The organism is Nocardioides conyzicola (assembly GCF_039543825.1).
Taxonomy (GTDB): domain Bacteria; phylum Actinomycetota; class Actinomycetes; order Propionibacteriales; family Nocardioidaceae; genus Nocardioides; species Nocardioides conyzicola.
The window spans coordinates 2,033,626-2,257,404 of record NZ_BAABKM010000002.1; the positions used below are offsets into that span (position 1 = coordinate 2,033,626).

211 protein-coding genes, 1 tRNA gene and 1 pseudogene (2 of these 213 cut by a window edge) are annotated in these 223,779 nt (G+C 72.1%); 112 read left to right on the forward strand and 101 right to left on the reverse strand.

Annotated elements, in window-relative coordinates; translation table 11 throughout:
* The 3 genes in view from ABEA34_RS12900 to zwf are tightly spaced (at most 27 nt apart) and all read left to right on the forward strand, a layout consistent with a single transcriptional unit that may run on beyond the window.
* Positions 1-948, forward strand: the 3' portion of a protein-coding gene (locus ABEA34_RS12900; protein WP_345521700.1) for an anthranilate synthase component I family protein. Its footprint begins 348 nt before the window's first position; only the last 948 of its 1,296 coding nucleotides appear in the window; the start codon falls outside the window, past its left edge; the stop codon is at positions 946-948.
* On the forward strand, positions 941-2,119 hold the full coding sequence (locus tag ABEA34_RS12905; protein ID WP_345522788.1) for a low temperature requirement protein A: 1,179 nt from the start codon (positions 941-943) through the stop codon (positions 2,117-2,119). Before ABEA34_RS12900 ends, ABEA34_RS12905 begins: the two co-directional genes overlap by 8 nt.
* Positions 2,120-2,146: 27 nt before the next feature.
* Positions 2,147-3,589, forward strand: coding sequence for a glucose-6-phosphate dehydrogenase (gene zwf, locus ABEA34_RS12910; protein WP_345521701.1), 1,443 nt, complete (start codon positions 2,147-2,149; stop codon positions 3,587-3,589).
* 3 nt (positions 3,590-3,592) lie between these two features.
* Here zwf and ABEA34_RS12915 read toward each other — a convergent pair whose 3' ends face one another.
* Genes ABEA34_RS12915 through ABEA34_RS12950 form a run of 8 tightly spaced genes read right to left on the reverse strand, consistent with a single transcriptional unit; the run spans position 3,593 to position 9,681 of the window.
* Positions 3,593-4,441 carry an acyl-CoA thioesterase domain-containing protein gene (locus ABEA34_RS12915; RefSeq protein WP_345521702.1) on the reverse strand — a complete coding sequence of 283 codons (849 nt, stop codon included), beginning with the start codon at positions 4,439-4,441 and terminating at the stop codon, positions 3,593-3,595.
* The gene (locus tag ABEA34_RS12920; RefSeq protein WP_345521703.1) at positions 4,438-5,052 is read right to left on the reverse strand and encodes a DUF3558 family protein; all 615 of its coding nucleotides are present in this window, start codon (positions 5,050-5,052) and stop codon (positions 4,438-4,440) included. The genes ABEA34_RS12915 and ABEA34_RS12920 overlap by 4 nt, the downstream gene beginning before the upstream one ends.
* Entirely contained in the window at positions 5,004-6,419 is a 1,416-nt protein-coding gene (locus ABEA34_RS12925) for a HAMP domain-containing sensor histidine kinase (RefSeq protein ID WP_345521704.1), read from the reverse strand. The genes ABEA34_RS12920 and ABEA34_RS12925 overlap by 49 nt, the downstream gene beginning before the upstream one ends.
* Complete coding sequence (locus tag ABEA34_RS12930; RefSeq protein ID WP_345521705.1) at positions 6,416-7,120, reverse strand: response regulator transcription factor; 705 nt, start codon at positions 7,118-7,120, stop codon at positions 6,416-6,418. Before ABEA34_RS12930 ends, ABEA34_RS12925 begins: the two co-directional genes overlap by 4 nt.
* Positions 7,121-7,166: 46 nt before the next feature.
* A complete protein-coding gene (locus ABEA34_RS12935) occupies positions 7,167-8,045 on the reverse strand; it encodes a fructosamine kinase family protein (protein ID WP_345521706.1) in 879 nt (292 codons plus the stop codon).
* Positions 8,042-8,536 (reverse strand): low molecular weight protein-tyrosine-phosphatase, encoded by a 495-nt coding sequence (locus ABEA34_RS12940; RefSeq protein WP_345521707.1) that lies wholly within the window; start codon positions 8,534-8,536, stop codon positions 8,042-8,044. The genes ABEA34_RS12935 and ABEA34_RS12940 overlap by 4 nt, the downstream gene beginning before the upstream one ends.
* Positions 8,537-8,539: 3 nt before the next feature.
* Positions 8,540-8,944, reverse strand: coding sequence for a phage holin family protein (locus ABEA34_RS12945; protein WP_345521708.1), 405 nt, complete (start codon positions 8,942-8,944; stop codon positions 8,540-8,542).
* 41 nt (positions 8,945-8,985) lie between these two features.
* Positions 8,986-9,681, reverse strand: coding sequence for a GntR family transcriptional regulator (locus ABEA34_RS12950; protein ID WP_345521709.1), 696 nt, complete (start codon positions 9,679-9,681; stop codon positions 8,986-8,988).
* Between the two features lie 78 nt (positions 9,682-9,759).
* Between ABEA34_RS12950 and ABEA34_RS12955 the strand changes: the two genes are divergently transcribed.
* The gene (locus ABEA34_RS12955) at positions 9,760-10,650 is read left to right on the forward strand and encodes a dimethylarginine dimethylaminohydrolase family protein (protein WP_345521710.1); all 891 of its coding nucleotides are present in this window, start codon (positions 9,760-9,762) and stop codon (positions 10,648-10,650) included.
* A 24-nt stretch (positions 10,651-10,674) separates the two neighbouring features.
* Here the strand turns inward: ABEA34_RS12955 and ABEA34_RS12960 are convergent, their stop codons facing one another.
* Positions 10,675-12,009: a carotenoid oxygenase family protein gene (locus ABEA34_RS12960; protein ID WP_345521712.1), complete on the reverse strand. Its 1,335-nt coding sequence runs from the start codon at positions 12,007-12,009 to the stop codon at positions 10,675-10,677.
* 61 nt (positions 12,010-12,070) lie between these two features.
* Here ABEA34_RS12960 and ABEA34_RS12965 point away from each other — a divergent pair, with 61 nt between their 5' ends.
* A complete protein-coding gene (locus ABEA34_RS12965; protein WP_345521713.1) occupies positions 12,071-12,661 on the forward strand; it encodes a TetR/AcrR family transcriptional regulator in 591 nt (196 codons plus the stop codon).
* A gap of 18 nt (positions 12,662-12,679) precedes the next feature.
* Here the strand turns inward: ABEA34_RS12965 and ABEA34_RS12970 are convergent, their stop codons facing one another.
* Entirely contained in the window at positions 12,680-13,114 is a 435-nt protein-coding gene (locus ABEA34_RS12970; RefSeq protein ID WP_345521714.1) for a hypothetical protein, read from the reverse strand.
* A 78-nt stretch (positions 13,115-13,192) separates the two neighbouring features.
* Between ABEA34_RS12970 and ABEA34_RS12975 the strand changes: the two genes are divergently transcribed.
* The gene (locus ABEA34_RS12975) at positions 13,193-13,747 is read left to right on the forward strand and encodes a VanZ family protein (protein WP_345521715.1); all 555 of its coding nucleotides are present in this window, start codon (positions 13,193-13,195) and stop codon (positions 13,745-13,747) included.
* Positions 13,748-13,760: 13 nt separating this feature from the next.
* Positions 13,761-14,828 (forward strand): histidinol-phosphate transaminase, encoded by a 1,068-nt coding sequence (gene hisC / locus ABEA34_RS12980; RefSeq protein ID WP_345521716.1) that lies wholly within the window; start codon positions 13,761-13,763, stop codon positions 14,826-14,828.
* Positions 14,829-14,872: 44 nt separating this feature from the next.
* Here hisC and ABEA34_RS12985 read toward each other — a convergent pair.
* Positions 14,873-16,033: pseudogene (locus ABEA34_RS12985) on the reverse strand (MFS transporter); the annotation flags it as partial.
* A complete protein-coding gene (locus tag ABEA34_RS12990) occupies positions 16,030-16,605 on the reverse strand; it encodes a helix-turn-helix domain-containing protein (protein ID WP_345521717.1) in 576 nt (191 codons plus the stop codon). The pseudogene ABEA34_RS12985 and the gene ABEA34_RS12990, both read right to left, overlap by 4 nt.
* Before the next feature lie 121 nt (positions 16,606-16,726).
* Between ABEA34_RS12990 and ABEA34_RS12995 the strand changes: the two genes are divergently transcribed.
* The 3 genes from ABEA34_RS12995 to ABEA34_RS13005 are packed head-to-tail and all read left to right on the forward strand — an operon-like array spanning position 16,727 to position 23,362.
* Entirely contained in the window at positions 16,727-19,990 is a 3,264-nt protein-coding gene (locus ABEA34_RS12995) for a transglutaminase family protein (protein ID WP_345521718.1), read from the forward strand.
* Positions 19,991-19,997: 7 nt separating this feature from the next.
* Positions 19,998-22,472 (forward strand): circularly permuted type 2 ATP-grasp protein, encoded by a 2,475-nt coding sequence (locus ABEA34_RS13000; protein ID WP_345521719.1) that lies wholly within the window; start codon positions 19,998-20,000, stop codon positions 22,470-22,472.
* A complete protein-coding gene (locus ABEA34_RS13005; protein ID WP_345521720.1) occupies positions 22,469-23,362 on the forward strand; it encodes a transglutaminase family protein in 894 nt (297 codons plus the stop codon). Before ABEA34_RS13000 ends, ABEA34_RS13005 begins: the two co-directional genes overlap by 4 nt.
* A gap of 24 nt (positions 23,363-23,386) precedes the next feature.
* Here ABEA34_RS13005 and ABEA34_RS13010 read toward each other — a convergent pair whose 3' ends face one another.
* Complete coding sequence (locus ABEA34_RS13010; RefSeq protein ID WP_345521721.1) at positions 23,387-23,602, reverse strand: CarD family transcriptional regulator; 216 nt, start codon at positions 23,600-23,602, stop codon at positions 23,387-23,389.
* Positions 23,603-23,734: 132 nt separating this feature from the next.
* Between ABEA34_RS13010 and ABEA34_RS13015 the strand changes: the two genes are divergently transcribed.
* The 4 genes from ABEA34_RS13015 to ABEA34_RS13030 are packed head-to-tail and all read left to right on the forward strand — an operon-like array spanning position 23,735 to position 27,389.
* A complete protein-coding gene (locus ABEA34_RS13015; protein ID WP_345521722.1) occupies positions 23,735-24,730 on the forward strand; it encodes a zinc-binding metallopeptidase family protein in 996 nt (331 codons plus the stop codon).
* 53 nt (positions 24,731-24,783) lie between these two features.
* Entirely contained in the window at positions 24,784-25,449 is a 666-nt protein-coding gene (locus tag ABEA34_RS13020; RefSeq protein WP_345521723.1) for a DUF6518 family protein, read from the forward strand.
* A 52-nt stretch (positions 25,450-25,501) separates the two neighbouring features.
* Positions 25,502-26,455 (forward strand): glutathione S-transferase C-terminal domain-containing protein, encoded by a 954-nt coding sequence (locus ABEA34_RS13025; RefSeq protein ID WP_345521724.1) that lies wholly within the window; start codon positions 25,502-25,504, stop codon positions 26,453-26,455.
* A 19-nt stretch (positions 26,456-26,474) separates the two neighbouring features.
* Positions 26,475-27,389, forward strand: coding sequence for a cation diffusion facilitator family transporter (locus ABEA34_RS13030; protein ID WP_345521725.1), 915 nt, complete (start codon positions 26,475-26,477; stop codon positions 27,387-27,389).
* 1 nt (position 27,390) lies between these two features.
* Here the strand turns inward: ABEA34_RS13030 and ABEA34_RS13035 are convergent, their stop codons facing one another.
* Genes ABEA34_RS13035 through ABEA34_RS13045 form a run of 3 tightly spaced genes read right to left on the reverse strand, consistent with a single transcriptional unit; the run spans position 27,391 to position 31,336 of the window.
* On the reverse strand, positions 27,391-29,139 hold the full coding sequence (locus ABEA34_RS13035; protein WP_345521726.1) for a sugar phosphate isomerase/epimerase and 4-hydroxyphenylpyruvate domain-containing protein: 1,749 nt from the start codon (positions 29,137-29,139) through the stop codon (positions 27,391-27,393).
* Positions 29,136-29,987, reverse strand: a complete 852-nt coding sequence (locus ABEA34_RS13040) for a shikimate dehydrogenase (RefSeq protein WP_345521727.1) — start codon at positions 29,985-29,987, stop codon at positions 29,136-29,138. Before ABEA34_RS13040 ends, ABEA34_RS13035 begins: the two co-directional genes overlap by 4 nt.
* Positions 29,984-31,336 carry an MFS transporter gene (locus ABEA34_RS13045; RefSeq protein WP_345521728.1) on the reverse strand — a complete coding sequence of 451 codons (1,353 nt, stop codon included), beginning with the start codon at positions 31,334-31,336 and terminating at the stop codon, positions 29,984-29,986. Before ABEA34_RS13045 ends, ABEA34_RS13040 begins: the two co-directional genes overlap by 4 nt.
* Positions 31,337-31,403: 67 nt before the next feature.
* Between ABEA34_RS13045 and ABEA34_RS13050 the strand changes: the two genes are divergently transcribed.
* Positions 31,404-32,420, forward strand: a complete 1,017-nt coding sequence (locus ABEA34_RS13050) for a LacI family DNA-binding transcriptional regulator (protein WP_345521729.1) — start codon at positions 31,404-31,406, stop codon at positions 32,418-32,420.
* A gap of 108 nt (positions 32,421-32,528) precedes the next feature.
* Here ABEA34_RS13050 and ABEA34_RS13055 read toward each other — a convergent pair whose 3' ends face one another.
* Both ABEA34_RS13055 and ABEA34_RS13060 read right to left on the reverse strand, forming a co-directional pair.
* Positions 32,529-33,311 carry a helix-turn-helix transcriptional regulator gene (locus ABEA34_RS13055; protein WP_345521730.1) on the reverse strand — a complete coding sequence of 261 codons (783 nt, stop codon included), beginning with the start codon at positions 33,309-33,311 and terminating at the stop codon, positions 32,529-32,531.
* Complete coding sequence (locus ABEA34_RS13060) at positions 33,308-34,114, reverse strand: helix-turn-helix transcriptional regulator (RefSeq protein WP_345521731.1); 807 nt, start codon at positions 34,112-34,114, stop codon at positions 33,308-33,310. Before ABEA34_RS13060 ends, ABEA34_RS13055 begins: the two co-directional genes overlap by 4 nt.
* An 85-nt stretch (positions 34,115-34,199) precedes the next feature.
* On the opposite strand from ABEA34_RS13060, the gene ABEA34_RS13065 reads away from it, so the two are divergent.
* Positions 34,200-35,666 (forward strand): protein adenylyltransferase SelO, encoded by a 1,467-nt coding sequence (locus tag ABEA34_RS13065; RefSeq protein ID WP_345521732.1) that lies wholly within the window; start codon positions 34,200-34,202, stop codon positions 35,664-35,666.
* 4 nt (positions 35,667-35,670) lie between these two features.
* On the opposite strand, the gene ABEA34_RS13070 is transcribed toward ABEA34_RS13065, so the two are convergent.
* The gene (locus ABEA34_RS13070; RefSeq protein WP_345521733.1) at positions 35,671-36,120 is read right to left on the reverse strand and encodes an SRPBCC family protein; all 450 of its coding nucleotides are present in this window, start codon (positions 36,118-36,120) and stop codon (positions 35,671-35,673) included.
* Between the two features lie 262 nt (positions 36,121-36,382).
* On the opposite strand from ABEA34_RS13070, the gene pdhA reads away from it, so the two are divergent.
* The 3 genes from pdhA to ABEA34_RS13085 are packed head-to-tail and all read left to right on the forward strand — an operon-like array spanning position 36,383 to position 39,872.
* Positions 36,383-37,507 carry a pyruvate dehydrogenase (acetyl-transferring) E1 component subunit alpha gene (gene pdhA / locus ABEA34_RS13075; protein WP_345522789.1) on the forward strand — a complete coding sequence of 375 codons (1,125 nt, stop codon included), beginning with the start codon at positions 36,383-36,385 and terminating at the stop codon, positions 37,505-37,507.
* Positions 37,504-38,490: an alpha-ketoacid dehydrogenase subunit beta gene (locus ABEA34_RS13080; protein ID WP_345521734.1), complete on the forward strand. Its 987-nt coding sequence runs from the start codon at positions 37,504-37,506 to the stop codon at positions 38,488-38,490. The genes pdhA and ABEA34_RS13080 overlap by 4 nt, the downstream gene beginning before the upstream one ends.
* A 14-nt stretch (positions 38,491-38,504) precedes the next feature.
* Positions 38,505-39,872, forward strand: coding sequence for a dihydrolipoamide acetyltransferase family protein (locus ABEA34_RS13085; protein ID WP_345521735.1), 1,368 nt, complete (start codon positions 38,505-38,507; stop codon positions 39,870-39,872).
* Positions 39,873-39,875: 3 nt separating this feature from the next.
* Here ABEA34_RS13085 and ABEA34_RS13090 read toward each other — a convergent pair whose 3' ends face one another.
* Positions 39,876-40,757: a patatin-like phospholipase family protein gene (locus ABEA34_RS13090; protein WP_345521736.1), complete on the reverse strand. Its 882-nt coding sequence runs from the start codon at positions 40,755-40,757 to the stop codon at positions 39,876-39,878.
* Between the two features lie 10 nt (positions 40,758-40,767).
* The gene (locus ABEA34_RS13095; protein ID WP_345521737.1) at positions 40,768-41,583 is read right to left on the reverse strand and encodes an SDR family oxidoreductase; all 816 of its coding nucleotides are present in this window, start codon (positions 41,581-41,583) and stop codon (positions 40,768-40,770) included.
* Between the two features lie 69 nt (positions 41,584-41,652).
* On the opposite strand from ABEA34_RS13095, the gene ABEA34_RS13100 reads away from it, so the two are divergent.
* A complete protein-coding gene (locus ABEA34_RS13100; protein ID WP_345521738.1) occupies positions 41,653-41,787 on the forward strand; it encodes a hypothetical protein in 135 nt (44 codons plus the stop codon).
* Positions 41,788-41,790: 3 nt separating this feature from the next.
* Here the strand turns inward: ABEA34_RS13100 and ABEA34_RS13105 are convergent, their stop codons facing one another.
* Positions 41,791-43,281 carry a carboxyl transferase domain-containing protein gene (locus ABEA34_RS13105; protein WP_345521739.1) on the reverse strand — a complete coding sequence of 497 codons (1,491 nt, stop codon included), beginning with the start codon at positions 43,279-43,281 and terminating at the stop codon, positions 41,791-41,793.
* 54 nt (positions 43,282-43,335) lie between these two features.
* On the opposite strand from ABEA34_RS13105, the gene ABEA34_RS13110 reads away from it, so the two are divergent.
* Positions 43,336-43,893 (forward strand): nitroreductase family protein, encoded by a 558-nt coding sequence (locus ABEA34_RS13110; protein WP_345521740.1) that lies wholly within the window; start codon positions 43,336-43,338, stop codon positions 43,891-43,893.
* Here ABEA34_RS13110 and ABEA34_RS13115 read toward each other — a convergent pair.
* On the reverse strand, positions 43,890-44,867 hold the full coding sequence (locus tag ABEA34_RS13115) for an NAD-dependent epimerase/dehydratase family protein (protein ID WP_345521741.1): 978 nt from the start codon (positions 44,865-44,867) through the stop codon (positions 43,890-43,892). The genes ABEA34_RS13110 and ABEA34_RS13115 overlap by 4 nt on opposite strands.
* A 72-nt stretch (positions 44,868-44,939) precedes the next feature.
* Between ABEA34_RS13115 and ABEA34_RS13120 the strand changes: the two genes are divergently transcribed.
* Positions 44,940-45,944, forward strand: coding sequence for an LLM class flavin-dependent oxidoreductase (locus ABEA34_RS13120; protein WP_345521742.1), 1,005 nt, complete (start codon positions 44,940-44,942; stop codon positions 45,942-45,944).
* Here the strand turns inward: ABEA34_RS13120 and ABEA34_RS13125 are convergent.
* The 4 genes from ABEA34_RS13125 to ABEA34_RS13140 all read right to left on the reverse strand — a co-directional run bounded on the left by ABEA34_RS13125 (position 45,941) and on the right by ABEA34_RS13140 (position 49,731).
* On the reverse strand, positions 45,941-47,377 hold the full coding sequence (locus ABEA34_RS13125; RefSeq protein ID WP_345521743.1) for a M1 family metallopeptidase: 1,437 nt from the start codon (positions 47,375-47,377) through the stop codon (positions 45,941-45,943). The genes ABEA34_RS13120 and ABEA34_RS13125 overlap by 4 nt on opposite strands.
* On the reverse strand, positions 47,374-47,940 hold the full coding sequence (locus ABEA34_RS13130; RefSeq protein WP_345521744.1) for an RNA polymerase sigma factor: 567 nt from the start codon (positions 47,938-47,940) through the stop codon (positions 47,374-47,376). Before ABEA34_RS13130 ends, ABEA34_RS13125 begins: the two co-directional genes overlap by 4 nt.
* A 76-nt stretch (positions 47,941-48,016) precedes the next feature.
* Complete coding sequence (locus ABEA34_RS13135) at positions 48,017-48,838, reverse strand: ABC transporter permease (protein ID WP_345521745.1); 822 nt, start codon at positions 48,836-48,838, stop codon at positions 48,017-48,019.
* Positions 48,835-49,731, reverse strand: a complete 897-nt coding sequence (locus ABEA34_RS13140; RefSeq protein WP_345521746.1) for an ABC transporter ATP-binding protein — start codon at positions 49,729-49,731, stop codon at positions 48,835-48,837. The genes ABEA34_RS13135 and ABEA34_RS13140 overlap by 4 nt, the downstream gene beginning before the upstream one ends.
* Before the next feature lie 124 nt (positions 49,732-49,855).
* On the opposite strand from ABEA34_RS13140, the gene ABEA34_RS13145 reads away from it, so the two are divergent.
* Positions 49,856-51,307, forward strand: a complete 1,452-nt coding sequence (locus ABEA34_RS13145) for a serine/threonine-protein kinase (RefSeq protein WP_345522790.1) — start codon at positions 49,856-49,858, stop codon at positions 51,305-51,307.
* Positions 51,308-51,311: 4 nt separating this feature from the next.
* Here the strand turns inward: ABEA34_RS13145 and ABEA34_RS13150 are convergent, their stop codons facing one another.
* Positions 51,312-51,953 carry a hypothetical protein gene (locus ABEA34_RS13150; RefSeq protein WP_345521747.1) on the reverse strand — a complete coding sequence of 214 codons (642 nt, stop codon included), beginning with the start codon at positions 51,951-51,953 and terminating at the stop codon, positions 51,312-51,314.
* 129 nt (positions 51,954-52,082) lie between these two features.
* Here ABEA34_RS13150 and ABEA34_RS13155 point away from each other — a divergent pair, with 129 nt between their 5' ends.
* The 6 genes from ABEA34_RS13155 to ABEA34_RS13180 all read left to right on the forward strand — a co-directional run bounded on the left by ABEA34_RS13155 (position 52,083) and on the right by ABEA34_RS13180 (position 60,426).
* Positions 52,083-53,534 carry a DHA2 family efflux MFS transporter permease subunit gene (locus ABEA34_RS13155; protein ID WP_345521748.1) on the forward strand — a complete coding sequence of 484 codons (1,452 nt, stop codon included), beginning with the start codon at positions 52,083-52,085 and terminating at the stop codon, positions 53,532-53,534.
* Between the two features lie 639 nt (positions 53,535-54,173).
* Positions 54,174-55,457, forward strand: coding sequence for an HNH endonuclease (locus ABEA34_RS13160; RefSeq protein ID WP_345521749.1), 1,284 nt, complete (start codon positions 54,174-54,176; stop codon positions 55,455-55,457).
* Positions 55,458-55,504: 47 nt separating this feature from the next.
* A complete protein-coding gene (locus tag ABEA34_RS13165) occupies positions 55,505-57,019 on the forward strand; it encodes an amidohydrolase (RefSeq protein ID WP_345521750.1) in 1,515 nt (504 codons plus the stop codon).
* 90 nt (positions 57,020-57,109) lie between these two features.
* Positions 57,110-58,609, forward strand: coding sequence for an arylsulfatase (locus ABEA34_RS13170; protein ID WP_345521751.1), 1,500 nt, complete (start codon positions 57,110-57,112; stop codon positions 58,607-58,609).
* Entirely contained in the window at positions 58,610-59,548 is a 939-nt protein-coding gene (locus ABEA34_RS13175) for a formylglycine-generating enzyme family protein (RefSeq protein ID WP_345521752.1), read from the forward strand. It begins immediately after the preceding gene.
* Positions 59,545-60,426: an HAD family hydrolase gene (locus ABEA34_RS13180; protein WP_345521753.1), complete on the forward strand. Its 882-nt coding sequence runs from the start codon at positions 59,545-59,547 to the stop codon at positions 60,424-60,426. The genes ABEA34_RS13175 and ABEA34_RS13180 overlap by 4 nt, the downstream gene beginning before the upstream one ends.
* 3 nt (positions 60,427-60,429) lie before the next feature.
* Here the strand turns inward: ABEA34_RS13180 and ABEA34_RS13185 are convergent, their stop codons facing one another.
* A complete protein-coding gene (locus tag ABEA34_RS13185; protein ID WP_345521754.1) occupies positions 60,430-61,326 on the reverse strand; it encodes an SGNH/GDSL hydrolase family protein in 897 nt (298 codons plus the stop codon).
* Positions 61,327-61,363: 37 nt separating this feature from the next.
* Between ABEA34_RS13185 and ABEA34_RS13190 the strand changes: the two genes are divergently transcribed.
* The 11 genes from ABEA34_RS13190 (at position 61,364) to ABEA34_RS13240 (ending at position 71,896) form a co-directional block, all read left to right on the forward strand.
* Positions 61,364-62,320 (forward strand): cation diffusion facilitator family transporter, encoded by a 957-nt coding sequence (locus tag ABEA34_RS13190; protein WP_345521755.1) that lies wholly within the window; start codon positions 61,364-61,366, stop codon positions 62,318-62,320.
* Between the two features lie 71 nt (positions 62,321-62,391).
* Complete coding sequence (locus tag ABEA34_RS13195) at positions 62,392-63,534, forward strand: ROK family protein (protein WP_345521756.1); 1,143 nt, start codon at positions 62,392-62,394, stop codon at positions 63,532-63,534.
* 65 nt (positions 63,535-63,599) lie between these two features.
* Entirely contained in the window at positions 63,600-64,892 is a 1,293-nt protein-coding gene (locus tag ABEA34_RS13200; protein WP_345521757.1) for an extracellular solute-binding protein, read from the forward strand.
* Positions 64,893-64,983: 91 nt separating this feature from the next.
* Complete coding sequence (locus ABEA34_RS13205; protein WP_345521758.1) at positions 64,984-65,910, forward strand: carbohydrate ABC transporter permease; 927 nt, start codon at positions 64,984-64,986, stop codon at positions 65,908-65,910.
* A gap of 1 nt (position 65,911) precedes the next feature.
* Entirely contained in the window at positions 65,912-66,751 is an 840-nt protein-coding gene (locus tag ABEA34_RS13210; protein WP_345521759.1) for a carbohydrate ABC transporter permease, read from the forward strand.
* A complete protein-coding gene (locus ABEA34_RS13215) occupies positions 66,748-68,127 on the forward strand; it encodes a glycoside hydrolase family 3 protein (RefSeq protein WP_345521760.1) in 1,380 nt (459 codons plus the stop codon). Before ABEA34_RS13210 ends, ABEA34_RS13215 begins: the two co-directional genes overlap by 4 nt.
* The gene (locus tag ABEA34_RS13220; RefSeq protein WP_345521761.1) at positions 68,115-69,026 is read left to right on the forward strand and encodes an ROK family protein; all 912 of its coding nucleotides are present in this window, start codon (positions 68,115-68,117) and stop codon (positions 69,024-69,026) included. The genes ABEA34_RS13215 and ABEA34_RS13220 overlap by 13 nt, the downstream gene beginning before the upstream one ends.
* Positions 69,023-69,958: an N-acetylglucosamine-6-phosphate deacetylase gene (locus ABEA34_RS13225; RefSeq protein WP_345521762.1), complete on the forward strand. Its 936-nt coding sequence runs from the start codon at positions 69,023-69,025 to the stop codon at positions 69,956-69,958. The genes ABEA34_RS13220 and ABEA34_RS13225 overlap by 4 nt, the downstream gene beginning before the upstream one ends.
* Positions 69,946-70,716 carry a glucosamine-6-phosphate deaminase gene (locus tag ABEA34_RS13230; RefSeq protein ID WP_345521763.1) on the forward strand — a complete coding sequence of 257 codons (771 nt, stop codon included), beginning with the start codon at positions 69,946-69,948 and terminating at the stop codon, positions 70,714-70,716. The genes ABEA34_RS13225 and ABEA34_RS13230 overlap by 13 nt, the downstream gene beginning before the upstream one ends.
* 2 nt (positions 70,717-70,718) lie before the next feature.
* Positions 70,719-71,417: an aspartate/glutamate racemase family protein gene (locus ABEA34_RS13235; protein ID WP_345521764.1), complete on the forward strand. Its 699-nt coding sequence runs from the start codon at positions 70,719-70,721 to the stop codon at positions 71,415-71,417.
* Positions 71,414-71,896 carry a diadenosine tetraphosphate hydrolase gene (locus ABEA34_RS13240; protein WP_345521765.1) on the forward strand — a complete coding sequence of 161 codons (483 nt, stop codon included), beginning with the start codon at positions 71,414-71,416 and terminating at the stop codon, positions 71,894-71,896. Before ABEA34_RS13235 ends, ABEA34_RS13240 begins: the two co-directional genes overlap by 4 nt.
* Here the strand turns inward: ABEA34_RS13240 and ABEA34_RS13245 are convergent.
* Positions 71,875-72,801 carry a helix-turn-helix transcriptional regulator gene (locus ABEA34_RS13245; protein ID WP_345521766.1) on the reverse strand — a complete coding sequence of 309 codons (927 nt, stop codon included), beginning with the start codon at positions 72,799-72,801 and terminating at the stop codon, positions 71,875-71,877. The two genes, ABEA34_RS13240 and ABEA34_RS13245, sit on opposite strands and share 22 nt — an antisense overlap.
* A gap of 54 nt (positions 72,802-72,855) precedes the next feature.
* Between ABEA34_RS13245 and ABEA34_RS13250 the strand changes: the two genes are divergently transcribed.
* The gene (locus ABEA34_RS13250) at positions 72,856-73,407 is read left to right on the forward strand and encodes a mycothiol transferase (protein WP_345521767.1); all 552 of its coding nucleotides are present in this window, start codon (positions 72,856-72,858) and stop codon (positions 73,405-73,407) included.
* Positions 73,408-73,468: 61 nt separating this feature from the next.
* On the opposite strand, the gene ABEA34_RS13255 is transcribed toward ABEA34_RS13250, so the two are convergent.
* Together ABEA34_RS13255 and ABEA34_RS13260 are read right to left on the reverse strand one after the other, a co-directional pair.
* Positions 73,469-74,113: a fasciclin domain-containing protein gene (locus ABEA34_RS13255; protein ID WP_345521768.1), complete on the reverse strand. Its 645-nt coding sequence runs from the start codon at positions 74,111-74,113 to the stop codon at positions 73,469-73,471.
* Between the two features lie 102 nt (positions 74,114-74,215).
* A complete protein-coding gene (locus ABEA34_RS13260; protein ID WP_345521769.1) occupies positions 74,216-75,376 on the reverse strand; it encodes a PucR family transcriptional regulator in 1,161 nt (386 codons plus the stop codon).
* A gap of 95 nt (positions 75,377-75,471) precedes the next feature.
* On the opposite strand from ABEA34_RS13260, the gene ABEA34_RS13265 reads away from it, so the two are divergent.
* Positions 75,472-76,587 carry a ferredoxin reductase gene (locus ABEA34_RS13265; RefSeq protein ID WP_345521770.1) on the forward strand — a complete coding sequence of 372 codons (1,116 nt, stop codon included), beginning with the start codon at positions 75,472-75,474 and terminating at the stop codon, positions 76,585-76,587.
* 8 nt (positions 76,588-76,595) lie between these two features.
* A complete protein-coding gene (locus ABEA34_RS13270) occupies positions 76,596-77,831 on the forward strand; it encodes a fatty acid desaturase family protein (RefSeq protein WP_345521771.1) in 1,236 nt (411 codons plus the stop codon).
* Between the two features lie 93 nt (positions 77,832-77,924).
* Here ABEA34_RS13270 and ABEA34_RS13275 read toward each other — a convergent pair whose 3' ends face one another.
* Complete coding sequence (locus ABEA34_RS13275; RefSeq protein ID WP_345521772.1) at positions 77,925-78,797, reverse strand: aldo/keto reductase family oxidoreductase; 873 nt, start codon at positions 78,795-78,797, stop codon at positions 77,925-77,927.
* 102 nt (positions 78,798-78,899) lie between these two features.
* Between ABEA34_RS13275 and ABEA34_RS13280 the strand changes: the two genes are divergently transcribed.
* The gene (locus ABEA34_RS13280) at positions 78,900-79,763 is read left to right on the forward strand and encodes a helix-turn-helix domain-containing protein (RefSeq protein ID WP_345521773.1); all 864 of its coding nucleotides are present in this window, start codon (positions 78,900-78,902) and stop codon (positions 79,761-79,763) included.
* Here the strand turns inward: ABEA34_RS13280 and ABEA34_RS13285 are convergent.
* Positions 79,742-80,248: a pyridoxamine 5'-phosphate oxidase family protein gene (locus ABEA34_RS13285; protein ID WP_345521774.1), complete on the reverse strand. Its 507-nt coding sequence runs from the start codon at positions 80,246-80,248 to the stop codon at positions 79,742-79,744. The genes ABEA34_RS13280 and ABEA34_RS13285 overlap by 22 nt on opposite strands.
* 57 nt (positions 80,249-80,305) lie before the next feature.
* Between ABEA34_RS13285 and ABEA34_RS13290 the strand changes: the two genes are divergently transcribed.
* The gene (locus ABEA34_RS13290; RefSeq protein ID WP_345521775.1) at positions 80,306-80,704 is read left to right on the forward strand and encodes a hypothetical protein; all 399 of its coding nucleotides are present in this window, start codon (positions 80,306-80,308) and stop codon (positions 80,702-80,704) included.
* A 3-nt stretch (positions 80,705-80,707) separates the two neighbouring features.
* Here the strand turns inward: ABEA34_RS13290 and ABEA34_RS13295 are convergent, their stop codons facing one another.
* Positions 80,708-82,732: a phosphocholine-specific phospholipase C gene (locus tag ABEA34_RS13295; RefSeq protein ID WP_345521776.1), complete on the reverse strand. Its 2,025-nt coding sequence runs from the start codon at positions 82,730-82,732 to the stop codon at positions 80,708-80,710.
* 103 nt (positions 82,733-82,835) lie between these two features.
* A complete protein-coding gene (gene pgm / locus ABEA34_RS13300; protein ID WP_345521777.1) occupies positions 82,836-84,476 on the reverse strand; it encodes a phosphoglucomutase (alpha-D-glucose-1,6-bisphosphate-dependent) in 1,641 nt (546 codons plus the stop codon).
* Positions 84,477-84,619: 143 nt separating this feature from the next.
* Between pgm and ABEA34_RS13305 the strand changes: the two genes are divergently transcribed.
* On the forward strand, positions 84,620-85,306 hold the full coding sequence (locus tag ABEA34_RS13305; RefSeq protein WP_345521778.1) for a VC0807 family protein: 687 nt from the start codon (positions 84,620-84,622) through the stop codon (positions 85,304-85,306).
* Here ABEA34_RS13305 and ABEA34_RS13310 read toward each other — a convergent pair.
* Entirely contained in the window at positions 85,303-86,127 is an 825-nt protein-coding gene (locus ABEA34_RS13310; RefSeq protein ID WP_345521779.1) for an oxidoreductase, read from the reverse strand. The two genes, ABEA34_RS13305 and ABEA34_RS13310, sit on opposite strands and share 4 nt — an antisense overlap.
* A 65-nt stretch (positions 86,128-86,192) precedes the next feature.
* Here ABEA34_RS13310 and ABEA34_RS13315 point away from each other — a divergent pair, with 65 nt between their 5' ends.
* A complete protein-coding gene (locus ABEA34_RS13315; RefSeq protein ID WP_345521780.1) occupies positions 86,193-87,596 on the forward strand; it encodes an NHL repeat-containing protein in 1,404 nt (467 codons plus the stop codon).
* Positions 87,597-87,600: 4 nt separating this feature from the next.
* Here ABEA34_RS13315 and ABEA34_RS13320 read toward each other — a convergent pair whose 3' ends face one another.
* The gene (locus tag ABEA34_RS13320; RefSeq protein WP_345521781.1) at positions 87,601-87,951 is read right to left on the reverse strand and encodes a hypothetical protein; all 351 of its coding nucleotides are present in this window, start codon (positions 87,949-87,951) and stop codon (positions 87,601-87,603) included.
* Positions 87,952-88,254: 303 nt separating this feature from the next.
* Between ABEA34_RS13320 and ABEA34_RS13325 the strand changes: the two genes are divergently transcribed.
* Entirely contained in the window at positions 88,255-89,502 is a 1,248-nt protein-coding gene (locus ABEA34_RS13325; RefSeq protein ID WP_345521782.1) for an HNH endonuclease signature motif containing protein, read from the forward strand.
* Positions 89,503-89,823: 321 nt separating this feature from the next.
* Here the strand turns inward: ABEA34_RS13325 and ABEA34_RS13330 are convergent, their stop codons facing one another.
* The 5 genes from ABEA34_RS13330 to ABEA34_RS13350 form a co-directional block, all read right to left on the reverse strand.
* Positions 89,824-90,462, reverse strand: coding sequence for a hypothetical protein (locus tag ABEA34_RS13330; RefSeq protein WP_345521783.1), 639 nt, complete (start codon positions 90,460-90,462; stop codon positions 89,824-89,826).
* Positions 90,463-90,542: 80 nt separating this feature from the next.
* A complete protein-coding gene (locus tag ABEA34_RS13335; RefSeq protein WP_345521784.1) occupies positions 90,543-91,481 on the reverse strand; it encodes an oxidoreductase in 939 nt (312 codons plus the stop codon).
* Complete coding sequence (locus ABEA34_RS13340; RefSeq protein WP_345521785.1) at positions 91,478-92,293, reverse strand: maleylpyruvate isomerase family mycothiol-dependent enzyme; 816 nt, start codon at positions 92,291-92,293, stop codon at positions 91,478-91,480. Before ABEA34_RS13340 ends, ABEA34_RS13335 begins: the two co-directional genes overlap by 4 nt.
* Before the next feature lie 10 nt (positions 92,294-92,303).
* Positions 92,304-94,055, reverse strand: a complete 1,752-nt coding sequence (locus ABEA34_RS13345) for a SpoIIE family protein phosphatase (RefSeq protein ID WP_345521786.1) — start codon at positions 94,053-94,055, stop codon at positions 92,304-92,306.
* Positions 94,056-94,128: 73 nt separating this feature from the next.
* Positions 94,129-94,731 (reverse strand): LysE/ArgO family amino acid transporter, encoded by a 603-nt coding sequence (locus ABEA34_RS13350; protein WP_345521787.1) that lies wholly within the window; start codon positions 94,729-94,731, stop codon positions 94,129-94,131.
* A 70-nt stretch (positions 94,732-94,801) separates the two neighbouring features.
* On the opposite strand from ABEA34_RS13350, the gene ABEA34_RS13355 reads away from it, so the two are divergent.
* Positions 94,802-95,659, forward strand: coding sequence for a LysR family transcriptional regulator ArgP (locus ABEA34_RS13355; protein WP_345521788.1), 858 nt, complete (start codon positions 94,802-94,804; stop codon positions 95,657-95,659).
* A gap of 51 nt (positions 95,660-95,710) precedes the next feature.
* Here the strand turns inward: ABEA34_RS13355 and ABEA34_RS13360 are convergent, their stop codons facing one another.
* Positions 95,711-97,570 (reverse strand): acyl-CoA dehydrogenase, encoded by a 1,860-nt coding sequence (locus ABEA34_RS13360; RefSeq protein WP_345521789.1) that lies wholly within the window; start codon positions 97,568-97,570, stop codon positions 95,711-95,713.
* 182 nt (positions 97,571-97,752) lie between these two features.
* On the opposite strand from ABEA34_RS13360, the gene ABEA34_RS13365 reads away from it, so the two are divergent.
* Positions 97,753-98,211, forward strand: a complete 459-nt coding sequence (locus ABEA34_RS13365; RefSeq protein WP_345521790.1) for an RrF2 family transcriptional regulator — start codon at positions 97,753-97,755, stop codon at positions 98,209-98,211.
* Here ABEA34_RS13365 and ABEA34_RS13370 read toward each other — a convergent pair.
* Positions 98,168-98,749: a hypothetical protein gene (locus tag ABEA34_RS13370; protein ID WP_345521791.1), complete on the reverse strand. Its 582-nt coding sequence runs from the start codon at positions 98,747-98,749 to the stop codon at positions 98,168-98,170. The genes ABEA34_RS13365 and ABEA34_RS13370 overlap by 44 nt on opposite strands.
* Positions 98,750-98,843: 94 nt before the next feature.
* Here ABEA34_RS13370 and ABEA34_RS13375 point away from each other — a divergent pair, with 94 nt between their 5' ends.
* Positions 98,844-99,296, forward strand: coding sequence for a nuclear transport factor 2 family protein (locus tag ABEA34_RS13375; RefSeq protein WP_345521792.1), 453 nt, complete (start codon positions 98,844-98,846; stop codon positions 99,294-99,296).
* Here the strand turns inward: ABEA34_RS13375 and ABEA34_RS13380 are convergent.
* Positions 99,283-99,858, reverse strand: coding sequence for a TetR/AcrR family transcriptional regulator (locus tag ABEA34_RS13380; protein WP_345521793.1), 576 nt, complete (start codon positions 99,856-99,858; stop codon positions 99,283-99,285). The genes ABEA34_RS13375 and ABEA34_RS13380 overlap by 14 nt on opposite strands.
* 60 nt (positions 99,859-99,918) lie before the next feature.
* Between ABEA34_RS13380 and ABEA34_RS13385 the strand changes: the two genes are divergently transcribed.
* Positions 99,919-100,410 carry an FBP domain-containing protein gene (locus ABEA34_RS13385; protein ID WP_345521794.1) on the forward strand — a complete coding sequence of 164 codons (492 nt, stop codon included), beginning with the start codon at positions 99,919-99,921 and terminating at the stop codon, positions 100,408-100,410.
* A 4-nt stretch (positions 100,411-100,414) separates the two neighbouring features.
* Here ABEA34_RS13385 and ABEA34_RS13390 read toward each other — a convergent pair whose 3' ends face one another.
* The 6 genes from ABEA34_RS13390 to ABEA34_RS13415 all read right to left on the reverse strand — a co-directional run bounded on the left by ABEA34_RS13390 (position 100,415) and on the right by ABEA34_RS13415 (position 107,412).
* On the reverse strand, positions 100,415-101,053 hold the full coding sequence (locus ABEA34_RS13390; RefSeq protein ID WP_345521795.1) for a DUF2461 domain-containing protein: 639 nt from the start codon (positions 101,051-101,053) through the stop codon (positions 100,415-100,417).
* A 24-nt stretch (positions 101,054-101,077) separates the two neighbouring features.
* On the reverse strand, positions 101,078-102,229 hold the full coding sequence (locus ABEA34_RS13395; RefSeq protein WP_345521796.1) for a hypothetical protein: 1,152 nt from the start codon (positions 102,227-102,229) through the stop codon (positions 101,078-101,080).
* The gene (locus tag ABEA34_RS13400) at positions 102,229-103,539 is read right to left on the reverse strand and encodes a C39 family peptidase (RefSeq protein ID WP_345521797.1); all 1,311 of its coding nucleotides are present in this window, start codon (positions 103,537-103,539) and stop codon (positions 102,229-102,231) included. The genes ABEA34_RS13395 and ABEA34_RS13400 overlap by 1 nt, the downstream gene beginning before the upstream one ends.
* Before the next feature lie 220 nt (positions 103,540-103,759).
* Positions 103,760-103,835 (reverse strand) — tRNA-Gly (locus ABEA34_RS13405).
* 33 nt (positions 103,836-103,868) lie between these two features.
* Entirely contained in the window at positions 103,869-104,636 is a 768-nt protein-coding gene (locus ABEA34_RS13410) for an SGNH/GDSL hydrolase family protein (RefSeq protein ID WP_345521798.1), read from the reverse strand.
* 34 nt (positions 104,637-104,670) lie between these two features.
* Positions 104,671-107,412 (reverse strand): response regulator, encoded by a 2,742-nt coding sequence (locus ABEA34_RS13415; protein WP_345521799.1) that lies wholly within the window; start codon positions 107,410-107,412, stop codon positions 104,671-104,673.
* Positions 107,413-107,494: 82 nt separating this feature from the next.
* Here ABEA34_RS13415 and dcd point away from each other — a divergent pair, with 82 nt between their 5' ends.
* Both dcd and ABEA34_RS13425 read left to right on the forward strand, forming a co-directional pair.
* Entirely contained in the window at positions 107,495-108,070 is a 576-nt protein-coding gene (gene dcd, locus ABEA34_RS13420) for a dCTP deaminase (RefSeq protein WP_345521800.1), read from the forward strand.
* Between the two features lie 34 nt (positions 108,071-108,104).
* Complete coding sequence (locus tag ABEA34_RS13425; RefSeq protein WP_345521801.1) at positions 108,105-109,055, forward strand: siderophore-interacting protein; 951 nt, start codon at positions 108,105-108,107, stop codon at positions 109,053-109,055.
* Positions 109,056-109,058: 3 nt separating this feature from the next.
* Here the strand turns inward: ABEA34_RS13425 and ABEA34_RS13430 are convergent, their stop codons facing one another.
* From ABEA34_RS13430 to ABEA34_RS13440, 3 genes are all read right to left on the reverse strand, one after another.
* Positions 109,059-109,214: a hypothetical protein gene (locus tag ABEA34_RS13430; RefSeq protein WP_345521803.1), complete on the reverse strand. Its 156-nt coding sequence runs from the start codon at positions 109,212-109,214 to the stop codon at positions 109,059-109,061.
* 47 nt (positions 109,215-109,261) lie between these two features.
* On the reverse strand, positions 109,262-110,083 hold the full coding sequence (locus tag ABEA34_RS13435) for a DUF4097 family beta strand repeat-containing protein (protein WP_345521804.1): 822 nt from the start codon (positions 110,081-110,083) through the stop codon (positions 109,262-109,264).
* An 86-nt stretch (positions 110,084-110,169) separates the two neighbouring features.
* A complete protein-coding gene (locus tag ABEA34_RS13440) occupies positions 110,170-110,727 on the reverse strand; it encodes a pilus assembly protein HicB (RefSeq protein WP_345521805.1) in 558 nt (185 codons plus the stop codon).
* A gap of 192 nt (positions 110,728-110,919) precedes the next feature.
* Here ABEA34_RS13440 and ABEA34_RS13445 point away from each other — a divergent pair, with 192 nt between their 5' ends.
* Together ABEA34_RS13445 and ABEA34_RS13450 are read left to right on the forward strand one after the other, a co-directional pair.
* Entirely contained in the window at positions 110,920-112,665 is a 1,746-nt protein-coding gene (locus tag ABEA34_RS13445) for a sodium:solute symporter family protein (protein WP_345521806.1), read from the forward strand.
* A gap of 10 nt (positions 112,666-112,675) precedes the next feature.
* Positions 112,676-112,936: a hypothetical protein gene (locus ABEA34_RS13450; RefSeq protein WP_345521807.1), complete on the forward strand. Its 261-nt coding sequence runs from the start codon at positions 112,676-112,678 to the stop codon at positions 112,934-112,936.
* Here the strand turns inward: ABEA34_RS13450 and ABEA34_RS13455 are convergent.
* The 8 genes from ABEA34_RS13455 to ABEA34_RS13490 all read right to left on the reverse strand — a co-directional run bounded on the left by ABEA34_RS13455 (position 112,918) and on the right by ABEA34_RS13490 (position 124,738).
* On the reverse strand, positions 112,918-113,877 hold the full coding sequence (locus ABEA34_RS13455; RefSeq protein WP_345521808.1) for a PASTA domain-containing protein: 960 nt from the start codon (positions 113,875-113,877) through the stop codon (positions 112,918-112,920). The genes ABEA34_RS13450 and ABEA34_RS13455 overlap by 19 nt on opposite strands.
* A 133-nt stretch (positions 113,878-114,010) precedes the next feature.
* A complete protein-coding gene (locus ABEA34_RS13460) occupies positions 114,011-117,376 on the reverse strand; it encodes a heterodisulfide reductase-related iron-sulfur binding cluster (protein ID WP_345521809.1) in 3,366 nt (1,121 codons plus the stop codon).
* Positions 117,377-117,521: 145 nt separating this feature from the next.
* Positions 117,522-119,945 carry an amidohydrolase family protein gene (locus ABEA34_RS13465; RefSeq protein ID WP_345521810.1) on the reverse strand — a complete coding sequence of 808 codons (2,424 nt, stop codon included), beginning with the start codon at positions 119,943-119,945 and terminating at the stop codon, positions 117,522-117,524.
* 84 nt (positions 119,946-120,029) lie between these two features.
* Positions 120,030-120,968: a DMT family transporter gene (locus ABEA34_RS13470; RefSeq protein WP_345521811.1), complete on the reverse strand. Its 939-nt coding sequence runs from the start codon at positions 120,966-120,968 to the stop codon at positions 120,030-120,032.
* Positions 120,956-121,717, reverse strand: coding sequence for an IclR family transcriptional regulator (locus ABEA34_RS13475; RefSeq protein ID WP_345521812.1), 762 nt, complete (start codon positions 121,715-121,717; stop codon positions 120,956-120,958). Before ABEA34_RS13475 ends, ABEA34_RS13470 begins: the two co-directional genes overlap by 13 nt.
* Before the next feature lie 29 nt (positions 121,718-121,746).
* Positions 121,747-122,112: a hypothetical protein gene (locus tag ABEA34_RS13480; RefSeq protein WP_345521813.1), complete on the reverse strand. Its 366-nt coding sequence runs from the start codon at positions 122,110-122,112 to the stop codon at positions 121,747-121,749.
* Between the two features lie 36 nt (positions 122,113-122,148).
* A complete protein-coding gene (locus tag ABEA34_RS13485; protein ID WP_345521814.1) occupies positions 122,149-123,354 on the reverse strand; it encodes an MFS transporter in 1,206 nt (401 codons plus the stop codon).
* Between the two features lie 85 nt (positions 123,355-123,439).
* A complete protein-coding gene (locus ABEA34_RS13490; RefSeq protein ID WP_345521815.1) occupies positions 123,440-124,738 on the reverse strand; it encodes a choice-of-anchor P family protein in 1,299 nt (432 codons plus the stop codon).
* Between the two features lie 197 nt (positions 124,739-124,935).
* Between ABEA34_RS13490 and hutH the strand changes: the two genes are divergently transcribed.
* Positions 124,936-126,504: a histidine ammonia-lyase gene (gene hutH, locus ABEA34_RS13495; protein ID WP_345521816.1), complete on the forward strand. Its 1,569-nt coding sequence runs from the start codon at positions 124,936-124,938 to the stop codon at positions 126,502-126,504.
* Here hutH and ABEA34_RS13500 read toward each other — a convergent pair.
* The 3 genes from ABEA34_RS13500 to ABEA34_RS13510 form a co-directional block, all read right to left on the reverse strand.
* Positions 126,501-127,733: a hypothetical protein gene (locus ABEA34_RS13500; RefSeq protein WP_345521817.1), complete on the reverse strand. Its 1,233-nt coding sequence runs from the start codon at positions 127,731-127,733 to the stop codon at positions 126,501-126,503. The genes hutH and ABEA34_RS13500 overlap by 4 nt on opposite strands.
* 74 nt (positions 127,734-127,807) lie before the next feature.
* Positions 127,808-128,464 (reverse strand): HAAS signaling domain-containing protein, encoded by a 657-nt coding sequence (locus tag ABEA34_RS13505; RefSeq protein ID WP_345521818.1) that lies wholly within the window; start codon positions 128,462-128,464, stop codon positions 127,808-127,810.
* A complete protein-coding gene (locus ABEA34_RS13510) occupies positions 128,461-128,799 on the reverse strand; it encodes a PadR family transcriptional regulator (RefSeq protein ID WP_345521819.1) in 339 nt (112 codons plus the stop codon). The genes ABEA34_RS13505 and ABEA34_RS13510 overlap by 4 nt, the downstream gene beginning before the upstream one ends.
* 142 nt (positions 128,800-128,941) lie before the next feature.
* On the opposite strand from ABEA34_RS13510, the gene hutU reads away from it, so the two are divergent.
* The gene (gene hutU / locus ABEA34_RS13515; protein WP_345521820.1) at positions 128,942-130,612 is read left to right on the forward strand and encodes a urocanate hydratase; all 1,671 of its coding nucleotides are present in this window, start codon (positions 128,942-128,944) and stop codon (positions 130,610-130,612) included.
* A 3-nt stretch (positions 130,613-130,615) separates the two neighbouring features.
* Here the strand turns inward: hutU and ABEA34_RS13520 are convergent, their stop codons facing one another.
* Both ABEA34_RS13520 and ABEA34_RS13525 read right to left on the reverse strand, forming a co-directional pair.
* Positions 130,616-131,401 carry a hypothetical protein gene (locus ABEA34_RS13520; protein ID WP_345521821.1) on the reverse strand — a complete coding sequence of 262 codons (786 nt, stop codon included), beginning with the start codon at positions 131,399-131,401 and terminating at the stop codon, positions 130,616-130,618.
* A gap of 73 nt (positions 131,402-131,474) precedes the next feature.
* The gene (locus ABEA34_RS13525) at positions 131,475-132,359 is read right to left on the reverse strand and encodes a MurR/RpiR family transcriptional regulator (protein WP_345521822.1); all 885 of its coding nucleotides are present in this window, start codon (positions 132,357-132,359) and stop codon (positions 131,475-131,477) included.
* A 90-nt stretch (positions 132,360-132,449) separates the two neighbouring features.
* Here ABEA34_RS13525 and ABEA34_RS13530 point away from each other — a divergent pair, with 90 nt between their 5' ends.
* Positions 132,450-133,472, forward strand: a complete 1,023-nt coding sequence (locus ABEA34_RS13530) for an ornithine cyclodeaminase family protein (protein WP_345521823.1) — start codon at positions 132,450-132,452, stop codon at positions 133,470-133,472.
* A complete protein-coding gene (locus tag ABEA34_RS13535; protein ID WP_345521824.1) occupies positions 133,469-134,923 on the forward strand; it encodes an aromatic amino acid lyase in 1,455 nt (484 codons plus the stop codon). Before ABEA34_RS13530 ends, ABEA34_RS13535 begins: the two co-directional genes overlap by 4 nt.
* On the opposite strand, the gene ABEA34_RS13540 is transcribed toward ABEA34_RS13535, so the two are convergent.
* Complete coding sequence (locus ABEA34_RS13540; RefSeq protein ID WP_345521825.1) at positions 134,886-135,899, reverse strand: LacI family DNA-binding transcriptional regulator; 1,014 nt, start codon at positions 135,897-135,899, stop codon at positions 134,886-134,888. The two genes, ABEA34_RS13535 and ABEA34_RS13540, sit on opposite strands and share 38 nt — an antisense overlap.
* A gap of 81 nt (positions 135,900-135,980) precedes the next feature.
* Between ABEA34_RS13540 and ABEA34_RS13545 the strand changes: the two genes are divergently transcribed.
* Positions 135,981-136,943: an amidohydrolase family protein gene (locus tag ABEA34_RS13545; RefSeq protein ID WP_345521826.1), complete on the forward strand. Its 963-nt coding sequence runs from the start codon at positions 135,981-135,983 to the stop codon at positions 136,941-136,943.
* On the forward strand, positions 136,940-137,488 hold the full coding sequence (locus ABEA34_RS13550; protein ID WP_345521828.1) for a cysteine dioxygenase: 549 nt from the start codon (positions 136,940-136,942) through the stop codon (positions 137,486-137,488). The genes ABEA34_RS13545 and ABEA34_RS13550 overlap by 4 nt, the downstream gene beginning before the upstream one ends.
* Here the strand turns inward: ABEA34_RS13550 and ABEA34_RS13555 are convergent, their stop codons facing one another.
* Complete coding sequence (locus ABEA34_RS13555; RefSeq protein WP_345521829.1) at positions 137,489-138,943, reverse strand: aromatic amino acid lyase; 1,455 nt, start codon at positions 138,941-138,943, stop codon at positions 137,489-137,491.
* Between the two features lie 101 nt (positions 138,944-139,044).
* Between ABEA34_RS13555 and ABEA34_RS13560 the strand changes: the two genes are divergently transcribed.
* The 8 genes from ABEA34_RS13560 (at position 139,045) to ABEA34_RS13595 (ending at position 146,263) form a co-directional block, all read left to right on the forward strand.
* Positions 139,045-140,091 (forward strand): ABC transporter ATP-binding protein, encoded by a 1,047-nt coding sequence (locus tag ABEA34_RS13560; RefSeq protein WP_345521830.1) that lies wholly within the window; start codon positions 139,045-139,047, stop codon positions 140,089-140,091.
* Position 140,092: 1 nt separating this feature from the next.
* Positions 140,093-140,761, forward strand: coding sequence for an ABC transporter permease (locus tag ABEA34_RS13565; RefSeq protein WP_345521831.1), 669 nt, complete (start codon positions 140,093-140,095; stop codon positions 140,759-140,761).
* The gene (locus ABEA34_RS13570; RefSeq protein WP_345521832.1) at positions 140,758-141,501 is read left to right on the forward strand and encodes an ABC transporter permease; all 744 of its coding nucleotides are present in this window, start codon (positions 140,758-140,760) and stop codon (positions 141,499-141,501) included. Before ABEA34_RS13565 ends, ABEA34_RS13570 begins: the two co-directional genes overlap by 4 nt.
* Before the next feature lie 46 nt (positions 141,502-141,547).
* A complete protein-coding gene (locus ABEA34_RS13575; protein WP_345521833.1) occupies positions 141,548-142,483 on the forward strand; it encodes an ABC transporter substrate-binding protein in 936 nt (311 codons plus the stop codon).
* Positions 142,484-142,582: 99 nt separating this feature from the next.
* Positions 142,583-143,593 (forward strand): M48 family metallopeptidase, encoded by a 1,011-nt coding sequence (locus ABEA34_RS13580; protein WP_345521834.1) that lies wholly within the window; start codon positions 142,583-142,585, stop codon positions 143,591-143,593.
* Between the two features lie 38 nt (positions 143,594-143,631).
* Positions 143,632-145,107, forward strand: a complete 1,476-nt coding sequence (locus ABEA34_RS13585) for an amino acid permease (RefSeq protein WP_345521835.1) — start codon at positions 143,632-143,634, stop codon at positions 145,105-145,107.
* Positions 145,104-145,979: a universal stress protein gene (locus tag ABEA34_RS13590; RefSeq protein WP_345521836.1), complete on the forward strand. Its 876-nt coding sequence runs from the start codon at positions 145,104-145,106 to the stop codon at positions 145,977-145,979. The genes ABEA34_RS13585 and ABEA34_RS13590 overlap by 4 nt, the downstream gene beginning before the upstream one ends.
* Positions 145,976-146,263 carry a peptide methionine sulfoxide reductase gene (locus ABEA34_RS13595; RefSeq protein WP_345521837.1) on the forward strand — a complete coding sequence of 96 codons (288 nt, stop codon included), beginning with the start codon at positions 145,976-145,978 and terminating at the stop codon, positions 146,261-146,263. The genes ABEA34_RS13590 and ABEA34_RS13595 overlap by 4 nt, the downstream gene beginning before the upstream one ends.
* A gap of 102 nt (positions 146,264-146,365) precedes the next feature.
* On the opposite strand, the gene ABEA34_RS13600 is transcribed toward ABEA34_RS13595, so the two are convergent.
* From ABEA34_RS13600 to ABEA34_RS13640, 9 genes are all read right to left on the reverse strand, one after another.
* Positions 146,366-147,559 carry a hypothetical protein gene (locus ABEA34_RS13600; RefSeq protein ID WP_345521838.1) on the reverse strand — a complete coding sequence of 398 codons (1,194 nt, stop codon included), beginning with the start codon at positions 147,557-147,559 and terminating at the stop codon, positions 146,366-146,368.
* Positions 147,560-147,669: 110 nt separating this feature from the next.
* Complete coding sequence (gene dtd / locus ABEA34_RS13605; protein ID WP_345521839.1) at positions 147,670-148,101, reverse strand: D-aminoacyl-tRNA deacylase; 432 nt, start codon at positions 148,099-148,101, stop codon at positions 147,670-147,672.
* A complete protein-coding gene (locus ABEA34_RS13610; protein ID WP_345521840.1) occupies positions 148,101-148,967 on the reverse strand; it encodes an HpcH/HpaI aldolase/citrate lyase family protein in 867 nt (288 codons plus the stop codon). Before ABEA34_RS13610 ends, dtd begins: the two co-directional genes overlap by 1 nt.
* A complete protein-coding gene (locus tag ABEA34_RS13615) occupies positions 148,964-150,055 on the reverse strand; it encodes an HpcH/HpaI aldolase/citrate lyase family protein (RefSeq protein WP_345521842.1) in 1,092 nt (363 codons plus the stop codon). Before ABEA34_RS13615 ends, ABEA34_RS13610 begins: the two co-directional genes overlap by 4 nt.
* 52 nt (positions 150,056-150,107) lie before the next feature.
* Positions 150,108-150,953, reverse strand: a complete 846-nt coding sequence (locus ABEA34_RS13620; RefSeq protein ID WP_345521843.1) for a 3-hydroxybutyryl-CoA dehydrogenase — start codon at positions 150,951-150,953, stop codon at positions 150,108-150,110.
* Positions 150,950-151,495, reverse strand: a complete 546-nt coding sequence (locus ABEA34_RS13625; protein WP_345521844.1) for a DnaJ family domain-containing protein — start codon at positions 151,493-151,495, stop codon at positions 150,950-150,952. Before ABEA34_RS13625 ends, ABEA34_RS13620 begins: the two co-directional genes overlap by 4 nt.
* A gap of 27 nt (positions 151,496-151,522) precedes the next feature.
* Positions 151,523-152,968, reverse strand: coding sequence for an MFS transporter (locus ABEA34_RS13630; RefSeq protein WP_345521845.1), 1,446 nt, complete (start codon positions 152,966-152,968; stop codon positions 151,523-151,525).
* The gene (locus tag ABEA34_RS13635; RefSeq protein WP_345521846.1) at positions 152,965-154,290 is read right to left on the reverse strand and encodes a M20 family peptidase; all 1,326 of its coding nucleotides are present in this window, start codon (positions 154,288-154,290) and stop codon (positions 152,965-152,967) included. The genes ABEA34_RS13630 and ABEA34_RS13635 overlap by 4 nt, the downstream gene beginning before the upstream one ends.
* 73 nt (positions 154,291-154,363) lie before the next feature.
* Positions 154,364-154,990 carry a nitroreductase family protein gene (locus ABEA34_RS13640; RefSeq protein WP_345521848.1) on the reverse strand — a complete coding sequence of 209 codons (627 nt, stop codon included), beginning with the start codon at positions 154,988-154,990 and terminating at the stop codon, positions 154,364-154,366.
* Positions 154,991-155,000: 10 nt separating this feature from the next.
* Between ABEA34_RS13640 and ABEA34_RS13645 the strand changes: the two genes are divergently transcribed.
* The 11 genes from ABEA34_RS13645 (at position 155,001) to ABEA34_RS13695 (ending at position 167,827) form a co-directional block, all read left to right on the forward strand.
* Complete coding sequence (locus tag ABEA34_RS13645) at positions 155,001-156,185, forward strand: allantoate amidohydrolase (RefSeq protein WP_345521850.1); 1,185 nt, start codon at positions 155,001-155,003, stop codon at positions 156,183-156,185.
* Positions 156,182-157,531 carry a formimidoylglutamate deiminase gene (locus tag ABEA34_RS13650; protein ID WP_345521851.1) on the forward strand — a complete coding sequence of 450 codons (1,350 nt, stop codon included), beginning with the start codon at positions 156,182-156,184 and terminating at the stop codon, positions 157,529-157,531. Before ABEA34_RS13645 ends, ABEA34_RS13650 begins: the two co-directional genes overlap by 4 nt.
* Complete coding sequence (gene hutI / locus ABEA34_RS13655; RefSeq protein ID WP_345521852.1) at positions 157,528-158,694, forward strand: imidazolonepropionase; 1,167 nt, start codon at positions 157,528-157,530, stop codon at positions 158,692-158,694. Before ABEA34_RS13650 ends, hutI begins: the two co-directional genes overlap by 4 nt.
* A 49-nt stretch (positions 158,695-158,743) precedes the next feature.
* Positions 158,744-159,385, forward strand: a complete 642-nt coding sequence (locus ABEA34_RS13660; RefSeq protein ID WP_345521853.1) for a Type 1 glutamine amidotransferase-like domain-containing protein — start codon at positions 158,744-158,746, stop codon at positions 159,383-159,385.
* Positions 159,386-159,491: 106 nt separating this feature from the next.
* Positions 159,492-159,644 carry a hypothetical protein gene (locus ABEA34_RS13665; RefSeq protein ID WP_345521854.1) on the forward strand — a complete coding sequence of 51 codons (153 nt, stop codon included), beginning with the start codon at positions 159,492-159,494 and terminating at the stop codon, positions 159,642-159,644.
* A 55-nt stretch (positions 159,645-159,699) separates the two neighbouring features.
* The gene (locus tag ABEA34_RS13670) at positions 159,700-162,627 is read left to right on the forward strand and encodes a helix-turn-helix transcriptional regulator (protein ID WP_345521855.1); all 2,928 of its coding nucleotides are present in this window, start codon (positions 159,700-159,702) and stop codon (positions 162,625-162,627) included.
* A gap of 122 nt (positions 162,628-162,749) precedes the next feature.
* Positions 162,750-162,995, forward strand: coding sequence for a hypothetical protein (locus ABEA34_RS13675; protein ID WP_345521857.1), 246 nt, complete (start codon positions 162,750-162,752; stop codon positions 162,993-162,995).
* Positions 162,996-164,111 carry a cupin domain-containing protein gene (locus ABEA34_RS13680; protein WP_345521859.1) on the forward strand — a complete coding sequence of 372 codons (1,116 nt, stop codon included), beginning with the start codon at positions 162,996-162,998 and terminating at the stop codon, positions 164,109-164,111.
* Between the two features lie 49 nt (positions 164,112-164,160).
* Entirely contained in the window at positions 164,161-165,066 is a 906-nt protein-coding gene (locus tag ABEA34_RS13685) for a ferredoxin family protein (protein ID WP_345521861.1), read from the forward strand.
* A 32-nt stretch (positions 165,067-165,098) separates the two neighbouring features.
* A complete protein-coding gene (locus ABEA34_RS13690; protein WP_345521863.1) occupies positions 165,099-166,487 on the forward strand; it encodes an FAD-binding oxidoreductase in 1,389 nt (462 codons plus the stop codon).
* 35 nt (positions 166,488-166,522) lie between these two features.
* Positions 166,523-167,827 (forward strand): cation:proton antiporter, encoded by a 1,305-nt coding sequence (locus tag ABEA34_RS13695; RefSeq protein ID WP_345521865.1) that lies wholly within the window; start codon positions 166,523-166,525, stop codon positions 167,825-167,827.
* Here the strand turns inward: ABEA34_RS13695 and ABEA34_RS13700 are convergent.
* A complete protein-coding gene (locus ABEA34_RS13700; protein ID WP_345521867.1) occupies positions 167,808-168,527 on the reverse strand; it encodes an SDR family NAD(P)-dependent oxidoreductase in 720 nt (239 codons plus the stop codon). The two genes, ABEA34_RS13695 and ABEA34_RS13700, sit on opposite strands and share 20 nt — an antisense overlap.
* A gap of 64 nt (positions 168,528-168,591) precedes the next feature.
* Between ABEA34_RS13700 and ABEA34_RS13705 the strand changes: the two genes are divergently transcribed.
* The 3 genes from ABEA34_RS13705 to ABEA34_RS13715 are packed head-to-tail and all read left to right on the forward strand — an operon-like array spanning position 168,592 to position 171,436.
* Positions 168,592-169,938: a flavin-containing monooxygenase gene (locus ABEA34_RS13705; protein ID WP_345521869.1), complete on the forward strand. Its 1,347-nt coding sequence runs from the start codon at positions 168,592-168,594 to the stop codon at positions 169,936-169,938.
* On the forward strand, positions 169,935-170,546 hold the full coding sequence (locus tag ABEA34_RS13710) for a TetR/AcrR family transcriptional regulator (protein WP_345521871.1): 612 nt from the start codon (positions 169,935-169,937) through the stop codon (positions 170,544-170,546). Before ABEA34_RS13705 ends, ABEA34_RS13710 begins: the two co-directional genes overlap by 4 nt.
* Positions 170,543-171,436 (forward strand): alpha/beta hydrolase, encoded by an 894-nt coding sequence (locus ABEA34_RS13715; RefSeq protein ID WP_345521873.1) that lies wholly within the window; start codon positions 170,543-170,545, stop codon positions 171,434-171,436. The genes ABEA34_RS13710 and ABEA34_RS13715 overlap by 4 nt, the downstream gene beginning before the upstream one ends.
* 4 nt (positions 171,437-171,440) lie before the next feature.
* Here ABEA34_RS13715 and ABEA34_RS13720 read toward each other — a convergent pair whose 3' ends face one another.
* Positions 171,441-171,923: a hypothetical protein gene (locus ABEA34_RS13720; protein WP_345521874.1), complete on the reverse strand. Its 483-nt coding sequence runs from the start codon at positions 171,921-171,923 to the stop codon at positions 171,441-171,443.
* The gene (locus ABEA34_RS13725; RefSeq protein ID WP_345521876.1) at positions 171,920-174,196 is read right to left on the reverse strand and encodes an eCIS core domain-containing protein; all 2,277 of its coding nucleotides are present in this window, start codon (positions 174,194-174,196) and stop codon (positions 171,920-171,922) included. The genes ABEA34_RS13720 and ABEA34_RS13725 overlap by 4 nt, the downstream gene beginning before the upstream one ends.
* Positions 174,197-174,321: 125 nt before the next feature.
* On the opposite strand from ABEA34_RS13725, the gene ABEA34_RS13730 reads away from it, so the two are divergent.
* The 3 genes from ABEA34_RS13730 (at position 174,322) to ABEA34_RS13740 (ending at position 179,069) form a co-directional block, all read left to right on the forward strand.
* Positions 174,322-175,695 (forward strand): cytochrome P450, encoded by a 1,374-nt coding sequence (locus ABEA34_RS13730; protein WP_345521878.1) that lies wholly within the window; start codon positions 174,322-174,324, stop codon positions 175,693-175,695.
* A gap of 11 nt (positions 175,696-175,706) precedes the next feature.
* Positions 175,707-176,990: an MFS transporter gene (locus tag ABEA34_RS13735; RefSeq protein ID WP_345521880.1), complete on the forward strand. Its 1,284-nt coding sequence runs from the start codon at positions 175,707-175,709 to the stop codon at positions 176,988-176,990.
* Positions 176,991-177,089: 99 nt separating this feature from the next.
* Entirely contained in the window at positions 177,090-179,069 is a 1,980-nt protein-coding gene (locus ABEA34_RS13740; protein ID WP_345521881.1) for an ice-binding family protein, read from the forward strand.
* A gap of 41 nt (positions 179,070-179,110) precedes the next feature.
* On the opposite strand, the gene ABEA34_RS13745 is transcribed toward ABEA34_RS13740, so the two are convergent.
* Entirely contained in the window at positions 179,111-179,836 is a 726-nt protein-coding gene (locus tag ABEA34_RS13745) for an SDR family oxidoreductase (RefSeq protein WP_345521882.1), read from the reverse strand.
* A gap of 98 nt (positions 179,837-179,934) precedes the next feature.
* Between ABEA34_RS13745 and ABEA34_RS13750 the strand changes: the two genes are divergently transcribed.
* Positions 179,935-180,417 carry an RrF2 family transcriptional regulator gene (locus ABEA34_RS13750; RefSeq protein ID WP_345521883.1) on the forward strand — a complete coding sequence of 161 codons (483 nt, stop codon included), beginning with the start codon at positions 179,935-179,937 and terminating at the stop codon, positions 180,415-180,417.
* Here ABEA34_RS13750 and ABEA34_RS13755 read toward each other — a convergent pair.
* A complete protein-coding gene (locus ABEA34_RS13755; RefSeq protein WP_345521884.1) occupies positions 180,414-180,869 on the reverse strand; it encodes an anthrone oxygenase family protein in 456 nt (151 codons plus the stop codon). The two genes, ABEA34_RS13750 and ABEA34_RS13755, sit on opposite strands and share 4 nt — an antisense overlap.
* A gap of 86 nt (positions 180,870-180,955) precedes the next feature.
* Between ABEA34_RS13755 and ABEA34_RS13760 the strand changes: the two genes are divergently transcribed.
* On the forward strand, positions 180,956-181,891 hold the full coding sequence (locus ABEA34_RS13760) for an AraC family transcriptional regulator (protein WP_345521885.1): 936 nt from the start codon (positions 180,956-180,958) through the stop codon (positions 181,889-181,891).
* On the opposite strand, the gene ABEA34_RS13765 is transcribed toward ABEA34_RS13760, so the two are convergent.
* From ABEA34_RS13765 to ABEA34_RS13775, 3 genes are read right to left on the reverse strand one after another with little or no spacing between them, the layout of a single operon-like run.
* Positions 181,888-182,961 (reverse strand): NAD(P)H-dependent amine dehydrogenase family protein, encoded by a 1,074-nt coding sequence (locus tag ABEA34_RS13765; RefSeq protein WP_345521886.1) that lies wholly within the window; start codon positions 182,959-182,961, stop codon positions 181,888-181,890. The two genes, ABEA34_RS13760 and ABEA34_RS13765, sit on opposite strands and share 4 nt — an antisense overlap.
* A 6-nt stretch (positions 182,962-182,967) precedes the next feature.
* Positions 182,968-184,125: a sulfotransferase family protein gene (locus tag ABEA34_RS13770; RefSeq protein ID WP_345521887.1), complete on the reverse strand. Its 1,158-nt coding sequence runs from the start codon at positions 184,123-184,125 to the stop codon at positions 182,968-182,970.
* Between the two features lie 13 nt (positions 184,126-184,138).
* Positions 184,139-184,981 (reverse strand): SDR family oxidoreductase, encoded by an 843-nt coding sequence (locus tag ABEA34_RS13775; protein ID WP_345521888.1) that lies wholly within the window; start codon positions 184,979-184,981, stop codon positions 184,139-184,141.
* A 137-nt stretch (positions 184,982-185,118) separates the two neighbouring features.
* Here ABEA34_RS13775 and ABEA34_RS13780 point away from each other — a divergent pair, with 137 nt between their 5' ends.
* The 6 genes from ABEA34_RS13780 to ABEA34_RS13805 all read left to right on the forward strand — a co-directional run bounded on the left by ABEA34_RS13780 (position 185,119) and on the right by ABEA34_RS13805 (position 193,683).
* Positions 185,119-186,888, forward strand: a complete 1,770-nt coding sequence (locus ABEA34_RS13780) for a flavin-containing monooxygenase (RefSeq protein ID WP_345521889.1) — start codon at positions 185,119-185,121, stop codon at positions 186,886-186,888.
* A gap of 136 nt (positions 186,889-187,024) precedes the next feature.
* Complete coding sequence (locus ABEA34_RS13785; RefSeq protein ID WP_345521890.1) at positions 187,025-188,179, forward strand: substrate-binding domain-containing protein; 1,155 nt, start codon at positions 187,025-187,027, stop codon at positions 188,177-188,179.
* A gap of 59 nt (positions 188,180-188,238) precedes the next feature.
* Positions 188,239-189,021: an ATP-binding cassette domain-containing protein gene (locus ABEA34_RS13790; RefSeq protein WP_345521892.1), complete on the forward strand. Its 783-nt coding sequence runs from the start codon at positions 188,239-188,241 to the stop codon at positions 189,019-189,021.
* Positions 189,018-190,208 carry a sugar ABC transporter permease gene (locus ABEA34_RS13795; protein WP_345521893.1) on the forward strand — a complete coding sequence of 397 codons (1,191 nt, stop codon included), beginning with the start codon at positions 189,018-189,020 and terminating at the stop codon, positions 190,206-190,208. The genes ABEA34_RS13790 and ABEA34_RS13795 overlap by 4 nt, the downstream gene beginning before the upstream one ends.
* Before the next feature lie 62 nt (positions 190,209-190,270).
* Complete coding sequence (locus tag ABEA34_RS13800) at positions 190,271-192,850, forward strand: acetoacetate--CoA ligase (protein ID WP_345521894.1); 2,580 nt, start codon at positions 190,271-190,273, stop codon at positions 192,848-192,850.
* Positions 192,850-193,683: a mycofactocin-coupled SDR family oxidoreductase gene (locus tag ABEA34_RS13805; protein WP_345521895.1), complete on the forward strand. Its 834-nt coding sequence runs from the start codon at positions 192,850-192,852 to the stop codon at positions 193,681-193,683. The genes ABEA34_RS13800 and ABEA34_RS13805 overlap by 1 nt, the downstream gene beginning before the upstream one ends.
* A 9-nt stretch (positions 193,684-193,692) precedes the next feature.
* Here ABEA34_RS13805 and ABEA34_RS13810 read toward each other — a convergent pair whose 3' ends face one another.
* Both ABEA34_RS13810 and ABEA34_RS13815 read right to left on the reverse strand, forming a co-directional pair.
* The gene (locus tag ABEA34_RS13810) at positions 193,693-194,847 is read right to left on the reverse strand and encodes a DUF1214 domain-containing protein (RefSeq protein ID WP_345521896.1); all 1,155 of its coding nucleotides are present in this window, start codon (positions 194,845-194,847) and stop codon (positions 193,693-193,695) included.
* Entirely contained in the window at positions 194,844-195,722 is an 879-nt protein-coding gene (locus ABEA34_RS13815; RefSeq protein WP_345521897.1) for a TIGR03619 family F420-dependent LLM class oxidoreductase, read from the reverse strand. The genes ABEA34_RS13810 and ABEA34_RS13815 overlap by 4 nt, the downstream gene beginning before the upstream one ends.
* 47 nt (positions 195,723-195,769) lie before the next feature.
* Here ABEA34_RS13815 and ABEA34_RS13820 point away from each other — a divergent pair, with 47 nt between their 5' ends.
* Both ABEA34_RS13820 and ABEA34_RS13825 read left to right on the forward strand, forming a co-directional pair.
* Positions 195,770-196,195, forward strand: a complete 426-nt coding sequence (locus tag ABEA34_RS13820; RefSeq protein WP_345521898.1) for a nuclear transport factor 2 family protein — start codon at positions 195,770-195,772, stop codon at positions 196,193-196,195.
* A gap of 51 nt (positions 196,196-196,246) precedes the next feature.
* On the forward strand, positions 196,247-196,819 hold the full coding sequence (locus tag ABEA34_RS13825; RefSeq protein WP_345521899.1) for a hypothetical protein: 573 nt from the start codon (positions 196,247-196,249) through the stop codon (positions 196,817-196,819).
* Here the strand turns inward: ABEA34_RS13825 and ABEA34_RS13830 are convergent.
* Positions 196,739-197,680, reverse strand: a complete 942-nt coding sequence (locus ABEA34_RS13830; RefSeq protein WP_345521900.1) for an EamA family transporter — start codon at positions 197,678-197,680, stop codon at positions 196,739-196,741. The genes ABEA34_RS13825 and ABEA34_RS13830 overlap by 81 nt on opposite strands.
* Before the next feature lie 30 nt (positions 197,681-197,710).
* On the opposite strand from ABEA34_RS13830, the gene ABEA34_RS13835 reads away from it, so the two are divergent.
* Positions 197,711-198,220 (forward strand): MarR family winged helix-turn-helix transcriptional regulator, encoded by a 510-nt coding sequence (locus ABEA34_RS13835; RefSeq protein WP_345521902.1) that lies wholly within the window; start codon positions 197,711-197,713, stop codon positions 198,218-198,220.
* A gap of 7 nt (positions 198,221-198,227) precedes the next feature.
* On the opposite strand, the gene ABEA34_RS13840 is transcribed toward ABEA34_RS13835, so the two are convergent.
* Positions 198,228-199,073 (reverse strand): aldo/keto reductase, encoded by an 846-nt coding sequence (locus tag ABEA34_RS13840; protein WP_345521903.1) that lies wholly within the window; start codon positions 199,071-199,073, stop codon positions 198,228-198,230.
* Between the two features lie 220 nt (positions 199,074-199,293).
* Here ABEA34_RS13840 and dnaK point away from each other — a divergent pair, with 220 nt between their 5' ends.
* Genes dnaK through ABEA34_RS13870 form a run of 6 tightly spaced genes read left to right on the forward strand, consistent with a single transcriptional unit; the run spans position 199,294 to position 206,931 of the window.
* Positions 199,294-201,144: a molecular chaperone DnaK gene (gene dnaK, locus ABEA34_RS13845; protein WP_345521904.1), complete on the forward strand. Its 1,851-nt coding sequence runs from the start codon at positions 199,294-199,296 to the stop codon at positions 201,142-201,144.
* On the forward strand, positions 201,141-201,716 hold the full coding sequence (gene grpE / locus ABEA34_RS13850; RefSeq protein ID WP_345521905.1) for a nucleotide exchange factor GrpE: 576 nt from the start codon (positions 201,141-201,143) through the stop codon (positions 201,714-201,716). The genes dnaK and grpE overlap by 4 nt, the downstream gene beginning before the upstream one ends.
* A 24-nt stretch (positions 201,717-201,740) precedes the next feature.
* Positions 201,741-202,904 carry a molecular chaperone DnaJ gene (gene dnaJ, locus ABEA34_RS13855; RefSeq protein ID WP_345521906.1) on the forward strand — a complete coding sequence of 388 codons (1,164 nt, stop codon included), beginning with the start codon at positions 201,741-201,743 and terminating at the stop codon, positions 202,902-202,904.
* Positions 202,905-202,908: 4 nt separating this feature from the next.
* Positions 202,909-203,343 (forward strand): heat shock protein transcriptional repressor HspR, encoded by a 435-nt coding sequence (locus ABEA34_RS13860; RefSeq protein WP_345521907.1) that lies wholly within the window; start codon positions 202,909-202,911, stop codon positions 203,341-203,343.
* An 11-nt stretch (positions 203,344-203,354) separates the two neighbouring features.
* Positions 203,355-205,949: an ATP-dependent chaperone ClpB gene (gene clpB, locus ABEA34_RS13865; protein WP_345521908.1), complete on the forward strand. Its 2,595-nt coding sequence runs from the start codon at positions 203,355-203,357 to the stop codon at positions 205,947-205,949.
* Between the two features lie 13 nt (positions 205,950-205,962).
* Positions 205,963-206,931 carry a hypothetical protein gene (locus ABEA34_RS13870; RefSeq protein WP_345521909.1) on the forward strand — a complete coding sequence of 323 codons (969 nt, stop codon included), beginning with the start codon at positions 205,963-205,965 and terminating at the stop codon, positions 206,929-206,931.
* Here ABEA34_RS13870 and ABEA34_RS13875 read toward each other — a convergent pair.
* Both ABEA34_RS13875 and ABEA34_RS13880 read right to left on the reverse strand, forming a co-directional pair.
* Complete coding sequence (locus ABEA34_RS13875; protein ID WP_345521910.1) at positions 206,882-208,036, reverse strand: pyridoxal phosphate-dependent aminotransferase; 1,155 nt, start codon at positions 208,034-208,036, stop codon at positions 206,882-206,884. The two genes, ABEA34_RS13870 and ABEA34_RS13875, sit on opposite strands and share 50 nt — an antisense overlap.
* A 125-nt stretch (positions 208,037-208,161) precedes the next feature.
* A complete protein-coding gene (locus ABEA34_RS13880) occupies positions 208,162-209,421 on the reverse strand; it encodes an HNH endonuclease signature motif containing protein (RefSeq protein WP_345521912.1) in 1,260 nt (419 codons plus the stop codon).
* A gap of 191 nt (positions 209,422-209,612) precedes the next feature.
* Between ABEA34_RS13880 and pyrE the strand changes: the two genes are divergently transcribed.
* Complete coding sequence (gene pyrE / locus ABEA34_RS13885; protein ID WP_345521914.1) at positions 209,613-210,137, forward strand: orotate phosphoribosyltransferase; 525 nt, start codon at positions 209,613-209,615, stop codon at positions 210,135-210,137.
* Here the strand turns inward: pyrE and ABEA34_RS13890 are convergent.
* Positions 210,123-210,878, reverse strand: a complete 756-nt coding sequence (locus tag ABEA34_RS13890; RefSeq protein ID WP_345521916.1) for a DedA family protein — start codon at positions 210,876-210,878, stop codon at positions 210,123-210,125. The genes pyrE and ABEA34_RS13890 overlap by 15 nt on opposite strands.
* A 59-nt stretch (positions 210,879-210,937) precedes the next feature.
* Here ABEA34_RS13890 and ABEA34_RS13895 point away from each other — a divergent pair, with 59 nt between their 5' ends.
* Positions 210,938-211,579: a TrmH family RNA methyltransferase gene (locus ABEA34_RS13895; RefSeq protein WP_345521917.1), complete on the forward strand. Its 642-nt coding sequence runs from the start codon at positions 210,938-210,940 to the stop codon at positions 211,577-211,579.
* A 6-nt stretch (positions 211,580-211,585) separates the two neighbouring features.
* On the opposite strand, the gene ABEA34_RS13900 is transcribed toward ABEA34_RS13895, so the two are convergent.
* The 4 genes from ABEA34_RS13900 to ABEA34_RS13915 all read right to left on the reverse strand — a co-directional run bounded on the left by ABEA34_RS13900 (position 211,586) and on the right by ABEA34_RS13915 (position 214,293).
* The gene (locus ABEA34_RS13900) at positions 211,586-212,344 is read right to left on the reverse strand and encodes a septum formation family protein (RefSeq protein ID WP_345521919.1); all 759 of its coding nucleotides are present in this window, start codon (positions 212,342-212,344) and stop codon (positions 211,586-211,588) included.
* On the reverse strand, positions 212,341-213,078 hold the full coding sequence (locus tag ABEA34_RS13905) for a hypothetical protein (RefSeq protein WP_345521920.1): 738 nt from the start codon (positions 213,076-213,078) through the stop codon (positions 212,341-212,343). Before ABEA34_RS13905 ends, ABEA34_RS13900 begins: the two co-directional genes overlap by 4 nt.
* 82 nt (positions 213,079-213,160) lie before the next feature.
* Complete coding sequence (locus ABEA34_RS13910) at positions 213,161-213,652, reverse strand: SigE family RNA polymerase sigma factor (RefSeq protein WP_345521922.1); 492 nt, start codon at positions 213,650-213,652, stop codon at positions 213,161-213,163.
* A complete protein-coding gene (locus tag ABEA34_RS13915) occupies positions 213,649-214,293 on the reverse strand; it encodes a hypothetical protein (protein ID WP_345521924.1) in 645 nt (214 codons plus the stop codon). The genes ABEA34_RS13910 and ABEA34_RS13915 overlap by 4 nt, the downstream gene beginning before the upstream one ends.
* Positions 214,294-214,413: 120 nt before the next feature.
* Between ABEA34_RS13915 and fbaA the strand changes: the two genes are divergently transcribed.
* The gene (gene fbaA / locus ABEA34_RS13920) at positions 214,414-215,445 is read left to right on the forward strand and encodes a class II fructose-bisphosphate aldolase (RefSeq protein WP_345521926.1); all 1,032 of its coding nucleotides are present in this window, start codon (positions 214,414-214,416) and stop codon (positions 215,443-215,445) included.
* 10 nt (positions 215,446-215,455) lie between these two features.
* Here fbaA and ABEA34_RS13925 read toward each other — a convergent pair whose 3' ends face one another.
* Positions 215,456-216,964, reverse strand: coding sequence for a DHA2 family efflux MFS transporter permease subunit (locus tag ABEA34_RS13925; protein WP_345521927.1), 1,509 nt, complete (start codon positions 216,962-216,964; stop codon positions 215,456-215,458).
* A gap of 36 nt (positions 216,965-217,000) precedes the next feature.
* Between ABEA34_RS13925 and ABEA34_RS13930 the strand changes: the two genes are divergently transcribed.
* Positions 217,001-217,438, forward strand: a complete 438-nt coding sequence (locus ABEA34_RS13930; RefSeq protein ID WP_345521928.1) for a DUF3151 domain-containing protein — start codon at positions 217,001-217,003, stop codon at positions 217,436-217,438.
* Positions 217,439-217,441: 3 nt separating this feature from the next.
* Here ABEA34_RS13930 and lysS read toward each other — a convergent pair whose 3' ends face one another.
* Complete coding sequence (lysS, locus tag ABEA34_RS13935) at positions 217,442-219,178, reverse strand: lysine--tRNA ligase (RefSeq protein ID WP_345521929.1); 1,737 nt, start codon at positions 219,176-219,178, stop codon at positions 217,442-217,444.
* Positions 219,179-219,396: 218 nt separating this feature from the next.
* On the opposite strand from lysS, the gene ABEA34_RS13940 reads away from it, so the two are divergent.
* The gene (locus ABEA34_RS13940; RefSeq protein ID WP_345521930.1) at positions 219,397-220,389 is read left to right on the forward strand and encodes a LuxR C-terminal-related transcriptional regulator; all 993 of its coding nucleotides are present in this window, start codon (positions 219,397-219,399) and stop codon (positions 220,387-220,389) included.
* A gap of 10 nt (positions 220,390-220,399) precedes the next feature.
* On the opposite strand, the gene ABEA34_RS13945 is transcribed toward ABEA34_RS13940, so the two are convergent.
* Complete coding sequence (locus tag ABEA34_RS13945; RefSeq protein WP_345521931.1) at positions 220,400-221,311, reverse strand: diacylglycerol/lipid kinase family protein; 912 nt, start codon at positions 221,309-221,311, stop codon at positions 220,400-220,402.
* Between the two features lie 113 nt (positions 221,312-221,424).
* Here ABEA34_RS13945 and ABEA34_RS13950 point away from each other — a divergent pair, with 113 nt between their 5' ends.
* The 3 genes in view from ABEA34_RS13950 to purD are tightly spaced (at most 21 nt apart) and all read left to right on the forward strand, a layout consistent with a single transcriptional unit that may run on beyond the window.
* Positions 221,425-222,723, forward strand: coding sequence for an adenylosuccinate synthase (locus ABEA34_RS13950; protein ID WP_345521932.1), 1,299 nt, complete (start codon positions 221,425-221,427; stop codon positions 222,721-222,723).
* A gap of 2 nt (positions 222,724-222,725) precedes the next feature.
* Positions 222,726-223,613 carry a catalase gene (locus ABEA34_RS13955; protein WP_345521933.1) on the forward strand — a complete coding sequence of 296 codons (888 nt, stop codon included), beginning with the start codon at positions 222,726-222,728 and terminating at the stop codon, positions 223,611-223,613.
* Positions 223,614-223,634: 21 nt separating this feature from the next.
* Positions 223,635-223,779, forward strand: partial view of a phosphoribosylamine--glycine ligase gene (gene purD, locus ABEA34_RS13960; RefSeq protein WP_345521934.1) — the start only. The gene runs 1,124 nt beyond the window's last position; the window shows 145 of its 1,269 coding nt (coding positions 1-145); its start codon is at positions 223,635-223,637; its stop codon lies off the right edge, out of view.

Below are 223,779 nucleotides of genomic sequence, written 5' to 3' on the forward strand. Positions count from 1 at the left end.
AGCCAGGTACGGCTCTTCGACCACGAGGTTCTCGGGCACTTCACGAGGTTCTCGGGCACTGCAGAGGCCCAGAAGTTCAGGGATACCCGGTCAACCGGGTATCCCTGGGATGCCCCCTCGACCTACGCCACCGCCTTCCAGCAGGTCCAGGAGCAGCTCCACGCCGGCAACAGCTACGAGGTCAACCTGACCTACCGCATGGCGACGCAGAGCGACCTCGACCCGGTGACGGCGTACCTCCGGCTGCGCGAGCTCAACCCCGCGCCGTACGCCGGGTTCGTCCAGCACGACGTGCCGGGCGCACGCGCCTGGCTGCTCAGCTCCAGCCCCGAGCGGTATGCACTGGTCGGGGCCGACCGGACGCTGGAGACCAAGCCGATCAAGGGCACCACGCCCCGCGGCGCCACGGTCGCGGAGGACGAGGAGCTCAGGCGGCAGCTCGCGAGCGACCCGAAGACACGTGCCGAGAACCTGATGATCGTCGACCTGCTCCGCAACGACCTGTCGATGGTGTGCGAGCCCGGCACGGTCGAGGTCCCGACGCTGATGGACGTCGAGTCCTACGAGTCCGTGCACCAGCTGGTCAGCACCGTCCGCGGGCGACTCCGCCCGGAGGTCACCACCGTGCAAGCACTCCGCGCGCTCTTCCCCGCCGGCTCGATGACCGGTGCGCCCAAGCTGCGCACCATGCAGGTGATCGAGGACGTCGAGGAGACGCCGCGCGGCCCGTACGCCGGGGCCTTCGGCTGGATCAGCGCCGACGGTCGGGCCGACCTCGGGGTGGTGATCCGGAGCCTGATGACCGCCGGCGACGGCCGCTACCTGCTCGGCACCGGCGGCGGGATCACGGTCCGCTCCGACGTCGACGGCGAGTGGGCCGAGTCCCACTGGAAGGCCGAGCGGCTCCTCGCCGCGTTGGCATCATGGTCCGGTGACGACGATGGCTGAGCCGGTGCCTGAGGAGCGGCACGCGTCCTGGCTGGAGCTCTTCTTCGACCTGGTCGCGGTCGCCGGGATCGGCGCGCTCGCCCACCTCCTCGAGGCCGACGACTCCAGCACCGGCCTCGCGATCTACGTGATCGCCTTCGCGGCCATCTGGACGATCTGGGCCTGCTTCACGCTCTACTCCAACATCCGGGGCGAGGCCGTGCGGACCTCGACGATGCTGCTCGGGATGGCCGTCCTCGGCGTGATGATCGCGGCCATCCCCGAGATCCGCGCCGAGCACGCCACGGCGTTCGCGATCGCGTACGTCGTCGGCCGGATGATCGCCGCGCGTCCCTGGCAGCGGAGCACGGTGGTCGTGGACCTGCCGGTGGTCCAGGCGACCTTCGGCGTGATCCCGTGGGTGGTGTCCTGGTGGTTCGACGGCACCGTCCAGTACGCCCTGTGGGCGGCGGGGCTGGGCATCGACCTGCTGCTCCAGCTCACCACGACCCGCGACGAGCTGCTCACCAAGACCCAGGCCCGCCTCGACCGGATCCTCGCGGGCCGCAAGAACGCGCCGCCCCAGCGCGGCGGTCCGCGCGGCCCCCGCGAGATCCCCGCGACGATCAGCGCCGCCGACTCCGACGTCCCTCTGCTGGGCGAGCGTCTCGGCCTCTTCGTGCTGATCGTGCTGGGCGAGGGGCTGGTGCAGATCATCGACGCCGCCAGCGAGACCGAGTGGGACCGACCGCTCGCGGTCACGGGTGCCGGTGCGTTCGCCCTGGTCTTCGGGCTCTGGGGCCTCGGCGTCCGCTACGGGTACGCCGGAGTCGCGCTGCTCCCCGAGCGCGGGCTGGCGCCCCGGCTGTCCTGGTCCGCGCACCTGGTCGCGACCATGGCCCTGGCCACCGTCGTCGCGGTGCTCGGTGGCCTGGTCGCCGAGCCGGGCGAGGAGCCCAGCGACCACGTCCGCTGGCTGGTCGTGACGGCGTACGCCGGCTACGCGCTGCTGGCGGTCGCCGTCCACGTCGTACGCCGTGACCTCCCGCGCGCCGCGTGCGTCGGCGTACCGTTCGCGGTCGCCGCCGCGGTCGTGGCCCTCGCGCCGGGGATCGCGGCCGAGGGCGTGGTCTGGACCCTGGCCGCCGGCGTGCTGGTCGCGGTCGTCGCTCACCGCCGCGTCATCCCGTAGTCACACAACGGGTCTACCCTCGGAGGCATGGAGAACCCGCACGTCATCGTGCTCTTCGGTGCCACCGGCGACCTGGCCCGCCGCAAGCTGTTGCCCGGCATGCTGCGCCTGTGGGAGGCCGGCCTGCTCGACGACTCCCGCATCGTCGGCACGTCGCTCGAGGACATCGACACCGAGACCTTCGTCAAGATCGCGCGGAGCTCGTGCGACGAGTTCGGTCACCGACCCGTGACGGACGAGCGCTGGGAGCCGTTCTCGGAGATGCTGACCTACGTGCCGCAGTCCGCCGGCCCCGAGGCGCTGGCCGCCGCGGTGCGCGAGGCCGAGGCCAAGGTGACGCAGCCCGGCCGCGAGACCAACTTCCTGCACTACCTGAGTGTGCCGCCGAAGGCCGCCCTCGACGTGGTCCGCCAGCTCGACGAGGCCCACCTGGTCGAGCGCTCCCGGATCATCATGGAGAAGCCGTTCGGCACCGACCTCAAGAGCGCGAGGAAGCTCAACGCACGGCTCCACCAGGTCTTCGACGAGTCGCAGATCTTCCGGATCGACCACTTCCTCGGCAAGGAGGCGGCGCAGAACATCCTGGCCTTCCGCTTCGCCAACGGCCTCTTCGAGCCGATCTGGAACCGCAACTTCATCGACCACGTGCAGATCGACGTGCCCGAGACCCTCGGCCTCGAGGACCGTACCAAGTTCTACGAGTCGACCGGCGCCTACCGCGACATGGTGGTCACCCACCTGATGCAGGTGCTCGCCTTCATGGCGATGGAGCCGCCCACCTCGCTGGCGCCGGGACCGATCAGCGACGAGAAGAACAAGGTCTTCCGCTCGATGCGGCCGCTCGAGCCGCACAACGTCGTCCGCGGGCAGTACAGCGGCTACCGCCAGCACCACGACACCGCCGACGACTCCGACACCGAGACGTTCGTGGCGCTCAAGGTCGAGATCGACAACTGGCGCTGGGCGGGCGTGCCGTTCTTCCTGCGCACCGGCAAGAAGATGGCGGAGGGCGCGCGGATCATCTCGATCGCGTTCAAGGAGCCCCCGCTGACGATGTTCCCGTCCGGCTCCAACGCCGGGACGCAGGGCCCCGACCACCTCACCTTCGACCTGGCCGACCAGTCGAAGATGTCGCTGTCGTTCTACGGCAAGCGGCCCGGTCCGGGCATGAAGCTCGAGAAGCTCTCGATGCAGTTCGCGACCCACGACACGAGCTCCGCCGGTGCCGTGCTGGAGGCCTACGAACGGCTGATCCACGACGCGATCCGGGGCGACCACACGCTGTTCACCACCGCCGACGGCATCGAGACGCTGTGGGAGAAGTCCGCGCCGCTGATCGAGAACCCCGCGCCGGTGCGTGCGTACTCGCCCGGCAGCTGGGGGCCCAACGCGATCCACCAGCTGATCGCGCCGCACGCCTGGCGACTGCCGTTCGAGCGCTCCTGGCGCGACCCCAACGCGACCGGCTAGGGACTAGACCCGCGTCGCGCGCCGCTGGCCGTCGTCGGAGTACTCGACGCCGCCCATGTCCACCGTGCGCTGCGCGTTGGCGAGCGCGGCGACCGTGACGGTGCCGAGCGGTCCGACCCGGTCGAAGACGGCGGTGGTGCCGGACGCGATGCCGTCGTGCTCGACCCGGTCGGTCGCGAGCAGGCCGATCTCCACCCCGACCGGCGTCCGCGCGAGCGTCAGCGCGATGTCGGTGTTGATGTACTCGACGCCGTTCGAGCCCCAGTTGGTCACCATGCTGGCGCCGTCGGCGGCGGCCGCGACGGCCTGGAACGGCGTGAGCGGCTCGTCCGGCACCACGGGGATCGCGCTGCTCCAGGAGGCCTTGCGGTCGGCGTTCTGGTGCTCGGTGAAGTTCTGCGACCACGGCGACGAGGACCGCAGGTAGGGCACCCGCGGCTCGTCGGTCTCCGGTGCCACGTCGAGCGGCGGCGGGGAGGGCCGGTCGTCCGGCTGCCAGACCTCGCCCGGCGCGGTGGCCGACGGCTTCAGGAACGTCGCCGACGCCCGTGCCACCCGTACGTCGCCCTGCGTCAGCGTCACGTCGACCAGGCAGATCCGCGACCCCTCGCGGACCACCGACGTCTCGAACGTGCAGGGCCGCATCCGCGCCGCCTTGAAGAGGTCCACCACCCACCGCGCCGGCCGCAGGTCGGTGCGGCCGGTCGCCTCCAGGCACTGCTCGGCGGCCCGCGCGAGGGCGCCGCTCACGGCCACCCCGTGCAGCTGGTCGTCGCTCCACATGCTGCAGGCGAGCGCGGTCGGGACGAGGTCGTCCCCGTCGTGGGTGAAGAAGGAGATCTCGTCGGTCACGGGGACATTGTGGGGGACTGCCCCGGCGTCGACGTCGGCGCGGCCTCGGCGAGGGCCGCGAGCAGCGCCTTCGTGCCGGTCACGACCTGCGCGCGGTCGTACGGCGTCGGCTGGGCGGCGTTGACGCTCTGCACCAGGCCGCCGGTCTGGACGAACCCGGTGACCAGCACGCCGGCCTTCTTCGCGCTCACGACCAGGCGGGCGGAGTCGGCACCCGCGACGTCGACGGGCTTCAGCTGCGCGCCGGTCGCGCCCATGGCGTCGAGCGCCGCGTCCAGGCCGCCGTCGAAGTAGAGGTAGCTGACGTCGTACGCCGCGCCGCCCTTGGCCGCCGGGGTGAACGTGCACCGCGGTGCGTCGGCGGTCCCCGCGTTCTCGTCCACGTCCGCGCCGACCAGACGGCTGACGGCCTTGGCCGTGAGCGCGTCGCAGGGGCTCCAGCCGACGCCGGCGATGGCGGAGGCGTCGGGCGAGGACGCGGTGGACGGGTCGGAGCCGTCGGAGGAGCAGCCGGCGAGGACGGTCGCCGCGGCCGTCGCGGCGACCAGCATCAGGGCGCGCATCAGGCCGGGGTCCAGTCCGGGACGGGCGAGGCGGCGCCGGGCAGCCACAGGGTGAGGCGGGCGCCGCCGCTGGGCGCGTCGTCGGCGGTGACGTAGCCGGAGTGGCGCTCGGCGACCTGCCGGACGATCGAGAGCCCGAGCCCGGAGCCGGACATCCCGCGCGACTCCTGCGAGCGGTAGAACCGGTCGAAGACGTGCGGACGGTCGGCGGCGGCGATGCCCGGTCCCTCGTCGTCCACCGTGAGGGTGCCGTCGAGCAGCCGCACCGTGACCCGGCCGTTCTCCGGGCTCCACTTGGCGGCGTTGTCGAGGAGGTTGGTGACCGCCCGCTCGAGCCCGGCGGACTCCCCGATCACGTACCAGGGCGACATCTCGATGTCGAAGGACAGGCCGGGCGCCCGGCGGCGGACCCGTGCGATCACGCGGTCGACCAGCTCCGGGACGTCGACCGGCTCGACCACGTGGGTGAGGGGCTCGTCGCGAGCCAGCTCGACGAGGTCGCCGATCAGCGTGGTGAGCTCCTCGATCTGCGCGTGCACGTCGTCGAGCAGCTCCGCCCGCGCCTCGGGCGGGAGCCCGACGCCGTCGGTCCCGTCCACCTGGCTGAGCAGGTCGAGGTTGGTGCGCAGCGAGGTGAGCGGCGTGCGCAGCTCGTGGCCGGCGTCGGCCACCAGCTGGCGCTGCCGGTCGCGGGAGGCGGCGAGGGCCGCGAGCATCTGGTTGAACGCGAGGGCCAGGCGGGCGATCTCGTCGTCGCCCTCCACGGGCAGCGGACGCAGGTCCTCGGTGCGGGCGATGTGCTCGGCGGCGTCGGTGAGCCGGCGGACCGGACGCAGGCCGTTGCGAGCCACACCCCAGCCCGCAAGGCCTGCGCCGATCACCCCCGCGAGGCCGAAGAGCAGCATCACGGTCCCGAGCTTCGCCAGCAGCGCCTCCTGGGAGTCGAGGGGCTGCATGATCACCATCGTCGAGCCGTCGTCGCGGTGCACCGCCGCCATCCGCCACCGGGTGCCGTTGCTGCTGACCGTCCGGATCGAGGACTTCTTCAGGTCCTTGGCCACGGCTTCCTCGGGGGCGCCCATCAGCCGCTTCATCTCGGCGGTGTCCTGGGCGCGCACCACGCTGCCGCCGACGCTGTCGAGGCAGGCCACCCAGACGTCCGAGGCGCCGAAGTACTCCGCAGGCACCTCCAGCCTGGGGTCGCACACGATGGCGGTCTTGGTGGTCTCGGCGCGGTGCATCAACGAGTCGTCCAGCGTCGCCTGCAGCTGCATCCGCACGGTGATGTAGGCGCCGAGCGCCATCAGCGCGACCGTGGCTCCGGCCGCGAGCGTGGTCAGGATCGTGACCCGGGAGGCGAGCGACCTGCGGTAGTGCCAGCGGCCGTCCGGGTCGGGAGGTGGCAGGACGGTCACGATTCCTTCAGCACGTAGCCGACACCGCGCACGGTGTGGATCAGCCGGGACTCGCCCTCCGCCTCGGTCTTGCGGCGCAGGTAGCCGACGTACACCTCGAGCGAGTTGGCCGTCGTCGGGAAGTCGTAGCCCCACACCTCCTCGAGGATGAAGGACCGCTCCAGCACCCGCCGCGGCCGGCGCAGGAACATCTCGAGCAGCGTGAACTCCGTGCGCGTCAGCTCGATCGCGCGCTCGCCGCGCCGCACCTCGCGGGTGGCGATCTCCATGGTGAGGTCGGAGAAGCCGAGGACCTCGTCCTCGTCGTCGTCACGGGGTACGGCGCGCCGCAGCAGCGCCCGCAGCCGGGCGAGCAGCTCCTGGAGGGCGAACGGCTTCGTCAGGTAGTCGTCGGCACCGGCGTCGAGGCCCTCGACGCGGTCGCCGACGGCGTCGCGCGCCGTGAGGACGATGATCGGCAGGTCGTTGCCGGCCTTGCGCAGCGCCTTGGTCGCCTCGAGCCCGTCGAGCCGCGGCATCATCACGTCCATCACGACGACGTCGGGGTCGGTGGCGGCGATGCGGGCGAGGGCCTCGGCGCCGTCGCCGGCGAGCGAGACGTCGTACCCGTTGAACTCGAGGGAGCGTCGCAGCGACTCACGGACCGCCTTGTCGTCGTCGACGACGAGGACCCGGGGGCGGGGAAGGGGCGTGCTGCTCACGGCTCCACTCTGCCAGCCCCGCCTGAGTCGGTACTGAGAACAGATCTCAGAGGTACGTCGCGGCTGCCTGCGCGGCGCGGGCGGCGTACCCGCCGCCGAAGTGGCAGGCGTGCACCAGCAGCGGGAAGATCTGGTGCAGCGCCGCGCGGTCCTGCCAGCCGTCGGCCAGCGGCCGGGTGTCGGAGCAGGCCTCGGCGTAGGCGTCGAGCACGCGCGGCAGGTGGGGCAGGCCGAAGAGCGTGAGCATCGCCAGGTCGGCCTCGCGGTGCCCGCCGTACGCCGCCGGGTCGATCATCCAGACCCGGCCGTCGAGGCCCCAGAGCACGTTGCCGTTCCAGAGGTCGCCGTGCAGGCGCGACGGCGGCTCGTCGGGCACCAGGCCGGGCAGCTTGGCGACGAGGGCCTCGATCGTCGCGGCGTCCTGGTCCTCGGCGGCACCGCGGTCCCGGGCCAGCTTGAGGTAGGGCAGCACGCGCCGTACGGCGTAGAACTCGCCCCACGAGTCCGCCGGCCGGTTGGGCAGCGGGAGCTTGCCGATGTAGCCGTCGCTCTCGGCCCCGAACGTGTCGGCGCCGGCGGCGTGGGTGGCGGCCAGCTCGCGGCCGAAGGTGGCCGCCGCGTCGATGGACTGCTTGCCCGGCTCGATCCACCGGATGATCACGCACTCGTGGTCGGCGCCCAGCACCTCGGGCACCGGGGCGCCGCCGGCGGCCGTCGCCTCGCCCAGCCAGCGCAGGCCGGCGGCCTCGTCGGTGAAGAAGTCCTCGGGGGCGTGCGGGAGGGTCTTCATCAGCGCCGTGGTGCCGTCGCTGAGCCGCAGCCGGGTCGCGGTCGCGATGTCGCCGCCGGCGACGGGAGCCGTCGCGATCACCGACGTCCCGAGGAGCTCCTCGGCACGTCGGGCCACCAGCGGCTGCCGGGTCACGTCCGGTCGGCCCAGGGGCGTTCGTGACGCAGCGCGTCGATGATCGCGGACGCCGTCCGTTCGACCATCGTCAGCACCTCCTCGAAACCGTGGTCCCCACCGTAGTACGGGTCCGGCACGTCGCTCCCGGGTTCGCGGGGGTCGAGGTCGCGGAACTTGCGGATGCGGTCGGTGCGCCCGCCCACGTCGGCGAGGTTCGCGTCGTCCATGACGAGGACCAGGTCGACGTCGTCGGCCGGGTCGTGCTGGCGGGCACGGTGCCGCGAGGCGTCGTACCCGGCGGCGGTCAGCGTCGCCGCCGCCCGCCGGTCCATCGGATCCCCGACGTGCCAGTCACCGGTGCCGGAGCTGGACACCTCGACGACGTCGCCGAGCCCGGCATCGGCGAGCCGCTCCTCGAGCACGACGTGGGCCGTCGGGGAGCGGCAGATGTTGCCGAGGCAGACCAGCTCGATGCGGTAGCTGCCGGGCGTCCGAGCTGCGGGGAGCACCGGTCAGTACGCGGGCGGGTGCTCGGTCCGGTCGCCGAAGAGCAGCCCGACCACCCAGGTCACGATCGTGATCACGATGGCGCCGCCGACCGCGGTCCAGAACCCGTTGACGTAGAAGTCGATGTCGAAGAGCCCGGCCAGCCACTCCGTGAAGAGCAGCATCAGCGCGTTGATCAGGAGCAGGAAGAGCCCCAGCGTGATGATGATGAACGGGATCGACAGGAACTTCAGGACCGGGCTCACGAACGAGTTCACGATGCCGAGGATCAGCGCGACGAACAGCAGCGGCCAGAACTTGCCCTGCCAGTCGTCGGACCCGCCGAAGCCGATGCCGTCGAAGATCCAGGCCGCCACCGCGAGCGCGATCGCGTTGGTGGCCAGCCAGCCGAGGAACTTGAGGAGACCCACGGGACCACCCTAGAGGGTCGGCGCCCTGTGCACAGGCGGGTTCAGAGCCCGAGCGCGGCGAGGATGGACGTCTCGGCGTTCTCGAGGTGCTTCTCCAGGAACGTCTCGGCACCGTGTACGTCGCCCCGCTCGAGCAGCATCACCAGCGCCGTGTGGCTGTCGGCCTGGTCGTGGGCGTTGCGCCGGATCCGGTCCACCTGGGCGAGGGCGAGCTTGAGCTCGACCATCAGGCTCTCGGCCATCGCGACGAGCCGGGGCGAACCGGTCAACCCGACGAGGGAGACGTGGAAGGCCAGGTGCCGCTCGTTGAGCTCCTGGTACGTCGCGCCCGCGCGGACCGCGCTCGTGTAGCGGACCAGGGAGGTGCGGACGGCGTCGCGCAGCGTCTCGTCGGCGGTCGGCCAGCGGCGTACGCCGTCGCCCTCGAGCACCAGGCGCGCCCGGCAGATGTCGCGCACCGACTCCGGGTCCGGGGTGCTCACCGAGACGCCGCGGTTGGGCTCCCGCGTGGCCAGCCCCTCGGCGACCAGCACGCCGAGGGCCTCGCGGACGGTCGGCCGGGAGACGCCGAGCGACTCCGCCAGGGCGATCTCGCGCAGCGGCGTCCCCGACTCGAGCTCCCCGTCGAACACCGCGCGGCGCAGCTCGTCGGCCACGCGGTCCACGGTCGAGCTGAGCTCGAGGTGGAGCGTGCTGAACGGTGCCCCAGGGTGGCGCGGCGCTCCGGGTTCGGCCATGCGGGACATTGTGCTCTACACTCGCCATGTCAGATTGTCCGACAATCATGCAATCACGATGTCACCGGGGAGGGATCCATGGAGCTGGCCTGGGGTCGCACGTACGTCATGGTCGAGCCGACGCACTTCCGCGTCGACTACGTCATCAACCCGTTCATGGATCCCGACGACCAGCCCGATCCCGAGCTCGCGATGGCCCAGTGGCGCGCGCTCGTCGCCACCATCGAGCGCTGCGGCGGCACCGTGTCGGTGCTGCCCCAGCGATCCGACGCCCCCGACATGGTCTACGCGATGAACCTCGGCCTCGGCGTGGTCGCCGAGGACGGCACCCCGCAGGTCGTGATGTCGCACATGCGCTACCCGCAGCGACGGATGGAGACCGGGTCGGCCCAGCCGTGGTTCGCCGAGCACGGCTTCGCGACGTCGTACGTCGGCCGCGACGGCGTCGGCGCCCACCTCGAGGCCGGCGACGCGTTCGCGTTCGGCGACGCCCTGGTCGTGGGCTACGGCCCGCGCACCGAGGAGCTGGCGCTCAAGCACCTGGCCGCCGACCTCGGCATCCGGGTCCGCGGGCTGCGGATCACGCACCCGGGGATGTACCACCTCGACCTGGCCTTCTGCCCGCTCGACGAGCGCCGCGCGATCGTCTGCCCATCCGCGCTCGACGAGGAGTCCGCCGCCGCGCTGCTCGCCCTGGTGCCCGAGCCGCTGGTGCTGACCGAGGAGGAGGCGCTGACGACGTTCTGCGCCAACTCGATCGTCATCGGCTCGACCGTGATCATGCCGGCGTGCCCCGACCGGGTGGGCGCCCAGCTCGAGGAGTGGGGCTTCGAGGTCGTCCTCCTCGACCTGTCGGAGTTCCACAAGGGCGGCGGCTCGATCCGCTGCCTGACCAACCCCGTCGACGTCCGCATCGGCCGGGACCTCCCGTCCGTCCCCGGCGGCGAGGTCGTGCTCCCGGCGGTGTGAGGCGGGCGGGTCTGCCCCGAGAGGTCAGGCCGTCGGCGCCCAGTTGCCGTGGAAGCCCGCAGGCACCCGGCCGGGCAGGTGGACCGCCGCGACGTCCTCGAGGGTCTCGGCGTCGAGCAGCACGAGCGAGCTCCGGCCGACCGCCGGGTCGAAGACGTAGCCCATCAGGACGCCCTGGTCCTCGGCCGAGTCGGCGGCGGACGGCACGAAGCAGAACTCGCTGACCTCCCGGCCGGCCCCCAGCCGTCGCTCGACGGTGGTGCCGGCGACCAGGTCGTGCTTGAGCACCGAGTCGCCGGTGCGGACGCCGGCGGCGACCACCCCGGCGGCGTACCCGTAGCGGTGCCGCCGGCCGGTGAGCCGCTCGTCGTGGCGCGGGAACTCCTGGCTGTGCTCGTCGAAGCGGTGCTCGCGCACCTTGCCGGCGGCGGTGTCGATGGTGAAGCGGGTGAGGTACGCCGGGCCCTCGTTGGGGCCGGTGAAGTCGGTGGCGAACATCCGGTCGTGGCGGACCACGTCGATGACGACGTCGGTGCCCTCCTCGTAGGCGTTCAGCGTGTGGAAGACGTAGCAGGGGTCGATCTCGAACCACCGCACGTCGGCGCCGCTGCCGTCGCGGGGGAGCAGCCCGATCCGCGCCGGGTAGTCGGCATCCCACGAGTACGGCAGGGTGCGGGCGGTCCCGCCGCGCAGCGTCTGGTCGATCAGCCGGTCCGTCGCCTGGAGCGGTCGCGGCAGCTCGCCGGCGACCATGCCGAGGTCGAACGTGACGGGCAGGTCGTAGACGACGAAGTAGTGCTCGGTCAGTGCGCAGTCGTGGATCATCGGGCTGCCGGTCACCTCGATCTCGACCTGCTGCCGGACCCGGCCGTCGGTGCCGACGACGGAGTAGTCGACGAGGTTGCCGCGGGTCCAGCTGTACGAGAGCGCGTGGAGCTCGCCGGTGTCCGGGTCCGCGTGCGGGTGGGCGGTGTAGCCGCCGGTCACGGTGCCGAGGTCGCACGGCCCGACGGTGTCGAGCTCGTGCGTCAGCTCGTACGGCGTCGCGCCGGCCTCGACGACCGCGAGCGTGCGGCCGGCGTGCTCGAAGACGTTGGTGTTGGGCGCGAAGTCGTCGCCCTGCGGGCGCACGTAGCGGTTGCGGTACCACCGCGCGCGCCCGTCCTCGAGCCGTACGCCGTGCACCATCCCCTCGCCGAGGAACCAGTGGTAGCCCTCCCCGGGGTCGGTCGCGGGGTTGGGCCCGATCCGCAGGTAGCGGCCGTCGAGGTGGTCGGGGACCACCCCGGTCACCTCGAGGTCGAAGGCGGTGAGCTCCTCGTGGACGGGAGCGAAGCTGTCCTGCAGGTAGCGGTTCATCCGGGCCTCCATAACGACGTTATGAGCAAGCACGATAACGCCGTTATGGCAGGCTGGCAACGTGTCCGAGGAGCCGAGCCCCACCGACGTACGCCGTCGCCTGATCGAGGTCGCCGCCGACGTGCTCAGCGAGGAGGGCCCGGGTGCGCTGTCTGCCCGCCGCCTGGCCCGGGACGCCGCGACCTCGACGATGGCGGTCTACACCCACTTCGGCGGGATGCCGGGACTCGTGCGCGCGGTCGTGACGGAGGGCTTCGCCCGGCTCTACGACCGGGTGGCCGAGGTCGAGCCGACCGACGACCCGCTGGCCGACCTGGTCGCGTCGGGCATCGCCTACCGCGCCCACGCGCTGGCCGACCCGCACCTCTACCTGGTCATGTTCGGCTCCGCCTCCCTCGGCCGGTACCGCCTCACCGAGGCCGAGCTCGAGATCGGCCTCGCCGCCTTCAACCAGCTGGTCGCGGCGGTGCAGCGGGTGATGGACGCCGGCGTGATCCGGTCGGACGACCCCGGCGCCGTGGCCGGCCAGTTCTGGGCGGCGCTGCACGGCTACGTGATGATCGAGCTCAGCGGGCTGAGCCACGTGGTCGACGACCCCGAGGGGCAGATCCTGCAGCCGTTGCTGGGCAACCTGCTGAAGGCGCTCGCCTGATCGCCCCGATGGCGGCACTCAGGGGCAGCCGGCGAAGAGCTTCCACCGCGTGGACGTCTCACCCTCGTCCGGCTTGCTGACGACGGCGATCGCCCGGCGGTAGGTGCGCAGCGTCGGGTCCTGGTCGCACCGGACGAACCCGGTCAGCCGGATCGTCACCTTGCGACGGGCCGGGGGCGAGCACGAGGCGCAGTCGCTGACGAGGATGCCGCGGCCCACCGCCTTGCGGGTGCCCCAGTGCTTCCACTTCAGCTTGTCGAGGTACGCCGCGGAGCTGTACGCCGTGAAGATCCGCTTCGGCCGCACCTCCGGGGTGCCGAGGTTGTAGTAGACCGCCTGGCCGGCCTTCGGCGCGTCGGGCGCGGGCAGGGCGGTGGCCGAGTGGGGGGCGAGCACTGCACCGAGCAGGGCGAGGACGAGGAGCACGGCTGATCCGGTGCGGCGCAAGGACATGGCCGGAGCGTAGGACGGCGGGGGCGGTTCGGGGCACGGAACGGCAGGTGATCCAGACCGCCCAGTAACGTCGGGGGCGTGTTCCCGGTGGGTGGCGTGGGCGTGATGCTGCTGCTGGTCGCCGTGTCGGGACTGCTCTGCGGGCTGCTCGCCGTGCTGCTCCAGCGGCGGGTCGGCTGGCTGTCGGCGCTGTCGATCGGGGGGTTCGTCTGGTCCATCGCGGTGATCGGCTCGATCACGCTGATCCCGGCGAACGGCGCCCCGGGCATCGTGTCCGCCGAGGGCCGGATGACGACCTGCTCGTGGGACATCGGCGGCCCCGCGCCCGACGGATTCTGGATCTTCTCCGGCGGCCAACGGCTGCTCAACATGGTGGTGTTCGTGCCCGCCGGCGTCCTGCTGGTCCTCGCCTGCGCGCGCTGGCGGGCCGCGTGGGTGCTGGTGCCGCTCGGCCTGGTCGCGCTCGCGGGCTACTCCGTCGGCATCGAGGCCACCCAGCTCGCGCTGGCCCGGATCGACCGGGCGTGCGACGTCACCGACGTGATCGACAACGTCACCGGTGCCGCGCTCGGCGTCGCCGTCGGCATCGTGCTCGCCCTGCTGCTCCGGCCGTGGCGAGCGCGACGCACCTGACTAGCCTGAACCCATGAGCACCCCGCAGCCCCGCGCGAACGTCGCCGAGATCCCGCCGTACGTCGCCGGTAGGCCGCCGACGGTCCGACCGGGCATGACGTCGTACAAGCTCTCGTCCAACGAGAACCCCTACCCGCCCCTGCCCGGCGTGGTCGAGGCCGTGCAGGCCGGCGTGGGCGCGATGAACCGCTACCCCGACATGGGCAGCACGGCCCTCTACGCCGCGCTGGGCGAGAGCTTCGGCGTCCCCGTCGACCACCTGTCGGTCGCGACCGGGTCGGTGGGGCTGATCTACCAGCTGGTGCAGGCCTTCTGCGACCCCGGTGACGAGGTCGTCTACGCCTGGCGCTCGTTCGAGGCCTACCCGATCGCGGTCACGGCCGCGGCAGCGACGTCGGTGCAGGTGCCGGTCCTGGCCGACGGCCGCCACGACCTCGACGCGATGGCGGCGGCGGTCACCGACCGCACCAAGATCGTGCTGGTCTGCACCCCCAACAACCCGACCGGGCCGGCCGTCACGCAGACCGAGCTGGACGCCTTCCTGGCGAAGGTCCCCGGGCACGTGCTCGTGGTGGTCGACGAGGCGTACGTCGAGTTCGTGCGGATGGACGACGCGGTCGACGGGATCGCGACGTACCGGCGCCACGACAACGTCGTGCTCACGCGCACCTTCTCGAAGGCCTACGGCCTTGCCGGCTTCCGGGTCGGGTACGCCGTCGCGCCGGCCCCGATCGCCGGTGCCCTGCGGGCCGTGTCGCTGCCGTTCGGCGTCTCGACGATCGCCCAGGCCGCGGCGATCGCGTCGCTCGAGCGGTCGGCCGAGCTCTTCGAGCGGGTCGACGAGCTGGTGGCCGAGCGCGCCCGCGTGGTCGCCGGCCTGCGCGAGGTCGGCTGGGACGTGCCCGAGCCTCAGGGCAACTTCGTCTGGTTCGGGCTCGGCGACCGGACGGCCGAGTTCGCGGCCGCCGCCGACGAGGCCGGCATCGTCGTCCGCCCGTTCGCGGGCGAGGGCGCCCGGGTCTCCATCGGCGAGGACGAGGCCAACGACCGGCTGATCTCGGTGGCCGCCGCCTTCCGCTGATCGAGCTCGCGCCAGCGCGGGTCGACCGCCGGCAGCATCGTCACCAGGAAGTACGCCGCGCCGACGACCAGCAGGGCCGGTGCGAGCCCGACACCCGCGACGAGCAGGCCGCCGAGCACGCCGCCGAAGGGGATCAGCGCGAAGCACATCGCCGTGGTCAGCGCGGAGACCCGGCCGGTCAGGTCGGCCGGGATCCGTTCGAAGATGACGGCGCCGAGGATCGGGTTGATGAAGCCGGCTGCGAAGCCGGCGACCGCGCAGGTGCCGACCACGAGCCACAGCGGCGCCTCGAGCGCCATCACCACGAAGCGCGGGGCGCCGGCCAGGAGGAACGTCACCAGGTACGTCTTCCGCCGCGGCATCCGGGCGGCCCACGCCGACGCGCAGAGCGCGCCGATCGCCGCGGAGCCGCCGAAGCACGCGAAGAGGAGGGCGACGCCGTTGGCGCTGCCGACGACCTCCCGGGACCACACCGGCACCAGCACCGTGATGTAGGCGGCGTCGAGGAGGTTGGTGAGCGCGACCATGACCGTGATCCCGAGCAGCACCCGGTCGCCCCGGAGGAAGTCCCACCCCGCGCGGAGCCGCGCGCCGTACGACGCCGGATCGTCGGCCTCCGTGCTCCGCACCGTGCGGAGCGCCCGCGTCGTCGCACCCAGGACCAGCGCCGAGGCGCCGAACGAGAGCGCGTCGACCACCAGCGCGTCGGCGGCCCCGAGGACCGCGACCAGGCCGGCGGCGCCGGCCGCACCCAGCAGGCCGGCGGTGCGCTCGACCGTGGAGTGGAGGCCGGTCACCCGCTCCATCGGCACGCCCGCCTCGGCGGCGACGACCGGCGTCAGCGCTGCCTTGGCCGCGTCTCCCGGTCCCCGCAGGGCTCCGGAGAGGACGACCAGCACCAGCAGCCCGGAGAACGACAGACGACCCGCCTCGTGCAGCAGCGGGATCGCGCCGACGACCAGCACCGACAGCAGGTCGCAGGTGATCGCGACCCGGCGCGCGCCGACCCGGTCGATCACCGGCCCCGCGAGCACCTTGAGCACGACCAGCGGCAGCATCTCGGCCAGCGCGACCAGCCCGGTCTTCGTCGCGCTGCCCGTCGTCGTCAGCACGAACCACGGCAGCGCGACCATGGACACCCGGGTGCCGGTGAGCGAGATCGCCTCGGCGGTGAGCCAGCCGTAGAGCGGACGTCGTCGGCTCACGGCTCCTGGCTCCCGACCTTGCCGGGGTAGGGGAACGCGTTGAGCTGCAGCACGTACGGCGCCGCCTCGTCGTCGTCCTCCTCGTCCCCGATCTCCTTGATCGCCTCGATCAGCTGCTCGATCACGGCCCGGGCCTTGCGGGGCGTCAGCTGCACCACCCAGTCGCTGTACGTCGTGGCGTCGCGCCACTCCTCGGGCAGCAGGGGCAGCTCCTCGACGGAGCGCTGGAGCCGCTCGGTCGTCACGACGACGACCGACTGCAGGTAGGCGTCCAGCGTGGCCCGTGCCTCCGGCTCGGCCGGACCCGCGGTGTCCGTGGTCGTCACCCGGTGCGCGGCCTGCCACCACCGGTCGCGGGCGTTGCCGAGCTCGGTGGCCTCGGCGACGAAGCCGGCCTGGGCCAGCTGCCGCAGGTGGTACGACGTCGCGCCGGTGTTGAGGCCCAGCCGGCTCGCCAGCGTGGTGGCGGTGGCCGGCCCGTCGATGCGCAGCAGGCCGAGGATCCGCACCCGGACCGGGTGGGTCAGCGCCTTCATCTGGTGCGGCGTCGGGGTGATCGAGGTGAGGTCCACCCCGTCACCGTACGACTGCAAACAAATCTTTGCAAATAGTTCTTTGCAGAATTGTCGGGGGAGGCACCTCAACCCCCGGACGGGTTACCTTCCCGCAACGGAAGCCGGGCAGGCTGGGCACATGTCGGTGAAGGTCGCGCTGGAGCATCGGACCACCTACACGTTCGCCCACCCCGTGAACGTCGCACCGCACGTCGTCCGCCTGCGGCCCGCGCCGCACGCGCGGACGCCGATCGAGGCGTACTCCCTGACGGTCAGCCCCAGGAACCACTTCCTCAACTGGCAGCAGGACCCGTTCGGCAACTGGCTGGCCCGGATCGTCTTCCCCGAGAAGGTGAGCGAGCTCGACATCACCGTCGGCCTGGTCGCCGACCTGATGGTGATCAACCCGCTCGACTTCTTCGTCGAGGAGTACGCCGAGCGGTTCCCCTTCGCCTACGAGCCGGCCCTCGCCGCCGACCTGGCGCCGTACCTCCGGCCCGTCGACGAGAGCGACGCGGCCGCGTCCTGGCGTCAGGCGCTGCCGGCGCTGCCGGCGGACGGGATGCCCATCGTGTCGTTCCTCGCCGGGCTCAACTCCGCCGTTCACCGCGACGTCGCCTACTCGGTGCGGATGGAGGCCGGCGTGCAGGCGCCCGACGAGACCCTGCGCCTCGGCATCGGCTCCTGCCGCGACAGCGCGTGGCTGCTGGTCAGCCTGCTGCGGCAGTACGGCCTGGCCGCGCGCTTCGTCTCCGGCTACCTGGTCCAGCTCGCCGCCGACCCCGACAGCATGGTCGGCCTGGACGGCCCGACCGGGACGGCCCAGGACTTCACCGACCTGCACGCGTGGGCGGAGGTGTTCGTCCCCGGCGCCGGCTGGGTGGGGCTCGACCCGACCTCCGCGCTCTTCGCCGGCGAGGGCCACATCCCGCTGTCCGCGACCCCCCACCCGAGCGCCGCCGCACCGATCGAGGGTGCGACCGACCCGGTCGAGGTGAGCTTCGCGTTCCACAACGAGGTGCGCCGCGTCCACGAGGACCCACGGGTCACGAAGCCCTACACCGATGCCCAGTGGGCCCGCATCGACGCGCTCGGCGAGGCCGTGGACGCGCGGCTCCGCGCCGGCGACGTCCGGCTGACGATGGGCGGCGAGCCGACGTTCGTCTCGCGCGACGACGCCACGACCCCGCAGTGGAACACCGACGCCGACGGTCCCGAGAAGCGCGAGCTCGCCAACCAGCTCGCCGACCGGCTGCGCCAGGTCTACGCCGTCGGCGGGGTGGTGCACCGCGGCCAGGGCAAGTGGTACCCCGGCGAGCCGCTGCCGCGCTGGAACATCGCGCTCCAGTGGCGCACCGACGGCGTCCCGCTCTGGGAGGATCCGGACCTCTTCGCCGACCCGTGGAGCGAGAAGGCCGACCCCGAGGCGGAGGCGAACGCCGAGGCGCTCGCCCGGCGGGTCACCGAGAGCCTGGGGCTGCCGCCCGAGCAGCTGCGCCCGGCGTACGACGACCCGCTCGTCGCGCTCGTCGCCGAGGTGCGCAAGCCGCTCGGTGAGCCGGTGGGCGAGGACGCGGACGTCCAGGAGCTCGACGCCGAGGTGTCCGAGGTCCGCGGCTGGGTGCTCCCGATCGCGACCGGCGAGGACGACTGGACGAGCCCGGTCTGGCGGTTCCGCCGCGGCCGGCTGGTGCTCACCCCCGGCACGTCGCCGGTCGGGCTGCGGCTGCCGCTCGACGCGATCTCGTGGACCGATCCCGAGCACCCCGGCGAGCCGTCCTACCTCGAGTCCGGGCCACCGCTGCGCCCGATCGTGCGCGGTGTCCGGCTCGCCGAGCCCGAGGGTGCGCCGACGACCGCGCTGACCTTCGAGGCGCGCGACGGGCACGTGCACGTCTTCCTCCCGCCGACCGAGCGGCTCGAGGACTACACCGACCTGCTCCGGCTGGTCGAGGTCGCCACCCGGCGGATCGGCTGCCCGGTCGTGCTGGAGGGCTACGGCCCGCCGCCGGACCCGCGCCTGACCCAGCTCGTCGTCACCCCGGACCCCGGCGTCATCGAGGTCAACGTGCAGCCGACCGCGAGCTGGGCGGCGCAGCGCGACCTCACCACGACGCTGTACGACGCGGCGCGGCACTGCGCCCTCACCACCGAGAAGTTCGACGTCGACGGCCTGCACACCGGCACCGGCGGCGGCAACCACATCACCCTCGGCGGCACCGAGCCGATCGACTCGCCCCTGCTGCGCCGGCCCGACCTGCTGGTCAGCCTGATCACCTACTGGCAGCGGCACCCGGCGCTGTCGTACCTCTTCTCCGGCCGCTTCATCGGCCCGACCAGCCAGGCGCCGCGCTTCGACGAGGGCCGGCCGGAGGCGACGTACGAGATGGAGATCGCGTTCGCCGAGATCGCCCGCCTGGTCGCGGAGCAGGACGGCGGCGAGGTCCGCCCCTGGCTCGTCGACCGCGCGCTGCGGCACCTGCTGACCGACCTGACCGGCAACACCCACCGGGCGGAGTTCTGCGTCGACAAGATGTACAGCCCGGACTCGTCGCGCGGGCGGCTCGGCCTGCTCGAGCTGCGCGGCTTCGAGATGCCGCCGCACCCGCAGATGGCGCTGGTCCAGGCGCTGCTGGTGCGCAGCCTGGTCGCGATGTTCTGGGAGCAGCCGCTCACCGCGCCGCTGGTGCGGTGGGGCACCCGGCTGCACGAGGACTTCCTGCTGCCCGAGGGCGCGATCAACGACATCGCCGAGGTGGCGGCCGACCTGCGCGCGTTCGGCATCCCGTTCGAGGAGTCCTGGCTGGACCCGTTCACCGAGTTCCGCTTCCCGCGCATCGGGCTCGCCACGCTCGGCGACGGCATCGAGCTCGAGCTGCGGTCCGCGATCGAGCCCTGGCACGTGCTGGGCGAGGAGGCGACCGCCGGCGGCACCGCGCGGTACGTCGACTCCTCGGTCGAGCGGCTCCAGGTGCTGGTCCGCGGGATCGACCCCGCGCGCCACCTCGTCACGTGTCAGGGTGTCCACGTGCCCCTGACCGCGACCGCCGGTGGACCGGCGTCGGGCTCCTACGCCGGCGTCCGCTACCGGGCCTGGCAGCCGTGGTCCGCCCTGCACCCGTCGATCCCGGTGCACGCACCGCTGCGCTTCGACGTGGTGGACACGGTCTCCGAGACCGCGCTCGGCGGCGCGACGTACCACGTCGTGCACCCGGGAGGCCGCTCCTACGACCACCCGCCGGTCAACGCCCAGGAGGCGGAGGCCCGGCGCCTCGGCCGGTTCGAGCCGCGCGGTCACACCGCCGGCCGGATCGACGTCGCCGCGGCCGTCGACGCCGGCCGCCTGGCCGCGACCGAGGACTACCCGCGCCTGCTCGACCTCCGACGGGTCCCGCCCCGGTGACCCAGCGATGACGGTGCTGCGCGACTACGCCGCCCAGGTCACCCAGCCGGCGCTCGGCGACAGCGCCCGCTACGACGAGATGGTCGCCCCCGACGGGTCGCTGCGACCGCCCTGGAAGGGCCTGGCCGAGGTCGCCGTCGGGCTGACCGACGCCGACCTGCGCCGGGTCCAGGGCGAGATCGGCCGCTTCCTCTCCGACGACGGCGTCACCTACGCCCCGGCCGGTCGCGGCCACGGCCGGTGGCGGCTCGACCCGATCCCGCTGGTCATCGACGCCGCGGCGTGGGCGCCGGTCGAGATCGGCCTGGCCCAGCGGGCCGAGCTGCTCAACGCGATCCTCGTCGACCTGTACGGCGACCAGCGCCTGCTCTCCGAGGGCATCCTGCCGGCGCCCCTGGTCTTCGGCCACAGCGGCTACACCCGCGTGGTCGCGCGACCCGAGGCCATCGACCCGCGCCCGTTGGTGCTGGCCGCGACCGACCTCGGCCGCGACGCCGACGGGACCTGGCGGGTGATCGGAGACCGGGCCCAGGCGCCGTCGGGCATCGGCTACGCGATGGAGAACCGGCGCGTCATCTCCCGGGTGATGCCCGAGCTCTACCGCGAGGCCGGGCTGCACCGGATGGAGCCCTACTTCTGGGCGCTGCGCTCCGCGCTGATCCAGTCGGCGCAGGGCGACCTCGCCGACCCGCGGGTCGTCGTGCTGTCACCGGGCAGCCAGTCCGAGACGGCGTACGACCAGGCCTTCGTCGCGTCCGCGCTCGGCTTCCCCCTCGTCGAGGGCAGCGACCTCGTCGTCCGCGACGGGTGGGTCTACCTGCGTGCGCCGGGGCGGCTGGAGCGGGTCGACGTGATCCTGCGTCGGGTCGACGCGGCCTGGAGCGACCCGCTGGAGCTGCGCGGCGACTCGCAGCTCGGCGTCGCCGGTCTGGTCGAGGCCGTACGCCGTGGCCGGGTGCGGGTCGTCAACGGGCTCGGTGCCGGCGTGCTCGAGAACCCCGGGCTCCTGCCCTACCTGCCCGCCGCCTGCGAGGCGCTGCTGGGCGAGCCCCTGCGGCTCGCCTCGGTCCCGACCTGGTGGTGCGGTGAGCCCGACGGGCTCGACCAGGTGCTCGACCGGATCGACGAGCTCGCGGTCACCGAGATCGACGACCGCTCCGACCTGACCGGGTTGTCGACCGACGAGCTCCGTGCCCGGGTGCTGGCGGCGCCGTACCGGTTCGTCGGCCAGGAGCCGCTGCAGCTCTCCCAGTCGCCGACCTGGTCGGGCGGCGTCACCCGGCCGGTGCCGGTCACCCTGCGCACCTTCACGCTGCGCTACGGCTCGGCGTACCGCCCGCTCGTCGGCGGGATGGCCAGCGGCTGGCTGGACGCCACCACGCCGACCAGCAAGGACGTGTGGGTGCTCAAGGCCAGCGCCGGCGACGCCGACCAGGGCCTGTCCGGCGTGCTGCCGATGACGTCGACGCGGTCGGTGCCGATGACGGTGCCGCGCGTGCTGGAGGACATGTTCTGGTTCGGCCGGTACGCCGAGCGGGTCGAGGACCTGCTCCGGCTGGTGCTCGCCGCGCACACGCTCGCGGAGGACTTCCGGACCCGCCCGCGGTCCACCGGCGGCGCGAGCCTCGCGGTGCTGATGGACGCCGTGCACCGGCTGGCCGGCGGCTCGCCGTACGGTCCCGACGGGCTCGACGACGACTTCCGCTCGCTGCTGCTCGACGGCGGCCGGGTGGGGAGCGTCGCCTACGGGCTCGACGGGCTGCGCGACGTCCTGCGCGGCGTCCGCGACCAGCTGTCCCCGGACACGTGGCGTGCCTTCGGCACCACCGACCGGGCGATCGAGGCGCTCGAGGGCAACCGGCACAGCCACCAGGTCGCGGAGAGCGCGGGCCGGATGCTGAGCGGGATCCTGTCGCTGCAGGGGGTCACCGCGAGCATGATCCGCGACCCCGGCTGGCACGCGATCGGGCTCGGGCGCTCGCTCGAGCGCGCCCTCCAGGTCTGCCACCTGCTGGCCGAGACCACCATCGAGCGACGGGGAATCGACGTCGACCGCGAGGTGCTCAACGCGGTACTGGTGTCGACGGAGAGCGCGGTCACCCATCGGCGCCGCTACCGCGGCTACGTGCGTCCGGCCGGGGTGCTCGACCTGCTGCTGATGGATCCCGAGAACCCCCGCTCCATCGCGTTCTCCCTCACCGCCGCCCGCGAGCACCTCGCGGGGCTGCCCGGCTCGACCGGGTCCTCGCGGCCCGAGCGGCTGCTGGCCGACCTGCTCGACGAGCTCGCCGCCGCCGACGTCGCCGAGCTCGTCACCATCGGCGGCGTCGGCCGGCCCAACCTGGTGCGCTTCCTCGCCGCCTTCCAGGGCACCCTCGAACGGGTGACCGACGCGGTCGCCGAGGTGCACTTCGCCAGCGGACCCCCGCCGCGCCCGCTCGGCTCGCTCGGGCTGTCGCTCGTCTCGGAGGCGGGGTCGTGAGATACCGGGTCACCCACGCCACGACCTACTCCTACGACGACGACGTCACCGACAGCCTCGGCGTCGCCCACCTGGTGCCGCGCACGCTGGCCGCGCAGCGGGTGACGTCGGCGGACGTCGAGGTGTCGCCCGCGCCGGTGGACCTCTCCCACGACACCGACTGCTACGGCAACACCGCGACGTACTTCCAGGTGACCACCGGCCACCAGCAGCTGGTGGTCGCGGGCCGCAGCGAGGTCGAGGTGACGATGCCGTCGTACGACGATGCGGCGCTGGCCACCCCGTGGGAGCGGGCCCGGCCGCTGCTCGACCCGACGCTGCCGGGGGCGTGGCTGGCCACCGACTTCGCGCTGCCCTCCGCGGCCGTCGAGCAGACGGCCGAGGCGGCGGCGTACGGCGCGGAGTCGTTGCTGCCGGGCCGGCCGATCGGGGACGCGGTCACCGACCTGATGCACCGGATCCACGCCGACTTCACCTACGACGCGAAGGCGACGACCGTGACGTCGACGGTGGCCGAGACGATCCGCAAGCGGGCCGGGGTCTGCCAGGACTTCGCCCACCTGACCATCGCGTGCCTGCGCGCGCACGGCCTGGCGGCGCGCTACGTGAGCGGCTACCTCGCGACCCAGCCCCCGCCGGGTCGGGACCGGATCGTCGGCGCCGACGCCTCGCACGCCTGGGTGGCGGTGTGGGTCCCGGCGACGGGCGCGGGACCGAAGGCGGGCGAGTGGCTCGCCGTCGACCCGACCAACGACCAGTGGGCCAACGACCGCTACGTCACGGTCGCCTGGGGTCGCGACTACGGAGACGTCCCGCCGGTCAAGGGCGTCATCTTCACCGAGGCGACGAAGTCGACCCTGAAGGTGTCGGTCGACGTCGCGCCGGTCTGAGGGCGAGCTGCCAGCCCGGTGTGCTCAGAGCTTCGTCATCTTCCGGTACGGGCTGGAGACGCGGACGGTCTGGTCGCGGAAGTCGACCGACACCGCATCCGACTCGACGCCCACCACGCGGCCGACCCCGTAGGAGTCGTGCGACACCAGGTCGCCCGACTCGAAGTCTTCGATCGGGAGCTCGACCTTGGGCTTGAAGGGGCTGCTGGCGAGGTGCCGTCGCCCGGATGAGGTAGCCATTACCCCGAGTATGCGCCTCCGAGACGACTCGTGGGTAACCGACGGCGAATCTGGTGTCGAAGGATCGTCCCGAATGGCGTGGAACCGGCGCGACGGGGAACCTTAGGTCCTGTGAAGGCCTATCGCTGTCGCGTGTGCGACAACCCGCTCTACTTCGAGAACTCCGTCTGCGTCTCCTGCGGCACGGCCCTCGGGTTCTCGCGCGGCGAGCGCGCGATCGTGCCCGTCGACGAGACGGGCCGGTACGTCGACGCCTCCGGCCTGGTCTGGTGGGTCTGCCGCAACCTCAACCTCTCCGGCTGCACCTGGCTCACGAAGGAGAAGGGCGCGCAGTGCGACGCCTGCGACCTGACCCGGACCCGGCCGGCCGACGACGACCTCCAGGGACTCGAGCAGTTCCGGCTCGCCGAGCAGGCGAAGCGGCACCTGGTCGTCGAGCTCGACACCCTGGGCTTCCCGGTGGTCGCCAAGACCACCGACCCCGAGAACGGCCTGGCCTTCGACCTGCTCAGCACCACCGAGCAGTCGAGCGCGGACAACGTGGTGATCGGTCACGAGGACGGGGTCATCACCATCGACCTCGCCGAGAGCGACGACGCCTACCGCGAGAAGGTCCGGGCCCAGCTGGCCGAGCCCTACCGCACGATGCTCGGGCACTTCCGGCACGAGGTCGGGCACTACTTCGAGTGGCAGCTCGTGCGAGGCGACGACCGGATGGCCCGCTGCCGCGAGCTCTTCGGCGACGAGTCGAAGGACTACCAGGAGGAGATCAAGCGGCACTACGCCGAGGGACCGCCCGACGGGTGGGAGCGGTCGTACATCTCGACGTACGCCACCATGCACCCCTTCGAGGACTTCGCCGAGACCTGGGCGCACTACCTGCACATCAGCGACACCATCGAGACCGCCGGCGAGTTCGGGCTGACCGCGGTCGCGCCGGTCACGGCGTTCTCCAGCTTCGCCGACGTCGTCCGAGGCGTCTGGGTCCCGCTCGCCGTCGCGCTCAACATGGTCAACCGCAGCATGGGCAAGGACGACCTCTACCCGTTCGTCATCCCGCCGCCGGTCCTGGAGAAGCTCGACTTCGTGGCAGCGCTGGCCAACCCGGGCGGTACCTCCGGCCACTAGTCCGGTACCTGCGGGCGAGGTCCAGGGGGCCGCGGGTGACCAGGCTGGTCGGCATGAGCACCGACCACGCCCTCCAGCCCGTCCTGACCGAGCGGACGACGCCGTACGCCGGCCCGGCGACGCCGGTCGTCCTGACGGCGGCGGTCGCCGCGGGCGTGGTGCTCGGGGTCGTCGACCTGTGGTGGTCGACCTACCACCCGTCCGCCTGGTCGTCGGTCGCCAACTCGTGCGCGGGCTGGGCCGCGTGCGCGTTCGCCCTGGGTGCGGCCCTGCGGGTCGACGCCCTGCGGGCCGCGGTCGCCGCGGTCGTGATGCTGGCGGTCGCCGTCGAGGCGTACTACCTCGCCGAGGTCGTGCTGCAGGCCGGTGACCGCTGGATCCTGACCTCACCGGTCGCGATGGAGTGGCTGGTCCTCGCGGGCGTGGCCGGGGCGCTGTACGGGCCGGCCGGCGCGTGGGCGGCCGGACGCTCGCCCTGGCGCGCCGCCGTCGGCCTCGCCGTCGGCGGCTCGCTCCTGCTCGGCGACGCCCTCCAGCTCGCGGGCCGCGACCTCGCCCTGGCCGGCAGCGGGGAGCCCCGGGTGCTGGTGCTGCTGGCGCTGGCGATGCTGGCCTGCTCCGTGCGCCGGCCCTGGGTCGCCGTCGCCGCGCTCGTGCTCAGCCTGCCGCTCAGCCTCGTCGTGGCCGCGGCGTTCGTCTCGACGGGCGTCTACATGTGAGGCGGCACGCCCAGAAGCCGTGATTGGTTGAGCGTTCACCTAGGCTGGGCGCATGAGTGACTCGGGCGGCTACGTCTCCACAGGTGAGTTCAAGCGGGACGCGAGCTACATCCCCGACCGGATCACGAAGGACGGACGGCGACCCGAGCACGGTCCCGTCGAGGGTGACCTGTGGCCGGTCGAGCCCGGCCGCTACCGCCTGGTCGCAGCGAAGGCCTGCCCCTGGGCGACCCGGGCGATCATCGTGCGCCAGCTCCTCGGCCTCGAGGACGTGATCTCGCTCGGCACTCCCGGGCCGACGCACGACGAGCGCAGCTGGACCTTCGACCTCGACCCCGGCGGGGTCGACCCGGTCCTCGGCATCGAGCGGATCCAGCAGGCCTACCTCGCGCGGTTCCCCGACTATCCCAAGGGCATCACGGTCCCGGTGGTCGTGGACGTGCCGACCGGACAGGTCGTCACCAACGACTTCCCGTGGATCACCCACGACCTCTTCTTCGAGTGGCGCGAGCACCAGCGCGCCGACGCTCCCGACCTGTGGCCGGCCGACCTCCGCGAGGAGATGGAGGAGGTCATGCAGCGCGTCTACACCGAGGTCAACAACGGCGTCTACCGCTGCGGCTTCGCCGGCTCGCAGGAGGCGTACGACGCGGCGTACGACCGGCTCTGGACCGCCCTCGACTGGCTGGAGGACCGGCTCTCGACCCGGCGCTACCTGATGGGCGACGCGATCACGGAGGCCGACGTACGCCTCTGGACCACGCTGGCCCGCTTCGACGCGGTCTACCACGGCCACTTCAAGTGCAACCGGCAGAAGCTCACCGAGCTGCCGAACCTCTGGGGCTACGCCCGCGAGCTCTACGCGATCCCGGCCTTCGGCGACAACACGGACTTCGAGCAGATCAAGAAGCACTACTACGTCGTCCACAAGGATCTGAACCCCACGCAGATCGTGCCCGACGGTCCCGATCCCGCGGTCTGGCTGGAGCCGCACGGTCGCAGCTGAGACTCCCTAGGCTGGCGGTATGGGACACGACCACGGGCACGCCGCCGGGCGGGCGGAGGACCGCGCCCGCCTGCGCTGGGTGCTGGGCGTGACCATCGTCGTGCTGGCGTTCGAGGTCGTCGGCGCGTTCGTCACCGGGTCGCTCGCGCTGCTCGCCGACGCGGGCCACATGGCCACCGACGCCGCCGCCGTGGTGCTCGCGCTCGGGGCGTCGTACGTCGCCTCGCGGCCGGCCGGTCCGCGCTCGACCTTCGGCCTGCACCGCGCCGAGATCCTCGCCGCCCTGGTCAACGCCGTGGTGCTGCTGGTGGTCTGCGGCTACCTCGCGTACGCCGGCATCACGCGGCTGGCGGACCCGACGTCGGTCGACGCCGGGCCGATGATCGCGTTCGCGGCGGTCGGCCTGGTCGCCAACGCGGTCTCGATGATGATCCTCAACCGCTCCGACACCGGTTCACTCAACCTCCGGGGCGCGGCCAACGAGGTGCTCGCCGACCTGGTCGGCTCGATCCTCGCCGTGCTCGCGGGCGTGGTGATCCTGCTGTGGGGCTGGGAGCGCGCGGACTCGATCGCCTCGCTGCTGATCGCCGTGCTGATCCTCCCGCGGTCGCTGATCCTGCTGAAGGAGTCGGCCTCGATCCTGCTCGAGGTCGCCCCGGCCGGGATGGACCTCGCCGACGTGCAGCGGCACCTGCTCGAGATGCCCGGCGTCGTCGACGTGCACGACCTGCACGCCTGGACGATCACCAGCGGGATGCCCAGCCTGTCCGCCCACGTGACCGTCACCCAGGAGGCGATGGACGCGCACGGCGTCGGCGGCATCCTCGACCGGCTGGCCGACTGCACGGCCGCGCACTTCGACGTGCGCCACTCGACCTTCCAGGTCGAGCCCGAGACCCACCGCGACCACGAGGACCTCGGCGAGGTCCACTGACCTACCCGGCCCGCTGCATCGCCAGTCGCACGTGCGTGCCGGCCGAGCCGTAGCCGTCGTACCCGCCCCGTCGCTCCAGCAGCTCGACGTGGAAGCCCGTGCCCAGCGGGAGGGTGAAGGCGTGCAGGAGCTCGCCGTCGCCGGCACGGTCGTAGAGCAGGCCGTGCGCGCGCAGGTCGTCGAGCACCTCCGGCGGCAGCCCGAAGCGGGCGTCCAGGTCGGTGTAGTAGTTGTCCGGCACCGGCATCAGGGGTACGCCGGCGGCGCGCAGCGCCCCCACCGACGCGCGGACGTCAGGTGTCGCGAACGCGACCTGGGTGATGCCGGAGGCCGGCGACTGGACGGACTCCTCGACGTTGAGGATGACCCGCAACGAGCCGCGCGACGAGCGGAAGGCGCGGCTGCGCAGCCGGCCCTGGGGCTCCATGAACTCCTCGACGGCGCCCGGCTCCATCGCCAGGAGGGTGCGCAGGAAGGACACCTCCTCGTTGAGCCGCAGGGAGGGCACGGCGACGACGAGGTGGTCGATCCCGAGCAGGTCGCCGGTGGGCTCGGCGGGCTCCACGAAGTCGCCCTGCCAGTGGTCGTCCTCGCCCGCGCGGTCGCTGACCAGGACGTGCAGCCCGGACGGCGAGGTGATCCCCGGCAGCAGCGCCTCGCCCGAGCCGCGGGTCCGGTCGACGGCCGGCCACAGCAGCGCCTTGGCCCGCTCGGCGACGCCGGACACCGACGAGGTGAGGATCCCGATCGCCGGGTCGGCGGCGGTGCCGTCGTTGACCACGACGTGCGCGTCGCCGTTGCGCCACCAGGTGACCGGCTTGGTGCGGTGCCGGCCGGCGGGGGCGAAGCCCAGGGACCCGAGGAGGGGAGGTACGGCGGGCGAGCCGGGCAGCTCGAGGAACGCCGGGTCGATCCCGGCCGGCGGCGGAGGCGCTCCCGCCCGGCCGAGCTGGTCCTCCAGGAAGACCAGGGAGCGCATCGCGTCGCGGGCCGTCACCGCGGGGTCGGCGACCCGGACCACGTCGCTGAAGACCTCGAGCGACACCGGGCCGGCGTACCCCGTCGCGAGCGTCGCCGCCACGACCCCGGCGACGTCGAGGGTGCCCTCCCCGGGGAAGCACCGGAAGTGCCGGCTCCACTCGAGCACGTCCATGTCGAGCAGCGGTGCGTCCGCGACCTGCAGGAAGCCGATGCGGTCTCCGGGGATCCCGGCGAGCGCGGCGCCGTCGTCGCCCCGCGACAGGAGGTGGAAGGTGTCCACCGCCAGCGTGACGGCCGGGTGGTCGGCCCGGCGTACGACGTCCCAGGCCTGGCCGACCCGGTTGACGTGCCGGCCCCAGGCGAGGGCCTCGTAGGCGATCGTGACGCCCTGGTCGGCCGCGAGGTCGCCGAGCAGGCTCAGCTGGGCGGCGCTGAGGTCGGGGTCGTCGACGGCGTCGGCGCCCACGTGGGAGCAGCAGAGCACCGTCGTCGCGCCGAGGTCGGCCATCACGGCGAGCTTGGTGCGAAATCGATGGAGCACCGGGTCGAACTGTTCGGGCGGCACCCCCTCGACGTCACGCACCGGCTGGAAGAGGTCGATGGTGAGGCCCAGCTCGGCGCACCGGCGCGCGACCTCCCGTGGCGTCAGCGGCGAGGCGATCAGGTCGTTGTCGAAGATCTCGAGCCCGTCGAAGCCGGCCGCCGCGATCGCCGTCAGCTTGTCGTCGAGCACCCCACTCAGCGACACGGTCGCGATGCCCCGCCTCATGCCGTCAGCTCTGCGAAGTGGCGGGTCATCCGGGCGGCGTCGGGCACGCGGCCGGTGAAGAGCTCGAACGCGCCGACGGCCTGGTGCACGGCCATCCCGCCGCCGGTCACCACCCGGCACCCCCGAGCCCGGGCCGCGCGGACCAGCTCGGTGTCGAGCGGGAAGTAGACGACGTCGGAGACCCAGAGGTCGGGCCGCAGCAGTCCCTCCGGCACCGACGAGCCGGGGTGCCCGTTCATCCCGACCGGGGTGGCGTTGACGACGCCTCCCGCCTCGTCGAGCGCGCGGCCGAGGTCGGTGACGGGGGTGACCCGGTGGTCGCCGTACCTCTTGGCGAGGCGGATGGCGCACGCCTCCGCCCGCTCGGGGTCGCTGTCGAGGACGGCGACGTGCTCCGCGCCCTGGTCGAGGAGGCCGTACCCGACGGCGACGCCGGCACCCCCGGCGCCGACCACGACGGCGCGGTCGCGGACGGCGTCGGGCAGCGCCGCGCGGAACGCCGCTCCGTAGCCCGACCAGTCGGTGTTGCGGCCCAGCCGTCGGCCGTCGCGGAAGACCACGGTGTTGACCGCCCCCAGGTCGGCGGCGTCGTCGGAGAGCTCGTCGAGCAGCGGCAGCACCGCCTGCTTGAACGGGTGCGTGACGTTGAGGCCGTCGAAGCCCAGCCGCTGCGCCCAGTCGAGCAGGTCGGCCAGGTCGTCGGCGCCGAAGCCGCGTCGCTCGGCGTCGATGATCCGGTAGCTCACCTGCAGGCCGCTCTCCCGGCCCTCGCGCTCCTGCATGGCCGGGGTGAGCGAGGCCGAGATGCCCTCGCCCACCAGGCCCAGGACGTACGACGGCCGGCTCATGCGTGCACGGCCACGGGCGCGGTGGGGGAGGCCGCCGGGGTGCGCGCACCGATCTCGCGGGTCGGGATCCTGTGGGTGCCGCTCGGACCGGTGAGGACGGCGATGGCGGAGACCACGCAGGCGCCGGCCGCGAACAGCGCGACCTTGTACCAGTTGTCGGCGTCGCCGCCCATCAGGGCGCCGGCGATGGTGGGCGTGAAGCCCGCGAGGGCGAACCCGAACTGGGTGCCGACCGCCATGCCGGACAGGCGGACGCTGGTCGGGAAGTACTCGGCGTACGTCGCGGGCCACACGGCGTTGGGCATCGAGTAGACGACGCCCGCGAGGGCGACGCCGAGCACGAACATCAGGACCACCTGACCGTGGGCGATGGCGCCGAGGAAGGCGACCACGAGCACCGCGCTCCCGAGCAGACCGGTCACGAAGACGGGCTTGCGGCCGATCCGGTCGGACAGCGTCGCCCACAAGGGGATCACCGCGATCGCGACCAGGTTGGCGACGATCGCCAGCCAGAGCATGGTGTCCTTGCTGATCCCGATCCCGTAGTCGTCGGACGTCGCGAAGTTGAGCGCGAAGACGGCGAACATCGTGTTGACGGTGGCGATGAAGGCCGCGAAGAACACCCGCAGCACCCCGCGCCAGTGGTCCTGGAGGAGGCAGGCCAGCGGCGCGCGCGGCGTCTCGTCGCTCTGGCTCTCGGCCCGGAATTCGGGGGTCTCGTCGAGCCGGCGCCGGATGACCAGCCCGGCCACGACGACGACCGCGCTGATCCAGAACGGGATCCGCCAGCCCCACGACTGCAGCTGGTCGTCCGAGAGCACGGCCGCGAGCGGCAGGAAGACGGCCGGCGCTAGGATCTGGCCGCCCTGGGTGCCGCTCAGCGTGAAGCTGGTGAAGAACCCGCGCCGGTCGTCGGGGGCGTGCTCGAACGACATCGAGTTCGCGCCCGCCTGCTCCCCGGCGGCGGACAGGCCCTGGAGGATGCGGAGCAGCACGAGCAGGATCGGCGCGAGGATGCCGACGGTGCCGTACGTCGGCAGGCAGCCGACCAGGAACGTCGAGACGCCCATCAGCAGGATGGTGCCGATCATGACCTTCTTGCGACCGAGCTTGTCGCCGACGTGACCGAGGAAGAACGAGCCGACCGGGCGGGCGACGTACGCGACGCCGAAGGTCGCGAACGCGGCGACGGTCGCGGCCGTGCGGTTGCCCTCCGGGAAGAAGATGTCGGGGAAGACCAGCGCGGCGGCGGTGCCGTAGATCGCGAAGTCGTAGTACTCGAGCGCGCTGCCGAACCAGGCGGCGAGCGCCGCCTTGCCGGGGGTGCGGGTGGACTCGTGGGTGCTCATGCCGTCGAGTGTCGAAGTGGCCGGCGTCACATGGCAAGCGTTTGCCATTCTTTGCCACACTGGGTCCATGCCACGGGCGAGGAGTCGGGACGGCGCGCGTCGCCGGGCCACGATCACCGATGTCGCCGCGGCGGCGGGCGTCGCGGCGTCGACCGTCTCGCGTGCCTTCACCCGGCCGGACCGGGTCAACCACCGCACCCGGGAGCACGTCCTGGCGGTGGCTGCGGAGCTCGGCTACGCGCCCAACCCGGCGGCGCGGGCACTGGAGTCGGGACGGACGAACACCCTTGCCCTGCTGGTGCCTGACATCACCAACCCCTACTTCTCCGGGGTGATCAAGGGCGCCGAACGGGCGGCCGCCGCGGCCGGGCTGACACTGGTGCTCGGCGACACCCAGGAGAACCCCGCGACCGAGGAGCAGCTGATCCGCCGCCTCGGACCGGCGGTCGACGGGTTCGTGCTCAGCGCCTCGCGCCTGCCGGACGACGAGCTGCGCCGGGCCGCCGAGCTCAACCCGATCGCCCTGGTCAACCGCGCCACGCCCGGTCTGGCGTGCGTGGTGGCCGACTTCGACACCGGCACCCGCCAGATCGTCGACCACCTCGCGTCCCTGGGGCACGAGTCGCTGGTGTTCCTGGGCGGCCCCCCGGAGTCCTGGTCGGGTGCGCGCCGGTGGGCGGGCCTGCGGGTGGCCGCCGAGGCGCGCGGGCTGGCGGCGACCCGGTTCGGGCCCTACACGCCGACGCTCGGCGGCGGTCCCGCGGCGGCCGACGCGGTGCTGGCGGCGGGGGCGACGGCGGTCGTCGCGCACAACGACATGCTCGCGATCGGCGTGATGCTGCGGCTGGCCGAGCGCGGCGTCGCGGTGCCCGATGACGTCAGCGTCGTCGGCTTCGACAACATCGTCGGGTCCGACTTCTGCAGCCCCACGCTCACCACGCTGGCCGAGCGCACCGAGGACGCCGGTGCCCGGGCGGTCGAGGCGGTGGCCGCCCAGGTGCTGTCCCGCGTCGACGACCCGCCGACGCGGGTGCTGCCGACGCAGCTCGTCGTACGCCGGTCGACGGGAGTGCGCGGCGGCTGAGCGAGAAGGGAGCCGACCAGCTCCCCCGCAACCGGTCGGCTCCACCCGCGCTCAGCAGACACCACGGTGGCCGTGGCTGTCCCGGCCGTTGCAGGTTCCTGCAAACCGTCAGGAGTGGCCCCACATCTGGACCCGGACCCCGGCGGCGAAGCGGGACTTCACGCCGAGGGCGGCCAGGACCGCGGCGACCTCGGAGCGCACGGTGCGGACGCTGACGCCGAGGGACGCGGCGATCGCCTCGTCGCCGAGGTCGGACGCCATGAGTGCGACCACCTGGCGCTGCCGCTTCGAGAGGACGCCCAGGTCGGAGATGCCGGCGTCCTCCACCGGGACCGCCGAGGCGACGACGGCGTCCCAGTAGCGCCACGCCGCCTCGAGGCAGGGGCCGGCGTGGATCGCCATCACGCTCACCGAGCCGTCGAAGATCGGGCCGTCCAGCAGCACGAGGGCCCGGTCGATGATCTTCATCTGCACCGGTGCCCGGGCGAAGAGGTAGTCGCCGACCCGCTCGTTGGCGAGGAGGAGCCGAGCGTCGGTGTCCAGCCCGTAGTAGTCGAAGACGCTCACCATCCGGGCGCCGGACTCGACGAACGCCCGGTTGGCCGGCAGGCCCGCGCGCAGCTGGGTGGTGGACGCGGATGGCCGTACGGACAGGTTCTCGCGCCAGGCAGCGCTCGTCGTGTGCAGCCACTCGTGGATGCCGGCGACGCCCCGGGCCACCACCTGACCCTCGGTGAGTCGCTCTCCGGCGGCCAGCGCCGCGGCCTCGCTGCGGCGCACCTGCAGCACCGCGGCCGCGTCCAGGACGCGCTGGACGGCCGCCGCGTCGAGGCGGGTCGACGGCCCGAGGCCGACGCCGACCGGCAGGTCCTCGCTCCGCGGGAGGCTCACGACTCGACCTCCAGGCGCGCGAGGCGGGTCGCGGCGGCGAAGCGCGACTTCACGCCCAGCGCGGCCAGGATGGCGGCGACCTCGGAGCGCACGGTGCGGACGCTGACGCCGAGCGACGCCGCGACGGCCTCGTCGCCGAGGTCGGAGGCGAGCAGGGCGACGATCTGGCGCTGCCGCTTCGAGAGGACCTCCAGGTCGGAGATGCCGGCGTCCTCGACGGGGATCGCCGACTCGACGACCGCCTCCCAGTAGCGCCAGGCGGCCTCCATGCAGGCGCTGGAGTGGATGACCATCAGGCTCATCGTGCCGTCGACGCTCGGGCCGTCCAGGAGGACGCGGCGGCGGTCGAAGATCTTCATCTGGACGGGGGCGCGACCGAAGAGGTAGTCGCCGATCGGCTCGTTCGCCAGCAGGAGCCGCGCGTCGGTCTCGAGCCCGAAGTAGTCGAAGACACTGACCATCCGGGCGCCGGACTCGATGAACCTCCGGTTGTGCGGCAGGCTCGCGCGCAGCTGGGAGAGGGAACCCGTCGGTCGCACGGACAGGTTCTCGTGGCAGGTGGTCAGCTCGGACTGGATCCACTCCTGGATCGCGCCCATCCCCACGGCGACGACCTCACCGCCCGTCAGCTCGCCGCGGGCCGCCTGCGCAGCGGCCTCGCTGCGACGTACCTGCAGGGCGGCCGCGGCGTCCAGCACCGCCTGGATCGCGTCCATGCTCATCAGGGTCATCGGACCCATGCCCACCCCGGTCGGTAGGTCGTGCCGCTCCACCTGTGCCTCCGTCTGCCCGAGCTCCGTCAACGTGGCCAGTGTTCGGGTGCTCGCCGCCACTGGCAACCGCTGTCTCACCTGCGTCCGGTGAGGGCGCGGCCCGTAGCCTCGGTCCGTGAGATCCGCACCCGACCTGACCATCGCCTTGGACGACCGGTTCGCGCGTACGGTTCCCGAGCTCGCGGTGCCCTGGCAGGCCGTGCCCGCGCCCGCACCGAACCTGCTCGCGCTGAACGAGCCGCTGGCCGCCGAGCTGGGCCTCGCCGGCGACGCGCTCCGCACCGCCGACGGCCTGGGTCTGCTGACCGGGACGGTCCTGCCGCCCGGGGCGCACCCGGTGGCGCAGGCGTACGCCGGGCACCAGTTCGGCGGCTTCAACCCCGGGCTCGGCGACGGCCGCGCGCTCCTGCTCGGCGAGCTCGTGGACCGCGACGGACGGGTCCGCGACCTGCACCTCAAGGGATCCGGGCGCACCCCGTTCGCGCGCGGGGGCGACGGCCTGGCGGCCGTCGGACCGATGCTGCGCGAGTACGTCGTCAGCGAGGCCATGCACGCCCTCGGCATCCCGACCACCCGCGCGCTCGCCGTCGTGGCGACCGGCCGCGACGTGCACCGGGAGACCGTGCTGCCCGGCGCGGTGCTGGCCCGGGTCGCGAGCTCGCACCTGCGGGTCGGCAGCTTCCAGCTCGCTGCCAGCAAGGGCGACGTGGCGCTCACCCGTCGCCTCGCCGACCTCGCGATCGACCGGCACCACCCCGCCCTCGCGGCCGCGGACGCGCCGTACCTCGCGCTCTTCGACGCGGTGGTCGCCGCCCAGGCGCAGCTGGTCGCACGGTGGATGCTCGTCGGCTTCGTGCACGGGGTGCTCAACACCGACAACGTGACGATCTCCGGCGAGACGATCGACTACGGTCCGTGCGCCTTCATGGAGGCCTACGACCCGGCCACCGTCTACAGCTCGATCGACGAGGGCGGCCGCTACGCCTACGGCAACCAGCCCGGGATCACCCAGTGGAACCTCGCCCGGCTCGCCGAGGCGCTCCTGCCGCTCCTGGCGGACGACCAGGACCGCGCGGTCGAGATCGCGACGGCCTCGCTGAGCGGGTTCGGGCGGCAGTACAACGCGGCGTGGTCGAGCGGGATGCGCGCCAAGCTGGGACTGCCCGCCGACGTCGACGACGCGGTCGCGGCCCCGCTCGTCGACGACCTGCTCGTCCTGATGCAGGCCGGCCACGTCGACCTGACGACGTTCTTCCGGGCGCTCGGCCGCGCCGCCCGGGGCGACACCGAGCCCGCCCGCAGCCTGGTCCTCGACCTCGCGGGCTTCGACGCCTGGACCGACCGGTGGCTGGCGACCGGCCCCGACGGCGACGCGATGGACCGGGTCAACCCGGTCTACGTCCCCCGCAACCACCTGGTCGAGGAGGCGCTCGCCGCCGCGACCGGCGGTGATCTCGTGCCGCTGGAGCGGCTGGTCGACGCCGTGCGCTCGCCGTACGACGAGCGCGCGGGTCTGGAGGCCTACGCCGCCCCGGCGCCGGCTGACTTCGGCGCGGCGTACCAGACCTTCTGCGGGACCTGACCGGTCAGGAGACGGCGTCGGCCTCGGCGGCCGCCTTGAGCTTCACCAGGGTCTGCTCGATGCCCTTCTGGTGCCGCTTGGGGTAGCCCATCGCGCCCAGCGCCCACTTGGTGACGCCGTTGCAGTGGCTCAGGTCCCAGGTCTCGGTGACCTTGGTGCCACCGTCGACCGGCTCCAGCTCGTAGCGCCAGCGGTGGGTCCCGATGTGCCGCCACGAGATCAGCCGGTCGGGCTCGTACTCCACGACCTTGTTCTTCGTGCGGTACGGCGCCCCGATCTTCATCTTCATGCCGAAGGTCGACCCGAGCTCCAGCCTCTCCGGGCCGTCCACGGCACCCTGGACGGTGCCCGAGCCGTCGATCCGCGCGTGCTGCCGGGGGTCGGCGACGATCGCGAAGATGGTGGCGGCGGGCGCGGCGATCGTGGTGCTGGCGGAGACGTCGGAGGCACTCATGCCCCGAAGCGTAGAGGTCGGGGCGCAGCCGCGATGGGCCGATCCGACCATCCGGCCCCCACCTGATTGGCGACGCGGACGATGTGCCAGATAGGTTGGCGGGGCACGATTGTGTTCCGGGTCACAGGGGTCGCACCACCCCCGCGTCCCGATGTCCCGGATCCTCATGACCTCGGCACGCGGAGACCCCGCCGACGCCGGTGACCTCGAAGGAGTGCGCGTGACCCAGCAGCCAGCAGGAGACGGCTTCGGCCCGGACCTCGTGGAGGTCTTCGGTCCCTCCCAGCAGGACGGCGGGCCCGAGCTCGTCCAGCTCCTGACCCCGGAGGGTGAGCGGGTCCACCACCCCGAGTTCGACCTCGACTTCTCCGCCGAGCAGGTCCGCGGCTTCTACCGCGACATGGTGCTGACCCGCCGGATCGACGTCGAGGCCACCGCGCTCCAGCGGCACGGCGAGCTCGGCATCTGGGCCCAGCTGCTCGGGCAGGAGGCCGCGCAGATCGGCGCCGGCCGGGCGCTGCGCCCGCAGGACTTCGTCTTCCCGACCTACCGCGAGCACGGCGTCGCGTGGTGCAAGGGCGTCGACCCGCTCGACCTGCTCGGTCTCTTCCGCGGCGTCGACCAGGGCCGGTGGGACCCGGCCGAGAACAACTTCGGTCTCTACACGATCGTGATCGGCGCGCAGACGCTGCACGCGACCGGCTACGCCATGGGCATGCAGCGCGACGGCGTCGTCGGCACCGGCGACCCGGACCGCGACGCGGCCGTCATCGCCCACTTCGGTGACGGAGCGTCCTCGCAGGGCGACGTCAACGAGGCCTTCATCTTCGCGGCGTCCTACAACGCCCCGGTGGTCTTCTTCTGCCAGAACAACCAGTGGGCCATCTCCGAGCCCATCGAGCGCCAGACCCGGATCCCGCTCTACCAGAGGGCGCTGGGCTTCGGCTTCCCCGGCGTACGCGTCGACGGCAACGACGTGCTCGCGACGTACGCCGTCACGCAGGCCGCTCTCCAGCGGGCTCGCGACGGCCAGGGCCCGACCTTCGTCGAGGCGTACACCTACCGGATGGGCGCGCACACCACGACCGACGACCCGACCCGCTACCGGCTCTCCGACGACCTCGAGCGCTGGAAGCTCAAGGACCCGATCGCCCGGGTCGAGGTCTACCTGCGGCGCAACGGCCTGGCCGACGACGAGTTCATCGCCTCGGTGCAGGCCGAGGCCGACGACCTCGGTGCCCGGCTGCGCGACGGCTGCAAGGCCCTGCCGGACCCGTCGCCGCTGTCGATCTTCGACCACGTCTACACCGAGATGACCGAGGAGCTCGAGCAGCAACGAGCCGGCTTCGAGGCCTACCTCGAGAGCTTCGAGGGGGCACGGGCATGAGTGACACGCAGAAGATCACGCTCGCGAAGGGCCTCAACATGGGCCTGCGGCGCGCGATGGAGGACGACCCCAAGGTCCTGCTCATGGGCGAGGACGTCGGCAAGCTCGGCGGCGTCTTCCGGATCACCGACGGCCTGCAGAAGGACTTCGGCGAGGACCGGGTCATCGACAGCCCGCTGGCCGAGTCCGGCATCGTCGGCACCGCGGTCGGCCTCGCGCTGCGCGGCTACCGCCCGGTCGTGGAGATCCAGTTCGACGGGTTCGTCTACCCGGCGTACGACCAGATCGTCTGCCAGGTCGCGAAGATGACCTTCCGCAGCCAGGGCAAGTCCAAGATGCCGATGGTCATCCGGATCCCCTTCGGTGGCGGCATCGGCGCGGTCGAGCACCACAGCGAGTCGCCGGAGGCGCAGTTCGCGCACACGCCCGGCCTCAAGGTGGTCGCGTGCTCCAACCCGGTCGACGGCTACTGGATGATCCAGCAGGCCATCGCCTGCGACGACCCGGTCGTCTTCCTCGAGCCCAAGCGGCAGTACCACGCCGACAAGGCCGAGCTCGACGACACCGCGACGCCCGAGCCGCTCTTCACCTCGCGCGTCGTACGCCGGGGCTCCGACGTCACCGTGCTCGCCTACGGCCCGACGGTGAAGACCGCGCTGAAGGTCGCCGAGGCGGCCGCCGGCGAGGGGAAGTCGGTGGAGGTCATCGACCTGCGCACGCTCTCGCCGCTCGACATGGCCCCGGTCTACGAGTCGGTCCGCCGCACCGGCCGCGCGGTCATCACCCACGAGGCGCACGTCAACCTCGGCATGGGCGCGGAGGTCTCCGCTCGGATCACCGAGGAGTGCTTCTACTCGCTCGAGGCGCCGGTGCTCCGCGTCGGCGCGTTCGACACGCCCTACCCGCCGTCGCGGATCGAGGAGGACTACCTCCCCGACCTGGACCGGGTGCTGGACGCCGTCGACCGTTCGCTCGAGTACTGAGGCAGGGAGTCCCGATGAGTGAGTTCAAGCTGCCCGACGTGGGCGAGGGCCTGACCGAGGCCGAGATCGTGGGCTGGAAGGTCAAGGTCGGCGACGTCGTCGCGATCAACGACATCATCGTCGAGATCGAGACCGCGAAGTCGATCGTCGAGCTGCCGTCGCCGTACGCCGGCACGGTGACCGCGCTGATGGTGTCCGAGGGAGAGATGGTCCCGGTCGGCACGCCGATCATCGCCATCGGCGACCCCGCGGCCGCGGAGCCCGAGATCGACCTGTCCAACCCGGCCGCCTCGGGCGGCGGCGAGGGCGAGTCGCTGGTCGGCCGCAACAAGGCCGACCGGGGCCCGGTCCGGCGCGCGCGCAAGGTCGCGTCGGGCGCGATGGCCGCCCACATGCAGGCGCAGGCCGCGTTCGAGTCCGGTGCGGCCCCGATGGTCGAGGCGGAGGACGAGCCCGAGCCCGCCGTACCGTCGACTCCTGCTCCTGCCGCGCCGGTCGCCGTACGCACGCTGGCGAAGCCGCCCGTGCGCAAGCTGGCCAAGGACCTCGGGGTCGACCTCTCGACGCTGACGCCGACGGGGCGCGACGGGACCGTCTCGCGAGACGACGTCCACGCTGCCGCGGGGTCGACGGTGGTCGAGGAGGTGGCGCAGCAGCCGTCTCGGACCCCCGTCGTTGCCGGGGAGCGGGAGACCCGGGAGCCGATCAAGGGCGTCCGCAAGATGATGGGCCAGGCGATGGTGAGCTCCGCGTTCACGATCCCGCACGTCACCGAGTGGGTGACCGTCGACGTGACCCGCACGATGGAGCTCGTCGACCGGCTGCGGACCCGGCGCGAGTGGCGCGACGTGAAGGTGTCGCCCCTGCTGGTGCTCGCGCGCGCCGTGATGCTCGCGATGCGGCGTACGCCGGAGATCAACTCGGTGTGGGACGAGCCGGCCGGCGAGGTCGTCTTCAAGAGCTACGTCAACCTCGGCATCGCCGCGGCGACCCCGCGCGGGCTGGTGGTGCCCAACGTCAAGGACGCCCAGGACCTGTCGCTGATGGAGCTCGCCTCGGCGTTCAACGCCCTGGTCGCGACGGCCCGCGACGGCAAGACGCAGCCCGCCGAGATGAGCGGGGGGACGTTCACGATCACCAACGTCGGCCCGTTCGGCGTCGACGGCGGCACCCCGATCATCAACCCGGGGGAGTCCGCGATCCTGTGCTTCGGTGCCATCAAGAAGGCGCCGTGGGTGGTCGAGGACGAGATCGTCGTGCGTCAGGTGTGCACGCTCTCGCTGTCCTTCGACCACCGCCACATCGACGGCGAGAAGGGCTCGCGGTTCCTCGCCGACGTGGCCGGCATCCTGGAGGACCCGGCCTCGGCGCTGCTCTTCTGAGCCTCAGTGGCCGGAGGCGTCCAGTGCCTCGGCGGTGAGGCGCTGGCCGAGCTCGATCATCTCGGTGACCCGGTGGAAGTCGAGCGAGCGCGCGGCGGAGACCGGGACCGTGACGAGCACGTCCGGCGGCAGGCCGGCCATCCGGTAGCGGGCGATCAACCCCTGCATCGCGTCCATCGAGAGACCGACGACGTCGGAGATCCGCAGCGGGTCGGGCTCGACCGGCTCGGGCTCGACGTCCTCGCGCTCGCGGCCGACCGTACGGCGCACCCGGTCCACGAGCTCCTCGCGCCAGGTCGGTGTGGCCGGCTCGCGGGCCGGGCTGCTGGGGTCCTTGGCGCTGCGGTCGCCCTGCAGTGAGATCGCGATGGTGAGGTCCGCAGCGGACGCGGCCGTGGGCTCGATGGGGACGGGGTTCATCAGGCCCCCGTCCGCCAGCAGGCGGCCGTTCATGACCACCGGCGTGATGACGCCCGGGATCGCGATCGAGGCGCGGACCGCGGACAGCAGCGGGCCGCGCTGGAACCAGACCTCGCGACGGGCGCGCAGGTCGGTGGCGACCGCGGTGAACGCCATCGGCAGGTCCTCGATCAGCTGCTGGCCGATCAGGTCCTCGACCTCGGCGAAGATCCGGTTGGCGGCGATCGCGCCGCCCGCCGACCACTTCGGGTCGAGGAGCCGGAGGATCTCGCGCTGCTTCAGGTTGCGGACCCACTCGGTGTACTGGTCGAGCGCGCCGGCGGCGTACAGGCCCCCGACCAGGGCGCCCATCGACGAGCCGGCGACGGCGATGACCTCGTGCCCGCGGGACTCGATCTCGGCGATCGCGCCGATGTGGGCGTAGCCGCGCGCACCGCCGGAGCCGAGGACGAGGGCGACGCGCACACCGTCGAGCCTACGGCTCGATGCCGGAGACCTCCCAGCCCTGCGGGGCGATCGGGTGCAGGATCGCGTCGGTGCCGCCGTCGACGTAGATCACCGAGCCGACGATGTTGGCGGCTCCGTCGGACAGCAGGAAGCAGATCGTCGCGGCGACCTCCTCAGCCCTGCCGGTCCGGCCGATCGCGTTGGGGTAGGCGTCGATGTGCGGACCGAAGACCGGGTCGGCGCGCATCTCGGCGACCATCGGGGTCTCGGTCGCCCCGGGGGCGACCGAGTTGAGCCGGATGCCGGCGCCTGCCCACTCGGGCTTCACGCCCTCGCGCCGCGCCCACCACGCGAGCCCGGCCTTGCTCGCCGGGTAGACCATGACCGACTCCACCTTCGCGGCCTCCGCGCGCGCCAGCGCCTCGTCGCCGCGCAGGCAGGCCTGGGCGACGGCGGCGTTCCAGCCGGGCATGCCGGTGATGGAGTTGGAGGCGAGCAGCACGACGCCCGCGCCGCCCTCGGCCGCACCGCGCGTGAGCTCGTCGTGGAGCCCGGTGACCAGGGCGATCGCCCCGAAGAAGTTGATCGACACCAGCAGCGCCGAGTCGACGCCCGTGCGCCCGGTGATCCCGGCCGCCGGCACCAGCCCGTGCAGGACGTCGGTGCGCTTCCGTACGCCGGCCACCGCCGCCGCACGACCCTCGGGCGTCGCCAGGTCGGCGGTCACCTCGACGCTGGTGCCGGGCCGGTCGATGCCGATCACCCGGTGGCCCTGGTCCCGGAGCATCGCGGTCGTGGCCGCCCCGATCCCCGATGCGGCCCCGCTCACGGCGTACGTCCTCATGGCCGGAACTGTAACGCGTTCTAGTGGTAGCCCGGGTGCCCTTCGCTGCCGCCCAGCCGCTCGGCGACCTTGCCGGGCCTCGCCTGGCTGCTGGGACGCCGTACCGACGACGAGCCGCGCCGCTACCGGATCGTGCTGGCCGCGGTGACGGCGTACGGCGCGGCCGCCCTCGTGGTGCTCGTCCTCAACCTGGCCCGCGTCTAGGGCTCATGCGTAGCGGCGGGCCCGGTCGGCGGGGGAGCCGGGACCGGACTCGAGCAGCGCCGCGAGCTCGTGCTCGAGCACGGCGCCCACCCGCTGGCAGAACGCCTCGGGCTCGTCGGCGGCGTCGGGCAGCTCGGCGACGATCCGGTCGACGATGCCGCGGTCGCGGAGGTCGAGGGCACGGACCTTCTGGGAGCGGGCCATCTCGGGTGCGTGGTCGAGGTCGCGGTGCACGATCGCGCTCGCGCCCTCGGGCGGCAGCGGCGACAGCCAGGCGTGCTGCGCGGCGATCACCCGGTCGGCGGGCAGGAACGCCAGGGCCCCGCCGCCGTTGCCCTCGCCGAGCATCAGGCACAGGGTCGGCGCGGCGAGCGTCACCAGCTCGTTGAGGCAGCGGGCGATCTCGCCGGCCATGCCGCCGTTCTCGGCCTCGGCCGACAGTGCGGCCCCGCGGGTGTCGATCACGGTCACGAGCGGCAGCCCGAGGTCGGCGGCCAGCTTCATGCCGCGCTGGGCCTCGCGCAGTGCCTCGGGACCCATCGGGTGCTCCGCGGTCTGGCCGCGACGGTCCTGGCCGAGGAACACGCACGGCGCCTGGCCGAAGCTGACGAGCGCGAGCAGCAGCCCGGGGTCCCGCTCGCCCTGGCCCGTGCCGTTGAGCGGGATCACGTCGCTGGCGGCGTACTTCAGCAGCCGTCGTACGCCGGGCCGGTCGGGCCGCCGCGACCGCGTGACCGCGTCCCACGTCTCGACGTCGGGGAGCGGGGTGAGCGGCACCGGGTCGGGCACGGGGCTGATGCCGTGCCGCGGGGCGAGCAGGATCGACAGCGCCCGGTCGAGGATCCCGGCGACCTCCTCCGGCGGCAGGACCGCGTCGAGGATCCCGTGCGCGTACAGGTTCTCCGCCGTCTGGACGCCCTCCGGGAAGGGCTTGCCGTAGAGCGCCTCGTAGACGCGCGGCCCGAGGAACCCGATCAGGGCGCCGGTCTCGCCGACCGTCATGTGGCCGAGCGACCCCCACGACGCCATCACGCCGCCGGTCGTGGGGTGGCGGAGGTAGACGAGGTACGGCAGCGCCGCGGCCTTGTGCGCCGCCACCGCCTGGGTGATTCGGACCATCTGCACGAACGCCGGCGTCCCCTCCTGCATGCGGGTGCCGCCGCTGATCGGGCCGGCGAGCAGCGGCAGCCCTTCGCGGGTGGCGCGCTCGATCGCCGCGACCAGGCGGTCCGCGGAGGCTCGGCCGATCGACCCCGCGAGGAACCGGAACTCACCCATCACGACCGCCACCCGCCGACCGTGCATGAGCCCCTCGCCGGTCAGCACCGACTCGTCGACGCCGCTCTTCTCCCGCGCGGCGGCGAGCTCGGCGACGTACGCCTCCGAGATCTCGCCGTACGACGGCGGCACGTCCCACGAGCTCCAGGAGCCCTCGTCGAGGACCAGGTCGATGAGCTCGGCGGCCGAGAGCCGTGCGGGCGTCGGGGCGTTCATCAGCGCAGGTTAGCCGCTCGGGAATACCGCCGCGGCGAGTCGGGCTCGGACTGCATGGACGAACCCCGGATCCTGCCGCTGCTGCGCGAGCGCCGCAGCGTCCGTGAGTACGACGAGACCCACGAGCTCGGCAGCGCCGATCTCGCGAGCCTGCTCGAGGCGGCCCGCTGGGCGCCGTCGGCCGGCAACTCGCAGCCCTGGGCCTTCCTGGTCGGCCGGCGCGGCGACGCCGCGCACGAGGCCTTCGTCCCGCTGCTGGCGCCGAGCGTGCGGCGGTGGGCGCCGGCCGCCTCGGCGCTGGTCTTCACGCTCCACCAGGTCGCGTCCGGACCCGAGGAGGACGCGCTCGTCTACTCCGACTACGCGGCCTACGACCTCGGTCAGGCCGTGGCGCAGCTCTGTGTCCAGGCGGGCGCGCTCGGGCTGTCGTGCCACCAGTTCGCGGCCTTCGACCACGACGGCCTGGCGGGGGTCGCCGGCGTGCCGGCGCACTGGTCGGTCACGACCGGCATCGCGGTCGGGCGGGGGATCGTGAGCGACCTGGCACCCCGCACCCGCCGTCCGCTCGCCGAGATCGCGTACGGCGCCCGCTTCGGGGAGCCGGTGCTCTAGCGACCGGCCCAGGCGGCGAGCAGCTCGGCCTCCCGCTCCCGGCTGATCCCGGTGACCTTCGCGTCCGGCGTCGCCCGCAGCCAGGCGAGCGTCTCACGGGCGGTGTCGGCGACCGGGCGGGTGACCAGGCCCGCGTCGTACGACGGCGTCGCGTCGTGCGCCGTCATCCCGTCGTACTCCGGTCGTGGCAGCCAGAGAGGCAGGCTGTCCGGGCCGGCCCAGGGCTCCACGCCCTGCTCGGTCAGGAAGTCCTGCGGCACCCAGACCAGCTCGACCTCCGCGTCGCAGCCCGCGGCGACCTCGGAGAGCACCGCGCTCATCGTCGTGGTGCGCCCGACGCCGTCGTAGTCACCCACCAGCCGCACCTCGGCGGCGTCGACGATCCAGGTCGCGAGGTCGTGGACGTCGATGACCTGCGTGCTGTCCTCCGGGCGACCGGGCGCCAGCACCGTCCCACCGTCCGCCATCCGCGACGGCCAGTAGGTGAACCGGCCGCTCGGGTCGCCGGGGCCGACGATCAGGCCGGGCCGGATGACCGTCGCCGACGCCGCTCCGGAGCGCACGATCTGCTCGCAGGCGACCTTCATCGGCCCGTAGGCCTCCATGTCCACCGCGAGGTCGACGTCCTCGTGGAGGGCGTCGCGCAGCGGCAGCGTCCCGGGACGGCCGCCCGGCGTCGACTCGTCCGAGTAGACGTTGACGGTCGAGACGAAAACCCAGTGGGCACTGGGGAATGCCGCCACGGCCGTCCGTGTCCAGGACGGGTAGCGGCCGACGTCGACGACCGCCTCGAAGTCGTCGGACAGCTCCCCGGGCGCCGGCTGCGCCCGGTCCCACACGACGAGACGGGCGCCGTCGGGGACCGGCCCCGAGGTGCCCCGGTTGGCGCAGGTGACCTCGTGCCCCCGTCGTACGGCGTCCGCCGCGACCGCCTGGGAGAGGAAGACGGAACCGCCGAGCACCAGGAGCTTCATGTCCGCCACGGTTGCGGGAATGAACCGCGGGGGCAAGCGATTCAGCCCACAGCAGACCGAGAGGAGCAGCAGGTGCTGAGCAGGCTGGGATTCCTGACGATCGGGCTCTTCGACCCCGACGACCCCGGCGCCGGGCACGAGTCGACGCTGCGGATCATCGAGCTCGGCGAGCGGCTCGGCTTCGACAGCGCGTGGCTGCGCCACCGGCACCTGCAGTACGGGATCTCCTCGCCGGTGGCCGTCCTCGCGGCCGCGTCGCAGCGCACCAGCCGGATCGAGCTCGGCACCGCCGTCACGCCGCTCGGGTGGGAGAACCCGCTCCGCCTGGCCGAGGACTGGGCGACGGTCGACGTGCTGTCCGGGGGCCGGCTCAACCCGGGGCTCAGCGTGGGGCCCCCGATGCGGTACGACGAGGTGCGCGACGCCCTCTATCCCGACACCGGCGACGCCGAGGACTTCACCTACACCCGGGTCGAGCGGCTGCTGCGGCTCGTGCGCGGCGAGCCCGCGAGCCCGTTCCGCGGCCGGGAGGGCATCGAGGACTTCTCGGACCGCGTGCAACCGCACTCGCCGGGCCTCGCCTCCCGGATCTGGTACGGCGCGGCCTCGCTCGGCTCCGCCCGGTGGGCCGGCAAGCAGGGCCTCAACCTGCTCACCAGCAGCGTGGTGAAGGCGGAGGAGTCCGAGGACTTCGAGCAGGTCCAGCTCGCCCAGATCCGGGCGTTCCGATCCGCGCACCCGCTCGGCGACCGCGCCCGCGTCTCCCAGGGGCTCGTGGTGATCCCGACCGACGGCGCCTCCGCCGCCCAGGTCGCCCGCTACACGGCGTACGCCGAGGCGCGGCTGCCGCGGACCCGCGAGCCGCAGGGCCCCGCACGGATGATGTTCGCCCCCGACCTGGTCGGCACGGCGGACGAGATCGCCGAGCGGCTCGAGGCCCATGCCGCCTTCCGCGAGGTCGACGAGGTGGCCTTCGCGCTGCCGTTCACCTTCGAGGAGGCCGACTACGTGCAGATCCTCACCGCCATGGCGACCCGGCTGGGTCCGGCGCTGGGGTGGGCGGCCGCGCCGGCCTAGCCCCGCTTCGGCGTGGTCTCGCCGAGCAGCCAGTCGTCGAAGAAGCCGGAGAGGTCCTCGCCGGTCTGGTCCGACCACCAGGACGTGATGTCGTCGTAGTCGGCGTTGCCGTCGTCGTGGGCCTGCGGCCAGGCACGCACGAGCCGCCAGAACTCGTCGTCCCCGAGGCGCTGGCGCAGCTCGTCCCACATCAGCGCGGGTCCGTAGTAGACGTTGCCGCCGCCGAAGGCCTCCGGGTCGTAGTTCGCGGGCGGGCCGTACTCGGCCCGGGTCTCCGCCTCGCCGGGCGCCCACTCGTCCATGACCGACTCGATCGAGGCGCCCTGCCGCTCGGCCGTCCAGGCGCCCTGGATGAACATCGCCATGCCCTCGTTCATCCACACGTCGCGCCAGTCGACCGGCGTCACCTGGTCGCCGTACCACTGGTGCGCCATCTCGTGCACCAGCACGTCCGGCGAGGTGGCGTAGCGCGTGTCGCCGAGCGTGATCATCGTCTGGGTCTCCATGCCGCTCTCCGAGTCGACGACCAGGAAGCCGAGCGTCTTGAAGGGGAAGGGGCCGAGCCGCTTCTCCAGCCAGGCCAGGCCGGCCGGCGCCTCGCGCAGCTTGCGCACCAGGCCCGGGCGCCCGCGCGGGGTCCAGTAGGTCATCGGGACGGACGCCGAGGCGTCCTTGGTCTCGACGAGGTCGCCGATCGCGATCGTGACGAGGTACGACGCCGCCGGCTCGTCCAGCTTCCACCGGGTGACGGTGGCGCCGCCGGCGGTCCGGCGGGAGAGCAGCTGTCCGTTGGCGACCCCGACCCACGGCGCCGGGACCGAGATCGTGAAGGAGTAGAGCGCCTTGTCGGAGGGCTGGTCGTTGACGGCGTACCAGGAGTAGGCGCCGAACGGCTCCTGCATCGTCCAGACCTCGCCGCTGGGTGTCGTCGTCCAGCCGAGGGTGTTGAAGTCGCTGCGCTTCGTCGGTGCGGGCACCGGCTGCGGGCTGCCGTGGTAGTCGATCGCCAGCGCGTAGTGCCCGTCCTCCTGCACGTCGGCGGAGATGACCAGGTCCTTGCCCTGGTGCTCGAAGTCCGCGTCCTCGCCGTCGACCCGGACCTGGTCCACGGTGAGCTCGCCCTCGAGGTCCAGCTGCAGGTGGTCGGCGTCGCCGGTGGCGCGCACCCGGACGGTCTCGTGGCCGGTCATGGTGCGGGTGTCGGGGTCCCAGGCGACGTCGAGGTGGTAGCGCAGCGCGTCCACGCCCGGGTCGCCGACGTCGGGGTAGACCTCGTCCTCGACCGGGGTGCTGGCGCCGGGCGCCGGCTTCGCGGACGTGCTGGTCGAGGGCGACGGCTCGGGGCTGGGTGAGCCGTTGGGCTGGTCGTCCGACGAGGTGCAGCCGGTGAGCAGCAGCGCGCCGGCGACGAGGGCGGCCAGGCCGACCTTCACTCCGAGCCCCGCAGCAGGGGGCGGGCGAGCTTGCGGCCGTGGTGGATCTGCGCCTTCACGGTGCCCAGCGGGAGACCGAGCAGGTGGGCGATCTCGTCGTACGGCATCCCGTAGACGTCGCGCAGCAGCAGCGGCTCCACGAACTGCGGGTGGTCCCGCTCGATGGTCTCCATCGCCTCGAGCAGGTCGAGGCGGGTGCCGGCGATGACGCTGGTGGTGCGCGGGTCCGGGCGGTCGACCCCGGCGTACTCCATCGGGTCGCGCGGTGTGGCCTGGTTCTTCATCCGGCGGTAGGTCGAGCGCGCGCTGTTGAGCGCGACCACGTGCATCCAGGTGGTGAACCTGCCCTGGCCGTTCCAGGAGCCGATCTTGTTGGCGATGTTGAGCAGCGCCTCCTGGCAGGCGTCCTCGGCGTCCGGCAGGTGGGGGAGCACGCCCCGGCAGACGTTGAGCGCTCGCGGCCGGATGGTCGCCAGGAGGCTCTCGAGCGCGTCCCGGTCGCCGCCCTGCGCGCGCCGCGCCAGCTCGTCGATCTCGTCCGGTCCCAGACCTTCGGTCGCCATGAACGCACCCTTCCCCGATGTCTGCACATTGTGCAGGCACCGGGGAAGGGTGACCCAACCGTGATGGTCGAGCGTGCTACTTGACCTCGGACCGGAGCACCATCCGCAGGCCGACGGCCAGCGGGATGACGAGCCAGACGATGCTGGTGACGCCCAGCTGGGCCCACTGCTCGCCCGTCAGCGTGTCGTTGAAGAGGTTGCCCTGGGCGAAGTTGAAGTCGACCCACGGCTGCAGGTCCTTGAACCAGTCCTGGCTGGCCGCCAGCACCATCGACAGGGTCGGCAGCACGAAGGAGTAGACGAAGTACGCGACGATCGCGCCCGCCGAGTTGCGGATGACGATGCCGAGCATGAAGCCCACCAGGAGGCCGAGCACGTTGGCCAGGACGATGTTGGCGAGGATCGCCGGGCCGTCGTCCCAGACCCGGTCGGTGCCGGTGATCATCGGGCCGATCAGGTTGCCGACCGCGCCGATGGCGAAGGCCAGCAGCATGGAGACGACGCCGATGCCGACCGCCACGATGGCCTTGGCCAGGATCGTCCGCCCGCGGTGCGGGACCAGGGTGAAGGTCGTGAGCCCGGTGCGCTGGCTCCACTCGCCGGTGACGGACAGGACGGCGATCATCGGCAGGATCACCGCCATCGGGAAGCCGACGGCGCCGGCGAACGTGTCGTAGGTCAGCTCGTCCGACGGCGCGAAGAGCAGCACGGCGCCGGTCGCGAGGACCGCGACGATGCCGATGCTCGCGAGGAGCCAGAAGCCCGAGCGGGTGTCGAACGACTTGCGCAGCTCGACGGACAGGAGCCGGGACATGGGGATCCGGGCCGGTGCGGGTCGCGCCGCGCGGGTCACCTCGGCGACGGTGTCGACCGTGCCCTCGATGGTGGAGGCGCTCATGCTGCTACTTCCTCTCGCTGGGTCTCTGCGGTGAGCTCGAGGAACATCTCCTCGAGCCCGGCGCCGTCGGCGGCGCGGAGCTCGGTCAGGGCGACCCCGGCGGCCAGGGCCACCTGGCCGACGACGTCGGTGTCGGCGTCGACGCGGAGCGCGTCGGTCATCTCCGAGAACTCGAGGCCGGCGTCGGCCAGCGCCCGGGTCAGCACGGGCACGTCGCGGGTGCGGACCAGCGTGCCCGCGGAGGCGAGCAGCTCGGCCTTCGTGCCCTGGGCGACGATCTTGCCGTTGCCGATGACCACCAGGTCGTCGGCGATGACCTCGATCTCGTGCAGCAGGTGCGACGAGAGCAGCACGGTGCCGCCCCGGTCGGCGTACCCGCGCAGCAGGTCGCGCATCCAGCGGATGCCGGCGGGGTCGAGGCCGTTGGCCGGCTCGTCGAGGATCAGGACCTCGGGGTCGCCGAGCAGGGCCGTGGCGATGCCGAGCCGCTGGCGCATGCCGAGCGAGTAGTTGCGGACCCGGCGGCCCGCCTCCTCGTCGGTCAGGCTGACCCGCTCGAGCATCTCGTCGACCCGGCGGGCCGGGAGGCCCATGGTGCGCTGGGCGATCGTCAGGATCTCGCGGCCGGTGCGGCCGGCGTGCTGGGCGGAGGCGTCGAGCAGGACGCCGACCTCCAGCCCGGGGTTGGGCAGGTCCGCGAAGCGGCGGCCCGCGACCTCGGCGTACCCGGACGTGGGGGGCGTGAGGCCCACCATGATCCGCATGGAGGTGGACTTCCCGGCGCCGTTGGGCCCGAGGAAGCCGGTGACGCGGCCGGGCCGCGCCGTGAAGCTGACATCGTCGACGGCGGTGAAGCCGCCGTACTTCTTGCTGAGTGACTCGACCTTGATCATGGTGATGAGCCTCGCGGCCGGGAGGGGTCGCCCACATCGGGGACACGGGGCACCTGATCCCTGAGCCGACCCCGAGTCCTCTCGGGGTCGGACCCTGGGGCCGGGACATAATGCGGTCGTGCCCATGCCCGCCCGTCTCGGTCGCTACGCGGTGCGCCGACGCATCGGCGCGGGCGCGTTCGCGACGGTCTGGCTCGCGTACGACGAGCAGCTCGACTCGCCGGTCGCGGTCAAGGTGCTGGCCGAGAACTGGAGCGAGGACCTCGCCGTCCGCCAGCGGTTCCTGGAGGAGGGGCGCTTCCTCCGCAAGGTGGAGTCCCCCCACGTCGTCACCGTGTACGACGCCGGCGAGCTCGACGACGGGCGGCCCTACCTGGTGATGTCGTACGCCGACCAGGGGACGCTGGCCGACCGGCTCGAGATCGACGGGCTGACGCCGGCGCAGGCCCTCGAGGTGGTGCGCGAGATCGGCGCCGGGCTGCAGACGCTGCACGAGCGCGGCGTGCTGCACCGCGACCTCAAGCCCGCCAACGTGCTCTTCCGGTCGATCGACGGCCGGGTCCGGGCGATGGTCGCCGACCTCGGCCTGGGCAAGTCGATGGAGGTGTCGTCGCGGCTGACGGTCATCGCGGGGACGCCGTCGTTCGTCGCGCCGGAGCAGGCGCAGGGGGAGCCGCTGGACCGGCGCGCGGACCTCTACTCGCTGGCGGCGCTGACCTACCTGATGCTCGCCTCCCGGGCGGCGTTCTCCCACGCGTCCCTCTCGGCTGCCGCGGCACCGGGGCCGCCGCCGCCGCTGTCGACGCCGGAGCGGCCGTTCCCGCCGGAGGTGGAGTCCGTGGTCGCGCGCGGGCTCGCCGCCGACCGGGAGCAGCGGTGGCCGGACGCGGCGTCGTACGTCGGCGCGCTGGAGTCGGCGCTCGGCCCGCTCGCCGGAGACATCGGGGAGCCGTGGCTGCCGCTCGACCCGCACCTGACGCAGCTCGGCGCGCCGCCGTCGATCAAGGTCGACGACACCCCGCTGCCCGAGCCGACGCCACCGCGGCGGGTGAGGCGATGGCTGCTCGGGACCGTGGCCGCCGTCGTCGTGCTCGCGGCGTCGGGGGTCGGCGGCTACGTCGTCGCGCACCGCGGGGACCCCGAGGTGACGGTGACCGACGACGAGTCCTCGATCAGCGTGACCGTCCCGCGGGCGTGGGACCGGCACGTCGCGACGGACGGGTGGCGGCCGGAGGGCGCCGACGGCGACCTTCCTGCGGTCTCGCTCGGCACCGCCGGTGGTTGGACGGACCCGCAGTCCGGCGCCCAGGGCGTCTTCGCCGGGATCCTGCCCGGCGACGAGCTGCCCGCCCAGCTGCCGCAGCACCCCGAGTGCGGGCAGGCCGGCTCGCGGGTCCCGGACAACGGCCAGCTCGGCCCGTCGGCGACCGTCGTCTACAGCGACTGCCCGGGCGGGGTGACCGTCGAGCGCGTCATCCAGGTCACCGAGGACCAGCTCCTCTGGGTGCAGGTGCGCAGCCACGACCGCGGCACCGCCAACCGCGTGCTCGACGACGTCGCCGTCCACGGCATGTGAGCGGTCAGTAGGCAGCGGACGCCGAGACCCGCTCGAGCAGGTCGGCCATGCCCGCGCGGTCGGTCTCCCGCCCGGTCGTCGCGATGGCGGCGTACGCCTGGCTCGATCCGCTCCGCGGCAGCCACCGCTCCATGCTCACGCGCTGGTGGCCGTTGTCGAGGTAGGTCGCGGTGAACCCCTCGTCCGTGCGGCTCTCGATCACGAGGTGCTCGAGGTCGCCGTTGCTCTCGGCGTCCTCGAGGGCGTTGATCCGGCTCTGGAGGGCGACCTTGAGCGAGATGCGGTTGGTGACGAGGCCGACCCGGAGCAGGTACGTGTTCCTGGGGTTCTCCGGGACGGCGAAGTTCCACGCGTCCCTGCCCTCCAGCGGCGCCCGCCGCCACCCGTCCGGCACGGACGCGGTCATCGGCATCCCGCCGGCGTTGAACTTCGCCGTGTGCAGCGGCAGGCCGGTCGCCAGCGGGGCGAGACCCGGGTCGGGCAGCACGACGTACTCGTTGACGGGGTAGGACGGCGAGACGGCCGGGACGGGCTCGGCGCCGACGAGGTCCAGCGGCTGCTCCAGGGTCGCCCGACCCACGGCGTACCCCACGGCGCCCCCGACCAGGACGAGCGCGAGCGCCAGCCCGATCCAGCGCACCCTCATGCGGCACACCGTATCCGGCGGCCCTGACCGGACGCCGATGAGTCGAGGAGCTCCGGCTGGTCTGTCGATTTCGTGGTCCCCCGTTCGTGGAAGGGGTGACGGAACCCCTTCCCTCCAGGAGACAAGCCGATGAACGACGTCAAGACCCGCTGGCTGGCGCTCTACGTGCTGTGCCTGGGCGACCTCATGATCGTGCTCGACTCGAGCATCGTGAACGTGGCCCTCCCGTCCATCCAGTCCGACCTGGGCTTCTCCCAGTCGGCGCTCGCGTGGGTGGTCAACGCCTACCTGCTGACGTTCGGCGGGTTCCTGCTCCTGTCGGGCCGCCTGGGCGACCTGCTCGGCAACCGCCGGGTGTTCCTCGGCGGGGTCGTCGCGTTCGTGGTCGCCTCGGTGGCGTGCGGGCTCGCGCCGACCGCCGGGCTGCTCGTCGCCGGCCGCGCGGTCCAGGGCCTGGGCGGAGCGGCCGTCTCCGCGGTCGCGCTGTCGCTGATCGTCGAGCTCTTCCAGGACCCGGCCGAGCGGGCCAAGGCGATGGGCTTCTTCGGGTTCGTGATGTCGGGCGGCGGCGCCGTCGGCGTACTCCTCGGGGGCGTGCTGACCGGCCTCTTCTCCTGGCACTGGATCTTCCTGGTCAACGTCCCGATCGGGGTCGGCGTCTTCGTCGCGGCCCGCCGGGTGCTGCCCACCGACGAGGTCGTGGCGCAGCGTGGTCGCATCGACGTGCTCGGCGCGGTCCTCGTGACGGCTGCGCTGATGCTGTCGGTCTACGGCATCGTCGAGAGCGAGCCGTGGCTGATCGTCGGCAGTGTCATCCTCCTCGCCGTCTTCGTGCTGCGGGAGTCGCGGGTGGCCGAGCCGCTGGTGCCGCTGCGCCTCTTCCGGCTGCGCAACGTCGTCGTGTCGCAGGTCGTCGGGGTGCTGTGGGCGGCCGCGATGTTCGCGTGGTTCTTCCTCGCCGCGCTCTACCTCCAGCAGGTGCTGGGGTACGACGCCCTCGAGGTCGGTCTCGCCTTCGTGCCGACGAGCGTGGTGATGGCCTACTGCTCGCTGCGCGTCTCCGACAAGCTGGTGCTGCGCTTCGGCATCCGCCCGCCGCTGGTGGTCGGTCTCCTGCTGGCCGCGGTCAGCCTGGCGCTCTTCTCCCGGGCACCTGTCGACGGGCACTTCCTGGTCGACGTGCTGCCGTCGATGCTGCTGCTCGGCGCCGGTGCCGGCATCGCCTTCAACCCCGTGCTGCTCGCCGCGATGGGCGACGTCGAGCCGCACGAGTCCGGGCTCGCCTCGGGCGTCGTCAACACGTCCTTCATGATGGGCGGCGCCCTCGGCCTCGCCGTGCTGGTCAGCCTCTCGTCCTCCCGCACGTCGTCGCTCCTTGCCGACGGCGCCGGCTCCCTCGAGGCGCTCAACGGAGGCTTCCAGCTCGCCTTCGGCGCCGGCGCCTGCTTCGCCGCCCTCGCGGCCCTCGTCGGCGGGGTCTTCCTGCGGCCCAAGCCCATGGCGATGCCCGACGACGAGTCGGGCTCCCCGGTGGTCGAGCAGCGAGCGCCAGCGAGCGTCGTCGAGACCCCGGAAGGCTGACCGTGGCCTGCGGGTGGTCAGTGGTGGCAGACCGAGAGGCAATTACGCGGGTACGGCGGTCTCGGGTCCGCTTCTCGGTGGTCGAGCAGCGAGCGCCAGCGAGCGTCGTCGAGACCCCGGAAGGTTGACCGTGGGCTGCGGGTGGTCAGTGGTGGCAGACCGATAGGCAGCTACGCGGGTACGGCGCGCGCGGGTCGGCGCCGCTCGCCGGCTTGCCGGTTTCCGGTGGTCGAGCAGCGAGCGCCAGCGAGCGTCGTCGAGACCCCGGAAGGCTGACCGTGGCCTGCTGGTGGTCGGTGGTGGCAGACCGACAGGCAGCTACGCGGGCACGGCGCGCGCGGGTCGGCGCCGCCTCCCGGCTTGCCGGTTTCCGGTGGTCGAGCAGCGAGCGCCAGCGAGCGTCGTCGAGACCCCCGCAAGGCTGACCGTGGCCTGCTGGTGGTCAGTGGTGGCAGACCGACAGGCAGCTACGCGGGCATGGCGGGCTCGGGTCGGCGCCGCCTCCCGGCTTGCCGGCACCCCGGTGGTCGAGCAGCGAGCGCCAGCGAGCGTCGACGAGACCCCCGCACCCAACTCGCTGACCAAGAAAAGTCCTGGATTCAGACTTGTCATTCGAACACACGTTCGATACAATGAGACATGGCCACGCCCTTCGTCCCCGACACCGCCACCACGGCGGCGCCCACGGACGAACGCGCCCTCCTCGACCAGATCCGTGAGCTCGAGGACACCAAAGCCCGGATCGCAGCAACCCAGGCCGAGCTCACCGTGCAGCTCGACCACCTCGTTCGCGCCCGTCACGCCCAGGACCGCATCCCCGCTGCTCGGCAGGGCCGCGACGTCGCCGGGCTCATCGCATTCGCCCGCCGCGAGTCCCCCGCGAAGGGATCCCGGCTGTTGGGGCTGGCGCACGCCCTTACCGAACAACCCCACCTGCACGCCGCAATGCGCGCCGGCGTCATCTCCGAGTGGCGCGCCACGCTCATCGCCCGCGAGACCTCCTGCCTGTCCCGTCAGGACCGGGCGCTGGTCGATGCGGAGATCTGCCAGCCAGCTCCGGACGGCACCTACCCGTTCCACGGGTGGGGCGACCGCAGACTGACCGCGGAGACCCAGAAGGCCGTCATCCGCATCGATGCCCAAGCCGTCGTCAACCGCCGGTCCAAGGCGGAAGCGGACCGCCACGTCTCCATGCGGCCCGCACCCGACACCATGGCCCGCCTCTCCGCCCTGCTGACCGCGAAGCAGGGTGTCGCGGTGTGGGCGACGCTGACCCGGATCGCGGACCAAGCCAGGTCCGCCGGCGACCCCCGCACCCGTGGGCAGGTCATGGCGGACACCCTCGTGGAGCGCATCACCGGCCTCGCAGACGCCACCGCCATCCCCGTCGTCGTGAACGTGGTGATCTCCGACCAGGCCCTCCTCGGCGACAGCGTCGAGCCCGCCTGGCTCCACGGCTACGGACCCCTCCCCGCCGACGCGGTCGACCCGGAGCACCTGACTGCGATCCGGCGGCTCTACGCCAAGCCCGCCACCGGGTCCCTGGTCGCGATGGAATCCGTGGCCCGGGAGTTCCCCACTGCATTGGCCCGGTTCATCGAGCTCCGCGACCGCACCTGCCGCACTCCTTGGTGCGACGCTCCCATCCGCCACCGCGACCACGCAGAAGACCACGCCACCGGCGGCCCCACCACCAGCATCAACGGCCAAGGGCTGTGCGAGCACTGCAACCACACCAAGCAAGCACCCGGCTGGCGCAGTCGACCCCTCAACGGACCACCCGACCAACGCCACACCATCGAGACCCGGCTGCCCACCGGCCACACCATGAGGTCGACCGCGCCACCGACACCGACACCATCGACGACCAGGCAGATCAGCCCCGCGGAGACCTACCTCCTCGAAGTCGTCCTCGCCGCCTGACCCCCGGGGCGACGAGTGCCACCACCCTCCGCGCTAGCGTGCGGCGCGTGAGCAACCTGCTGATCCGCAACGCCCGCCTGGTGCCGCTCGGTGCCGGGGAGAGCACCCCCGACGGACCGGTCGACATCGCCATCGCGCGCGGCGTGGTCACGGGCGTCGGCCCGGGCCTGGACCGACCCAACGGCGTGGAGGAGATCGACGCGGGCGGCCGCTGGGTGATCCCGGGGCTCTGGGACCAGCACACGCACCTGGCCCAGTGGACGCTGTCGTCGCAGCGGCTCGACCTCGCTGGCGCGCGCTCGCCCGAGGACGCGACCAGGGCGGTCGCGCAGCGGATCGCCGACTACCCCGACCTCCCGGTGATCGGGTGGGGCCACCGATCGGCCGGGTGGGACCGCGAGGTGACCGTCTCCGAGCTCGACGCGGTGTCGGGGGATACGGCCGTGGTGCTGATCAGCGGCGACGGGCACCACGCGTGGCTGAACACGACGGCGCTGCTGCACTTCGCGATGCCGGTGCGGGACTCGGTGGTCCGGGAGACGGAGTGGTTCGCGGCGTACCCCCGCCTGGTCACGCTGGTCGGCAACGACGGCACGTCGCCCGAGGCCTACCGCCGGATGCTCGACGAGGCGGCGGGGCGCGGGATCGCCGGGCTGGTGGACTTCGAGTTCGGCGCGGGCATCGAGGAGTGGTCGGAGCGGTGGGTGCAGGACTGCGACCGCCTGCGAATCCGCGCGGCGACGTACGCGCACATGCTCGACGGCGTGATCGCCGCCGGCCTCCGCACCGGCGACCCGCTGCCGGGCTGCGACGACCGCGCGACCATGGGGCCGCTCAAGATCATCAGCGACGGTTCGCTCAACACCCGGACGGCCTGGTGCTGCGAGCCGTACGGCGACGCGCACAAGCTCGAGTACCCGGCCGGCCAGCCGAACCTCTCCGGCGCCGAGCTGCGCGAGCAGCTCGGCCGCGCGCACGCCGCGGGTCTGGAGATCGCCACCCACGCGATCGGCGACGCGGCCGTGCGGGAGGCGCTGGCGGCGTACGCCGACACCCGCGCCCGCGGGTCCATCGAGCACGCGCAGATGGCCCGACGCGACGACGTACGCCGGATGGCGGAGCTCGGCATCCGCGCGAGCGTGCAGCCGGCGCACCTGCTCGACGACCGCGACCTGACCGACAAGATCTGGGGCGAGCGCGCCGAGCGCTGCTTCGCCTTCCGCTGGATGCTGGAGGACGGCGTGGAGCTGGCGCTCGGCTCCGACGCCCCGGTGTCACCACTGGACCCGTGGCTGGCGATGGCCGCCGCCGTGCACCGCAGCGCCGACGAGCGGGGACCGTGGCACGGCGAGCAGGCGCTCTCCGTCCGCGAGGTGCTCGCGGCCTCGGTCGACGGCCAGCCGACGGTCGGCGCGGGCTCACGAGGCGACGTGGTGCTCCTCGACCGCGACCCGCTGCTGCGCGACCTGGACGCCGCCGACACGGCCGACCTGGGCGCCGCCCTGCGCTCGATGCCCGTGGCGCTGACGGTCGTCGCCGGCCGGATCGTCACCGAGCGCTAATCACACGGAACGGGCGAGCCGGAGCCCGTCGGAGGCGGTTACGTTGCGGATCCAGGGCCGGGAAGCGGGCCCCGTTCCGAGGAGCGACACGTGTCCGACAAGCCGAACATCCTCATCATCTGGGGCGACGACATCGGGATCAGCAACCTGAGCTGCTACAGCGACGGCCTGATGGGCTACCGGACACCCAACATCGACCGGGTCGCCCAGGAGGGCGTGAAGTTCACCGACTCCTACGGTGAGCAGAGCTGTACGGCGGGCCGCGCGGCGTTCATCACCGGCCAGAATCCCTACCGCACCGGCCTGACCAAGGTCGGCATGCCGGGGGCCGACCTCGGCCTGCGCGCGGAGGACCCGACCATCGCCACCGCGCTCAAGGACATCGGCTACGCGACCGGTCAGTTCGGCAAGAACCACTTCGGGGACCGCGACGAGTTCCTGCCGACCATGCATGGGTTCGACGAGTTCTTCGGCAACCTCTACCACCTCAACGCCGAGGAGGAGCCGGAGCAGTTCGACTACCCGACCGAGGAGGAGTTCCCGGACTTCAAGAAGCGGTTCGGGCCCCGCGGCGTGATCCACTCGTGGGCCAACGGCGACGGCACCCAGCGCATCGAGGACACCGGCCCGCTCACCAAGGAGCGGATGAAGACGATCGACGACGAGGTCGTCCCCGAGGCGCTGCGGTTCATGTCCGACGCGCAGGAGAGCGACACCCCGTTCTTCGTGTGGCTCAACACCACGCACATGCACTTCCGCACCCACATCAAGGACGGCAGCCGCGGCAAGGCCGGGCGGTGGCAGTCGGAGTACCACGACACGATGGTCGACCACGACGAGCTGGTCGGCTCGGTGCTCGACTTCCTCGACGACAACGGGCTCGCCGACAACACGATCGTCATGTACTCCACCGACAACGGCCCGCACATGAACAGCTGGCCCGACGCGGGCATGACGCCCTTCCGCAACGAGAAGAACTCCAACTGGGAGGGCGCCTACCGGGTCCCCGCGATGGTGCGCTGGCCCGGTCACATCCCGGCTGGTGAGGTCCGCAACGGGATCATCAGCCACAACGACTGGTTCGTCACCCTGCTGGCTGCGGCCGGCGACACGGACGTGGCGGAGCGGCTCAAGGCCGGGACCGAGCTGGCCGGTACGTCGTACCAGGTGCACCTCGACGGCCACAACCAGCTCGACTACATCACCGGTGCTGCCGACGTGAGCCCGCGCAAGCACTTCTTCTACGTGACCGACGACGGCGACCTCGCCGGGATGCGCTTCGACAACTGGAAATTCGTCTTCCTCGAGCAGCGCACCACCGGAACGCTCGCCATCTGGCTGAACCCGTACGTCGAGCTGCGCGCGCCCAAGATCTACAACCTGCGCACCGACCCCTTCGAGAAGGCCGAGGGCACCTCGAACACCTACTACGACTGGATGCTCGACCACGTCTGGCTGCTGATCCCGGCGCAGACCTACGTCGCAGAGATGCTGAAGAGCTTGATCGACTTCCCACCCCGGCAGACGCCGGCCACCTTCAGCGTCGACCAGGTGATGGCGAAGCTCAAGGCCGGCATGCCGAACAGCTAGATGCAGGTCGACCTGCCGGGTGGCACCTTCACGATGGGCTCCGACGACCACTACCCGGAGGAGGCGCCGACCCACCGCGTGCGCGTCGACGCCTTCTCGATCTCCGCGACGGCGGTGACCAACGCCGAGTTCGCGGCCTTCGTGGAAGCCACGGGCTACGTCACCGTCGCCGAGCGTGACCTCGACCCGGCCGACTACCCCGGCGCGCCGCCCGAGAACCTGCAGCCGGGGTCGATGGTCTTCGTGCCCACCAGGGGACCGGTCGATCTGCGTCACCTGAGCCAGTGGTGGCGGTGGAAGCCGGGTGCGTCCTGGCAGCACCCGAACGGCCCGAGGAGCGACATCGAGAAGCGGCTCGACCACCCCGTCGTCCACGTCTCCCACGAGGACGCCGCGGCGTACGCCGACTGGGCCGGCGCCGCCCTGCCGACCGAGGCGGAGTGGGAGTACGCCGCCCGCGGCGGTCTCGAGGGTGCGCCGTACACCTGGGGTGACGAGGTCCGGCCCGGCGGGAAGATCATGGCGAACACCTGGGACGGGCCGGACTTCCCGTGGCGCAGCAGCGGGGAGAGCGGCTTCCTGCGCACGGCGCCGGTCGGCAGCTTCCCCGCCAACGGTTACGGCCTCTTCGACATGGCGGGCAACGTCTGGGAGTGGACCGACGACTGGTGGACGGAGCGCCACCCGCCGGACGTCGAGAAGCCCTGCTGCATCCCGAGCAACCCGCGCCCAGGCGCCCGTGAGCAGAGCTACGACCCGGCGCAGCCGCAGTTCGCCATCCCGCGCAAGGTGGTCAAGGGCGGTTCGCACCTCTGCGCCGACAGCTACTGCCTGCGCTACCGACCGGCCGCGCGCCGGCCCCAGATGATCGACACCGGCACCAGCCACCAGGGCTTCCGGTGCGTACGACGACCCGCGAGACAGGAGCAGCCCGCATGAGCGACGAGATCCTCCCTTCGTGGCGACCCGGCGCGACCCGGGACGCGATCGTGGCCTTCCTCGACGCCGCAGCCGAGGTGCCGGTCCAGCGCCGCGTCGCGTGCTTCGACAACGACGGGACGCTGTGGTCCGAGAAGCCGAGCTACGTGCAGCTGGACTTCTTCGTCGACGCCATGAAGCGCGCCGTGCGCGACGATCCCAGTGCCGCCGAGCAGCCGGAGTTCGCCGCCCTGATCAGCGGCGACCAGGCGGCCATCGGCGAGATCGGGCTCGAGCGGATCGCGCACGCGCTGACCGGTCTCTTCGAGGGCATCTCGCCCGAGGACTTCACCGCGCGCGTGCACGAGTTCATGGCGAAGGGCACGGCCCGCACCTACCGGCCGATGCTCGAGCTGATCGACGAGCTGCGCCGGCGGGAGTTCACCGTCTGCGTCGTCACCGGCGGCGGCACCGAGTTCGTCCGGGCGATCAGCCACGACCTGTACGGCGTACCTCCGGAGGACGTGGTGGGGAGCCTGATCGGCTACGAGTTCGTCCCGACCGACGCCGGCGGCCCCGGGCTGCGGCGCACGAACGAGCTGGCCTCGGCCGCCAACGAGGGCGCGGCCAAGGTCAACAACATCCAGATGCAGCTCGGGCGGCGCCCCATCTTCGCGGCGGGCAACTCCGGTGGTGACCGGGAGATGCTCGAGTGGGCCACCGGTGGGGACGGTCCGACGCTCGCGGTCCTGCTCGACCACGACGACGCCGACCGCGAGACGGCGTACGTCAGCTCGGCGGTGACCTTCGCCGACCCGGAGCCGATCACGGCGGTCGGAGCCCGCCTCGGCTGGACCGTCGTCAGCATGCGGGACGACTGGGCCGCCGTCTGGACGTGACCGCTACCGGTCGCTAGCAAGCACGTCGAGCACCAGCTGGGCGACGTGCTGCTGCTCGACGGCGAGCGGGTGGTAGGCGAGCGCGCGGTCGGCGGACGTGATCCGGCCGTTGATCCACGGGTCGTCGGCGCAGATGTCGTGGCCGGCGCTCGGCGCCCAGACGTCGACGTACTCGGCGTCCGCCTCGTCGGCCGCGTCCTCGACCGCCTCGGTCAGCTCGTGGTTGATCTGCCGGGCGAAGGCGTAGTCGCCGTCGGCCAGCGGCAGGTCGGCGCAGGTGCCGGACGCCGGCACGATCTGCGGATAGCCGACCAGCAGGATCCGCGCCCGCGGCGCGTGACGGCGTACGCCGGCGACCACCTGGACGAGGCTGTGCTCGGTCCGCTCGAGGGTCGGGTCGAGCCGGCCGCCGAGCTCGGCGACGCACGGGCTGCCCGTCGGGTCCGACGCGCGCAGCTGCGTGCACCGGCCGAGCAGGGTGCCGAAGAGGCCACCGTCGTTGCCGCCGAGGCCGATGGTCACCAGGTCGGTGTCCTTGCGCAGCGCGTCGAACTGCGGCGGCACCGAGCCGGTCATCCCGCGCTGGGCGGCCGTCATGTCCTGGGTGTCGGCGCCGCTGCAGCTGACGTCGGTGAGCTCGGTCCCCGGCATCGCCTGCGCGACCAGGGCCGGGTAGTTGACGGCGGACCGGAGGCACGCGGTGCTCGTGTCGGTCGGCGGGATCAGCGGACCCGCCGTGTAGGAGTCGCCCAGCGCGACGTACCGGTCGTACGCCGTGGGCGCGGTGGTGGGACTGCCGGTGGTCCGGGCCGGGCCCGGCGCAGGCGCTGCCTCGGTGTCGTTGCCGCACCCGGCGAGGACGCCTGCGAGCAGCGTCAGGGTGATCAAGGCGCGGAGCATGGGCCCGACGGTACGGGCGGGGCGGATACTGACCACCATGGCCTCCAGCGACGAACCCGCTGCGTCGACCGGAGGCGAGTCCCTGCTGACCGTCATCGTCGCGCTGACCGCCAACGCCGTGCTCGCGATCGCCAAGACGGCCGCCGCCCTCCTGACCGGGTCCGCGGCGATGGTCGCGGAGGCCGCGCACTCGTGGGCGGACGCCGGCAACGAGGTCTTCCTGCTGATCGCCGAGCGCAGCGGCAGCCGACCCCGGGACGAGGAGCACCCCCGCGGCTACGGACGCGCGACGTACGCCTGGTCGATGGTCGCGGCGTTCGGCCTCTTCACGGCCGGTGCCGTCGTCTCCATCTGGCACGGCGTCACGCAGCTGTCCTCCGATGTGGAGGAGACCAGCTACCTGGTCAACTACGTGGTGCTCGGCATCGCGTTCCTGCTGGAGGGGACGTCGTTCCTGCAGGCCAGCCGCCAGATCCACGGGGCGTCCCAGCGTTTCGGCATGCACCCGCTGCGCTACGTCACGCAGACGTCGAACCCGACGCTGCGGGCCGTCTTCTTCGAGGACTTCTCGGCCCTGCTCGGCATCCTCATCGCCGCCGCGGGCATCGGGCTGCACCAGCTCACCGGCAACGCGATCTTCGACGCGATCGGGTCGATCGCCATCGGCGTGCTGCTCGCTTTCGTCGCCGTCTTCCTGATCCGCCGCAACATGGACTACCTGCTGGGGGAGGCCCCGACGCCCGAGATCCGGTCGCGGGTCATCGCCGGCATCCTCGAGCACCCGCAGGTCGAGCGGATGACCTACCTGCACCTGGAGTACGTCGGCCCGGCGCGGGTCTTCGTCGTCGCGGCCGTGGACCTGGTCGGCGACGACACCGAGGGGCACCTCGCCGTACGCCTGCGGAAGGTCGAGACCGACATCGAGAAGCACCCGCTGGTCGAGGACGCCGTGCTCACGCTGTCCCTGCCCGACGCGCCGTCGCTCGCGCCGTAGCCGGATCGAGACCCGGCGAATTTCGGGGAAACGCTTGACGTCGAATATGTAAGTGCGCTGAACTAACAAACGTGACCCAGACCTCCCCGGTCGGCCGGCAGCTCCGGCCCCGCGGCAAGCTCCTCCAGGAGGACACCCGCCGCCACCACCGGTCCCTGCTGCTCCAGCAGCTGTTCCGGGAGGGCCCGGCCAGCCGGGCCGACCTGGCCCGCGCGAGCGGCCTGACTCGGGTCACGGTCTCCGACCTCGTGGGCGAGCTGGTCACCGACGGACTCCTCGAGGAGCTCGGTGCGCCGGTCGAGAGCCGGGTCGGCAAGCCGCCCACGCTGGTCGGGCTGGCCGCCGACTCGACCCACGTGATCGGCATCGACCTGTCGGCCACGGACCGGATGACCGGCGCGGTGATCAACCTCGCGGGTCAGGTGCAGGCCCGGCATGAGCTGCCGCTGGGCGGCGCCGTCGGCGAGGCCGCCGTCGCGCTGGTCCACGAGCTCGCCACGGCGCTGATCGCGATGACCGACCGCCCGGTGCTCGGCATCGGCGTCGGCAGCCCCGGCGTCGTCGACGCCAGCGGCACCGTCATCGACGCGCCCAACCTCGCCTGGACCGACACCCCGCTGGCGGCCAGCCTCGCGGACGCCCTCGGCGTCCCCGTCTTCGTGGCCAACGACGCCAACACCGCCGTCCTCGGCGAGCACACCTTCGGCGCCTCCGGCGACGGCGGCCTGATGCTGCTCCGGGTCGGGACCGGTGTGGGTGCCGGCCTGGTGCTCGGCGGCTCCCTGCTGCACGGCCACCTCGGCGCCGCGGGCGAGATCGGCCACGTCGTCGTGGACCCCGACGGCGAGCGGTGCGCGTGCTCCCGCACCGGCTGCCTGGAGACCATCCTCTCCGTCCCCCACCTCCGCCGCCGCCTCGACGAGGGCGGCCGGGCCGGGCAGACCGCGGACGAGGTCCTCGGCCGGGTCGGCGAGCAGCTCGGCGTGGCACTCGCGCCCGTCGTCGGGACGCTCAACCTGCACGAGGTCGTGCTGAGCGGCCCGCAGGAGCTGCTCGACGGCGCGCTGCGCGAGGCGACCGACCGGGTCATCCGCGAGCGGACCATGCCGGTCAGCTCCGCCGGCCTGGTCGTCCGCACCTCCCAGCTCGGCGAGGACGTCGTCCTCGTCGGGGCCGCCGTGCTCGTCCTCTCCGGACAGCTCGGCGTCTCCTGAACCAGATCTCGGAACCAGCACCACCACCACACCCGGCAAGAGAAGCTCGACGAGAGGAAACAGCGGTGCGCATCAAGAAGACTTTGGCGGTCGTGGCCATCGCCACGACAGCCGTGGCGACCCTGGCCGCCTGCGGCAGCGACAGCAGCGACGGTGACTCGTCGAGCAAGGGCCCCGACAAGGCCGACATCCGGGTCTGGCTCAACGGCACGGACACGCCCCAGGAGGCGCGGGACTGGCTGAAGAAGACCTTCGAGGAGCAGAACCCCGGCTCCACGCTGACCGTCGAGCAGCAGGAGTGGGACGGCCTCGTCGAGAAGCTCACCACCTCGCTGTCGAGCGCGTCCGAGACCCCGGACGTCGTCGAGATCGGCAACACCCAGGCCCCGACCTTCACCTCGGCCGGCGCCTTCGCCGACCAGACCGACCAGCTCGCCTCGCTCGGTGGCGACGACCTGCTCCAGGGGTTCGTCGACGGCGCGACGGTCGACGGCAAGACGTACGCCGTCCCGTACTACGCCGGGTCGAAGTACATCTTCTACCGCAAGGACCTCTTCGAGGCGGCCGGCATCACCGCCGTACCGACCACGTTGGACGAGTTCATCGACGACGCGATCAAGCTGAAGAAGGCCAACCCCAAGCCGGCCAACTTCTCCGGCTTCTGGTTCCCGGGTCAGGACTGGCGCAACGGCGCGGCCTTCGTGTGGGACAAGGGCGGTGACCTCGCGACCGACGACGGCGGCGAGTGGAAGGGCTCCCTGGAGTCCGAGGAGTCGATCGCCGGTCTCGAGACCGCGCAGAAGCTCTTCTCCGAGGCCTCCGGCGCGGCCAAGGACGGCAACGAGGCCGACTCGTGGACGCCGTTCTGCGCCGGTGAGATCGGCATGGTCTCGGCCCCCGGCTGGATCAAGGGCCTGATCCTGGACCCGAAGACCGGATGCCCCGACACGTACGGCAAGGAGATCGGTGTCTTCGCGCTGCCGGGCTCGGACGGCCAGCCCGCCCCGGTGCTCCTCGGCGGCTCCGACATCGCGATCGCGGCCAAGTCGGCCAACCAGGGCCTCGCCCAGAAGGCCGTCGCGCTGATGCTCAGCAAGGACTACCAGACGATCATGGCGAAGGCCGGCCTCACGCCCGCCCTCACCTCGCTGGCGCCGCTCCTCGGTGACGACGAGTTCGCCCAGGCCACGATCGCGGCCGCCTCGAACGCCAAGCTCACCCCGGCCGCTCCGGGCTGGGCCAACGTCGAGGGATCGCGGGTCCTCGAGGACCTGTTCAGCGCGCTGGCGCAGGGCGGCGACCCCGCCGAGCTGGCCGCCAAGGCCGACGAGCAGATGAACTCGCAGCTCAACGGCTGACCGCCACCACGAGCGACACCCAGCACGTACGGCCGGGGCGGTGCGAACCGCCGCCCCGGCCGTGCCATGCCCACACCGAGGAGGGGGGACGATGACCGACATGACCACCGACTTCGGCCGCCCGCCGAAGCCCCGCCGCAGCGCGCTGCCGTACCTGCTCCTGGTGCCGGCCGCCGTGGCGCTCGCCGTCGCCCTCGGCTACCCGCTGGTGCGCCAGGTCGTGCTCTCGTTCCAGGACTTCGGCCTGGCCCAGCAGTTCGGCAAGCCGCCGGAGTGGGTCGGGACCGACAACTACCGCGAGCTGATCACCGACCCCTACCTGTGGCGGGTCACCCTCCGGTCGCTGGTGTTCTGCTTCGTGAACGCCGCGGCCACGATGGCGATCGGGGTCGGGCTCGCCCTGCTGATGCGGCACATGTCGCGCTGGGTGCGGCTGCTCCTGCAGACGGGTCTCCTGCTGGCGTGGGCGATGCCGGTCGTCGCCTCGCTGACCGTGTGGCAGTGGCTCTTCGACACCCAGTACGGCGTCGTCAACTACGTCCTGACCGAGCTCGGCTTCGACTACGAGGGCCACTCCTGGCTGCTGCAGCCGCTCTCCTTCTTCTTCGTCGCGACCGTGATCGTCGTGTGGATGAGCGTCCCCTTCGTCGCCTTCACGGTGTACGCCGCGCTCACCCAGGTCCCCGAGGAGCTGATGGAGGCCGCCGAGATCGACGGCGCCGGCGGCTGGGGACGGCTGCGCAACATCGTGCTCCCGACCATCCGCCCGGTGCTGCTGGTCGTCGCGCTGCTCCAGGTGATCTGGGACCTGCGGGTCTTCACGCAGATCTACATCCTCCAGCAGGCGGGCGGGTCGACCCGGGACACCAACCTGCTCGGCACCTACATCTACCGCCTGGGCATCGGCGGCGGGAAGTTCGGCATGGCCGCGGCCGTCGCCGTCTTCATGCTCGTGCTCACGGTGGTCCTGACCGCGCCGTACGTCCGGTCCATGCTCAAGCAGGAAGGGGAGGACTGACATGCCTCGCCCCGTCAGCCGTCCTCTCCGCGTCACCGCCAACGTCGTCGGCCTGGTCGCCTTCGTGGTCGCCGCCTTCCCGGTCTACTGGATGATCAACAGCTCGTTCCTGGACCGCAACGAGATCCGCAACCCGGTGCCGACCTGGGTGCCGTTCGGCGGCGACCTCGACAACTTCCGGACTGTCTTCGAGACCGACCAGTTCGTCAACGCGATGAAGATCAGCCTGATGGTCACGCTGCTGACCATCGTGGTCGCGCTCGCCTTCGCGTTCGTCGCCGCCGTGGCGGTGTCGCGCTTCCGCTTCCGCGGCCGGATGTCCTTCATCGTGACCCTGCTGGTCATCCAGATGATCCCCGTCGAGGGCCTCTTCATCTCCCAGTACAAGATGCTGGAGACCATGGACCTGCTCAACACGGTCGTCGGCCTCAGCCTGGTCTACGTCTCGCTGGTCCTGCCCTTCACGATCTGGACCCTGCGCGGCTTCGTCGCCGGGGTGCCCTACGAGCTCGAGGAGGCCGCGATGATGGACGGCTGCTCGCGCACCCAGGCGTTCTTCCGGATCACCTTCCCGCTGCTCGCGCCCGGCCTGGTCGCCACCGGGGTCTTCGGGTTCATCCAGGCATGGAACGAGTTCTCCCTCGCCCTCATCGTGATGACCCGCGAGGACCACCGCACGCTGCCGCTGTGGCTGTCGACCTTCACCGACGTCAACCGCGGCACCGACTGGGGCGGCATCATGGCCGGCTCCACGCTGATCGCCGTGCCGGTCATCATCTTCTTCCTGGTCGTCCAGGGGCGGATGGTCAGCGGCCTCACCGCGGGCGGGGTGAAGGGATGAGCTCGGTCCCCACCCTGGCGCTCCGCGTCCAGCTCCCCGCCTTCGCCGGTACGACGCTCCCCGACGACTACGCCGGGCTGCTCGCCGAGGGCCTCGGCGGCGTCTGCTACTTCGGCAGCAACACCGCCGGCGGGCCGCCGGCCGTCGCCGAGCTCAGTGCGGCGATCAGGGCCGCCAACCCGCGTGCCGTCATCGCCGTCGACGAGGAGGGCGGCGACGTCACCCGTCTGCACGCCCTCGACGGCAGCCCGGTGCTCGGGCCCGCGGCCCTCGGCGCGGCCGACGACCTCGCCCTCACCCGTGACACCGGGCGCGCGATCGGCACCGAGATGGCCGCCGCCGGGATCAACCTCGACTTCGGCCCCGTCGCCGACGTCAACTCGCACCCGGACAACCCGGTGATCGGCACGCGCAGCTTCGGCACCGACCCGGCGCGCGTGGCGGCGCACGTCGCCTCCTGGGTGACCGGCCTGCAGGAGGCGGGTGTCGCCGCCTGCGCCAAGCACTTCCCGGGCCACGGCGACACGGCCCAGGACAGCCACCTCGAGCTGCCGACGGTCGACGTCGACCTGGCGACCCTGGCCGCCCGCGAGCTGGTGCCGTTCGCGGCGGCGGTCGAGGTCGGGATCGCCTCGGTGATGACCTCGCACATCGTCGTGCCCGCCCTCGACGCGGAGCTGCCCGGCACCCTCAGCGCACCGGTGCTGGGGCTGCTGCGCGACCGGCTCGGGTACGACGGCGTGATCGTCAGCGACGCCCTCGACATGGCCGGCGCGTCCGCCGGTCGCGGGATCCCGGAGGCGGCCGTCCTCTCGCTCGCCGCCGGTGCCGACCTGCTGTGCATCGGTTCGGACAAGCCGGCCGCGCTGGTCCGCGCGACGCAGGACGCGATCGTCGCGGCCGTGCACGACGGACGGCTGTCGCGGGAGCGCCTCGAGCAGGCGGCCGCGCGCATCGACCGGATGCTCGACGGGCTGGCCGCGCCCACGGCGTACGACGTCGACGCGGACGCGCAGCTCGACGGCGCTCGTCGCGCGGTGACCGTCGACGGCGAGCTGCCCGACCTCGGCGGTGCCGTGGTGGTCAGCGTCGCCTCGGCCGCCAACATCGCGATCGGCGAGGTGCCCTGGGGCCTGACCCCTGACGTCGTGATCGCGCCGGGCGAGCCCGTGCCCCCGGGCCGGCCGGTCGTGCTGCAGGTGCGCGACCTCCACCGGCGGCCCGAGATCGTGGTCGACGGCGCGGCCGTCGTGGTGGAGTGGGGCTGGCCTGGACCGTACGGCGGGCCGGTGCCGCGGATCTGCGCGCGCGGCTACTCTCGTCCCGGTGCGGCCGCTGTGACCGAACTGCTGCGAAAGGCCGGGTGGGAGCGGTGACCGCCGCGCTGAGTGTGGGCCTCGACATCGGGGCGACCAAGACTCTCGGGCTCGTCCTCGACGCCGACGGCGGGATCCTCGCCGAGGTGCGCGAGCCGACCAAGCCCGGCGCCGACGGCATCGTGGGCTCCGCCGCCCGGGTCTTCGACGCGTTGCGGGACGCGACCGGCCAGTCGCTCGCCGGCACCGTCGGGGTCGGCATCCCCGGCCTCGTCGACGTCGAGCGCGGCTCGGTCAAGCACGCCGTCAACCTGGGCGTCGACGGCGACTGGCTGCCGCTGCGGGACCTCCTCGCCGCGCGTCTCGGGGTCCCGGTCGTGCTCGAGAACGACGTCAACGCCGCCACCCTCGGTGCCGCGGCGCTGAGCGGCGCCGACGACCTCGTCTACCTGAGCATCGGCACCGGCCTCGCCGCCGGCCTGGTCCTCGACGGCCGGCTGCGGCGCGGCGAGCACGGTGCCGCCGGCGAGATCGGGCACGTGCCGGTCGACCCGCAGGGCAACGTCTGCCAGTGCGGCCAGCGCGGCTGCCTCGAGACCATCGCGTCGGGCTCGGCCCTGGCCGCGGCGTGGCCGTCCGGCAACGTCCCGCCGGCCCAGGCGCTCTTCGAGGCCGCCCGCTCGGGCGACCCGTCGGCCGTCGTGGTCCGCGACCGGTTCACGCGCGGCGTCGCGAGTGCGATCCGGGTGCTCAGCCTGGCCGTCGACCCCGCGAGCATCGTGCTCGGCGGGGGCGTGGCGCAGCTCGGCGAGCCGCTGCGCGACGCCGTCGCGCAGGCGCTGCTCGAGCAGGCCGCGAGCTCGCCCTTCCTGGCCTCGCTCGACCTCGCGGGCCGGCTGAGCGTCGTCCCCTCCGACTACCCGGTCGCGGCCGTCGGCGCGGCGTTCCTCGGTCGATGAGCACCCACCCGGGCCTCGTCGACCTCCAGGTCAACGGTGCCGCCGGCATCGACCTCACCGCCGAGCCGCACCGGCTCTGGGAGGTCGCGGCCGCCCTCCCGGCGTACGGCGTCGTCGCGTTCGCGCCGACCGTCATCACGAGCGACCCCGCCGCGCGCGAGGTGGCGCTCGCGACCCTCGCCGCCGGACCGCCCGCGGGCTGGGTGGGCGCCGAGCCGCTCGGCCTGCACCTCGAGGGGCCGATGATCGCGCCCAGCCGCAAGGGGGCGCACCCGGAGCACTGGCTGCGCGCGCCGTCGTTCGACCTGGTCGACGGCTGGTCGCGCGAGGCCGGGGTCGCGATGGTGACGATCGCGCCCGAGCTGCCCGGTGCGCTCGCGGTGATCGAGCGGCTCGTCGCGCGCGGCATCGTCGTGTCGGTGGGGCACACCGCGGCCACCACCGCCGACGTGGTGGCCGCCGTCGAGGCCGGTGCCCGCTGCGTCACCCACCTCGGCAACGCGATGGCGCCGCTGCTGCCGCGCGAGCCCGGTCCGGTCGGTGTGGCGATGGGCGGGGACGACCTCGTCGCCGGCCTGATCGTCGACGGCCACCACCTCGACCCGCACTTCGTACGGGCGGCCTGGCGTGCGCTCGGCCCGACCCGCTTCCTCTCGGTCTCCGACACGACCGCGGCTCTCGGCCTGCCCGACGGCCCGACCCGGCTCGGCGACCAGGAGGTCGTCGTCGCCGACGGCACGGTCCGCCTGCACGACGGGACCCTCGCCGGCTCGGCCGCCTCGCTGCTCGGGTGCCTGCGCCACCTCGTCGCCCAGACCGGCTGCTCGGTCGAGGACGCGGTCGCCACCGCCACGACCACGCCGCTCTCGCTGCTCGGCCTGCCGGCCCGCGAGGAGACCATCGACCTGGAGGAGCTCGGATGGAGGTCGTGATCACCGGCGTCGCTGCGGAGCTCGCCGCCGACGCGATCGAGGCGCTGATGCGCGCGCAGCCGTCCGCGGTGCTCGGGCTGGCGACCGGCTCGAGCCCGCTCTCGACGTACCAGGAGCTCGTCCGCCGCCACCGCGCCGGCACCGGCCCGTCGTACGGCGAGGTCCGTTGCTTCACGCTGGACGAGTACGTCGGCCTGCCCGTCGGTCACCCCGAGACCTACCGGGAGACGATCTTCCGCGAGCTGACCGACGACCTGGGGATCGACCGCGACCGGGTGGCGTCGCCCGATGCCGGCGACCCGCAGCACGCGGGCTCGCGCTACGAGGCGGCGATCGTCGCCGCGGGCGGCGTCGACCTGCAGGTGCTCGGGATCGGTGCCGACGGGCACCTGGCGTTCAACGAGCCCGGGTCGTCGCTGGCCTCCGCCACCCGGATGAAGACCCTCACCGACCAGACCCGACGCGACAACGCGCGCTTCTTCGGCTCGGTCGACGAGGTGCCGCGGCACGTGCTGACGCAGGGCCTCGGCACCATCCTGCGCGCGCGGCACCTGCTGATGATCGCCACCGGTGCGGGCAAGGCGGCCGCGGTCGCCGCCGCGGTCGAGGGTCCGCTGTCCGCGTCGTGCCCGGCATCCGTGCTCCAGCTGCACCCGCACGCCACCGTGCTGCTCGACGCCGAGGCAGCGTCCGGGTTGGAGCGCCTCGACTACTACCGCGAGGTGCACGCCGGGAAGCCGTCCTGGCAGGGTCTGTGACCATGCGACGCATCGGCCTGCTGGGCGGGATGAGCTGGGAGAGCTCGGCGCTGTTCTACGACCTGCTCAACCGCGGGGTCACCGAGCGGCTCGGCGGGCTGCACTCCGCGCGGGTCCTGATGAGCTCGGTCGACTTCGCCGAGATCGAGGAGCTCCAGCGCGCCGGTGACTGGGACCGCGCCGGCGAGGTGCTCGCCGGCGAGGCGAAGCGGCTCGAGGCGGCCGGCGCCGAGCTCCTCGTGCTGTGCACCAACACGATGCACAAGGTGGCGCCGGCGATCGAGGCGGCGACCGGCGTACCTCTCCTGCACCTGGGTGACGTCACCGCCGCCGCCGTCCGACGTGCCGGGCTGACGACGATCGGTCTGCTCGGCACCCGGTTCACCATGGAGCAGCACTTCTACGTCGACCGGATCGCGCGGCACGGCATCGCCGTGCTGGTGCCGCCGCCCGAGGACCGCGAGGTCGTCCACCGGGTGATCTACGACGAGCTGGTGCTCGGCGTCGTCCGCGACGAGTCACGCACGGCGTACGCCCAGGTGATGGAGCGTCTCGTCGCCCGCGGCGCGGAGGGCATCGTCCTCGGCTGCACCGAGATCGAGCTCCTCGTCGGCGCCGACGACACCTCGGTGCCGGTCTTCCCGACCACGCAGCTGCACGTGGACGCGGCGTTGGACGCGGCCCTGCGGGAGGACGCATGACCGATGACTACCGCGACGACTACGTGGGAACGGCGCTGGCCGGCACCAACCCGATGGTGCTCCGACGCATGCGAGCGGGCTTCGCGGTGATCGCGGACGTCCAGCATCTGCCGGGCTACTGCGTGCTGATCACGGACGACCCCGACGCCGACCAGCTGATCGACCTGTCGCCGGCGCAGCAGGTCGTCTTCCTCGAGGACATGGCGATCCTGGGGCGAACGGTGGCCGCGGTGTGCGCCCGCCGCGACCCCCGGTTTCGCCGGATCAACCTGGAGATCCAGGGCAACACCGACGCGTTCCTGCACGCGCACGTCACGCCCCGTTACGAGTGGGAGCCGGCCGACATCGTGGGTCGGACCGCCCAGCTCCACCATCTGCAGGGCCTGGTGACCGCCGAGCACCGCACCGGGCCACAGCACGACGACCTTCGCGCCGAGCTGCTCGCCGAGCTGGACCGTCAGGTCGACAGCGCCCGCTGAGACTCACGACCGGAGGTCGCGGACCCGGCCGCCGCGTCCAACCGCTGCGCCAGCCCGGCGAGCGCCGCGCGCACCTCGTCGCCGACGACGGTGAAGCGGACCGGGATCAGGGCGAGGTGGCGGGCGTACCAGTCGGGGTCGTCGGTGGTCGCGACCATCCGGGTCCGGCCGTCGGGCAGCGCCTCCAGCCGGGCGAAGCTGCGCGGCACCCACCGCTCGACCTGCTCCGGCGGTGCCTCGACGACCACCTCGACGGCGTACCTCCAGCCCTGCGAGAAGTGCTCCTCGACGGTGCGCATCGCGTCCAGGTCGTCCGGCGGCTCGAACGTCTCCGCCAGCGGCTCCGTCGACTCGACGCGGTCGACCCGCAGCACGCGCTGGGCCTCGCGGCTGCGGGACCAGCAGAGCAGGTACCACCGGCTGTGCCGCAGCACGACGGCCCACGGCTCGACCTCCATCACCGACGTGCGCCGGCCGGTCCGGTAGGACAGTCGCAGCACCCGTCGGGCCGAGCACGCGGCCAGCAGCCGCTCGAGGTGCTCGTGCGTGGCCGTGTCACCCGACGACGTCGGGGTGGGTACGGCGACCCGCTCCGGCAGCACGCGCAGGATCTTGGCGAGCGCCCCACCGACGACGTCCGCCGGGTCGGCCGCGCCACGGTGCCCCTCGATCGTGGCCATCACCAGGCCGGTCGCCTCGGCCGCCGTGAACATCAGCGGGGGCAGCCGCAGCCCGCGCCCGACCCGGTAGCCGCCGTACGGGCCGCTCACCGACTCGACCGGCAGGTCGGCCTCGCGCAGGATCGCGACGTACCGCCGGGCCGCGCGGCCGGTGACGCCGAGCCCGGCGCCGAGCTGGTCGGCCGTGATCCCCGGGCGCGCCTGGATCAGCTCGAGCGCGCGCAACGCTCGGGCGGTCGGGGAAGTAGATCGTCCGGGAATGACCCTAGTGTGCCGTACATGACGGAGATCAACATCGGACAGGAACCCCCACTCGCCGGCACCGAGGTCGAGGCCCTGATCGGGTCGCTCGACCGGATGCGCGGCTACCTGCTGTGGAAGTGCGGCGGGCTCGACGCCGCCGGCATCCGCGCCACGCTCGGCCCCTCGACGATCACGCTGGGCGGGCTGCTCAAGCACCTCGCGGTGGTCGAGGCGATCACCTTCTCGTTCAAGATGCACGGGCGCGCGCCCTTCGCGCCGTTCGACACCGCGGACTGGGACGACGAGGGCTGGCACTGGCGGGTCGAGGACGACGACACCCCGGAGTCGCTCGAGGCGCTCTTCCAGGAGTCGGTCGCGAAGGGTCAGGCGCTGGTCGCCGAGGCGATCGCGGACGGCGGCCTCGGCGGGCTCACGGAGGCGGCCAACGACGAGGGCGAGCACGCCAACGTGCGGCGCATGGTGCTCGACATGATCGAGGAGTACGGCCGCCACGTCGGCCACGCCGACCTGATCCGCGAGTCGGTCGACGGGCTGGTGGGCGAGGACCCTCCGGGCGAGCGGCCCTGAGGGGACGTCATACGAATCGAGCCACGGAAGGCCACGATTCGCATGACGTCCCGGCGATGCGTCAGAGGTCGATCGGCAGCAGCACCCGGTTGATCGCGTGCGCGATCTGCGGGTTGCCCTTGTTGATGTCCGTCGCGATCACGCGCGGGTTCGCCAGGTCGGGATCGGCGTCGACGAGCGTGACCTTCTTGCCCTTCACCTGGACGGTGATCTTGCCGCCCTGTGCGGTCTTCAGCTTCTTGCCGTCCGCCGCGAGGACCTTCTTCGCGCCGAGGGTCTTGCCGGGGACGACGTGGTAGAGCAGCACGGTCTCGATCACGTCGATGCCGGCGGCCTTCGCGAGTGCGTTGAACGTCGCCTTCTCGGTCTTCGGCGTCTTGCCGGTGAGCGTCTTCGCGAGCGCTCGGAAGGCGCGGTCGGTCGGCAGGAACGCCGTGAGCTTGGCCTTCCGCTTGGCGAGCACGCCGACCGGGCTCTTCGGCTTCTCGGCGAGCACGGCGGTGACCGCCGCGTCCAGGATGTCGAAGTCCCCCCACTTCTTGTCGAAGCGGTGGCCATCGGCGGCGAGCACGTCGGCGAGACTCGTCGTACGCGCTCGTTCGCTGGTGCCTGACGCCGCCTGGGCGCCGGGTGCGGCGGCCACGGTGCCCGTGGCTGCGAGGACGACGGCGGTGAAGCCGGCGGCAACGGTGTGCTTCCTGATCATCTGGGTTTCCCTCCCCGAAATCGGCGGCCGGACGGCCGCGCTAGGTGCAGTTGCACCGGTGGTTCGGAGCCGATCCAGGATCGGATGGAGAAATCTCGAGATCTATCCGAGAGCGACCGTGAGGGCCAGCACCGTCTCCGGGTCGTCGAGGCGGTCGCCGTACAGCTCGCGCAGCTGGCCCATCCGGTAGCGCACGGTCTGGGCGTGCACGAAGAGGTCGGCGGCGACGTCCTCGCGCCGGCCCTGGTGCAGCAGCCACGAGCGCAGGGTGTCGGCCAGCTTCTCGGCCGTGCCCGGCCGCAGGTCGGCGAGCGGCGCGAGCATCTGGGTGCGCAGGTCCGCGCGTGCGGCCGGGTCGGCGTCGAGGACCAGCGGCACCAGGTGCGCCTCGGTGTCCAGGTCGAGGCCGGCGGCGCGGGCGCGCAGGGCTCGGTCGTACGACGCGCGCACCTCGAGCCACGGCCGGGGAGGACCGGCCGTGCAGCCGCGGGTGCCGAGGGTGCGCAGCAGCGCCGTACGCCGGTGGCCGTGCGCGTCCGGCACGAGCAGCAGCACGCTCTCCTCGAGGTCGGGTGCGTCGGTGGCGGCGATCGTGCCCGGTGAGACGGACGCGAGCACCGGCCGCAGCTGCGACTCCGGCACGATCACCGCGGTCAGCGTCACGGGCTGCTCCCACCCGGCGCGCTCCGCGGCGGCCTGGACGGTCTCCACCGGGGAGCCGGTGAGCAGGTGGTGGGCAATCCGCTCCAGCCGCCGCTGCCGCACCCGACCGGTCGTCGCGAGCTCGTCGGTGTGGCCGGCGACGCTGGCCGCGGACAGCTCGTCGATGTAGGCGAAGACCAGCTCCGCGAACGCGACCAGCGTCTCGGCGTCCAGCCCGTTGCGCACCGCCGTCGTCGACATCTCGCGCCAGGAGACCCGGGCGCCGATCCGGTACGCCGCGAGCAGCGCCTCGGTCGTCCGCCCGCTCCGGGCCTCACCCCGGCCGAGCTGGTAGGCGCCCTCGACCGCGGGCGCGGCCGGTGTCGAGACGTCGGTGCCGCGCTTGCCGCTGGCCAGCGAGAGGAAGCCGCCGAGCGCGAGCTGCACGGCGTTGCGGATGGTCTCGCCCATCGGCCCGCTGAACGCGTCGGTGTAGCTGGGGACCTCGTCGATGATGGCCGCGACCACGTGCTCGGCCACGTCGGGCAGCTCCCCGCGCATCCGCTCCACGGCGAGCGGAGGCAGCCGGATTCCGTGATCTGCGGTACGTCGAGGGGTCACCATCGGTCCTTTTTATCATCTGCGAACAACTGTGACACAGATCTTCACGTGTTGCGGTCATGTTCTTGCGCGCTGTGAGCAGCACACTGGAGTACATGAGCATCGCCCTCCCCTCCACCACGACGCGGTCCACCCGCGGTCGCTCGCTGCGGGACAGCCTGCGCCGGGTCGCGGAGGCCGCGGTCACCCCGCTCGAGCTGAGCGACGTGCTCGACGTCTTCCACCCGCTGCGCCGCGGCGCGGACCTCCGGGCCAAGATCGTCGAGGTCCGCGCCGAGACCCACCAGTCGGCGACCATCGTGCTGCAGCCAGGCCGCGACTGGTCCGGCCACGTGCCCGGCCAGTACGTCCGCGTCGGCGTCGACGTCGACGGGGTCCGCCTCTGGCGCACCTACTCGCTGACGCACGGCCCGCGCGCAGACCGCCGCATCAGCATCACCGTCAAGGCGATCCCCGACGGCGTCGTCTCCCAGTACCTCGTCCACGGCGCCCGCGCCGGCCAGATGATCCAGCTCGACCAGGCGCAGGGCGAGTTCGTGCTCCCGCAGCCGATCCCCGGCAAGCTCCTGCTGGTCACCGCCGGCTCCGGCATCACCCCGGTCATCGGCATGCTGCGCAACCTCTTCTCCCGCGCGGAGCGCCCGAAGACCGACATCGTGCTGCTGCACTCGGCCCTCTCCCGGGCCGAGGTGATCTTCGGCAGCGAGCTGCGGCAGTACGACGCCGCCGGGTGGCTGCGCCTCGTCGAGCTGCACACCGACACCCACGGCATGCTCGACGTCGACGACCTCGACGAGATCGTGCCCGACCTGGCCGAGCGCACGGCGTACGCCTGCGGGCCGGCCGGGCTGCTCGACGCGCTCGAGGAGCACTACGTCGGCCGCGAGCTCGTCCTCACCACCGAGCGCTTCCGTCCCGCGACCGTCGTGGCGGGTGAGGGTGGCACGGTCACCTTCGCCAACGGCACGGTCGTCGAGGCCGACGGCGCCACCCCGATCCTCGACGCGGCGGAGAACGCCGGCGTCCTGATGCCCAGCGGCTGCCGGATGGGCATCTGCATGGGCTGCGTCGTCCCGATGAGGGAAGGCGCCGTGCGCGACCTGCGCAACGGCGCGCTGACCGTCGCGGTCCCCGGCGAGACCGGGCCCGGCGGCGTACGCATCCAGACCTGCATCAACGCGGCCGCCGGGCCGTGCCACATCGACCACTAGGAGTGACGATGACCACGATCACCAAGAAGCCCGTCAACCCGACCGCCCACCTCACCCCCGAGGACATCGAGACCCTGGGTCTCGAGCTCGACGCGATCCGCCAGGACGTGCTCGACAGCCGGGGCGAGAAGGACGCGGCGTACATCCGCAACATCGTCACCGTGCAGCGCCGCCTCGAGCTGGCCAGCCGCGCGGTGCTCCTCGGCTCGGCGCTGCCGCCGCTCTGGGTGCTCGGGACGGTCGGCCTGTCGGTCGCCAAGATCCTCGAGAACATGGAGATCGGCCACAACGTCATGCACGGCCAGTGGGACTGGATGCGCGACCCGAAGATCCACTCGACCACCTGGGAGTGGGACAACGCGTCGACCGCCGAGGGTTGGAAGCACTCGCACAACGAGATCCACCACACGTACACGAACATCGTGGGCAAGGACAACGACCTCGGCTACGGCATCATGCGCGTCGACGAGGACCAGCGCTGGCACCCGATGTACCTCGCCCAGCCGCTGTGGAACTTCATCAACGCCTGCTTCTTCGAGTACGGCATCGCGGCGTACGACCTCGAGCTCGGCAAGAACCTGGCCGTCCCGAAGGAGAAGCGCAGCGAGACCTTCAAGGCCAATGCCCGCAAGACGCTCAAGAAGATCCGCAAGCAGGCCACCAAGGACTACGTCGTCAACCCGGCGCTCGCGATCCCGTTCGGCGGCTTCCTGCCGACGCTGGCCGCCAACTTCACCGCCAACCTGGTGCGCAACCTCTGGTCGCACTCGGTGATCATGTGCGGTCACTTCCCCGAGGGCGTCGAGACCTTCGAGCGGAAGTCGATCCCGGAGAACGAGACCCGCGGCGAGTGGTACCTGCGCCAGATGCTCGGCTCCGCCAACATCTCCGGCTCCAAGGCGATGCACCTGATGAGCGGCAACCTGTCGCACCAGATCGAGCACCACCTCTTCCCCGACCTGCCGTCCAACCGCTACGCCGAGGTCGCGCCGAAGGTGCACGCGCTCTTCGACAAGTACGGCCTCAACTACCACGAGGCGCCGCTGCCGCAGCAGGTCTACTCGGCCTGGCACAAGGTGGTCCGGCTCTCGCTGCCCAACGGCTGGATGGCGACGACCACCGTCAAGAACGCGCCCGAGCAGGCCAAGCTCCTCTGGGCGATGACCACCAAGGGCCCGAAGGTCCGCCGCGCCGCCGCTGCTCGTCTGCAGCAGCAGGCGCGTCGGATGACGACGGCTGCCTGACCGCTTCAGGGATACCCGGTTAACCGGGTATCCCTGAACTTCTCGGGCATTGCAGTGCCTGAGGAGTTCACGAAGTGCCCGAGGAGTACGCCGTCAGCGACCGATCGCGTCGAGCTCGGCCACGTCCTCGGGCGACAGCACCAGCCCCGCACCGGCGACGTTCTCGCGCAGGTGCGCGACGGACGAGGTGCCCGGGATGAGCAGGATGTTGGGCGAGCGCTGGAGCAGCCAGGCAAGCGCGACCGCCATCGGCGAGGCGTCAAGCCGCTCGGCCACCGCCGAGAGCGCCGAGGACTGCAGCGGCGAGAAGCCGCCGAGCGGGAAGTACGGCACGTACGCGATGCCCTGCTCGGCCAGGGAGTCGACCAGCTCGTCGTCCGAGCGGCGGGCGAGGTTGTAGAGGTTCTGCACGCAGACGATCGGCGCCATGGCCTGGGCCTCCGCGACCTGCTCGGCGTTGACCGTCGACAGTCCGAGGTGCCGGATCAGGCCCTCCTGCTGCAGCTCGACCAGCGCGCCGTACGGCTCCGCCAACGAGCCCGGCTCCGGACCCTCCACGGCGCCGAGGCGCAGGTTGACGACGTCGAGAGTGTCGAGGCCGAGGTTCTCCAGGTTGTCGAGCACGGCCTGGCGCAGCTCGTGCGGCGCCCGCGCGTGCGGCCAGCCACCCTCGGCGTCACGTCGGGCACCGACCTTGGTCACGATGGTCAGGGAGTCGGCGTAGGGGTGCAGCGCCTCCTTGATGATCCGGTTGGTGACGTGCGGGCCGTAGAAGTCGCTGGTGTCGATGTGGGTGATGCCCAGCTCGACCGCCGTCCGGAGCACGTCGAGCGCTCCGTCGTGGTCGGCCGGCGGCCCGAAGACGCCGGGACCGGCGAGCTGCATGGCGCCGTACCCGACGCGGGTGACCGTCAGGTCGCCCATCGTCCAGGTGCCGCCGGGGAGTGAGGTCGTGGAGGTCGTCATGCCTCCACCTTGCGTCGCCCCCGCAAGGACACCCAGAGCCCCCGTGATCCTGGGAGTGACAGGGACAGGGACGGTACGACGGGCGCGGCTACCGTGGTCCGGGTGAGCGACGACAACCGGCTGGGCGACTACCTGCGGGCCCGCCGCGAGCTGGTGTCGCCGGAGAGCGTCGGCATCCCGGCCCACGGCGTACGACGCGTCGCCGGTCTCCGCCGCGAGGAGGTCGCCATGCTGGCCGGCATCAGCGCGGACTACTACCTGCGGCTCGAGCAGGGCCGCGACCGCAACCCGTCCGTCCAGGTGCTCGAGGCGCTCGCCCACGTCCTCCAGCTGGACGCGACCGCCACGGACTACCTGCTCCGGCTCGGCGCCCCGAAGCCGCGCAACCGCGCCCGCCGCCCTCGGCCGGAGACGGTGCCGACCGCGACAGCCCAGCTGTTGACGGTGATCGGGCTCCCGGCGTTCATCGAGGGCCGCTACCTGGACGTGCTCGCGGCCAACCCGCTCGTCACCGCCCTGTCGCCCAACGTCCGGGTCGGCGAGAACCGCCTGCGCTCGGTCTTCCTCGACCCCGCCGAGCGCGACCTGCACCCCGACTGGGAGCGGACGGCCCCCCGGCTGGTCGCCGGCTTCCGCAACCGGATCGGCGACCGCGTCGACGACCCGCGCGTCGTGCAGCTCGTCGGCGAGCTGTCGCTCGGCAGCGAGGAGTTCCGCCGGGGCTGGGCCCGGCACGACGTGAAGCCGATCGTGAGCCGATCGATCCGGATGAACCACCCGCAGGTCGGCGAGCTCGAGCTGGCCCTGTCCAAGCTCGCGATCGAGGGCACCGACGGGCAGATGCTGGTCGTCTACCACGCCGTGCCCGGCAGTGAGGCCGCCGACAAGCTCGCGCTGCTGTCGGCGCTGGTCGTCGACACCGCGTCGGCCGACGAGGTGTCGCGTCAGGACGCTCCGGGCCGGTAGGTCGTCTGGCTGTGCGGGTCCTTGCCGAAGGCGATCACCTTGGCGGGCGGTACGACGTACACCCACGGCTGGGTGCCGTCGCCGTCCGTGAAGCCGTCGTCGTCCGCCCCCCAGGCCCAGTCCTCGCCGTACTTGCGGACCCAGGCCTCGGCCAGCGGCTGCAGCCGCTCGCGGCCGACGACGCGTACGGCGCTCCCCTCGACGACGACGTCCGTCCCGGCCTGCCAGGTGTTGGCGCCGGTGGTCACGGTGACGAGGGGGGAGTGCTCGAGGTTGCGGTGCTTCTGCTCACCGGCCCCGGTGCAGAACGCGAACCCTCCGTCGTGCCAGACGCCGACGAGCGGGGTCGTGTGCGGTCGGCCGTCCGCGCGCACGGTCGTGAGCCAGTAGAGCTCCGCGTCCGTCAGCCGCCGCTCCACCTCCGTCCAGGGCAGGGCGGTCGCGGCCGGGACGCTGAAGCGCTGGTCGATCCTGGCTGTCGTCATGCGGGTGCAGACCGGCCCCGAGCGGCAGAGTCATCGCCGCCCGGGCATGATCGGCGCATGAGGTTCACCGAGCGGGAGCTGACGGCGGCACTCACGGGTGCGGCGAAGAGCGTGCTGGCCGCGCAGGACAAGTCCGTGCGCAAGGGCAGGCGCAGCGTCGACGAGGCCTGGCAGTCGCTCACCCAGTTCGGCCGGTTCCAGCTGCTCGACGGACTCGGCGACCAGGTGCTGCCGGTGCTGGTCGCGCTCCCCGACATCGAGGTCGAGGCCGGCACCCGGCCCACGTTCACCGCCGCGCAGGTGGCGTCCACCGTCGAGGCGACCATCGGCGACGACGTCGGGCGGGTACGGCGTGCCGTGCTGGTGAAGGCGCGGGTCGCGATGGTCACCATCGCGCTGTCGCACCTGCCGGTGCGGCAGGACCCGGATGCCCTGATCGTGCCCGACCACCTGTGAAGCTCACCGCCCGAACGCCGGGTCGCTGATCGAGGGCCGGTCGCTCTCGAGGTGCCCGGCGAACTCGCGGACGAACGGGCCGCCCTGCGCCGACACGGCGACGTCGTACCAGCCGCCGCTCGCGCGCGACTCGACCGGGATCGTCCGGACCGCACCCCTGCGCAGGGTGATCGTCCGCGACCGGCCGGTGTAGGCGTTGGTCAGCGTGAGGGTGGCCGGAGCGTTGCGGGCACGGAGCACGACCGTCACGGTGTCCCGACCAACTCTCAGGGTCGCGTCGACCGCGTCGGTGGCGCGGTCGCCGGCGAACCGGCGGAAGAACCCGTGTGGTCCGTGCAGGGTCACGTCGTACGCGCCGACGGCGGGCCACGTGACCGGGAGGCGGTCCCCGGCGCCGACGGTGTAGCTCCGTGGCGGGGCCGCCGGGGTGAGGAAGCGCGCCTGGAACTGCGCACCGAGCGGACCGGTGTTGACCAGCGTCGCCGCGACGGACGCGGGGGCGGACCGCTCGTGGACGGCGACGTCGTACGCGATCGGCCGCGACGGCCGGACGCCGCGCTCCTGGCTGGGGAGCTGTCCGTGGGTCGGCGGCATCGGGCGGTAGTCGGGGTGCCGCTGATGGTCGTGCGGCTCGTACGACGAGGTGTCGGGCAGTGTCGGCACCTGAGATGTCCGCCGGGAGAAGTCGAAGGCCGAGGTGAGGTCGCCGCACACGGCGCGGCGCCACGGGGTGATGTTGGGCTCCTCGACGCCGAACCGCTGCTCGATCAGCCGGATGATGGAGGTGTGGTCGAAGGTCTCCGAGCAGACGAAGCCTCCCCTGCTCCACGGTGACACCACCAGCATCGGGACCCGCTGGCCCAGGCCGTACGAGCCGGGGCCGTACTGCCCGGTGTAGAACTCGTGGTCCGTCGGGACCGTCGAGGCGCCTGGCACGACCGGGGAGTTGGCGTGGGGCGGCACGACGTGGTCGAAGAAGCCGTCGTTCTCGTCGTAGGTGACCAGCAGGGCCGTCTTGCTCCACACGTCGGGGTCGGAGGTCAGCGCGTCCAGCACGTTGGCGACGTACCAGGCGCCGAAGTTCACCGGCCAGTTCGGGTGCTCGCTGAACGCCTCGGGGGCGACCACCCAGGAGACCTGCGGCAGCCGCCCCGTCCGTACGTCGTCGCGCAGCTGGTCGAAGTAGCCCCCCGACGCAGCGACGTTGGTCCCGGTCTTCGCGCGGTCGGCGAGCGGGCTTCCGGGCTGGGCGTTCTGGTAGGTGTGGAAGTAGAGCAGCGAGTTGTCGCCGTAGTTGCCGATGTAGGCGTCGTCGGTCCACCCCCAGTAGTGCTCCTGGTCCAGGCCGAGACCGACGTCCTGGTAGATCTTCCAGGAGACGCCGGCCTTCTGGAGCCGCTCCGGGTACGTCGTCCAGTCGTAGCCGAGCTCGTCGTTGTAGAGGACCGGACCGCCGCCCTTGCCGTCGTTGCCGGTCCAGCCGGTCCACATGTAGTAGCGATTCGGGTCGGTGTTGCCGATGAAGGAGCAGTGGTACGCGTCGCAGATCGTGAACGCGTCGGCGAGGGCGTAGTGGAAGGGTGCATCCCGACGGCCCAGGTGGGCCATGGTCGTGGCCGACTTGTGGGGGATCCACTGGTCGTAGACACCGCGGTTGATGGCGGCCTGGGTGTCCTGCCAGCCGTGCGGCAGGTCCTCGAGGAAGACCAGGCCGAGGTCCTCCATGTCCGGGCGGAACGGCAGCACCTCGCCGGCCCCGTCGGGCTGGTGGAAGACCGACCTGCCCGTCGGCAGCGTCGCCGGGTGCGGATCACCGAAGCCGCGGACGCCGCGCAGGGTGCCGAAGTAGTGGTCGAACGACCGGTTCTCCTGCATGAGGACGACGATGTGCTCGACGTCCTGGAGGGAACCGTGGGTGTGGTGGCCGGGGAGCGCGGCTGCGCGGGCGACGGTCTCGTTGAGCACGGTGGCGGCGACTGCCGCTCCGCCGGTGGCCTGCAGGAAGCGGCGACGATCGATACTGGGCACGGGAGGCTCCAGGGTCCGAGAGGATGGGGCCAGGCCATGCTCACGTCCGCGGCGCAATAGCCGGCGTCACCTCGGTGACAGGTTGGCGAAACCTCCGAGACGGTCAGCCGAGCGCGGCGTTGACCACCTCGCGCGCCTCGTCCTGCACCTGCGCGAGGTGCTCCGGCCCGCGGAACGACTCGGCGTAGATCTTGTAGACGTCCTCCGTGCCCGAGGGGCGAGCGGCGAACCAGGCCGACTCGGTGGTGACCTTCAGCCCGCCGATCTTCGCGCCGTTGCCGGGCGCCTCGGTCAGCTTGGCCGTGATCTCCTCGCCGGCCAGCGACGTCGCGGTCACGGCCTCCGGGGACAGGGCGGCCAGCGCCGCCTTCTGCTCGCGGCTGGCGGCGGCGTCGATGCGGGCGTACGCCGGGTCGCCGTGCTCGGCCACGAGGTCGGCGTAGTGCGCGCTCGGCGACCTCCCGGTCGTCGCCAGGATCTCGGAGGCGAGCAGCGCCAGGATGATGCCGTCCTTGTCGGTGGTCCAGACGGAGCCGTCCGTGCGCAGGAACGACGCCCCTGCGGACTCCTCGCCGCCGAACCCGAACGACCCGTCGATCAGCCCGGGCACGAACCACTTGAAGCCGACCGGCACCTCCACCATCTCCCGGCCGATCGACGCCGCGACCTTGTCGATCATCGACGAGGACACCAGGGTCTTCCCGATCCGGGCGGTCTCCGGCCAGCCCGGCCGGGCCCCACCGAAGAGGTAGCCGATCGCGACCGCGAGGAAGTGGTTGGGGTTCATCAGCCCGGCGTCCGGGGTGACGATGCCGTGCCGGTCGGAGTCCGCGTCGTTGCCGGTCGCGATGTCGTAGCGGTCCTTCTGGGCGATCAGCGACGCCATCGCCGACGGCGACGAGCAGTCCATCCGGATCTTGCCGTCCCAGTCGAGCGTCATGAAGCGCCAAGTCGGGTCCACCAGCGGGTTCACCACGGTGAGGTCGAGGCCGTGCCGCTCGGCGATCGCGGCCCAGTAGTCGACCGAGGCGCCGCCCAGGGGGTCGGCCCCGATCCGGACGCCGGCCGCCTTGATGGCGGCCAGGTCGACCACGTGCGGCAGGTCGTCGACGTACGTCCCCAGGAAGTCGTACGCCGAGGCCGCGGCTCGCGCCCGCGCGAACGGCACCCGCTGCACGTCCGCGAGCCCGTTCCGGATCAGCTCGTTGGCCCGCGCCGCGATCACGGAGGTGGCGTCGGAGTCCGCCGGCCCGCCGTGCGGCGGGTTGTACTTGAAGCCGCCGTCGTACGGCGGGTTGTGCGACGGGGTGACCACGATGCCGTCGGCCAGCCCGGCGCCGGACTGCCGCCCGCCGTTGGCCCGGATGATCGCGTGCGAGACCGCCGGCGTCGGCGTGTAGCGGTCGTCCGCGTCGACCAGCACGGTCACGTCGTTGGCGGCCAGCACCTCCAGGGCCGTCGCCCAGGCGGGCTCCGAGAGGCCGTGGGTGTCGCGGCCGATGAAGAGCGGCCCGTCGTACCCCTGCTCCCGCCGGTAGTCCACGATCGCCTGCGTCGTCGCGAGGATGTGGGTCTCGTTGAATGCTGTCCGCAGCGACGACCCGCGGTGCCCGCTGGTGCCGAAGGCGACCTGCTGGTCGGGGTCCTCCGGGTCGGGCACGCCGGTGTAGTAGGCCGTCACCAGGTGTGCCACGTCGACCAGGTCGGAGGGTTGGGCGGGCTGTCCCGCGCGCGGGTCACTCATGCGGCCATCATGCACCGCCCGCCATGACTGACTCAGGTTTGTGACGACCCGTCCGATGGAACATGTAGTTCACCCCTGTCGTGGCCGCCCGAAACCTCGCGGACATGGCATTCACAGGATCCACCCGTACAGTCACCGGGAACATGACCTCACCTGCAGCAACTGCGGCCGCGCCGCTCGCCTCCGTAGAGCGACACTGTCCGCGACTCGGCGCCGTCGTGCGCCGCGTGGCGCTGAGCCTGCTGATCGCGTGCGTCATCCCGGCCACGCTGTTCTACGGGTGCTTCCGCGTCTACGGCGTCTGGACCGCGATCATCGTCGCCATGTGCTGGTCGTACGGTGCGATCGCGTGGCGAGCCCTCACCGGACGCCGTACGTCGGGCCTGCTGCTGCTGACCGCGCTGCTCATCACGGCGCGGACCGCCATCTCGCTGGCCGCCGGCAGCACGTTCCTCTACTTCCTCCAGCCGATCATCAGCGACGCGCTCGTCGGCACGGCGTTCCTGGTTTCGCTGGCCACGGCCCGGCCGATGGTCGCGCGGCTGGCCGGCGACTTCTACCCGATGGACGACGAGCTCCACCTGCGCCCACGCATCCAACGCCTGTTCCGCAACCTGACCGTCCTGTGGGCGACGCTCTGCCTGATCAAGGCCGGGCTGACGTTGTGGCTGCTCCAGTCGACGTCGCTCGACACGTTCGTGCTGGTCAAGAGCGTCTCGGCGCTGAGCATCAACATGCTCGCCGCCGGCGCCACCATCGGGCTGGCCGTCCTGGTCGCCCGCAAGGAAGGCCTGCTGCACACGGTCGTGCCGATCCCGGCGACCGTCTAGCCCCCGATCGCGTCCAGCGTGGCGAGGTCGTCGGCGTCCAGGCTCAGGTGGCCCGCCGCGAGGTTCTCCTCGAGGTGCGCGACCGAGCTCGTGCCGGGGATGAGCAGGATGGTCGGCGAGCGCTGGAGCAGCCAGGCCAGCGCGACCTGCATGGGCGTGGCCGCGTGCTTGGCGGCCACCCCGTCGACGGCCTCCAGCGCGAGCGGGCTGAACCCGCCCAGCGGGAAGAACGGCACGTAGTAGATGCCCTGCTCCGCGAGCGAGTCCACGAACGCGTCGTCGTCGCGGAGCGCCAGGTTGTAGGCGTTCTGCACCATCGCGACCGGGGCGATGTCCTGGGCGACCTTCACCTGCTCGGGGGTGCAGTTGCTGAGCCCGAGGTCGCCGATGAGGCCCTGCGAGCGCAGGTCGGCCAGCACCGTCCACTGCGCCTCGAAGCCGCCCTCCCACCCGTCCATGAAGCGCAGGTTGACCCCGCCGAGCCGTTCGACGCCGAGCCGGCCGAGGTTGTCGTGGACGGCCGACTTGATCTCGTCCGGGGCGAACGCCGGCAGCCAGGCCCCGTCGTCCGTACGCCGCGCGCCGACCTTGGTGACCAGCACCAGCTCCGGCGGGTAGGGGTGCAGCGACTCCCGGATCAGGTCGTTGACGACGTACGGACCGTAGTAGTCGCTGGTGTCGATGTGGTCGACGCCGAGCTCGACCGCGCGCTGCAGCACGCGCCTCGCCTCGTCCGGATCGGCGGGTGGCCCCATGATCCCGGGGCCGCTGAGCCGCATGGCGCCGTACCCGATCCGCTTCACGTCCGAGAGTCGCTTCATGGGCCCACTCTCCTCCGGCGGGGAACCGCAGCCAAGGCTGGGTGGCGCACTACGATCGCGGCGAGATGAGGTTCGGACGCACGCTGGCGCTGCTGGGCGTCGGTCTGCTCTGGTTCGGGTTCGGTCCGCTGGTGCTGGTCGCCGCCCTCCTGTCGCTGCTCTGGCCGCCGGCTCGCGCGTGGCTGCGGCCGACCCGTCGCGTCGTCGCCGTCTGGGCGGCCGTCGTGGTGGTGCTCGCCGGGCTCGCGGTGGTCGTGCCCGACGGGTGGGTGCCGATCCCGCCGGGACCCGGGCGATGGGTGACGCCGGCGTACGTCGGCCGGCCGCTGGTCGCGGGTCCCGAGCGCGGCCCGGTGGGGGAGTCCCCCACCGTCGTGACGAAGTCGTACGGCGTCGCCGACTGCCACCGGGTCGAGTTCGACGACGACGGTCGCCCGGTGCTGCTCTGCGGCGGCGAGCGGCCGGTGCTACGGGTGCTCGATCCCGACAGCCTGCGGCAGCTGCGCTCCACCGACCTGCCGGGCGCCGGCTGCGCGGGTCGCCTCGTGGTGGTCGGCGCTGACCTGGTGGCGTCGAGCGGCCAGCGCATCCTCACGATCGGGGACGACGACCTCGTCGTGGAGTCGTCCGTCGACCTGGCGGGAGAGCTCGGCTCCGGCGACTGCGTGACCGGGCTCGGAGCGGACCCGACCGGGCGGGTCTGGTTCGCGTCCCGGGACGGTCTCGTCGGGTTCGTCGCGGGTGACCGGGTGCGCACCGTCGACCTGGGCGACCGGGTCGACCGTCCACTGACCGTGGCCGACGAGGGCGTCTACGTCGCGGGCGCCGAGGGACTGCACCGGGTGGTCATCGAGGGCGGGAAGCCCGTGGCAGCCTGGGACTCGCCGTACGACGACGGTGGTGAGCGGGGCAGCGCTCCCGTGGTGCTCCCCGACGGGCTGGTCGCGGTCGCCGACAACCGTTCCCCCCGCCTGCAGGTGGTCTTCCACCGCGCCGGCAGTGGCGACGTGGTGTGCCGGGCCGAGGTCTTCGGTGACGACGAGGGTGCCACCGACGGCGGTCTCGTCGCGGCCGGCAGCGGGGTCGTCGTGCAGAACTCGCACGGCTACCACGGGCCGCGCTCCACGCTCCTGGGTCGTACGACGAGCCGCGGCATCGCCCGCGTCGACGTGGTCGGCGGTCGCTGCCGGGTCGCCTGGACGACCGACATGGACGCCCCCAGCGGTGCCCCCGCCGTCTCGACCGAGGACGGCCTCGCCTACGTCTGGACCAAGCGGCACAGCTGGCTCGGCGTCGACGCGTGGTACCTCAGCGCCCTCGACCTCCGCACCGGCCGCCTCGCCTGGGCGCGCCGTACCGGCCTCAACCCCCTCGCCGACAACCATGGCGGCGCCGTCGCCCTCGGCCCCGACCGCGCGGCGTACGTCCCCGTCCTGGGCGGCCTCGTCAAGGTCGCCGACCGGCGCTAGGGCGTCAACCGGAGCAGGTCGCGGTGACGGACTGCGGATCCGACGGGACGTGGACAGAGCACGTCACGGCACGACCGTCGAGCTTGAAGGGGACGTCGTCGGTCGTCGCCCCGGACTTCACGCTGAACTCCGACACCGTCGGCAGCGAGGAGTCCAGCCGCACGACGTCGCCTCGCTTGTCGACCAGCTGGAGGCCGTACTTGTCGTGCAGCGTGTCCTGGGCGATCGTCAGCGGCGTCCGCGCATCGAGGTCGAGGAGGGTCACCGCCGCGAGCGGCAGGACCACCAGCAACGCGATCAGTCCGGCGAGCATCAGACGGAACCTGAGGGCACCGTCCTGGAGTTCCACGTCCATGTCGGCAACCTACCGCCGGCCCGGGTACGCCGAACGGCGGGTGTCTGGTGGGTTGCGGAGGGCCGCCAGGCCCGTCTCGAGACCCCTCCGACTGTCAGTGGCCTGCGGGTCCGCCCGGGTTGGCCGCCGACAGGCACTTACGCGGGTACGGCGGGCGGTGGGTTGCGGTCGGCGCCCGGTCCACAGGCCGTCGGCTCGACTGTGGATGAAGCTCCACGATCGTGATCTCTTCGTTATCTGAATCCCTGTGGATAAGGCTCTCTGAGGCGTCTGACTGTCGGTGGCCAGTGCTTGGCTAGTCCCATGACAGCGATGACCACACCCCACCACCAGGTGGCCACGGCGACCGCGCGGATGCGCGCTGTTGCCGACGCCGTGGTGGACGCGTCGGTGTGGTCCATGACCGCTGCCGAGGCCGCTTCTACTTTGGTGGAGCTGACGAAGCTGGAGGCGCAGGTCGTCGAGCTCCGGTCCCGGGTCGCCCGGCACGCCGACGAGCTGCAGGTCGGCACCGAGACCGGTGCCACCTCGACCGCGACCTGGCTCGCCCACCAGACCCGTCTCACCCGGTCCGCCGCGGCGGGGGTGGTGCACCTCGGCTACGACCTGGACACCCACGACGTGGTCCGCGACGCCCTCGCCGCCGGCAACGTGCGCCCGGAGCAGGCGGTCGTGATCGTCCGGGCGGTCAAGGAGCTACCCGAGGATCTGGACCCGGACCTGGTGATCCGGGCGGAGAAGCATCTCGTGGATGCCGCTGCCGAGCATGACGCGAAGACGTTGCGGATCCTCGGCCGCCGGCTCCTCGAGGTGGTGGCACCCGACCTCGCCGACCAGCACGAGGCCGACCTCCTCGAGAAGGAGGAAGCCAAAGCCGCCCAAGCGACCCGGCTGACGATGACCGACGACGGGCACGGGAAGACCCACGGCCGGTTCACCATGCCGACCGTGCAGGCGGCGATGTTCAAGAAGATGCTGCTGGCGATCGCGGCGCCGAAGCATCAGGCCGCCACCCACGGAGCCGGGGTCGAACGCCGCCCCGGCCCGGAGCGGATGGGCCGAGCGTTCGCCGAGCTCATCGAACGCATCAGCGCCAAGGACCTGCCGAAGGTCGGCGGCACCGACGCCACCATCGTCATCCACATCGACCTCGACGTGTTGACGGGCAAGCTGCAGAAGGCCGGGGTGCTCGACACCGGCGAGAAGATCAGCCCGAGCCAGGTAAGACGTCTCGCGTGCACCGCCCGGATCCTCCCCGTCGTGCTCAACGGCAAGAGCGAGGTCCTCGACGTCGGCCGAGCCAAGCGGTTCTTCACCCGAGCCCAGCTCACCGCCATGAGCATCCGCGACGGCGGCTGCCGCGCCGACGGGTGCGACTGGCCACCCTGGCTCTGCCACGGACATCACTGGATCCGCTGGGCCGACGACGGCGACACCGACTTATCCAACGGTGGCCTGCTGTGCCCGAGACACCACGCGAGAGCCCACGACCCGACGTACGAGACCACCCATCAACCCGACGGCAAGGTCACCTTCCACCGCAGGTGCTAGGCCGACCGGCAACTTTCCCAGAGCTCCTCGCGTCCCACGCGTGACGGCGGGAGGATCATGCACACCATGGGGCGCGCCTCCACGAGGGTCGGGTGGACCCTGCTCATCCTCACGGCGGCCCTGGCCCTCGCTTCCTTCGTGCTGATGGTCGACAACCCGGACATCGACAACACCAGCCGCGGTGACCCTTACACCTGCCTCGCGCCCTGGGACACGGTGCTCAACGGCGCCGACAACTACCCGGGCGGTGAGCCTCCACCCGACGGCGACCAGATCGCAGCGCGGTGCCAGGACGCGGGCGAGCGCCGCTTTGTCGTGGCGTCAGGCGTCGGCGCGGCTGCTGTCGTCGCCGCCCTGCTCACGCTTCTCGTCCTGGCGACGGCGTCGGCGGATCTCGGCGCGGGCGAGCACGAACGCCAGGACGACGGGCCAGATGTAGTGAGCGACGCCGAGGACCCGCTCGACCCACCCGGGCATCGACCATGAGGGCAGGGAGGGGAGCGGCAAGGACGGGAGGTCGGGGCTGGGCAGCGAGGGGAGCGGCAGCGACGGCAGGTCGGGGAGCGGGAGCGAGAGCGCGAACCGGGCGAGCAGCGTCGTCAGCACGATCGGTATCACGACCCGGGCGGCGCCGGCGACCGCCTGGATCGCGGAGTAGCGGTCGGGATGGGCGCGCACCTTGTCCTCGTAGCGGGCCGCCGGGGATCCGGGGTCGGGCACCAGGTCGAGGCCGTCGGCGTCGTCGAGCAGGGTCGCGCGCTGAGGACCGCCGAGCGTCCCGAAGCGGAGCCGGAGGCGCCCGGCCGGGGACTCGAGCCCGACCTTCTCGCTCATCGACTTCTTCTCGGCGACCAGCCCGTCGTCGACGTACCACCGGAGCCGGCGGGACGTGCCCAGGTCGGCCTCGACCCGGTGCGCATGCCCGGCGACGTCGAGTCGCCAGACCTGGGTGCTCGTCACCCTTCGATGCTCGTCGAGCCGCAGCGCGCGCGCATCGGCCCCGGGTCGACGGCACCGCGACTTTGGTCGCGGCCCGCCGGTCAGGGGTAGGTGATGCCGGTGGTCCTCTCGCTGATCTCCCAGAGGCGGCGCTGCGCGGTCTCGTCGTACGACCGCTTGTTGCTCGTGACGACCTGCGGCCGGCCGGCCCACTCGGCGAGCCCGTCGGGACCGACGTACGTCGCGCCGGGGAGGTCGGCCGTCGCCGCCATCAGGGTCGGCCACGCCCCCTGGGCGGCCGTGTTGGGCGAGACGAGCTTGATCGCGCCGTCCAGGATCGAGGCGATGCCGCCGCTGGACCGCCCGTACTGACCGTTGGCGGCGAGGTGGGTGGACGCGAAGCCCGGGTGCGCGGCGAGCGCCCGCACGGGCAGGTCCGCCTGGCGCAGCCGCCGGTCGAGCTCGTAGGCGAAGAGCAGGTTGGCGAGCTTGGACTGCCCGTACGTCGGCCACGGCCGGTAGCGGCCCTGCTGCACCAGCGGGTCGCCCAACGGCGCCGACCGGGCGATGCGGTGCATCTGCGAGGAGACCGAGACGACCCGGCCGTCCGCGGACGCCACCAGCTGGGGCAGCAGCAGCCCGGTCAGCAGGAACGGCCCGAAGTGGTTGGTCGCCATCTGCAGCTCGAGACCGTCGGGCGTGCGGCGGTACGGCGTCCCCATGACGCCCGCGTTGTTGACCAGCACGTCGATCGAGCCGAGGGCAGCCGCGGTCGCCGCGGCCCGGCGTACCGACGAGAGGTCGGCCAGGTCGAGCTCGATCGCCTCGAGCGTCGCGGTCGGCACCTCGTCGAGGATGGCGCGCTCGGTCTCGGCGATGCGTTCGGGCGAGCGGCCGGTGAGCACGACCCGCGCGCCGCGGCGGGCGAGCTCGAGCGAGGTGTGGTGGCCGAGCCCACCCACGGTCGTGCCGGTGACCACGATGGTGCGGCCGGCCAGGTCGGGGAGGTCGGCGGGGTCCCACCGGTCCGGGCGGGTCATGGGGTGGTGGCCATCGCGTCGAGGAGGCGGTCGGCGAGCTCCTGGTCACCGGCGACGGCGACGGTCCCGGGTTCGGGTTGGCACCGGCCGCCGGCCAGCCGGATGAACGCCTCCCGGTCCATCCGCAGGGTGACCGAGGCATCGGCCGGTGCCGTCTCCAGGCGCTCGCCGCGCCGGGCGTCGGTCACGGCGAACGCGAAGGGCTGGCTGCCCTCGAGCTCCAGCAGTGCCGTCGTGCCCGGCTCGGCGCCGACCCGCTTGGCGAGGACGAAACCGAAGCTCTCCGCGAGGTACTCGGCGGTGTGTCGTGCCGCCGCCGAGTCCATCCCGCCCGGCCGGTCGGTCGCCCGCCGGATGTCCTGCTCGTGCATCCAGACGTCGAGCGGCCGGTTGCGCAGCAGCGTGCGCCAGTCCCACGGCGCCCCGGCGAAGATCGGGTCGGGCCGCCCGGCCGCGTCGGTCGGCGGGTCGGCGAGCAGCGTCGTGTGCCGAGCAGTGGCCGCCGCCCGGATCTCGTTGATGATCGCGTCGGGCGTCGCGTCGCGCCGGGTGACGACGCCGATCTCGGTGTAGAGACCGAGGAAGCCGGTCACGTGCGGCGGCTCGCCGACGTCGGCCGTCTCCTCCGGGCCACCGGCGAGGATGCCCTCGAGGTGCGCGACGTGCGAGGCGACGGCCCTGACGTCCCAGCCGGGCAGGTCGGTCGGCGTCGACCACTCCTCGGCGGGGAGCTCCTCGAGCAGGTCGGTGAAGTCGTTGATCGCCTGCCACCAGACGTCGACGTATCCGCTGAGCAGCTCCTGGTCCGTCATGACCAGCACCCTATGCGCGGAGGTGGACGGCGAGCACTGCCACGTCGTCGTTCAGCTCCGTGCCGACCAGGTCGCCCAGGACGGCGTCGAGGAAGGCGTCGACGCCGAGGGTCTGGTACCGCTGCGCGGCGCCGGCCAGCCGTTCGAGGCCCACGGTGATCGACTCGCCGCGGCGCTCGACCAGGCCGTCGGTGTAGAGCAGGAGCGTGGCGCCCGGTGGAAGCAGCGCCGTGCGGTCGAGGCGCTCGGTGTCGGGCTGCACGCCGACCATCAGGTCGGGGGTGCCGTCGTCGAGGAACGTCACCTCGCCCGCGGCCGTGACCAGCATCGGCGGCGGGTGGCCGGCGTTGGTCCAGCGCAGGACGCGGCCCTCGACGTCCGGGTCCTCGGCGTCGACCCGGGCGTAGACCAGCGTGGCCATGCCCTCGACGTCCAGGTCCTCCATCGCCCGGTCCAGCCGCCGCACCTGGGCGGCCGGACCGTCGCGGAGCGTCCACGCGATCGTCCGCAGCATGGTGCGCAGCTGGCCCATCACGGCCGCCGCGGCGATGTCGTGCCCGACGACGTCGCCGACCATCAGGCTGGTGGCGCCCGACGGCATCACGACGGCGTCGTACCAGTCACCGCCCACCTGGTCGCGCGAGGCCGCCGGCCGGTAGCGGGCGGCCAGCTCGAGGCACTCCGACTCCGGCAGGTCCGACAGCAGGGCGCTCTGCAGGGTGACGAGGGCGTCGAGCCGCTCCTGGAGAAGCCCCGCCCGCTGCACGGCCTGGGCGGAGTACGACGCGAGCGCCTCGATCGTGACCCGGTCCTGCTCCGAGAGCGGGTGCGGGTCCTGCCAGATCAGCGCCAGCGTGCCCAGCACCTGCCCCCGGGTGATCAGCGGTTGGAAGGACCGGGCCTCGCCGACCTGCTTGACGGTGTCGAGGTGCGGATAGAGGGCGTTCTGGATGCTCCTGTCGCTGAAGTACTCCGCGTGCCCGTGGACCGCCGCGCCGCCCATCGGATTGGTGTCGTCGAAGGGCAGCACCGCGTTGCGCAGCGCGGACTCCCAGGTCGTGGTGGGCGGGGCGACGAACGTGAGGACCTCCGGCGCCTGCGCGGCGCCGATCTCGTCCCCGTCGTTGCGCAGCCAGATCCCGGCGTGGAGGCAGCCGAGCTGGTCGATGGCGATCGCCTCGACCGCCTGGGCGACGTCGGTCATCGTGCGGGTGGCCGAGAGCCCCTCGCTCAGGGCGAGGAGCACCCGGCTGCGGTGGGACAGGTCCTGCGCCGCGCTCTCGCCGATCGCGGCCAGGTCGCGCAGCCCGCGCTCCGAGATCTCCGCGCTGCACGCGGCGGCGAGGTCCTCGAGCATCTCGATCTGCGCGTCGGTCCACTGACGTGGTGCGCCGTCGACCGCGCACAGCGAGCCGACGATCGTCCCGGTGTGGTCGGAGATGGGCCAGCCGGCGTACGCGATCAGGCCGAGGTCCGGGATGGCGAGGTTGTCGCGCAGGCGGTCGTCCTCGCGGGCGTCGGCGACGATCACCGGGCCCTGCTCGACCACGACCTGCTTGCAGAACGAGTGCGACAGCGGGCTCTCGCGGTCACGCTGGAGGTCCTCGGGCAGGCCGCAGGCGCCCGGGAAGACCGCGCGCCCGGGCTCGATGATCGTGACGGTCGCGGTGCCGACGCCGAGGGCCCGGCAGACCATGCGGGCATAGCGGTCCAGCGACGGGTCGCCGTGCCCCGCACCTGCCTCCACCATTGCCCCGGTCATCCTGAGGGCGAGGGTATCCGGGGGCGCAGTCGCGTCGTGCGGGTTGGGCGGGTGTCCCACCCGCAGGGGTGGGTCAGCCCGTCGCCAGCTTGACGGCGATCGCCAGCATCGTCAGGCCGATCAGGACGTCGAGCACCTGCCAGGCACGGGCGCTGGACAGGAAGCGGCTGGCGTACCGCGCCCCGAAACCCAGCCCGCAGAACCACAGGATGCTCGCCACGGCGGCACCCACGGCGAACCACCACCGTCCGGTCGTCCCCTCGTGGTTGGCGATGGTGCCGAGCAGCAGGACGGTGTCGAGGTAGACGTGCGGGTTCAGCCAGGTGAGGGCAAGGGCGCGAGCGGCGACGCCACGACGGCTGACCGTCGCCCGCTCGTCGGCCCGCAGCGCCTCGGGCTTCCGCGCCCGCAGCAGCGAGGACACGCCGTACCACGCCAGGAAGGCGACGCCGAGCCAGCGGATGACGTCGAGCACCCAGGGCGCGTGCTCGATGATGCCGCCGATGCCGGCGACCCCGGCGGTGATCAGCACGACGTCGGAGAGCGCGCAGATCGCGACCACCAGGCCCACGTGCTCGCGTGCCAGGCCCTGGCGGAGCACGTAGGCGTTCTGCGCGCCGATCGCGACGATCAGCGACAGGCCGGTCAGCAGTCCGGCGGCGGTGGAGTCGAGCACCCGGGCAACGCTAGGCCCGGCACGGGATGAAGGCTAGCGAATGTTTCTATAACACCATTAGCGTGGCTTCATGGAGATCGCGCCCGCCCAGCTCGCCGCCCTGGTCGCGATCGCCGACCACGGGACCTTCGAGGCGGCGGCCCGGCACCTGCACGTGACGGCCTCCGCCGTCAGCCAGCGGATCCGGGCGCTGGAGTCCGAGGTCGGCCAGGTCGTCGTGCGCCGTACGACGCCGTGCCGGCCGACCCCGGCCGGCGAGGAGCTGATCCGGCTGGCCCGGCAGACGCGGCTGCTGCACGACGAGGTCCGCGACGCCCTCGCCCACGGCCACGTCGGCACCATCGACCTGCCCGTGGCGGTCAGCGCCGACTCGTTGGCGACCTGGTTCCGCACGGCGCTCGCCGACGTCGCCGGGTGGTCCGACGTCGCGCTCCGGCTGCACGTCGAGGACCAGGCCTTCTCGGCCGACCTGCTGCGCAGCGGCGAGGTCCTCGCCGCCGTGACCTCCGAGCCGACGCCGGTCCAGGGCTGCTCGGTCGAGGCGCTGGGGCACCTGCGCTACGTGCCCGCCGCCGCGCCGCAGGTCGCCGAGCGGTGGCGGTCCGGGCGCGGCTACGACTGGGCCGCGATGCCGATGGTGGTCTTCAACGAGAAGGACGCCCTCCAGCACGACCTGCTCGCGGCGCGCGGGGTCGGGCCGCCGCCCGTCGTCCACCGGGTCCCCACGTCGGCGGACTTCCTCGAGGCGGTCGCCCTGGGTCTCGGCTGGGGGATGATCCCCGCGCCCCAGCTGGGCGACCGGCTGGTGCCGCTCGGCACCCGGCTGCACGTCGACGTCCGGCTCTACTGGCAGCGCTGGCGGCTCGACTCGCCCGTGCTCGGCCGCCTGACCGACGTCGTACGCCGTGCCGCCGCGACCCTGAAATAGCCGAGTCGGCGCCAGATTGCAGAATCTGGCGCCGACTCGGCGTGGATCAGATCAGAAGGACGCCTCGTCGAGGTCCATGATCGCGAGGTCGGTCGCCTCGGCGAGCTGGCGCTCGGCGGTGATCTTGGGGAGCACGCTCTGCGCGAAGTACTGCGCGGCCGCGACCTTGCCCTCGTAGAACGCCTTGTCCTTGCCCGGGTCGCCGCCCAGCTTCTCGAGCGCGACCTCGGCCTGGCGCAGCAGCAGCCACCCGCAGACCACGTCGCCCAGCACCATCAGCAGGCGGCTGGTGTTGAGGCCGACCTTGTAGATGTTGCGGGTCTCGTCCTGGGCGGACATCAGGTCGTTGATCATGTGGCCGACGATCGCCTGGGCGTCGTCGAGAGCGGTCGCCAGGAGCTCCCGCTCCACCTTGAGGCGACCGTTGCCGGCCTCGCTCTCGATGAACTTCGAGATTTCGCCGGCCAGGTGACCGAGCGCGGCACCCTGGTCCTTGACGATCTTGCGGAAGAAGAAGTCCTGGCCCTGGATCGCCGTGGTGCCCTCGTAGAGGGTGTCGATCTTGGCGTCCCGGACGTACTGCTCGATCGGGTACTCCTGAAGGAAGCCGGAGCCGCCGAAGGTCTGCAGCGACTCGGTGCCGAGCAGCGTCCACGACTTCTCCGAGCCGTAGCCCTTCACGATCGGCAGCAGCAGGTCGTTGACCTTCTCCGCCAGCTCGTCGCGCTCGCCGTTGTGCTCGGCGATCATCACCGCGTCCTGCCAGGTGGCGGTGTAGAGCATCAGGGCGCGCATCGCCTCGGCGTACGACTTCTGCGTCATCAGCGAGCGGCGTACGTCGGGGTGGTGGGTGATCGTCACGCGCGGCGCCGTCTTGTCGGCGGACTGCGCGAGGTCGGCGCCCTGCACGCGCTCCTTGGCGAACTCGAGCGCGTTGAGGTAGCCGGTGGACAGCGTCGCGATGGCCTTGGTGCCGACCATCATCCGGGCGTTCTCGATGACCTGGAACATCTGCGCGATGCCGTTGTGCACCTCGCCGAGCAGGTAGCCGACGGCCGGCTCGCCGCCGCCGACCTGCGGGTCGCCGAAGGTGAGCTCGCAGGTGTTGGAGACCTTGATGCCCATCTTGTGCTCGACGTTGGTGACGTAGGCGCCGTTGCGCTCGCCCAGCTCGCCGGTCTCGAGGTCGGTGATGTGGAACTTCGGCACGATGAAGAGGCTGAGCCCCTTGGTGCCGGGGCCGCCGACGCCCTCGACGCCGACTGGCCGGGCCAGCACCATGTGGATGATGTTGTCGCTGAGGTCGCCCTCGGCGGAGGTGATGAAGCGCTTGACGCCCTCGATGTTCCAGGTGCCGTCCTCATTGAGGGTGGCCTTGGCGCGGCCGGCACCGACGTCGGAGCCCGCGTCGGGCTCGGTCAGCACCATCGTGGTGTTCCAGCCCTTGTCCACGACGAGCTGGGCGATCTTGCGGTCGCGCTCGTTGCCGTTGCGGTAGAGCACGCCGGCGAACATCGGGCCGGCGCCGTACATCCAGATCGCCGGGTTGGCGCCCAGCACCAGCTCGCCCATCGCCCAGTTGATGCTGGACGGCGCGGGGGTGCCGCCGAGCTCGGCGAACGTGCTGAGGCGCCAGTACTCGGCGTCCATCCACGCGCGGTAGCTCTTCTTGAACGACTCCGGCAGCGGGGCCGTGTTGGTCGCGGGGTCGAAGACCGGCGGGTTGCGGTCGGCGTCGACGAACGACTCGGCGAGGTCCCCGCGAGCCAGGCGGTCGACCTCGGAGAGGATCTCGCGGGCCGTCTCGGTGTCCACCTCGGCGAACGGGCCGGCGCCCAGCACCTCGCCCCGGCCGAAGACCTCGAACAGGTTGAACTCGATGTCCCGGATGTTGCTCTTGTAGTGGCTCACGGCCCCACCTTCGCGTTTGATACTGGTCGGTAACTTCAATGGTACGTACCCGTCAGTAACCCCGCAAGACAACGACGGCAAACGTGGCGTGACCAGACCCTCATCGATGACCGGGGCGACCGGCGCAGCGACGAGCCGCCAAGGTCGAGTGAACAAGTCAAGTCATCTGACACACTGGACGCATGCGAGTTTCCGCCAAGTCCGACTACGCCCTGCGCGCGCTGATCGAGATGGCCTCGCGCGCCGACGGTCGTGCCGTGAGTGCGGAAGAGCTCGGCCGGCTCCAGGAGATCCCCCACGGGTTCCTCCAGGCGATCTTGGCCGACCTGCGTCGCGCCGGCGTCGTGATGTCGCAGCGGGGTCAGTCCGGCGGCTGGCGGATGGGCCGGGCCGCCTCCGAGGTGTCCGTGGCCGACGTGATCCGTGCGGTCGACGGCCCGCTGGTCTCCGTCTACGGCCTGCGCCCCGAGGCGGTCACCTACAACGAGGCCGCCGACGTGCTCCAGCACGTGTGGATCGCGGCCCGTGCGTCGCTGCGCGACGTCTTCGAGCGGGTGTCGATCCAGGACCTCGCCGATCGCAAGCTCCCGGACGCGGTCACATCGCTCTCTGCCGACGAGGACGCCTGGCAGCCCCACTGAGCGCGGGCTCGCGCAGCCGCGCGACGTCGTACCCCACGAGGTCGCCGAGCGCCTGCCAGATCCAGGCCCGCGGCTCGGCATCGGCCGGTACGACGAGGACGTGCACCCGCTCCGGTCGCCGGAGCGCCTGCGCCACGCGCGCCTGCAGGGCCACCAGCTCGTGCCGGGCGGCGTCGGCACGTCGTGCGGTGATCACCACGTGCACCTCGATGCCGGCGAGGGTGTCGAGCAGCAGCACGGCCTGGTCCTCGGTGCACGCGGAGAGCAGCTCGTTGCTGACCACCGACACGCGCGGTCCCTTGCGCACGCGCCGACAGATCGCGGCCCACGCGCCCTCCACCTCGCGGCGCTCGTAGCCCCACGCTCGGTGCTCGCGGCGGATCTCGATCGCGGCGCGAGACATCTCGCCCGGCGCGACCGCGGGAGCCTGGACGCCCTGGTCTGCGAGCGCCTCGGCGTGCTCGGCCAGCTCCTGCTCGAGGAAGTCGCCGCCGCTGCCCGGGAGGCCGATGTGCAGGTACGCGATGCGTCGTCCCATGGGGCGAGCGTGGCAGTGCCGCACGGCGCCGGGGTGAACACCACGTGACCGCTGAACGGTAGAACGTGTTCCAGTTCAGCCCTAGGATGCCGACATGATCACCTCCGACGCCATCACCTGGACCGCGCCGAACGACGACCACCCCGCGCGGGCGGCCTCGCAGCGTTCGTACTCCGCCGTCGCGAAGGGAGACCTCGCCGAGTGGCTGACGGTGTACGCCGAGGACGCGGTGCTCGAGGACCCGGTCGGGCCGTCGATGTTCGACCCGGAGGGCAAGGGCCACCGCGGGCACGAGGGCATCGCGGCCTTCTGGAAGCTGGCCATCGAGCCGATCGAGAAGTTCGAGTTCGAGATCGACGAGTCGTTCGCCAACCCGGGTGGCAACACCTGCGCCAACATCGGACGGATCAGGACGTCCTTCCCTGACGGCAGCTACACGATCACGGAGCTGATCATGGTCTACGTCATCCACGACGACGGCCGGGTCGCCTCGATGAAGGCCTACTGGGAGCCCGAGCGCACGATGGCGTCGTTCACGAAGCCGTAGACGACCACTGCCGCAGGGTCGCGTCGAGGACCTCGAGGACGCGGATCCAGCTGCGGGACGGCGCAGGTCGGCTGTGGTCGAAGCTGCCGCTGAGCTCCAGGTCGGTGAAGCCGTGGATGACGCTGCCGAGCAGGCGTACGGCGTGGGTCGTGTCGGCCTCCCCGAGCGGGTAGCCACGGAGGACCGCTCGCGTCAGGGCGGCGTGGCGGCGCCCGGCCGCCACGGCGGGGGAGTCGGCCGTCAGGCGGAGCCGGGTGGCGGCGTACCTGCCGGGATGCTCGCGGGCGTAGTCGCGGTACGCCGAGGCGAAGGCGACCAGGGCGTCCCGGCCGGACCGGCCGGCGACCGCGTCGGCCGCGCGGTCGGCGAGCTCGTCGAGGGCCAGGCCGGCGATGCCCTCCTGGAGACCGGAGGCGCCGTCGACGTGGGAGTAGAGGCTCGCCACCTGGACGCCGAGGCGTCGCGCCACGGCGGACACCGTCGTGGCGTCGAACCCGATCTCGTCGGCCAGGTCGGCGCCGGCCGCGACGACGCGCTCGCTCGTGAGTCCTGCCCGTGGCATGCGTCTCCTTAGATCAATAGGGATTTGCCTAAAGCCTATAGGCAACCTACCGTCACTGGGGTGAGACCCGTCCGTGCTGCCGAGATCCGCGCGTCCTTCGTGAACTGCTCGAAGGGCGAGGCGCAGCGCCTGAACCTGCCCGCGGACCTGGCCGAGCGGCCGTGGGCCGACCTCGACTTCCTGGGTTGGCGCGACCCGCAGGCGCCGGCGCGCGGCTACCTCGTCACCGAGCAAGGCGACCGGCTGGTGGGCCTGGTGCTGCGCGCGCCGCAGGCCGGCGTGGCGCGGCGGTCGAGCATGTGCTCGCTGTGCCTGACGGTGCGCTCCGCCGGGGTCTCGCTCATGGTCGCGCCGCGTGCCGGGAAGGCGGGTCAGCGAGGGCACTCCTCGGGCACCTACATGTGCGCGGACCTCGCCTGCTCGCTCTACGTCCGGGGCAGGCTCTCCGCCTCGGGCCCGGTGGTCTACGAGACGCTGACGGTGGAGGAGAAGGTGCAGCGACTCACGGCCAACGTCGACACGTTCGTCGCGCGCGTCCTGCGGTCCGCCTGACCGCTCAGACGCTGGTGTGCCGGGCGCACCACTCGACGAGCGGGCGCATCGCCCGCCAGTCCTCGCGGATCAGGTCGAGCACCTCGGGGGTCTGGATCACCGGCTCGAAGCCGAGCGGGTGGCCGGCGGTCAGCGACCGGTGCCGGAGCAGCTCGATGCGGGGGTGGTCGGCGTCGTACCCGCGAGGCGTGGTCTTGAGGCGGTCGCCGCCGATCTCGAAGCCCTTCCTCTCCAGGGCCTTCAGGATCTTCGCGAGCTCCGGGCCGAAGCGGTCGTGGGCCACGGCCTCGCGGAACGCCGCGAGCCGCGGACCGCTCGCCTCGTAGAACCCGCCGCCGGTGCGGATGCCGCGCGGCGACAGCTCGACGTACCAACCGGTCGAGTCGCCGACCCGGACGAACGCGCCCTGGTGGGTCTTGTACGGCGTCTTGTCCTTGGCGAACCGGACGTCGCGGTAGGGCCGGAAGATCTTCGCTGCGCCGAACTCCGGCTCGAGCGCCGCGCACAGCGCGGTCATCGGCGCCTTCACCGCCTCGGCGTACACCGCCTTGTGCTTCTCCCAGAACGACTTGGTGTTGTCGACCTCGAGGTCGTCGTAGAAGTCCAGTCCCGCGGAGGGAAAGCCGGTGAAGCCGTCGGTCACGCCCGCCAGCCTAGGCGGCGATGGCTAGAGGTCCGCCGACACCTGCTCGTCGCCCGACGAGGTCCGCGCGGTGATCGTGATCGCGTCGCCCCCGCAGCGCGGTTGCTCGATGAACGCCTGCCCCTTGGCCGACTCGTACGCCACGGTCAGGCCGTCGTCGGGGGTCCACCGCATCAGGGCCGCCGGGTCACCCTTCTGCTGCGGGTCGCGGACGAAGTACGCCGCGTCGTCGCAGGCCGTGAGGGTGCCGGCCACGCCCGGGCCGAGGTCGAAGTAGCCGTCGCCGACGCGGGCGTAGAGGTGGGCCTCCTCGATCCGCCGCTCGCGCGGGATGGTCGACCAGATGGAGGCGTCCTCGAGGAGGAGGCCCTCCCACGACTTGCACTCGGTGGCGCCGGGGAACGGGGTCGCCGTGCCGTCGGCGACGCTCACCACGGTGCGGCACGACGGCTGGGAGTCGTCGAAGGTCAGCAGCGAGTCGCCCTGGCCCGTGACGTGCGCGGCGTTGAAGCCGCTCCGCTTCGGCGCGCACCAGCCGACGGTCGACCGTCGGGACTCGAGGTCGACGGAGGCGAGGCAGTAGGCGCCGCTCTGGTCGACGGTGGCGTGCAGCAGGCGGCCGTCGCCGAGCGCCCAGGTGCCGCCGGTGGTGGTGGGTGCGTCGGAACGGCCGTTGAGCTCGTAGGCCTTGCCGGTCTCGAGGTCGGTGACCATCGCCCTGCTGGGCCGCTGCTCCTGCTCGTCCTGGAGGACGACGACGGCCCAGTCCTCGTCGAGGAGCGCGTCACTGACCCGCCAGCCCGGGTTGGCGCCGACCTGGCCCGAGCTGCGGCCGCCGGAGGCCAGCTTCACGAGCCGGTACGTCGAGCCGTCCTCGGCGACCGAGATCGACCAGGCGTCGTTGCGGGTCACGGCGTCGTCGATCGACCCCTCGACCTGCTGCCAGTCGAGCAGCGCGGTGGTCGCGGTCAGCGCCTCCGGTGCATCCGCGGTGCCGCCGGCCGACCGGCTGGCCGAGGGGGTGGCGCTGGACGGTGCGGACGACGTCGACGGGTCGGCCGGCGTGGTGCTCGCCGTCGGCTCGGCCCCGGGCTCGTCGTCCGAGTCGCAGGCAGCCAGCGTCAGCAGCGAGACCGCCACGACGGCGTACCGGAGAGCGCGGGTACGCCGCCCCATCAGACGCCGATGTTGTGGAGGTAGTGGGCCTCGTTGGCGCGGTAGCTCTTGTAGGCGTTGCGCCACTGGACGCGGTCGATGTAGGGCTCGGACGGGTCGAAGCGCTGCTGGTTCCAGGGCTCGAAGTAGCCGAGCAGCGCCGGCTTCTTGCCGTTCTTGTCGTAGCCGCGACCGACCTGGTAGTGGCCCGAGCCGTCGTCGTCGAGGTAGGGGTAGTAGGCCTTGTGCAGGATCGGGTGCAGCACGACCGGGGCCCGGTAGTCGACGATGTGGCGCATCATCAGCAGCATCCACTGCTTGTAGGTCCAGTCGCCGATGTCGAGTGTGATGTAGCTGCCGGCGTACTTGGTGCTGTCCCAGCCCGTGCTGCGGTTGATGGTCTGCACCATGGCGGTGATGCCGGTCCCGCTCGTGGTCGTGCCGAGCTTCTTCGCCCAGTAGTCCTGGCTGTGGGCCTTGCCCGCCCAGCCCCAGGCGATCATCTGCATCGAGGTCGGGCCGCACCAGTAGGTGCGGGTCTGCTCGGCGACCCGGTGCGGGTTGAGGATCGCCGCGCGGCGCGGGTAGTCAGGACCCTTCTTGGTCTTGGAGGGCGCTACGGCCGTCGGCGAGGCGGACGCGGTGGGCTTGGGGGTGCGCGTCGGCGTCGCCGAGGCGGTCGGGGTCGGGGTCGCCGTCGGCTTCGTGGTCCGGCTGGAGGTGGGCGCGGCGGCCCGTGCCTCGGGGTGCCGGGCGAGGAAGTCGGCCGGCAGCGCGACGCCCTGGATCTCGTGCCGCAGCAGCCAGACCTTGGCGACGGAGCGGGCGGCCGACTCGAGCTCGGCCCGCTCGGCCGCCGCCCGCGCGGCCGGCTTCATGCTCGCCGTACGGGCGAGGGCGTCGGACGCGTCGAGGTCGCCGGTTGTCGTGGTGCTGGTGGAGCGCGCGGCGACCCGGGCCGCCGTGGCCACCCGGGCGCGTACGTCGGCCTCGGTGTCGTCGGTCCACCCGACGCCCAGGCAGTAGCGCTGCCCGTCGAGCTCGGCGCACCGCACCAGCTCGGCGGCGCGGCGGGCCAGCCCGGCCTTGGTGCCGGTCCGTCCCAGTGCCCGTCCGGCCGCGACGACGCGGTCGATCTCGGCCTGCATCGCGGGCGTCACCCGGGACCGGCCGACCGTGTTGGCGCTCAGCAGGGCGGCCTTGGCGCCGACCCGGTCACCGGACGGCCGCAGCGACCCCTTGTCGTCATCGCCGCGCGGGACGAAGGGGGTGAGCGCGAGCAGCAGGGCCAGGACGCCGACGGCAACGGCAATGGCGCGGGGGCGGGACATCAGGACCTCGAGTCCGATCGGGGAAGGGGACGCGGCCCGTCCACTGTCACCCCGGCCACTTGAATAGTCAAGCGCATCACGAGTCACACCAGTCACAGGTGAGCGCGGTGTTCGGCGGGCGAGGCTCCGGACCCGGGCGGAGGTCGCGGGAGCCGTCGAGTGACGCGAAACGGCCCCCAGGAGGTGATCCTGAGGGCCGTTTCGCGTCACTCGACGAACGTGGAGCGGATGACGAGACTCGAACTCGCGACATCGACCTTGGGAAGGTCGCGCTCTACCAACTGAGCTACATCCGCACGACCGGGGCCGGAGCCTCGGACGCGGCGATACTAGTCGATCGGCGCGAGCGTGGGGCGCTTGGGGTCGAGGCCGTCGCCGGACGATCGGCCGGTCAGCCGGCGGTGCACCCAGGGTGCCGCGGAGCCCCGCAACCACGCGACGTGCTCGCGGCGCTGCTCGGCCCGGGTCAGGGTGAGGAGGTCGACGAGGGGCAGTGGTTGCAGGTCGTGTGGGACGCCGAGCGTGTCGAGCACCTCGATGGCCATCCGCTGGTGGCCGGCCGGGCCGAGGTGCATCCGGTCGGGGTCCCAGAAGCGCCAGTCGCGGTACTCCCGCATCGTCCAGAAGTCGACGACGGTCGCGTCGTGCGCCCGGGCGCTGGTGCGCACCAGCTCGTTGTAGAGGGCGAACCGGCCCCGCAGCGGGCGGTAGATCGCCGAGCCGCCGGGGTCGAACGCGGTGAACACGACGAGCCGGGTGCCCGTCGCCGCGAGCCGACCCAGCGCCGCGTCGTACCTCTCGACGATCCCGTCGATGTCGACCTTGGGTCGCAGGATGTCGTTGGCGCCGGCGTAGATCGTCACCAGGTCGGGCGCGAGGCCGATCGCCGGATCGACCTGCTCGCCGATGATCCCGGCGAGCTTGCGGCCGCGGATGGCGAGGTTGGCGTAGCCGAAGTCGGCGGTCTGACCGGCCAGCACCTCGGCCACCCGGTCGGCCCAGCCGCGCAGGCCGTTGGGACGTGCGGGATCGGGGTCACCGACGCCCTCGGTGAACGAGTCGCCGATCGCGACGTAGCGGTGGAAACGGTCGGGCATGGGACCAGTCTCCCCGCCGGTGTGCGGGCCCGGTTCAGCCGGGCAGGTCGAAGCCGGCGGACGCGGCCGTGACCTCGCCCCGCACCCGGGCGACGTCGGCGGCGAGGTCACCCGGCGCGCCCGTGCGCAGCCGCTCCTCGATCGCCTCGGCCAGCGTCGCCAGTCGGACGGCGCCGAGCGCGGCGCTGGCCGACCGCATGCTGTGGAGGACCTGCTCCGCGGCCGCCCCGTCGCCGGCGACCGCGGCGGCGTCGAGCGCCACGAGCTGGCGGGCCGACTCGACCCGCCAGGTGGAGACCAGCTTGGTCCGGAAGTCCGCACCCGCCGCGCCGAGGTGCCCGGTGAGGTCGTCGAGGGCGCGGGGGTCGACGGCGTCGCGATCGGAGGGAGTCGGCGCCACCTGGACGGCAGGAGCGACCGACGAGCCCACCCTGCGGAGCACGGCGGCGAGCTCCTCGGCCCGCACCGGCTTGGCCAGGTGGTCGTCCATCCCCGCCGCGAGGCTGGCTTCACGGTCGCCGTCGAGCGCGTTGGCCGTCATCGCGACGATCCGGGGCTGGCGCTCGGGCGGGAGCTCGGCCCGAATCCTGCGGGTCGCCTCCCAGCCGTCCATCTCCGGCATCTGCACATCCATCAGCACCAGGTCGTACGTCGTCGCCCGCACAGCCGTCAGTGCCTCGACCCCGTTGCTGACCACGACCGGCCGCTGGCCCAGGCGCTCGAGCATGAGCACACCGACCCGCTGGTTGACGACGTTGTCCTCGGCGAGGAGGACCCGCATCGACCGGATCGTGTCCTGGTTGCTCGCGTCGGGCGCCGGCAGGTTCCGGGCGCCGAGGGCCTGGGCGACGTGCGTGCGCAGGGCGTTGGCCTTGACCGGCTTGGTCAGGTGCACGAGCCCGAGCTCGGCCGCACCCGGGACCCCGTCCCCGAGCGAGGTGAGCAGGATGAACGGCACCGCTCGCCAGTCGGGGAGCGCGCGGAGCTCCGTGGCCAGCTGCATCCCGTCCAGGACCGGCATGTGCATGTCGAGGATGGCGACGTCGTAGCGGTGGGCCGGGTCGCCGGCGTGCGCGCGGGCGTCGACGGGGTCGGCGAAGTCGACCACGTTCATCCCCCAGGCCTCGAGCTGCGCCCGCAGGATCCGGCGGTTGGTGTCGTTGTCGTCCACGACGAGCGCCGACCGGCCGGGCAGCTCCGCCGGGGCGATGCGGACCTGGTCCACGAGCTCCTGCCCGGGGGTGAGGGGCAGGACGAGGGTGAAGGTCGAGCCGGTGCCGAGCTCGCTGACGACGTCGAGCCGCCCGGACATCGCCTCCGCGAGCCGCAGGCTGATCGCCAGCCCGAGGCCGGTGCCGCCGTACACCCGGGTGGTGCTGGCGTCGACCTGGCTGAAGGACCGGAACAGCCGGTCCATCCGGTCGGCCGGGATGCCGATGCCCGTGTCGCTGACGGCGAACGAGACCTCGGTCCGTCCAGGTACGTCGTCGGCGGTCTCCTCGGCCTGCACGGTGACGAGCACCTCGCCGGTGCTGGTGAACTTCACCGCGTTGCCCAGAAGGTTGACCAGGACCTGGCGGATCCGCGTGACGTCGCCGCGCAGCACCGGTGGCGCGTGCGGGTCGATCTGGGCGACCAGGTCGAGACCCTTCGCCGCGGCCTGCGGGGTGACCAGGTCGAGCGAGCTCTCGACGAGGTCGCGCAGCACGAACTGCTGCTCCTCCAGCACCAGCTCGCCGGACTCGATCTTCGAGAAGTCGAGGACGTCGTTGATGATCGTGAGGAGGGTGTCGCCGCTCTGACGCACGGTCTCGGCGAACTCGCGCTGCTCCTCGCTGAGCGGGGTGTCGAGCAGCAGCCCGGTCAACCCGATGACCGCGTTCATCGGGGTGCGGATCTCGTGGGACATGGTCGCCAGGAAGGCCGACTTGGCCGCGTTGGCGTCCTCCGCCGCGCTGCGCGCGACGACGAGGTCGCGTTCGCGTCGGGCCGCCTCCAGCCGCTGGGCGTCCAGGGCTGCGGCCATCTCGTCGAGCCCCCGGCCGATCGCGCGGAACTCGTCGGGACCCCGTTGCGGGCTGCGCGCGGTGAGGTCGCCGTCGCGCAGCTCGCCGATCGTGACCAGCAGCGCGTCCACGGGCTTGACCACCGCGGCCTGGAGCCGTCGGGACTGGAGCCCGATCACGACGATGCCGACCGCGAGCAGGGCGAGGCCGAGGGCGAGGGCGATCTGCAGGACGTGGGTGCGACGCTCCTCGAGGGTGGCGCTGGCGTCGTCGGCGGCGGCCTGGGCCCGCTCGTGCGCGGAGCGGTAGTTGTCGAAGAGCGACTTGCCGATGCTGACGAGAGAGATCTCGGTCTCGCTGCTGGGTGCGTCGGCGAACGTCGGTGCCTCGGCCAGCACTCGGGGGACCCACCGCTTCGTCCACTCGTCCTGACGTTCCTGCTGCGCGGCGAGCAGCTGTTCGAGCTCCGGATCGCCGGACAGGTCGTCGGCCGCCGCCGCGAGCTGGACCTCGACATCGGCGCGGCCGCTCTCGTAGGGCTCGAGGAACCTGTCCTGACCGGTGATCAGGTACGCCCGCAGCGCGGTCTCCTGGTCGAGCATGTCGAGGTGGGCCTTGCGCAGCTCGCGCGCCCCGCTGGTCGCCCGGGAGGTGTCGGGGCCGAGGACCAGGCCGAGATAGCTCAACAGCGAGATGTTGACGATGGCGGCGACCGCCACCACCAGCAGGCCGGTGCGGGTGACGCGCGCGACCCGTTGGGCGAGGTTCACGGCTCAGGGTCCCACGCACCTCGGCGCGATCCGGCATCTGAGTCGGGAAGTCTTCGGCGTCGCGTCCCGGTAGGTTGAGCGCGTGCTGCTGTCAGACCGCGACATCCTGGCCCAGATCGACGACGGCCGGATCGCGATGGAACCCTGGGATCCGGCGATGCTCCAGCCGTCGTCCATCGACGTGCGCCTCGACCGGTTCTTCCGGGTGTTCGAGAACCACAAGTACCCGCACATCGACCCGGCGGCCGACCAGTCCGACCTGACGCGCGAGGTGGAGCCGGAGGGCGACGAGCCGTTCATCCTGCACCCGGGGGAGTTCGTGCTCGGTTCGACGTACGAGGTGGTCACGCTGCCCGACGACATCGCGGCCCGGGTCGAGGGCAAGTCCTCGCTGGGCCGGCTGGGCCTGCTGACCCACGCGACCGCCGGCTTCGTCGACCCCGGCTTCTCCGGGCACGTGACGCTCGAGCTCGCCAACGTCGCGACGCTGCCGATCAAGCTCTACCCCGGCATGAAGATCGGGCAGTTCTGCTTCTTCCGGCTGAGCTCGGCCAGCGAGCACCCGTACGGCTCGGAGAAGTACGGCTCCCGCTACCAGGGCCAGCGCGGACCGACCCCGTCGCGCTCGTTCCAGAACTTCCACCGCACCCCGATCTAGGTGGGTCGATGCAAGTTAGGTTAGCCTAACCTGCATGACGACGACCCAGGAGTCCCTGCCGATGATCCTCGACGAGGTCGAGGTCGTGCGCGTCGACCGGCTGTCGCCGTCGTTCGTCCGGTTCGAGCTGGGGGGCGCGTGCCTGGCCGACTTCGGCGTCGACGGACCGCTCTACGACCAGCGGATCAAGCTGGTCTTCCCGGGCGTGCCCGGCGGCCCGCCGCCGTCGTTCGCCGGGGCCGACGACTCCTGGTACGACACCTGGCTGAAGCGCCCGGTCGAGGAGCGCGGCCACATGCGGACCTACACGATCCGCGACGTACGCGGCGAGGGCGTCGACACGCGCCTGGTCGTCGACATCGTCGTCCACCCGGACGAGCACGGCGCCCCGGGGCCGGGCTGCGCCTGGGCGGCCCGCGCGGCGGTCGGTGACCGCCTGGTCGTCATCGCGCCGCGGCGGGGCCAGCTCTACGGCGGCATCGAGTTCGACCCGGGTACGGCGAGGCGGCTGCTGCTCGTGGGCGACGAGACCGCGGTCCCGGCGATCTGCTCGATCCTCGAGGACCTGCGTCACGACGCCGTCGGCGCGGCGTACCTCGAGGTGCCGTCCTCCGCGGACGTGCTGACGGTGCAGCACCCGGAGGGCGTCGAGGTGGTGTGGGTGGCCCGCGACGGGGAGCCCCACGGCGCCCGGCTCCACCGGGCGGTGCTCGAGCACCTCGGCGTCGGGGGCGCGCCGATCGACGAGCCCGACGAGGTCGACCCCGACCTGTGGGAGACCCCGACGTACTCGTCGTCCGGGGAGGAGGTCGAGACCGCTGCGACCGTGGTGGGCCACGACCTGGACGGCATCTACGCCTGGATCGCCGGCGAGTCCGGCGTCGTGACCGCCCTGCGGCGGGTCCTCGTCAAGGACCTCGAGGTCGACCGCCGCCAGGTCGCCTTCATGGGCTACTGGCGCCGCGGCGTCTCCATGGCCTCCTGAGACTCAGTTGTCGATGCGGTCCGCGAACCGGCGGAGCCGCAGGGCGAGCAGGTGCCGGTGCGAGCTGGCGGGCATCTTCGGTGAGCTGGCGCGAGCGATCCGCTCGGCGATCTGCTGACGGTTGACCTCGGCGTCGAGGACGACGTTGCTGTACTCCATGGCAGTGCTCCTCTGGTGCTTGGTCGGACGGGGATCGGACGGGGTGCTCAGGACTCGATGAGCAGGATGTCGCCGCTCACGGTGCGGGCCCGGACCTCGACGTGGTCGGCGCCCTCCTCGGGCTTGCCGGCACTGGTGAGCCCGGACCGGATCGCGCCGGTGACGGTCGAGATGTCGGTCCACACGGGGACGCCGGCGGGGATGCCGATGCGGACGTCCCCGGACGCGCCCTTGACGCTGACCCGGCCGCGGTGGGCGCGGGCGACCACCAGGTCGCCGGAGCCGGTGGTCAGGGAGACGTCCAGGGTCGAGTCGCCGACCTCGAGGTCGCCGGACCCGGTCTTGACGACGGTCTGGCCGTTGCTGCTTGCCATCCGCACGTCGCCGGACCCCGTCGAGATCGAGGTGACGGCTCGCGTCTCGCCGATGACGATGTCGCCGGAGCCGCTCTTGATCTTCAGGGCGCCGCCGGCCGCCTCGATCCGGATGTCGCCGGAGCCCGTCTCGGTGAGCAGCGGCCCGGTGACGGCGTCGAGCTGCACGTTGCCGGAGCCGCTCTTCACCTGGGCCGTGCCGAGGGTGCCGCGGACCGCGACGTCGGCGCTGCCGGTGCGGACGACCGCGTTGCTGTCGGTCGGCAGGGTGATGCGTACGTCGAGGCGCGAGTCGCCGCCGAAGAGCCCGCCGCGCTTGGGGCCGATGACGGTGATCTGGTTGCCGTCGTGCCGGACCGACGCCTGGTCGGCGTCCCGGCCGGTGACCTCGACGCGGGTCTCCGCGGTCTCGGTGGCCGTGACGTCGAGGCTGCCCTTGCCGATCTCGACGAAGAGCTCGACGGGGTGAGGGGTGTCGAACTGGTGCTGGGTCATGTCGGTTGCTCCTGGATGAGGGTGTGGTCGTCCACGGGGCCGGCGGTGCCGGTCCCGGAGATGGAGTGATTGCTAGGGGGCGGGGGTCAGACCCACCCGGACATGCGCTTGCCGGGGCGCTTGCCGCCGAAGGGGTCGGTGCCGCCGAACGGGTCGTTGCCGCCGACGAACGGGATGCTCGAGAGGTCGATGTCGACGTTGATCGCGCCCTCGCGGGTGGCGCCGCGGACGATGTTGACCAGCCAGGTGTTGAGCGAGTGGCCGGAACGGTTGGCGAGCTCCTCGGCCCGGGTCTTCACCGACTCGGGGATGCGCAGCGTGATCCGGGCGACGCTGCCGTCGTCCTCGGTCTCGTCGACGCCGGGCGGCGGGGGCGGGGCCGGAGCGGCCGGCGGTGCGGGCGGCGGGGCGTGCACCGCGAACTCCAGCTCCCGGCCGTTGAGCCGGACGTCGACGCCGCCCGACGGGAGCTCCGCGGTGATCTCGGCGGCTGCCTGCGACACGGCCTCCATGAGCGCCAGTCGGGCGGCGGGGTCGAGGGCGAAGGCGAGGCGCTCCGTGACGGCGCGCGCCTCCGGGCCGGCCGCGTCGGCGGCGGCGAGCAGGTCGCGACGCAGGCTCTCGACGTACGGGGTGATGTCCATGTGCACCACGATGACATCATCGTGACGTCACGTCAAGTGTGAAGTGACGTCAGATGACGCCAGGTGACGTCACCTGGCTTCACCCGACGTGGGCGAGGCGCCGATGGGTTTGTGGACGGAGGCTGATGGGCACGAGGTCCGGTGGTCCCTCCGGGAGTTCACCACCGGATCGGTGCACGAGAGGCGCACTCAATGTCGAGTCCGACAGTCCTGGCCAGCACGCTCATCGACGCCAAGTTCGTCGACTACCTGATCATCCTTCTGTACTTCGGGGTCGTGATGGGCATCGGGCTGCTGGCCCGACGCCAGGTCTCGGACTCGCTCGACTTCTTCCTGTCCGGGCGATCACTGCCCGCCTGGGTCACCGGCCTGGCGTTCATCTCCGCCAACCTCGGCGCGGTCGAGATCATGGGCATGTCGGCCAACGGCGCGCAGTTCGGCCTGCCGGCCGTCCACTATTTCTGGGTCGGCGCGATCCCCGCGATGCTCTTCCTCGGCGTCGTGATGATGCCGTTCTACTACGGCTCCAAGGTGCGCTCGGTCCCCGAGTTCATGTTCCGCCGGTTCGGCACCGGCGCCCACCTGGTCAACTCGATCTCGTTCGCGGTGGCGCAGCTGCTGATCGCGGGCATCAACCTCTTCCTGCTCGGCAGCATCGTGCACGCGCTGCTCGGCTGGCCGCTGTGGGTCGCCCTGATCGTCGCCGCCGTCATCGTGCTCTCCTACATCACCCTCGGCGGCCTGAGCGCCGCGATCTACAACGAGGTGCTGCAGTTCTTCGTGATCGTGGCCGCGCTGCTGCCGCTCACCCTGATCGGCCTGCACCGGGTCGGTGGCTGGGACGGCCTGACCGACGGCATCACCAAGGCCGCCGACGCGAACCCCGGCACCGTGGCGCCTGCTGCCGACCAGCTCAACTCCTGGCCGGGCAACGCGCTGACCGGCTTCACCTCGGACTTCTGGTCGGTCGTCGGCATCGTCTTCGGCCTCGGCTTCGTGCTCTCCTTCGGCTACTGGACGACCAACTTCGTCGAGGTCCAGCGAGCGATGGCCTCCAACTCGATCTCGTCGGCGCGCAAGACCCCGATCATCGGCGCCTTCCCGAAGATGTTCATCCCCTTCATCACGATCATCCCCGGCATGATCGCGGCGGTGCTGGTCACCGACATCGCGAAGGTCAAGGCGGGGGAGGCGGTCGCAGGCGGGGCCTCGGGGGAGGGAGTGACGTACAACGACTCGTTGCTGTTGCTGATGCGGGACGTCCTGCCCAACGGCCTGCTGGGCGTGGCGATCGCGGGCCTGCTGGCGGCGTTCATGGCCGGTATGGCAGCCAACATCTCGGCGTTCAACACCGTCTGGAGCTACGACCTCTGGCAGCGGTACGTCGTCAAGGACCGCAGCGACGAGTACTACCTGCTGGTCGGTCGCATCGCCACCGTCGCGGCGGTCGTGATCGCGATCTTCACGGCCAGCCTGGCGTCGAACTTCTCGAACATCATGAACTACCTGCAGACGCTCTTCGGGTTCTTCAACGCACCGCTCTTCGCCACCTTCATCCTCGGTATGTTCTGGAAGCGGATGACGCCGACCGCGGGATGGGTCGGTCTGGTGGCCGGTACCGTCTCCGCCGTCGCCGTGGCCTTCCTGAGCGAGGACGCCTTCGGTTCGTGGAGCACCGGCGCCATCCCCATCGGGGGACAGGGTGCGTCGTTCGTCGCTGCCGGTGCGGCCTTCGTGGTCGACATCCTGCTCAGCATCGTGGTCTCGCTGGTGACGAAGCCGAAGGAGGCGTCCGAGCTCCGGGGTCTCGTCTACTCCGAGACTCCGCGCGAGGATCTCGTCGATCCCGACGAGGCCGCGCGTCCGTGGTACCAGCGCACCCTGCCGCTCGCCGGCATCGCGCTGGTGCTGGTCATCATCCTGAACCTGATCTTCTGAGGAGCCTGTCATGGCAGAGAACCAGCACACAGCAGGTGCCTTCGACATCCGCAACATCATCGGCGGCCTGATCGGCGTCTACGGCGTGATCCTCACGGTGATGGGCCTCGTCGGGGACCAGGAGCAGGACAAGACCGGCGGCGTCAACGCCAACCTGTGGGCGGGACTGGTGATGCTCGCCATCGGCGCCGCCTTCCTCGTCTGGGCGCGGGTGCGCCCGGTCGTCGTACCGGAGCACCCGACCCAGGAGCGTCAGGACGACGCGGGGTAGAGCGCGACGCTCTCGATCCGCTCGCCCCGGTCGCGGTAGAGCTCGACGCGCAGCGGGCAGCCGGTGCGGTCGGCCGACCGGATGATGAAGGCCACCACGTTCGTCTTGGCCCCGATGGACGGGTCGGGCTCGCCGCACTGGTTGGTGCCGTCGGTCGGCGCGACGATCCGGAGGGCGGGGACGGCGTACGTCAACGGGTGCTCCTGCACCAGGGCGACGTCGGCGGTGGCGCGCCGCAGTGCCGTCAGCACGTGGCTCGCCCGCCAGGAGTCCGGGTCGGCGGCCTCGGCGCCGGTCAGCAGCTGTGCCGACCCGTCGCTGGGGTAGACCCACACGCGCGGGGCGAACGACGGCGCCGGCCCATGGCCGTTGGCCCAGTCGAGCACCTCCCAAGCGAGCTGCCGCTCGGCGTAGTCGGTCAGGCAGGAGACGTCGGCCGGTAGTGCCGTGTAGACGACGACGTGGTCGCCGCGGCTGATCTCCGCGCCTGCGGCGGGCTCGCTCGCCACGACGCGGTCGCGCACCTCGCAGGACCGGAACGGGCGCTGCTGGACCTCGAGACCGCGCTTCTTCAGCAGCGTGCTCGCCGCGGCCCCGTCGTACCCGAACAGCGAGGGCATCTGGTCGGCGCGCAGGTGGTCGGCGGGCGGGGCGTCCGGTCGGGCCAGCGCGAAGACCGCCCCCGCCGCAACCACCACGATGGCCAGCGCGGCCACCGCCGGCCAGCGTCTGCTGCGGGGTCGGTCAGGCGGGCCGAGGACCGCGTCGGCGAGCGCTCGGCGGACGAGCAGGTCAGGGTCCTCCGCGCGCCTGATCCGGGCCTGCTGCCGGGCCAGCACCTGCTCGACGACCGTCGGCGCCTGCTCCGGTTCGACCCCGAGATCCTCGGCCGTGCGCAGCAGCGTGTGCCACCGTGCGTCGCGATACTCCCGGGGATCCATGCCGACTCCTGTTCGGAGCCGACGCTACGCCTGGATGGGGGCCGTGCGGGTTTCACCGGGTGCCCGGTGAAACCCGCACGACACGCCGGGTCGGTACGGCGTGTCGTGCGGGTTTCGGCCGACAACCCAGCGGTCAGAGGTCGAAGAGGGACCCGGCTCCGTGGATGTCGACGTCGGTCTTCGGCTGGTGGGCCTCGCCGCTGGACGCCGGCTTCGGCTTCTCCTCCGGATCGGCCTCGGGCTCGGCCTCGGCCGCTGCCTCCGGCTCGGGCTCGGCGGCGGGCTCCGGCTCGGGCGATGCGCTGGGCTCGGGTGCCTCAGCGGCTACGGGCTCGTCGCTTGCGGCGGCGGTTGCCGCCGCGCTGAGAGCCGCCCCGTCGGGGACCCCGGTCGGTGCCTCGGCCTCGGGCTCTGCCTTCGCTTCCGCCTCCGGCTCCGGCTCGGGCTGGGGCTCAGCGGGTGTCTCCGGCTTCGCAGCGGGCGCGGCCGGCTCGGGGGCGGCGATGTCGAAGAGGGACCCGCTCTCCGGGATCGAGGCGGCGGGAGCTGCGGCCGGCGCGGGCTCGGCCTTCGCCTCCGGCTCGGCAGGGGCCTCGGGCTCCGGCTCCGGCTCCGTCTCGGGCTCCGGCTCAGCGGGTGTCTCCGGCTTCGCAGCGGGCGCGGCCGGCTCGGGGGCGGCGATGTCGAAGAGGGATCCGCTCTCCGGGATCGAGGCGGCGGGAGCTGCGGCCGGCGCGGGCTCGGCCTTCGCCTCCGGCTCGGCAGGGGCCTCCGGCTCCGACTCGGGCTCAGCGGGTGTCTCCGCCTTTGCAGCGGGCGCGGCCGGCTCGGGGGCGGCGATGTCGACGAGCGACCCGCTCTCCGGGACGGCTGCGGCGGGAGCTGCCTCGGCCTTCGGCTCGGCCTTGGGCTCCGCCTCGGCCTTCGGCTCCGGCTCCGGCGAGGACTTCGCTGCGGGTGCGGCCGGCTCGTCGGCGGCGATGTCGAAGAGAGAGCCACCTCCGGAGGCAGCCTTCGACGGCTCGGGCTCGGGCTCGGTCTCGGCAGCGGTCTCGGTCTCGGGCTCGGCCACCTCCTCGGCGGGGGTGTCGAAGAGCGAGCCGCCGGACGGTGCGGGCTTCTCGACGGGTGCGTCGTCGGCAGGCGCGTCGAAGAGGGACGAGCCGCCGGAGGCCTTGGCGGCTGGGCCGGCGTCCGCGGTCTCGACCACCGTGTCCTCGGTGATGGTCTCGTCGCCGGCCTCAGGCTCGGCCTTCGTCTCGACCGCCTTCGTCTCGACCGGCTTCGTCTCGGGACTGGCACCGGGTGCGAGCTTGGTCGCCATCTCGCCCTTGATCGACGACAGCAGCATCTGCGCGACGTCGAGGATCTCGACCTCCTCGCGCGCCTCGCCGGCGGCCTGCTGGGCGGTGAGGCCGTCGGACAGCATCACCCGGCAGAAGGGGCAGCCGACCGCGATCTGGTCGGCGCCGGTGCCGACGGCCTCCTTGGTGCGGTTGACGTTGATCCGCTCGCCGAGCTTCTCCTCCATCCACATGCGCGCGCCACCGGCACCGCAGCAGAAGGACTTCTCGGAGTTGCGCTCCATCTCGACGAACTCGGCACCGGGCAGGATCTGGAGCAGCTCGCGCGGGGGCGTGTAGACGCCGTTGTGACGGCCGATGTAGCAGGGGTCGTGGTACGTGATCGAGCGCTTGTGCGCACCCGGGCCGTCGGCGACCGGGGTCAGCTTGCCCTCGCGCACCAGGCGGTTGAGCAGCTGCGTGTGGTGCACGACCTCGAGCTCGACGCCGAACTCCTTGTACTCGTTCTTGAGCGTGTTGAAGCAGTGCGCACAGGTCGACACGACCTTCTTGACCTTGTACTCCTTGAAGGTCTCGACGTTCTGCTGCGCGAGGCCCTGGAACACGAACTCGTTGCCGGCCCGTCGAGCCGGGTCGCCGGTGCACGTCTCGCCGTTGCCGAGCACACCGAACGAGACGCCCGCGATGTCGAGCAGCTCGGCCACGGCGCGCGTGGTCTTCTTGGCCCGATCCTCGTACGCGCCGGCGCAGCCGACCCAGAACAGCCAGTCGACCTCGTCGAGCGACTCGATCGTCTCGCCGACGACCTTCACCTCGAAGTCGAGGCCCTTCGCCCAGTCCAGGCGCGCGTTGGGCGACATGTTCCAGGGGTTGCCCTTGTTCTCCAGCCCCTTGAAGAGGCCGTTGAGCTCCGCCGGGAAGTTCGACTCCACCAGGACCTGGTAGCGCCGCATGTCGACGATGTGGTCGACGTGCTCGATGTCGACCGGGCACTGCTGCACGCAGGCGCCGCACGACGTGCAGGACCAGAGGACGTCCTCGTCGATGACGAAGGCGCCGTCGGTCGGGTTGTAGAACCAGTCGGCGACGTCGGTGCCCGACCCGGCAGCCGGGTCGGCGTCGGTCTTGCCGATCAGGGCGCGGGGTTCGTCGCCCTCGGCCGCGCCGGCATGGGCGTACGCCGCGTCGCGCAGCCCCATGATCATCAGCTTGGGGGACAGCGGCTTCTCGGTGTTCCAGGCCGGGCACTGCGACTGGCAGCGACCGCACTCGGTGCAGGTCGTGAAGTCGAGGATGCCCTTCCAGCTGAAGTCGTCGATCGAGCCGACGCCGAGCGTGGCGTCCTCATCGAGGTCGTCGATGTCGTCGAGCGTGATCGCCTTGCCGTCCGACGTGAGCGGCTTGAGCGCGCCGAGCGCGGTCGTGGCGCCGTCGGTGTCGCGGCCCGTCGCCTCGCGCTTGAACCAGATGTTGAACCACGCGGTGAACCGGTGCCAGGCGACACCCATCGTGAGGTTGCGGGCGATCACGAGCAGCCACACCATCGCGAGCACGATCTTGAACATCGCGATGCCGTAGACGATGTTCTCGAGGGTGTCGTGGCCGTCGGGGTAGAGGTTCGAGAAGGTGGCGCTCACCGGGTAGTGGAAGCGGCTGGCCTCGGGGTCGAGCTTGTACTCCGCACCCCGGATGAAGAGGATCGCCGAGCCCTCGAGCAGGGCCATCGCCTCGACGAAGTACGCCTGCCAGAAGTTCGAGCCGTAGAAGCGGCTGTCGCGGCCCTTGCGGCGCGGGTGGTTGAGCTGGCGGTAGACGATCAGGAAGACGATGCCGACCGTGCTCAGCACGCCGAGCGACTCCATGACCCACTCGTAGAGGAAGAAGTGGCCGATGATCGGCAGCGCGAACTCGGGGCTGAAGAGCTGGAAGTAGCCGGTCAGCACGGAGGCGCTGAGCACGATGAACCCGGCGTACACGAACCAGTGCATGATGCCGACCCAGTGCCACTGCAGCATCCGGGTGTGGAGGAACGTCTCCTTGATCATCGTCAGGCTGCGCTTGTACGGCTGGTCGGTGCGCCCCGTCACCGACTGGCCCTGGCGCAGCACCGCCAGCATCTGGCGCACCGCCCGGGTCAGGATGACGACGGCGACGGCCGTGATGGCGAGCGAGACGACGATGGCGAAGATCTGCATGGAGCGGGACTCCCTCGACGGGCGGCAGTCGGGCGTGTGGTGCGACGCCGTACGGCGCGCCGTGAGCCTAGTTCCCCGTGCTCCTCGACGTCAGTCCCGCCTGGCGTGAGAAGAATCCTACCGGCAGGTAACTTCAGGGGGTGTGTCAGGCCCGCTTGATCGCAGCGACCTTGCCGGCCTTGGAGAACCGCACCTTCATCATCACCTTCGGGTCCGAGCCCGTCTTGGCACAGAAGGAGTACGTCGTGCCCAGCCGCTCGTAGGGCTGGCCGACGGCCTTCATCACGGCGGTCGTCGACATCCCGCGGTGGAGGAGCCTCTCGACCTTCGCGACCCGCTTGCGCAGGCCCGGGTTGCGGCACGAGTCGGGGTCGACGCCGTCGGCCCGCTCCCACATCTGCAGGTAGGCCTCGGCGCCCCGCGCCATGTCGTCCTCGATCTTGGCGCCGTCACCCTTCTTCTGGCTGTCGGCCACCTTGGTGAGGTCCTGGATCCAGTCGGGGTAGAGGCCGTATTGGGCGACGCCGTCGGCGTTGATGTCGTAGACGCGCTGGCCGGCGTGCTGCTTGTCGACCGTCACGCCGCCGAGACCCTTGAACGGGTACGTGACGGGGTTGGCGACGTCGGTGCCGCGCGGGTCGCCCTGCGCGCCGAGGCCGTTCATGTCGGCGCCGTAGCCGATGCCCCAGTAGTAGCGCTTGTCCGCCCAGCCGATGTGCGTGCGCCACTTCTCGACGAAGCCCGTCGAGTCGCCGGCGTACGGCGTGATGAAGCCGCCCTCCTGGTAGATCCGCGGGTAGGAGTCGGGCGTCGACCACGAGTGGCTGGAGACCACGCCGTGGTAGCCGAGGTCGTCGATCTGGTCGAGCGCGGAGGCGCGGGCCTTCACGCTCATGTGGTCGGGGTCGAAGACGATGTGCCGCTGGGCGAGCGCCTGGATCGTGTGCTTGCCGAGGGTGGTCAGGCCGCGGGAGTTGCAGTGGTGCGCGGGGCCGTAGACCGGCAGGGCCGTGTGCAGGTTGTCGAAGAGCTGGCCGATGGCCCCGAAGAGCGCGTCCTGCTGCTCAGCGGAGATCTCCGGCGCCGCGACCTGGTCGCGGTCGTGGGACTCGCCGTCGGCCGGCTCGCAGTGCCGCATGTCCCAGAAGGAGCCGGTCTCCAGGAAGTTGGCCGTGTTGACGGCGACGCCGACCGCGCCGTTGTCGCCGGCGACGCCGGACAGCGCGTTGTCGAACTTGTTGACGAGCTCGACCTGGCGCACGCCGAGCTTCTTGAGGCTGTCGAGCTGGGCGTCGATGTCGCCGATGTCGCACTGCGGCACGTCGAGCTTCATCGTGCAGCCGAACGGGACGCTGGTCTCCATGCCCATCACCACGGCGAGCTTGCCGGCGTTGATGACCTTGCGCGCCTCGAAGGGCGTCTTGACGATCCGGTAGAAACCCTTGCCGGGCCCGCCGAACTGGGCGTCGATGTAGTCCTGCATGTCGTACATGTCCTGCGCCTCGCGGCGCACGGTGGTCATGTCGTCGCACTTGGCGTACGCGGCGCTCTTCTTGAGCGGGTAGACCTGGCAGAGCTTGTTGTTCTCGACGAGGAGGTTGACGAAGATCCGCTGGCCGCCGCGCCAGGACCGCTCGAGCCAGCGGTAGTAGGTGCCCTCGTGGGTCAGCGACTCCGGCGCCGGCCAGTCCTTGAACGTCGGCCAGCCGATCGGGTCGTGGTGCGCCTCGCCGGAGAGCACCGACTCCAGGACGCCGCCGTACCCGCCGGTCGTGGTGTGGTCCGGGCAGTCGACCAGGGCGTACGGCGCGCCGTACTGGTCCCACGGCTTGCCGCAGTGCGCGGCTCCACCCAGGAACTCGAAGGCCATGCCGTGGGTGTGCGCGTCGACGTACCCGCGCACCTCCTGGTACGGCGTCACGCCGGCGTGCGGGCGCCCGGAGACGTCGATCTGCGACTCGGGGTAGGCGGCGCAGCCGGTGGTGCGCGTCAGCGCGAAGGAGGACCTGCCGCCGATGGTCAGCGGCGAGCCGTGGTTGGCGAAGGTGAAGCGGTCGCCCGACCGACGCGCGGTCCACACCGTGGTCGCGCCCGGGGCGGTGGCCCTCTTGCCGCCGGCGATGACGAACGCCCGGTCGGCGTCGTAGAGCAGGTAGTCGCCCAGGTCGGTGGGCTTGAAGAAGATCGGGTCGCCGGCGAGGGAGTAGCAGCCGTTGGCCATCGCGTAGCGGTCCTGCGGGTGCTTCTTGCGGGGCCGCGTGACCGCGGCCGTCGTGAGCTTCGGGTCGGGCAGCCCGCGCTCCTTCTCGACGTACGACGCGCTCGCGGCCCGGTCGGCGGCGGTGGTCGGGTCCTTGGTCGACTTGCCGAGGTCGCCGGCCCGGGAGAGCGCGTTCTTGTCGGCCTTCATGCCGGCGAGGGCGTTCTGGGCGTAGGCGTAGCGGCCCGACAGGCTCCCCTCGCGGACCCCCGCTGGGCCGCCGAGCGCGACGGCGGTCGCCACGAGAGCGGCGGCGGTGGCCACCGCGACGACGATGCGGCGGCTCGAACGGGTGGGCTCACTCGACATGTGGCGCTCCTTCAGGGCTGCTGGCCACTCCAACGACACAGATGCCCCGGGGTCACCCGCCCTGAACCTGGGTCCATCGGATGTCTAGGGCGCCGGGCTCGCGATCGGCGTCGTGGCAGGCCGCCAGCCGAGGCCGGCCACCGCTGCCAGGATCAGCACGCCGCCGACGACCCCCGCCGGTCCGAGCCGTTCGTCGAGGAGGGCGGAGGCCAGCACGGCGGCGGTCAGCGGCTCGAGCAGGGTCGCGATGACCGCCGAGCTGCCGGGGGCGGTGCGCAGCCCGGCGTAGAAGAGCAGGTAGGCGACCGCCATCGTGAGCACGCCGAGGTAGACGAGGGTCCCCGCGACCACCGGGTCGCCCCACGCGCCGACGTCCAGCCCGGTGACGAGCGCCAGCGGCGTCAGCGCGATAGCGCCCACGGTCGTGCTGGCGGTGGCCAGGCACAGCGGCCCGGTCGACCGGGCGAGCCCGTGGCCGACGAGCGTCGTCAGGGCGTACGCCGTACCGGAGCCGATCGACGCCAGCACGCCGGCAACCGGGTGCGGACCCCCGGCCGACCCGGCGGAGGCGCTGACGAGGACCAGGCCGACGAGGGCTGCGACGAGCACCAGGACGTCACCGGTGCCCGGTCGCCGCCGGTGCCGGACGCTCTCGACCACCGTCACGATCATCGGAGCCAGCCCGAGGCTGACCACCGTCGACACGGTGACCCCGACGGCGACGACGGCGGCGAAGTAGAGGGCCTGGTACGTCGCGGTGGCGACGCCGATCACCAGGACCCGCCCCGGGTGCCGGCGCACGAGGTCGCCCAGGGCGCCGAGCTGCCGGACGAGGCCGACCGCGACCAGCAGGGCGACCGCGCCGATCACCATCCGCCACGCGCTGATCGTGACGACGGACATCGGTTGGGCTTCTCGGATCACGTGGACCGCAAGGCCGCCGGTGCCCCACAGGACGCCGGCGAGACAGATCTGGAGCAGGCCGAGGCCCGCGCGAGGGGGTGTCGTGCTCAGCCGGTCCACCCGCCGATCCGACGCGTGATGCTGGTCGCCGTGGCGGTGACGTCGGCGGCCAGGGCGGCAGCGTCCGGGCCATCGTCGGTGTCGGGGTAGGTGACGGCCACGGCGGCCACCGGGTGCTGGTTGTGGTCGGCCACCGCGACGGCGACGCTGGACAGCCCCGGCGTCACCTCGCCGTCCTCGACGGCGTACCCGCGCTGGCGGGTGTCGGTCAGCAGCCGCCGCAGCGCGCTCAGCGTGCTCGGCCCGAGCCCGTGCCGGTCGACGAAGTCCGACGGCTGCGAGTAGAGCGCGCGCACCTGGGGTGCGGGCAGCTGGGCGAGGATCGCGCGGCCGCTCGCGGTCAGCTGCGCCGGCAGGCGTACGCCGACGTCGGTGACGAGCGGCGGCCGGCCGGGCGCCCGCTCCTCCACGACGTACAGCACCTCACGCCCGTGCAGGACGGCCAGGTGGGCGGACTGCCCGAGCCGGTCGACGAGCGCGGCCAACGGTCGTCGGGCCAGTCGTTGCAAGGGCTCCTGGCGCGCGTAGCCGCTGCCGAGCTCGAACGCCGCGAGCCCGAGACCGTAGCGGTGCTCCTCGGCGAGGTGCACCACGAAGCCTTCCTCGATCATGGCGTTGAGCAGGTGGTACGTCGTGCTCCGGGGCAGGTCGCAGGCGCGCATGATCCGGTCGAGCGGCACCGGGTCGGGCTGGCCGGCCAGGAACCGCAGCACCCGCATCGCGCGCGTCGCTGCGGGCACCTGGCTCATGCCCGAAGGCTACGGCCAGACGGGCGGTCCTACAGCGTGCGACCACCCGCATCGCCGGGCTGGTAGCCGTCGGCGCGGTGGTCGACGTCCGGGTCGATCGCGTCGGCCTGGCGCAGCACGTCCTCGTGGCGCGCCTGGTCCATCTCGAGCTGGCGCTGCGCCTCGGCGGCCTCCTGCTCGACGCGCTCGGCCTCCGCGCGGGCGAGGTCGGCGCGGGCGGCGGCCTCGGCGGCCTGCTGGCCCGACTGGTCGATCTCCGTGCGGTGGACGTCGGCCTCGGACCGGATCTCGGCCGCGACCTGACGGTGCTTGGTCTGCCGGCGCCGGCTGGCCAGGTAGGCCACGACTGCGATCAGCAGCACGATGACGACGACAGCGATGATGAGGTAGGTCATACCCCGGCTGGTACCCGACGGACGCGGAAGCACTCCTCAGGACAGCGCGCGCTCCTCGCGCACCGGGATCAGCGGCACCGCCACCAGGGGGAAGAGGGCGCCGAGCGCGAACGCGGCGGCGTACCCCCACTGCCCGATCGCGAGCCCGGCGAGCGGGGGTACGGCGGAGGCCGCGAGGAACTGGGCCGTGTTCTGCACCCCGAGCGCCCGGCCGGACCAGAACGGCCCGGACCGCTCGGCCACGGCGGTGAACGCCAGGCCGTTGTCGGCCACGGTGACCAGCGTCGCCACCACGACCAGGAGCACGGCGACGGCCAGGTCGAGGGCCGCGGTCAGGCCGAGCAGCGCCATCGTGGCGGCCGCGGCGAGGGCCACCCAGCGCAGGGGCCGCATCCGGGCGCCGACGACGTCGGAGAGGTGGCCCGCCCCGATCCGGCCGAGGGCTCCGGCGACCTGCGCGACCGCGACGATCGCGCCCGCTGCGGCCGGTGACCAGTCGCGGTCGGTCACCAGCCACACCAGCGCGAACGACCAGACCAGGAACTGCGGGACGACCAGCAGCACCGAGACGCCGTGGATCCGGGCCAGGTAGGAGTCCTGGCGGTACGGGTTGACGACGGCGGTGCCCGCGCGACGCTCGGGACGCGGGGGGTCCACGACGACGGCCGCGACGAGGACGGCTGCGAGGGCGCAGGCGACCGTCGGCACCCACAGCGCCGCGTGGACGCCGTGCGCGGAGGCGATGACGGCGATCGAGATCGCGGCGACGCCGACGCCGACCGGCTGCGCCATCTGGCGGATGCCCATCGCCAGGCCGCGTCGCTCGGGCGGGAACCAGCCGACGACCACGCGGCCGCTGGCGGCGTTGGTGCTGGCCGCCGCGGCGCCGGCGAGGAAGAGGGTGACGACGAGCAGGGCCAGACCGCCGGTCAGCGCGGCGGCGACGCCGAAGGCGACGGTCGCCGACAGCCCGACGAGCAGCACGAACCGCTCCCCCCGACGGTCGGTGACCCAGCCCCAGGCGACCAGGGTCAGCATCACGCCGATCGTCGGCGCGGCCGCGACCAGGCCCGCCCTCGCGAGGCTCAGGCCGCCCTGCTCGTGCAGCGTCGGGATCAGGAACGCGGGTCCGTGCATCATCACGGCGGCCGCCGCCTGCGCGAGCGTGCTGGCGGCGAGCATCGTCCACCGCCGTGCGGTGGAGACGCTGCGGGCCGGCGCGGCCTGTTGACGGAGGGACACGCCCTCAGTCAACGCCGCGCCGGCCCTCAGGTCGTCGTACGTCTTGCAGGGTGGCCTGTGAGATGGCCGACCCAGTGGCTGCCGGTCAGTGGGCGCTGCGGCGCACCTGCATCCGGGCATTGCCGAGGTCGATCACGGCGCCGGTGCCGTCGAGCAGCTTGATCCGCAGCGCGATCACGGACAGGCCGTTCTTGGACTTCTCCGTCACGGACCGCTGGAGCTTCGCGACGCCGGGGATCTCGAGCACGCCGGTGTCGGGGAACTTCCGCGGCTCACCGTTGACCACGATCGTGCCGATCGTGGTGCCCTTCGTGCTCCGGTTGAGCTTCCGCAGGTGGGAGCCGGTGCGGGAGACGTTGACCTGGCCGACGATGCCCTCGATGCGGAGCTGGTCACCCAGGCTGAAGGAGGCGACGCGGCTGCGCGTGTAGCCCCACGCCTTCTTGCCGTTCTGCTTCGCCATCTCCTCGCTCTTGGCGACGCCGACCGCGACCTGCCCGCCGAGGTCGGTGGAGGACGCGGAGCGGGTCTTGACCACGCCGTCGGTGCCCTGGCAGGGCATCTTCAGCAGGGTGTTGCGGCCGAGGCCGACCACGCCGGAGGCGGCGTTGCCGGTGACGGCGGCCGACTGACCGCTGAAGAGGCCGGTCTGCACGCCGGACAGGATCTGCGCCACGGCGTGCGCGACCCGCACGGTGCTGTGGGTCGCGAACAGCTCCACCTTGAGGCCGTTGGAGTAGGCGCGGGCGCCGTTCTTGGTCGTGGGGGTGTTGGACGCCGCGACGGTCACCTTCGCGAAGCCGGGGATCGTGACGGGCCGTCCCGGGGCCGGGATCGGGAAGTCCTGGGCGGGACCGACCGGGCCGGCGAACGTGAGCCGCGCGAGGTCGGTGTTGGTCGACGTCTTGAACTTCGAGCCGTCGTGGTAGGCGCGGGCCGTCGAGGAGACGGCGTTCAGGGTGAGCGTGCCGAGCGGGGAGTCGCTGAGCACGACCTTGCCGATCGTGTTGCGCGCCCAGGACGAGACGACGCCGCCCTTGCGGGTGGTCCACACGCGGGTCTTCGCCGCGCTGATGGTGCCGAGGCCGGGCAGGGTGACGCCGGCGATGTTGTTGGTGTGGTGGAGGCCCGCTCGGTTGGTGCAGCCGATGACCTCCCAGGCGGTGCCACCCGAGTCGGTGGGCACGTCGCCGCCGGTGGCGCGGGTGCTGTAGCCCCAGGCGCGGAGCGCGAACGGCGTCGCGTTCGGGTCCTTGGGCTTGTGGGCCGAGGACCGGTCACTGGTGCCGGGTCCGGCGGAGGCCGGAGCGATGACGACGGTGGCCGGTGCGGCCGCCGCCAGGACCGCGAGCGCGGCCACGGTGGTGCGAGTCTTGAGTCGCATGTGGGTTTCCCTCCCGATAAGGCTCACCCAGGAACTCTCCGCCCGAGCGAGTAGTGCGTGGTGTTCCCCCCATTCCCCAGGTCAACTCCTGCCGGGGGTCTGGGGTGACGGGTGACGCACATCACGTCTCGGATCCCAGACGGCGACCGGGTCGCCGGCCCTGGCCGCCGTCCGACCGGGCGACGAGGATGGCGGGCATGACGACCGGCGCCCCTGACCTGCCCACGACCATCGAGGTCGGCGTCGGTGCCGTGTCGTTCGACGACCTGCTCGCGGTGGCCCGGTACGGCGCCGCGGTGCGTCTTGCCGAGGACGCCCTGGCCGCGATCGACCGCGCCCGGGCGGTCGTCGAGGAGCTGGCCGGCGCGCCGACCCCGGCGTACGGGATCTCGACCGGCTTCGGCGCGCTCGCCACCCGGCACATCCCGACCGAGATGCGCGCCCAGCTCCAGCGGTCGCTGGTGCGCTCGCACGCGGCGGGCTCGGGTCCCGAGGTCGAGCGCGAGGTGGTGCGCGCGCTGATGCTGCTGCGCCTCTCGACGCTGGCGACCGGCCACACCGGCGTACGCCGGGAGACGGCCGAGCTGCTCGCCGGGCTGCTGTCCCACGGCATCACCCCGGTGGTGCGCGAGTACGGCTCGCTCGGGTGCTCCGGCGACCTCGCGCCGCTGTCGCACTGCGCCCTGGCGCTGATGGGCGAGGGCGAGGTGCGCGACGCGACCGGGACGTTGATGCCGGCGGCCGAGGCGCTCGCGGCGGCCGGGCTGACGCCCGTCGAGCTGGCCGCCAAGGAGGGCCTGGCGCTGATCAACGGCACCGACGGCATGCTCGGCATGCTGGTGATGGCGATCGCCGACCTGCGGATGCTGCTCCGGACGGCGGACGTCGCGGCCGCCATGTCGGTCGAGGGCCAGCTCGCCACCGACCGGGTCTTCGCTGCCGAGCTGCAGGCGATCCGGCCGCACCCCGGGCAGGCGCTGTCGGCGGCCAACCTGGTCGCGCTGCTCGCCGGCTCGGGCGTCGTCGCGTCCCACCGCGGTCCCGACTGCAACCGGGTCCAGGACGCGTACTCGTTGCGCTGCTCGCCCCAGGTCCAGGGTGCCGCCCGCGACACCGTCGAGCACGCCGCGATGGTGGCCGGCCGCGAGCTCGCGTCAGCGGTCGACAACCCGGTGGTGCTGGCGGAGGACGGACGGGTCGAGTCCAACGGCAACTTCCACGGGGCGCCGGTCGCGTACGTGCTCGACTTCCTCGCGATCGTCGCCGCGGACGTGGCGTCGATCAGCGAGCGGCGTACGGACCGCTTCCTCGACAAGGCCCGCAACCACGGACTCCCGCCGTTCCTCGCCCACGACCCGGGCGTCGACAGCGGCCACATGATCGCGCAGTACACCCAGGCCGCGATCGTCTCGGAGATGAAGCGTCTCGCGGTGCCGGCCTCGGTCGACTCGATCCCGTCGAGCGCCATGCAGGAGGACCACGTGTCGATGGGCTGGTCGGCCGCGCGCAAGCTGCGCCGCTCGGTCGACGGGTTGACCCGGGTCGTCGCGATCGAGGTGCTCACGGCCGCCCGCGCGCTCGACTTCCGGCGCCCGCTCGAGCCGTCGCCCGCGACCGGTGCCGTCGTCGCGCTGCTGCGCTCGTCCGGCATCGAGGGGCCGGGCCCCGACCGCTACCTGTCGCCCGAGATCGAGGCTGCGGTCGCACTCGTCCGGACCGGCGCGGTGCTCGCAGCCGCGGAGTCGGTGGTCGGCGAGCTGGCCTAGCTGTCGCCGATGCGGACGGTCACGGTGTGGCTCGCTCCGTCGGTTGACACGAGGGCCAGGTAGCCCTGGCCGGAGATCGTCCGGGCGACGTCGTGGGGCAGTGACGGAGGCCGCGTCCCCAGGCAGCTGAGGACGCTGGTGCACGGCGCCGGGGGAGCGTCCGCGGCCCAGGTCAGCGTCCAGCCGGTCGTCGCGGCGGGCCCGACCACCTCGATCGAGTGGTCGCCGGTGAGGTCGAAGAGCGCCAGTCCGGCCAGGTCGTGGCCGGCCGTCAGCTCGAGATCACCGGACCCGTCGACGTGTCCCGGGTCGACGCTCCTCAGCGTGAGCGACCCCTGGGCGCGGGGGGTGTTCGGCGTGACGCGGGCGACGTACGCGCCCGGAGCGAGGTGCCACGGACCTCCCGTGCGGGTGGGGTCGGGCTGCCCGCCGAGCGGCTCGACGTCGACGGGGCCGGGCCCGGTCGAGATCCACGTGTCGTCGGCGACGGAGAAGCGGACGGCGTACTCACCCACCGGCCGGCCCCCGACCGGCGCGAGCTTGACCGGCGGCCCGTCCACCTGACCCGCGAGCTTCGTCGGCGTGACGAGGCAGACCCGGGCGCCGGCGGCGACGACGGTGTACCTGCCCCGCTTCCTCGGCGGCACGGGCACCAGCAGCCTGCCGTCCTCGAAGACGAGGCGGTCGCCGTAGCCCACCGCCCGGCTGCCGTCGGGGCCGACCACGCCGGCGTGGCGGCCGAGCAGGATCACGCGTCCCTTCTCCGGCGGGACGAAGCTCGCCGCGTCGCTGTACCCCTTGTGCTCCCGGAGCCTGACGGGTGCGCCGTTGGGCTCGAGCCGGAGGTCCCGGAACGGCACCGCCCGCAGCGAGTAGGCGGCCTCGTCGCCGGGGCACGGCCTGTAGGTCCACGACCAGGTGCCGGTCCTCGACAGCCGGGTCGTGGGGTCGAGCGTGGCCATCGCGAGCGTGGCGCCGCGCGGGCCGCGGAGGGTGAAGGTCTGGGTGCAGGAGGTCATCGGCAGCGGCTGCACGAAGACCTGGACCACGTCGCCCTTCCTTGCCCGGTGCTTGAGGGTGACCGGCTTGCCGGGACGTCCGTGGACGACGGGGATCGGACGTGGCACGGTGTCCGTCCGGAACACCTCGGGCTGGTCCCGGGACTCTGCGGGCCCGGTCGTGCTCGTCGACAGACCGGCGAGCAGCAGCACCGCCGTCAGCGCAGGCATGACCCGCATCCGCATCTGCCACCTCCCCGTAGGACCCGGTCAGTGTGGCAGAGATCGCCTCCCGGGGAGACGGTTCAGGAGGGGCGACGGAGGCGGGTGAGGCGCCAGATCGTGTAGCCCTGGAACGCGAGGTAGGCGATGCCGAGCGCGAGCGCCAGCCAGGCGTAGGAGTGTCCGCCGGGCGAGCCCACGTAGCAGGTCGAGGACTCCGTCACCTGGCTGCCCTCGGTGACCCGGACGGGGTCGGAGCAGCTGCCGTCCGAGGAGCTGGTGGTGAACGACGCCACCAGGACCACGAACACCAGCGGGAAGCCGGTGGCCAGGCCGGCGAGGCCCAGCGCCTTCTCCCGGCCGGTCCAGGTCTTCGACACGGCGAGCAGCACGATGCCGGCCACCCACGCGACCGCGCCGAGGGGCCAGAGGATGAACAGCAGCTCGGCGACGACCAGGCAGATGATCGCGCTGGTCTCCACCGTCCGCGACGCCCGAGGTGCGGGCGGCGCGACGTACACGGGAGGGCCGGCGGCCGCCACCACCTCGGCGGGCGGGCCCAGCCGGTCGAGCGTCGTCCGTACGTCGGCCTCGCCACTCTCGGGTCGCAGTGCCGAGACGAGGTGCTCCCGGATGTCCTCGACCAGCTCGCGCGCCTGGTCGGGTGGCAGCTGCCGGGCCCGGGCCTCCAGCTCCTGGAGGTACGCCGAGGCCAGGGGGTGCAGCTCGTCGGTGTTCATGAGTTCCTTCCTTCGAGGACCTCGTCGACGGCCTTCTTGAAGTCCGTCCACGATCCGCGGAACTGCTCCAGCGCCCGGCGGCCGCGTGGAGTGAGGCGGTAGTAGCGACGCGGCGGGCCGCTCGGCGACTCCTGCCAGCTGGTGGCGACGAGCTCGTCCTTGCGGAGCCGGCTCAGCAGCGGGTAGATGGTGCCCTCGCTGGCGACCAGCCCGGCGTCCGACAGCTCGGTCACCAGGTCGTAGCCGTAGCGCTCCTCGTCGGCGAGCAGCGCCAGCACGCAGTGCTCCAGGACGCCCCGCCGGAGCTGCGCGACGGCGGAGTCGATCGGGGGCACAGATGCAGGGTAGTGCCGGGTACCTTGTCGTGCAAGGTAACAGTCGAGGTCTGGGATCCGAGACGTTGCTCGCCTCCCGGTGCTGGCGTGGTCTCGGGAGGCAGGCGTTGGATGGGGGCATCCCCGTCCCAGAGGAGCCGCGATGAACGACTCGCCCCGGAACCCCCGGTTGCCCATCCATGCCGCGCACGGCACCGAGCTGACCGCGAAGTCGTGGCAGACCGAGGCGCCGCTGCGGATGCTGATGAACAACCTCGACCCCGAGAACGCCGAGCGTCCCGAGGACCTCGTCGTGTACGGCGGCACCGGCAAGGCCGCGCGCAGCTGGGAGGCGTACGACGCCCTGGTGCGCACCCTCACCACGCTCGAGGACGACGAGACGATGCTCGTGCAGTCCGGCAAGCCGGTCGGCGTGATGCGCACCAGCCCCTGGGCGCCACGCGTCCTGATCGCCAACTCCAACCTGGTGGGCGACTGGGCCAACTGGGAGGAGTTCCGCCGGCTCGAGGACCTGGGGCTGACGATGTACGGCCAGATGACCGCCGGGTCCTGGATCTACATCGGCACCCAGGGGATCCTGCAGGGGACCTTCGAGACCTTCGCCGCCGTCGCCGACAAGCGGTTCGGCGGCACCCTGGCCGGCACCATCACCGTGACCGCCGGCCTCGGCGGCATGGGCGGGGCCCAGCCGCTCGCCGTCACCATGAACGACGGCGTGGTGATCTGCATCGAGTGCGACCAGAGCCGCATCGCGCGCCGGATCGAGCACCGCTACCTCGACGTCCAGGCCGCGTCGCTGGAGGAGGCCGTGGAGATGGCCGTCGCCGCCCGCGACGAGCGCCGCCCGCTCTCCATCGGCGTCCTCGGCAACGCGGCGGAGATGCTGCCCGCGCTGCTCGACTCGGACGCCCCGATCGACATCGTCACCGACCAGACCTCGGCCCACGACCCGCTCTTCTACCTGCCGGTCGGCGTGCCGTTCGAGGAGTGGCAGGCGCAGCGCGAGGCCGACCCGGCCGGGTTCACCAAGGCCGCGCAGGCGTCGATGGCCACCCACGTCCGGGCGATGGTCGAGTTCCAGGACAAGGGCGCCGAGGTCTTCGACTACGGCAACTCGATCCGCGACGAGGCCCGCAAGGGCGGATACGACCGCGCGTTCGACTTCCCCGGCTTCGTGCCGGCGTACATCCGACCCCTCTTCTGCGAGGGCAAGGGCCCCTTCCGCTGGGCCGCGCTGTCCGGCGACCCGGCGGACATCGCCGCCACGGACAAGGCGATCCTCGAGCTCTTCCCCGACAACGAGCGGCTGCGGAAGTGGATCACCATGGCGGGGGAGAAGGTCGCCTTCCAGGGTCTGCCCGCGCGCATCTGCTGGCTGGGGTACGGCGAGCGCCACCTCGCGGGGCTGAAGTTCAACGAGATGGTCGCGTCCGGCGAGCTCAAGGCGCCGATCGTGATCGGCCGCGACCACCTCGACTGCGGGTCGGTCGCCTCGCCGTACCGCGAGACCGAGGCGATGCTCGACGGCTCCGACGCCATCGCGGACTGGGCGATCCTCAACGCCCTGGTCAACACGGCGTCCGGCGCGTCCTGGGTGTCCTTCCACCACGGCGGCGGCGTCGGCATGGGCCGCTCGCTGCACGCCGGCCAGGTCTGCGTGGCCGACGGCAGCGAGCTCGCCGCCCAGAAGATCGAGCGGGTCCTCACCAACGACCCCGGCATGGGCGTGATCCGCCACGTCGACGCGGGCTACGACCGCGCGGTCGAGGTCGCCGAGGAGCGGGGGGTCCGGATCCCGGTGCGCGAGGGCTGACCCTCACCGGCACCCGCCGCCGCTCACGCACGACTTGCGCGCGGTGCCCTTGCGTGCCGCGGCGGGGACGGTGGCGCTGTCGTCCAGCACGGTCACGGAGCCGACACCCGGGGTGCCGCTGGTCGCGCTGCCGCCGCTCGCCCCCGAGGTGCAGCCGCCGGAGAGGTTGACCGTGTGGTCACCGGCCGGGACCGGGCCGTCGGTGATGCCCGCGAGGTGGATCGCCGGGAAGCCGGCGTAGTCGAAGCTGATCGAGACCGCCTCGCCGAGCTGCATCGAGCTGGACACGACCGGCGTCCCGTCGACCGCGATCCACCACCGCACGAAGCTGGACGACGGGCACTGGAGCTGCCCGCTCCCGGTGAAGTCGACGAGCAGGCGTCCCGCCTTCGTCGTCGTGAACGTCGCGGCGGACGTCGTCACCCCCGCCGCCGGCAGCGTCGCGCTGCCGCCGAGGCCGACCACCTGGTTGGCCTCGGCCTTCGTCAGGTACGCCGCAGCCGGCGACCCCGCGAGCCGGTCGGCGTCGGTGGCCCTGGCTGCCTTGGCCACGGTGCCGACGATGTTGCTCGGCAGGCGGCCGGTGCGCTTGCTGGTCGCGACCAGCTTGCCCTTGCGGGCCTTGATGCTGGCGGCCGAGCCGACGGCGTGCTTGTGGTCGACGGTGTCGGCGTTCAGTGCCTTGGCGATGGCCGGACCGCCGGCGAGGCCGACGGACGTGATCAGGGCGGCGGCCGACAGCACGACGGCGACCCGGTTCCCCGTGCGGGGGGCTGAGTTGGTGGGCATCTGCCAACGGTGCGCCGCACTCCCGGGACGCACATGACCCGTCTGGGGTGTATCCAGCGCCGGGTGCGGTGCCTCAGTCCGGGTCGGAGCCCGGCTGGTGCAGCCAGGTGTCGACCTGGCCCTCGTAGGCCTCCAGCCGGTCCTGGGTACGCCGGGGGTGGGTGCTCGCGACGCCGTCCAGCAGCGCCATCGCCAGCACGACGGGTGCGGCGTGGGAGTCGAAGACCATGCCGGTGCCGACGGGAGCGACCAGCACGTGGTCGGCGTCGTCGGCGAAGTCGACGAACGGCGTGTCGACCAGCAGCACCGTCGGGATGCCCAGGTCGCGCGCGTGCCGCAGCGCCCGGACGGTGGAGGCGGGGTAGCGCGGCATGGCGACCACGACCACCGCGGCGCCGCCGGCGTGGTGCATCTGGGTCAGGGCGTCGGTCGCGGTGTCGGCGTCGGTGACCAGCCGGACGTCGTCGACGATGCGCCGCGCGAAGTAGGCGGCGTACGACGCGAGCGCGGCCGAGGCGCGGATCCCGACGATGCCCAGGACCCGGGCGTCGGCGAGCGTGGCGACGGCGGCGGTCATGGCGGGCGAGCCCAGCGTGCCGCGCAGCGCGGACAGGTTGGCCTCGGCCTCGGCGACCGGGTCGGCCGGGGCGAGGTCGTGCGGCTCGGGGCCGCCGCCGAGGATCACCGTGCGCAGCGCGGCCCGGAAGTCGGCGTACGTCGCGAAGCCCAGCGTCGAGGCGAACCTGGTCACCGTCGGCTGGCTGACGCCGGCCCGGAGGGCGGCCTCGGACGTGGAGAGGAAGGCGGCATCGGGCATGGTGTCCATGAACGACTGCGCCACCCGGCGCTGGGTCGGCGACAGCCGGTGGCTGCGACACTGCTCCACCAGCCACTGGCGGGCAGCGGTCGCACTGCGGACCGGGTCCAAGCCGCCGTCCTCGCCGGCACGCTGCGTCACACGTCCCTCCTCCAGCTCGGCCCACCTCGGCGCGACGGTTGCGCCGGGTCCCATCCTTGCTTGTCCCGCCCCCTACGAAATGAGGCATCCATGACGACGAGCGGCGACGGCCTCTGGCTGCGCTTCGTCTCCGGCCCCGACATCGACGCCCTGGGCCTGACGCCCGCCGACATCGTGGCGGCCGCGTCCGAGGTGGTCGCCGCCCACGGTCGCGGCGAGACGGTGTTCGAGCCGCGCACCCACCTCGAGCCCGACAACGACGGCCGCGGTCACTTCAACGTGCTCCGCGGACACGTCTCCACCCTGGGCGACCACGGGGTCAGCGGCATCAAGGTCGTCGGCGACTTCGTGTCCAACTACGAGGTGGGGCTGCCGAGCGAGCTCGCGCTGCTGACGCTCTACGACCCGTGGACCGGCGTGCCCCGGGCCATCCTCGACGCCACGCTGATCACCGAGGCCCGCACCGGTGCGATGACCGCGGTGGGCGCCCGGCACCTGGCCCGCCCGGACGCCAAGGTGCTCGGCCACATCGGCGCCCGCGGCACCGCGCACTCCAACATCGTGATGCTCGACGCGATGTTCGACCTCGACGAGATCCGGGTGACCAGCCGGCGGCCCGAGTCGCGCGAGGCGTTCGCCGAGCAGCTGCGCGCGGAGCTGTCCACGCCGGTCGTCGTCACCGAGTCGGCCGCCGAGACCATCGACGGCGCGGACATCGCCGTCGAGGCGACGCGTCTGCGCGAGCCGGCGTCGCTGATCACCGGCGACCTGCTCGCGCCGGGCTCCCTGCTGGTGCCCTACGGCACGATCAGCGCGCTCGACCCGGACCTGCTCGACGTCGTCGACAAGGTCGTCGTGGACGACTGGCGCGAGGCGCAGGCCGGCAGCTTCGGCGCCCTGCGTCCGCACCTGCGATCGGGTGCGCTGACCCGCGGCACCCTGCACGCGGAGCTCGGCGAGGTCGTGACCGGCGCACGACCGGGGCGCGAGAACGACCAGGAACGCATCCTCTTCTGGCACCGCGGCCTGTCGATCCTCGACGTCGCCGTCGGCCACCTCATCCTCGAGCGCGCGGAGGCCGCGGACCTCGGGACGATGGTGCGGTTCCGATGACCGTCGTCGTCGACGGGCCGGAGGACCTGGACCGCCGCGCCGTGCTCGCGGTCGCGCACGGCGCACCGGTGCGGCTGACCGACGCGCTGCTCGGGCGCTTGGCCGCGGGCCGCCGTACGGCGCTGGCGGCCCTGGCCGACGGGCCCGACGTCTACGGCGTCACGACCGGCATGGGGGCGCTGAGCGACACCCGGCTCGACGCCGCCGAGCAGGCCGACCACTCGCGGCGGCTGATGCTGGCCCGGGCGGTCGGCGGTCCGCCGTACCTGTCGCGCACCGAGACCCGCGCGCTGCTCGCCGTGCGCCTGCGGATGTTCCTGGCCGGCGACGCGGCCGTGTCGGCCGGGCTGTGCTCGTGGCTGGTCACGCTCCTCGACCACGACGCGCTGCCGGACGTGCCGCGCACCGGCTCCGGGGCGGCGGGCGAGATCCTGCCGCTCGCCCATGCCTGGGGACACCTCGCCGGCGTGGGTCGGCCGCTCGACACCGGTGGCGCGGAGCCGCCGCGGCTCGGCCCCAAGGAGGGCATCGCGCTGCTCGCCGGCGTCCCGACGGCCACGGCGCTCGCGGCCCTGCGCGGCACCGACCTGGACCGGTTGGTCGCCCAGACCACGGTGGTCGCGGCCGCCGGGATCGTGCTGCTGGGCGCGAGCCGCGACCCCTACCTGCCGGCGGTCGCCCGCGGTGACGCCGAGCTCGCCGCGGTCCTCGCCGGTCTGGGGGAGTACGTCGGCCCGCTCGCCGAGCCGCGGCACCTGCAGGCCCCGGTCTCGGTCCGGGTCGCCGGGCCGGTGCTGGCCCACCTGCGGCGCGAGGAGGCCCGCCTGGGCGACGTGGTCGACCGGGCGCTCGCCGCCGTCGCCGACTCCCCGGCGTACCTCTCGACGGAGGACGGCGAGCGCTTCGTGGGGACGCCGAGCTTCCACGGGCTCGACCACGCCGCGGGCTTCGACGCCGCGCGTGCGGCGGTGGTGCACGCGGCCGCGGTCGGCGCCGCCCGCCTGCACCGGCTCCTGGACCCGGCGGTGACCGGGCTCCCGGCCCAGCTCAGCGCCGACCCCGGGCCCCAGGCCGGGCTCACCCCCGTGCACAAGCGTGCGGTCGCCGTCGTCCACGAGGTCGCCGGCTGGCCCGCGACCCACGTGTCGCCGATGGAGACCTCGAACGGCCAGGAGGACGTGCAGACCTTCGCGCTCGAGGCCGCGGAACGACTGCGGCTCGCCCTCGAGGCCGCCGAGACGGTGCTGGCCTGCGAGCTGCTCGCGCTGCACCAGGCGCGGCTGCTGGCGCCGGAGCGGATGGGGGCGGCCCGGGGCGACCTGTCCCTGCTGCTCGACCAGGTGTCCGAGGTGCTGCCCGCCGGGATCGAGGACCGGCCCTGGGGCGAGGACGTCGAGCGGCTCCGCGAGCTGCTCAGGAGCGGCTGGGCGCAGCGCCCGTCGAGCCCCTGACGACCAGGCTCGGCGAGATCGTGATGGTGCGCAGCGGCTGGTCGTCGTCGATGGCGGCCAGCAGCTGACCGACGGCCGCGTCGACGACCGCACCGCGTCCCCAGTCCACCGTGGTCAGCCCCGGACCGGCGAGGTCGGCGAACTCGACGTCCTCGAAGCCCACCACGGACAGGTCCCCGGGCACGTCGAGCCCGAGCTCCCGGGCGGCGCGCAGCACGCCGAACGCGAACGAGTCGGTCAGGCAGAACGCCGCCGTCGGCCGGTCCGGTCCGGTCAGCGCGGCCGCCAGGTGGTTGGTCATGGTCGCGGGGTCGGCGGTCGCGGGCGGGGTGCGGACCAGGTCGACGACCATGCCGCAGCGCTTGGCCTCGCGGGCCACCAGTCGCTCCGCCGGGCGGTCGGGCGTGCTGGGCCGCTCGGGCAGCACGGCGGCGATGCGGCGGTGGCCGAGCCCGGCGAGGTGGTCGAAGACGAGCGCGAAGCCGGCGGCGTTGTCGAAGACGACGGCGCCGGCCGAGGGCGCCTCGGCGAGGCGGTCGCCGATCGCGACCACGGGGAGCTGGCGGGCCAGGTCCTCCCACTGCGGGGCGAACGGGTCGAGCGGCGCGACCATCAGCCCGTCGGGGCGCTGGTCGCGGAGCCGGGCCAGCAGCGCCTCCTCGCGCTCCGGGTGGCCGTCGGCATCGGCCACCAGGGAGTGCCGACCCTGCGCGAGCAGCGCCCGGGCGAGGTCGGCGGTGAGGGACTGCTGCCAGAGGTCGCGGGTGGAGCCGCACAGCACGGCGACGGTGCGTGAACGTCCGCTCGCGAGCGCGGAGGCGATCGGGTTGATCTGGTAGCCGAGGGCCGTCGCGGCCTCCTGCACTCGCCGGACCGTGTCGTCCGAGCCGCGCTCGCCCCGGAGCGCGTACGAGACGGTCGCCGGCGCGAGGCCGACGGCGTCCGCGACGTCCTGGAGCGTGGGGCGCTTAGGCACGGGTCGAGCATATGGCGCGCCGCCGACACTCCTCGGCGTGTGGGCTTGCGCTTCGTTAAGTGCAGTGGTTTAGTAGGTAATATGAAGCGCTTCACTTCCCCGGAGAGCGCCGGCGGCGGGACCCAGCTGGCGGTCGGACCCGTCGCTGACTGCCACCAGCACCTCTGGCCCGAGGCCTTCATCGACGAGCTCCGTCGCCGCTCCCACGGCCCCCGGCTCCGGGGCTGGGAGCTGCTCCTGGACGGCGAGCCGGCGTACGCCGTCGACCCGGCCGCCCACGACCTCGCCGCCCGGCGCGCGATCGACGCCGCCGACGGCATCGACCTCACCGTGCTCTCGCTGTCCAGCCCCCTCGGCATCGAGACGATGGCCCCCGACGAGGCCGCGCCCCTGCTCGACGCCTGGCACGACCTCGCCGACGACCTGGAGCGCCGCGACGTCGACGGGTACGCCGTCTGGGCGGCCGTCAACGTCGTCGAGCCCGACCTGGCGGCCCTCGCGACGACGCTGCGGCACCCGCGCGTGCGCGGCCTGCAGGTGCCCGCGACCGCCCTCCTCGACCCGGCCGCCCTGGAGCGGCTGGCGCCGGTGCTCGCCGTCGTGCAGGCGGCCGACCTGCCGGTGCTCGTGCACCCCGGCCCGGCGACCGCGTCCGACCTGGTCCCCGGCTGGTGGCCCGCGCTCACGTCGTACACCGCGCAGCTCACGGCGGCCTGGTTCGCCTGGCACGTCGCCGGCCGCGCGCTGCTGCCCCAGCTGCGGATCGCGTTCGTCGGCCTCGCCGGTCTCGCACCGCTCCACCACGAGCGCCTCGGTCAGCGCGGCGGAGCGCTCGGGCCGATCGACCCGCTCGTGCACTACGAGACCTCGTCGTACGGCATGCGCGCGATCGACGCCCTGATCCGCGTCGTCGGCATCGACCCGATCGTGCACGGGTCCGACCGGCCCTACGCCCTCCCCACCGATCCCGGACTCGGCGATGCCTTCAGCCACGCCTTGTTCGTCGCCAATCCCGCCCACCTCATGAACGGAGCACCGCGATGACCCTCGCCCCTGCACAGCCCTCGGCCGTCGCCGCGTGTGCGCTCACCGCGGACCAGCTGCCGTCGCTGCCCGGCCGCGTCCTCGACCCGCAGGAGCTGCTCGCCTGGGTGCGCGAGCTGGCCGCCGACCCGGAGCTCTGGGAGCAGCACGTCCGGCACGACACCGACGGCCGGCACTTCGTGTCGCTCTACCGCGACGCCGACATCGACGTCTGGCTGCTGTGCTGGAACACCGTCGACGACACCGGCTGGCACGACCACGACACGTCGTCCGGCGCGGTCGCGGTCACCCAGGGCGCGGTCGTCGAGAACCGGCCGCGCCTCGGTGGCGAGCCGGCGACCCGCACGGTGGGCGCGGGCCGGTCGTTCGCGTTCGGCCCTGACCACATCCACCGGATGGCGGGCGCCATCGACGGCTCGGTCTCGATCCACGCCTACTCGCCGCCGCTGTGGCGGATGGGTCAGTACTCCATCAGCTCGTCCGGCGTGATGCGCCGCTACTCCGTCTCGTACGCCGACGAGCTCCGCCCGCTGGTGGGCGACTAGCTACAGGCTGCGCAGCAGCTCCACGGCCGCCTCGAGCTCCGGACCGACCACGTGGTCGCGCCGTACGTCGGGCAGCGCCGCGTCGGCGCGCGCGAAGAGGTCGGCCGCCGGGCAGTCGACGACCCGGCCGGGGTCGAGGCGCAGGGCGCGCACCGCAGCGACCAGCTCGCAGGCGAGCAGCTCGGGCAGCAGCCCCAGGAGGTCGTGGCTCGCCCAGGCGGCCTGCGTCGAGTGGCTCGCGTGCTCCTCGAGGCCGAGCGACAGGACGGCACGCTGGGCGGTGACCGGAGCGGCGGTCGCCCGGATGCGCGCCAGCAGGTCGGCCGCGACGTACTCGACGATCATCAGCCCCGAGCTGCCCGCCGGGCCGTCGGCGAGGAAGCTCGGCAGCCCGGTCAGGTCGGGCTCGAGCAGCGCCGCGAGCCGCGCCGTCGACAGGGTGAGGGCCGGTACGGCGGCGGCGCGCACGGCGTCGAGCGCGGCCGCGAGCCGCTGGGTCAGGAACTGGCCGTGGTGCAACGTGGTGCCGTCGACGACCAGGGGGTTCTCCGCCGCGGCGCCGATCTCGGCGGCGAGGGCCCGGTCGGCGGCGCCCAGCGCCTCCTCCCACGGGCCGTGGACCTGCGGCACGGCGCGCAGCCCGAACGGGTCCTGGAGACGGGCGGACGCACGCGCCGGCCCGGTGAGCAGCGAGGTCAGGCGGGCGGCCACCTCGGCGGCGTACGGGTCGTCCTTGGCGGCGTGCACCCGCGGGTCGTAGGCCTGCAGGGAGCCCCGGAGGGCGAGGTGGGACAGCGCGGCGGTCTGCTCAGCGGCCCGGGCCAGCGCGGCGAGGCCGGTCACGGCGATCGAGCCGACGGCGGCGGTCAGGGCGTTGCTGCTCGCGAACGGGAGGGCGTCGCCGTCGGCGACGGGGGCGGCCGCGGCGGACCCGTGCCGCCACGGCAGCTCGCCGACCAGGGTGAGGCCCAGCTCGGAGAGCGCGGTCAGGTCGGCGGTGCCGATGCCGCCGTACGTGTGGAGGCGAGGCACGGCGCCGACGGCGAGCGCCTCGGCCAACGTCTGCACCAGCGCCGGGTCGACCCCGGAGCCGCCGCGGAGCAGCTGGTGGAGGCGCACGAGCATGGTCCCGCGGGCGACCTCGTCGCTCAGCTCGGGCCCGAAGGCGCCGGCGTGGCTGCGCCACAGTCTGAGCGTGTGGCTGTCGTTGTCGGCGGGCTCTGCTTCGATGGTGACGTGACGCAACGCGCCGACGCCCGTGGTCAGGCCGTAGACCGCGCCCTCGGCACGTGCGGAGTCCAGGCCCGCGCGCGCCCGACGGACCGGGGCCAGCGCGTCGCCGTCGTACTCCTCGAGCCGCACCTCGATCCCGGCGGTGCCGGGGTCGGCCGCGTAGGCCGCGACGTCGGCCGGGCGCAGGCCCGGCGAGGCGATGTGCCGCGTGGTCGACGTCATGGCCGCATCCTATTCAGCGGACTCGCTAAGTCGAATAACTTCATTCACATAGACTCCTTCGACATGCTCCTCAACATCAGCCCCTCGGCAGGAGGACACCGGTGATCGAGTTCGACGACGTCACGAAGAGGTACCCCGACGGCACCGTTGCCGTCGGCAACCTCTCCATGACCATCCCCACCGGCGCCATCACGGTGCTCGTGGGTCCCTCCGGGTGCGGCAAGACCACGTCGCTGCGGATGATCAACCGGATGATCGACCCGACCTCGGGCACGATCCGGATCGACGGCCAGGACGTCACGTCCCAGGACCCGGCGCTGCTGCGCCGCTCGATCGGCTACGTCATCCAGCACGCCGGGCTCTTCCCGCACCGCACCGTGGTCGACAACGTCGCGACGGTGCCCGTGCTCAACGGCCTCCCGCGCAAGCAGGCCCGGGCCCAGGCCTACGAGCTGCTCGAGCGCGTCGGCCTCACCGCCGGCATGGCCGACCGCTACCCGGTCCAGCTCTCCGGCGGTCAGCAGCAGCGGGTCGGAGTCGCCCGCGCGCTCGCGGCGGACCCGCCGGTGATGCTGATGGACGAGCCGTTCTCGGCCGTCGACCCGGTGGTCCGGGAAGGCCTGCAGAAGGAGTTCCTGCGGCTGCAGGGCGAGCTCGGCAAGACCATCGTGATGGTCACCCACGACATCGACGAGGCCATCAAGCTCGGCGACCACGTCGCGGTCTTCGCCGAGGGCGGCCGCCTGGCCCAGCTGTCGACGCCCGAGGACCTGCTGTCGCAGCCCGCCGACGACTTCGTCGCCGGCTTCGTGGGCCGCGACCGCGGCTACCGCGGCCTGTCCTTCGCGGGCTCGGCCGACCTCGCCGTCGAGCCGGTCACCGCGGAGGTGGAGGGCCTGCGCCTCTCGCTGGACGACGCCGGCCGGCCGCTGGGCTGGGCCGGGTCGGGCGGCCTCCTCCCGACGGAGGGCACCTACCACGTCGGCGACAGCCTGCGGGTGGTCACCGACCTGACGCTGCTGTCGCCCGCCGGCGCCGCCGTCCGCGTCGACGCCGACGGCCGGGCCGACGGGATCGTGCGGCAGAGCGCGCTCTCGGCGTACCTCCGGGAGCGCCAGCTCGGCCGTCTGCGGTCGGCGGAGGCGTGAGGTGAACTTCTTCGAGGAGGTCCGCGAGTACCTCCGGATCAACCACGAGACGGTCGTCCAGGCCCTGGTCCAGCACATCTGGCTGGCGCTGCTGCCGGTGGCGATCGCCTTCGCCCTGTCGCTGCCGATCGGCTGGGCCGTGGCACGCTTCGGCTGGGTCCGCCACCCGGTCCTGACGCTGAGCAGCATCATCTACACGGTGCCGTCCTTGGCACTCCTGCTCCTGCTCCCGGGCATCCTGCACACCAGCTTCCTCGACCCGCTCAACGTGGTCATCGCGCTCACGCTCTACAGCCTCGCCCTGCTGGTGCGGGCGGTCGTCGACGGGCTGGAGTCGATCGACGACCAGGTCGTCCAGTCCGCCACCGCCATGGGCTACCGGCCGGCCCGGCGCTGGTTCACCGTCGACCTCCCGCTGGCGCTGCCCGTCATCCTGTCCGGGCTCCGGGTCGCCACGGTCGCCAACATCAGCATGGTGTCGGTGGCAGCGCTGATCGGGATCGGCGGCCTCGGTCAGCTCTTCACCCGCGGCTTCCAGTTGCAGTTCTACGCGCCTCCGATCGCCATCGGCCTGGTGCTCTCGGTGCTGCTCGCCCTGATCGCCGACACGATCATCGTGCTGGTGCAGCGCGTCGCCACTCCGTGGACCCGGGCGGGAGGTGCCCGATGAACGCCAGCACCTTCGACTTCCTCTTCAACGGGTCCTACTGGACGTGGAGCAACTACGACAGCTTCCCGCACCGGATCGTCGAGCACCTGCAGTACTCCATGGTCGCCCTGGCGATCGCCTTCGTGGTGGCGTTCCCGATCGGGCTGCTCATCGGCCACACCAACCGCGGCTCCTTCTTCGCGATCAACGTCGGCAACGCCGGCCGCGCGCTGCCGACCCTGGGCGTGCTGATGCTGGTGCTCGCGCTGGTCGGCACCGGCCTGGTCCCGGTCACGGTCGCGCTGGTGATCCTGGCGATCCCGCCAATCCTGACGACGACGTACGCCGGGATCCGCTCGGTCTCGGACGCGTCGGTCGACGCCGCCCGGGGGGTCGGCATGCGGGAGTGGCAGATCGTCAAGGACGTCGAGGTGCCGATCGCCCTCCCGATCATCTTCGGCGGGATCCGCAACGCGACGCTCCAGGTGATCTCGACCGCGACGATCGCCGGGTACGTCGGGTTGGGCGGTCTCGGCCGCTACCTGTTCGACGGCCTCGCGCTCTACGACTACCCGCGGATCGTCGCGGGCTCCGTGCTGGTCGCGCTGCTGGCGGTGATCATCGACCTGGTGCTCGGCCTGGTGCAGCGCCTGGTCGTCTCACCCGGCGTCGACGGCCGCGCCGTCAAGGGCCGGCGTCGGACAGCCGCGACCGGCCCCGCGCTGTCCGTGACCACCGAGGAGGCCGCCCGACCTGCCTGACTCCGCACCACCACCATCCGCACCGCACACACCCGAGAGGTCCACCATGTTCCGACGCAAGCGATTGCCCGTACTCGTCAGCCTGGCCGCCGTCGCGGCCTTCGCGCTGGCCGGTTGCGGGTCCGACGACAGCAAGGCCGACGACCCCTTCTCCAACGGCGGGGGTGACAAGGGCACCATCGTGATCGGCTCCGCGAACTTCCCGGAGAGCGAGCTGCTCATGCAGATGTACGCCCAGACCCTGGAGGCCGCCGGCGCCAAGGTGGAGACCAAGCCCAACATCGGCGCCCGCGAGATCTACATGAAGGCCTTCGAGTCCGGCGACATCGACCTGCTGCCGGAGTACAACGGCGCGCTGCTGTCCTACCTGTCGCCCGACGGCGTCCCGGAGGGCACGACCTCCCCGGAGGACGTCTACGCCGCGCTGCAGAAGGTGCTGCCCGACGGCAGCGAGACCCTCCCGCAGTCGGCCGCCGAGGACAAGGACACGCTGACGGTCACCAAGGAGACCGCCGACAAGTACAGCCTGTCCACGATCGAGGACCTGAAGCCGGTCGCCGACAAGCTCGTCGTGGGCGCCGGTGCGGAGTGGCGTGAGCGCTACCAGGGCCTGATCGGCCTCAAGGAGCTGTACGGCGTGGAGTTCAAGGAGTTCAAGCCGCTCGACTCCGGCGGCCCGCTCACCATCGCCGCGCTGAAGGACGGCTCCATCGACGTCGGCAACGTCTTCTCGACCGACTCGGCGATCTCGACCAACGACTGGGTGGTGCTCGGCGACCCGAAGAACCTCTACACGTCGCAGAACATCGTCCCGCTGATCCAGTCGGACGTCGTGACCCCTGAGGTGACCAAGGCGCTCAACGCCCTCTCCGAGGCGCTGACCACCGAGAACCTCACCGAGGCGCTCGCCAAGGTGCAGGTCGACAAGCAGGACCCGGTCACCGTCGCGAAGGACTTCCTCGCGGCCAACAACCTGAGCTGACCGCTCGACCCGACAGCGGCATGACCGGCGCACCCGCGCCGGTCATGCCGCTTCTGATTTCGGCCGGTGCGGTGCTCGGCCGTGTGCCACAGTGAGCGCGTGAGCCAGCAGCCGGCCCGTTCTCGGGCAACGTTGACCGACATCAGCTCCCGCGCCTGGGAGCACCCCGCCGACCAGGGCGCGCTGGTGGCGCTCCGCAAGCTCAAGGGCTTCGACACCGTGCTCAAGGCGATGTCGGGCCTCTTCAACGAGCGCGCCGTACGCCTGGTCTTCCTCGGGTCCGCGATCCGCGTCGACGAGCGGCAGTTCCCTCGGCTGCACCGGCTCCTGGGCGAGGTCGGCCGCACGCTCGACGCCCCGGAGCTGCCGGAGCTGTACGTCGTGGCCAACCCGGTGCCGGGTGCGCTGACCATCGGCATGAACAAGCCGTTCATCGTCCTCAACTCGGGTCTGGTCGACCTGCTCGACGAGGACGAGCTGCGCTTCGTCGTCGCGCACGAGCTCGGCCACGCGATGAGCGGGCACGCGGTCTACCAGACGCTGCTCCAACGGCTGATCCAGTTCTCGGGCGTGCTCACCGCGATCCCGCTGACCGGCCTCGGCATCCGCGCGATCGTCGCGGCGCTCTACGAGTGGTCGCGCAAGTCGGAGCTGTCCGCCGACCGCGCCGGCCTGCTCGCGACGCAGGACCCGGCGACGGCGTTCCGGGTCCACATGAAGCTCGCCAGCGGCGGCCACCTCGAGGACCTCGACGCGACCTCGTTCTTCGCGCAGGGCCAGGAGTACGACGAGGCCGACCTGCGCGACTCCGTGCTCAAGATCCTGCTGGTCGAGAACCGCTCCCACCCGTTCCTCGTCGTCCGGGCCACCGAGCTGCGGCGCTGGGTCGACTCCGGCGAGTACACCCGCATCCTCGCCGGCGAATACCCGCGCCGGCAGGACGACGACGAGGCCAAGGTCTCGGAGGCTGCGAAGGCCGCGGCCCGCAGCTACTCCGAGAGCTTCAAGCAGAGCCAGGACGCCGTCGGCAAGATGGTGCACGACGTCGCCGGCCTCCTCGGCAGCGCCAAGGTCTGGCTGGACGAGACCTTCCGCCGCAACGACGAGTGACGAGTTCAGGACCAGCCCCGCTCGGGTAGGAGCCCGCCATGAGCGCCGACACCGGAACCGGATCCACCCTCGGCCAGCAGCTCGTGCGGCGCAAGCCGATCAAGCTCCAGAGCGGCCCGCACGACGGACCCGACCTCAAGCGCAGCTTCGGCACGTTCCAGCTGATGATGTTCGGCGTCGGCGCGACCGTCGGCACCGGCATCTTCTTCGTGCTCCAGGAGGCCGTGCCGGACAGCGGGCCGGCGGTGATCATCTCGTTCCTGGTCGCCGGCCTCGGTGCCGGGCTGTCGGCCCTCTGCTACGCGGAGGTCGCGAGCGCGATCCCGGTCAGCGGCTCGACCTACTCCTACGCCTACCACGCGCTCGGCGAGCTGGTGGCGGTGGTAATCGCCGCCTGCGTGCTCCTGGAGTACGGCGTCTCGAGCGCGGCCGTCGCCGTGGGCTGGAGCGGCTACTTCAACGAGCTGCTCGACAACGTCTTCGGCTTCTCGCTGCCGGACGCCCTGTCGTACTCCCCGATCCCCTACGAGGACAACACCACCGGCCTCATCAACCTCCCGGCGGTCGTGCTGGTGATGATGTGCATGGTGCTGCTGATCCGGGGCGCGAGCGAGTCGGCGCGGGTCAACACGGTCATGGTGCTGATCAAGCTCGGCGTCCTGCTGATGTTCGTGGTCATCGGGCTCACGGCCTGGAACGGCGACCACTTCGACGGCTTCTGGGACAAGGGTGCGGCCGGCATCTCGGCCGCTGCCGGGACGATCTTCTTCTCGTTCATCGGCCTCGACGCCGTCTCCACGGCGGGTGAGGAGGTGCGGGACCCGCAGAAGGCGCTGCCCCGCGCGATCATGGGGGCGCTGGCCGTCGTGGTCACGGTCTACGTGCTGGTGGCGATCGCCGGGCTGGCGGCTCAGCCCGCCTCGGAGTTCTCCGACCCGGAGCAGCAGGACGCCGGTCTCGCGGTGATCCTGGAGAACGTCACCGGGCACGCCGCGTGGGGGACGGTGCTCGCGGCCGGCGCGGTGATCTCGATCTTCTCGGTCACGCTGGTCACGCTCTACGGCCAGACCCGCATCCTCTTCGCGATCGGCCGCGACGGCATGCTGCCGGAGAGGTTCTCGTCGGTGAACCCGCGCACGCTCACGCCCACGTTCAACACGATCGTCGTCGCGATCGTGGTCGCCCTGATCGGTGGGTTCGTCCCGGCCGACTACCTCTGGGACACCGTGTCGATCGGCACGCTGATGGCGTTCATCGTCGTCGCGGTCGGGGTGATCGTGCTCCGTCGTACGCAACCCGACCTGGAGCGACCCTTCCGCGTCCCCCTGTTCCCCTTCGTCCCGATCCTGACGGTCGCGGTCTGCATCTACATCCTGTCCGGGCTGGCCGGCGTCACGTGGCTCATCTTCGGCTCCTGGCTGCTGGTCGTGCTCGCGTTCTACTTCCTGTGGGGACGGCGGCACGCCGCCCTCAACCGCGGCGTCGTCGCCGACACCGAGGTGCCTCAGTCATGACGATCGTCGTCGGGCACCCGACCCGGACGCACGACCGCTCCGCGGTGTCCCTCGGCGCGATGCTCGCCCGGTCCCTGAGCACCGACCTGCTCGTGGTCTCGGTCGTGCCGGCGCAGTGGCCGACCCTGGTCGCCGGCAACGTGGACCGTGAATACGCCGCGTGGGCGCACGAGGTCGGAGCCGCGGCCGTCGCCGACGCCGAGCGGGTGCTGGCGGAGGTGGCCGGCGACCTCGAGGCACGGGCGGTCGCCGTCCCGGGTCGATCGGTGCCAGCAGCCCTGCTGGAGCAGGCACGCTCGGTCGACGCCGGCCTGGTCGTCGTCGGCTCCGCCGCGGACGGGCCGTGGGAGCGCGTCGCGCTCGGTTCCACCGCGGACCACCTGCTGCACTCCGCCCACGTGCCGGTCGCGGTGGCGCCGCGCGGCTTCGCCACCCATGCCGTCCCCCGCTTCACCCGGGCGACCTGCGCCTTCCGAGCCGACCGTGCCTCTGCCGAGGTGCTCCGGCGGACGACCGAGATCTGCGCGTCGGCCGGCGCCGCCGTCCGGATCGCGACCTTCGGCGTGCTCGGCAAGACGATGTACCCGCCCGAGGTCCGCGGCGAGCAGGACGTGCTCGCCTCGTTCGTCGAGCAGGCCGAGGCGGCGCTGCGGGAAGCCGCGGCCGCCACCGGGCTGCGCGAGGTCGACCACGTCGTCGCCACGGGACCGGACTGGGCGTCGGCGGTCGGCCGGCTGGAGTGGCGGCACGACGACGTGCTCGTGCTCGGTTCGTCTCCGCGCGGCGTCCTGGCCCGGGTCTTCATCGGGTCCCACGCCAGCCGGATCATCCGGCACTCTCCCGTCCCGGTCGTGGTCGTGCCGGAGTCGTGAGCTCCCTCGTCGACCGGGTCCCCGACGGCTGGTCGGTGGCGACGTACGCCGGGCGCCGGTACGGCGTCACCAAGGAGACGCGGGCCGACGGCCGCGCGATCTCGGTCTACGCCGAGGAGCTCGGCGGCACGGACGTGGTCAGCACCAACGTCTACGTCACGACGAGCGGTGAGGAGCTGCGACCGTGCGAGATGCCGGCGGAGAAGGTGCTGGCCTTCCTCAGGGACGCGGTGTTCAGCGAGGAACCGCGTGGCCCCCGGGCGCCAGGAGACCGAACTCGCTGACACTTGGCACTGGGGGCCCACGTGGGTCTGGCGCTCTTTCCGCGTAGGCCCCCAGTGCCAAGTGCTCGTGAGGGCGATCGTGACCCGCGGACGAGGGACGTGTCAGCGAGCCAGGTGGAGTGGGATCGGTCGGACGCGAACTCCGGAGACGCCGTTGGCGGGCGACACGATCGCCGTGAGCCGCCGCACTCCCGATGCCGGCACCACGAAGGGAAGTCGAGCGCGGCAGCCCACGAGCCGTGTCCGTGCGAGCCGGGCGCCGTCATGCCCTGACGCGGTGACGGCTCGCAGCGACACCTGTTGTCCCCCGCAAGGGGCGACGGTGACGACGGCGACGCCCGGGCGACCGGGCCGGGGCGTGCGGGCAAGGCGGAGCGTCACCTTGGCGGCAACGCGCACGCGGATCGTCGCCATCGAGGTCGTGATGGGGTGGTCGTCGGGGACGGCGTACCTCCAGCGGTAGCGCATCGATCGTTCGGGGCGAACGGTCGCGGTCGCAACGCCGTCGGCGTCGGTGGTCGCGGTCGTGATCAGCCGCTCCTTCTTCGAACGGATGGGTCGTCCCCAGAGCTGGAACGGCGTGCCCGGTTGACCGTCACCGTCGGCGATCGATCGCAGCGTCACCTGGCGCCCGTACGTGATGCCGAGCTCGCGATCGCCCACCACCCACGGGGTCACACGCTGCTTGAACTCGAGGACGCGGTCGACACCGGCGACAGCCAGGTGGAGCCGGCTGACCTGGTACCCGTCGGCAGTGCCTGGCGCGCAGCCGCCCGCGAGCGAGATCGATGCGGGCTCCGATGCCTCGGCGTGTCCGGTGATGTAGTCGGCGAGCGTCGACCGCGTCTGACCGCCGTGCCCGTCGTACCAGTCGAAGAAGACATCGGCGAAGACGTCGGTCGTGGCCCAGTGATGGATGTACGCGCCCGGCACCAGAGCGGAACCGGTGATCTCACGAGAGGGGATCGAGACCTGAACTCGGACCGGATCCCCGAGGCCCGTCGTCACGGTGGGCTCGAACGCCGACAGCGAGGAGAGCGAGGCGACCCCGAAGGACAGTCCGACGGCGGTGGTGTCACTCGCCGTCAACACCAGGCTGTCGTCGCTGTAGAAGTAGTAGGGCCCGATCGACGAAGTCTCGGGCTTCGCACAATCGATGGCGGTGAAGGTGAGGCCGTCGGGCATCCCGGCCCGCCACACCTCGGTAACCGGTGCCGTGTCGTCGGCTCCGGCCGGGAGGACTGGTGGCAGCCCCAGGAGCGCCAGTCCCAAGACGACGAGGAGGGTGCGGCGCATCAACAGCTCCCGAGAACGGTGACAGGGTGGCGACACGGTAGTCGACAACAGCCGTTGGCCGGAGCGATATCGCTGCACATAGACGGGATGGTGCCTCCGGGACGCGACCTTCAGCGAGGACTGTCCAGGATCATCGTGACCGGCCCGTCGTTGACCGAAGCGACCTGCATGTCCGCACCGAAGACGCCGGTCTCGACGTGCGCGCCGAGCTCGCGCAGGGCGGCGCAGACAGCGTCGTACAGGGGCTCGGAGACGGGGCCGGGGGCGGCGGCCTGCCAGGTGGGACGCCGGCCCTTGCGGGCGTCGCCGTACAACGTGAACTGGCTGACGACGAGCACGGGCGCCGCGACGTCGGAGGCCGACCGCTCCTCGCGCAGGAGGCGGAGGTCCCAGATCTTGCGGGCGGTCCAGGCGACGTCGGCCGGGCCGTCGTCGTGGGTGACGCCGAGGTAGACGAGCAGTCCGGGTCCCTCGACCGCGCCGACGATCTGGCCGTCGACGGTGACGCTGGCGCCGAGGACGCGCTGGACGACCGCGCGCATCAGCCCTGGAGGGCCTGGATCGCGTCGTGGATGTCGAGGGTGCGGCGGGCGGACTCGACGTGGAGGTTCTCGACCATCCGGCCGTGGTAGGTGACGACGCCGGAGCCCCTGCCGTCCTCGAAGGCCTGGATGAGCCCGCGGGCGTCCTCGACCGCCTGCTCGCTCGGCGCGAAGGCGGCGTTGGCGCCCTCGACCTGGCCAGGGTGGATCAGTGTCTTGCCGTCGAAGCCCAGCTGCCGGCCCTGGTCGCACTCGGCGAGGAAGCCGTCGGTGTCCTTCACGTCGTTGTAGACGCCGTCGAGGATCGAGATGCCGGCGGCGCGGGCGGCGAGGAGCGCGGTGTGCAGGCTGGGCAGGATCGGGGCGCGGCCGGGCACGTGCTCGGCGTACAGCTCCTTGACCAGGTCGTTGGTGCCCATCACGAAGCAGCTCAGCCGTGCCGACGCGCGGGCGATGCTGAGGACGTCGAGGACGGCGACGGGCGTCTCGATCATCGCCCAGAGCTTGGTGTGCTCGGGCGCGCCGTGCTGCTCGAGGGCGGACACCAGCCGGACGACCTCGTCGGCGCTGTTGACCTTGGGGACGACGACCGCGGCGGGGCCGGCCTGGGCGGCGGCTCGGAGGTCGTCGTCGTGCCACTCGGTGCCGATGCCGTTGACGCGGATGGTGAGGGTCCGGCGGCCGTAGTCGCCGGAGGACACGGCTGCGGCAGCGGCCTCGCGGGCGGCCGGCTTGGCGTCGGGTGCGACGGCGTCCTCGAGGTCGAAGATGACGGCGTCGACCGGCAGGGTCTTCGCCTTCTCCAGCGCCTTGGCGTTGGAGCTGGGCATGTAGAGGACGCTGCGCAGGGGCGTGAACTCGGTCATGCGCTCTCCACCTCGATGGCGTCGTACGCCTTCTTGAGCTCGGGGTCGATCGCCGCCAGCTGCTCGGCGAGCTCGACCATCACCAGGCACTGCTTGAGGGACGCGTCGTCCTCCATCTTGCCGTCGAGCATCACCGCGCCGGTGCCGTCGCCCATGGCCGCCGCGACCCGGCGGGCGTGCGCGACGTCCTCGACGCTCGGGCTGAACACCCGGTTGGCGATCGCGATCTGCTTGGGGTGCAGGCTCCAGGTGCCGACGCACCCGAGCAGGAACGCGTTGCGGAACTGGTCCTCGCAGGCGACCACGTCGGTGATGTCGCCGAACGGCCCGTAGTAGGGGTAGATGCCGTGCATCGCGCAGGCGTCGACCATGCGCGCGATCGTGTAGTGCCAGAGGTCCTGCTGGTACGTCGCGCGCGGGGCGTCGTAGTCGGTGACGCCGAGGTCGTTGCGGGGCGGGTCCTGGCGGACCAGGTAGCCGGGGTGGCCGCCGCCGACCCGGGTCGTCTTCATCCGGCGGTCGGCGGCGAGGTCGGCCGGGCCGAGGCTCAGGCCCTGCATCCGCGGCGACGCGCCACAGATCTCCTCGACGTTGGCCACGCCGCGGGCGGTCTCGAGGATCGCGTGGACCAGGATCGGGCGGTCGAGGCCGGCCTTGGCCTCGAGCTGGGCGAGCAGCCGGTCGACGTAGTGGATGTCCTCGGCGCCCTGGACCTTCGGCACCATGATCACGTCGAGCTTGTCGCCGATGGCGGGGACCAGTGTGGTGAGGTCGTCGAGCGCCCACGGGCTGTCGAGCGAGTTGATCCGGGTCCACAGCTGCGTCGGTCCGAAGTCGGTCCGCTGCGCGATCTCGACCAGGCCCTCGCGCGCGGCGACCTTGTTGTCGGCCTTGACGGCGTCCTCGAGGTTGCCGAGGAGGACGTCGACGGTCCCGACCATGTCGGGGATCTTCGCCGCCATCTTCGGGTTGCTGGGGTCGAAGAAATGGATCGCCCGGCTCGGCCTCGCCGGGATGTCGGTCAGGGGCGTCGGGGCGCCCACGGCCAGGGGTCGGAAGAAGTCCTTCGGGCTCTGCGATCCACTCATGGGGCGGAACGTAGCAGCGGATCGCTACCCGCCGGTATGACCGATCTGACAGTCAGGCGTACGTGTAGAACCCGCGGCCGGTCTTCCGACCGAGCAGCCCGGCGTCGACCATCCGCTGCAGCAGCGGCGGGGCGGCGTACAGCGGCTCCTTGAACTCGTCGTACAGCGACTCGGCGACGGCCTTGGTGGTGTCCAGACCGATCAGGTCGGCGAGGGCGAGCGGTCCCTGCGGGTGTGCGGCACCCAGCACGAGCCCGCGGTCGATGTCCTCGGCGGAGGCGAAGCCGGACTCGAACATCCGGATCGCCGAGAGGATGAACGGGATCAGCAGCGCGTTGACCACGAAGCCCGCCCGGTCCTGGCAGTCGATCGCCTGCTTGCCCAGCGACCCCTCGACCCAGGCGCGCGAGCGCGCGGTCGTGTCCGGCGACGTCAGCAGCGACGGCACCAGCTCGACGAGCTGCAGCACCGGCACCGGGTTGAAGAAGTGGATGCCGATCACCTGCGTGGGGCGGGAGGTGACCACGCCCAGCTTCATGATCGGGATCGACGAGGTGTTGGACGCCAGGATCGCGTCCGGCGCCTCGACGATCTCGTCGAGCCGCTTGAAGAGCGCGACCTTCGCCGCCTCGTCCTCCACGATCGCCTCGACCACGACGTCGCGGTCGGCGACGGAGCCGAGGTCGGTCTCCACCCGGATCAGCGCGAGCACGTCGCCGGCGGCGTCGATCTTGCCCTTCGCCTCGGCGCGCTGCAGCGACTTCTCCAGCCGTGCGAGCGCCGCCTTGCCGGCCTCCTCGTTGGACTCCACGACGATGACGTCATGCCCCGCGCGGGCGCTGACCTCGGCGATGCCCGACCCCATCAGGCCACCACCGACCACTGCGACGTTCTTCATGTGTCTCCCTCTCCAGAAGTACGTCGATTCCACCAGTGCCGCTTCGGCGGCGGTGCAGCGGGTGCGCTCCTCGGGACCCGGCGGGCCGCCCGCCGCTCCTGCCAGGCGGCGACCGTGGCGTCGACGTCGCGCGGCATCGTGACCAGCGGCGGGCCGGCGGGAAGCGAGTAGCGCGCCTTGATCACGCGCTCGTTGAAGTCCTCCACCTCGCGGCGTACGTCCTTCTCGACGTTGAGCTTGTCGAGCCGGCCGTCGAGCTCCGCGTCCTCCTTGCGGAGCGTGACGCTGGGCGGGAGCACGACGATCCGCTCGCGCTCGACCAGCTTCTTGACCCACCAGTCGGGGTCGTGCTCGCCGCCGAGGCCCTCGATCGGCTTGCCGGCGCCGGCGAGGTTGTCGAAGGCCCCGCGCTCCTGCGCCTGCCGGATCTGCAGGTCCACCCAGGTGCTCTGGTGCTGGATCCTGGCGGCCGCGGCCGCCCGGTCCGCCTCGCGACTGCGCGGCTGGGCCCGGTCCTGGTCCTGGTCGTCCGGTTGCGGCATCGGGCATCACCTCCTGCCCGACCCAGGTTACTGAACCAGCGGTAGCGCTGGCTCCTCGGCGATCTGCTTCGGCATCATCAGCAGGGCGAGCGCGGCGAGCAGCGCGGCGACCGCGCAGATCGTCCACACGGTCATGTAGCCGGACAGCGGCGCGTGGCCCTCGGTCGGGTCGTCGATCGACCCGGTGGCCGACAGGGCGATGGCGAAGACGGCGGAGGCGATCGCGCCGCCGATGGTCTTCGTCGCGTTGGTCATGCCGGTGGCGAAGCCGGTGCGCTCGGAGGGAGCGGCCGCCGCAGCGGTCGCGGGCAGGGCGGCGACGAGGGCGCCCGACCCGAGGCCGGCCACCGCCATGTTGATCAGCGCCTGCCAGGTCTCGTGGTGGAAGGGCAGCCACAGGGCGTAGCCGACCGCGATCAGCACCGACGACATCACGAGGGCGTTGCGCGGCCCGAGCAGGCGCGCGGTCAACGGCAGGGTGAACGCGCCGATCGCGAGGAAGATGACGTAGACCCCGATCAGCGTCGACACGAAGCCGGCGCTCGCGCCGAGCCCGTAGCCGGCGACGTCGGGGTCCGTGCGGGCGAAGGTCGACAGCGGGATCTGGGCCCCGAGCACCGACATGCCGAAGAGGAACGCCGTCAGCTGCACCGGCCACTGGCCGGGCGTCCGCAGCAGGCGTACGTCGACGAGCGGCTCGCCCTGACCGAGCTCGTAGCGGCCGAAGACGTAGAGCACCACCAGGCCGAGCAGGATCAGCGCCCAGGGGAGCGGGCTGCCGGGGCCCTCGAGCCGGATGGCGATCAGGCCGCCCATCACCAGGCCGACCGAGGAGGTGAGGAGGACGAGACCACCGCCGTCGATGCCGCCGGTGGCGGTGCCCTCCATGTCCTCGATGCCGAACCAGATCACGACGAAGCACAGCGTGACGGCGATCGCCGGGAGCGACAGCAGCGCCGTCATCGACATCACCCCGACCAGCGCGCCGCTGGTGAGCGCCCCGATGATGACGGCCAGCTCGAGCGCCCCCACCAGGATCGCGGCGGACCGGCGGGTGAGGTGGTGCTGGCGCCCGGTGCCCGCCGTACGCCGGTAGATGATCGCGACCTCGAGCGGCAGCCACACGACGTACGCACCCTGGAGCGCGGAGCCGACGAGGAAGGTGGCGAAGGACGGCGCGAACGCCATGGTCCACGACCCGAGCGCCGTGACGGCGGTCGAGAGCAGCAGCACCTTCTTGTGGCCGACCAGGTCGCCCATCCGGGCGAGCGGCGGCACGACGAGAGCGGAGACGATGAGCTGCGCCGCCTCGAACCAGTTGACGTCCGCGTCGGCGATGTCGAGGTGGTCGGCGATGTCGCTGAAGATCGGCGTGTAGTAGCCCTGCAGGATGCCGCTGGCCAGCTCCACGCAGACCAGGAAGCCGACGATCGCGAAGAGGCCCTTGGTCCGCGGATCGGTGAGCGTCGTCATCCCGGGATCCTTTCGATCAGGCGCTGGTACCAGCGCACGCCGTCGACGAAGGCGTCGACCCCGAGGTGTTCGTCGTACGAGTGGATCGACTCACGCTGCGCCTTGGTCATCCGGAACGGGGCGAACCGGTAGACCCGGGAGCAGATCTCCGTGAAGAACCGCGAGTCGGTGGCGGCCATCATGACGTACGGCGACGGGATCGCGTCGGGAAAGACCTCGGTGATCGTCGACTCGATCAGGCCGAAGGCCTCGTCGTCGTACGGCGAGACCGGGCTCGGCTCGTTCTCCTCCACGACCGTGATCTGGACCTGGTCGTCGTCGATCGCCTTGCGGACGTGCTCGAGCACGCCGGCGACGGTGTCGCCGACCATGATCCGGATGTTGACGCCGGCCTTGGCGGTCGACGCGATCACGTTGAGCGCGGGGGAGCCGGAGAGCGTGGTGATCGCGAACGTGGTCCGCGTCATCGCAGCCGGCTCGGCGCCGGCCGCGATGAGGGCGCGGGTCAGCACCGGCCGCATCCTCTCGGCGTTGGCCAGCAGCGGCCGGAGCGGGCGGGAGGCGTGGGGGGCCATCCGCCGCAGCAGCTCGAGAGTGGGGTCGGGGACGCTCGCGGCCATCTGGTGGCGGTCGAGCCGGGTGAGTGCCTTGGCCAGCCGCACCGTGGGGCCGTTGCGCTGGGGGGTCGAGGCGTGACCGCCGCGACCGTCCACGCGGAGCTCGAGCGACGTGACGCCCTTCTCGGTGACGCCGACGACGCCGACCGGGGCGGAGACGCCCGGGAACGCCTCGGACGCGATCGCGCCACCCTCGTCGACCACGAACCACGGGGTGACGCCGCGGCGCCGCAGCTCCTCGACCGCGAGGACGGCCGACGTGCCGGAGACCTCCTCGTTGCAGCCGAACGAGAGCCACACGTCCTGCTCCGGGACGAACCCCTGCCCCAGGAGCGTCTCGACGGCCACGCAGATGGCCACCAGCTCGCCCTTGTCGTCGAGGGTGCCCCGGCCCCAGATGGCGCCGTCGTGGATCTCCGCGCCGAAGGGCGGGTGCTGCCACGGCGCGTCCTCCTCGACGGGGACGACGTCGAGGTGGGCCATCAGCACCACCGGTCGGTCGGTGCTGCGGCCGGCCCAGTGGAAGAGCAGGCCGTGGGTGTCGACGCGGGTCAGCTCGAGCTCCTCGTGGAGCAGTGGGAACTGCCGCGCGAGCTCCGCGACGAACGCGTCGAACGCGGCCACGTCGACGAGGTCCGGGTCCCGGTGGGAGACCGTGGGGATGCGGACCAGGGCCTGCAGCTGGGCGACGGCGGGATCGATCACGCGAGCACAGTAGACCGCCCGAGGGTCTCGGATGCGAGACCGTGGGTCGGTGTGGCTCGTTGACCGGCGGTCGCTACGCCGATGGACTGGTGGGGTGCCCCCAGCTGCCGCGATGGACCAGGTCGGCGATCGGCTTGCGGGCGCGCCGGGTGGGCGAGCCCTTCGCGCCCTCGGCGGTCGCGGCGTGGCCGATGGTCACGACGCCGACCGGGTCGAAGTCGTCCGGGATGCCGAACGTCTCGCGCACGGCGGCGTCCTTCTCCGGTGGGATGCCGATGAAGCAGGAGCCGAGCCCGGCGTCGGTGGCCGTCTGCAGGATCAGGAGCGCGGCCATCGCGGTGTCCATGTCCCAGAACGGCTTCGGCCAGCGCGCCTCGTCCTCGTCGGTCCAGCCCTTGTCGCCCTCGGCGTACCGGCTCAGGTAGGCGGCCTTGCTGGAGCACGGCAGGATCACGACCGGCGCCTTCATCATCCCGGTCAGCCACTCGTCGGGCTCGTCGATGTCGTCGGCGGCGGCCACCCAGAACCGCCGTACGTCGTCGGGGGTGTCGAGCACCAGGAACGCCCAGCCCTGGCTGAAGCCCGCGTTGGGGGCGCGCGTCGCGTTGCGCAGCGACAGGTCCACGATGGCAGGGTCGACCGGGTCGGTCGTGTAGTTGCGGACCATCTTGCGGTGACGGACGACGTCCTGGAATTCCATGGAGTGAAGAGTGCCTGACGACTTCGAGCGGATGTGGACCGACCTCGCCCCGGTGGGACGGTCCACTGCCTCCGGTGGCTACTTCCGGCAGCCGTTCACGACCCCGGAGCGCGAGCTGTCGGCGTGGTTCGTCGAGCAGTGCACCGCCCGCGGACTGCGGGTGGAGAGCGACGACTTCGGCAACGTCGTCGGCTGGTGGGACACCGGCTCCGGCCCTGCGGTCCTCACCGGCTCGCACCTCGACTCGGTGCTCGACGGCGGGGCGTACGACGGCCCGCTCGGTGTCGTCTCCGCGCTGGCGGCCGTCGACCTGATGCGCGCGCGTGGCGTCGTGCCGACCCGCCCGGTCGGCGTGTCGGTGTTCGTGGAGGAGGAGGGGTCGCGGTTCGGGCTCGCGTGCCTGGGGTCGCGGCTGGCGACGGGCGTCCTGGACTGGGACGCGGCGCGGGTGCTGACCGACCGTGACGGCGTGGCGCTCGGCGACGTCGTGGCGGGCGGGTCGTCGTCGTTGCTGGCGTCCGTCGGCACCTTCGTCGAGCTGCACGTCGAGCAGGGCCGCGACCTCGTGGACCGGGGGGCAGCGGTCGGGGTGGCGAGCGAGATCTGGCCGCACGGGCGCTATCGCTTCGACTTCACCGGGGCCGCCAACCACGCCGGGACCACGCGGATGGAGGACCGTGAGGACCCGATGCTGACCTACGCGATGACCGTGCTCGCGGCCAACAAGCAGGCGCGGCTGGCCGGCCAGCGGGCGACCTTCGGGCGGGTGGCGGTGGAGCCCAACGGGACCAACGCCGTGCCGTCGAGCGTGACCGCGTGGCTCGACGCGCGCTGCTCGACCGACGACGCGCTCGCCGAGCTGGTGTCGGTGATCTCGGCCCAGGCGTCCGACCGGGCGTCGCGCGACGGCACGTCGCTGGTGGTGACCGCCGAGTCGGTGTCGTCGTCGGTCGCGTTCGACCCCGCCCTCGCCGCGGCCGTCGCCGCCGACCACGAGGGCGGCGACTGGCCGGTCATCCCGACCCAGGCCGGTCACGACGCCGGCATCCTGTCCGCGGCCGGCATCCCGACCGCGATGCTCTTCGTCCGCAACCCGACCGGGATCTCGCACTCCCCGCTCGAGCAGGCGTCGATCCCCGACTGCCTGGTGGGTGTCTCCGCCCTCGCGGACACGCTGGAGAGGCTGACCGCATGAGCTCGGCGTACCTCTTGGAGCGCGCCTGGGTGGACGGCGCCGTCCTCGACGACGTGCTGGTGGAGATCGAGGACGGTCGGTTCGTGGGGGTTTCACCGGCTGACCGCCGAAACCCGCACGACACGCCGAGCGGCGACGGCGTGTCGCGCGGGGGTCGGCGGCCGACCGGTGAAACCCGCAGGCTCCCCGGCCTCACTCTCCCTGGCCTCGCCAACTGCCACAGCCACGCCTTCCACCGCGCGCTGCGGGGGCGGACCCAGCGCGAGCGCGGCACGTTCTGGACCTGGCGGGAGCAGATGTACGGCGTGGCCGGGCGGCTCGACCCGGACAGCTACTTCGCCCTCGCCCGGGCGACGTACCGCGAGATGGTCGCGGCCGGGATCACCAGCGTCGGGGAGTTCCACTACCTGCACCACCAGCCCGACGGCACGCCGTACGCCGACCCCAACGCGATGGGGCACGCGCTGGTGATGGCGGCGCAGGAGGCCGGGATCCGGATCAGCCTGCTGGACACCTGCTACCTCAGCAGCGGGTTCGGCCGCGCGCCCGAGGGGGCCCAGGTCCGCTACACCGACGGCGACGCCGCGCGGTGGGCGGAGCGGATGGCCGCGATCGAGCACCCGCACGTCGGCGCCGCGATCCACTCCGTCCGCGCGGTGCCGCGCGAGCAGCTCGCGACGGTCGTCGAGGCGGCCCAGGGGAGACCGCTGCACGTCCACCTCTCGGAGCAGGTCGCCGAGAACGACGCCTGCCTCGCGACGTACGGCGTCACCCCGACCCAGCTGCTCCACGACGCCGGTGCCCTCGGGCCCCGCACCACGGCCGTGCACGCCACCCACCTCACCGGTGCCGACATCACCCACCTCGGCACCACGCGGACCCGCGCCTGCTTCTGCCCGACCACCGAGCGCGACCTCGGCGACGGCATCGGGCCCGGCCGCGCCCTCGAGCGGGCCGGCGCGACGATCACCCTCGGCTCCGACAGCCACGCGGTCATCGACCTCCTCGAGGAGATGCGCGCCCTCGAGATGGACGAGCGGCTCGCCACCCAGCAGCGCGGCCACTGGACCGCCGCCGAGCTGCTCGCCGCGGGCACCGCCCACGAGTCGATCGGGTTCGCGGACGCCGGCTCCATCGCCGTCGGCCAGCGCGCCGACCTGGTCACGATCGACACCACCAGCACGCGGACCGCCGGGACCGGCGCCGACGAGGCCACCGCCGTCTTCGCCGCCACCGCCGCCGACGTCACGCACGTGGTCGTCGACGGCCAGGTGGTCGCCACCCGCGACGACCACGAGGACATCGGCCGCGAGCTCGCGGCCGCGATCGGCAGACTGCTCCCATGACGAGCACCGTGATCACCCACATCGGCGAGCTGGTCACCAACGACCCGGACGCCACGGACCTCCTCGGCGCCATCGAGCACGCGGCGCTCGTCATCGAGGGCACGAAGGTCGCCTGGGTCGGCCCGGCCGCCGACGCCCCGCCGGCCGACGAGCAGTACGACGCCGGCGGCCGCGCCGTCCTCCCCGGTTTCGTCGACTCCCACTCGCACCTGGTCTTCGCCGGCGACCGGTCCCAGGAGTTCGCGGCCCGGATGACCGGCACGCCGTACGCCGCGGGCGGCATCCGCACCACCGTCGCCGCCACCCGCGCCGCCACCGACGAGCAGCTCACCGCCCACGTCGCCCGCCTGGTCGCGGAGATGCGCCGGCAGGGCACCACCACCGTCGAGATCAAGAGCGGCTACGGCCTGACCGTGCGGGACGAGGCCCGGAGCCTCGCCGTCGCGCGGCAGTTCACCGAGGAGACGACGTTCCTCGGCGCCCACGTCGTGCCGGAGGGAGATCCGGGGGACTACGTCGACCTCGTCACCGGCCCCATGCTCGACGCGGCCAAGGAGCACGCCCGCTGGATCGACGTCTTCTGCGAGCAGGGCGCCTTCGACGAGGACCAGGCGCGCGCGATCCTCGCCGCCGGTGCCGCTGCCGGGCTGCGCGGGCGGCTGCACGCCAACCAGCTGACCTACGGCCCGGGCGTCCGCCTGGCCGCCGAGCTCGGCCTGGTCGCGGTCGACCACTGCACCTACCTCGCCGACGAGGACGTCGCCGCGCTGCGCGACTCCGGCACCATCGCGACCCTGCTGCCCGGTGTCGAGTTCTCGACCAAGCAGCCCTACCCCGACGCGCGGCGGCTGATCGACGCCGGCGTGACGGTGGCGCTCGCCTCCGACTGCAACCCGGGCTCCTGCTTCACCAGCTCGCTGCCGCTCTGCATCGCCCTCGCCGTCCGCGAGATGGGCATGTCGCCCGCCGAGGCCGTCCACGCCGCGACGTACGTCGGCGCCCAGGCCCTCGACCGCGACGACGTCGGCACCCTCACCGTCGGCAGTCGCGCCGACCTGATGGTGCTCGACGCCCCGAGCCACGTGCACCTCGCCTACCGCCCCGGCGTCCCGCTCGTCGCCGCCACCTGGGTCGGTGGCCGCCCCGTCGTCACCGGAGGGTGAGCCGCGTGGGCACCGATGAGTTTCGCCTGCTCCACCGATCATGGTGTCCATGAAGCTGCTCCTCACCTCCGGTGGCGTCACCAACCCGTCCATCGAGGCCGCACTGGTCGACCTGCTGGGCAAGCCGATCGCCGACGCCACCGCGCTCTGCGTCCCGACCGCGCAGTGGGGACACCCGATGTGCGGTCCCACCTCGGTGCGGCGGTTCGTCGTCGGCGGGCTGCCGGACCTGGGCTGGGGGTCGGTGGGCCTGCTCGAGCTCACGGCGCTGCCCACGATCGACCCGGAGCGCTGGGTCCCCTGGGTCCGTGAGGCCGACGTCCTGCTGGTCGACGGGGGCGACGCGACGTACCTCTGCCACTGGCTGCGGGAGTCCGGCCTCGCGGACCTGCTGCCGTCCCTGACCGAGACGGTGTGGGTGGGCGTCAGCGCCGGCAGCATGGTGCTGACCCCGCGGATCGGCGACCTCTTCGTCGAGTGGGCGGGCGCACCGGACGACCGCACGCTCGGTGTCGTCGACTTCTCGATCTTCCCGCACCTGGACGTGTTCCCGGACAACACCCTGGCTGCAGCGCACGAGTGGGCCGCCGGCATCGGCGGGCCGGCGTACGTCCTCGACGACGAGAGCGCCGTCCGCGTGGTCGACGGCGAGGTCGACGTCGTCTCCGAGGGGCAGTGGCACCGCCTCTGAGGCGCTCTAAGGCCGCTGGGGACCTCAGATAGGGCTCCTGCCCGATGTGCCGGCCTACCTCAGACGACGAACCTCGTCTCATCACCGAGGAGCTGAGGAGCCCACCATGTACGACAACACCATCCACCGCGAGTACGTGAAGTCCGAGCTGGAGTACCGGCTCAACCGCATCCAGTCCGACATCGCCGGGCGCCGCAAGAGGCGCCGGATGAGCCGGGTCGACGACGCCGACGGACTGAGCTGGACCAAGGTGCGCTGAGAGGCGCGCGGAAATGGCCCAGCAGACGACAACAGAAAACGGGATCATGGGCGACGTGGCACACACCAGTCGCACCCTGGTCGGGCGAGACGCCGAGCTGACGGAAGTGGCATCGTCGCTCGGCGTCTCCGCGTCCGACGACGGTACGACGGGCGTGGTGCTCCTCTCGGGCGACGCCGGCGTCGGCAAGACCCGGCTGCTCGTGGAGCTGCGCGACCTCGCCTTCACCGAGGGCTGGCAGGTCTTCGCGGGCCACTGCCTCGACTTCGGCGACAGCGCGCTGCCGTACCTCCCGTTCTCCGAGGTGCTCGGCCGCCTCGCCGTGGACCTGCCCGAGGTCGTCGAGCGCGTCGCCGGCCAGTACCCCGCCCTCGCCCGCCTCCAGCCCGGCCGTCGGGTCATGGGCGGCGAGGACCGCAACACCGAGCAGGGCTCCGCGCTCGACCGCTCCGACCTCTTCGAGGCGGTGCACGTGCTCCTCGAGACCGCCGCCGAGAAGGCGCCGGTGCTGCTGGTCATCGAGGACACCCACTGGGCGGACCAGTCGACCCGCGACCTCCTCAGCTTCCTCTTCTCCCGCCCCTTCACCGGCCCGGTGGCCGTGGTCGCGTCGTACCGCTCCGACGACCTGCACCGCCGCCACCCGCTCCGCCGTCAGGTAGCCGAGTGGTCGCGGTTCCGCGGCGTCCACCGGGTCGCGCTGTCCCCGTTGCCGGACGACGCCGTCCGTGCGCTGATCGCCGAGCTGGTCCCGGAGGGGCTGGCCGAGAAGGAGCTCGCCGACATCGTCGACCGCGCCGAGGGCAACGCGTTCTTCGTCGAGGAGCTCAGCAGCGCCGCCGCCGGACCCGGCCGCTGGGTGCCGGCCGACCTCGCCGACGTGCTGCTCGTCCGCCTCGACCGCCTCGACGACAACGCCCGCCAGGTGGTCCGGGCGGCCAGCGCGTCCGGCCGCAAGGTCTCGCACGAGATGCTCGCCGCCTCCTCCGGCCTCGGCGACGCGGAGCTCGACGAGGGCCTGCGCAAGGCCGTCGAGATGAACGTCCTGGTCGCCAGCGAGGGCCGCTACAGCTTCCGGCACGCGCTCCTCGGCGAGGCGGTGTACGACGACCTGCTCCCCGGCGAGCGGGTCCGGCTGCACGCGCAGTACGTCGCGGCGCTGCAGTCGGGAGCCGCCCGCGGCACGGCCGCGGAGCTGGCCCGGCACGCCCGCCTCGCCATGGACCTCGACGCGGCGCTCTCGGCCAGCATCCGGGCCGGGCACGAGGCCTGGGACGTCGGCGGGCCCGACGAGGCGGCGTACCACTACCAGCAGGCGCTGGAGCTGCTCGCCGACCCGCGCCGCTGCGAGCGGGCCGACGTCGACATCTCCAAGCTCGTCACGAACGCCGCCGACGCGCTGAGCGAGAGCGGGGACCCGCAGCGGGCCGTGGCACTGATCCAGGAGCAGCTCGACCGCCTGCCCGCCGAGGCGCCGCCCGAGTGGCGCTCGCGGATGCTGACCATGCGCGCCGGGATCATGATCGTCGTCGACACCGACGAGGACCCGGTCGAGATCTCGGCCGAGGCGCTGGCCCTGGCCCCGGAGGGCGAGAACCACTGGCGTGCCCGCGCCCTCACGACCCACGCCCGGGTGCTCGCCGGGATGGGCCGCTACGAGGAGGCGCAGGCCGTGGGCATGGAGGCGCTGGCGCTCAACGAGCGGCTCGACCTCAACCAGCTCGCCTCCGAGGTGATCACCACCCTGAGCGGCCTCAAGAAGACCGGGCCGAAGGAGGGCCTCCGCTCGGCCCTGGTCGAGGCGGTGGCCCGAGCCGAGGAGGCCGACGCCGTCCAGGCGGAGCTGCGCGGCCGGTTCCTGCTCGGTCGGTCGTTCGAGGACTGGGCGGAGTTCGACCAGGCGGAGGCGTGGTTCCGCAGCGGGATCGACCGGGCCGTCGCGGCCGGGGTGCCGTTTGCGCCGTACGCCTTCGAGTGCCGGGTGCAGCTGACCTGGATCCGGATGGTGCGCGGCGGCTGGGACGACGTGCTCGAGCTCACCGACCTGCGCCAGGAGTCGCCGCCCCCGATCCCGCGGGCGATCCTCGACGCGCTGCGGATGACCGTCGAGCAGGGTCGGGGCGCCGACGTCGCGGCCGCTGCCCGCAAGCTGCGCCGCTTCTGGTCGCGCGAGGGTGCGGTGGCCGTCCACTCGGCCGCGCTCGAGATGGTCCAGGCCGGCCGGGCCGGCGACCCCGGCGCCGCGATCCAGGTGTACGACGACGTGGTGGCCGTGCTCGGTCGGATGTGGCACGAGTGGTTCAGCGCCCGGATCCGCTTCGGCGCGATCGCGATCGGGGCGGTCGCCCAGACGATGCCGGCGCTGTCCGGGGCCGAGCGGGCGGCGTACCTCCACCGCGTCGAGCAGATCAGCGACGACGGGCACACCGTCGTGCAGCGCTACTCCGACCCCTCCGGCCACTGGGGCCCGGAGGGTCGGGCCTGGAAGAAGCGGCTCGACGCCGAGACGCTGCGCGTGCGCTGGCTGGCCGGCATCGACGCGCCGCCGCAGGACGTCCTCGTCGAGACCTGGCGGGAGACCGTCATCGCGTTCGAGGACTTCGACAACGTGCACGAGCTGGCCCGGGTCCGCACGATCCTGGCCGGCATCCTCCGTGCGACGGGCGACACCGCCGGTGCCCGCGAGCAGGGCGACCTCGCCCGCGAGGCGGCGCACGCCCTGGGCGCGACGCCGCTGCTCGACGAGCTCCGGGCACTGGGCTCGGCGCCGGTCCGCGCGGAGACGGCGACCGACACGCTCACCCCGCGCGAGACCGAGATCCTGACGCTGGTGGCGGAGGGCCGGTCCAACGGCGAGATCGCCAAGCAGCTCTTCATCAGCGCCAAGACGGTCTCCGTCCACGTCTCCAACGTGCTCGCCAAGCTCGAGGCGTCCGGCCGGACCGAGGCCGCCGCCATCGCGCGTCGTCGCGGGCTGATCTAGCCGCTCCCCGGACGGGCGTGAGCCCCGGACGGGGTGGGTACCGCACGGCTGGTGCCGCCCCGCCTTGTGGCGGAGTCGGCACCGCAGCAGACTGGCGAACACATCGACACCCAGGAGGACGCATGACGAACACTCCCGAAGAGCCGCTCAGCGACGACGACATCACGACCTCGGGCACCGGCACGGGCGCCGTCCCCGGCGGCGACGCCGACGGCACCGACGGTGGCGACAGCGACGGCACGGACGGCGACGCGACCGACACCACGGACGGTGACGGCAGCGACGGCGGCGACAGCGACGGCACCGACGGTGACGGCAGCGACGGTGACGGCACCGACGGTGGCGACAGCGACGGCACCGACTCCTGAGTGACTGCTCTCGACCTGCTCAGCGGTGACGCCCAGACCTTCCTCGCGAAGGTCTGGGCGTCCCGCGTGCACCTGCACCGGACCGACCCGGCCGACCTCGTCGGGCTGCTCTCGCTCGACGACGCCGACCACCTGCTGACCTCGACGGCCATCCGTACGCCGGCCGTCCGGGTCGCCCAGGACGGCTCGGTGCTCCCGGAGTCGTCGTACACCCGCAACGCGACGCTCGCCGGCAAGCCCGTCACGGGCCTGGTCGACGCCCGCAAGGTGCTCGCCCTCTTCGACGGCGGCGCGACGGTCGTCTTCCAGGGGCTGCAGCGCTACTGGCCGCCGCTGACCCGGCTGATCGCCGAGCTCGAGCTCGAGCTCGGCCACCCCTGCCAGGCCAACGCCTACCTGACCCCGCCCGGGTCGCAGGGCTTCGCCGTGCACTCCGACTCGCACGACGTCTTCGTCTTCCAGACCGCCGGCTCCAAGCTGTGGGAGGTCCACGGCCCCGACGGCCCCGACGAGGTGCTGCTGGAGCCGGGCCTCTCGATGTACCTGCCCACCGGCACCCCGCACGCCGCCCGCGCCCAGGACACCGTCTCCCTTCACGTCACCCTCGGCATCAACCAGCTCACCTGGCGCGGCCTGGTCGAGCGGTCGGTCCAGCCGGTGCTCGCGGAGGTCGCCGACGAGCACCTGCCGGCCGGCTACCTCGACGACCCATCGCTGCTCGCCGACGCGCTCGCCGACCGGCTCGAGGAGCTCGCCGACGCCGTACGCCGGGTCGACGCACCTGCCGCCGTCGAGGCCGAGATCCGGCGGTTCCTGACCACCCGGCCGCCGCGGCTGGCCGGCGGGCTGCACGACGTGCTCGGTCGCGAGTCGATCGACGCCACGACCCGGCTGCGCCGCCGGATCGGCCACCCCTGCGTCCTGCTCGACCGCGGCGACCAGGTCGAGGTGCTGCTCGGCGACCGCAGCCTGACCATGCCCGCCCGCGTCCGCCCGGCCGTCGACGAGATCCGGGCGCGCGGCGAGCTCACCCCCGCCGACCTGCCGCTGGACCCGCAGAGCGCGCTGGTCCTCTGCCGCCGTCTCGTCCGCGAGGGTCTCTTGGAGATCGCATGAACACCCCACGAAGCCGCTCGCTTCGCTCGCGGCTCCGCAGGGACCCCGGGTGAGCCAGCCGACAGCTGGGTTCCGATGCGCGGCCGAGAGCCTGCTGCGCGACGAACCCCCCGCCGGCACCGCCACCCACGTCCGCACCTGGCTGCTCCTCGAGCACGTCGGACCGTGGGGTGACAAGGCCCTGCGCGACGCCCGCCTGCCCGACGGGCTGGGCGCGGAGCTCCAGCGACGCGCGGCCGAGCACCGCGCCAAGATCCTGCTGATCCGGCGCTTCAGCTCGACGCCCGACGGCGACGGGCTGCGCGTCTTCGCGGCGTACGCCGACCCGGAGCATCCGCGCCTCGAGGCCGGCCGTCTCGCCGACCCGCGCGAGGTGCTCGACGTCGACCTCGGGTCGCTCCGCCGGGGCGGCACGAGCGGCCTGGCGGCGTACGACGGATCGGTCTTCTGCGTCTGCACCAACGGCCGCCACGACGCCTGCTGCGCCGAGCGCGGCCGGCCGGTCGCCAAGGCGCTCGACGCCGCCCACCCCGAGGAGACCTGGGAGGTCTCCCACATCGGCGGCGACCGGTTCGCGGCCAACATGGTCGTGCTGCCGCACGGCCTCTACTACGGGCGACTCGACCCGGTGTCGGCGATCACCGTCGCCGGCTCCCACCTCGCGGGCGAGCTCGACCTCGACCACCTCCGCGGCCGGTCGTCCTACCCGATGCCCGTCCAGGCGGCCGAGGTCCACCTGCGTCGCGACCTCGGCGTCACGCGCCGCGACGACGTCGTGTTCACCGGTCGGGTGACGGACGGTGACCTCACGACCGCGACGTTCGCGGTCGCGGGCGCGACGTACGACGTGCGGGTCCGCACCGTCCGGGCCACGACGGCGCGGCTGACCTGCAAGGCCGGCCGGGACAACCCGGTGCCGGCCCACGAGCTGGTGTCGCTCAGCCGCCGGTCCTGACCCCGGCCGGGCCCGACGGGCACACTGGGGTGATGGCCGTCACTCCCGACCACGTCGACCTCGCACCGCTCGCCGCCGCGCTGTCCGAGGGCGCGCTCGTCCTCGACGCCGAGCGGATGGACAAGTACCGCCGCGACCGGGCCCTCGACCCGGCCGCGGGTACGCCGCTCGCCGTCGTGCGCGCGACCTGCACCGCCGACGTGCAGGCGGCGGTCCGGTTCGCGGCCGAGCACGGGATCGGGGTCGTCCCGCGCGGTGCCGGCACGGGGCTCTCCGGCGGCGCGACCGCGCAGGACGGCTGCCTGGTCGTCTCGACCGAGCGGATGACCGCGATCGAGATCGACCCGACGACCCGGATCGCGGTCGTCGAGCCGGGTGCCCTCAACGTCGCGGTGAAGCAGGCGGCCGCGCAGCACGAGCTCTGGTACCCGCCCGACCCCTCGTCGTACGAGATCTGCTCCATCGGGGGCAACGTGGCGACCAACGCGGGTGGCCTGTGCTGCGTGAAGTACGGCGTCACGAGCGACTACGTGCTCGGGCTGACCGTGGTGCTCGCCGACGGGACCGCGGTCGACCTCGGCGGGCCGCGGCTCAAGGACGTCGCCGGCCTGTCGCTGACCAAGCTCTTCGTCGGCAGCGAGGGCACGCTCGGGATCGTCACCCGGGTCGTGCTGCGGCTGGTGCCCGCGCTGCAGGCGCCGTCGACGCTGGTGGCGACGTTCGGGTCGCTCGACGCCGCGACCGCAGCGGTGCTCGACCTGACCCGGCGGCTGCGGCCGTCGATGCTCGAGTTCATGGACCGGACCTCGATCAACGCCGTCGAGGACCTCACCCGGATGGGCCTCGACCGCTCGGCCGAGGCGATGCTGGTGATGCAGTCCGACGAGCCCGGCGCGCGGGCCGCCGAGGAGATCGCCGAGATGGCGAAGATCTGCGACGGTCACGGCGCGGCCGAGGTGTTCCACACCGACGACCCCGAGGAGGGCGCGGCCTTCGTCGCCGCCCGGCGGATGGTGATCCCGGCGATGGAGCCGCGCGGGTCGCTGCTGCTCGAGGACGTCGGCGTCCCCCTGCCGCAGCTGGGCGCGCTGGTCCGCGGCATCGAGCGGATCGCGGCCGAGCACGACGTCCTCATCGCCGTCGTGGCGCACGCCGGCGACGGCAACACCCACCCGCTGGTGGTCTTCGACCCCGCCGACGCCGACCAGGCCGCCCGGGCGTCCGCGGCGTACGGCGCCGTGATGGACCTGGGCATCGCGCTCGGCGGCACCATCACCGGCGAGCACGGGGTGGGCCGGCTCAAGCGACCCTGGCTCGGCGACTACCTCGGGCCCGACGTCCTCGCCCTCAACCAGCGGGTCAAGAACGCGCTCGACCCGCAGGGGATCCTCAACCCGGGCGCGGTCTTCGAGCACCACTGACCGTTTCCGTCCGTCGGTGACGGGTACCCAGAGGTGTGACCGCGGACCTCGTCTACCTCGTGGCCGGCGGCAGCCTCCTGCTGGCGATCGTGCTGCCTGCGCTGCTCGACCGGTGGGCGATCTCTGCGCCGATGGTGCTGGTCGCGGTCGGCATCGGCCTGGGGTTCACCTCGCTGCCCGACGGCATGCCCCTGGACCCGCAGGCCAACCGGGCCGCCATCGAGCACGTCACCGAGCTGGCCGTGCTGGTCGCCCTGATGGGGGTCGGGCTGGCGCTCGACCGTCCGCTGTCGTTCCGCGACCGCGGGTCCTGGCGCAAGTGGAGCTCCACCTGGCGGCTCCTCGGCATCACCATGCCGCTGTGCATCGGCGCGATCGCCCTGCTGGCGTGGGGCGCCGGCGTGGCCCCGGCCGCCGCCCTCCTGCTCGGCGCGGTCCTCGCGCCCACCGACCCGGTGCTCGCCTCCGACGTCCAGGTGGCCGGACCGCAGACCGGCGAGGACGAGGAGGTCGACGAGTCCGACGAGCTCCGCTTCGCCCTGACCTCAGAGGCCGGCCTCAACGACGGGCTGGCCTTCCCGTTCGTGTACGCCGCGATCCTGCTCGCGACCGAGGGTGCCGTGCACCACTGGGCGCTGGAGTGGGTGGGCTTCTACCTCGTCGGCAAGATCGTCCTCGGCGTGCTCGCCGGCATCGTCGTCGGTCGCGTGCTCGCGTACGTCGCCTTCCGGTCCGCCAGCCCGTCGCTCCGCGTGGCCGAGCGCGGCGAGTCACTCCTGGCGCTCGCCGCCCTGATCTCGGCGTACGGCGTCGCGGAGGTGATCGGCGGCTACGGCTTCCTCGCGGTCTTCGTCTGCGCGATGACCTTCCGCTCCGCCGAGCGCGCCCACGACTACCACGCGGCGATGCACCAGGTCGCCGAGCGGCTCGAGCGGCTCCTCACGCTCTTCGTGCTGCTCGTGCTCGGCATCGCGCTGTCCCGCGGCCTGCTCGCCAGCCTCGACTGGCGCGGCGTCGCGATCGGGCTCGGGCTGATCCTCGTCGTCCGACCTGTCGCCGGGCTGGTCGCCCTGTCGCCGATGGGTCCCTGGGAGTCGCAGCTGACCGGCCGGCAGCGCTGGGCGGCCGCGTTCTTCGGCGTCCGCGGGGTCGGCTCGATCTACTACCTCGCGTACGCCTCCGGAGAGTCGGCCGAGCTGGGCACCGACTGGCTGTGGTCGACGGTCGCCTTCACGATCGTCGCCTCTGTGCTCGTGCACGGCGCCCTCGCCTCGCCGCTGATGCGGCTCGTCGACCCAGGCCCGGACCCCGACTCGGAGCTCAGCCGAACAGCGCCATGACGTGCTTGTTGAGGTCCGGGTAGCGCAGCAGGTGCGCGCCGCCGTTGATGTCCAGGACCTCGCCGGTGATCCACGCCGCCGTGGCCAGGTAGACGGCGGCGTCGGCGATCTCCTCGGGCGTGCCGGGGCGTCCGAGCGGGGTGTTGGCGACGTAGTCGTCCTCGATCCCCGGGATGTCCATCGCCGGCTGGGTCAGCGGCGTGACGACCAGGCCGGGCGCGATCGCGTTGACCCGGATCCCGCGCGACCCGAGCTCGAGCGCGGTGACCTCGGTCAGCATGGAGAGGCCGGCCTTCGCGGCGCAGTACGGCGCGAGCCCGGCCCCCGGCTGGCGGGCGTTCAGCGAGGAGAGCGAGATGATCGTGCCGCCGGCGCCGAGCCGCTGACCGGCGTGCTTCATCACGATGAAGGCGCCCGTCAGGCAGACGTCCACCACCCGGCGCCACTCGGCGACGTCGAGGTCGGTGACCAGGCCCAGGGTCGAGACCCCCGCGCTGTTCACCACGACGTCGAGTCGGCCGTGCGAGGCGAGCACCCCGTCCAGGAACGCCGCGACCGTGGCCTCGTCGGTCACGTCGACGGCGGGCAGGTCGGCGACCTCGACCCGCCACCCCTCCGCGGCGTACCGGGTGGCGATCGCCGCACCGATCCCCGACGCTCCTCCGAACACCACCGCGATGCGGCTGGACTCCTCGCTCATGTGGACCCTCTCCCAGGTGACGCGTTAGTTGACGCGTGTCAACTTAGGGCCTAGCGTCCCCAGCGTGCTACCCACCACAGCAGTCATCGGAGCGGGCATCAGCGGGCTCACGGCCAGCAAGATGCTCGGGGACTACGGGGTGCCGTACACGACCTTCGAGGCCTCCGACCGGGTCGGCGGCAACTGGGCGTTCGGCAACCCCAACGGGCACAGCAGCGCCTACCGCTCTCTGCACATCGACACGTCGAAGCACCAGCTGTCCTTCCGGGACTTCCCGATGCCGGACGACTACCCCGACTTCCCGCACCACACCCTGATCAAGGAGTACCTCGACTCGTACGCCGACGCGTTCGGCCTGCGCGAGCGCATCGAGTTCCAGAACGGCGTGGTGCACGCCGAGCGCCTCCCCGGCGGTGGCTGGGAGATCCTCGACCAGGCGGGGCAGACCCGGCGCTTCGACCTGCTCGTCGTCGGCAACGGCCACCACTGGGACCCGCGGATGGCCGACTTCCCCGGCGAGTTCACCGGCCAGTCGATCCACTCCCACCACTACATCGACCCGTGGACGCCGCTCGACCTGATGGACAAGCGGATCCTGGTCGTCGGCCTGGGCAACAGCGCCGCCGACGTCACCGTCGAGCTGTCCCAGCGGTCGCTGCGCAACGAGGTCACGCTGTCGACCCGCAGCAGCGCCTGGATCGTGCCCAAGCTGGTCGGCGGCAAGGCCGCCGACATGAACTACCGGACCATCCCGCAGATCCCGCTGTCCTGGCAGCGGAAGGCGGCCCAGTGGGGCCAGCGCTTCACCTACTCCGACCCGACGCTCTACGGCCTGCCGGCGCCCAACCACAAGTTCTTCGAGGCGCACCCGACCCAGTCGGGCGAGCTGCCGCTGCGGCTGAAGTCGGGTGACGTCACCCCGAAGGGCAACGTGGCCCGCCTCGACGGCGAGACCGTGCACTTCGAGGACGGCACGTCGGCGGACTTCGACGTGATCATCTACGCCACCGGCTACAACCTGACCTTCCCCTTCTTCGACCCCGCGTTCCTGCACGCGCCCGACAACCGGATCGACCTCTACAAGCGGATCATCAAGCCGGGCGTCGACGACCTGCTCTTCGCCGGGTTCGCCCAGTCGACGCCGACGCTCTTCCCGTTCGTCGAGAGCCAGGCTCGGCTGATCGCGGCGTACGCCGTGGGGGAGTACGTGCCCCCGTCGGTCGAGGAGATGCAGGCGGTGATCAAGGCCGACGACGAGCTCTACATGGGCCACATGCTCGACCGACCGCGGCACACCCACCAGCTCGACTACTTCGTCTACGAGCACCAGATGCGCACCAAGGAGCTCCCGAGCGGCCGCGCCCGCGCGCAGGCACAGGGCGCGCCGGTGCTGGCGGGTCGGGCCTCGTGAACCGGGCCGCGACCAAGGGCGACGGCCGCCGCGCCGCGCTCCTCGAGGCGCTCGACCACCACCTCCGCGACGCCGGGCCGGGCGCGAGCCTCGACGCCATCAACGTCGCCGACCTCTCGCGCCGCGCGGGCGTCACGCGCTCGGCCTTCTACTTCTACTTCGACAACAAGGCGGCGGCCGTCGCCGCCCTGATGGAGGAGATGTACGACGACGCCTGGGACGCCGCCGAGCTGGACGGCGACGACGACGAGGGCATGCAGCTCCGGGTGACGAGCGCGATCCGCGCGATCTTCCGGGGCTGGTCGCACCGCACCCACATCTACCGCGCGATGCTCGAGGCCCGCGCCGGCAACCCCGCCGTACGCGAGCAGTGGGACTCCTTCCAGGAGTCCTTCGTCGTCGTGCTCGCGGCCGTGATCGAGGGCGAGCGGACCGCCGGCGTCGCGCCCGCGGGTGCCGACCCGACCGCGATCGCCACCGCGCTGCTCGACCTCAACGACCGGACCCTCGAGCGGCTGGTCCATGCGCCGGCCGACTTCGACTGGGACCGGCACGTCGAGGCGGTCGTCCACATCTGGCTGTCCAGCATCTACGGGAGGACCGCGTGAAGCACGCTGAGCTGACGTTCGTCTCCGGCGGCGTGGACTGCGCCGCCTGGCACTTCACCGGTGAGGGCGACGCGCTCGCCACCGACGCCGGCCGGCCCGTCGTCGTGATGGCGCACGGGCTCGCGGGCACCATGGACTCCGGCCTGCAGCCCTTCGCGGAGGCGCTGGCCGGCGCCGGCCTCGACGTCCTCGCCTTCGACTACCGCGGCTTCGGCGCGAGCGACGGCACTCCGCGCCAGACCGTCTCGATGGCCGGCCAGCTCGAGGACTACCGCGCCGCGATGTCGGCGGCCGCCCGGCTCCCGGGGGTCGACCCGCAGCGCCTGGTGGTCTGGGGCGTCTCGCTCGCCGGCGGCCACGCCATCTCGGCCGCAGCCGGCCGGGACGACGTCGCCGCCGTGGTGGCGCTGACCCCGCTCGTCGACGGCCTCGCCGCCGGTCGGCACGCGCTGGCGACCCACACCAAGGCCGAGATGCTCCGCTCGACGGTCGCCGGCTTCCGCAGCAAGCTCGGCAAGCCGGTGATGATGCCGGTCGTCGCCCGTCCGGGGCAGCTCGGCGCGATGACCATCGAGGGCTCCATGGACGACTACCTCGCGATCGCGGGGCCGACCTGGCGCAACGAGCTCGACGCGACCGTCGGCATGGAGCTCGGCGGCCACCGGCCGATCAAGCAGGCCGGCGACGTGACCTGCCCGGCGCTCTTCCAGGTCGCCGACTTCGACCGCAGCGCCCCGCCGCACTCCTCCATGAAGGCTGCCTTCAAGGCCCGCGCCGAGGTCCGCCACTACCCGTGCGACCACTTCGACGTGTACGCCGGCAAGCGGTGGCACGACGCCGTCGTCGCCCACCAGGTGGCGTTCCTGACCCGGGTGCTGGGTCAGGCCTGAGGGGTCAGTCCCACTCGCGGTACTCCTCGTGCGCGGCGAGGTCGCGTCCGTACTCGTCCGGAGTGGTCGGCGCGAAGACCGACAGCGCGGTGAAGCGGCCGCCAGGCTCCTGGCGGGTGAGGGCGACGCCGACGCTCGCCCAGACGTCCTCGTGCCGGTCCTCGAACCGGCGCTCCGGTGGACCGAGCACGCTGTCGGCAGCCGGGTCGAGCTCCGGCCACTCGCCCTCCAGCTTGACCACCGCGTCGTCGCGGAACCACACCTTCAGGCGGTCGAAGCCCGCCGGGGAGGTCGGCGACCAGAACGCCTCCTGGACGGGGTCGCCCAGGAAGAAGCGGACGTAGGCCTCCGGGTCGCCCCCGAGCCTGGTGACGACCCACTCTGCCGGGAGGGCCGGTGGGAGTCCGCCGAGCCTGGCCACGGTCGCGAGGTCGCGGGCCACGACGGCGTCCAGCAGCTCGGTCGCCCGGTCGTCGTCCGTCGTCATGGTGCCTTTCCGATCTTCGCCACGTCGCCCAGGAAGAAGGCTGCCATCACGTTACGGGCACCGACGATGCCGGCGAGCTTCTCGGCCTGGGCCCGCTCGCCGTACCCCCGGTACTTCGGGATGGGGTGCTCGACCCCCTCCTCGTGGAACTCGCCCTCGACCTCGCGACGCAGCGCCTCGTCGTACTTCACCGTCTCCAGGACGGTGAAGGTGAAGTACTCGACCACGCCCTCGCGCAGCGTCATCGACCCCTCCTGCTGCCCCAGGCCACCCTGGTAGGCCTTGTGCGCGGAGTGCTCGAGCGTGTGGAGGTACTCGTGGATGACGGTCTGGAAGAGGTCCCACATCTCGGTCCGGTTGGTCGCGTCGTCGTCGGCCTTGAAGCGCTGGATGTTGATCTGCCCACCGCTCGCGAACCCGGGCCAGCCCTTGTGGGTCTCGATCAGCTCGGCGTAGTGGTCCTTGACGACCTTGGCCCGGACCCGGTCGACGATCGCCTTCTCCGGGCCGCGGCTCTGGATGGCCCCGTGCTCCTTGTCGAGCTTCATCACGTCCGGGCTTCCGGTCAGGAGCTTGTCCACCCGCCACGTCGCCGACTCGTCCTGGGCGGGTTTGCCCCCTTTGGACAGCATGCTCACCTTCGTGTCCCAGCCGTCGTGGATGCCGGCCCCCTTCTTGAGCGGCGGGCCGATCGTGAACTTGCCGAAGACGGCATCCACCGCGGCCTTGGACCGGGCCGCGACCTTCTCGATGTGCGGCCACCCGACGAGGTCCTTCTCCTTGCGCTTGGCCGCCTTGCCCTTCCCGAGGGCTTCGAACTGCCAGGCCACCTCGTCCTCGATGATCTTGAGGAGGCGCGCCTCGTAGGTGCCCTTCGAGGGCAGGTCCTCGACGAAGGTCGGCAGCACGCCGCCCGGGCCGGCCTGCTGGGTGGTCTTCACCGCATTCCTCGCCGCCGCAGCGTCCTCGTCGCTCAGTGTCCGGGTCCCCTCGAGCAGGGCCGCGGGGGCCGTGCCCAGGGCGTACTCACCCGTCTTCGTCCGAACTGGTGCCTTCGATCCCTTCGCGTGACGTGCCTCGACATCGTGGGTGGTGAAGGCGGTGTCGAGCGTCGCGAAGGTCGCCGCGTCGAGCTCTCCGGTCTTCGGCAGCCTCTTCCCGTTCTGGTAGGCCTTCAGCCCGGCGGTCGTCTCCGGACCGAACGTGCCGGTGACCTCGGTCCCGATCAGGAAGTTCAGGTCCTCCAGCGCCTGCTGGATCTTCGTGACGTAGAGCCCGGTGTCTCCGGCCTTGAGGACCGCGGTCCCCGCCATCACCTGCTCGAGCAGGTAGTCGCCCTTGAACCGTGGAGCCTGGACCTTCTGGGTCTTCTCGTTGGGCTTGACCCCGGCGGCCGCCAGCTCGCGGTGCTCGATCGCGACCAGGGACCTCAGGCTGCTGAGCGCGCTGGCGCGGGCGGCCCGCCGTTGCAGCACCACCTCGTCCTCGGTGGGAGCGAGGACGAGCTTCTCCCAGTCCGCGGCGAGCTTCTCGATCTCGACGATCTTGGCGGCTCGGAGGTCGTACTGGTCCTCCGCGAGGGCGGCGTAGACCAGGGTCGCGTCGCGAAGCGCCTTCCACGCCAGGTCGTCGGTGACGAGGTCGGCGTTGGTCGCGGTGGGGTCCGCGGCCAGGGCGGTGGGCTTGCGGCGGACCGCTGCCGCCGGCTGCAAGGTGTGGGCCAGCTCGTGCGCGAGCACCCGCTCGGCGCCCGGCGAGCCGGGGTCGACGCCGGCGCCGAGGAAGACGTCGCGGCCGACGGTGAACGCCTCCGCGGAGACCAGGCGGTTGAGCCGGGCCGGCTCGTCCCCGACGTGCACCCGCACGCCGGCGAACGAGGCCCCGAACCCCTCCTCCATCCGCGCCCGGGTCGCGGCCGGCAGCGACCCGCCGGACCCGCGGAGCCGCTCGATCCGGCCGGCCACCTCCTCGGGCACCGCGCCGCCGTCGTACCCGACGGCGGGTGCGTCGCCCGGCGCCGGCGAGCGACGCAGGTGCTCGCAGCCGGGTCCGTGGACATGGCGGTCGAGCGGCGCCAGCCGGGCCAGCGCCGCGTCGGCCCTGCGGTCCGCGTCGGCCTCGGCCGGGTCCTCGGCGTGACCCACCACGAGGTCGCTCGGCCGGGCGGGGAGGGGGACCGGCGAGCGGGGGCCGTCCGGCACGGCCGAGGGCGCCGCGGTGTCCGCGCCGGCATCCGTCGGTGCGGTGACGAGCTGGAGATCCGAGTCCTCCACGACCACCCTCCCAAGCGGGTGTCACAAGGCCGTCTCCACGCTAGGACGCTCAGGCGTCGCGCGGGGGCAGAATGGCGAAACTCGTCTATTGACGAGTGTTCAATAGCGGGCGTACGGTCGGCAGCGTGACGACCCTGGACGATGTCGACCAGCTGACCACCCAGCGGTTCCGGAGGATGAGCCCCGGCAACCAGTCGAAGCTGCCGCCGGTCGACGCCAGCGGGCTGCCGGCGGGTCCGCGCTGGCCGGTGCTGATCCAGACGGCCGGGCTGCTGCGGTTCCGGCACCGGTTCCACCCCTACATGCGCCGGAAGTACGGCGACGTCTTCACCGTGCGGCTCGCCCCGGGTGGCCGGCCGCTGGTGTTCTTCACCCGGCCCGAGCACGCGAAGGAGATCTTCGCGGGCGACCCCGAGGTCTTCCACGCGGGCAAGGCCAACGGCATCCTCGGCCCGATCATGGGCGAGCACTCGCTGCTCCTCCAGGACAGCTCGCAGCACAAGCGCGCCCGCAAGCTCCTGATGCCGGCGTTCAACGGCCACGCGCTGCGCGAGTACCAGGCGCTGGTCACCGAGGTGGCCCGGGCCGAGGTCGGCCGCTGGCACGACGGCGAGGAGTTCCGCTCGCTGGACCGGATGAACGCCCTCACCCTCGAGGTGATCCTGCGCGTCGTCTTCGGCGTCACCGACGAGACCCGGCTCGCCCAGCTGCGCCCGTGCGTCAACGCCACCGTCAACATCAGCCCGGCGATCCTGCTGGGCTGGGGCTACCCCAGGCTGCAGAAGTTCGGGCCCTGGAAGCGCACCGTCGACAACCAGCGCGAGCTCGACCGGCTGATGTACGCCGAGATCCGCGAGCGGCGTACCGCTCCCGACCTGGCCGACCGCACCGACGTGCTCTCCCGCCTGATCGTCCAGGGCGAGGACGGGGACGCCCTCTCCGACACCGAGCTGCGCGACCAGCTGGTCACCCTGCTGCTCGCCGGCCACGAGACCACGGCGACCGCGCTCGCCTGGTCGCTCTATGAGGTGGGCCGCGACCCCGAGCTGCTCGCACGCTGCCGCCGCGCGGCGGCGGACGGCGACGACGACCTGCTCGACGCCGTGATGAAGGAGTCCATGCGGCTGCACCCGGTGATCCCGATGGTGGTCCGCACGTTGATGCAGCCGGCCACGATCGGCGGCTGGGACCTGCCGAAGGGCACCACCGTCGGGCCGTCGATCATCATCGCCCACCAGCGCGAGGACAACCACGAGGACCCGGAGGTCTTCCGACCCGAGCGCTTCCTCGGCCACAACCCGCCCACCAACACCTGGATCCCGTTCGGGGGCGGGGTGCGCCGCTGCATCGGCGCGGGCTTCGCGCTGATGGAGGGCGTCGCCGTGCTGCGCGAGGTGTTCGCGGCGTACGACGTCACCGCCGTCGGCGACGACGAGCCCCAGGTCCGCAACATCACCAGCGTCCCGCGGCGCGGAGCTCGGATCCGGGTCACGCGATAGGTTCGCACCTTGTGATCGACCGGCTGCGCGCGCTGCGCATGGACACCACGCCGCTGCGCGCGTCCCGCGACTTCCGCCTGCTCTTCCTGGCGGGCACGGTCTTCTACTTCGGCGCGATGGTCAGCTACGTCGCGATCCCGTTCCAGGTCTACAAGCTCACCGGCTCGAACTTCGCCGTCGGCGCGATCGGCCTGGTCGAGCTCGCGCCGATCGTCGTCTTCGGGCTGTACGGCGGTGCGCTGGCCGACCACGTCGACCGCCGCAAGCTGCTCATCTCCACCGGCGTCGGGCAGGCCGTCTTCACCGCGGTCCTCGCCTACAACGCGTTCCGGGCCGACCCGGACGTCTGGGTGATCTTCACGGTCGCGGTCGCGCTGGCCTCCTGCTCGGCGCTGCAGCGCCCGTCCCGCGAGGCGCTGTTGCCGCGCACGGTCGCCCACGACCAGCTGCCCGCCGCCAACGCGCTGTCGAGCTTCGGCATCCAGCTCGGGCTCTTGGTCGGACCGGCGGTCGGCGGCCTGCTCGCGGCGTACGTCGGGATCGGCTGGTGCTTCGTGATCGACGTGGGCGCGCTGCTGGTCGCGTCGTACCTCTACCTGCTGATGGGCTCCTACCCGCACCGCGAGAAGACGACCCCGCCGAGCCTGGCCGGCATCAAGGAGGGCATGGTCTACGCCTTCGGGCGCCGCGACCTGCTGGGGACCTACTTCGTGGACATCGTCGCGATGATGTTCGCGGCACCCGTGGTGCTCTTCCCGGCGCTCGCCGAGCAGGTCTTCGGCCAGCCGCAGCTGCTCGGCATGCTCTACACCGCCGAGGTCGTCGGCGCGATGGCCGCGACCGCGCTGAGCGGCTGGACCGCGCGGGTCCACCACCACGGGCGGGCGATCGTGCTGGCGGCGGCGACCTTCGGGGCGATGGTCGCCCTGGCGGGACTGATGCCGAACATCTGGCTGGTCGCGCTCTTCCTCGCCCTGGCCTGCGCGGCCGACATGATCTCCGGCATCTTCCGGGCGACGGTCTGGAGCCAGACCATCCCCGAGTCGATGCGCGGGCGCCTGGCCGGCATCGAGATGCTGTCCTACTCGATCGGCCCGCTCGCGGGACAGGTGCGCGGCGGCGTCACCGCCGACCTCTGGTCGGTCCGCGGCGCGGTGACCAGCGGTGGCCTCGCCTGCGTCGCCGGCGTGGGCATCACGGCCGCCTGGCTGCGCGACTTCTGGACCTACGACAGCCGCGTCGACGAGCACGCCGTCGCCGAGCGCGCGACCCGAGCGGCGGCCGGCGAGGAGTAGTTCTCCTCGCCTCGGGGAACCCTCCTCGAGAAGGCAACCGTCGAGACGTCCTCGACCGGTGACCAGCAACCATCAGGTGCCTCGAACCGAAGGCACCGCATGCTGCGTCGACGTCCGATCATCACTCCCTCCAGGATCGCGCGGGCGGCTGTCGGGGCCTGCGCGCTCCTCGTGGTCGGGCCGTTCGCGCCGACGCCGTACGCCGCTGCGGCAGCACCGGCCACGTTCGTCGACCTCGGCAGCGCCGCGTCGTACTCGGTGCTCGCCGGTGCCGGCGTGACCAACACCGGCACCGCGACGGTGCTCGCCGGCGACCTCGGGCTCAGTCCCGCGGGCGCGATCGCCGGGTTCCCACCTGGCACCACCCAGGGCGTGATCCACGACAAGGACGCTGCCGCAGCCACCGCGCAGGAGGACCGGCAGGCGGCGTACGACGCCGCGGCCAGGCAGACCGGCGGCACCCCGTTCGCGGGCGACCAGGCCGGGGCGGTCTTCAAGCCCGGTGTCCACACGAGCACCGCGGCCGTCACGAACACCGGCACGATGACGCTCGACGCCGACGGCGACTCCAGTGCCGTCTTCGTCTTCCAGGTCGGCGCGGCCTTCAGCTCGGCTGCCGCGAGCAAGATCGTCGTCACCGACGGCGCGCTCGCCAACAACGTCTACTGGCAGGTGGTCGGGGCGGTGTCCTTCGGCGCCGGGGCCAAGGTCGTCGGGACCTTCCTCGGTGCGGGCGCGATCTCGTTCGGCGAGGGCGCCTCGATCAAGGGCCGGGCGCTGACGCCCTCCACCGTGGGGCTGGCCAACAGCCCGTTCGCCAGAGCCAAGGACGATCTCACCGCTCCGGTGGTCACCATCGACGGCGGAGCGGCCCGCTCCACCAACGACCCGACGCCGGCGATCGCGGGCACGACCGACGAGCCGGCGGTCACGGCGGTGTCGGTCACGGTGGCGGGCCAGTCGCTGACCACCACGGTCGGGGCCGGGGGAGCCTGGAGCGTCAGCACATCTGCTCTCCCCGCCGGCGCCCACATCCTGACCGCGTCGGTCACGGACGGCTCCCGCAACACGGGCACCGCCCAGCAGGTCCTGACGATCGACGTGACGGCGCCGCAGGTGATCATCAGCGGGGGCGCCCACCGGTCCACCAACGACCGGACCCCCGCCGTCGCCGGCACGAGCGACGCGCCGACCGGCACCACGGTGAGCGTGGACGTGGGCGACCAGACCCGGACCGCCACGGTGGCGGCGGGCGGAGCCTGGAGCGTCCAGGCCACAGCCCTCACCGAGAACTCGCACCAGGTCGTCGCCTCCATCGATGACGTCGCCGGCAACACCGGCACGGCGACCCAGGTCCTCACCGTGGACGTCACGGTGCCGGTCGTGGCCATCGACGGCGGGGCGAGCAGGTCGACGTCGGACACGTCCCCGTGGACCTACGGCACGACCGCCGAGAAGGCAGGCACGATCGTGAACGTCAGCGTGGGCAGCCAGGACCTCACCGCCACGGTGCACGCCGGCGGCACCTGGGGCGTCAGCGCGGCCTCCCTGCGCGACGGCCGCTACCGGGTCGTGGCCTCGGTGACGGACGCCGCGCAGAACACCGGCACCGCGACCCAGGTGCTCACCATCGGCAACCCGGGGCCGAGCGACCCCGGCTACCGCTACCAGCCCGACGCAGCCATCCGCGTGACCAACGGCTCCTTCGTCGGTGTCGGCAGCTACGCCGCCGGCCAGCGGGTGGTCGACCAGCTCGCGAAGCACGCTCGTCGAGCCACCTTCCAGGTGCGGCTGACCAACCGGGGTGACGCGCCCGACGCGATGGCGCTGCTCGGGACACCACGGAGCAAGAAGTTCACGGTCGCCTACCTCGTCGGCACCCACGACGTGACGCGCGCGGTCACCGCGGGCACCTACCGGACCAGGAGCCTCGCGCCGGGCACGTCGATGCTGGTGACCGTCAAGGTCTCGAGGACCAAGGCCGCCCGGGTCGGTGACAGCCGGTCGTTCCGGGTCCGGGCGACGTCCTCGCACGCATCGGCACGCCGTGACACCGTGGTCGCCGTCGTACGGCGCTGAGAGGGAACCCGATCGCGCCACCGTGAAGGGCGACCGCTGACTCAGGCCTGCTCGGCGAGCCAGGTCTCGAAGCTCGGGCCGCGCAGCAGGGCGTCCGGTCCGGGCAGCATCGCGCCCTTGGCCAGGCTCTCGGGTGCCGGGACGGCCTCGACCCGCACGTCCTCGCCGGACCTCTCGACGAGACGGCGCACCTGGTCGACCAGGTTCTCCTGGTGCGGCCCGGCGAGCTCGACATCGCCCTCGATCACGCCGGTGGCGACGTCGAGGAGCATCTGGACGATCTCACCGGTCGCGACCGGCTGGGTGGGGACGTCGATGATCGAGGCGACGCCGTCCTGGGTGTTCCACTGCAGCATCTGGGAGGCGAAGTCGAGGAACTGGGTCGCCCGGAGTACCACCACGCCCGGAGCCGTCGCCCGGTAGGTCTGCTCCTGGTCGAGCTTGGCGACGTAGTAGTCGTAGTCGGGGCTGCGGTCGACGCCGACGATCGAGAGCACGACGGTGCGGCGTACGCCGGCCGCCGTCGCGGCGGTGCCGATGGTGCGCGCGACGGTCGGGAAGAAGGTGGCCGCCTGGTCGAGCGGACAGGCCGTCACGTCGACGACGGTGTCGACGCCGGCGAGCGCGGCCTCGAGCTCGGGGCCCGGCGCGAGCAGGTCGAAGCCGGTCTCGCGGGCGATCTCCACGACCTCGTGACCTTCCTTGCGGGCGAGGGCGGTGAGCTGGGAGCCGATGCGGCCGGTGGCGCCGGCGATGGCGATCTTCATGGTGGTCTCCTCTGCGAATTTAACGCGGATAGTAGATATCCGTGATTAGAGCACAGAACGCGGACACTTGTCATCCATGATTCGCGTAGGATGCCGCCATGAAGATGTCCGGGGGCGTGGAGTGGGCCGTGCACTGCTGCGTGGTCCTCAGCGAGGCCGAGGGTCCGGTGCCTGCGCAGCGGCTCGCCGAGTTCCACGGCATCTCGCGCACCTACCTGGCCAAGCACCTGCAGGCGCTCTCGCGAGCGGGCATCGTCAGCTCGACCGAGGGACGGGTCGGCGGCTACGTGCTGACCCGGCCGGCCGACCAGGTGACCGTGCTCGACATCGTGCTCGCCGTCGACGGCCGCGAGCAGGCCTTCCGGTGCACGGAGATCCGGCAGAACGGTCCGCTCCCCGCCACCGGTGCCGTCTGCGAGAAGCCGTGCGGCGTCGCCCGGGTGATGTACGCCGCCGAGCAGGCCTGGCGCTCCTCCCTGAAGGAGGTGACCGTCGCCGACCTCGCCGCGTCCGTCACGGCCGACGTCGGGGCCGGCACGTTCCCGGCGCTGCGCGGCTGGCTCGCGGGTGACGCCGTCTAGGACCTCCACGCCGCCCAGGCGAGGCAGGCGAGCGCGCCGGTCGAGGTGAGGGTGCGCACGACGTTCCACCGCACCCACGCGGTCTCGAAGTCGGCGCGCGAGCCGCCCGCAGCGAGCGCGTCGTTGAGCGGGATGTTGCCGACGGCGGTGACGGCCACGGTGCCCAGCGCGAGCGCGAGCCCGGCGATCGCCCAGCCGCGGGCGCCGGACCCGGTGGTCGCGACGGCGACCGCGGCGAGGGCCGGGGCGCCGAGGAAGGTCAGCATGAAGACCGGGTTCACGATCGCCACGTTGATGTGGTTCATCGACGACGTGAACGTGTGGTCGTCGGTGCGGGCCAGGCCGGGCATCACGCCGCTCGCCCAGGTGTAGTAGGTCCCGGCCTGGAGGCCGGCGGCGACGGTGGCAGCCAGCAGGACGGGTCCGCGGACGGTGTCGAGGAGATCGCTCATGGAACCAGCAGACCGCGGATCGGTGAGACGATCCATCGTCGTACGGCGCTCTTCCATACGCGAGCGTCCAGGTCTACCGTGACGACATGGACGGACTGGCCGCGCTCCTCGACGGACCCCGCGCCCGCGGCGCGTTCCTGCTGCGCTGCCTGATGGACCCACCGTGGGCGGTGCGGCTCGAGGACGAGTCGCCGCTGTCGCTGACGGCCGTCGTGCGGGGCGGGTTCTGGGCGATCCCGGACGTGGGGGAGCCGTTCCGGCTCGAGGCCGGCGACGTCGTGATCGGCCTCGGGCCCGACCACTGGACGATCGCCGACTCCCTCGCGACCGAGCCGCAGGTCGTGATCCACCCCGGCCAGCACTGCACGACGCTCGACGGGCAGTCGCTCGAGGAGGAGATGCACCAGGGCGTGCGCAGCTGGGGCAACAGCGCCACCGGCGAGACGGTGATGCTCACCGGCGCCTACCTCTTGGAGGGCGAGGTGAGCCGTCGGCTGCTGCGGGCGCTGCCGCGCTTCGTCGTGCTCAGCGAGCGTGAGCTCGGCTCACCCCTGGTCGCCCTGCTCGCCGACGAGATCGTCAAGGACGACCCGGGCCAGGACGCCGTGCTCGACCGCCTGCTCGACCTCCTGCTGATCGCCGTCCTGCGAGCGTGGTTCGCGCGGCCCGAGGCCTCGCCTCCCGCCTGGTACGCCGGGCAGGGCGACCCCGTCGTCGGTCCGGCGCTACGGCTGATGCAGCACCACCCCGAGCACCCGTGGACCGTCGCCGAGCTGGCCACGGCCGGCGGGGTCTCCCGCGCCGCGTTCGCCCGGCGCTTCAGCGACGTCGTCGGTGAGCCCCCGATGGCGTTCCTGACCGGCTGGCGCCTGGCGCTCGCCGCCGATCTGCTGCGCGAGCCCTCGGCCACGCTGGCGACGGTCGCCCGGCAGGTCGGCTACTCCACGCCGTTCGCCCTGAGCACCGCCTTCAAGCGGGCGTACGGCGTCAGCCCGCGCGACCACCGCGCGCTGGTGGCCTAGCGGATCGTCCCGACCCCGGGGATGAGCGGCAGGTCGAGGGCGGTGACCCAGCCCGCGGGCAGGTCGTTGACGGCGGGTACGGCGTTGAGCGCGCGCAGCCCGGTGGCCAGGCACCCGGCGACCGCCGGCGCCCGGCCCGACCCGTCGGTGAAGCGGAACGCCGTCTCCTGGGTGATCGACGGCGAGCCGTGGATCTCGACCTTGTAGACGTCGTCGGCCGAGCCGGCCGGCCAGTCCGGTGCGGCGTCGAGGCCGATCCGGTTGACGTGCTCCAGGGAGATGACCTCGCGGCCCTGGAAGACGCCGTTGATCGTGAAGCGGATGGCGGCCACGTCGCCCGCGGAGATGACGCCCTTGGCCGTCGTGCGGTCGGTCGGCGTCACCCACTTCTCCCAGGTCGTGGTGATGTCGTCGAGCTCGATGCCGGCGGCGTGCGCGATCATCGGGACGGTCGCACCCCAGGCCATGATCAGCAGCTCCGGGATCTCCAGCAGCGGCGTGAAGTCGGGCGAGCGGCCGATGCCCATCTCGTCCTCGTAGTCGCCCTCGTAGTCGGTGTAGTCGAGCAGCTCCGACGCGCGCACGGAGTCGACCCGGCCGCACAACCCCATCAGGGTCAGGGGAAACAGGTCGTTGGCGAAGCCCGGGTCGATGCCGGTCGTGAAGCAGGAGGCGTTACCGGCGGCGCACGCCTCCGTGATCGGGTCGACCCAGTTGGCCGGGATCTGCTGCATCGTCGGCCACACCCACGGGGTCATCGCGGTCGAGCAGACGTCGATGCCGGCCCGCAGGAAGGCGGACATCACGCGGATGTTGTCGTCGGCGTACTGCGCCGTCGGTCCGTAGTGCACCAATGCGTCCGGCTCCAGGGCGATGAGCTCCTCGACGGAGTCGGTCGCGATCACCCCGGTCGGCGCGATGCCGCAGATGGTGCCGGCGTCGACGCCGACCTTGGCCGGGTTGGAGACGCCGACCCCGACGAGCTCGAAGACCGGGTGGTCGACGATCTCGGCGATCACCATCGACCCGACCACACCGGTGCCCCACACGACCACGCGCTTCTTGTCCATGACGTCCTATCGGTCGAAAGCGGCGCGGACCCGGTCCTCGGTGAGGCCGTAGTCCTTGAGCGTGTACGTGTGCGAGGGCTTGGCCTTGCCCTGCTTGGACTCCTGGTCGATCTCCTCGATCGCCGCCTGCACTTCGGGGGTCCAGTCGAGACCGAACTGGTCGTAGACCCGCCGGGTCACTCCGAGCGGGTCGGTCACCAGGTCCTTGAAGGCGATGTCGATGAACTGGTCCTGGTTGTACGCCGGCCGCGCGTCGTGGAACGCGTGGAAGGCCCGGGACCAGAGGTCCAGCTGGGTGTGGCCGATGACGCCGCCGACGTACGTCGAGCTGTGGCCGACCGTCGTCTCCGCGGACAGCGAGCACGACGACGCGATGCAGGTGACCGGGTCGCGGTGCGTGTAGATGATCAGGGCGTCGGGATAGACGGTCATCAGCGCGTCGAGTGCCGTCATGTGCGACGGGTTCTTCAGGATCCAGCGCTTGCCGACGTCGTTGAGCCCGACGAGCTGCAGGTTCTCCTTGTGCCGCGCGTAGGCGTCGGTCCAGTCCTGCTGCTTGAGCCACTCGGTGTAGCGCGGCAGGTTGGCCAGCGACTCGTAGGAGTTGGACTTGCCGGTCTGCCGCAGCAGCCGCCAGCACTCCTCGACCGTCGTGGCATCCATGTAGTGGATCCCCATGAACTCGGGGGACTCGACGTGGTGCGCCGAGAACGCCTGCTGCATGGCGGTGAAGATCGGGTCCGACTCCCACGTCTCCCGCGGCGGCCGGGGCTGGGGGTACTGCGTCAGCCACATCTCCAGGCCCTGCGAGCCCGGGTCCGCGTGCAGGTAGCGGTGCAGCGCCGTGGTGCCGGTCCGCGGCAGCCCCATCAGGAAGATCGGTCGCTCGATGGGGACGTCGACGTGCTCCGGGTGCGCGGTGAACTGTGCCTGCGTGAGCAGCACCCCGACCAGCGCCGACTTCACCTCGGAGCGCTGGAAGTAGTTGCCGCGCGGCGTCAGCCCGGCCTCCGGCGAGCTCAGGTCCTCGGTGAGGACCCGCAGGCCCTCCTCGTGGGCGGTCCCGCCGAAGTCGGACATGCCGGTCGTCCGGACGGCCGCCGCGACGATGTCGTCGTACGACCCGACGTCCGGGCGCTCCCGCACCATGATGTTGTCGCTCATGAGGTGGCCACCGTCAGCTGTGGAACTCGCCGCAGTCGACGGTCAGCATCTGACCCGTGACCGCGGAGGCCAGGTCGCTGGCGAGGAAGAGCGTCGCGCGGGCGACCTCCTCGGAGGAGGCCAGCCGCTTGAGGTCGGTCGGCGCGGCCTTCTCGGCGTACACCTGCTCGTGCGTCTTGTCCTCGACCGCCCCGAGGAAGTCGAAGTAGCCGCGGTTGACGTCCTCGTAGATGTACGACGGCGCGACGCTGTTGACGCGGATGCCGCGCGGCCCGAGCTCGGTCGCGAGCGACGAGGCGAGGTGCTCGAGCGCGCCCTTGGAGAGCTTGTAGCCGGCGTACTCGGGCTGCGAGGAGAAGGAGACGCAGGAGTTCAGCATGATGATCGAGCCCTTCGACTCCGCCAGGGCGTCGGCGAAGAGCGCCGAGAGCCGCAGCGGGGCGAAGACGTTGGTCTCGTTGACCTTCGCGAGCTTGCGCGGGCTGATCTGGGTGATCGGGTCCATCGGCGGGATCGTGAAGGCGTTGTTGATGACGCAGTCGACGCGGCCGAACGCCTCGAGCGTCCTGTCCCGCAGGTTGACCCGCGAGTCCTCGTCGGTCACGTCGGTGACCACGCTGACGACCTTCACCCCGTGGCCCTCGAGCTCCGCCTGCAGCTCGAGGAGCCGGGACTCCGTGCGGCTGGCGATCACGAGGTCGGCACCCATCCGGGCGGCCTCGTCGGCGAGGGACCGGCCCAGGCCGGGGCCGATGCCGGAGATGACGACGACCTTCCCCTTCAGCAGCGGGACGGCGCTGTAGCGCTCCTCGATGGAGGTGTCGTGGGCCTCGGCGTATCCAAGTTCGGTGGTCACGCCCACAGAGTAGAACCTGTTCCAGTTTTGGTCGAGAGCGCGTCAGAAAACTGGTCCAGAGGGGTTTTCCAAGCCGTGTGACGTGTGTAACACTCACGACCGAGCGATCGCTCGGTCGGGTTTGAGGAGGGAATATCGTGACGGTTGGAGTGGAGTCGCCACCGGCTCAGGTGGCAGCCGAGTTCCAGGGCTGGCTGGACTCCTTCGCGAGGGCGATGGAGAACGCCGACGCGGCCGCGGTGGCGGACGCGATCGACCCGGACTGCTGGTGGCGCGACCTGCTCGCGCTCAGCTGGGACCTCGGGACCTACCACGGCACCGAGCGGATCGCCGGCCTCCTGGACGACCACCTCAAGTCGGCCGCGGTGACCGACGTGGCCCTGGTGGCCGACTTCGGCCCGCGGTTCGTCGCCGAGGAGGACGGCCCCGGCACGATCGAGGGCTTCTTCACCTTCCAGACGCCCCGCGCCTGGTGCCGCGGCGTCGCCCGGATCCGCCAGGTCGACGGCGTCTGGCGGGCGTGGACGGTGATGACCGGGGCGGAGGACCTGAAGGGTCACGAGCGGGCTCTCGGCCAGCGCCGGCCCACGGGACCGCGCCACGAGACCGGTGCCACGACCCAGCGCAACTGGAAGGACAAGCGGGAGGCGTCGGCGACGTACGCCGACCACGACCCCGACGTCGTGATCCTGGGCGCGGGCCAGGGCGGCCTGGCGCTCGCGGCCAACCTGCGGCTGATGGGCGTCGACGCCCTGATCCTCGAGAAGAGCGAGCGCGTCGGCGACGGCTGGCGCAAGCGCTACCACTCGCTCGTGCTGCACGACCCGGTGTGGGCCGACCACCTGCCCTACCTGCCCTTCCCGCAGTCCTGGCCGATCTACTCGGCGAAGGACAAGATCGCTGACTGGTTCGAGTTCTACGCGCAGGCGATGGAGCTCAACGTGTGGTGCAGCGCCGACATGACGAGCGCGTCGTACGACGAGGGCACGCGCACCTGGACGCTCACGGTGCGGACGCCGGAGGGCGAGCGCACGCTCACCACCCGCGATGTCGTCCTCGCGACCGGGGCCGCCGGCGAGCCGAACGTCCCCGACTTCCCGGGGAGGGAGACCTTCGGCGGCACGGTCTACCACTCGAGCCAGCACCGCTCCGGCGGCGACTGGTCGGGCAAGAAGGCGATCGTGGTGGGTGCCTGCAACAGCGGGCACGACATCGCGCAGGACCTCCACGAGGCCGGCGCGCAGGTCACCCTCGTGCAGCGGTCCTCGACCCACATCATCAGCCAGGAGCACGGCATCCCGGCGATCTTCGGCGCCAACTTCACCGAGTCCGGGCCGCCGACGGAGTACGCCGACCTGCTGGCGTCCGCGTTCCCGTGGCCGCTGGTGCTCGAGGCCGCCAAGCAGGGCGTCCGCGACACGGCCGAGAAGGACGCCGCGCTGCTGGCCTCGCTCGAGGCCGTCGGGTTCAAGCTCAACGACGGCCCGGACGGGACCGGGCTGATGGGCTTCGCGCTGGCGAAGGGCGGTGGCTACTACATCGACGTCGGTGCCTCCGGTCTGATCGCGACCGGCCAGATCGCGCTCGCCCAGGGGTCGGGTCTCGCGGAGTTCACGCCGACCGGGATCAGGTTGGCCGACGGCCGTGAGCTGGACGCCGACCTGGTCGTGCTCGCGACCGGCTACTCCAACATGCGGGAGACGGCCCGGCGCCTGTTCGGCAGCGAGGTCGCCGACAAGCTGCCGCTCGTGCTCGGCATCGGCGAGGACGGGGAGATCGGCGGGCTCTACCGACGTACCGGCCAGGACGGGTTCTGGTACATGGGCGGACCGCTGGCCTGGGTCCGCGTCTACTCCAAGCACCTGGCACTCCAGATCGCTGCCGACCAGGCCGGGATCTCACCCTGACTTTCTCGGGGCTGTGCACCAACCCTGACCGCAGCTGGTCAGGTCCGACCGTTCCACGGTCATCCGATGAGGGCTGCCCCCAGCGCTCACGCATGCCCGGACCGCGAGGCCCGGGCGCTTCATCAAAGGAGAAGTGATGCAAGTCAGCAGCAAGAGGACGAGGTCCGGCCTCGGCGTCGTGGCGATCCTGTGCGGGCTCAGCCTGGTAGCGGCCGGCTGTGGCGGGGATGGCAGCGACTCGGGTGACAAGGGATCGGGAGGCGGCAAGAAGCTCGTCTACTTCATGGCGCCGAACACGACGCCGACCCGCTACATCGAGCAGGACGGCCCGGACTTCAAGAAGGCGCTGGAGGCGCTCGACCCCGACATCGAGGTCAAGTTCGTCAACGGCGGTGGCGACTCGGCGACCCAGCTCGGCCAGGCCAACTCGGCGATCTCGGCCGGCGCCAAGGCGCTCGTCGTCGTGGCCGCCGACCCCAACACCAGTGCCGGCCTCCTGCAGGCCGCCGACGCCGCCAAGGTGCCGGTGATCGGCTACGAGAACCCGCCGCTCAACGGACCCATGTACGCGCAGGTCATCTTCGACCCCTACAAGGTCGGCGTCCAGCAGGGTGAGTACTTCAAGAGCCAGGTCGAGGCCGGCGCCTTCGGTGACGGTGCGGTCGACCTGGCCCGTCAGTACGGCAACAAGGGCGACGTCTACACGACCGAGATGCTGAAGGGGCAGGACGAGGTCCTCAAGCCGCTCATCGACGACGGCACGATCAACGTCGTGTGCGAGGACTACATCAAGAACTGGGACCCGGCCGAGGCGCAGAAGGCCGCCGAGCAGTGCCTGACCAAGACCTCCAACAAGGTCGACGCGTTCCTCGGGTTCTACGACGGCAACGCGTCCGGCATCATCGCCGCGCTCAAGGGCAAGGACGTCAAGATCCCTGTGTACGGCGGCCAGAACCCCGAGCTGACCGGGCTGCAGTACATGCTGACCGGCGACCAGGAGGACGACGTCCTCAAGGCCTTCTCGGTAGAGGCCGAGGCGGCCGCCAAGATCGCGCTCGCCGCGATCAACGGCGAGGACCCGCCGTCCGACCTGGTCAAGGACGTCGTCAACAACGGCACCGACGACATCCCGACCGCCAAGCTCGACACCACGCTGATCCACCTCGAGGACGGCAAGGACCCGGGCGAGGTCGTCCAGCAGGCCGTCGACCTCGGCATCTTCAGCTGGGAGCAGATCTGTGACGGCGGCCCGGCCGCCGACACGCCCACCTGCAAGGAAAAGGTCGGCTGACCTACCGCGACCGGGGTGGCCGCCCGTCCGGGCGGCCACCCCTCACGAAGGAGGAACACATGCGCGACGTCGCCGAGGAGCCGTTGCTCGAGCTCAGCCAGGTGTCGAAGTACTTCGGTGGTGTCCGTGCCCTGCACGACGTCGACCTGCGGCTCTACCGGGGCGAGGTCGTCGGTCTCGTGGGCGACAACGGCGCCGGGAAGTCGACCCTCGTCAAGGTGATCTCGGGCGTCGAGCACCCCGACTCGGGCGAGATCCGGGTCCGAGGGGAGTCGATCCGGCTGGAGACCCCCCGCGCGGCCCAGGCCGCCGGTGTGCACACCGTCTACCAGGACCTGTCGCTGTGCGACAACCTCGACGCGGTGCGCAACGTGTTCCTCGGCCAGGAGGTCGCGGGCGGCGTGCTGCGCGGCCGCCGACTGGACCGGCACCGCATGGAGACGGAGGCCGCTGCGCTGCTCGACAGCCTCGCGGTCAAGATCCGCTCCCTGGTGACGCCGGTCGGGGGGCTGTCCGGGGGGCAGCGCCAGGGCATCGCCATCGCGCGTGCGCTGATCTCCGACCCCAGCCTCGTCCTGCTCGACGAGCCGACCGCCGCGCTCGGCGTCTCGCAGCGCACCGAGGTGCTCGAGCTGATCGTCCGGCTCCGGGCCCAGAACCGCGGAGTCCTGGTGATCTCCCACGACCTCAAGGACGTCCAGGAGGTCGCCGACCGGGTCGTGGTCATGCGCCTGGGCAGCAAGGTCGCCGAGTTCGGGCGCGGCGACTACTCGTCCGGCGACCTGGTCGCCGCCATCACCGGAGCCCACGAGGCTCCTCGGGACAACGGAGAAGTGCGATGACCGCCGCCACCAGCGACAACCCGCGTACGCCGTTGTCCTTCCGCATCGTCGCGGGACTGAGCGGGCCCTACCGCAGCATCCCGGTGCTGTTCGTCCTCGCGCTGATCTGGATCTACTTCTACTCGCAGAACTCGGCGTACCTCACGTCCAACAACATCAGGAACCTGTCGCTGCAGATCGTCACGACGGCCATCCTCGCGCTCGGGGTGGTGTTCGTGCTGCTGGTCGGCGAGATCGACCTGTCCTCCGCGATGCTCTCCGGGGTGTGCGCGACCGTGGCCGCCCAGCTCGCCATCAAGAGCGGCTGGCCGCTCTGGCTCGCCATCCTCGGCGCCGTCGCCGTCGGCCTGCTCTTCGTGTTCGCCGAGGCGTTGATCATCATCTTCGGGGTGCCGTCGCTGATCGTGACGCTGGGCGGGATGGTGATCCTGCAGGGCCTCCTGCTGGTCGTCCTGCCGCCCGAGTTCACGATCAACATCGGCGGCACCGACATGGCCAAGATCTCGTCCACCTACATCCCGGCGGGCTGGAGCTTCGCGCTCGCCGGCCTGGGCTGGCTGCTCTACTGCGTGGCGCGCTACCGCAGCCACCGGCAGCGCGGCGCCGCCGCGACGTCCTCGACGTTGGTCTCGGTCGGCGTGCCCGCGCTCATCAGCGGCGTGGTGATCGCCGCGACGGTGGCCGTGCTGAGCCCCGAGCAGGGGATCCCCCTGCCGGTGCTGATCCTGGTCGCGATGCTGCTGATCGCGTCGTACTTCACCAGCCAGACCCGGTACGGCGCGCACCTGTACGCCGTCGGCGGCAACCGCGAGGCGGCGCAGCGCGCCGGCATCCCGGTCTCCCGGATGGTCGTCCACTCCTTCCTGGTGCTGGGCGTCTGCTCGGCGGTGGCCGGCGTCGTCGAGGCCTCACGCCTGCTGGCGGTGTCGAACTCGTCGGGCGGCGGACCCTTGATGCTCAACGCGATCGCCGCGGCGGTCGTCGGTGGTGCCAGCCTCTTCGGCGGCCGCGGCACGGTGTGGGCCGCGCTCCTGGGGGCACTGGTGATCGGGTCGATCAACAACGGCGTCCAGCTGCTCGGACTGTCCACCGAGGTGCAGAGCTTCGCGACCGGTGGCGTCCTTATCCTTGCCGTTGCGATCGACGTCGTGATCACCCGCGGGTCGCTGCTGCCGAACCGACGATGATCAGCCAGACGAGAGGTGCGAGTGAGCGGGGAGGTGTGGACGTGACTGTCGAAGCTGGGTGGATGCCCACGGACGAACAGATTGATGGCTCGCGGGTGGTCCACTTCGCCCGGTGGCTGGGAAGCCAGGGCATCGTCACGCTCGACGACCCCCGTGACTACCGCGAGCTCCAGGCGTGGTCGGCCGCCGAGCCGGCTCGCTTCTGGGAGGCGGTGACGGTCTACTTCGGCGTCGACTTCGGGGCCAAGGCCGCCGAGGTGCTGTCGTCGCGCGAGATGCCCGGGGCCCGGTGGTTCCACGGCTCGTCGATGAACTTCGCGCGGGAGATGCTCAAGCACGGGGACGCCGAGCGGGACGCCATCGTCCTGGTGCGGGACGACGGCCACCGCGAGTCGGTGACCTTCGGCCAGCTGCGCGAGCAGGTCGCCGCCGTGGCGGGTGCCCTGGCCGACCGCGGCGTCGGGCAGGGCGACCGGGTGGTCGCCTACCTGCCCAACTGCATCGAGGGCGTCGTCGCCTTCCTGGCCTCCGCCACCATCGGTGCGGTCTGGTCGCAGACGGGCATGGACTACGCGCCGACCGCGGCCATGGACCGCCTCGGACAGCTCGACCCGACCGTGCTGATCGCGGGGACCGGCTACCTCTTCAAGGGGGTGCAGCAGGACCGGAGGGACGCCGTCGCCGAGCTCCGCGTGCTGCTGCCGGTGGACGCGCTCGTCGTCTCGATCGAGACCGGTGGCGTGCCGCGCGACGACACCACGCCGTACGACGTCACCTGGGAGCAGCTCCAGCACTTCAGCAAGCCGGTGACGACCGCGGTCAACGTGCCGTTCGACCACCCGTTGTGGGTGCTGTTCACCTCGGGCACCACCGGCCGGCCCAAGGGCATCGTCCACGGTCATGGCGGGGCCCTGCTCGAGCAGCTGATCTCCCCCGGCTTCCACATGGACCTCGGCGAGGGCGACGTCTTCTTCTGGTTCACCACGCCCAACTGGATGATGTGGAACGCCCAGATCTGCGGGCTCCTCCACGGCGCCACGATCGTGCTGTACGACGGCAGCCCCACGCACCCCGACACCGGGATGCTGTGGCGGGTGGTCGAGGAGCTCGGGGTCACCGTCTTCGGCACCAGCCCGGGCTACCTGCAGGCGAGCGCCCGCGACGGGCTCGAGCCCGGCCGCGACCAGGACCTGACCGCCCTCAAGCTGATCGGCGTCACGGGCTCGGTCCTGCCCGCCAGCAGCAACCAGTGGGTTCGCGACCACGTCGGCGCCGACCTCCAGCTCGGCTCGATGAGCGGCGGCACCGACATCGTCGGGATCTTCGTCGCCAGCGCCCCCAACCTGCCCGTCTACGACGGCGAGATCAGCGGTCCGGCCCTCGGGGTGGCGCTGGAGGTCTGGAACGAGCACGGCAACCGGCTGCCGCCCGGCGAGACCGGCGAGATGGTCATCACCCAGCCGATGCCCTCGATGCCGATCGCCTTCTGGGACGACCCGGAGGGCGAGCGCTACCGCGACGCGTACTTCGACGTCTTCCCGGGCGTGTGGCGCCACGGCGACTCGATCACGATCACCGAGCGCGGCACCATCGTGATCCACGGGCGGACCGACTCGACGCTCAACCGCAACGGGGTGCGGCTCGGCAGCGCCGAGATCTACGAGGCCGTCGAGTCGCTGCCGGAGGTGACCGACAGCCTCGTCGTGGGCGTCGAGCTGGCCGAGGGTGGCTACTGGATGCCGATGTTTGTCGTCGCCGACGCGGCGGGGGACGAGGACGCGCTCCGGGCGCGGATCGTCGAGACGATCGCCGGCCGGACCTCGCGTCGCCACGTGCCCGACGAGATCATCCTGGTGCCGAGCCTGCCGCACACGCGCACGGGCAAGCGCCTCGAGGTCCCCGTCAAGCGCATCCTGCAGGGCGCCGTACCGCGACGGGTCGCGAGCATGGGCGCCGTCGACGACGTCGAGGCGCTCAAGTGGCTGATCGACTTCGCCAACAAGCGCAACGGCGTCTCCGACGTCTCCCGGATCCTCCCCACGGACGCGTACGACGACTGGCGCATCTACCACGAGCAGGACCTGCCGCGGGTGCTCAGCGCGGCGCTCGACGTCTTCGCCGAGAAGGGCTACCACGGCACGACGACGCGCCAGCTGGCCGACCGGTCGGGGCTGTCGGTGCCGGGGATCTACCACCACTACAAGTCGAAGCAGGACATCCTGCTCGACCTGATGATGGTGATCGTCGACGAGCTCATCGAGCGCAGCCGCTTCGCGATCGCGGAGGCCGCCGACGAGCCGCGCGCACAGTTCGACGCCCTGGTGTCGAGCATGCTGCTCTTCCACGTCTACCGCCGCAAGGGCGCGATCGTCTCCACGAGCGAGCTGCGCAGCCTGGAGCCGGGCAACCGCCGCAAGTACCTCGAGCGGCGCGACGAGCTGCAGGCCATGCTCGACGGGATCATCGACCGGGGTGTCTCGACCGGCACCTTCGACACGCCCTACCCGGGCGACGCCGGCCGGGCGATCGCGTCGATGTGTGCGGGTGTCGCCACGTGGTACCGACCGGAGGCGCCGCTCAGCTTCGACCCGCTGCTCGACCGCTACCTCTCGATCGCCGAGGCGATCGTGGGAGTCCGCTGATGGGCCGCGTCGAGGGCAAGGTCGCCCTGATCACGGGAGCGGGACGCGGTCAGGGGCGCAGCCACGCGATCCGTCTGGCCGAGGAGGGCGCGTCGGTCATCGCCTTCGACATCTGCGCCCCCGTCGCGTCGGTGAGCTATCCGATGGCGAGCCGCGACGACCTCGAGGAGACGTGCGAGCTCGTACGCGCGGCCGGCGGCGACGTCTGCTCCGCGGTGGTCGACGTCCGCGACTTCGAGACGCTCTCGAGGGAGCTCGCGGCGGGCATCGAGTCCCTCGGAGGGCTCGACATCGTGGTGACCAACGCCGGGATCGCCAGCTACGCACCGGGGCACGAGATCTCGGAGGCCGCGTGGCAGGAGATGATCGACATCAACCTGACGGGCACCTGGCACACCATCAAGGCGGCGGTGCCGCCCCTGGTCGCCGCCGGCCGCGGCGGCTCGATCGTGCTGACCAGCTCGGCGGCGGGCCTCCAGGGCACGCCCAACCTCGCCCACTACGTGGCCGCCAAGCACGGGGTGACCGGCCTGATGCGGACCTTCGCCAACGAGCTCGCGCCGCACTGGATCCGGGTCAACAGCATCCATCCCACGCAGGTGGACACGCCGATGATCATGAACGACGAGATCTTCCGCATGTTCCGACCCGACCTGGAGTCGCCCGGGCGTGACGACATCGTCGACGTCTCCACCGCCACCAACGCGCTCCCGGTGCCGTGGGTCGAGTCGCGCGACGTCTCGAACGCCGTGCTGTTCCTCGCCTCCGACGAGGCCCGCTACATCACGGGCGTGGCGCTCCCCGTCGACGCGGGCATCCTGGCGAAGGTCTGACCGGTCGGGTCAGCTGATCATCCTCCGCGCCACGGAGCGCTGCCGGGCGGCGATGCGCTCGGCGTACTGCTCCGTGGTGAGGGGGGTGAAGTGCGGGACCCGGGACGGTACGTCGGCGAGCGGCATCACCTCGGCGACGGGCCCGTCCTCGGGGCCGAGGTCGCGGGTCAGCCGCTGCCACCGCAGCATCAGGGCGCCGGTGCGGTGGCCCGTGGTCTCCAGCCAGTTGGCGATCGGGGTGCCGCCGGGCGGCGTCTCCGAGATCACGAACCGCATCTTGCCGTCGGGATCGGTCCGGGCCTGCGCCTTGGTGAGCGAGGTCTGGTGGGTCTCGTAGTCGGTCGAGGCATACCAGTCCGAGCCGATCTGGATCGCCTGGTAGGCGCAGTCCGTGCACTCCGGCACGGTGATCACCAGCGCCTCGTCCTCCGCGATCGCGTAGTGCCCGATCGACGAGCGCTGCGACGCGAGGCCGCCCGGGGTCGACTGCGGCGCGGTCGGCTGGTTGACCGGCTCCTTGTTCTGGAAGAACTCCGGGAACGCGAACCAGGTCTGGATCGAGCCGACGAGGCTGCGCGCGGCGACCTCGTAGCGCTTGGCGAGACGGTCGCGCTCCAGCGGCTTCGCCGGCTGACCGAGCGTGTCCACCCGCTCGATGGTGATCAGACCACGCTCCTCGGTGTCCCAGTCGTTGTAGACCTCGCGCACGATCATCGTCTTCGCGCCGGGCTCGGCGGTGTAGGTGAACTCGAAGTTGCCGTCCGCGTCCTTCTCGAGCTCGCGGTCGTCGAAGGCCAGCATCGAGGTGGCCGCCGTGGTCGCCGAGTAGGCGCCGCCCATCACCTGGAAGGACAGGTCCGCCGTCGTGCCACGACGACCGCGCACGACGTACTCCACGCCCTCCTTGAGGTAGGCGTTGAAGTAGATCGCGTCCGGGTTGTCCAGGCCCTGGCGGGAGAACTGGTGGGTCGGGTTGATGAACAGCGTCCGGTCGAGGTCGTGGTCGAAGGCCATCTGCATGGCCATCCGGATCCGGCCCGACAGGTAGTCGTAGCCCTCCAGCCGGTCCTGCTCCGTCCTGATGAACGGCGCGTTCGCGACCAGCTCCTCGGCCTCCGCGATGGCGTCCTGGAGGACCTTGGTCAGTCCGTAGCTCTCGCTCATCCGTTGACCTTGTGGATGACGTCCTCGGCGTACCGCTCCAGGTGCGCGATCTTCTTGTCGAGCGGCTCGGTGTCGGGGCCCTTGATGTAGGGCACCCGGAAGCCGACGATGCAGTCGGTGACGCCCTTGTCCTCCAGGCGCTTGATGCCGTCGGGGGTGTAGGCGTCGTACGAGATCACGTGCACCTCGAAGTCGTCGCGGGTGTCACCCTCCTCCTTGCGGATCTCGGCGAGGCGCGTGAGGAGCCGGTCGAGCTCCTCGCCGTCGCCGCCGGCGTGCATCCAGCCGTCGCCCTTGCGCACCGCGCGGCGCAGGGCGTTGTCGACGTGGCCGCCGACGAGGAGCGGGATCGTCTCGGTGGCGCCGGGGCACTGCTTGAGGGCGTCCACCTCGTAGAACTCGCCGTGGTACTCGAAGAACTCACCGGTGGTCAGGCCGCGGAGGATGTCCATGCACTCGTCCATCCGCTTGCCGCGCCTGGCCCAGTCGACGCCCATGGCGTCGAAGTCCTCGGGCCACGGCGAGATGCCGACGCCGAGGCCGAGGCGGTTGTCGGAGAGGAAGGCCAGCGACGAGGCCTGCTTGGCGACCAGCACCGGGGGCCGGATCGGCAGCTTGAGCACGAACGGCGTCAGCCGCAGCGTGGTCGTCACCGCGAAGAGGTGCGCGCACAGCACCATCGTCTCGATGAACTCCTTGCCGTCGAGGAACTCGCGGTCCCCCGTGTCGGTGTAGGGATACTTCGAGTCGGAGTCCTGCGGGTAGATGACGCTGTCGGCGACGGTCATGCTCGTGTAGCCGGCGGCCTCTGCCGCCTGGGCCAACGGTGCGTAGTACGTCGCCTGGGTCATCGCCTCGGCGTAGCTGAATCGCATGCGGGTCAGACTAGAACGTGTTCCACTTTTCTGCCAGAGTTGGTCCCGTGGACCTCCAGGAGATCAGCGACCGGCTCGAGATCGAGGGCGTGGTCATCCGCTACACCCGGGGCATCGACACCGGTGCGTGGGACCTGCTCGACTCCGTCTTCACCCAGGACGCCGAGATCGACTACACCGAGTCCGGCGGGATCGCCGACGCCTACCCGGCCGTGAAGAGCTGGCTCGCCGAGGTGCTGCCGGCCTTCTTCCCGAAGCGGATGCACTCCCTGCACCAGCTCGACATCTCCATCGACGGCGACGAGGCGAGCTGCTCGGCGTACTTCCACAACCCGATGCCTCTCGATGACGGCAAGGGTGGGGAGAAGGTCGTCGAGTTCGGCGGGCTCTACCACCACACGATGACCCGGACGGCGGACGGCTGGCGCAGTCGCAAGCTGCACGAGGAGATCGTCTGGAAGCGCGGGATCTAGCCTCGCTGGGTGAGAATGGCGGCGTACGCCTAGCACCGGGAGAGGAACGACGTGGCCGACGAGTTGCCGGACCGACCCAGCGAGGAGCACCCGATCATCGCGGGCCTGGTGGCCCTGGTGGGCGTCGGGCTGGTCGTCGGGCTGGTGATCGGGCTCGTCGTGCTGGCCGGCACCAAGGTGCTCGGCATCGGCGGTGACGACGAGGGCTCCAGCGCCAACGGGCGGGCCAGCCTCTACCTGCCGACGCCGTCGAAGACCAGCGCGGCGACGGACCCCGAGATCACGCTGGCGCCGGGCGAGACCGAGAGCGCGTCCGAGAGTCCCTCCGAGTCGCCGAGCGAGTCGCCCGAGCGGGAGATCTCGTTGTCGTCCTCGACGGTCGAGGTCGGCCCGATGGAGCAGTTCAACCTGACGGGCGTCTATCCCGAGGGCGAGGGCGCGATCCTGACCGTACAGCGCTTCCAGGACGGGACCTGGGTCAACTTCCCCGCGACCGGCTCGGTCAGCGGCGAGGCCTTCCAGATCGCCGTGCAGACCAGCAAGTCAGGCGTGAACCGGTTCCGGGTGGTCGACACCGACTCGGGGCTGAAGTCGGGCGAGGTCCGGGTCACCGTCACGGGGTGAGCGGCGCTGGCCGGCGAGGATGCCGGCGAGCACCATCAGCAGGCCGAGGGCCTGGCTGCCGCCGAACGACTCGCCCGCGAGCGCGACGCCGATGACGGTGCCGGCCACCGGGTTGAGCAGCCCGACCAGCGACACCGCGCCCGCGGGCAGTCGCCGCAGGCCGTGGAACCAGACGACGTACGCGACGAGCGTCCCGGCGACGCCGAGGTAGAGGAAGCCGCCGATCGCGCTCGGGCTCAGGGCGGGCGGGGCTCCTTCGACGACGAGCGCGATCGGGAGCAGCACGAGCCCACCGGCGACCAGCTGCCAGGCGGTGAACGTGAGCAGGTCGACCGGCGGCTGCCACCGCTTGACGAGCACGAAGCCGAGCGACGACATGGCGACGGCGCCGAGGGACGCGGCGACCCCGATCGGGTCGACGGCGAAGTCGGCGCGCAGCACGAGCAGGGCGACGCCGGCGGCGCCGACGGCAGCGCCGGCCAGGGAGGCGGCGCGGGGTCGTTCGCCGATCAGGCCCCACGCGACCAGCATGACCGCGATGGGCGCGGTCGCGGTGAGGGTGGCGGCGGTGCCGCCGGGCAGCCGGTAGGCGGCGATGAAGATCAGCACGAAGAAGGCGCCGATGTTGAGGGTGCCGAGGACGAGGGTCCGCCACCACCAGATGCCCTGCGGCAACCGGGGGCGGAACGCGAGCAGGAGCAGGCCGAACGGCAGCGCGCGCACCGTCGCGCCGAAGAGCGGGCGGTCCGGGGGCAGGAAGGTCTCGGTCACGTAGTACCCCGAGCCCCACGCGATCGGGGCCAGCGCGGTGAGGGCGAGGACGCCCCAGCGGGCGGAAGATTTAGTTTCCACGGAAGACATAATAGTTTCCGCGTAAGATATATTCCAGGCATGGGTGCACCGGACGAGGGCGACCTCGATCACGTCGGCCGGATCATGGTGAAGTGGCACGTCGCCAGGCCCGACCTCGACGTCTCACCGCAGGGCGTCATCGGGCGCCTGCACCGCCTGGCCGCCCGGCTGACCGAGGAGCTGGTGGCCGTCTACGGCGAGTTCGGTCTGGGGGAGGGCGAGTTCGACGTCCTGGCCACGCTCCGGCGCGAGGGCGCGCCGTACGAGATGACGCCCGGCGACCTCGCCGACTGGACGATGGTCTCGTCCGGAGCGGTCACCAAGCGCGTGGACCGCTGTGTCGAGCAGGGCTGGGTCACCCGTCGCGTCAGCGACGACGACGCCCGCGGCCGGGTGGTCGCGCTGACCGATGCCGGGCGCGACCTCATCGACCGGGCGTTCGTCGCCCACCTGGCCAACGAGCACCGGCTCGTCGGGATGATCGACGAGACGGAGCGGGCCCGGCTCGCCAGGACCCTTGAGTCCTGGGGCCGGGCCCTCGACGACTAGCTGCCGATCAGCTGGGGATCCAGTCGAAGGTGTCCGGGTTGGGGCCGGTGCGGCCGGCCTCGCCCTGGTCCAGCGCGCTGATCGTGGCGACCTGGTCGTCGGTGAGCGTGAAGTCGAAGAGGTCGAAGTTCTCGCGCATCCGCTCCTCGCGCATCGACTTCGGGAAGACGATGTCGCCGCGGTCGAGGTGCCAGCGGAGCGTGACCTGCGACGGCGTCTTGCCGTGGGCCGCGGCGATCTCGCCGATGACGGCGTCGTCGATCACCTTGCCCTTCGCGATCGGTGACCAGGCCTCGACCTCGATGCCGTGCCGGATCGACGCGGCGCGCGCCGCCTCGTTGGTGAAGTACGGGTGCACCTCGATCTGGTTCACCGCCGGGACGAAGCCGGTCTCCTCCACGATCCGGTCCAGGTGGTCCGGCTGGAAGTTGGAGACGCCGACCGAGGTCGCGCGGCCGTCGGCCACGAACTCGGTGAGGGTCCGCCAGGTCGACACGTAGTCGCCGTCGTACCGCGTCGGCAGCGGCCAGTGGATGAGGAAGAGGTCGATCCGGTCGAGGCCGAGCCGCTCGAGCGTCCGCTCGAACTCGCGGCGCGCGGCGTCGGGCTCGTGGAAGGTGTTGTTGAGCTTGCTGGTGATGTAGAGCTCGTCGCGCGGGATGCCGGCGTTCGCGATGGCGGCGCCGACGCCGGCCTCGTTGCCGTACATCTGCGCGGTGTCGATGTGGCGGTAGCCCACCTCGAACGCGGTGGTGACCGTGGCCTCGGTCTCCTCGGGCGGGACCTGGAAGACCCCGAAGCCGAGCTGGGGGATGGTGGTCTGGTTGTTCAGGGCGACAGTGGGAACGGTCATACACGTTCCATCTCCGTTCGGGGGGTCGAACATTCCCGCGAGTGAGGATGGACTCATGGATCAGATGCGCAGATCCTTCGCGCCGGGGAATGGATCGCGCCAGACCTCCGTTGAGCCAAGTAAGCAAAGTTGAGTTGATCGGACTCAACTCATTTGGCAGACTGCATCCGGCGACGCAAGATGGTCGTCACGCAGGACTCAACACGGAGGTACTACAGACATGGCACGTGCGGTCGGCATCGACCTCGGCACGACGAACAGCGTCGTCGCCGTCCTTGAGGGTGGCGAACCCACCGTCATCGCAAACGCGGAAGGCGCCCGGACGACCCCGTCCGTCGTCGCCTTCGCCAAGTCCGGCGAGGTGCTGGTCGGTGAGGTCGCCAAGCGCCAGGCCGTGACCAACGTCGACCGGACGATCCGCTCGGTCAAGCGGCACATGGGCACCGACTGGAAGACCGACATCGACGGCAAGGACTTCACGCCGCAGCAGATCAGCGCGTTCGTGCTGCAGAAGCTGAAGCGCGACGCGGAGGCCTACCTCGGCGAGACCGTCACCGACGCGGTGATCACGGTCCCGGCGTACTTCTCCGACGCGCAGCGCCAGGCCACCAAGGAGGCCGGCGAGATCGCGGGCCTCAACGTGAGCCGCATCGTCAACGAGCCGACCGCGGCCGCGCTCGCCTACGGCCTCGACAAGGGCGACGACCAGACGATCCTCGTCTTCGACCTCGGTGGCGGCACGTTCGACGTGTCCCTCCTCGAGATCGGCGAGGGCGTCGTCGAGGTCAAGGCGACCTCGGGCGACAACCACCTCGGTGGTGACGACTGGGACGCCCGCGTCGTCGACTGGATGGTCAAGAAGTTCAAGGACAACAACGGCGTCGACCTCGGTGCCGACAAGATCGCCAAGCAGCGCCTCCAGGAGGCTGCGGAGAAGGCGAAGATCGAGCTGTCCTCGTCCGCCGAGACCACGATCCACCTGCCGTACATCACGCACGGCGAGTCCGGCCCGCTGCACTTCGAGGAGAAGCTCAGCCGCAGCGAGTTCCAGAAGCTGACGGCCGACCTGCTCGACCGCACCAAGAAGCCCTTCCAGCAGGTCCTCAAGGACGGCGGCGTCGCCGTCGACAAGATCGACCACGTCGTGCTCGTCGGTGGCTCCACCCGGATGCCCGCCGTCAGCGACGTCGTCAAGGAGCTGCTCGGCGGCAAGGAGCCCAACAAGGGCGTCAACCCGGACGAGGTCGTCGCCGTCGGCGCCGCCCTGCAGGCCGGTGTCCTCAAGGGCGAGGTCAAGGACGTGCTGCTCCTCGACGTCACCCCGCTGTCCCTCGGCATCGAGACCAAGGGCGGCGTGATGACCACGCTGATCGAGCGCAACACGACGATCCCGACCAAGCGGTCCGAGATCTTCACGACCGCCGACGACAACCAGCCGTCGGTCGAGATCAAGGTCGCCCAGGGCGAGCGCCAGATGTGGTCGCAGAACCAGCCCCTCGGCAACTTCGAGCTGACCGGCCTCCCGCCGGCCCCGCGCGGCGTGCCGAAGGTCGAGGTCACCTTCGACATCGACGCCAACGGCATCGTGCACGTGACCGCGAAGGACCAGGGCTCCGGCAAGGAGCAGTCCATGACGATCTCCGGCGGCTCCGCGCTGTCGAAGGACGACATCGACCGGATGGTCAAGGAGGCGGAGCAGTACGCCGAGGAGGACGCCAACCGGCGCGCCGCGGTCGAGACCCGCAACCAGGCCGACCAGCTCGTCTACACGACCGAGAAGTTCCTCGCCGACAACACGGAGAAGCTGCCCGAGGACGTGAAGACCGAGGTCCAGGCCGACGTCGACGCGCTCAAGGCGATCCTCGAGGACGCCGAGGCGTCCGCCGAGACGATCCAGGCCGGTGTCACCAAGCTCAACGAGTCGAGCCAGAAGATGGGCGCGGCGATGTACGCCGCGGCCGAGGCCGAGCAGGCTGCGGCCGGTGGCTCGGACGGCTCGACCGGCGAGTCCGACGACGACGTCGTCGACGCCGAGATCGTCGACGAGGGTCCCGAGGGCGAGACCAAGTGACCGAGCCGTCCCAGGGCGAGCCCGGTACTCCGGCGGCTGAGGAGCAGGAGACCCCTGCTCCTCAGCCCGAGGGGCCTCCGGCCGAGCAGCCGGTCGTCGAGCCCGCGGAGCAGGCCGGGATGGACGAGCTCACCCTCGCCCAGATCGCGCTGGCCGAGCGGACCAACGACCTCCAGCGGCTGCAGGCGGAGTTCGTCAACTACAAGCGCCGGGTCGAGCGCGACCGCGACCTGATCCGGGAGAACGCGACGTACGCCGCGCTCGCCCCGATCACCGAGGTGCTCGACACCATCGACCGGGCCCGCGAGCACGGCGACCTGGACGCCGGCTTCCAGACCGTCGCCGACCAGCTCGAGCGGGTCGTCGCCGGGCTCGGGCTCACCAAGTTCGGTGCGCCCGGCGAGGCGTTCGACCCCACGATCCACGAGGCCCTCTCCCACATCGGCGAGGACCCCGAGGTCGAGGTGACGACGTGCAAGGTGGTCGCCAAGGCCGGCTACCGCATCGGCGACCGGGTGGTCCGGGCCGCGCAGGTGCTGGTCGTCGACCCGCCCAGCGGGCCGACCGCATAACAAGACGAGAAGGGAGGTGCGCGCATGAGCACGAATGACGGGTTCCGGGCCGACTGGGCCCAGAAGGACTTCTACGCCGAGCTGGGCGTCAGCAAGACCGCGACGGCCGACGAGATCAAGAAGGCCTACCGCAAGCTGGCGCGCGCCAACCACCCCGACTCCAACCCCGGCGACAGCGCGAAGCACGACAAGTTCAAGGCGGTCGCCGAGGCGTACGACGTCATCGGCGACGCCGACAAGCGCGCCAAGTACGACGAGATGCGCGTCTACGGCGGCGGCTACCCCACCGGCTTCGGCGGGGGCGGGGGTGGCGGCTTCGACCTCAACGACCTGCTCCGCGACCGGACCGGTGGTGGCGGCGGCGGTGGGTTCGGCGACATGTTCGGCGACCTCTTCGGCGGTGGTAGCGCTCGCGGTCGTCGGGTCCGCCCGCAGAAGGGCGCGGACGTCGAGACGACCGCGACCATCAGCTTCGCCGACGCCCTCGACGGCGTCACGGTCTCGCTGCGGATGACCTCGGACTCCGCGTGCCCCGACTGCAAGGGCACCGGCGGCAAGCCCGGCACGAAGCCGCACGTGTGCCCGCAGTGCGACGGCGCGGGCTTCGTGGTCGCGTCCGCCGGAGGCGCCTTCGCTATCAACGAGACCTGCCCGATGTGCGGCGGCCGGCAGCTCGTCTACGACGAGTCCTGCCCGACCTGCCACGGCAGTGGTCGCGGTACGTCGGCCCGCACCATCCAGGCCCGCATCCCCGCTGGGGTGAAGGACGGCCAGCGGATCCGGCTGCGCGGCAAGGGCGCACCGGGCGAGAGCGGTGGCCCGGCCGGTGACCTCTACGTCTCCGTGAAGGTCTCGCCGCACCGCCTCTTCGGCCGCAAGGACGACAACCTCCTCCTCGAGGTCCCGGTCTCGTTCGACGAGCTCGCGCTCGGCGCCGAGATCAAGATCCCGACCCTCGGTGGCTCCCCGGTGACCCTCAAGGTCCCGGCCGGGACCCCCAACGGGCGGACCTTCCGGGTCCGCGGTCGCGGCGCCCAGAAGTCCGACGGCACGCAGGGCGACCTGCTCGCGACCGTCGAGGTGCAGGTGCCGGCCGTGCTCGACCCGGCCGCCCGAGAGGCGGTCGAGGCCTACCGGGCCGCCACCGCCGCCAAGCCGCTGCGCTCGAAGCTCTTCGAGGAGGCCTGATCCCGTGGCCGGGCGTCCCCGTTACGAGCCGCCGGGTCCGGACAGCGCCGTCTACGTCATCAGCGTCGCCGCGGAGCTGAGCGGGCTGCACCCGCAGACGCTGCGCACCTACGAGCGGCTCGGGCTGATCATGCCCGGCCGCACCGGAGGCGGCGGTCGCCGCTACACCCACCGTGACGTCGAGCTGCTCCGCGAGATCAGCGACCTCACCTCGGCGGGCATCGGCATCGAGGGCGTCCGCCGGATCCTCGACCTCGAGAACCGGGTCGCCGCCCTCGTGCAGCGCAACGAGGAGCTGCAGGCCGAGCTCGCCGCGACCCGGGAGGCGCTGCGGCAGGCGGCCGCGGCGCGCCGTACCGACGGACCGGTCAACAAGCTGCCGGTCCTCCGCCGACCAGAGCCAGGTCAGTCCGTCGTCGTGTGGCGACGAGGCCGTTAGCAGGGAGAAGCATGAGCACCTTCGGAGCCGAGAAGTTCACCACCCGCAGCCGTGAGGCGATCGAGGCCGCCCAGGTGGCCGCGACCACGGCCGGTCACACGCACACCGAGCCGATCCACCTGCTCGTGGCGCTGCTGCGCGAGGAGGACGGTACGCCGCGCAACCTGGTGACCAAGGCGGGCGTGGACGCCAAGCAGCTGACCGCCCGCGCAGAGGCCGCGCTCGCCGCGCTGCCGACGGCGAGCGGCGCGACCGTCCAGCAGCCGTCCGGCTCGGCGTCGCTGACGCGGGTGCTGGCCGCCGCGCTCGACCTCGCCAGCGGCATGAAGGACGACTTCGTCGCGACCGAGCACCTGCTCATCGCGCTCGCCGGCGTCGAGAGCAGCGCGCAGAAGGTGCTGCTGGACGCCGGTCTCACCGAGGCCGGGCTGCGCGAGGGCCTGACGGCCGTGCGCGGCAACCGCCGGGTGACGAGCCAGGACGCGGAGTCGACGTACGAGGCGCTGGAGAAGTACTCCGTCGACCTCACCGAGGCCGCCGAGGACGGCCGCCTCGACCCGGTCATCGGCCGCGACTCCGAGATCCGCCGGGTGATCCAGGTGCTGTCCCGGCGTACCAAGAACAACCCCGTGCTGATCGGCGAGCCCGGCGTCGGCAAGACCGCCGTCGTCGAGGGCCTCGCCCAGCGCGTGGTCGCGGGCGACGTCCCCGACTCGCTCAAGGGTCGGCGGGTGCTCAGCCTCGACCTGGCGGCGATGGTCGCGGGCGCGAAGTACCGCGGCGAGTTCGAGGAGCGGCTCAAGGCCGTGCTCGAGGAGATCAAGGACGCCGGCGGGCAGATCATCACCTTCATCGACGAGCTGCACACGGTCGTCGGCGCGGGCGCCGGCGGCGACTCCGCGATGGACGCCGGCAACATGCTCAAGCCGATGCTGGCCCGCGGCGAGCTGCACATGATCGGCGCGACCACCCTCGACGAGTACCGCGAGCGGATCGAGAAGGACCCGGCGCTGGAGCGCCGCTTCCAGCAGGTCTTCGTGGGTGAGCCGTCGGTCGAGGACAGCATCCAGATCCTGCGTGGCATCCAGGAGAAGTACGAGGCGCACCACGGCGTCCGGATCACCGACGCCGCGCTGGTCGCCGCCGCGACCCTGTCCGACCGCTACATCACCGGGCGCAACCTGCCCGACAAGGCGATCGACCTGATCGACGAGGCCGCGTCCCGGCTCCGCATGGAGATCGAGTCCTCCCCGGAGGAGATCGACCAGCTCCGCCGGCAGGTGGACCGGCTGAAGATGGAGCAGTTCGCGCTCAACCGCGAGAGCGACGCCGCCTCCAAGGACCGGCTCGAGAAGCTGGGTGCGGACCTGGCCGACAAGGAGGAGCAGCTGCGCGCGCTCGAGGCCCGGTGGGACCACGAGAAGTCGTCCCTCGAGGGCGAGGGCGAGCTGCGCCGCCGCCTCGACAGCGTCAAGGTGCACGCCGACCGGCTCATGCGCGAGGGCAAGCTCGACGAGGCGAGCGAGCTCCTCTACGGCAAGATCCCCGAGCTCGAGAAGGCCCTCGCGGCCGCCGCGGAGTCCGAGGACTCCACCATCGACCCGCTGGTCGGTGACGAGGTCGGCGCCGAGCAGGTGGCCGAGGTCGTCGAGGCGTGGACCGGCATCCCGGTCGGCCGGATGCTCGAGGGGGAGACCGCCAAGCTCCTCAAGATGGAGGAGGTCATCGGCGAGCGCCTGATCGGCCAGCGCGGCGCGGTCACGGCCGTCAGCGATGCCGTACGCCGCTCGCGCGCCGGGCTCTCGGACCCCAACCGGCCCACCGGCTCGTTCCTCTTCCTCGGCCCGACCGGCACCGGCAAGACCGAGCTCGCGAAGTCGCTCGCCGACTTCCTCTTCGACGACGAGCGCGCGATCGTGCGCATCGACATGAGCGAGTACTCCGAGAAGCACTCGGTGGCCCGGCTCGTGGGTGCCCCTCCCGGCTACGTCGGGTACGACGAGGGCGGCCAGCTCACCGAGGCCGTGCGCCGCCGCCCCTACTCGGTGGTGCTGCTCGACGAGGTCGAGAAGGCGCACCCCGAGGTCTTCGACATCCTGCTGCAGGTGCTCGACGACGGGCGGCTCACCGACGGCCAGGGCCGCACGGTCGACTTCCGCAACACCCTGCTGATCCTGACCAGCAACCTGGGCTCCAACTTCCTGGTCGACCCCTCGCTGGACGAGACGCAGAAGCGGGAGTCCGTGCTGGCGACCGTGCGGGGCTCGTTCAAGCCGGAGTTCCTCAACCGGCTCGACGAGATCGTCATCTTCGACGCGCTGACCCTCGACGAGCTCACCCACATCGTCGACCTCCAGCTCGCGCTGCTCGAGAAGCGCCTCGCCGTACGCCGGATCACGATCTCGGTCAGCGAGGACGCGAAGCGCTGGCTTGCCGACACCGGCTACGACCCGGCGTACGGCGCCCGTCCGCTGCGGCGGCTGATCCAGAACGCCATCGGTGACCCGCTGGCGAAGGCGCTGATCGCGGGCGAGGTGGCCGACGGCGGGAGCGTCACCATCGAGCGGGCGCCGTCCGGCGATGGTCTGCAGCTGACGACGGCGTGATGAAATGGTCGGCGTGAGCGACCCGACCCCGACGCGACCCCGCCAGGTGACCATGGCGGGGTGGCTGATCATGGTCGGGTCGGTCTTCGCGCTGGGGCTCGTCATCGACCGGCTCTCCGGGCTGCACACGCTGGAGACCCAGCAGAAGATCAACGCCTTCCTCGCCACCTCGCCCGGGTCGGAGCTGGGGATCGGCAGCGACACGGTCGTCTCCGGCATCCGCACGCTCGCGATGGTGACGGCCGGGTGCGCGACCGCCGCGGGCATCCTGGGCTACCAGGTGCTACGCCGCAGCCGGAGCGCCCGGGCGGCGGTCACGGTGCTCGCCGTACCGCTCTTCCTCGCCGGCACGGTGACCGGCGGCTTCATCACCTCGGTGGTGGCGGCCTCGGCCGCGATCCTGTGGCTCCAGCCCGCGCGTGCGTGGTTCAACGGCGACCCGATCCCGGAGCGCCGTACGGCGCTGGCGCCGGCTGCGCCGGCCACGGTGGCGCCGTCGGACGCGCAGCGGCCCCCGACGGTCCTGTGGGCCTGCGTGCTGACCTGGGTCTTCAGCGGGCTGGTGGTGGTCGGGCTGCTGGCGACCGCCGTCGTGCTCGCCGTCTCGCCGGACCTGATGCTCGACGAGGCGCACCGGCAGAACCCGGACCTGGCCGACCAGGGCGTCTCGGACACCGTGCTGATCGGGTTCACCTTCCTGGTGCTCGCGGGCCTCGTCCTGTGGGCCCTGTCCGCCGCGGTCCTCGCCGTGCTCGTCTTCCGCCGCATCGACTGGGCCCGGATCGTGCTGATCGTCTCGGCGGCCACCTGCGCCGTCTTCTGCCTGGTCGGTGTCGCCGTCGGCGCCTTCCTGCTGGTCCTGCCGCTCCTCGCCAGCGTCGCGTGCATCGGGATGCTGCTGCGGGCCGACACGCGCCCGTGGTTCGCCCGCGCTACCCCGCCAGGTCCGCCGCCGCCAGGCGTCGGAGGCCCTCTGCGATGACGGCCGGCTCCTTGCAGAACGCCCAGCGCACCAGGTGCCGGCCGGCGTCGGAGTCGTAGAAGCCCTGGGTCGGGATCGCGACGACCCCGGCCCGCTCGGGCAGCGCACGGCAGAACGCCGCTCCGTCCGTCCAACCGAGTGCGGAGATGTCGGTGGTGGCGAAGTAGGTGCCCTCCGGGACCCGTACGTCGAGGCCGACGTCGGTGAGCCCCGTGCAGAGCAGGTCCCTGCGGGCCTGCAGGTCCGCCGCCAGCGCCAGCGGGAAGTCGGGCTCCTCGTCGAGCGCGTACGCGACGGCCGGCTGAAGCGGCGAGCCGGAGGTGAAGGTGAGCCACTGCTTGGCCGCGAGCACGGCGCCGACGAGATGGGCCGGTCCGGTCGCCCAGCCCACCTTCCACCCGGTGAACGAGTAGGACTTCCCGGCACTCGAGAGCGTCAGCGTGCGCTCGAACATCCCCGGCAGGGTGGCGAGCGGGACGTGCTCGCGACCGTCGTACACGAGGTGCTCGTAGACCTCGTCGGTGATGACGACCAGGTCGTGCTCGATCGCGAGGTCGGCGACCGCCTGGAGCTCGTCGCGGGTGAGCACGGTGCCGGTCGGGTTGTGCGGCGAGTTCAGGAGCACGAACCGGGTCCGCGACGTGACGGCCGCGCGCAGCTCGTCGACGTCCAACCGGAAGTCGGGAGACCGCAGCGTGACAGGACGCCGTACGGCGCCCGCCATCTGGAGCATGGCCGGGTAGGAGTCGTAGTAGGGCTCGATGACGACGACCTCGTCCCCGGCATTGACCAGCCCCAGCAGCGCGGCCGCGATGCCCTCGGTGCAGCCGGTGGTGACCACGACCTGGCTGTCGGGGTCGAGGTCGATGCCGTAGTGGCGCTGCTGGTGGCGGGCGATCGCCTGGCGCAGCGGCGGCGTCCCCGGCCCGGGTGCGTACTGGTTGAGCCCGCTCTCCAGCGCGTGCACCGCCCGCGCGATCACCTCCGGCGGTCCGTCCACGTCCGGGAACCCCTGGCCGAGGTTGACCGACTGGGTGCGGACGGCGAGGGCGGACATCTCCGAGAAGATCGTGGGCGCGATGCCCTCGAGTCGGTGCGCGAGCATGCGGCCGACAGTAGCGCCGCGCCGTGGTCGACCGGCGAAGTGGAAGGCGCGTTCGGTCGGGGCGCACCGTACCAAGTGGCCCGAGGCATGGCTGTGACCCCGCCGGCGGGGCCGGCGGGGTGGCGTCAGTGGGTTCGTCGTCGCTTGTGGGTGAGGTCGCTGAGGTAGACGCGTCCCATGGGTGAAGTCCACTCGAAGGAGGTCATCGTGAGCCTGCGGTAGGTCCAGAAGCCGTGGGTCTTGAGGCGGTGGTGCAGTCGGCAGAGGGGTGCGAGGTTCCGCGAGGTGGTGGCGCCGCCTCGATGCCAGGGAGTGATGTGGTCGAGGTCGCAGCGACGGGCGGATCGGCCGCAGCCGGGGAAGACGCAGGTGGGGCAGGTCAGGACGATCTGTTCGCGGAGACGCGAGCCGGGTGCATAGGCGTCGGTCGAGAGGTGCTCGCTCAGGTCGAGGACCGGGCGGATCGACACCCGGGTGTTGGCCTGGCGGCACCACTCGGCGAGCTGGTCGATGGTGATCGGGGAGCTGCCGCCCTCGACGTTGACGACGCCGTGGGTCTGGCGTGAGTCGTGGTGGGCGTAGATCACGAGCTCGCGGGCACCGCTGCCGCCGCCGGCCAGCGACGTGTCGGCGAGGTGGCCGAGGGCCATGGCGCGGCGGGTGTCGAGGTCGAGCTCGGGGTGCTCGGTGAGGAGCGCGTGGGCCTTGGTCTTGACCGCGGCTTCGAGAGCACGCGCGTCGGCCAGGTCGAGGAGCCCGGTCACCGGGACGAGGCCGTCGTTGAGAGCGGCGTCGCCCAGGGCGATGTCGAGGTGCCGGTGCTTGGCGCGCCGGCGCCTCAGCTCCTCGAACCGCTCGTGGTCGTACTGCTCGACCGCGGTCATCGCTGTGGACTCGATCTGGGCGAACGAGCAGTCGTGGGCGATCGGGGCGAGCGCCGCGTCGACGTACTGCGCGCCGCCCGCGGGCAGGCGGTGGGTGTGCTCGGTGATCCGGCGGACCTTCCAGGCGGGGACCTCGCCGGTCATGACGCGCGCCCAGAGCCGGGGGAGGCGGTGCTTGGCCTCGAGGGCGGAGCCGACGAGCTTGCGGCCGGCGACGGGGGAGAGGCCGACCGCGGCGGCGAACTCGGGGATGGCGAACTCGGCGACGGTGGGCGCGCCCTCGCCGGCGAGAGAGAGGGGCTGATCGCCGTACATGACCAGGTTGCCGTCGTCGTCGACGACCGGGTCGACGTCGTCGCCGGGGTGGAGCTCGGCCCAGGTGGCGGCGAGCTCGTAGGTCCGTGCCGCCGCCATGATCTCGGCGTGGTGGGTGACCTCGGCGGCGCGCAGCACCGTCTCGACCTGAGGGTCGAGGGTGGTACGGCGGGTCCGAGTGGCCATACCACAGCCTACCACGATTCGCACATATGTTCGAGTAAAGTTTTCAGACGAAGCGGTTCCAATCACCCGCCGGTGGGTGGTGGCTTCGAGCCTCGGGCCTGGCGCCATCGCCCCTGCCTCGGCTGCGGGGGTTTCGAGACAGCGCTGGCGCGCCTCCTCAACCACCGGCGTCCCCGACTACGCTCTGCGGCGTGGACGAGACGCTGGCTGCCGACATCGACGCGATCTGCCGACTGACGGGGGAGTTCACGCTCCGCTCGGGTCAGCAGGCGACGGAGTACTTCGACAAGTACCTCTTCGAGGCCGACCCGGCGCTGCTGCTCCGGGTCGCGCGCGAGATGGTCGGGCTGCTCCCGGAGGACACCGACCTGCTCGGTGGGCTCGAGCTCGGCGGCGTCCCGATCGCGACGATGGTCAGCAGCCTCACCGGCCGGCCGGCGCTGTTCGTGCGCAAGCAGGCGAAGACCTACGGCACCAACAAGCTCGCGGAGGGTCCGGACGTGGCCGGCCGCCGGATCACGCTGATCGAGGACGTGATCACCACCGGCGGCGCCGTTCGCGACGCGACGAACGCGCTGCGTGCGCTGGGCGCGACGGTCGAGGTCGTGGTCTGCGCGATCGACCGCAGCCCGGTCGACCAGAACCCGCTCGCGGACGTCGGGCTCGAGGTGCGCCCGGTGCTGACCAAGGCGCAGCTGGACTCAGCCCGCGGGTGACTCCTCGGGCACGTCGGGGACCGGTACGGCGTTGCGCGCGGCCTCACGCTCGGCGTGGTGGGTCCGGCGCCGCTTGATCGCCTCGAAGCCGATCGGGATCACGGTGAAGAGCAGGATCACGAAGATCGCGTAGTCGATGTTCTCGGAGAGGAACGGGCCGAGCCGCGGCACGTTGCCGAGGAAGTAGCCGAGCAGCGTGATCGAGACGACCCACAGCGCGGCGCCGACCAGGCTCCAGGAGAAGAACTTGCGCCGGTCCATCCGGGTCACACCGGCGACCACGGTGATGTAGGTCCGCACGAACGGCACGAACCGGCCGATGACCAGCGCCTTGCTGCCGTGCCTCTCGAAGAACGCCGAGGTGTCGTCGAAGTACTTGCGCTTGAGGATCCGGCCGTCGCGGTTGTAGAGCGGAGGCCCGATGGCCCGGCCTATCTCGTAGCCGACGACGTTGCCCAGCAGGGCAGCGGTGGTCAGCAGCAGCACGGCGATCACGAGCTCGAGGAACGGCGAGCCCACGCCGAGGATGTGGATCTGCTCGCCGGCGATGAAGAGGCCGAGGGCGAAGAGCAGGGTGTCACCCGGGAGGAACGGGAAGAACAACCCGCACTCGATGAAGACGATGACGAGGCTCAGCCAGATCAGGCTCGACCCGAACTCGGAGAGGAGCCAGTCTGGGTCCATCCACTTGATGCCGAACAGCATCGGGTTCAGGTGGGGGGACGCGAGGAGCGCGGTCACGTACAAACGGTACCTGCCGGGTCCGCATGTCGTGGGGCCGATCCCCTAACGTTCCCCGAATGGACGAGCGCGCGCCGTACGAGGTCGGGGTCGGCCCGTGGGTCGGGCCCTGGCCGGAGGGGGAGAGGTACGACGCGGAGCTGCTCGCCGCTGGCGACCGGCGCAACGTCGTGGACCGCTACCGGTACTGGACGATGGAGGCGATCGTCGCCGACCTCGACTCACGGCGGCACGACTTCCACGTCGCGATCGAGAACTGGCAGCACGACGCCAACATCGGCTCGATCGTCCGCACGGCGAACGCGTTCCTGGCCGCCGAGGTGCACATCGTCGGCAACCGCCGCTGGAACCGGCGTGGCGCGATGGTGACGGACCGCTACCAGCACGTCCGGCACCACGCAGGCGTCACCGAGCTCGCGGCGTACCTCCACGAGCAGGGCGTCGTCCTGTACGGCGTCGACAACCTGCCCGGCTCGCTGCACCTCGAGACGACGACCTTGCCGAGGAAGGTGTGCTTCCTCTTCGGCCAGGAGGGCCCGGGGCTCTCCGACGGCGCGCGCGAGGCGTGCGACGCGACGTTCTCGATCGCCCAGTTCGGGTCGACCCGGTCGATCAACGCCTCGGCGGCCGGCGCGATCGCGATGCACTCCTGGGTGCGCGAGCACGCCGACCTCTCGGGCGACGGCGCCTGGCGGGGCTGAGCTGGGTCAGTGCCGGGTCTTGTTCGAGCACGCGAGCACGAACGTCGTCCGTGTCACCCAGGAAGTGCGGTAGAGCCACTCGCGCGAGACGACGTGGCGTGGGCAGGTGCGGTTCGCTGCCTTCAGCACGCTCTTGTCGGTGGCCTTGCCGCGCACCACCTTGGAGAACGTCGTCCGGTACTGGTGAGAGGCCGAGCACGCGACCGCCGCGAACCCACCCTTGACCGCCTTGGCGCAGCGCGCCACGGCGTCAGGGATCGAGCCGGTGATCTTGGCCGGCCCCGCTGCCGGGAGGTCGAGCAGCTTGGTGGACGAGGTGAGGGCGACGGAGCAGCTGAACCACCGAGCGCCGGCCGCGATCTCCCTCTTGTTCGGTGCGAACCAGTACGAGTCCCAGAGCGTCAGCGCACGACGCGTCGGCGTGCCGAGCAGCTTCTTGGTCGCGGGGTCGCAGGTGGTGGTGAGCTTGCGGGACATGGCCGCGGGAAACTTCTTCCAGTTCACGTCCGCCCAGTCGAACGACGCCGGCACCTCGCCGACGGCGGTGACGAACATGGTCTCGTCGCCGGTGCACTCCACCGCCGGCTTCGGTGAGGAGTGCCCGTAGGCCTGCTTCAGCGTGAGGTCGTAGCAGGCGCCCACGGCCGGGGCGCCGGCCAGCGGGTCGGGGTCGGTCTCGCCCGCCGAGGCGGGGCCGACGCCGAGGAGGCCGGCGAGCAGGACGAGGACGGCGGTGACGCCGAGGCAGCGCAGGGCGCGGGTCATCGGTGCGTCTTGGTCGAGCAGCCGATGGCGAAGGACTTGCGGTCGATCGGCACGGCCGACCGCAGCCAGACGCGGCTGGACACGTGGCGCGGGCAGATCCGCTTGGCGGCCTTGTCGAGGTTCTTCGCGGTCGGCTTCATCCGCACCACGGTGGCGTAGGACAGCCGCCAGTCGTGACGGTCAGCGCACGTGGTCGCGGCGTACTTGCGCCCGACGTAGCACCGTGCGAGCACGTCGGGCAGGTTGCGGCCGGCCCGGGGCAGCTTGTCCGGGAGGTCGCTGAGCGCGTTGTCCTCGAGCGAGGCGAGGTGGCAGGAGAACCAGCGAGCTCCGGCCTCCTGCTCCGCGTCCGTGGGAGCGAACCAGAACCAGTTGTACTGGGAGTACATGAGCAGCGCGGGCTTCGAGCCGATCTTGGCGGCGAACGCAGCGCCGCACTGGGCTCCGACGTTCTTCGAGATCGTCTTCTCGGGCGAGTCCCAGGTGACGCCGGCCTTCAGCTGACCGACCGCGATCACCACGGTCGTGTGGTCGTCGGAGCACTCGACCGGCGCTTCCGGGACGGAGTGCTCCCAGCCCTGCTTGTAGGTCAGGTCGTAGCACGCGCCCTTTGCCGGGGCCCCGGCCAGCGGATCCGGGTCGGTCTCGCCTGCCGAGGCAGTGCCGACGCCGAGGAGGCCGGCGAGCAGGACGAGGACGGCGGTGACGCCGAGGAGGCGCAGGGCGCGGGTCATGAGGTCTCTCCCGAGATCGTGGTCGGTGGTGCGGCGATCACCGTAAGCGGCCGACCTCGGCCTTGGTCGGAGAACCCCGAAATCAGTGGCGGTCCTCCGCGAGCACCGATCGCAGCGCCTGCAGGGCGCGCGAGGTGTGGCTCTTCACCGTGCCCTCGCTGATCCTGAGCTCGGCGGCGGTCTCCTCCACGGACAGCCCGAGCCAGTGCCGGAGCAGCACGGTCCGCCGTTGCATGTCCGGCAGCAGCCGGATCGCGTCGAGGAGGCTCGACCGCTCCTCGAAGGGGAGCAGGGCGGGGGCGGTGCGTTCGGGCGGGCTCGTCGTCGGTCGTTCGCGACGCCACGGCCGGCGGTGCTCGTCGATGTCGGCGCGGACCAGGATCGTGCGGACGTACGCCTCCTCGCCCCCCTCGTGCTGGAGCCGCGGCCAGGCCAGGTACAGCTTGGTCAGGGCCGTCTGGAGCAGGTCGTCGGCGCGGTGCCAGTCACCGCAGATCGCGTACGCGATGCGGCGCAGGTGCTGCTGGCGGGCCGCCACGAACGCGACGTACTCCTCCTCGAGGTGCGCCCTCATCGGGAGGTGCCTCCCGCCGGCGGCAGCTCGGGGTAGCTGAACCAGGAGTGCGACCCGACGCTGTCGGCGACCCACTCGTCGAAGGTGCGCGTCTGGTCCGGCAGCTCGGACTGGAACCCGCTGATCCGGTGATCCCGGGTCGCGGTCAGCAGGAGCCAGACCGTGTCCCCGTGGGTCGTCACCACCTCCAGTGCCGCCGAGGTGCCGAAGGCGTCGCCGAGCACGTGGTCGTAGTAGCCGGTGACCTTCACCTCGGGGTAGCCCCGCACGACCTTCCCGTGGTCGTCGAGGTGGATGTCGTCCCAGCCGATGGCCAGGCCGCAGTCGCCCAGGGTGCCGGCGCGGCACTCCCGCGCCGTGTCCGGGTCGACCGGCACGGGATCGGTGACGTGCACCGGGACGACGCCCGGAGGTCCCGCCGGCTCGACGTCGCGCCCGGCCGACCCGGCGCCACCGATGCTCGCGGCGAACGCCCCGACGGCGACGGCGGCGACGCCGACGGAGGCGGCCACTGCGGCCCGGCGCCGGCGCGCCGCCCGCCGGCCGCGTACGGCGTACTGGAGCGGGTCGCGCAGCGGCGGCTCCGTCCCGAAGGACCGCTCCACCTCGGTGCCGATCCACTCGTCGATGTCCGTGCTCATCGCGTTCTCCTGCCTGCTCGTCCTGACACTTCCAGAACGGAACGTCCGGCGGTCCGGTTGTCACGGATAGCCACTAGGGTCGGTAGCAGAGCCAGTCGCCAGTCCGAGGAGCGCAGACAGATGCCCATCGTCACCCCCGAGAAGTACGCCGAGATGCTGGACACCGCCAAGGGGAGCGCCTTCGCGTTCCCGGCGATCAACGTGTCCTCCTCGCAGACCCTGAACGCCGCGCTGAAGGGCTTCGCCGACGCCGGCTCCGACGGCATCATCCAGGTCTCGACCGGAGGCGCCGAGTACCTCTCCGGGCCGAGCATCAAGAACATGGTCACCGGCTCGGTCGCCTTCGCGGCGTACGCCGCCGAGGTCGCGAAGAACTACCCGGTCAACATCGCGCTGCACACCGACCACTGCCCCAAGGACAAGCTCGACGGCTTCGTCCGGCCGCTGCTCGCCCTGTCGCAGGAGCGGGTCGACCGGGGCGAGGCGCCGCTCTTCCAGTCGCACATGTGGGACGGCTCCGCCGTACCGCTCGAGGAGAACCTCGTCATCGCCGAGGAGCTCCTCGACCGCGCCATCAAGGCGAAGGTGATCCTGGAGATCGAGGTCGGCGTCGTCGGCGGCGAGGAGGACGGCGTCGAGGCCGAGATCAACGACAAGCTCTACTCGACCCCCGCGGACGCGATCGCGACCGCGAAGGCGCTGGGGTACGGCGACCGTGGCTACTACATGACCGCGCTGACCTTCGGCAACGTGCACGGCGTCTACAAGCCGGGCGGCGTCAAGCTCCGTCCCTCGGTGCTCAAGGAGGCGCAGGAGGCCGTCGTCGCCGAGTTCGGCCTCGAGCCCGGATCGAAGCCCTTCCACCTGGTCTTCCACGGCGGCTCGGGCTCGTCGCCCGAGGAGATCGCCGAGGCAGTCGACTACGGGGTGGTCAAGATGAACGTCGACACCGACACCCAGTACGCCTTCACCCGGCCGGTCGCCGCCCACATGTTCCAGAACTACGACGGCGTGCTGAAGGTCGACGGCGAGGTCGGCAACAAGAAGCTCTACGACCCCCGCGCCTGGGGCAAGGCCGCCGAGGGTGGCATGGCCGCCCGCGTCGTCGAGGCGTGCGAGAACCTGCGGTCCGCGGGCGCCTCGATCGGCTGAGGAGGACGCGTCAGTCGGTGACGGGTGCTGCCGGCGCGGGGGCCCCAGCCGCGGCGTACCCGGCGTGGCGCGGCTTCTCGAAGAACAGCACCGCGACGAAGCCGATCAGGAACGCGAACGTCGGCAGCAGCACCGCGCTCGCCATCGCGTCGCTGAACGACTGGGCGACCTCCGGCGGCAGCTTGCCGCCGGAGGAGCCCTCGCCCTTGAACGCCGGCAGCCCCTCGGCCGCGAGGCGGGCGTCGATCAGCACGGCGATCGCCGCGGAGCCGAGCACCGCGCCGACCTGGCGGGTCGCGTTGTAGACGCCCGACCCGGCGCCGGCGAGCTGCACCGGCAGGTTGCGGGTGGCGGTCGCGCTGTTGGGCGCCCAGACGAACGCGTTGCCGACGCCGAAGACCACCATCGGCGGCACCGTCCACCAGATCGAGGTGTCGGGCGTCATCACGAAGGTCAGCCACAACAGGCCCAGGAAGAGGCAGGCGAAGCCGAAGGCGGTGATGATCCGCGGGTGGATCCGGTCGGTCAGCCCGCCGACCGTCCGGGCGAGCAGGATCGTCATCAGCGCCATCGGCACCAGCAGCAGCGCCGAGCGGGTCGGGCTGAGCCCGCGGACGACCTGCGCCCAGATCATGATCGGGATCGCCAGCGACGTGATCGACAGGCCCATCACCGTGATCGCCACGTTGGCCAGCGAGAAGTTGCGGTCGCGGAAGAGGCCGAGCGGGACCAGCGGCTCCTGCTTGTTGATCGCCTGCCAGCCGACGAAGAGCGCCAGCACGACGATGCCGGCGATGATCATCGCCCAGATCGCCGCGTCCCAGTGGTACTGGTGACCCTCCTGGATGCCGAACACGAGCAGGAACATGCCGATGCCGCTGAGCGCCACGCCCAGCCAGTCGAACCGGTGCGTGTGGGTCGGCAGCGTGGGCACCAGCCGCCAGGCGAGCACGAAGCCGACCACGCCGACCGGCACGTTGATGAAGAAGATCCACTCCCAGCCCAGCCCGTCGACGAGCACGCCGCCGAGGATCGGGCCGACCAGGGTCGCGACGCCGGCGGTGGCGCCCCACAGGGCCATCGCGGCGCCACGCCGCTCGGCCGGGAAGATCCGGGTGATGATCGCCATCGTCTGCGGCGTGATCATCGAGGCGCCGAGACCCTGGAGCACCCGGGCCGCGATCAGCGTCTCGATGCTGCCGGTCAGGCCGCACCACAGGGAGGCGAGCGTGAAGACGGTGAGGCCGACCAGGTAGAGGTTCTTGGGGCCGAACCGGTCACCGAGACGCCCGGTGATCAGCACCGGTACGGCGTACGCGAGCAGGTAGGCGCTGGTCACCCAGACGACGTCGTTGACGTCGGCCTGGAGGTCGTCGATGATCGCCGGCGTCGCGACGGACACGATCGTGGTGTCCACCAGGATCATGAAGAAGCCGATGCACAGCGCGAAGAGCGCCGGCCACGGCTCCTTGCCTCCGGTCGGGTCGACGGTCTGCGGAGTGGACGAGGACTGAGTCACGGAGCAAGTCAACACCCGACCATGGACAATCACTCCATGAGTTCTTTCACTGGCAACGACCTGATGGCCGGCCCCCCGCCCACCCTGCTCCCCGAGGACCCCGCATCGGCCGACCTGGTGCCGGGCGCGGACGCGATGGACGTCGTCCGCCAGCACCCCGAGTCGCCGGTCGCCTGGGCGACGCTGGCGACCCTGGCCGCCGAGGCCGAGGACGACGCGGTGACGATCTACGCCTACGCCCGCGTCGGCTACCACCGCAGCCTCGACATGCTCCGCCGCAACGGCTGGAAGGGCCACGGCCCGGTCCCGTGGGAGCACGAGCCCAACCGCGGCTTCCTGACCTGCCTGGCGCTCCTCGCGCTCGCGGCCCGCGCGATCGGTGAGGACGCGGAGTGGGAGCGGTGCTCGGAGTTCCTGCGCGACTCGAGCCCGACGGCGTACGACGAGCTGCTGGGCGACGCCGACGAGGAGTGACTCCTAGGCGGGCGGCGTCAGCAGCAGGCGGACCTTCTCGGCGCCCAGCGCGAGGAAGAGCGTGGGCAGCCGGGGGCCGCGCTCGGCGTCGACGAGCAGCTGGTAGAGCAGCCGGAAGAAGGCCTTCTGGTCCTGCTTGACCTCGTCCGTCGGGGCGTCGTCGAGGCCGAGACCGCGCGCGAGCTTGGGCACGCCGTAGATCAGCGACGTGATCGGCTCCAGCTCGAGCTGGTCCGGTAGCCGGTCGAGCAGCTGGCGCAGCCAGAGCTCCTCGTCCTCGTTCAGCGCCGCGAGGCGTGCCGCGTCCGGCGTCTCCCGGACCGTCGTGCGGTCCTCCTCCGGCACGAAGTCGGACATCCACGTCATCGCCCGCGACAGCCGCGGCTCGAGGTCGGCGACCGAGGCGTGCTCGTAGCCCAGGTCGCCGACGATGCGGCTGATCAGCTCCGCGCTGCCGGCGGTCACGTCGGCCACCGACGACAGCAGCTTGAAGGGCACGACCACGGCGGGCGTCGGCAGCGTCCCGGCGGACGTGGTCGACGAGGCGCGCTCGAAGGCGAGCACCTGGGCGTCCCGCTTCGCGGGGTTGGCGGCCTTCTTGCCCAGCGCGTCCCACTCGTCGTACAGCCGCACGACCTCCTGGCCGAAGTCGACGTTGAACGCCTGCTTGGGCGCGCGGCGCACGTAGAGCCAGCGCAGGATCGGCGCCTCGAGGATCTTCAGGGCCTCGGCCGCGGTCGGGACGCCGCCGCGCGAGGACGACATCTTCACCTGGCCGCCGGCGCCCACGAAGGAGTAGCCGACGAACGACGGCGCGCGGCCGCCGTAGATCTTCACGAGCTCCTTGCCGACCGTGTACGACGAGCCGGGGCTCGCGTGGTCGACGCCGCCGGGCTCGAAGTCGACGCCCTCGAACTCCCAGCGCATCGGCCAGTCGACCTTCCAGACGAGCTTGCCCTCGCTGTCCGTGGTCAGGTTGGTCACGCCTTCGTACGCGCACGCGGTGCAGGTGTAGGCGAGGTCGGTGGTGTCCTCGTCGTACGACGTGATGATGGTCGTGTCGCGGCCGCAGTCGCGGCAGTAGGGCTTATAGGGGAAGCGCGCGAGGTCGTCGGTGGCGCCGAGGCCGGTCAGCCCGGACTCGTCGTCGTTGGCGACGGAGTCGGCCAGGGCGGCGGCCTCCTCCTCGCTCTCGGGTGCTGCGGTGGCTGCCCCCTCCAGCTGCTTGGTCCGGTAGCGCGACATGACCTGCTCGATCTCGTCGCGACGGCGGACGGCGGTGAGGACCTGCTCGCGGTAGGCGCCGGCGCGGTACATCTCGGTCTGGGAGACCTCGACCATCTCGACGCCGAGCTCACGCAGCGACGCGACCAGGGGCTCCTTGTAGTGCTCGGCCCACGACGTGTGGCACCCCCACGGGTCCGGTACGCCGGACAGCGGCCGGCCGATGTGCTCGGCCCAGGACGGGTCGACACCGGCCGGGACCTTGCGGAAGCGGTCGTAGTCGTCCCAGCTGTGCAGGTGGCGGGCCGCGATCCCGCGCCGCTTGATCTCCTCGGCCACGAAGTGGACCGTCAGGAACTCGCGCAGATTGCCCAGGTGCACCGGCCCCGAGGGGCTGGCGCCGGAGGCGCAGGTGATCACGTGGTCGCCCAGCTCACCGCCGTACCGCTGCTCGGCGTGGCGGATGGCGTCGTCGGCCGCGCGGGTGACCCAGTCGTGCGGCGGGGAGTCGGGCATGTCGCCAACGCTACCGGGGGCGGCGGCGGGCGCCGGAAACGGCACGTGCCGGGACCACCGCCCAGTGGTGGTCCCGGCACGTGCGCGACGACTGCCCTCCGGTCACGACCTCATCCCCCGATGTGGGTCGTGCGCGGCCGGGCGCGCGTGGCGGGATCATGGCACTGACCGGTCCGTGCCACAGCGAGCGAAGTGGCCGCTGGCACTAAGATGCCATCATGCCGCGCACCCCGGCCCGCACCGGCGTCCTCACGGCGCTCGGCTTCACGCCCGAGCTCGAGGTCACCTACGAGCGCCTGCGCCCGCAGTCCGGCCGCGAGCTGACCCGGGTCGCGGCCGCCATGCTGCGCTCGCCCGACGAGCTCCTCGACGACATCGCGCCGCTGCTCGACATCGGTGCGGTCCACGTCGACGGCGCCGTGCTCCAGGTCGCCACGCCGGTCGAGGTGCTGCGGGGCGTGGTCGGCGTGCAGGCGGCGTACGCCCGGCGGGCTCAGGTCGGACTGGACGGCGTCGGCCGCGCGATCGAGATCCTGGCCACCGAGCAGCGGTTGTCGGTGACCGGTGAGCCCGGCGACAGCCGAGCGGTCGAGGGCGAGGTGTGGATCGGCGGCGACGTCTTCGACATGGTCCGGACGACGCTCCTCGGCAGCACCGGTGACCTGGTCTGGCTGCGTCCCGACCAGTGGCGCGGGCCGCGCGAGGAGCGGATGGTCGACCTGGTCGCGGAGGTCGTCGCGCAGGGTCGCCGGTCCCGGGCGATCTACCCGGTGCGGGCGCTGCACGACGCGCCCGAGGTGCTCGCCGCGCGGCTGGCGGTGGGCGAGGAGGTCCGTCTGCTGCCGGAGATGCCGACCCGGCTGCTGGTGGTGGGCGACTCCCACGCGATCGTGCCCGAGCCGCTCGGCCTCGCCGACCTGCCCCTCGCGGTGGTCCGCCAGCGGGGAGTGGTGGAGGCGATGACGTGGTGGTTCGAGGAGCTCTGGGGCCGGGCGGCGGTGCCGGCGCTCGCCGAGACCGGGCCCCGGATGGACCTGCGGCAGTTCCTCCTCGAGCAGCTCGCGGCCGGCGCGCACGACGAGCAGATCGCGCGCAAGCTCGGCATCAGCCTGCGCACCGTACGGCGACGCGTCTCGGCGCTGATGACCGAGCTGGGCGCCGACTCGCGCTTCCAGGCCGGGGTCGAGGCCGCCCGGCGGGGCTGGCTGTGAGCGGTCGGCCTCAGGGCAGCAGGAGGTGGTACGCCTCGGGCTCGAGGCGCCAGGTGCGCTGCCGCTCGGGGCCGTAGATCTCGCCGTCGGCGCTGCACCAGAACGGCCCGCCCGACACCGACACCCGGGTGCCGCGGAGGTAGGTCACGTCGTCGCGCTTGTGGTGCGACGCGAGGCCGATGTGCGCGGCGTACGCCAACCGGGCGATCGGACCGGTCGACCGCGACACCATCACGTCGAAGCGGCCGTCCTCGGGGTCGGCGTCGGGCGTCAGCTCGGCGCCACCGCCGACCGACGAGCCGTTGCCGACCGCGGCCATCAGGATCGGCTCGTCGAGGTCGACCACCACCTCGCCGTCGACCTCGATGCGGACCCGGATGATCGGCGGCTTCCACGCGGTCATCGCGGCACCGATCGGGTAGCCGAGCTTGCCGAGGTTGGCCTTGCCGACGCCGACCGAGTGGAGGCGCTCCTTCCACCGGGCGCCGCGGCGGCTCGCGTTGGCGCCGGCGCCGACGTGCACGCTGTTGACCACGATCTCGCCGACCTCGTCGACGATCAGGTCCATCGGCCGCGGCGTCCCGTCCAGGATGACGTGCGCCGCCTCCGCCGGGTCCAGCGGGATCTCGGTCCCGCGGGCGAAGTCGTTGCCGGTGCCGAGCGGGATCAGCCCGAGCACGGCGTCCTTGAGCTCGCGGCGGCGGTAGAGGGCCGCGACGATCGCGTGCAGGCTACCGTCGCCGCCGGCGACCACGATGCGACGCGACCCGGCCCGGTGCAGGACGCCGTCGAGCTCGCCGGGGTTGGCGGTCGCCGTGACCTCCACGGAGACGTGCTCACGCAGGACGGCGAGCGCCTCCTCGAGCCGCTCCTCGTCCGAGGTGCCGGCCTCGGAGTTGGTGATGACGAGGAGTGGATCCACGTGCCGGACAGTAACCGACGACCCCGAGGTGCGGATCACCCTTTGGTAGCGTGTGGCCGCAAGAGCTCCGGTGCGCTTGTGCCGGAGCTGCTTCTTTTTGCCAGAGGAGAGTCATGCCGGCGATCGCCATCATCGGTGCCCAGTGGGGCGATGAGGGGAAGGGCAAGGCGACCGACGTCCTCGGCAGCCGGGTCGACTACGTCGTCAAGTTCAACGGCGGCAACAACGCCGGCCACACCGTGGTCATCCGCCAGCCCGACGGCTCCAGCGAGAAGTACGCGCTGCACCTCCTGCCCAGCGGCATCCTCAGCCCCGGCGTCACGCCGGTGATCGGCAACGGGGTCGTCGTCGACCTGGCCGTCCTCTTCGAGGAGCTCGACGCGCTGATCGCCCGCGGGGTCGACGTCAGCCTGCTCAAGGTGAGCGCCAACGCCCACGTCATCGCCGACTACAACCGCACGGTCGACAAGGTCACCGAGCGGTTCCTCGGCAGCCGCCGGATCGGGACGACCGGCCGCGGCATCGGCCCGACGTACGCCGACAAGATGAACCGGATCGGCATCCGGATCCAGGACATCTTCGACGAGAAGATCCTGACCCAGAAGGTCGAGGGCGCCCTCGACCTCAAGAACCAGATCCTCACCAAGATCTACAACCGCCGCGCGGCCACCGTCGAGCAGACGGTCGAGGAGCTGCTCGCGTACGCCGACCGGCTGGGCCCGATGGTCTGCGACACCGGGCTGCTGCTCAACCAGGCCCTCGACCGTGGCGAGACCGTGCTGCTCGAGGCCGGCCAGGCTACCCTGCTCGACGTCGACCACGGCACCTACCCGTTCGTCACGTCGTCCTCGGCCACCGCGGGCGGCGCCTGCACCGGCTCCGGCATCCCGCCGATGCGCCTCAACCAGGTGATCGGGATCGTGAAGGCCTACACCACGCGCGTCGGTGAGGGCCCGTTCCCGACCGAGCTCGAGGACGAGTACGGCGAGCACCTGCGCAAGATCGGCGCCGAGTTCGGGACCACGACCGGTCGGCCGCGTCGCTGCGGCTGGTACGACGCCGTGATCGCCCGCTACGCCGCCCGGGTCAACGGGGTCACCGACTTCGTGCTCACCAAGCTCGACGTGCTGACGGGGCTCGAGAAGGTCCCGGTCTGCGTGGCGTACGACGTCGACGGCACCCGCCACGACGAGATGCCGGTCAACCAGAGCGACTTCCACCACGCCGTGCCGATCTACGAGTACCTCGACGGCTGGTGGGAGGACATCTCCGGCGCGCGGACGCTCGCCGACCTGCCCGCCAACGCGCAGGCGTACGTGAAGGCCGTCGAGGAGATGTCCGGGGCCCGGATCTCGGCCGTGGGGGTCGGCCCGTCCCGCGACGCCACCGTCGTGATCCATGACCTGATCTGACCGTGATCGACCCCATCGTCGCGATCGACCGGCTCCGGGCAGCGTTCCGGGGGCCGGCGAAGCACCGGACCCTGCATGCGAAGGGCCGCTTCTACGGGGGCACCTTCACGGCCACGACGCGGGCGGCAGCGCTGTGCCGCGCCGGCCACCTGAGCGGCGCGCCCACCCCGGTCGTCGTGCGGTGGTCGAGCGCGGGAGGCAACGCCGACGTACCCGACACCCAGCCCGACATCCGGGGCATGGCCGTGAAGTTCCGGCTCGCGGACGGGACCTCGACCGACCTGCTCAGCCAGACGTCGCCGCGGTTCCCGACGGACGTGCCGGAGGAGTTCGTCGCGCTGACCCAGGCGTCGCTCGACCCGCGGTCGATGCCGCTCTTCCTCGCCCAGCACCCACGGATGCTGCCGGCCATCGTGGCCGGGATCCGGGCGCGAGGGGTCGCGGCGCACGTGAGCTTCGCGGAGCCGGCGTACTACCCGATCCACGCCTACGGCTGGCTCGACGCGGAAGGCACGCGGACCTGGGTCCGCTACGTCTTCCGGCCCGTGGCGACCGGGGCGGACCGGCTGGCGAGGACGTTCACCGGCCCCGACCGGCTGAGCGAGGAGATGGCGGCCCGGCTCGCGCGCGGCCCGGTCACGTTCGAGGTGTGGGTGCAGCTGGCCGGCCCCGGTCACGACCCGCACTCGGCCGTGTCGGTGTGGAAGGGCGCCCGCAAGCTGCTCGCCGGCCACCTCGTCGTGACCGAGGAGCTCCCCGACCCCGAGGCGGGCGGCAGCCCGACGGTCTTCGACCCGACCCGGGTCGTCGACGGGATCGAGCTGTCGGACGACCCGATCCTCCGGTTCCGGCCGTCCGCCTACGCGGAGTCGATCAGCCGCCGGGTCTGACACCGCCTAGGGTTGAGGCCCGTGAGGACTCTCGTCATCGGCACCGGCGGCCGCGAGCACGCGCTCGCCCGCGCACTCGCCCTGGATCCCTCGGTGACCGAGGTGCACGCCGCCCCCGGCAACCCCGGGATCGCCGCGGTCGCGACGCTGCACGACGTCGACCCGA

What these genes read in the sequence shown, in the direction of transcription:
- ABEA34_RS12905 (WP_345522788.1), top strand. Translation starts at nt 941, where the DNA reads ATGGCTGAGCCGGTGCCTGAGGAGCGGCACGCGTCCTGGCTGGAGCTC.
- zwf (WP_345521701.1), top strand. Translation starts at nt 2,147, where the DNA reads ATGGAGAACCCGCACGTCATCGTGCTCTTCGGTGCCACCGGCGACCTG.
- ABEA34_RS12950 (WP_345521709.1), bottom strand. Translation starts at nt 9,681, where the DNA reads ATGGCCGAACCCGGAGCGCCGCGCCACCCTGGGGCACCGTTCAGCACG.
- ABEA34_RS12955 (WP_345521710.1), top strand. Translation starts at nt 9,760, where the DNA reads ATGGAGCTGGCCTGGGGTCGCACGTACGTCATGGTCGAGCCGACGCAC.
- ABEA34_RS12960 (WP_345521712.1), bottom strand. Translation starts at nt 12,009, where the DNA reads ATGAACCGCTACCTGCAGGACAGCTTCGCTCCCGTCCACGAGGAGCTC.
- ABEA34_RS12970 (WP_345521714.1), bottom strand. Translation starts at nt 13,114, where the DNA reads ATGTCCTTGCGCCGCACCGGATCAGCCGTGCTCCTCGTCCTCGCCCTG.
- hisC (WP_345521716.1), top strand. Translation starts at nt 13,761, where the DNA reads ATGAGCACCCCGCAGCCCCGCGCGAACGTCGCCGAGATCCCGCCGTAC.
- ABEA34_RS12995 (WP_345521718.1), top strand. Translation starts at nt 16,727, where the DNA reads ATGTCGGTGAAGGTCGCGCTGGAGCATCGGACCACCTACACGTTCGCC.
- ABEA34_RS13000 (WP_345521719.1), top strand. Translation starts at nt 19,998, where the DNA reads ATGACGGTGCTGCGCGACTACGCCGCCCAGGTCACCCAGCCGGCGCTC.
- ABEA34_RS13010 (WP_345521721.1), bottom strand. Translation starts at nt 23,602, where the DNA reads ATGGCTACCTCATCCGGGCGACGGCACCTCGCCAGCAGCCCCTTCAAG.
- ABEA34_RS13020 (WP_345521723.1), top strand. Translation starts at nt 24,784, where the DNA reads ATGAGCACCGACCACGCCCTCCAGCCCGTCCTGACCGAGCGGACGACG.
- ABEA34_RS13025 (WP_345521724.1), top strand. Translation starts at nt 25,502, where the DNA reads ATGAGTGACTCGGGCGGCTACGTCTCCACAGGTGAGTTCAAGCGGGAC.
- ABEA34_RS13030 (WP_345521725.1), top strand. Translation starts at nt 26,475, where the DNA reads ATGGGACACGACCACGGGCACGCCGCCGGGCGGGCGGAGGACCGCGCC.
- ABEA34_RS13035 (WP_345521726.1), bottom strand. Translation starts at nt 29,139, where the DNA reads ATGAGGCGGGGCATCGCGACCGTGTCGCTGAGTGGGGTGCTCGACGAC.
- ABEA34_RS13040 (WP_345521727.1), bottom strand. Translation starts at nt 29,987, where the DNA reads ATGAGCCGGCCGTCGTACGTCCTGGGCCTGGTGGGCGAGGGCATCTCG.
- ABEA34_RS13045 (WP_345521728.1), bottom strand. Translation starts at nt 31,336, where the DNA reads ATGAGCACCCACGAGTCCACCCGCACCCCCGGCAAGGCGGCGCTCGCC.
- ABEA34_RS13050 (WP_345521729.1), top strand. Translation starts at nt 31,404, where the DNA reads ATGCCACGGGCGAGGAGTCGGGACGGCGCGCGTCGCCGGGCCACGATC.
- ABEA34_RS13070 (WP_345521733.1), bottom strand. Translation starts at nt 36,120, where the DNA reads ATGAGTGCCTCCGACGTCTCCGCCAGCACCACGATCGCCGCGCCCGCC.
- ABEA34_RS13080 (WP_345521734.1), top strand. Translation starts at nt 37,504, where the DNA reads ATGAGTGACACGCAGAAGATCACGCTCGCGAAGGGCCTCAACATGGGC.
- ABEA34_RS13085 (WP_345521735.1), top strand. Translation starts at nt 38,505, where the DNA reads ATGAGTGAGTTCAAGCTGCCCGACGTGGGCGAGGGCCTGACCGAGGCC.
- ABEA34_RS13095 (WP_345521737.1), bottom strand. Translation starts at nt 41,583, where the DNA reads ATGAGGACGTACGCCGTGAGCGGGGCCGCATCGGGGATCGGGGCGGCC.
- ABEA34_RS13105 (WP_345521739.1), bottom strand. Translation starts at nt 43,281, where the DNA reads ATGAACGCCCCGACGCCCGCACGGCTCTCGGCCGCCGAGCTCATCGAC.
- ABEA34_RS13110 (WP_345521740.1), top strand. Translation starts at nt 43,336, where the DNA reads ATGGACGAACCCCGGATCCTGCCGCTGCTGCGCGAGCGCCGCAGCGTC.
- ABEA34_RS13115 (WP_345521741.1), bottom strand. Translation starts at nt 44,867, where the DNA reads ATGAAGCTCCTGGTGCTCGGCGGTTCCGTCTTCCTCTCCCAGGCGGTC.
- ABEA34_RS13130 (WP_345521744.1), bottom strand. Translation starts at nt 47,940, where the DNA reads ATGGCGACCGAAGGTCTGGGACCGGACGAGATCGACGAGCTGGCGCGG.
- ABEA34_RS13135 (WP_345521745.1), bottom strand. Translation starts at nt 48,838, where the DNA reads ATGAGCGCCTCCACCATCGAGGGCACGGTCGACACCGTCGCCGAGGTG.
- ABEA34_RS13140 (WP_345521746.1), bottom strand. Translation starts at nt 49,731, where the DNA reads ATGATCAAGGTCGAGTCACTCAGCAAGAAGTACGGCGGCTTCACCGCC.
- ABEA34_RS13145 (WP_345522790.1), top strand. Translation starts at nt 49,856, where the DNA reads ATGCCCGCCCGTCTCGGTCGCTACGCGGTGCGCCGACGCATCGGCGCG.
- ABEA34_RS13150 (WP_345521747.1), bottom strand. Translation starts at nt 51,953, where the DNA reads ATGAGGGTGCGCTGGATCGGGCTGGCGCTCGCGCTCGTCCTGGTCGGG.
- ABEA34_RS13155 (WP_345521748.1), top strand. Translation starts at nt 52,083, where the DNA reads ATGAACGACGTCAAGACCCGCTGGCTGGCGCTCTACGTGCTGTGCCTG.
- ABEA34_RS13160 (WP_345521749.1), top strand. Translation starts at nt 54,174, where the DNA reads ATGGCCACGCCCTTCGTCCCCGACACCGCCACCACGGCGGCGCCCACG.
- ABEA34_RS13175 (WP_345521752.1), top strand. Translation starts at nt 58,610, where the DNA reads ATGCAGGTCGACCTGCCGGGTGGCACCTTCACGATGGGCTCCGACGAC.
- ABEA34_RS13180 (WP_345521753.1), top strand. Translation starts at nt 59,545, where the DNA reads ATGAGCGACGAGATCCTCCCTTCGTGGCGACCCGGCGCGACCCGGGAC.
- ABEA34_RS13185 (WP_345521754.1), bottom strand. Translation starts at nt 61,326, where the DNA reads ATGCTCCGCGCCTTGATCACCCTGACGCTGCTCGCAGGCGTCCTCGCC.
- ABEA34_RS13190 (WP_345521755.1), top strand. Translation starts at nt 61,364, where the DNA reads ATGGCCTCCAGCGACGAACCCGCTGCGTCGACCGGAGGCGAGTCCCTG.
- ABEA34_RS13205 (WP_345521758.1), top strand. Translation starts at nt 64,984, where the DNA reads ATGACCGACATGACCACCGACTTCGGCCGCCCGCCGAAGCCCCGCCGC.
- ABEA34_RS13210 (WP_345521759.1), top strand. Translation starts at nt 65,912, where the DNA reads ATGCCTCGCCCCGTCAGCCGTCCTCTCCGCGTCACCGCCAACGTCGTC.
- ABEA34_RS13215 (WP_345521760.1), top strand. Translation starts at nt 66,748, where the DNA reads ATGAGCTCGGTCCCCACCCTGGCGCTCCGCGTCCAGCTCCCCGCCTTC.
- ABEA34_RS13225 (WP_345521762.1), top strand. Translation starts at nt 69,023, where the DNA reads ATGAGCACCCACCCGGGCCTCGTCGACCTCCAGGTCAACGGTGCCGCC.
- ABEA34_RS13230 (WP_345521763.1), top strand. Translation starts at nt 69,946, where the DNA reads ATGGAGGTCGTGATCACCGGCGTCGCTGCGGAGCTCGCCGCCGACGCG.
- ABEA34_RS13235 (WP_345521764.1), top strand. Translation starts at nt 70,719, where the DNA reads ATGCGACGCATCGGCCTGCTGGGCGGGATGAGCTGGGAGAGCTCGGCG.
- ABEA34_RS13240 (WP_345521765.1), top strand. Translation starts at nt 71,414, where the DNA reads ATGACCGATGACTACCGCGACGACTACGTGGGAACGGCGCTGGCCGGC.
- ABEA34_RS13250 (WP_345521767.1), top strand. Translation starts at nt 72,856, where the DNA reads ATGACGGAGATCAACATCGGACAGGAACCCCCACTCGCCGGCACCGAG.
- ABEA34_RS13255 (WP_345521768.1), bottom strand. Translation starts at nt 74,113, where the DNA reads ATGATCAGGAAGCACACCGTTGCCGCCGGCTTCACCGCCGTCGTCCTC.
- ABEA34_RS13265 (WP_345521770.1), top strand. Translation starts at nt 75,472, where the DNA reads ATGAGCATCGCCCTCCCCTCCACCACGACGCGGTCCACCCGCGGTCGC.
- ABEA34_RS13270 (WP_345521771.1), top strand. Translation starts at nt 76,596, where the DNA reads ATGACCACGATCACCAAGAAGCCCGTCAACCCGACCGCCCACCTCACC.
- ABEA34_RS13275 (WP_345521772.1), bottom strand. Translation starts at nt 78,797, where the DNA reads ATGACGACCTCCACGACCTCACTCCCCGGCGGCACCTGGACGATGGGC.
- ABEA34_RS13285 (WP_345521774.1), bottom strand. Translation starts at nt 80,248, where the DNA reads ATGACGACAGCCAGGATCGACCAGCGCTTCAGCGTCCCGGCCGCGACC.
- ABEA34_RS13290 (WP_345521775.1), top strand. Translation starts at nt 80,306, where the DNA reads ATGAGGTTCACCGAGCGGGAGCTGACGGCGGCACTCACGGGTGCGGCG.
- pgm (WP_345521777.1), bottom strand. Translation starts at nt 84,476, where the DNA reads ATGAGTGACCCGCGCGCGGGACAGCCCGCCCAACCCTCCGACCTGGTC.
- ABEA34_RS13305 (WP_345521778.1), top strand. Translation starts at nt 84,620, where the DNA reads ATGACCTCACCTGCAGCAACTGCGGCCGCGCCGCTCGCCTCCGTAGAG.
- ABEA34_RS13310 (WP_345521779.1), bottom strand. Translation starts at nt 86,127, where the DNA reads ATGAAGCGACTCTCGGACGTGAAGCGGATCGGGTACGGCGCCATGCGG.
- ABEA34_RS13315 (WP_345521780.1), top strand. Translation starts at nt 86,193, where the DNA reads ATGAGGTTCGGACGCACGCTGGCGCTGCTGGGCGTCGGTCTGCTCTGG.
- ABEA34_RS13320 (WP_345521781.1), bottom strand. Translation starts at nt 87,951, where the DNA reads ATGGACGTGGAACTCCAGGACGGTGCCCTCAGGTTCCGTCTGATGCTC.
- ABEA34_RS13325 (WP_345521782.1), top strand. Translation starts at nt 88,255, where the DNA reads ATGACAGCGATGACCACACCCCACCACCAGGTGGCCACGGCGACCGCG.
- ABEA34_RS13335 (WP_345521784.1), bottom strand. Translation starts at nt 91,481, where the DNA reads ATGACCCGCCCGGACCGGTGGGACCCCGCCGACCTCCCCGACCTGGCC.
- ABEA34_RS13340 (WP_345521785.1), bottom strand. Translation starts at nt 92,293, where the DNA reads ATGACGGACCAGGAGCTGCTCAGCGGATACGTCGACGTCTGGTGGCAG.
- ABEA34_RS13345 (WP_345521786.1), bottom strand. Translation starts at nt 94,055, where the DNA reads ATGACCGGGGCAATGGTGGAGGCAGGTGCGGGGCACGGCGACCCGTCG.
- ABEA34_RS13355 (WP_345521788.1), top strand. Translation starts at nt 94,802, where the DNA reads ATGGAGATCGCGCCCGCCCAGCTCGCCGCCCTGGTCGCGATCGCCGAC.
- ABEA34_RS13365 (WP_345521790.1), top strand. Translation starts at nt 97,753, where the DNA reads ATGCGAGTTTCCGCCAAGTCCGACTACGCCCTGCGCGCGCTGATCGAG.
- ABEA34_RS13370 (WP_345521791.1), bottom strand. Translation starts at nt 98,749, where the DNA reads ATGGGACGACGCATCGCGTACCTGCACATCGGCCTCCCGGGCAGCGGC.
- ABEA34_RS13375 (WP_345521792.1), top strand. Translation starts at nt 98,844, where the DNA reads ATGATCACCTCCGACGCCATCACCTGGACCGCGCCGAACGACGACCAC.
- ABEA34_RS13380 (WP_345521793.1), bottom strand. Translation starts at nt 99,858, where the DNA reads ATGCCACGGGCAGGACTCACGAGCGAGCGCGTCGTCGCGGCCGGCGCC.
- ABEA34_RS13395 (WP_345521796.1), bottom strand. Translation starts at nt 102,229, where the DNA reads ATGGGGCGGCGTACCCGCGCTCTCCGGTACGCCGTCGTGGCGGTCTCG.
- ABEA34_RS13400 (WP_345521797.1), bottom strand. Translation starts at nt 103,539, where the DNA reads ATGTCCCGCCCCCGCGCCATTGCCGTTGCCGTCGGCGTCCTGGCCCTG.
- ABEA34_RS13410 (WP_345521798.1), bottom strand. Translation starts at nt 104,636, where the DNA reads ATGCCCGACCGTTTCCACCGCTACGTCGCGATCGGCGACTCGTTCACC.
- ABEA34_RS13425 (WP_345521801.1), top strand. Translation starts at nt 108,105, where the DNA reads ATGACGACGACCCAGGAGTCCCTGCCGATGATCCTCGACGAGGTCGAG.
- ABEA34_RS13430 (WP_345521803.1), bottom strand. Translation starts at nt 109,214, where the DNA reads ATGGAGTACAGCAACGTCGTCCTCGACGCCGAGGTCAACCGTCAGCAG.
- ABEA34_RS13435 (WP_345521804.1), bottom strand. Translation starts at nt 110,083, where the DNA reads ATGACCCAGCACCAGTTCGACACCCCTCACCCCGTCGAGCTCTTCGTC.
- ABEA34_RS13440 (WP_345521805.1), bottom strand. Translation starts at nt 110,727, where the DNA reads ATGGACATCACCCCGTACGTCGAGAGCCTGCGTCGCGACCTGCTCGCC.
- ABEA34_RS13445 (WP_345521806.1), top strand. Translation starts at nt 110,920, where the DNA reads ATGTCGAGTCCGACAGTCCTGGCCAGCACGCTCATCGACGCCAAGTTC.
- ABEA34_RS13450 (WP_345521807.1), top strand. Translation starts at nt 112,676, where the DNA reads ATGGCAGAGAACCAGCACACAGCAGGTGCCTTCGACATCCGCAACATC.
- ABEA34_RS13455 (WP_345521808.1), bottom strand. Translation starts at nt 113,877, where the DNA reads ATGGATCCCCGGGAGTATCGCGACGCACGGTGGCACACGCTGCTGCGC.
- ABEA34_RS13460 (WP_345521809.1), bottom strand. Translation starts at nt 117,376, where the DNA reads ATGCAGATCTTCGCCATCGTCGTCTCGCTCGCCATCACGGCCGTCGCC.
- ABEA34_RS13465 (WP_345521810.1), bottom strand. Translation starts at nt 119,945, where the DNA reads ATGTCGAGTGAGCCCACCCGTTCGAGCCGCCGCATCGTCGTCGCGGTG.
- ABEA34_RS13475 (WP_345521812.1), bottom strand. Translation starts at nt 121,717, where the DNA reads ATGAGCCAGGTGCCCGCAGCGACGCGCGCGATGCGGGTGCTGCGGTTC.
- ABEA34_RS13480 (WP_345521813.1), bottom strand. Translation starts at nt 122,112, where the DNA reads ATGACCTACCTCATCATCGCTGTCGTCGTCATCGTGCTGCTGATCGCA.
- ABEA34_RS13490 (WP_345521815.1), bottom strand. Translation starts at nt 124,738, where the DNA reads ATGCGACTCAAGACTCGCACCACCGTGGCCGCGCTCGCGGTCCTGGCG.
- hutH (WP_345521816.1), top strand. Translation starts at nt 124,936, where the DNA reads ATGACGACCGGCGCCCCTGACCTGCCCACGACCATCGAGGTCGGCGTC.
- ABEA34_RS13500 (WP_345521817.1), bottom strand. Translation starts at nt 127,733, where the DNA reads ATGCCTGCGCTGACGGCGGTGCTGCTGCTCGCCGGTCTGTCGACGAGC.
- ABEA34_RS13505 (WP_345521818.1), bottom strand. Translation starts at nt 128,464, where the DNA reads ATGAACACCGACGAGCTGCACCCCCTGGCCTCGGCGTACCTCCAGGAG.
- hutU (WP_345521820.1), top strand. Translation starts at nt 128,942, where the DNA reads ATGAACGACTCGCCCCGGAACCCCCGGTTGCCCATCCATGCCGCGCAC.
- ABEA34_RS13520 (WP_345521821.1), bottom strand. Translation starts at nt 131,401, where the DNA reads ATGCCCACCAACTCAGCCCCCCGCACGGGGAACCGGGTCGCCGTCGTG.
- ABEA34_RS13530 (WP_345521823.1), top strand. Translation starts at nt 132,450, where the DNA reads ATGACGACGAGCGGCGACGGCCTCTGGCTGCGCTTCGTCTCCGGCCCC.
- ABEA34_RS13535 (WP_345521824.1), top strand. Translation starts at nt 133,469, where the DNA reads ATGACCGTCGTCGTCGACGGGCCGGAGGACCTGGACCGCCGCGCCGTG.
- ABEA34_RS13545 (WP_345521826.1), top strand. Translation starts at nt 135,981, where the DNA reads ATGAAGCGCTTCACTTCCCCGGAGAGCGCCGGCGGCGGGACCCAGCTG.
- ABEA34_RS13550 (WP_345521828.1), top strand. Translation starts at nt 136,940, where the DNA reads ATGACCCTCGCCCCTGCACAGCCCTCGGCCGTCGCCGCGTGTGCGCTC.
- ABEA34_RS13555 (WP_345521829.1), bottom strand. Translation starts at nt 138,943, where the DNA reads ATGACGTCGACCACGCGGCACATCGCCTCGCCGGGCCTGCGCCCGGCC.
- ABEA34_RS13570 (WP_345521832.1), top strand. Translation starts at nt 140,758, where the DNA reads ATGAACGCCAGCACCTTCGACTTCCTCTTCAACGGGTCCTACTGGACG.
- ABEA34_RS13575 (WP_345521833.1), top strand. Translation starts at nt 141,548, where the DNA reads ATGTTCCGACGCAAGCGATTGCCCGTACTCGTCAGCCTGGCCGCCGTC.
- ABEA34_RS13585 (WP_345521835.1), top strand. Translation starts at nt 143,632, where the DNA reads ATGAGCGCCGACACCGGAACCGGATCCACCCTCGGCCAGCAGCTCGTG.
- ABEA34_RS13590 (WP_345521836.1), top strand. Translation starts at nt 145,104, where the DNA reads ATGACGATCGTCGTCGGGCACCCGACCCGGACGCACGACCGCTCCGCG.
- ABEA34_RS13600 (WP_345521838.1), bottom strand. Translation starts at nt 147,559, where the DNA reads ATGCGCCGCACCCTCCTCGTCGTCTTGGGACTGGCGCTCCTGGGGCTG.
- dtd (WP_345521839.1), bottom strand. Translation starts at nt 148,101, where the DNA reads ATGCGCGCGGTCGTCCAGCGCGTCCTCGGCGCCAGCGTCACCGTCGAC.
- ABEA34_RS13610 (WP_345521840.1), bottom strand. Translation starts at nt 148,967, where the DNA reads ATGACCGAGTTCACGCCCCTGCGCAGCGTCCTCTACATGCCCAGCTCC.
- ABEA34_RS13615 (WP_345521842.1), bottom strand. Translation starts at nt 150,055, where the DNA reads ATGAGTGGATCGCAGAGCCCGAAGGACTTCTTCCGACCCCTGGCCGTG.
- ABEA34_RS13620 (WP_345521843.1), bottom strand. Translation starts at nt 150,953, where the DNA reads ATGAAGAACGTCGCAGTGGTCGGTGGTGGCCTGATGGGGTCGGGCATC.
- ABEA34_RS13625 (WP_345521844.1), bottom strand. Translation starts at nt 151,495, where the DNA reads ATGCCGCAACCGGACGACCAGGACCAGGACCGGGCCCAGCCGCGCAGT.
- ABEA34_RS13630 (WP_345521845.1), bottom strand. Translation starts at nt 152,968, where the DNA reads ATGACGACGCTCACCGATCCGCGGACCAAGGGCCTCTTCGCGATCGTC.
- ABEA34_RS13640 (WP_345521848.1), bottom strand. Translation starts at nt 154,990, where the DNA reads ATGGAATTCCAGGACGTCGTCCGTCACCGCAAGATGGTCCGCAACTAC.
- ABEA34_RS13650 (WP_345521851.1), top strand. Translation starts at nt 156,182, where the DNA reads ATGAGCTCGGCGTACCTCTTGGAGCGCGCCTGGGTGGACGGCGCCGTC.
- hutI (WP_345521852.1), top strand. Translation starts at nt 157,528, where the DNA reads ATGACGAGCACCGTGATCACCCACATCGGCGAGCTGGTCACCAACGAC.
- ABEA34_RS13660 (WP_345521853.1), top strand. Translation starts at nt 158,744, where the DNA reads ATGAAGCTGCTCCTCACCTCCGGTGGCGTCACCAACCCGTCCATCGAG.
- ABEA34_RS13665 (WP_345521854.1), top strand. Translation starts at nt 159,492, where the DNA reads ATGTACGACAACACCATCCACCGCGAGTACGTGAAGTCCGAGCTGGAG.
- ABEA34_RS13675 (WP_345521857.1), top strand. Translation starts at nt 162,750, where the DNA reads ATGACGAACACTCCCGAAGAGCCGCTCAGCGACGACGACATCACGACC.
- ABEA34_RS13690 (WP_345521863.1), top strand. Translation starts at nt 165,099, where the DNA reads ATGGCCGTCACTCCCGACCACGTCGACCTCGCACCGCTCGCCGCCGCG.
- ABEA34_RS13700 (WP_345521867.1), bottom strand. Translation starts at nt 168,527, where the DNA reads ATGAGCGAGGAGTCCAGCCGCATCGCGGTGGTGTTCGGAGGAGCGTCG.
- ABEA34_RS13720 (WP_345521874.1), bottom strand. Translation starts at nt 171,923, where the DNA reads ATGACGACGGACGACGACCGGGCGACCGAGCTGCTGGACGCCGTCGTG.
- ABEA34_RS13740 (WP_345521881.1), top strand. Translation starts at nt 177,090, where the DNA reads ATGCTGCGTCGACGTCCGATCATCACTCCCTCCAGGATCGCGCGGGCG.
- ABEA34_RS13745 (WP_345521882.1), bottom strand. Translation starts at nt 179,836, where the DNA reads ATGAAGATCGCCATCGCCGGCGCCACCGGCCGCATCGGCTCCCAGCTC.
- ABEA34_RS13750 (WP_345521883.1), top strand. Translation starts at nt 179,935, where the DNA reads ATGAAGATGTCCGGGGGCGTGGAGTGGGCCGTGCACTGCTGCGTGGTC.
- ABEA34_RS13755 (WP_345521884.1), bottom strand. Translation starts at nt 180,869, where the DNA reads ATGAGCGATCTCCTCGACACCGTCCGCGGACCCGTCCTGCTGGCTGCC.
- ABEA34_RS13760 (WP_345521885.1), top strand. Translation starts at nt 180,956, where the DNA reads ATGGACGGACTGGCCGCGCTCCTCGACGGACCCCGCGCCCGCGGCGCG.
- ABEA34_RS13765 (WP_345521886.1), bottom strand. Translation starts at nt 182,961, where the DNA reads ATGGACAAGAAGCGCGTGGTCGTGTGGGGCACCGGTGTGGTCGGGTCG.
- ABEA34_RS13770 (WP_345521887.1), bottom strand. Translation starts at nt 184,125, where the DNA reads ATGAGCGACAACATCATGGTGCGGGAGCGCCCGGACGTCGGGTCGTAC.
- ABEA34_RS13785 (WP_345521890.1), top strand. Translation starts at nt 187,025, where the DNA reads ATGCAAGTCAGCAGCAAGAGGACGAGGTCCGGCCTCGGCGTCGTGGCG.
- ABEA34_RS13790 (WP_345521892.1), top strand. Translation starts at nt 188,239, where the DNA reads ATGCGCGACGTCGCCGAGGAGCCGTTGCTCGAGCTCAGCCAGGTGTCG.
- ABEA34_RS13795 (WP_345521893.1), top strand. Translation starts at nt 189,018, where the DNA reads ATGACCGCCGCCACCAGCGACAACCCGCGTACGCCGTTGTCCTTCCGC.
- ABEA34_RS13800 (WP_345521894.1), top strand. Translation starts at nt 190,271, where the DNA reads ATGCCCACGGACGAACAGATTGATGGCTCGCGGGTGGTCCACTTCGCC.
- ABEA34_RS13805 (WP_345521895.1), top strand. Translation starts at nt 192,850, where the DNA reads ATGGGCCGCGTCGAGGGCAAGGTCGCCCTGATCACGGGAGCGGGACGC.
- ABEA34_RS13810 (WP_345521896.1), bottom strand. Translation starts at nt 194,847, where the DNA reads ATGAGCGAGAGCTACGGACTGACCAAGGTCCTCCAGGACGCCATCGCG.
- ABEA34_RS13815 (WP_345521897.1), bottom strand. Translation starts at nt 195,722, where the DNA reads ATGCGATTCAGCTACGCCGAGGCGATGACCCAGGCGACGTACTACGCA.
- ABEA34_RS13830 (WP_345521900.1), bottom strand. Translation starts at nt 197,680, where the DNA reads ATGTCTTCCGTGGAAACTAAATCTTCCGCCCGCTGGGGCGTCCTCGCC.
- ABEA34_RS13835 (WP_345521902.1), top strand. Translation starts at nt 197,711, where the DNA reads ATGGGTGCACCGGACGAGGGCGACCTCGATCACGTCGGCCGGATCATG.
- ABEA34_RS13840 (WP_345521903.1), bottom strand. Translation starts at nt 199,073, where the DNA reads ATGACCGTTCCCACTGTCGCCCTGAACAACCAGACCACCATCCCCCAG.
- dnaK (WP_345521904.1), top strand. Translation starts at nt 199,294, where the DNA reads ATGGCACGTGCGGTCGGCATCGACCTCGGCACGACGAACAGCGTCGTC.
- dnaJ (WP_345521906.1), top strand. Translation starts at nt 201,741, where the DNA reads ATGAGCACGAATGACGGGTTCCGGGCCGACTGGGCCCAGAAGGACTTC.
- clpB (WP_345521908.1), top strand. Translation starts at nt 203,355, where the DNA reads ATGAGCACCTTCGGAGCCGAGAAGTTCACCACCCGCAGCCGTGAGGCG.
- ABEA34_RS13875 (WP_345521910.1), bottom strand. Translation starts at nt 208,036, where the DNA reads ATGCTCGCGCACCGACTCGAGGGCATCGCGCCCACGATCTTCTCGGAG.
- ABEA34_RS13880 (WP_345521912.1), bottom strand. Translation starts at nt 209,421, where the DNA reads ATGGCCACTCGGACCCGCCGTACCACCCTCGACCCTCAGGTCGAGACG.
- ABEA34_RS13895 (WP_345521917.1), top strand. Translation starts at nt 210,938, where the DNA reads ATGGACGAGCGCGCGCCGTACGAGGTCGGGGTCGGCCCGTGGGTCGGG.
- ABEA34_RS13900 (WP_345521919.1), bottom strand. Translation starts at nt 212,344, where the DNA reads ATGACCCGCGCCCTGCGCTGCCTCGGCGTCACCGCCGTCCTCGTCCTG.
- ABEA34_RS13905 (WP_345521920.1), bottom strand. Translation starts at nt 213,078, where the DNA reads ATGACCCGCGCCCTGCGCCTCCTCGGCGTCACCGCCGTCCTCGTCCTG.
- ABEA34_RS13910 (WP_345521922.1), bottom strand. Translation starts at nt 213,652, where the DNA reads ATGAGGGCGCACCTCGAGGAGGAGTACGTCGCGTTCGTGGCGGCCCGC.
- ABEA34_RS13915 (WP_345521924.1), bottom strand. Translation starts at nt 214,293, where the DNA reads ATGAGCACGGACATCGACGAGTGGATCGGCACCGAGGTGGAGCGGTCC.
- fbaA (WP_345521926.1), top strand. Translation starts at nt 214,414, where the DNA reads ATGCCCATCGTCACCCCCGAGAAGTACGCCGAGATGCTGGACACCGCC.
- ABEA34_RS13930 (WP_345521928.1), top strand. Translation starts at nt 217,001, where the DNA reads ATGAGTTCTTTCACTGGCAACGACCTGATGGCCGGCCCCCCGCCCACC.
- lysS (WP_345521929.1), bottom strand. Translation starts at nt 219,178, where the DNA reads ATGCCCGACTCCCCGCCGCACGACTGGGTCACCCGCGCGGCCGACGAC.
- ABEA34_RS13940 (WP_345521930.1), top strand. Translation starts at nt 219,397, where the DNA reads ATGCCGCGCACCCCGGCCCGCACCGGCGTCCTCACGGCGCTCGGCTTC.
- ABEA34_RS13950 (WP_345521932.1), top strand. Translation starts at nt 221,425, where the DNA reads ATGCCGGCGATCGCCATCATCGGTGCCCAGTGGGGCGATGAGGGGAAG.